The sequence below is a fragment of the Aeromonas media genome, assembly GCF_020423125.1.
GTDB lineage: Bacteria > Pseudomonadota > Gammaproteobacteria > Enterobacterales > Aeromonadaceae > Aeromonas > Aeromonas media.
This window is the reverse complement of sequence record NZ_CP075564.1, coordinates 1,914,265-2,144,950: the sequence shown is the minus strand read 5'-3', so window position 1 is coordinate 2,144,950 and position 230,686 is coordinate 1,914,265. Positions and strand designations below refer to the sequence as shown.

Annotated in this window: 185 protein-coding genes, 9 tRNA genes, 1 pseudogene and 1 other annotated feature (2 of these 196 running past the window's edge); of the genes and pseudogenes, 118 read left to right on the top strand and 77 right to left on the bottom strand. The window is 62.1% G+C overall.

All coding sequences use genetic code 11. From position 1 onward, the window contains the following. From hrpA to KI797_RS09825, 3 genes are all read right to left on the bottom strand, one after another. Window positions 1–1,552: the 5' end (the start) of an ATP-dependent RNA helicase HrpA gene (hrpA, locus tag KI797_RS09835; protein ID WP_226172836.1), read on the bottom strand. The gene continues 2,375 nt to the left of window position 1, outside the view; only the first 1,552 of its 3,927 coding nucleotides appear in the window; the start codon lies at window positions 1,550–1,552; the stop codon falls past the left edge of the window. 176 nt (window positions 1,553–1,728) lie between these two features. Beyond that, window positions 1,729–2,151 (bottom strand): CBS domain-containing protein, encoded by a 423-nt coding sequence (locus KI797_RS09830; RefSeq protein ID WP_005325086.1) that lies wholly within the window; start codon window positions 2,149–2,151, stop codon window positions 1,729–1,731. Window positions 2,152–2,233: 82 nt separating this feature from the next. Beyond that, the gene (locus KI797_RS09825) at window positions 2,234–3,304 is read right to left on the bottom strand and encodes a helix-turn-helix transcriptional regulator (RefSeq protein ID WP_171268967.1); all 1,071 of its coding nucleotides are present in this window, start codon (window positions 3,302–3,304) and stop codon (window positions 2,234–2,236) included. 447 nt (window positions 3,305–3,751) lie between these two features. Here KI797_RS09825 and KI797_RS09820 point away from each other — a divergent pair, with 447 nt between their 5' ends. Then, on the top strand, window positions 3,752–5,074 hold the full coding sequence (locus KI797_RS09820; RefSeq protein WP_226172832.1) for a YjiH family protein: 1,323 nt from the start codon (window positions 3,752–3,754) through the stop codon (window positions 5,072–5,074). Window positions 5,075–5,160: 86 nt separating this feature from the next. Here KI797_RS09820 and KI797_RS09815 read toward each other — a convergent pair whose 3' ends face one another. Beyond that, window positions 5,161–6,051: a LysR family transcriptional regulator gene (locus KI797_RS09815; protein ID WP_226172830.1), complete on the bottom strand. Its 891-nt coding sequence runs from the start codon at window positions 6,049–6,051 to the stop codon at window positions 5,161–5,163. Between the two features lie 97 nt (window positions 6,052–6,148). On the opposite strand from KI797_RS09815, the gene KI797_RS09810 reads away from it, so the two are divergent. Then, window positions 6,149–7,015, top strand: a complete 867-nt coding sequence (locus KI797_RS09810) for a pirin family protein (RefSeq protein ID WP_226172828.1) — start codon at window positions 6,149–6,151, stop codon at window positions 7,013–7,015. Between the two features lie 163 nt (window positions 7,016–7,178). Then, window positions 7,179–7,805, top strand: coding sequence for an isochorismate family cysteine hydrolase YcaC (gene ycaC, locus KI797_RS09805; RefSeq protein WP_043131365.1), 627 nt, complete (start codon window positions 7,179–7,181; stop codon window positions 7,803–7,805). A gap of 523 nt (window positions 7,806–8,328) precedes the next feature. Here ycaC and KI797_RS09800 read toward each other — a convergent pair. From KI797_RS09800 to KI797_RS09785, 4 genes are all read right to left on the bottom strand, one after another. Continuing rightward, entirely contained in the window at window positions 8,329–8,658 is a 330-nt protein-coding gene (locus KI797_RS09800; protein ID WP_011706069.1) for a YbaB/EbfC family nucleoid-associated protein, read from the bottom strand. A gap of 130 nt (window positions 8,659–8,788) precedes the next feature. Beyond that, a complete protein-coding gene (gene dnaX / locus KI797_RS09795; protein WP_226172827.1) occupies window positions 8,789–11,317 on the bottom strand; it encodes a DNA polymerase III subunit gamma/tau in 2,529 nt (842 codons plus the stop codon). 173 nt (window positions 11,318–11,490) lie between these two features. Next, window positions 11,491–12,036 (bottom strand): adenine phosphoribosyltransferase, encoded by a 546-nt coding sequence (apt, locus tag KI797_RS09790; protein ID WP_043131360.1) that lies wholly within the window; start codon window positions 12,034–12,036, stop codon window positions 11,491–11,493. Window positions 12,037–12,168: 132 nt separating this feature from the next. After that, window positions 12,169–12,546 carry a YbaN family protein gene (locus tag KI797_RS09785; RefSeq protein ID WP_043131359.1) on the bottom strand — a complete coding sequence of 126 codons (378 nt, stop codon included), beginning with the start codon at window positions 12,544–12,546 and terminating at the stop codon, window positions 12,169–12,171. A gap of 177 nt (window positions 12,547–12,723) precedes the next feature. On the opposite strand from KI797_RS09785, the gene dusC reads away from it, so the two are divergent. From dusC to KI797_RS09765, 4 genes are all read left to right on the top strand, one after another. Further along, a complete protein-coding gene (gene dusC, locus KI797_RS09780) occupies window positions 12,724–13,668 on the top strand; it encodes a tRNA dihydrouridine(16) synthase DusC (RefSeq protein WP_043131357.1) in 945 nt (314 codons plus the stop codon). 56 nt (window positions 13,669–13,724) lie between these two features. Next, entirely contained in the window at window positions 13,725–14,552 is an 828-nt protein-coding gene (locus KI797_RS09775; protein WP_226172825.1) for an AraC family transcriptional regulator, read from the top strand. A gap of 75 nt (window positions 14,553–14,627) precedes the next feature. Then, complete coding sequence (locus tag KI797_RS09770; protein ID WP_226172823.1) at window positions 14,628–15,593, top strand: DMT family transporter; 966 nt, start codon at window positions 14,628–14,630, stop codon at window positions 15,591–15,593. An 81-nt stretch (window positions 15,594–15,674) separates the two neighbouring features. After that, window positions 15,675–16,043: a TraR/DksA family transcriptional regulator gene (locus KI797_RS09765; RefSeq protein WP_043131350.1), complete on the top strand. Its 369-nt coding sequence runs from the start codon at window positions 15,675–15,677 to the stop codon at window positions 16,041–16,043. Between the two features lie 153 nt (window positions 16,044–16,196). Here KI797_RS09765 and KI797_RS09760 read toward each other — a convergent pair whose 3' ends face one another. Beyond that, entirely contained in the window at window positions 16,197–16,868 is a 672-nt protein-coding gene (locus KI797_RS09760; protein ID WP_226172820.1) for a response regulator transcription factor, read from the bottom strand. Between the two features lie 174 nt (window positions 16,869–17,042). Here KI797_RS09760 and KI797_RS09755 point away from each other — a divergent pair, with 174 nt between their 5' ends. Both KI797_RS09755 and KI797_RS09745 read left to right on the top strand, forming a co-directional pair. Next, the gene (locus KI797_RS09755) at window positions 17,043–17,369 is read left to right on the top strand and encodes a PilZ domain-containing protein (RefSeq protein WP_043131345.1); all 327 of its coding nucleotides are present in this window, start codon (window positions 17,043–17,045) and stop codon (window positions 17,367–17,369) included. A gap of 88 nt (window positions 17,370–17,457) precedes the next feature. Next, the gene (locus tag KI797_RS09745) at window positions 17,458–22,008 is read left to right on the top strand and encodes a beta strand repeat-containing protein (RefSeq protein WP_264160788.1); all 4,551 of its coding nucleotides are present in this window, start codon (window positions 17,458–17,460) and stop codon (window positions 22,006–22,008) included. 82 nt (window positions 22,009–22,090) lie between these two features. On the opposite strand, the gene rnd is transcribed toward KI797_RS09745, so the two are convergent. The 7 genes from rnd to KI797_RS09710 form a co-directional block, all read right to left on the bottom strand. Next, window positions 22,091–23,203, bottom strand: a complete 1,113-nt coding sequence (gene rnd / locus KI797_RS09740) for a ribonuclease D (protein ID WP_041205740.1) — start codon at window positions 23,201–23,203, stop codon at window positions 22,091–22,093. Window positions 23,204–23,303: 100 nt separating this feature from the next. Then, window positions 23,304–24,980 (bottom strand): long-chain-fatty-acid--CoA ligase FadD, encoded by a 1,677-nt coding sequence (gene fadD / locus KI797_RS09735; RefSeq protein WP_081934458.1) that lies wholly within the window; start codon window positions 24,978–24,980, stop codon window positions 23,304–23,306. Window positions 24,981–25,176: 196 nt separating this feature from the next. After that, the gene (locus KI797_RS09730) at window positions 25,177–26,019 is read right to left on the bottom strand and encodes an alpha/beta fold hydrolase (RefSeq protein WP_226172819.1); all 843 of its coding nucleotides are present in this window, start codon (window positions 26,017–26,019) and stop codon (window positions 25,177–25,179) included. Then, window positions 26,019–26,537: a Slp family lipoprotein gene (locus tag KI797_RS09725; protein ID WP_218409808.1), complete on the bottom strand. Its 519-nt coding sequence runs from the start codon at window positions 26,535–26,537 to the stop codon at window positions 26,019–26,021. The genes KI797_RS09730 and KI797_RS09725 overlap by 1 nt, the downstream gene beginning before the upstream one ends. Window positions 26,538–26,604: 67 nt before the next feature. After that, window positions 26,605–27,306 (bottom strand): tRNA (adenosine(37)-N6)-threonylcarbamoyltransferase complex dimerization subunit type 1 TsaB, encoded by a 702-nt coding sequence (gene tsaB / locus KI797_RS09720; RefSeq protein WP_226172817.1) that lies wholly within the window; start codon window positions 27,304–27,306, stop codon window positions 26,605–26,607. Between the two features lie 221 nt (window positions 27,307–27,527). Continuing rightward, a complete protein-coding gene (locus KI797_RS09715; RefSeq protein ID WP_226172815.1) occupies window positions 27,528–29,438 on the bottom strand; it encodes an ATP-dependent DNA helicase in 1,911 nt (636 codons plus the stop codon). A 66-nt stretch (window positions 29,439–29,504) separates the two neighbouring features. Beyond that, window positions 29,505–29,750 carry a hypothetical protein gene (locus tag KI797_RS09710; protein ID WP_226172812.1) on the bottom strand — a complete coding sequence of 82 codons (246 nt, stop codon included), beginning with the start codon at window positions 29,748–29,750 and terminating at the stop codon, window positions 29,505–29,507. 185 nt (window positions 29,751–29,935) lie between these two features. After that, window positions 29,936–30,064 (top strand) — a sequence feature (His leader region). Window positions 30,065–30,088: 24 nt separating this feature from the next. Between KI797_RS09710 and hisG the strand changes: the two genes are divergently transcribed. From hisG to hisIE, 11 genes are all read left to right on the top strand, one after another. Further along, window positions 30,089–30,985 (top strand): ATP phosphoribosyltransferase, encoded by an 897-nt coding sequence (hisG, locus tag KI797_RS09705; protein ID WP_226172809.1) that lies wholly within the window; start codon window positions 30,089–30,091, stop codon window positions 30,983–30,985. A 12-nt stretch (window positions 30,986–30,997) separates the two neighbouring features. Then, window positions 30,998–32,296, top strand: a complete 1,299-nt coding sequence (hisD, locus tag KI797_RS09700; RefSeq protein ID WP_226172806.1) for a histidinol dehydrogenase — start codon at window positions 30,998–31,000, stop codon at window positions 32,294–32,296. 109 nt (window positions 32,297–32,405) lie between these two features. Then, window positions 32,406–33,506, top strand: coding sequence for a histidinol-phosphate transaminase (hisC, locus tag KI797_RS09695; RefSeq protein WP_043129928.1), 1,101 nt, complete (start codon window positions 32,406–32,408; stop codon window positions 33,504–33,506). A 12-nt stretch (window positions 33,507–33,518) separates the two neighbouring features. Beyond that, entirely contained in the window at window positions 33,519–34,652 is a 1,134-nt protein-coding gene (gene hisB, locus KI797_RS09690) for a bifunctional histidinol-phosphatase/imidazoleglycerol-phosphate dehydratase HisB (RefSeq protein WP_226172804.1), read from the top strand. Next, on the top strand, window positions 34,652–35,275 hold the full coding sequence (hisH, locus tag KI797_RS09685) for an imidazole glycerol phosphate synthase subunit HisH (protein WP_226172802.1): 624 nt from the start codon (window positions 34,652–34,654) through the stop codon (window positions 35,273–35,275). The genes hisB and hisH overlap by 1 nt, the downstream gene beginning before the upstream one ends. A 5-nt stretch (window positions 35,276–35,280) precedes the next feature. Beyond that, entirely contained in the window at window positions 35,281–36,015 is a 735-nt protein-coding gene (hisA, locus tag KI797_RS09680; protein WP_043129925.1) for a 1-(5-phosphoribosyl)-5-[(5-phosphoribosylamino)methylideneamino]imidazole-4-carboxamide isomerase, read from the top strand. 143 nt (window positions 36,016–36,158) lie between these two features. Beyond that, window positions 36,159–37,268: a response regulator gene (locus tag KI797_RS09675; RefSeq protein WP_226172800.1), complete on the top strand. Its 1,110-nt coding sequence runs from the start codon at window positions 36,159–36,161 to the stop codon at window positions 37,266–37,268. Next, entirely contained in the window at window positions 37,261–39,411 is a 2,151-nt protein-coding gene (locus tag KI797_RS09670) for a PAS domain S-box protein (protein ID WP_226172798.1), read from the top strand. Before KI797_RS09675 ends, KI797_RS09670 begins: the two co-directional genes overlap by 8 nt. Continuing rightward, on the top strand, window positions 39,408–43,376 hold the full coding sequence (locus KI797_RS09665) for a PAS domain S-box protein (protein WP_226172796.1): 3,969 nt from the start codon (window positions 39,408–39,410) through the stop codon (window positions 43,374–43,376). Before KI797_RS09670 ends, KI797_RS09665 begins: the two co-directional genes overlap by 4 nt. Window positions 43,377–43,552: 176 nt before the next feature. Beyond that, window positions 43,553–44,326 (top strand): imidazole glycerol phosphate synthase subunit HisF, encoded by a 774-nt coding sequence (hisF, locus tag KI797_RS09660; RefSeq protein ID WP_226172794.1) that lies wholly within the window; start codon window positions 43,553–43,555, stop codon window positions 44,324–44,326. After that, the gene (gene hisIE / locus KI797_RS09655; protein ID WP_041205732.1) at window positions 44,319–44,954 is read left to right on the top strand and encodes a bifunctional phosphoribosyl-AMP cyclohydrolase/phosphoribosyl-ATP diphosphatase HisIE; all 636 of its coding nucleotides are present in this window, start codon (window positions 44,319–44,321) and stop codon (window positions 44,952–44,954) included. The genes hisF and hisIE overlap by 8 nt, the downstream gene beginning before the upstream one ends. Before the next feature lie 75 nt (window positions 44,955–45,029). Here hisIE and KI797_RS09650 read toward each other — a convergent pair whose 3' ends face one another. The 3 genes from KI797_RS09650 to KI797_RS09640 form a co-directional block, all read right to left on the bottom strand. Continuing rightward, window positions 45,030–45,980, bottom strand: a complete 951-nt coding sequence (locus KI797_RS09650; RefSeq protein WP_005342491.1) for an IS1595-like element ISKpn3 family transposase — start codon at window positions 45,978–45,980, stop codon at window positions 45,030–45,032. 60 nt (window positions 45,981–46,040) lie between these two features. Beyond that, the gene (locus tag KI797_RS09645) at window positions 46,041–46,616 is read right to left on the bottom strand and encodes a P-loop NTPase fold protein (RefSeq protein WP_226172791.1); all 576 of its coding nucleotides are present in this window, start codon (window positions 46,614–46,616) and stop codon (window positions 46,041–46,043) included. 142 nt (window positions 46,617–46,758) lie between these two features. Beyond that, window positions 46,759–48,381, bottom strand: coding sequence for an acyl-CoA synthetase (locus tag KI797_RS09640; RefSeq protein ID WP_226172788.1), 1,623 nt, complete (start codon window positions 48,379–48,381; stop codon window positions 46,759–46,761). 339 nt (window positions 48,382–48,720) lie between these two features. On the opposite strand from KI797_RS09640, the gene KI797_RS09635 reads away from it, so the two are divergent. Continuing rightward, window positions 48,721–49,260, top strand: a complete 540-nt coding sequence (locus tag KI797_RS09635) for a glycine zipper 2TM domain-containing protein (protein WP_111910563.1) — start codon at window positions 48,721–48,723, stop codon at window positions 49,258–49,260. Window positions 49,261–49,428: 168 nt separating this feature from the next. Here the strand turns inward: KI797_RS09635 and KI797_RS09630 are convergent, their stop codons facing one another. Next, complete coding sequence (locus KI797_RS09630; protein ID WP_226172785.1) at window positions 49,429–52,647, bottom strand: ExeM/NucH family extracellular endonuclease; 3,219 nt, start codon at window positions 52,645–52,647, stop codon at window positions 49,429–49,431. 546 nt (window positions 52,648–53,193) lie between these two features. Here KI797_RS09630 and KI797_RS09625 point away from each other — a divergent pair. The 4 genes from KI797_RS09625 to KI797_RS09610 all read left to right on the top strand — a co-directional run bounded on the left by KI797_RS09625 (window position 53,194) and on the right by KI797_RS09610 (window position 57,504). Continuing rightward, window positions 53,194–54,315 (top strand): ABC transporter substrate-binding protein, encoded by a 1,122-nt coding sequence (locus KI797_RS09625; protein ID WP_226172782.1) that lies wholly within the window; start codon window positions 53,194–53,196, stop codon window positions 54,313–54,315. A 97-nt stretch (window positions 54,316–54,412) separates the two neighbouring features. Beyond that, window positions 54,413–55,465, top strand: a complete 1,053-nt coding sequence (locus tag KI797_RS09620; RefSeq protein WP_005326119.1) for a FecCD family ABC transporter permease — start codon at window positions 54,413–54,415, stop codon at window positions 55,463–55,465. After that, on the top strand, window positions 55,458–56,228 hold the full coding sequence (locus KI797_RS09615) for an ABC transporter ATP-binding protein (protein ID WP_043129911.1): 771 nt from the start codon (window positions 55,458–55,460) through the stop codon (window positions 56,226–56,228). Before KI797_RS09620 ends, KI797_RS09615 begins: the two co-directional genes overlap by 8 nt. A gap of 13 nt (window positions 56,229–56,241) precedes the next feature. Further along, window positions 56,242–57,504: an MFS transporter gene (locus tag KI797_RS09610; protein WP_226172779.1), complete on the top strand. Its 1,263-nt coding sequence runs from the start codon at window positions 56,242–56,244 to the stop codon at window positions 57,502–57,504. A gap of 351 nt (window positions 57,505–57,855) precedes the next feature. On the opposite strand, the gene KI797_RS09605 is transcribed toward KI797_RS09610, so the two are convergent. Together KI797_RS09605 and KI797_RS09600 are read right to left on the bottom strand one after the other, a co-directional pair. Further along, window positions 57,856–58,836: an IS5-like element IS5 family transposase gene (locus tag KI797_RS09605; protein WP_026141915.1), complete on the bottom strand. Its 981-nt coding sequence runs from the start codon at window positions 58,834–58,836 to the stop codon at window positions 57,856–57,858. A 91-nt stretch (window positions 58,837–58,927) separates the two neighbouring features. Next, window positions 58,928–59,647: a hypothetical protein gene (locus KI797_RS09600; protein WP_226172776.1), complete on the bottom strand. Its 720-nt coding sequence runs from the start codon at window positions 59,645–59,647 to the stop codon at window positions 58,928–58,930. A gap of 53 nt (window positions 59,648–59,700) precedes the next feature. On the opposite strand from KI797_RS09600, the gene KI797_RS09595 reads away from it, so the two are divergent. Further along, complete coding sequence (locus KI797_RS09595; RefSeq protein ID WP_026141181.1) at window positions 59,701–60,681, top strand: IS5-like element IS5 family transposase; 981 nt, start codon at window positions 59,701–59,703, stop codon at window positions 60,679–60,681. A gap of 107 nt (window positions 60,682–60,788) precedes the next feature. Here the strand turns inward: KI797_RS09595 and KI797_RS09590 are convergent, their stop codons facing one another. Further along, window positions 60,789–61,283, bottom strand: a complete 495-nt coding sequence (locus KI797_RS09590; protein WP_226172774.1) for a hypothetical protein — start codon at window positions 61,281–61,283, stop codon at window positions 60,789–60,791. A gap of 442 nt (window positions 61,284–61,725) precedes the next feature. On the opposite strand from KI797_RS09590, the gene KI797_RS09585 reads away from it, so the two are divergent. Then, entirely contained in the window at window positions 61,726–62,706 is a 981-nt protein-coding gene (locus tag KI797_RS09585; RefSeq protein ID WP_026141181.1) for an IS5-like element IS5 family transposase, read from the top strand. 107 nt (window positions 62,707–62,813) lie between these two features. Here KI797_RS09585 and KI797_RS09580 read toward each other — a convergent pair whose 3' ends face one another. Next, window positions 62,814–63,308: a hypothetical protein gene (locus KI797_RS09580; protein ID WP_226172774.1), complete on the bottom strand. Its 495-nt coding sequence runs from the start codon at window positions 63,306–63,308 to the stop codon at window positions 62,814–62,816. Between the two features lie 442 nt (window positions 63,309–63,750). On the opposite strand from KI797_RS09580, the gene KI797_RS09575 reads away from it, so the two are divergent. Then, window positions 63,751–64,731: an IS5-like element IS5 family transposase gene (locus KI797_RS09575; RefSeq protein ID WP_026141915.1), complete on the top strand. Its 981-nt coding sequence runs from the start codon at window positions 63,751–63,753 to the stop codon at window positions 64,729–64,731. 150 nt (window positions 64,732–64,881) lie between these two features. Here KI797_RS09575 and KI797_RS09570 read toward each other — a convergent pair whose 3' ends face one another. From KI797_RS09570 to fadI, 5 genes are all read right to left on the bottom strand, one after another. Beyond that, window positions 64,882–65,766, bottom strand: a complete 885-nt coding sequence (locus KI797_RS09570; protein ID WP_043129909.1) for an AEC family transporter — start codon at window positions 65,764–65,766, stop codon at window positions 64,882–64,884. A gap of 12 nt (window positions 65,767–65,778) precedes the next feature. Next, on the bottom strand, window positions 65,779–66,336 hold the full coding sequence (locus KI797_RS09565) for a YaeQ family protein (protein WP_043129908.1): 558 nt from the start codon (window positions 66,334–66,336) through the stop codon (window positions 65,779–65,781). Window positions 66,337–66,523: 187 nt separating this feature from the next. Further along, entirely contained in the window at window positions 66,524–66,664 is a 141-nt protein-coding gene (locus KI797_RS09560; RefSeq protein ID WP_081934454.1) for a TIGR02808 family protein, read from the bottom strand. A gap of 274 nt (window positions 66,665–66,938) precedes the next feature. Continuing rightward, entirely contained in the window at window positions 66,939–69,086 is a 2,148-nt protein-coding gene (gene fadJ, locus KI797_RS09555) for a fatty acid oxidation complex subunit alpha FadJ (protein WP_226173064.1), read from the bottom strand. Beyond that, window positions 69,086–70,396: an acetyl-CoA C-acyltransferase FadI gene (gene fadI / locus KI797_RS09550; protein ID WP_226172771.1), complete on the bottom strand. Its 1,311-nt coding sequence runs from the start codon at window positions 70,394–70,396 to the stop codon at window positions 69,086–69,088. The genes fadJ and fadI overlap by 1 nt, the downstream gene beginning before the upstream one ends. Window positions 70,397–70,590: 194 nt before the next feature. Here fadI and KI797_RS09545 point away from each other — a divergent pair, with 194 nt between their 5' ends. The 11 genes from KI797_RS09545 (at window position 70,591) to KI797_RS09495 (ending at window position 82,935) form a co-directional block, all read left to right on the top strand. Beyond that, window positions 70,591–71,541 carry an AAA family ATPase gene (locus KI797_RS09545; protein WP_226172769.1) on the top strand — a complete coding sequence of 317 codons (951 nt, stop codon included), beginning with the start codon at window positions 70,591–70,593 and terminating at the stop codon, window positions 71,539–71,541. Between the two features lie 12 nt (window positions 71,542–71,553). Next, window positions 71,554–72,444 carry a DUF58 domain-containing protein gene (locus KI797_RS09540; RefSeq protein WP_226172767.1) on the top strand — a complete coding sequence of 297 codons (891 nt, stop codon included), beginning with the start codon at window positions 71,554–71,556 and terminating at the stop codon, window positions 72,442–72,444. Next, window positions 72,429–72,992: a DUF4381 family protein gene (locus tag KI797_RS09535; protein WP_226172765.1), complete on the top strand. Its 564-nt coding sequence runs from the start codon at window positions 72,429–72,431 to the stop codon at window positions 72,990–72,992. Before KI797_RS09540 ends, KI797_RS09535 begins: the two co-directional genes overlap by 16 nt. After that, window positions 72,989–73,966 carry a VWA domain-containing protein gene (locus KI797_RS09530; protein WP_226172763.1) on the top strand — a complete coding sequence of 326 codons (978 nt, stop codon included), beginning with the start codon at window positions 72,989–72,991 and terminating at the stop codon, window positions 73,964–73,966. The genes KI797_RS09535 and KI797_RS09530 overlap by 4 nt, the downstream gene beginning before the upstream one ends. Before the next feature lie 21 nt (window positions 73,967–73,987). Further along, window positions 73,988–75,463, top strand: coding sequence for a vWA domain-containing protein (locus KI797_RS09525; protein WP_226172761.1), 1,476 nt, complete (start codon window positions 73,988–73,990; stop codon window positions 75,461–75,463). Between the two features lie 29 nt (window positions 75,464–75,492). Beyond that, on the top strand, window positions 75,493–77,028 hold the full coding sequence (locus tag KI797_RS09520; protein ID WP_226172759.1) for a BatD family protein: 1,536 nt from the start codon (window positions 75,493–75,495) through the stop codon (window positions 77,026–77,028). A gap of 39 nt (window positions 77,029–77,067) precedes the next feature. Beyond that, a complete protein-coding gene (locus tag KI797_RS09515; protein WP_082030011.1) occupies window positions 77,068–77,658 on the top strand; it encodes a sigma-70 family RNA polymerase sigma factor in 591 nt (196 codons plus the stop codon). Continuing rightward, on the top strand, window positions 77,651–78,394 hold the full coding sequence (locus KI797_RS09510; RefSeq protein WP_226172756.1) for a DUF3379 domain-containing protein: 744 nt from the start codon (window positions 77,651–77,653) through the stop codon (window positions 78,392–78,394). Before KI797_RS09515 ends, KI797_RS09510 begins: the two co-directional genes overlap by 8 nt. 408 nt (window positions 78,395–78,802) lie before the next feature. After that, window positions 78,803–80,089: an outer membrane protein transport protein gene (locus tag KI797_RS09505; protein ID WP_226172753.1), complete on the top strand. Its 1,287-nt coding sequence runs from the start codon at window positions 78,803–78,805 to the stop codon at window positions 80,087–80,089. A gap of 251 nt (window positions 80,090–80,340) precedes the next feature. Further along, window positions 80,341–81,597 carry an OmpP1/FadL family transporter gene (locus tag KI797_RS09500; RefSeq protein ID WP_226172750.1) on the top strand — a complete coding sequence of 419 codons (1,257 nt, stop codon included), beginning with the start codon at window positions 80,341–80,343 and terminating at the stop codon, window positions 81,595–81,597. Between the two features lie 114 nt (window positions 81,598–81,711). Further along, complete coding sequence (locus tag KI797_RS09495) at window positions 81,712–82,935, top strand: EAL and HDOD domain-containing protein (protein WP_226172747.1); 1,224 nt, start codon at window positions 81,712–81,714, stop codon at window positions 82,933–82,935. A 71-nt stretch (window positions 82,936–83,006) separates the two neighbouring features. Here the strand turns inward: KI797_RS09495 and KI797_RS09490 are convergent, their stop codons facing one another. Together KI797_RS09490 and KI797_RS09485 are read right to left on the bottom strand one after the other, a co-directional pair. Next, window positions 83,007–84,311 carry an outer membrane protein transport protein gene (locus tag KI797_RS09490; protein ID WP_041205719.1) on the bottom strand — a complete coding sequence of 435 codons (1,305 nt, stop codon included), beginning with the start codon at window positions 84,309–84,311 and terminating at the stop codon, window positions 83,007–83,009. Window positions 84,312–84,760: 449 nt separating this feature from the next. Continuing rightward, a complete protein-coding gene (locus tag KI797_RS09485; RefSeq protein ID WP_226172744.1) occupies window positions 84,761–85,924 on the bottom strand; it encodes a thiolase family protein in 1,164 nt (387 codons plus the stop codon). 132 nt (window positions 85,925–86,056) lie between these two features. Here KI797_RS09485 and KI797_RS09480 point away from each other — a divergent pair, with 132 nt between their 5' ends. Beyond that, window positions 86,057–86,455 (top strand): MerR family transcriptional regulator, encoded by a 399-nt coding sequence (locus tag KI797_RS09480; protein ID WP_005325128.1) that lies wholly within the window; start codon window positions 86,057–86,059, stop codon window positions 86,453–86,455. A 91-nt stretch (window positions 86,456–86,546) separates the two neighbouring features. Here the strand turns inward: KI797_RS09480 and KI797_RS09475 are convergent, their stop codons facing one another. Further along, on the bottom strand, window positions 86,547–87,791 hold the full coding sequence (locus KI797_RS09475) for a dicarboxylate/amino acid:cation symporter (protein WP_226172742.1): 1,245 nt from the start codon (window positions 87,789–87,791) through the stop codon (window positions 86,547–86,549). A 269-nt stretch (window positions 87,792–88,060) separates the two neighbouring features. Between KI797_RS09475 and ppnP the strand changes: the two genes are divergently transcribed. The 3 genes from ppnP to KI797_RS09460 all read left to right on the top strand — a co-directional run bounded on the left by ppnP (window position 88,061) and on the right by KI797_RS09460 (window position 91,551). Next, entirely contained in the window at window positions 88,061–88,345 is a 285-nt protein-coding gene (ppnP, locus tag KI797_RS09470) for a pyrimidine/purine nucleoside phosphorylase (protein WP_226172739.1), read from the top strand. Window positions 88,346–88,511: 166 nt separating this feature from the next. After that, complete coding sequence (locus tag KI797_RS09465; RefSeq protein WP_226172738.1) at window positions 88,512–89,894, top strand: L-serine ammonia-lyase; 1,383 nt, start codon at window positions 88,512–88,514, stop codon at window positions 89,892–89,894. A 286-nt stretch (window positions 89,895–90,180) separates the two neighbouring features. Beyond that, window positions 90,181–91,551: an L-serine ammonia-lyase gene (locus KI797_RS09460; RefSeq protein ID WP_005325119.1), complete on the top strand. Its 1,371-nt coding sequence runs from the start codon at window positions 90,181–90,183 to the stop codon at window positions 91,549–91,551. Between the two features lie 204 nt (window positions 91,552–91,755). On the opposite strand, the gene KI797_RS09455 is transcribed toward KI797_RS09460, so the two are convergent. Together KI797_RS09455 and KI797_RS09450 are read right to left on the bottom strand one after the other, a co-directional pair. Beyond that, on the bottom strand, window positions 91,756–92,715 hold the full coding sequence (locus tag KI797_RS09455; RefSeq protein WP_226172737.1) for a lytic murein transglycosylase: 960 nt from the start codon (window positions 92,713–92,715) through the stop codon (window positions 91,756–91,758). Further along, the gene (locus KI797_RS09450) at window positions 92,715–92,993 is read right to left on the bottom strand and encodes a YcgL domain-containing protein (protein WP_025326888.1); all 279 of its coding nucleotides are present in this window, start codon (window positions 92,991–92,993) and stop codon (window positions 92,715–92,717) included. The genes KI797_RS09455 and KI797_RS09450 overlap by 1 nt, the downstream gene beginning before the upstream one ends. Window positions 92,994–93,099: 106 nt before the next feature. Between KI797_RS09450 and minC the strand changes: the two genes are divergently transcribed. The 6 genes from minC (at window position 93,100) to KI797_RS09420 (ending at window position 96,799) form a co-directional block, all read left to right on the top strand. Further along, on the top strand, window positions 93,100–93,819 hold the full coding sequence (gene minC, locus KI797_RS09445) for a septum site-determining protein MinC (protein ID WP_043129890.1): 720 nt from the start codon (window positions 93,100–93,102) through the stop codon (window positions 93,817–93,819). Window positions 93,820–93,837: 18 nt separating this feature from the next. Then, a complete protein-coding gene (gene minD / locus KI797_RS09440; RefSeq protein ID WP_005331693.1) occupies window positions 93,838–94,650 on the top strand; it encodes a septum site-determining protein MinD in 813 nt (270 codons plus the stop codon). Window positions 94,651–94,652: 2 nt separating this feature from the next. Then, on the top strand, window positions 94,653–94,922 hold the full coding sequence (gene minE, locus KI797_RS09435; RefSeq protein WP_010674646.1) for a cell division topological specificity factor MinE: 270 nt from the start codon (window positions 94,653–94,655) through the stop codon (window positions 94,920–94,922). Window positions 94,923–95,100: 178 nt separating this feature from the next. Beyond that, complete coding sequence (locus KI797_RS09430; protein ID WP_041205707.1) at window positions 95,101–95,427, top strand: HI1450 family dsDNA-mimic protein; 327 nt, start codon at window positions 95,101–95,103, stop codon at window positions 95,425–95,427. Further along, a complete protein-coding gene (gene mtgA, locus KI797_RS09425) occupies window positions 95,412–96,188 on the top strand; it encodes a monofunctional biosynthetic peptidoglycan transglycosylase (protein WP_226172734.1) in 777 nt (258 codons plus the stop codon). Before KI797_RS09430 ends, mtgA begins: the two co-directional genes overlap by 16 nt. Window positions 96,189–96,475: 287 nt before the next feature. Further along, entirely contained in the window at window positions 96,476–96,799 is a 324-nt protein-coding gene (locus KI797_RS09420) for an HI1450 family dsDNA-mimic protein (protein WP_005331685.1), read from the top strand. Between the two features lie 45 nt (window positions 96,800–96,844). Here KI797_RS09420 and KI797_RS09415 read toward each other — a convergent pair whose 3' ends face one another. Together KI797_RS09415 and KI797_RS09410 are read right to left on the bottom strand one after the other, a co-directional pair. After that, window positions 96,845–97,156, bottom strand: a complete 312-nt coding sequence (locus tag KI797_RS09415; protein WP_226172732.1) for a DUF1289 domain-containing protein — start codon at window positions 97,154–97,156, stop codon at window positions 96,845–96,847. 1 nt (window position 97,157) lies between these two features. Next, entirely contained in the window at window positions 97,158–98,036 is an 879-nt protein-coding gene (locus tag KI797_RS09410) for a CvfB family protein (protein ID WP_226172729.1), read from the bottom strand. 271 nt (window positions 98,037–98,307) lie between these two features. On the opposite strand from KI797_RS09410, the gene KI797_RS09405 reads away from it, so the two are divergent. The 4 genes from KI797_RS09405 (at window position 98,308) to KI797_RS09390 (ending at window position 100,683) form a co-directional block, all read left to right on the top strand. Then, window positions 98,308–99,540 carry a UPF0149 family protein gene (locus tag KI797_RS09405; RefSeq protein ID WP_226172726.1) on the top strand — a complete coding sequence of 411 codons (1,233 nt, stop codon included), beginning with the start codon at window positions 98,308–98,310 and terminating at the stop codon, window positions 99,538–99,540. A gap of 150 nt (window positions 99,541–99,690) precedes the next feature. Continuing rightward, window positions 99,691–100,161, top strand: coding sequence for a MarR family winged helix-turn-helix transcriptional regulator (locus KI797_RS09400; RefSeq protein ID WP_005331665.1), 471 nt, complete (start codon window positions 99,691–99,693; stop codon window positions 100,159–100,161). Next, a complete protein-coding gene (locus KI797_RS09395) occupies window positions 100,158–100,346 on the top strand; it encodes a DUF4250 domain-containing protein (RefSeq protein WP_226172724.1) in 189 nt (62 codons plus the stop codon). The genes KI797_RS09400 and KI797_RS09395 overlap by 4 nt, the downstream gene beginning before the upstream one ends. 160 nt (window positions 100,347–100,506) lie before the next feature. Further along, complete coding sequence (locus KI797_RS09390; protein ID WP_005331648.1) at window positions 100,507–100,683, top strand: hypothetical protein; 177 nt, start codon at window positions 100,507–100,509, stop codon at window positions 100,681–100,683. Window positions 100,684–100,773: 90 nt separating this feature from the next. Here the strand turns inward: KI797_RS09390 and KI797_RS09385 are convergent, their stop codons facing one another. Next, window positions 100,774–101,361 (bottom strand): FMN-dependent NADH-azoreductase, encoded by a 588-nt coding sequence (locus KI797_RS09385; protein ID WP_226172722.1) that lies wholly within the window; start codon window positions 101,359–101,361, stop codon window positions 100,774–100,776. Window positions 101,362–101,587: 226 nt separating this feature from the next. Between KI797_RS09385 and KI797_RS09380 the strand changes: the two genes are divergently transcribed. From KI797_RS09380 to KI797_RS09365, 4 genes are all read left to right on the top strand, one after another. Beyond that, window positions 101,588–102,478 carry a DMT family transporter gene (locus KI797_RS09380; protein WP_226172720.1) on the top strand — a complete coding sequence of 297 codons (891 nt, stop codon included), beginning with the start codon at window positions 101,588–101,590 and terminating at the stop codon, window positions 102,476–102,478. A gap of 74 nt (window positions 102,479–102,552) precedes the next feature. Next, a complete protein-coding gene (gene purT, locus KI797_RS09375) occupies window positions 102,553–103,731 on the top strand; it encodes a formate-dependent phosphoribosylglycinamide formyltransferase (protein WP_226172718.1) in 1,179 nt (392 codons plus the stop codon). A gap of 128 nt (window positions 103,732–103,859) precedes the next feature. Then, window positions 103,860–104,519 (top strand): hexitol phosphatase HxpB, encoded by a 660-nt coding sequence (hxpB, locus tag KI797_RS09370; RefSeq protein WP_226172716.1) that lies wholly within the window; start codon window positions 103,860–103,862, stop codon window positions 104,517–104,519. Window positions 104,520–104,672: 153 nt separating this feature from the next. Next, entirely contained in the window at window positions 104,673–104,876 is a 204-nt protein-coding gene (locus KI797_RS09365) for a CPXCG motif-containing cysteine-rich protein (RefSeq protein WP_005324812.1), read from the top strand. Between the two features lie 555 nt (window positions 104,877–105,431). Here the strand turns inward: KI797_RS09365 and KI797_RS09360 are convergent. After that, on the bottom strand, window positions 105,432–106,049 hold the full coding sequence (locus tag KI797_RS09360) for a riboflavin synthase subunit alpha (protein ID WP_226172713.1): 618 nt from the start codon (window positions 106,047–106,049) through the stop codon (window positions 105,432–105,434). A gap of 136 nt (window positions 106,050–106,185) precedes the next feature. Between KI797_RS09360 and KI797_RS09355 the strand changes: the two genes are divergently transcribed. The 7 genes from KI797_RS09355 to KI797_RS09325 all read left to right on the top strand — a co-directional run bounded on the left by KI797_RS09355 (window position 106,186) and on the right by KI797_RS09325 (window position 108,566). Further along, the gene (locus KI797_RS09355; protein ID WP_005324956.1) at window positions 106,186–106,392 is read left to right on the top strand and encodes a YaeP family protein; all 207 of its coding nucleotides are present in this window, start codon (window positions 106,186–106,188) and stop codon (window positions 106,390–106,392) included. 151 nt (window positions 106,393–106,543) lie between these two features. Then, window positions 106,544–107,923, top strand: a complete 1,380-nt coding sequence (locus KI797_RS09350) for an MATE family efflux transporter (protein WP_226172710.1) — start codon at window positions 106,544–106,546, stop codon at window positions 107,921–107,923. A gap of 170 nt (window positions 107,924–108,093) precedes the next feature. Further along, window positions 108,094–108,170: transfer RNA gene (locus tag KI797_RS09345), tRNA-Val, on the top strand. Window positions 108,171–108,181: 11 nt separating this feature from the next. After that, window positions 108,182–108,258 (top strand) — tRNA-Val (locus KI797_RS09340). Between the two features lie 15 nt (window positions 108,259–108,273). Beyond that, window positions 108,274–108,350: transfer RNA gene (locus KI797_RS09335), tRNA-Val, on the top strand. A 26-nt stretch (window positions 108,351–108,376) separates the two neighbouring features. Further along, window positions 108,377–108,453 (top strand) — tRNA-Val (locus KI797_RS09330). Between the two features lie 36 nt (window positions 108,454–108,489). Further along, a tRNA-Val gene (locus KI797_RS09325) sits at window positions 108,490–108,566 on the top strand. A gap of 104 nt (window positions 108,567–108,670) precedes the next feature. Here the strand turns inward: KI797_RS09325 and KI797_RS09320 are convergent. Further along, window positions 108,671–111,100 carry a DNA polymerase II gene (locus KI797_RS09320; RefSeq protein WP_226172708.1) on the bottom strand — a complete coding sequence of 810 codons (2,430 nt, stop codon included), beginning with the start codon at window positions 111,098–111,100 and terminating at the stop codon, window positions 108,671–108,673. A gap of 184 nt (window positions 111,101–111,284) precedes the next feature. On the opposite strand from KI797_RS09320, the gene KI797_RS09315 reads away from it, so the two are divergent. Together KI797_RS09315 and KI797_RS09310 are read left to right on the top strand one after the other, a co-directional pair. After that, complete coding sequence (locus KI797_RS09315) at window positions 111,285–111,917, top strand: type II toxin-antitoxin system RelE family toxin (protein ID WP_226172705.1); 633 nt, start codon at window positions 111,285–111,287, stop codon at window positions 111,915–111,917. A gap of 42 nt (window positions 111,918–111,959) precedes the next feature. Further along, window positions 111,960–112,838 (top strand): pirin family protein, encoded by an 879-nt coding sequence (locus tag KI797_RS09310; RefSeq protein WP_042649103.1) that lies wholly within the window; start codon window positions 111,960–111,962, stop codon window positions 112,836–112,838. Window positions 112,839–113,440: 602 nt separating this feature from the next. Here the strand turns inward: KI797_RS09310 and KI797_RS09305 are convergent. The 4 genes from KI797_RS09305 to KI797_RS09290 form a co-directional block, all read right to left on the bottom strand. Further along, on the bottom strand, window positions 113,441–114,301 hold the full coding sequence (locus KI797_RS09305) for a PA4780 family RIO1-like protein kinase (protein ID WP_005324946.1): 861 nt from the start codon (window positions 114,299–114,301) through the stop codon (window positions 113,441–113,443). A gap of 184 nt (window positions 114,302–114,485) precedes the next feature. Continuing rightward, window positions 114,486–115,481: an LpxL/LpxP family acyltransferase gene (locus tag KI797_RS09300; protein WP_226173062.1), complete on the bottom strand. Its 996-nt coding sequence runs from the start codon at window positions 115,479–115,481 to the stop codon at window positions 114,486–114,488. 152 nt (window positions 115,482–115,633) lie between these two features. Then, entirely contained in the window at window positions 115,634–116,623 is a 990-nt protein-coding gene (lpxM, locus tag KI797_RS09295) for a lauroyl-Kdo(2)-lipid IV(A) myristoyltransferase (protein WP_041205691.1), read from the bottom strand. 225 nt (window positions 116,624–116,848) lie between these two features. Further along, complete coding sequence (locus KI797_RS09290; protein WP_041205690.1) at window positions 116,849–117,829, bottom strand: TDT family transporter; 981 nt, start codon at window positions 117,827–117,829, stop codon at window positions 116,849–116,851. A gap of 103 nt (window positions 117,830–117,932) precedes the next feature. On the opposite strand from KI797_RS09290, the gene KI797_RS09285 reads away from it, so the two are divergent. Further along, window positions 117,933–118,823, top strand: coding sequence for a LysR substrate-binding domain-containing protein (locus tag KI797_RS09285; RefSeq protein ID WP_042649102.1), 891 nt, complete (start codon window positions 117,933–117,935; stop codon window positions 118,821–118,823). Window positions 118,824–118,891: 68 nt separating this feature from the next. On the opposite strand, the gene KI797_RS09280 is transcribed toward KI797_RS09285, so the two are convergent. Continuing rightward, complete coding sequence (locus KI797_RS09280) at window positions 118,892–119,881, bottom strand: Gfo/Idh/MocA family protein (protein WP_041205689.1); 990 nt, start codon at window positions 119,879–119,881, stop codon at window positions 118,892–118,894. A 74-nt stretch (window positions 119,882–119,955) separates the two neighbouring features. Next, window positions 119,956–120,801 (bottom strand): deoxyribonuclease IV, encoded by an 846-nt coding sequence (gene nfo, locus KI797_RS09275; protein WP_005324932.1) that lies wholly within the window; start codon window positions 120,799–120,801, stop codon window positions 119,956–119,958. A 686-nt stretch (window positions 120,802–121,487) separates the two neighbouring features. Here nfo and KI797_RS09270 point away from each other — a divergent pair. Next, the gene (locus tag KI797_RS09270) at window positions 121,488–121,781 is read left to right on the top strand and encodes an antibiotic biosynthesis monooxygenase family protein (RefSeq protein ID WP_041205686.1); all 294 of its coding nucleotides are present in this window, start codon (window positions 121,488–121,490) and stop codon (window positions 121,779–121,781) included. Window positions 121,782–121,819: 38 nt separating this feature from the next. On the opposite strand, the gene pdxY is transcribed toward KI797_RS09270, so the two are convergent. The 3 genes from pdxY to KI797_RS09255 all read right to left on the bottom strand — a co-directional run bounded on the left by pdxY (window position 121,820) and on the right by KI797_RS09255 (window position 124,429). Beyond that, a complete protein-coding gene (gene pdxY / locus KI797_RS09265) occupies window positions 121,820–122,695 on the bottom strand; it encodes a pyridoxal kinase PdxY (RefSeq protein WP_041205684.1) in 876 nt (291 codons plus the stop codon). 336 nt (window positions 122,696–123,031) lie between these two features. Further along, window positions 123,032–123,787: a DUF429 domain-containing protein gene (locus KI797_RS09260; protein WP_226172702.1), complete on the bottom strand. Its 756-nt coding sequence runs from the start codon at window positions 123,785–123,787 to the stop codon at window positions 123,032–123,034. A 78-nt stretch (window positions 123,788–123,865) separates the two neighbouring features. Then, complete coding sequence (locus tag KI797_RS09255) at window positions 123,866–124,429, bottom strand: VC2662 family protein (protein WP_005324927.1); 564 nt, start codon at window positions 124,427–124,429, stop codon at window positions 123,866–123,868. Window positions 124,430–124,729: 300 nt separating this feature from the next. Here KI797_RS09255 and KI797_RS09250 point away from each other — a divergent pair, with 300 nt between their 5' ends. The 4 genes from KI797_RS09250 (at window position 124,730) to ybcJ (ending at window position 127,762) form a co-directional block, all read left to right on the top strand. Continuing rightward, complete coding sequence (locus tag KI797_RS09250; protein ID WP_041205680.1) at window positions 124,730–125,080, top strand: phasin family protein; 351 nt, start codon at window positions 124,730–124,732, stop codon at window positions 125,078–125,080. A gap of 92 nt (window positions 125,081–125,172) precedes the next feature. Continuing rightward, window positions 125,173–126,957: a class I poly(R)-hydroxyalkanoic acid synthase gene (locus tag KI797_RS09245; RefSeq protein ID WP_226172696.1), complete on the top strand. Its 1,785-nt coding sequence runs from the start codon at window positions 125,173–125,175 to the stop codon at window positions 126,955–126,957. Next, window positions 126,954–127,358, top strand: coding sequence for a MaoC family dehydratase (locus KI797_RS09240; RefSeq protein WP_042649100.1), 405 nt, complete (start codon window positions 126,954–126,956; stop codon window positions 127,356–127,358). Before KI797_RS09245 ends, KI797_RS09240 begins: the two co-directional genes overlap by 4 nt. A 170-nt stretch (window positions 127,359–127,528) precedes the next feature. Continuing rightward, complete coding sequence (gene ybcJ, locus KI797_RS09235; RefSeq protein ID WP_005324920.1) at window positions 127,529–127,762, top strand: ribosome-associated protein YbcJ; 234 nt, start codon at window positions 127,529–127,531, stop codon at window positions 127,760–127,762. 72 nt (window positions 127,763–127,834) lie between these two features. On the opposite strand, the gene KI797_RS09230 is transcribed toward ybcJ, so the two are convergent. Continuing rightward, window positions 127,835–128,308 carry a DUF4442 domain-containing protein gene (locus KI797_RS09230; RefSeq protein ID WP_042649099.1) on the bottom strand — a complete coding sequence of 158 codons (474 nt, stop codon included), beginning with the start codon at window positions 128,306–128,308 and terminating at the stop codon, window positions 127,835–127,837. Between the two features lie 427 nt (window positions 128,309–128,735). Here KI797_RS09230 and KI797_RS09225 point away from each other — a divergent pair, with 427 nt between their 5' ends. After that, on the top strand, window positions 128,736–129,917 hold the full coding sequence (locus KI797_RS09225; protein WP_226172694.1) for a hypothetical protein: 1,182 nt from the start codon (window positions 128,736–128,738) through the stop codon (window positions 129,915–129,917). 60 nt (window positions 129,918–129,977) lie between these two features. On the opposite strand, the gene KI797_RS09220 is transcribed toward KI797_RS09225, so the two are convergent. The 3 genes from KI797_RS09220 to KI797_RS09210 form a co-directional block, all read right to left on the bottom strand. Beyond that, the gene (locus KI797_RS09220; RefSeq protein ID WP_226172691.1) at window positions 129,978–131,729 is read right to left on the bottom strand and encodes an ABC transporter transmembrane domain-containing protein; all 1,752 of its coding nucleotides are present in this window, start codon (window positions 131,727–131,729) and stop codon (window positions 129,978–129,980) included. Between the two features lie 109 nt (window positions 131,730–131,838). Beyond that, on the bottom strand, window positions 131,839–133,575 hold the full coding sequence (locus tag KI797_RS09215) for an ABC transporter transmembrane domain-containing protein (protein ID WP_226172688.1): 1,737 nt from the start codon (window positions 133,573–133,575) through the stop codon (window positions 131,839–131,841). Window positions 133,576–133,718: 143 nt separating this feature from the next. Continuing rightward, complete coding sequence (locus tag KI797_RS09210; RefSeq protein WP_226172685.1) at window positions 133,719–136,517, bottom strand: response regulator; 2,799 nt, start codon at window positions 136,515–136,517, stop codon at window positions 133,719–133,721. Window positions 136,518–136,671: 154 nt separating this feature from the next. On the opposite strand from KI797_RS09210, the gene trxC reads away from it, so the two are divergent. From trxC to KI797_RS09190, 4 genes are all read left to right on the top strand, one after another. Beyond that, complete coding sequence (gene trxC / locus KI797_RS09205; protein ID WP_042649883.1) at window positions 136,672–137,112, top strand: thioredoxin TrxC; 441 nt, start codon at window positions 136,672–136,674, stop codon at window positions 137,110–137,112. A 154-nt stretch (window positions 137,113–137,266) separates the two neighbouring features. Further along, a complete protein-coding gene (locus KI797_RS09200) occupies window positions 137,267–138,652 on the top strand; it encodes an SLC13 family permease (RefSeq protein ID WP_226172682.1) in 1,386 nt (461 codons plus the stop codon). Between the two features lie 275 nt (window positions 138,653–138,927). After that, window positions 138,928–139,893, top strand: coding sequence for an IS1595 family transposase (locus KI797_RS09195; RefSeq protein WP_226172680.1), 966 nt, complete (start codon window positions 138,928–138,930; stop codon window positions 139,891–139,893). A 103-nt stretch (window positions 139,894–139,996) separates the two neighbouring features. Next, on the top strand, window positions 139,997–140,551 hold the full coding sequence (locus KI797_RS09190) for a cytochrome b/b6 domain-containing protein (RefSeq protein ID WP_005323528.1): 555 nt from the start codon (window positions 139,997–139,999) through the stop codon (window positions 140,549–140,551). Between the two features lie 64 nt (window positions 140,552–140,615). Here KI797_RS09190 and KI797_RS09185 read toward each other — a convergent pair whose 3' ends face one another. Further along, a complete protein-coding gene (locus tag KI797_RS09185) occupies window positions 140,616–143,090 on the bottom strand; it encodes a glycogen/starch/alpha-glucan phosphorylase (RefSeq protein ID WP_171268952.1) in 2,475 nt (824 codons plus the stop codon). A 396-nt stretch (window positions 143,091–143,486) separates the two neighbouring features. Continuing rightward, window positions 143,487–143,684, bottom strand: coding sequence for a DUF4250 domain-containing protein (locus tag KI797_RS09180; RefSeq protein WP_005323525.1), 198 nt, complete (start codon window positions 143,682–143,684; stop codon window positions 143,487–143,489). Window positions 143,685–143,917: 233 nt separating this feature from the next. On the opposite strand from KI797_RS09180, the gene KI797_RS09175 reads away from it, so the two are divergent. Next, the gene (locus KI797_RS09175) at window positions 143,918–144,397 is read left to right on the top strand and encodes a cell division inhibitor (RefSeq protein ID WP_042649886.1); all 480 of its coding nucleotides are present in this window, start codon (window positions 143,918–143,920) and stop codon (window positions 144,395–144,397) included. Between the two features lie 160 nt (window positions 144,398–144,557). On the opposite strand, the gene KI797_RS09170 is transcribed toward KI797_RS09175, so the two are convergent. Further along, window positions 144,558–146,081 carry a fumarate hydratase gene (locus KI797_RS09170; RefSeq protein ID WP_042649887.1) on the bottom strand — a complete coding sequence of 508 codons (1,524 nt, stop codon included), beginning with the start codon at window positions 146,079–146,081 and terminating at the stop codon, window positions 144,558–144,560. A gap of 209 nt (window positions 146,082–146,290) precedes the next feature. On the opposite strand from KI797_RS09170, the gene pabB reads away from it, so the two are divergent. From pabB to KI797_RS09155, 3 genes are all read left to right on the top strand, one after another. After that, window positions 146,291–147,667, top strand: coding sequence for an aminodeoxychorismate synthase component I (gene pabB, locus KI797_RS09165; RefSeq protein WP_226172678.1), 1,377 nt, complete (start codon window positions 146,291–146,293; stop codon window positions 147,665–147,667). 55 nt (window positions 147,668–147,722) lie between these two features. Further along, entirely contained in the window at window positions 147,723–148,313 is a 591-nt protein-coding gene (locus KI797_RS09160; protein ID WP_182788896.1) for a CoA pyrophosphatase, read from the top strand. Window positions 148,314–148,504: 191 nt separating this feature from the next. Beyond that, on the top strand, window positions 148,505–149,803 hold the full coding sequence (locus KI797_RS09155) for an HAAAP family serine/threonine permease (protein WP_042649889.1): 1,299 nt from the start codon (window positions 148,505–148,507) through the stop codon (window positions 149,801–149,803). Window positions 149,804–150,566: 763 nt separating this feature from the next. Here KI797_RS09155 and sstT read toward each other — a convergent pair. Beyond that, window positions 150,567–151,817 carry a serine/threonine transporter SstT gene (sstT, locus tag KI797_RS09150; protein WP_041205671.1) on the bottom strand — a complete coding sequence of 417 codons (1,251 nt, stop codon included), beginning with the start codon at window positions 151,815–151,817 and terminating at the stop codon, window positions 150,567–150,569. Between the two features lie 336 nt (window positions 151,818–152,153). Here sstT and KI797_RS09145 point away from each other — a divergent pair, with 336 nt between their 5' ends. The 4 genes from KI797_RS09145 to KI797_RS09130 all read left to right on the top strand — a co-directional run bounded on the left by KI797_RS09145 (window position 152,154) and on the right by KI797_RS09130 (window position 159,388). Next, window positions 152,154–154,076: a RecQ family ATP-dependent DNA helicase gene (locus KI797_RS09145; RefSeq protein WP_042649890.1), complete on the top strand. Its 1,923-nt coding sequence runs from the start codon at window positions 152,154–152,156 to the stop codon at window positions 154,074–154,076. A 562-nt stretch (window positions 154,077–154,638) separates the two neighbouring features. Continuing rightward, window positions 154,639–156,561, top strand: coding sequence for a PrkA family serine protein kinase (locus tag KI797_RS09140; protein WP_042649892.1), 1,923 nt, complete (start codon window positions 154,639–154,641; stop codon window positions 156,559–156,561). 24 nt (window positions 156,562–156,585) lie between these two features. Then, complete coding sequence (locus KI797_RS09135; protein WP_043129845.1) at window positions 156,586–157,857, top strand: YeaH/YhbH family protein; 1,272 nt, start codon at window positions 156,586–156,588, stop codon at window positions 157,855–157,857. Between the two features lie 10 nt (window positions 157,858–157,867). Continuing rightward, a complete protein-coding gene (locus KI797_RS09130; protein ID WP_042649894.1) occupies window positions 157,868–159,388 on the top strand; it encodes a SpoVR family protein in 1,521 nt (506 codons plus the stop codon). 60 nt (window positions 159,389–159,448) lie between these two features. Here KI797_RS09130 and fadR read toward each other — a convergent pair whose 3' ends face one another. After that, window positions 159,449–160,162, bottom strand: a complete 714-nt coding sequence (fadR, locus tag KI797_RS09125) for a fatty acid metabolism transcriptional regulator FadR (RefSeq protein ID WP_041205666.1) — start codon at window positions 160,160–160,162, stop codon at window positions 159,449–159,451. Window positions 160,163–160,495: 333 nt separating this feature from the next. Here fadR and nhaB point away from each other — a divergent pair, with 333 nt between their 5' ends. Continuing rightward, entirely contained in the window at window positions 160,496–162,073 is a 1,578-nt protein-coding gene (nhaB, locus tag KI797_RS09120) for a Na(+)/H(+) antiporter NhaB (protein ID WP_041205664.1), read from the top strand. A gap of 86 nt (window positions 162,074–162,159) precedes the next feature. Beyond that, window positions 162,160–162,681, top strand: coding sequence for a disulfide bond formation protein DsbB (gene dsbB / locus KI797_RS09115; protein WP_226172675.1), 522 nt, complete (start codon window positions 162,160–162,162; stop codon window positions 162,679–162,681). Between the two features lie 6 nt (window positions 162,682–162,687). Here the strand turns inward: dsbB and KI797_RS21035 are convergent, their stop codons facing one another. The 4 genes from KI797_RS21035 to uvrB all read right to left on the bottom strand — a co-directional run bounded on the left by KI797_RS21035 (window position 162,688) and on the right by uvrB (window position 166,187). Then, on the bottom strand, window positions 162,688–162,879 hold the full coding sequence (locus KI797_RS21035) for a hypothetical protein (RefSeq protein ID WP_264160779.1): 192 nt from the start codon (window positions 162,877–162,879) through the stop codon (window positions 162,688–162,690). 310 nt (window positions 162,880–163,189) lie between these two features. Then, window positions 163,190–163,840: a DedA family protein gene (locus KI797_RS09105; RefSeq protein WP_005327863.1), complete on the bottom strand. Its 651-nt coding sequence runs from the start codon at window positions 163,838–163,840 to the stop codon at window positions 163,190–163,192. 80 nt (window positions 163,841–163,920) lie between these two features. Beyond that, the gene (locus KI797_RS09100; protein ID WP_041205657.1) at window positions 163,921–164,178 is read right to left on the bottom strand and encodes a YkvA family protein; all 258 of its coding nucleotides are present in this window, start codon (window positions 164,176–164,178) and stop codon (window positions 163,921–163,923) included. Next, entirely contained in the window at window positions 164,175–166,187 is a 2,013-nt protein-coding gene (uvrB, locus tag KI797_RS09095) for an excinuclease ABC subunit UvrB (protein ID WP_171273767.1), read from the bottom strand. Before uvrB ends, KI797_RS09100 begins: the two co-directional genes overlap by 4 nt. Window positions 166,188–166,319: 132 nt before the next feature. Here uvrB and KI797_RS09090 point away from each other — a divergent pair. From KI797_RS09090 to KI797_RS09065, 6 genes are all read left to right on the top strand, one after another. Next, window positions 166,320–166,395 (top strand) — tRNA-Asn (locus KI797_RS09090). Window positions 166,396–167,167: 772 nt separating this feature from the next. Next, window positions 167,168–168,853 carry an aspartate:alanine antiporter gene (locus KI797_RS09085; RefSeq protein ID WP_005327876.1) on the top strand — a complete coding sequence of 562 codons (1,686 nt, stop codon included), beginning with the start codon at window positions 167,168–167,170 and terminating at the stop codon, window positions 168,851–168,853. Between the two features lie 204 nt (window positions 168,854–169,057). Next, entirely contained in the window at window positions 169,058–170,575 is a 1,518-nt protein-coding gene (locus KI797_RS09080) for an MltF family protein (protein ID WP_226172672.1), read from the top strand. Window positions 170,576–170,797: 222 nt separating this feature from the next. After that, window positions 170,798–171,613 carry a tripartite tricarboxylate transporter substrate-binding protein gene (locus tag KI797_RS09075; RefSeq protein WP_226172670.1) on the top strand — a complete coding sequence of 272 codons (816 nt, stop codon included), beginning with the start codon at window positions 170,798–170,800 and terminating at the stop codon, window positions 171,611–171,613. A 42-nt stretch (window positions 171,614–171,655) separates the two neighbouring features. After that, a complete protein-coding gene (locus tag KI797_RS09070) occupies window positions 171,656–172,117 on the top strand; it encodes a tripartite tricarboxylate transporter TctB family protein (protein WP_226172668.1) in 462 nt (153 codons plus the stop codon). 9 nt (window positions 172,118–172,126) lie between these two features. Continuing rightward, complete coding sequence (locus tag KI797_RS09065; protein ID WP_043129833.1) at window positions 172,127–173,659, top strand: tripartite tricarboxylate transporter permease; 1,533 nt, start codon at window positions 172,127–172,129, stop codon at window positions 173,657–173,659. A 60-nt stretch (window positions 173,660–173,719) separates the two neighbouring features. Here KI797_RS09065 and KI797_RS09060 read toward each other — a convergent pair whose 3' ends face one another. The 4 genes from KI797_RS09060 to KI797_RS09045 all read right to left on the bottom strand — a co-directional run bounded on the left by KI797_RS09060 (window position 173,720) and on the right by KI797_RS09045 (window position 178,949). Continuing rightward, window positions 173,720–174,385, bottom strand: coding sequence for a response regulator (locus KI797_RS09060; protein ID WP_226172666.1), 666 nt, complete (start codon window positions 174,383–174,385; stop codon window positions 173,720–173,722). Then, window positions 174,386–175,969 (bottom strand): ATP-binding protein, encoded by a 1,584-nt coding sequence (locus tag KI797_RS09055; RefSeq protein WP_226172664.1) that lies wholly within the window; start codon window positions 175,967–175,969, stop codon window positions 174,386–174,388. Beyond that, entirely contained in the window at window positions 175,966–177,177 is a 1,212-nt protein-coding gene (locus tag KI797_RS09050) for an ROK family protein (RefSeq protein WP_182788727.1), read from the bottom strand. The genes KI797_RS09055 and KI797_RS09050 overlap by 4 nt, the downstream gene beginning before the upstream one ends. Window positions 177,178–177,281: 104 nt before the next feature. Then, window positions 177,282–178,949, bottom strand: a complete 1,668-nt coding sequence (locus KI797_RS09045) for a methyl-accepting chemotaxis protein (RefSeq protein ID WP_226172662.1) — start codon at window positions 178,947–178,949, stop codon at window positions 177,282–177,284. 129 nt (window positions 178,950–179,078) lie between these two features. Between KI797_RS09045 and KI797_RS09040 the strand changes: the two genes are divergently transcribed. From KI797_RS09040 to glpC, 4 genes are all read left to right on the top strand, one after another. Continuing rightward, a complete protein-coding gene (locus KI797_RS09040) occupies window positions 179,079–179,534 on the top strand; it encodes a YchJ family protein (protein ID WP_082030109.1) in 456 nt (151 codons plus the stop codon). A 193-nt stretch (window positions 179,535–179,727) separates the two neighbouring features. Further along, the gene (gene glpA / locus KI797_RS09035) at window positions 179,728–181,410 is read left to right on the top strand and encodes an anaerobic glycerol-3-phosphate dehydrogenase subunit A (protein WP_226172660.1); all 1,683 of its coding nucleotides are present in this window, start codon (window positions 179,728–179,730) and stop codon (window positions 181,408–181,410) included. After that, window positions 181,400–182,677, top strand: a complete 1,278-nt coding sequence (gene glpB / locus KI797_RS09030; protein ID WP_226172658.1) for a glycerol-3-phosphate dehydrogenase subunit GlpB — start codon at window positions 181,400–181,402, stop codon at window positions 182,675–182,677. Before glpA ends, glpB begins: the two co-directional genes overlap by 11 nt. A gap of 103 nt (window positions 182,678–182,780) precedes the next feature. Further along, a complete protein-coding gene (gene glpC, locus KI797_RS09025; RefSeq protein ID WP_226172657.1) occupies window positions 182,781–183,983 on the top strand; it encodes an anaerobic glycerol-3-phosphate dehydrogenase subunit GlpC in 1,203 nt (400 codons plus the stop codon). A gap of 117 nt (window positions 183,984–184,100) precedes the next feature. Here glpC and KI797_RS09020 read toward each other — a convergent pair whose 3' ends face one another. Both KI797_RS09020 and KI797_RS21155 read right to left on the bottom strand, forming a co-directional pair. Then, window positions 184,101–192,491, bottom strand: a complete 8,391-nt coding sequence (locus tag KI797_RS09020; protein ID WP_404801078.1) for a T1SS-143 repeat domain-containing protein — start codon at window positions 192,489–192,491, stop codon at window positions 184,101–184,103. Between the two features lie 134 nt (window positions 192,492–192,625). Continuing rightward, window positions 192,626–194,629, bottom strand: coding sequence for a retention module-containing protein (locus KI797_RS21155; RefSeq protein ID WP_404801077.1), 2,004 nt, complete (start codon window positions 194,627–194,629; stop codon window positions 192,626–192,628). A gap of 739 nt (window positions 194,630–195,368) precedes the next feature. Between KI797_RS21155 and nrfA the strand changes: the two genes are divergently transcribed. From nrfA to KI797_RS08965, 11 genes are all read left to right on the top strand, one after another. Then, window positions 195,369–196,811, top strand: a complete 1,443-nt coding sequence (nrfA, locus tag KI797_RS09015) for an ammonia-forming nitrite reductase cytochrome c552 subunit (RefSeq protein WP_226172654.1) — start codon at window positions 195,369–195,371, stop codon at window positions 196,809–196,811. Between the two features lie 51 nt (window positions 196,812–196,862). Then, window positions 196,863–197,516 carry a cytochrome c nitrite reductase pentaheme subunit gene (gene nrfB / locus KI797_RS09010; RefSeq protein WP_226172652.1) on the top strand — a complete coding sequence of 218 codons (654 nt, stop codon included), beginning with the start codon at window positions 196,863–196,865 and terminating at the stop codon, window positions 197,514–197,516. Further along, entirely contained in the window at window positions 197,513–198,193 is a 681-nt protein-coding gene (gene nrfC / locus KI797_RS09005) for a cytochrome c nitrite reductase Fe-S protein (RefSeq protein ID WP_226172649.1), read from the top strand. Before nrfB ends, nrfC begins: the two co-directional genes overlap by 4 nt. A 90-nt stretch (window positions 198,194–198,283) precedes the next feature. Next, on the top strand, window positions 198,284–199,237 hold the full coding sequence (gene nrfD, locus KI797_RS09000; RefSeq protein ID WP_226173060.1) for a cytochrome c nitrite reductase subunit NrfD: 954 nt from the start codon (window positions 198,284–198,286) through the stop codon (window positions 199,235–199,237). A gap of 174 nt (window positions 199,238–199,411) precedes the next feature. Continuing rightward, a complete protein-coding gene (gene nrfE / locus KI797_RS08995) occupies window positions 199,412–201,373 on the top strand; it encodes a heme lyase NrfEFG subunit NrfE (protein ID WP_226172646.1) in 1,962 nt (653 codons plus the stop codon). Next, window positions 201,370–201,945, top strand: coding sequence for a DsbE family thiol:disulfide interchange protein (locus KI797_RS08990; protein ID WP_226172644.1), 576 nt, complete (start codon window positions 201,370–201,372; stop codon window positions 201,943–201,945). The genes nrfE and KI797_RS08990 overlap by 4 nt, the downstream gene beginning before the upstream one ends. Beyond that, window positions 201,942–203,132: a heme lyase NrfEFG subunit NrfF gene (nrfF, locus tag KI797_RS08985; RefSeq protein ID WP_226172641.1), complete on the top strand. Its 1,191-nt coding sequence runs from the start codon at window positions 201,942–201,944 to the stop codon at window positions 203,130–203,132. The genes KI797_RS08990 and nrfF overlap by 4 nt, the downstream gene beginning before the upstream one ends. 350 nt (window positions 203,133–203,482) lie before the next feature. Further along, window positions 203,483–204,403 carry a serine hydrolase gene (locus tag KI797_RS08980; protein ID WP_042649767.1) on the top strand — a complete coding sequence of 307 codons (921 nt, stop codon included), beginning with the start codon at window positions 203,483–203,485 and terminating at the stop codon, window positions 204,401–204,403. Between the two features lie 171 nt (window positions 204,404–204,574). Then, window positions 204,575–204,718 (top strand): DUF2256 domain-containing protein, encoded by a 144-nt coding sequence (locus KI797_RS08975; protein WP_082030100.1) that lies wholly within the window; start codon window positions 204,575–204,577, stop codon window positions 204,716–204,718. Continuing rightward, window positions 204,718–206,238, top strand: coding sequence for a cryptochrome/photolyase family protein (locus KI797_RS08970; RefSeq protein ID WP_171268945.1), 1,521 nt, complete (start codon window positions 204,718–204,720; stop codon window positions 206,236–206,238). Before KI797_RS08975 ends, KI797_RS08970 begins: the two co-directional genes overlap by 1 nt. A 153-nt stretch (window positions 206,239–206,391) precedes the next feature. Next, window positions 206,392–207,645 carry a D-amino acid dehydrogenase gene (locus KI797_RS08965; RefSeq protein ID WP_171268944.1) on the top strand — a complete coding sequence of 418 codons (1,254 nt, stop codon included), beginning with the start codon at window positions 206,392–206,394 and terminating at the stop codon, window positions 207,643–207,645. A gap of 71 nt (window positions 207,646–207,716) precedes the next feature. Here the strand turns inward: KI797_RS08965 and KI797_RS08960 are convergent, their stop codons facing one another. Beyond that, complete coding sequence (locus KI797_RS08960; protein ID WP_042649765.1) at window positions 207,717–208,391, bottom strand: TetR/AcrR family transcriptional regulator; 675 nt, start codon at window positions 208,389–208,391, stop codon at window positions 207,717–207,719. A gap of 167 nt (window positions 208,392–208,558) precedes the next feature. Here KI797_RS08960 and KI797_RS08955 point away from each other — a divergent pair. Continuing rightward, window positions 208,559–210,489 (top strand): annotated as a pseudogene (locus tag KI797_RS08955) (amidohydrolase). A 30-nt stretch (window positions 210,490–210,519) separates the two neighbouring features. Here the strand turns inward: KI797_RS08955 and KI797_RS08950 are convergent. Together KI797_RS08950 and metE are read right to left on the bottom strand one after the other, a co-directional pair. Continuing rightward, entirely contained in the window at window positions 210,520–211,656 is a 1,137-nt protein-coding gene (locus tag KI797_RS08950) for an HPP family protein (protein WP_226172638.1), read from the bottom strand. Between the two features lie 365 nt (window positions 211,657–212,021). Continuing rightward, complete coding sequence (metE, locus tag KI797_RS08945; protein WP_226172635.1) at window positions 212,022–214,286, bottom strand: 5-methyltetrahydropteroyltriglutamate--homocysteine S-methyltransferase; 2,265 nt, start codon at window positions 214,284–214,286, stop codon at window positions 212,022–212,024. A 161-nt stretch (window positions 214,287–214,447) separates the two neighbouring features. Between metE and KI797_RS08940 the strand changes: the two genes are divergently transcribed. Next, window positions 214,448–215,383, top strand: a complete 936-nt coding sequence (locus KI797_RS08940) for a LysR substrate-binding domain-containing protein (RefSeq protein ID WP_226172632.1) — start codon at window positions 214,448–214,450, stop codon at window positions 215,381–215,383. Window positions 215,384–215,435: 52 nt separating this feature from the next. Here the strand turns inward: KI797_RS08940 and KI797_RS08935 are convergent, their stop codons facing one another. The 3 genes from KI797_RS08935 to KI797_RS08925 form a co-directional block, all read right to left on the bottom strand. Continuing rightward, window positions 215,436–216,227 (bottom strand): siderophore ferric iron reductase, encoded by a 792-nt coding sequence (locus tag KI797_RS08935; RefSeq protein ID WP_226173058.1) that lies wholly within the window; start codon window positions 216,225–216,227, stop codon window positions 215,436–215,438. Between the two features lie 92 nt (window positions 216,228–216,319). Continuing rightward, a complete protein-coding gene (locus KI797_RS08930) occupies window positions 216,320–218,464 on the bottom strand; it encodes a TonB-dependent siderophore receptor (protein ID WP_226172630.1) in 2,145 nt (714 codons plus the stop codon). A gap of 268 nt (window positions 218,465–218,732) precedes the next feature. Further along, the gene (locus KI797_RS08925; RefSeq protein WP_226172627.1) at window positions 218,733–219,644 is read right to left on the bottom strand and encodes an AraC family transcriptional regulator; all 912 of its coding nucleotides are present in this window, start codon (window positions 219,642–219,644) and stop codon (window positions 218,733–218,735) included. Window positions 219,645–219,885: 241 nt separating this feature from the next. On the opposite strand from KI797_RS08925, the gene KI797_RS08920 reads away from it, so the two are divergent. Further along, on the top strand, window positions 219,886–220,626 hold the full coding sequence (locus KI797_RS08920; RefSeq protein WP_226172625.1) for an SDR family oxidoreductase: 741 nt from the start codon (window positions 219,886–219,888) through the stop codon (window positions 220,624–220,626). A 59-nt stretch (window positions 220,627–220,685) separates the two neighbouring features. On the opposite strand, the gene KI797_RS08915 is transcribed toward KI797_RS08920, so the two are convergent. Beyond that, window positions 220,686–221,588, bottom strand: coding sequence for a LysR family transcriptional regulator (locus KI797_RS08915; protein WP_226172623.1), 903 nt, complete (start codon window positions 221,586–221,588; stop codon window positions 220,686–220,688). Between the two features lie 101 nt (window positions 221,589–221,689). On the opposite strand from KI797_RS08915, the gene KI797_RS08910 reads away from it, so the two are divergent. The 3 genes from KI797_RS08910 to KI797_RS08900 all read left to right on the top strand — a co-directional run bounded on the left by KI797_RS08910 (window position 221,690) and on the right by KI797_RS08900 (window position 225,043). Further along, window positions 221,690–222,328: an NAD(P)-dependent oxidoreductase gene (locus KI797_RS08910; protein ID WP_226172621.1), complete on the top strand. Its 639-nt coding sequence runs from the start codon at window positions 221,690–221,692 to the stop codon at window positions 222,326–222,328. A 397-nt stretch (window positions 222,329–222,725) separates the two neighbouring features. Next, window positions 222,726–223,754 carry an isopenicillin N synthase family dioxygenase gene (locus KI797_RS08905; protein ID WP_226172619.1) on the top strand — a complete coding sequence of 343 codons (1,029 nt, stop codon included), beginning with the start codon at window positions 222,726–222,728 and terminating at the stop codon, window positions 223,752–223,754. Window positions 223,755–223,879: 125 nt separating this feature from the next. Continuing rightward, a complete protein-coding gene (locus KI797_RS08900) occupies window positions 223,880–225,043 on the top strand; it encodes a trans-sulfuration enzyme family protein (protein WP_226172617.1) in 1,164 nt (387 codons plus the stop codon). A gap of 100 nt (window positions 225,044–225,143) precedes the next feature. Here the strand turns inward: KI797_RS08900 and folD are convergent, their stop codons facing one another. Continuing rightward, window positions 225,144–226,001: a bifunctional methylenetetrahydrofolate dehydrogenase/methenyltetrahydrofolate cyclohydrolase FolD gene (folD, locus tag KI797_RS08895; RefSeq protein ID WP_005326697.1), complete on the bottom strand. Its 858-nt coding sequence runs from the start codon at window positions 225,999–226,001 to the stop codon at window positions 225,144–225,146. Window positions 226,002–226,204: 203 nt separating this feature from the next. Here folD and KI797_RS08890 point away from each other — a divergent pair. The 4 genes from KI797_RS08890 to KI797_RS08875 all read left to right on the top strand — a co-directional run bounded on the left by KI797_RS08890 (window position 226,205) and on the right by KI797_RS08875 (window position 227,976). Continuing rightward, window positions 226,205–226,281 (top strand) — tRNA-Pro (locus KI797_RS08890). A 36-nt stretch (window positions 226,282–226,317) separates the two neighbouring features. Beyond that, window positions 226,318–226,394 (top strand) — tRNA-Arg (locus KI797_RS08885). Window positions 226,395–226,518: 124 nt separating this feature from the next. Further along, window positions 226,519–226,594 (top strand) — tRNA-His (locus tag KI797_RS08880). A gap of 164 nt (window positions 226,595–226,758) precedes the next feature. Then, window positions 226,759–227,976, top strand: a complete 1,218-nt coding sequence (locus tag KI797_RS08875; protein ID WP_104453005.1) for a J domain-containing protein — start codon at window positions 226,759–226,761, stop codon at window positions 227,974–227,976. Between the two features lie 108 nt (window positions 227,977–228,084). Here KI797_RS08875 and KI797_RS08870 read toward each other — a convergent pair whose 3' ends face one another. Further along, complete coding sequence (locus tag KI797_RS08870) at window positions 228,085–230,655, bottom strand: DEAD/DEAH box helicase family protein (RefSeq protein WP_226172615.1); 2,571 nt, start codon at window positions 230,653–230,655, stop codon at window positions 228,085–228,087. Further along, window positions 230,652–230,686, bottom strand: partial view of a class I SAM-dependent methyltransferase gene (locus tag KI797_RS08865; protein ID WP_005330546.1) — the end only. It continues 550 nt past the right edge of the window; 35 of the gene's 585 nt are visible here — the last part of the coding sequence; its start codon lies beyond the right edge, outside the window; it ends in the stop codon at window positions 230,652–230,654. The genes KI797_RS08870 and KI797_RS08865 overlap by 4 nt, the downstream gene beginning before the upstream one ends.

The following is a 230,686-nucleotide window of genomic DNA, read 5'->3' as shown; positions in this document are numbered from 1 at the left end:
TGATCACCATCTTCGCCAGACGTGGATCAAGGGGAATACGCGAGAGCTGACGACCGGTTTCGGTCAGCTGCAGCTTGGGTTCTTGCTCGCGGGTACCGGGCAGCTCTCTGACCGCCTCCAGCTCTTTCAAGAGAGTCAAACCATCCTTGATATGACGCGACTCCGGTGGCTCGACAAAGGGGAAGGCCTCCATGTTGCCAAGGCCGAGTGCCAGCATCTGCAAGATGACGGAGGCCAGGTTGGTGCGCAGGATCTCGGGGTCGGTAAAGGCCGGACGGTTGTTGAAATCCTCCTCCGAGTAGAGGCGGATACAGATACCGTCCGCCACCCGACCGCAACGCCCTTTACGCTGGTTGGCGCTGGCCTGGGAAACCGGCTCGATGGGCAGGCGCTGCACCTTGGTGCGCCAGGAGTAGCGGCTGATGCGAGCGGTACCCGGATCGATGACGTAACGAATGCCCGGCACCGTCAGCGAGGTCTCCGCCACGTTGGTGGCCAGTACGATGCGCCGACCGGCGTGTTGCTGGAACACCTTGTTCTGCTCGGCGTTGGAGAGGCGGGCGTAGAGCGGCAGCACCTCGGTGTCGCGCAGGTTGAGTTTGCGCAGGGCATCGGCGGTGTCGCGGATCTCCCGCTCGCCGTTCATGAAGATAAGGATGTCCCCCAGCCCCTCTTGGGCCAGCTCCTCCACCGCATCGAAGATGCCCTGCAGCTCGTCGCGCTCCTCCAGCGCCTCACTCTTGTCTGCGCTCTTGTCACCGCTCTTTTTATCAGCAAACAGCGGGCGATAGCGCACCTCCACCGGGTAGGTGCGCCCTGAGACTTCTATGATGGGCGCCTGGTTAAAATGGCGGGAGAAGCGCTGCGGGTCGATGGTGGCCGAGGTGATGATCACCTTGAGATCGGGGCGCTTTGGCAGCAATTGCTTCAAGTAGCCCAGGATGAAGTCGATGTTGAGGCTGCGCTCGTGGGCCTCATCGATGATGATGGTGTCGTACTGGGTGAGCATGCGGTCGTGCTGGATCTCGGCCAGCAGGATACCGTCTGTCATCAGCTTGATGTGGGTCTGCTCGCTCACCTGATCGGTAAAGCGTACCTTGTAGCCCACGTAGTGGCCGAGCTCGGACTCCATCTCTTCCGCGATACGGGCCGCCACGGTGCGGGCCGCCAGACGCCGCGGCTGGGTGTGGCCGATATAGCCCTTGACCCCGCGCCCCAGCGCCAGACAGATTTTGGGGATCTGGGTGGTCTTGCCCGAGCCGGTTTCACCGGCGATGATCACCACCTGGTGCTCGCTGATGGCGCGGGCGATCTCCGCCTGCTTCTGGCTGACCGGTAAATTGCCTGGATAGGTCACCTTAGGCACGCCCGCCAGACGTGACTGGTAGCGCGCCTCGGCGACATCCAGATCGGCGGCGATGGTCTCCAGCATGGCGGCCTGTTTGGCCTCGGGCAGCTTCTTGACCCCGTGCAGACGGCTGGAGAGGCGGCGGGCGTCGAGGTTCATGCAGGCAGAGAGACGGCGGCGCAGCGCCTCGATAGAGAGAGACAAGGTAGGAATTCCTTAAATAAGTGCCCAGAGGGGCCATATCGATTAGCTGGGAGCGATCCTAAAGAGCGAGCGGGGGCGGTGCAAGCCTTAAAGCGGCACCTGCCAGGTTCAATGACGCGGCGGACAATAAAAAGAGCAGGCACCCGGCCTGCTCTCGATGATCCGGCGAAACCGGATCAGACCCTGGCCTGGTGCACGAAGCAGGTACCAAGCTGGGCATGGATGGCCTGCATCACATTGTGCCGGCTGATCACCCCGAGCAGGCGACCCTCCTCCACCACCGGATAGATCTTCGGCTTTTGGCCCATCATCATCTCCGCCAGATCCAGGATGCTGGTGTCCGGCCCCACGGCCAGCACCTCCTTGCGCATTACATCCTTGACCTGGGCCACCTGTTCACAGTGATAGGCCTCTTTCAACATGACGGCAATGCAGTCCTGCTCGGACACCCAGCCAATCAGGTGGCCCTGGCTGTCCACGACGGGGCCGCCAAGCTGATGACTGTTGAGAAACTTGGTGACCGCATTTTGCACCATCATGTCCGCGCTGAACGTGATGGGTTTGGTCTGCATATAATCCTTTGCCTTGAGTGATTCCATGACGCTTCCCCCAACAGGCCTCCCGACAGGAGGCGCGAGCCGGGCACTATGTCCGGCTCACACCAAGCATAGCTCGTGCCTATCAGGAGATGGACTGCAGCAACAGCAGCAGCTCGTTCTGGCTGTGGCAGTCGGTCTTCTTGAACACCCCCTTGAGGGTGGAACGCACGGTTTCCACCTTGACCCCGCGCAGCTCGGCGATGTCGTTGCTGCTGTAGCCCTTGCTCATCAGCACCAGCAGTTCCTTCTCGCCGATGGTGAGGGGATAAAGGCTGGCCAGCGCCTCTATGTCGGGGTTGAAGGAGTGCTCGGGATCGCGCAATACCACTTCCACGTAACGCTCGAAGCGACTGAGGCCGCTCATCAGGGTGCACTGGATCAGCAGCGGCCTGAGATTGGCCTGACGGGGAATGGACATATAGGCGCTGGCACCTGGCAACAAATAGGCAAAGCCATTCAAGGTCTCCTTGAGCTGGCGTTGCTGCTCCTTATTTTGCAAAGAGAAAATACCATTGACGGCCCGCAATTCGACGTTTTCATCGGCGATGCGGTTGAACGCCACATTGGAATAATGAATATGCCCCTTGTCATCTATGATGGCGCTGGGTTTATTATGGTTTTTCACCAGTTGCTGCAGCTGATAGTTCTGGGTTTCCAGGGCTAGCAGGTTCCAATAATGCTGGCTCCAGGCGGCCAGACCAGAATAGATCTCTGTCAGCGAGGTGAGATCCCGGCTGCTGAAGTCATCCTGGGCGGCGCCGCGGTAACTGCACAGTGTGCTAAGACCCCGCCCCTTCACGCGGCAGACGCCGCCCGCCGCAAACTGGGCACCAAAACTGGCCAGCAGCCCCACCGAGCTGGAAATGGTATTGGCGCTGACGATCCCCTGGCAGCCCTTGTCCAGATAATGATTGAACCACACATCCTGGCGATGGTGTTGCACATAGAATTGCTGCTGGGCCTCGGTCAACCCGCTTGAAAAGAGCTTTATTCCATCGCTCTTGTCATCATCCCGCAATAAAAACAGGGATGAACTGCCGGACAAGTCGGTGCGAAATTGGTCTACCACCAACTTAATGTCAGAATCATTAATACCGCACTCGTATAACTGGCTGATATAGGGCGATATCCTTTCTTTCTCTAATGCCTTCACACCCGAACTCCTAATTCTTATTTTTATTGAAGTGGCATCTTACTCCGCAATGAGATACTCGAAAAGTAGTCAAATGAACAAAGGCTTTATGACCAACTCATAAATAGTTATAAAAAATTCACCTTGAGGAAGATTGTAGAGATGTTTAAATCCAGGCTCAGGTTCCCTGTTTTTTTGGTCGATATGGAACATCTTTAACCGCATCCCTCCTGCGTATCTGCCGGCCTTGCCCTGGCTCGCGCCTTGACAGGCAAGGTTGGCACGACCTGACCGCTACCCGACCCGCTCCCCGCGGTATGTTCCTACCGAAGGTTTCATACGAATTCACCCCTAACAAATGTTGCATTTTAGTGTCTTTATTGTTTCCATTTTCGATTTCGGCAGATATTGTATATACAAATGCCTGTCATCAACGGAGTTGAATCATGTGGATCACAAGGAGAGGAAATGGAACCTGAACACGCACTCACCGCCCCTGCCCGTTCGGGGGCTGGCATCAAACTGCTGCTGACCAGCCTGCTCGGCATCGCCATCTTTTTCGTGCCCTTCGAGCTCGCGGGCCGCAGCACCATACTGGTGGATCACCTGGCGGGCTTCCTGATGGCGCAGCGCCCGCTCGCCCTGGGGCTCATCCTGCTGCTGATCGCCTATGGCGCCATCAGCCCGTTACTGGATGGCCGCTGGCGCGCCCGCCCCATCGACAGGGTGCTGAGCCTGTTCAAGCTGCTCGGGCTGGGGCTGGCCATCATGTATGTGGCAGGCTGGGGCCCCGCCTGGCTGATGACGCCGGATCGCCTGCCTTTCCTCTTTGACAAGCTGGCCATGTCGGTGGGGCTCATCGTGCCCATCGGCGCCATGGCCCTTACCTTCCTGCTCGGCTTCGGCCTGCTGGAGCTCATCGGCGTACTGATGCAGCCGGTGATGCGTCCCCTCTGGCGCACGCCCGGCCACTCCGCCATAGATGCGGTCGCCTCCTTCGTCGGCAGCTACTCGGTGGGCCTGCTCATCACCAACCGGGTCTTCCTCGCGGGCAAGTACACGGTACGGGAAGCCGCCATCATCGCCACCGGCTTCTCCACCGTCTCCGCCGCCTTCATGATCATAGTGGCCAAGACCCTCAACCTGATGGGGCACTGGAACTTCTACTTCTGGTCCACCCTGGTGATCACCTTTGTCATCACCGCCATCCTGGCCCGGGTGCCCCCCATCAGCACCATGGCGCACCAGGGCGAAACCGACGAGCCGCTACCGGCAGGCATGAGCCGCTGGCAAGCGGCGCTGGCCTCCGGGCTCACCCAGTCCAGCCAGGCGGATCCCGTGCTGCGGCAGTTGCAGGACAACCTCAAAGATGGCCTCTACATGGCCGCCGCCGTGGTCCCCACCATCTTGTCCGTCGGCCTGCTGGGGCTGCTGCTGGCGCAGCACACGCCACTGTTTGATCTGCTGGGCTGGCTGCTGTGGCCCCTCACCTGGCTGCTGGATCTTGGGGAGCCGCTTGAGACAGCAAGAGCGCTCTCGGCGGGGCTAGCGGAGATGTTCCTGCCCGCCATCCTGCTCAAGGATGCGGATCTGCTGGTGCGCTATGTGACCGCCGTGGTCTCGGTGAGCTCGGTGCTCTTCTTCTCCGCCTCCATTCCCTGCGTCCTGGCCACCAAGATCCCGGTGAGCCTGGGGCAGCTGGTGGTGATCTGGCTGCTGCGCACCCTGCTTGGCATCCTGCTGGCAGCCCTGTGCGGCCGGCTGGCCATGGCGATGGGCTGGCTCAGCTAGATTGACGTGATATCAAAGAAACAAAGCGCCATCAGGCGCTTTGTTTCTTTATGCGGGCCGGCAGCCGTTATCACATCGACGACCCTTCATTCGAGCCATTGCCGCAGCGTCAGCGTGGCAAGATCCACGAAGGCGCGCAACCTGGGGGGCATGAAGCGCTGCCTGGGGTAGACGATATGGATGGGATCCGCCTTGCCATGCCATTCGGGCAGGACAGGCACCAGTCTCCCCTCTTCACAGGCCTGGCGACACAGGTAGGAGGGCAAGAGTGCCACCCCACAGCCAGCCTGCACCATGGTCATGATCAAGCCGACATCGTTGATCAGCGTCTGTCGGGCCAGAGAGACGATAAGGCTGTTGGCGGCCTCGTCGTGGAGTACCCAGACCTCCTTGCCCAGGGGGGTGAACTGCAGGCAGGCATGCTGTCGTAGCGCTGGCGGTGCATCGAGCGCCGGGGCACTGGCGAGGTAATCCGGGCTGGCAAACAGTGCCCAGCGCGCAACGCCCACCTGCCTGGCTATCAGTGTCGAGTCCTTGAGAGGACCGGTACGAATGGCGACATCGACCCCCTCGGCGACCAGATCCACGTAGCGGTTCATCAGCACCAGTTCCACATCGACCTTTGGCCACTGGTTGCGCATCTGCCCCAGGATGGAGGACAGGATCTGGTCGCCGATATCCACGGGCGCCGTGATCCGCAACAACCCGCAGGGCTCCTCCCGCGACTCGGTCACGGCGGCCTCGGCATCGAACACATGCGCCAGCCCGGCCGAGGCGTGCTCGAAATAGAGCTGTCCGGCCTCGGTCAGGTGCAGGCGACGGGTCGTCCGCTGCAAGAGGGTAACGCCCAGGCGCTTCTCCAGCATGGCCACCCGATGGCTGACCGTTGAGGTCGGCAATCCCAGCAGACGAGCCGCGGCACTGAAACTGCCGGCTTGCACAACCTTGACGAATACAACGACCTGATTGAAGTCCATTTTCCAACTCAATAGAAAGTGTTTTCTGATTTAACCACCTAGTTGGAGAGATGACCACTTCCTACACTGTGTCCATCGCTTCAACGGAGACACCGAAATGAAAGAACTGGCATTTATCAAGCGCAGCAACGGACGGCACTGGGTGGGTGACGGCTTCCCCGTCAGGAGCATCTTCTCCTACAACGACATCGCCGAGGAGATGTCCCCCTTCCTGTTGATGGACTACGCGGGCCCGGCCACTTTCCCGGCCACCTCCCATCAACTCGGCGTCGGCCAGCACCCTCACCGCGGATTCGAGACGGTGACCATCGTCTATGAAGGCGGCGTCTCCCACAGAGACTCCTCGGGGGGCGGCGGCACCATAGGCCCGGGTGAGGTGCAGTGGATGACGGCCGCATCTGGCCTGATCCACGAGGAGTACCACAGCCCGGACTTTGCCAGGACGGGCGGCGCCTTCGAGATGGTCCAGCTGTGGGTGAACCTGCCAGCCCGGGACAAGATGACGGCTCCTGGCTACCAGGGCATCACCGCCAAAGAGATCCCGCGAGTGGCACTGCCAGAGGGCGCAGGGGAGGCTCGCATCATCGCCGGGCGCTTCGGCGAGACCGTTGGCCCCGCCCGTACCTTTACCCCGATGAACGTCTGGGACATGCGACTGAAGGCTCATCACCAGGTGACGCTCGAGTTACCAGAGGGACACACCACCGCCCTGTTTGTGCTCAAAGGCACCATTCGCCTCGGCAACCGCCACGCGGTCCGCGCCGCCGAGCTGGCAGTCATGGATCGCCGCGGCAGCAAACTGGTGATGGATGTCGAGGAGGAGACGACGTTGCTGCTGCTCAATGGCGCCCCCCTCGATGAACCCATCGTCGGTCACGGCCCCTTCGTGATGAACACCCAGGAAGAGATCGTGCAGGCCATCAATGATTACAACAGTGGCCGCTTTGGCCAGATCGGACGCTGAACAACCAACATCGGGAAAGCATCCTCAGCAAGCAGGCACCACGCTTATACGCTGACAATCATCGACCAACAGCCATTGATCGACCGCGGCGCATGGCGCTGCAAAACAACGAAATGCTGGCCCCCAGCGTTAATCTCTTTGCCAACAAACCTGGAGAAAAGTCATGAACAAGCCCTACGTCAAACTCGACAAACACAATGCTGCCGTGCTGCTGGTGGATCATCAGGCCGGCCTCTCTTCCCTGGTGCGTGACATCGAGCCGGACAAGTTTCGCAACAACGTCCTGGCGCTGGCCGCACTGGCCAAGTACTTCGAGCTGCCGACCATACTGACCACCAGTTTCGAAAACGGGCCCAACGGCCCACTGATGACAGAGCTCAAGGAGACCTTCCCGGATGCCCCCTACATTGCCCGCCCAGGGCAGATCAATGCCTGGGATAACGAGGAGTTCGTCAAGGCGGTCAAGGCCACCGGCAAAAAGCAGCTGATCATCGCCGGCATCGTCACCGAGGTGTGTGTGGCCTTCCCGACCCTGTCCGCACTCGAGGAAGGCTACCAGGTGTTTGTCATCACCGATGCCTCGGGAACCTTCAATGAAATCACCCGTCACTCGGCCTGGGATCGGATGTCCGCCGCCGGGGCACAGCTGATGACCTGGTTTGGTGCCGCCTGTGAACTGCACCGCGACTGGCGCAACGATGTGGAAGGCCTGGGCACCTTGTTCGCCAACCACATCCCCGACTATCGCAATCTGATCAACAGCTACACCACCATCCAGAGCAGCAAGTAGCACATGCCTGCCCCGGGAAACCGGGGCCTTTTGTCTCCCGCCATTTCCCCCAGCCCCCTCAATCCCCATGCCTCCCCGGCCAATGCCATGCGTGAGACAGATCTGGCCCGCAGAAGTGGGACGCCGCTCCCGGTGCTCGTGCCTGTGTCGGATCAAGGCGCCCGTGAGCTTACCGGCGGCTTATGTTGGCAACCTCCTCTGATACACCCGAGGCGAGTTTCCAGGTTACTCCCCTCGACAGGCGAGTCAGGGGATCCTCCACGCCAGCAAGTGTGATCATGCAGGATGCCGGATAGCGGGGCGGCATCGCACGGGTCAGGGCAAGACAAGAAAAGATGCGAAGAAGGGCACTTGGGAAGGCTGCATGCCTTGGCCAGAGGCTGAGTCGGTGACTGCGTCACCATGCCAAGCAAATGCCGGGCAGGCAGGCCAGAAAAAACAAAGCGCAGCTGACACGGAGAAAACCGTATCGGCTGCGCCATCGCCATGGGTCATGGCTTCTTGATTTGAAAAGCTTTAACCCTTAGAACGGCATCTTGAAGCCAGGGGGCAGTTGCATGCCACCGGTCAGCTCGCCCATCTTGCTCTTGTTCTGCTCTTCCACCCGGCGCACGGCGTCGTTGACGGCGGCGGCGACCAGATCTTCCAGCATCTCCTTGTCATCTTCCATCAGACTCGGGTCTATCTCGATACGGCGCACACTGTGGCTGCCGGCCATGGTGACCTTGACCATGCCGGCGCCGGCTTCGCCGACGACTTCCATCTGAGCCAGCTGCTCTTGCATCTTCTGCATGCGCTCTTGCATCTGTTGGGCCTGTTTCATCAGGTTACCCATTCCACCTTTACCAAACATAGGTCGTCTCTCGTCTTGAAATCCGGCATCCAGCGCCGGGCTGTGGGGTTGTTCTGCCCCGGATATGGGGGCAGCCAAAAGATTTTTCAACCGGGACTCGGGTCCCGGCATGGGATTTAACTCATAGCGCTCAGCGACTCAGAGGTTCGATGCTCTCGGGATGGAGCACGGCGCCGAATCGCTGTTGCAAGAACTGCACATTGGGATCGTCCGCCAGATCCCGGCTCACCTGCTCACGCACCCCCAGGTAGAGGCGATGCTCGATCTCGAGCGGCGTCTCCCGCACCGGATCCGTGCCCAGGGTCACCTCGACACGCACCGACTCTCCGAGCTCGGGGCCGATGATCCCCGCCAGATCGGCCAGGGCTCTGTCGCTGACCAGATGGCGCTGCTCCGGCTTGAGCACCAGGGACACCAACTCCCCTTGTCGGGTCATCACCGAGTTGATGGCAAGCTGGCGCAGCCGGCCACCGACCCCGGTGCGGGCGATGAGCTCGGCCCAAGCGTCACCGCAATTGACCAGCAGGGAAGAGGGGATCAGGCGACTGACCTCCTCCCCCTCCATCGGCTGGGCGTCGCTCTCCAGCTCATCCCAGTCGATGGTCTCCATCACCTGGGCCGTCGTTGGCTGCGCGTTGTCGGGCACTGCAAGGGGCGTCGCAACTGGCGCTGCCGGCGCCACGGCAACGGGAACAGCGGCAGACCTCGCGGGTGTACCGTCCAGATCCCAGGGGGGCAAGTCATCCGAGACGGGACTGGCCTTTTGCGCAACTCTCGGCCTTGGCGCCGCCGCTTGCGCCGCAGGGGCACTGACCGGCCCGTCGCCGAAGCCCTGACTCAGGTACTCCTCGTAATCGCTGCCACTGTCGTCATAGGCATCGAGCGGCGGCAGATCCTCATAACCCGCTACTGCTGAACTCTGGGTCGGCGCCACAGCGGCAGGTTGCCAAGCAGGGGATGCGGGTGCAACAACCGGCTGCGTGATCGGGCTGGCCTCAGGGGCCGCCACCGGCCGGGTGGGCGCAACGCGAGGAGGTGCGGATGCAACGGCGGTGGCTCCTGGCTCACCACGCAGCCGGCTGCGCAGCAGATTGCGCTTGCCCAGCAGGCTCTGCATGCTGGAGGCCGCCGAGGGGGCAGCCTCGGGTTCAGGGGCTATGGCAGGGGCCGCCGTCGGCAGGGCCTCCTCATGGGAGGAGACAGGCGGCTCGGGTTCTACGGGCTGCGTTTCCTGTACCTGGGGGGCGCCACCGGTCTGGTGCTCTGGCTGCATCGGCTGCGCCTCGAACCCCATCTGCTGCGCGGCTTGCAGCAGCTCTTGCTGCTCGGCAAAGAGGGCTGCGCTGGCCTCATCGTCGCCGGCAGCCGGCTCATCTTCCTGCACAGCCAAGAGCGGCGCTGTCGGCGTCTGGGCTACGGGCGCGGCCGTGCCGGCCGTCGTCGCGGCCTGATGCGGGGCTGGCTCAGCCCCTGACGGCTTTCCCGGCAGGGCCGAGACTGCCTCCCTCCCCGCCCCGGGCAGTCCGCCCATGGATACGGGCAAGGCGCTCAGATTGGCGGGATGCACCGCCTCGCGGCGCGGCGAGAACGCCAGCATCCTCAGGCAGGTCATCTCCAGCGCGGTGCGGCCATCGGGCGCCCAGGGCAAGTCCTTGCGCCCCCCCAGCACTATCTGGTAGCAGAGCTGCACCTCTTCCGGGCTCATGGCCCCTGCCAGCTGCAGCAAGGCATCGGCATCCGCCCCCTGCTCCTGCACGCTGGCAGGAAGCAACTGGGCCATGGCGACGCGATGGAGCAAGGCTTCCAGTTCGGCGTGGAGCTGATCGAAGTCCGGCCCCAGGGTGGCGATTTCGGTGATCTTGGCCATGGTGGCCGGAGCGTCCTGGCGCAGGACAGCCTCCAGCAACTGGTGCAGGTGGTGATGATCCAGCGTCCCCAGCATAGTCAGCACGCTTTCCAGACGCACGCTGCCATTGCCATGGGCCAGCGCCTGATCCGTCAGGCTCAGGGCGTCGCGCATGCTGCCATCGGCGGCCTTGGCCAGGGCCAGCAGGGCGCGGGGCTCGAACGGCTGACCTTCCTGATCCAACACCCATTCGAGCTGCCTGGCGATCTGGGTCTGATCCAGGCTCTTCAAGTGGAACTGCAGGCAGCGGGACAAGATGGTGATGGGGAGCTTCTGCGGATCCGTGGTGGCCAGCAGGAACTTCACATAGGGGGGCGGCTCTTCGAGGGTCTTGAGCAGCGCATTGAAGCTGTGACGCGACAGCATGTGCACCTCATCGATGAGGTAGACCTTGAAGCGGCCACGGGCCGGGCGGTACTGCACGTTGTCGAGCAGTTCCCGGGTGTCTTCCACCTTGGTGCGGGACGCCGCATCGATCTCCAGCAGATCGACGAAGTTGCCCTGATCGATCTCGCGGCAGGTGTCGCATACGCCGCACGGATGGCTGCTGATCCCCTGCTCGCAGTTGAGGCTCTTGGCCAGGATGCGGGCGATCGTGGTCTTGCCGACCCCGCGGGTGCCACTCAGCAGGTAGGCATGATGCAGCCGTCCCTGATCAAGGGCATTGGTCAAGGCGGTCAGCACATGCTGCTGGCCAACCACTTGTTCAAATGTATGGGGGCGCCATTTACGCGCCAGAACCTGATAGCTCATAGATCTCGATGCTGGAAAACGAGGCATTGAGGCAGGATGCTAACACAAATGGAGGGCGGGCTGTATGGGCTATCGGCCGCCGTGGGAGGGATCGCTTGATTTTCAAACCGGTGCCCATTCAGGCACCGGTTCGGGGCATTGGCGGGTTGACGAGGCCCGCCTGCCAGGGGGGATTACTCGCCTGCGAGCTCGACCAGAGAGACCACCTTGACGCCTGAGGCGGTCAGGCGGGCATCACCGCCCAGCGACGGCAGGGAGATGATGAAGGCCGCATCGGCGACTTCACCGCCGGCGCGGCGAATGAGCTTCACGGTCGCATCGACGGTACCGCCGGTGGCCAGCAGATCGTCCACCACCAGCACCTTGTCACCGGGCACGATGGCGTCGGTGTGCAGTTGCAGGGTATCGGTGCCGTACTCGAGGGCATAGGACTCTTCGATGATGGCGCGGGGCAGTTTGCCCGGCTTGCGCACCGGCACGAAGCCCAGCCCCATGGCGTAGGCCACCGGGGCGCCGAAGATGAAACCGCGGGCCTCGGTGCCGACGATCTTGGTGATCCCTTGATCACGATAATGCTCGGCCAGCAGATCTATAGTGGCCTTGAAGGCCTCGGCATTCTCGATCAGGCTGGTGATGTCGCGAAACAGTATGCCCGGCTTCGGATAGTCGGGAATGGTCTTGATGCTCGCTTCGATAAACTTCAGGGTATCCGGATTCATTATTTGACCGCTTATTTTTGAGCCCAGGCGTGGCGTCTCTTGCGCTGCCCGCCAGCGGGCAATAAAAAGGCCCGTCATGCAAAAAATGACAGGCCGACTCCATAGCATTATTGCCGCGATAGCTTAGGGATTTCACTTCTCCATTGCAACTGGCTCCAGCACCGGCAGACGCATTAACCAGGTGAGCAGGATCACCATTATGACAACCAGCAGCAGCCTCACCCAGGGCAACGGCACCACCATCAGCGACACCGAGAAGGAGAGCAGGATGAAGACGATGGCACGGCGTCTGGCATGGCGCCGAATGCCGCGATATAGCTGCCAGTCATGGATGGGGGGCCCGAACCAGGGGTGTGTCAGCAGCCAGCGGTGAAAACGGGGGGACGAGCGAGCAAACAGGGCCGCCGCCAGCAACATGAAGGGGGTAGTCGGCAACAGGGGCAACACTATCCCGACTATCCCGGTGGCGAAGGCGAGCCAGCCCAGGGCCATCAGACACCAGCGTTTCATGGGTACTCCTCTGAATGCATCTCTGCCTTTAGCCTAACAGAGTTGGCCCGGAAGCTGACAGCCCGGCCCATGCAGCAGCAGTCGATTAGGCTCATCGAGTGGGCAGACGGCTGACAACGCCGCCCATTGCCACTACAATCTGCGCTCTTTTTTCTCCCCTTGTCTTCGGAAGCAGCTATGCGCGTTATTTTGGCCCCCATGCAGGGGGTGCTGGATCACCTGATGCGGGAGGTACTCACCTCCGTCAACGATTACGACCTCTGTGTCAGCGAATTCATTCGGGTCGTCGATCAGCTGCTGCCCGCCAAGGTGTTCTATCGCCTCTGCCCCGAACTCAAGCAGGATGGCAAGACCCGTGCCGGCACCCCGGTGCGGGTGCAACTGCTGGGCCAGCACCCCGAATGGCTCGCCGAAAACGCAGTGCGAGCCATCGAGCTCGGCTCTCCCGGGGTCGATCTCAACTTCGGCTGCCCCGCCCCCACGGTCAACAAGAGCAAGGGGGGCGCAGTGCTGCTCAAGGAGCCAGAGACCGTCTACCGCATCGTCAAGGCGGTGCGCGAAGCCGTCCCTGCCCACTTGCCGGTGAGCGCCAAGATCCGCCTGGGTTACGATGACAAGGAGCTCTATATGGACAACGCCCAGGCGGTCTATCAAGGGGGCGCCAACGAGCTGGCCGTCCATGCCCGCACCAAGCGCGAAGGCTACAAGGCGCCGGCGCACTGGGAATACGTGGATCTCATCCGCCGCGCCCTGCCCATTCCGGTGACCGCCAATGGCGAGATCTGGGATCATAAAGATGCCCTCGCCTGCGCCGGCGTCTCCGGCTGCGACGCTCTCATGGTGGGCCGCGGTGCCATCTCTCTGCCCAACCTGGCCAACGTGATGAAAACCGGCTGTGCCCACATGAGCTGGGCCGAGGTGCTGCAGCTGATGGTGACCTATACCGAGCAGGATCTGGCGAGCGACAAGGCCGACTACTACCCCAGCCGCATCAAGCAGTGGTTCTCCTACATAGTGCGGGAATACCCCCAGGCCGATGAGCTGTTTCGCCGCATCCGCACCATCAAGACCGCGGACGAGATCCGTATCGCTCTCGAGCGCGAGTGCGCCGCACGGGCCTAGTCTTGGCCGCTGCCCCGCGGCACCTTATGATGAAGGCTCAATGACAGGAGGTCAGGATGCAGGGAGTACCGGTCACATTTACCCATCAGCACGACAGGGCCGATTTTCGCGCCCTGCCTGGCCAGCCTGCGACCGAGCTCTACCGCGCCCACATCCAGCACCACACCTTCGATCCCCATAGCCACGAGGGGTTTGGCCTCGGTGTCATCGAGTATGGCGCCGAGCGTTTTCGCTATCGTGGCAGCCAGCTCCTGGCGGGCCCCGGCAGCCTGGTGCTGATGAACCCCGATGAGCTGCACACGGGCGAGGCTGCCTGCGAGCAGGGGTGGCGCTATCGGATGCTCTACCTGCCCGCCGATCGGCTCGAGGCCATCAGCGGCGAGCGCGGCTGGTATTTCGCCGAGGCAGTGCGAAGCGACCCGCACGCCGCCCCCGTCCTGCAAGCGACCCTGGACGCCCTCTGGCACTGTGACAGCGAGCTCGCCGCCGACGGCCTGCTGCTGAGCGTGTGCGAAACTCTGCGCCCCCACGCCCGGGCCCTGGCGGCCCCGCGCGAAGCAGCCCATCCTCTGGGCCGCGCCATCGACTATATGCAGGCGTACTTCGCCCGCCCCATCACCCTGACCGAGCTGGCCGGGGCGGTGAACCTCAGCCCCTACCACTTCCAGCGCAGCTTCAAGACCCGCTTTCATGTCACCCCCCAGCAGATGCTGATGGCCATACGCCTGCAGCGCGCCAAGGGGTGGCTGGCCGCCGGCCTGCCCGCCGCCGAGGTGGCCGCCGCCTGTGGTCTGGCCGATCAGTCACATCTCAACCGCGCCTTCCTGCGCCGCTATGGCACCACCCCGGTGCGCTACCAGAAACAGGTGCAGGCCGGCCGCTAAAGCGCAATCTGGTTCAATACACCGCCCTTCCCCGCCTGCTAGGCTGGCCTCCTTCTTCTCCACCGGAAATAGAAAATGTTGCTCGGAGTCTTGTTTGCCCTGCTGGCCGGCCTGATGTGGGGGCTCATCTTCGTCGCCCCCCTGCTGGTTGACGGCTATCCCCCCGCCCTGCTCGCCAGCGGCCGCTACCTCGCCTTCGGCCTCATCGTGCTGCCGTTCGCCTGGCAGGCCCGCAAACGCCTGGCGGCCCTCTCGGCCAGCGATTGGCGAGAGGCTCTCGCTCTCACCCTGGTGGGGAACCTCATCTACTACTTTTGCCTGTCGGGGGCCATCTTGCGCATCGGCTCGCCGCTGGCGGCCATGATCATCGGCACCCTGCCAGTGGTGACGGCCCTGGCCGCCAACTGCCTCTATGGCGCACGGGACGGCCGCCTCTCCCGCGCCCGCCTCTACCCGGCCCTGCTGCTGATGGGGGCCGGCCTCTATCTGGTCAACCACGCCGAGTTGACCTGGCAGGCAGAGGCGCGCACCGAGCAGCTGTTCGGGCTCGCCCTGGCGGTGGCCGCCGTGCTGTGCTGGACCTGGTATCCCCTGCGCAACGCCCGCTGGCTACGCGAGCACCCGAGCCGCAGCCCGGTCGTCTGGGCCACGGCTCAGGGACTGGTGACCCTGCCGGTGGCGCTCATTGCCTACCTCGGCAGTCTCGGTCATCTCGCCCTGAGCGCACCGGACTTTCCCCTGCCCTTCGGGCCGACGCCCCTGCGCTTCGTGCTGCTGATGGGGGCGGTAGGGCTCTTTTGCTCCTGGCTCGGCACCCTGTGCTGGAACGAGGCGAGCCAGCGTCTGCCGACCGTGCTGGTGGGACCGCTCATCGTGTTCGAAACCCTGGCGGGGCTGCTCTACGCCTTCATGCTGCGCGGGATCATGCCTACCATGAGCCCCCTGCTCGGTATCGTCTGCCTGGTGGTGGGGGTGCTCTACGTGATCACCGGCAAGCCACGACACCTGCCGGAAAAACGCGTCAAAGCGCGGTTAACTTGACTCATGTCATCTTGATAAACCGCGGCTTTCCCTATACTGGCCGAGTTTTATCACTCGTCTTTGGGGGCTGTTGTGTGTGAAGTGACGCAAGCCCGGTTGGCCGAATGGCGTGAGCGCCTGCTGACCGATTGGGCACAAACAAGAGAAGCGCTGATTACTCAGCTCAAGGCCTGTCGACGTGACGACTGGGCACAGAAGGTGGCATCCTGCGAGCGGGATCAGCTGGTGGACCTGACCAGTCGCCTCGACTTGCCCAAGGTGGAGTCGAGCGTGGCACGGCTGAAACGCCTCGACGCGGCGCTCTGCCAGATGGAACTGGGTCTCTATGGCCTCTGCTCCGATTGCGAGGAGCCGCTCGCCATCGAGCAGTTGGATCAGGATCCCAGCCTGCAACGCTGCCCGCGCTGCGAAACCCGTTATCGCAAGGGATTCCACGCCCACGAACTCTGATGGCCCTTCCCCTGCCCACAGCCATCCATGTCCTCCTCCTCTTGCCAAGGCCATAGCTGACTCTCAACTCGACAAGGGCACCCGGCCCCTTCATCACGCGGGCCCCGGTGGCCTGCGGCAGAGCATCGCTGCCTTGGGAGGCCGACAAGCGTTTCAGGTCTGGGAGCCTTGCTCTGTCAGCGCATGCTTCTGTGCATAGGCATAGAGGCCCATTCGATTGCGAATGCCCAACTTGGCATAAATGGATGTCAGGTGATTGCGCAGGGTGTGCTCACTGATGTTGAGGCGCCGCGCGATCTCGAGGGTATTTGCATCAACGCCCAGGGTAATGGCCGCGATGGTCAGTCTCTCCTTCCGGGTCAGCCGCGCTATCTTCGCCTGCTCGGCATGGTGAGCCCCCTTCTCCCTCGCGATGGCCATCAGGATCCGCTCGGTGGCGGCGCGATCGACCCAGTACTCGCCCCCGTGCACCTTGCGGATGGCCTTATACAGCACCTCCACCGGTTCCCGCTTGCTGATGGCGCCGCAGGCCCCGGCCAATACCGCTCTCTCCTGCAGTTCAGTGCCCTCCGCTGTGGCGATCACCAGCACGCGAACGTGGGTATCGCACAGCAGGGAAGGTATTTGGTCGATGCCATTTCGACCATCCAGATCAAACAGGACGACACACGTCTTGCCTGGCACCATCCACTGCACGGCATCGACGGGATCGGCCACGCAGGCGATGACGTTCATCTCGTTGGGCTGTGCATTAATGGCCCCGCGCAAACCCCATGCGACTATCGGCAAGTCGCAGATCACGATGACATTGATTCTGGTATCCATACCCCGCTCCCCAACGCCTACGACAACGTGACAGGCATCCTGCCTGACAATGGTCCCCTCTCAAATTAGTCGAAATATCCTGGTTTTGTCCTGGGTCGACCGTCACTTTGTCCCACATAAATCGGCCTGATTCTTCCATTTTTCATCTTCCCCTTCTGGCCTAGGCTAATCGGCATGACAACACCCACACATATCCATGCTCGCCAGCATGATCGCATCAGGACGGTGATACCTGTCCGGCTCTCGGGCCAGACAGGGTTCACCCGGGACATCAGCATCGGGGGCTGCTACCTGCAATTCGAGGAGGCTGCCACGCCTGAGAACCAAGTGAGTAATGTCTGCTTCGATCTCGATCCCGGGGTGACGCACGGTGCCATGAAGATCCGGTGTTGCGGGCAGATAGTGCGGCGAGACCAGGACGGCCCTCTCACCGGTATGGCCATCAAAATCAAAGACCTGCAACTGCTGGTGAAAGAGATCCCCGACTGTTGCACCAGATGAAGTGTTACGCGGTACAAGAGCAGATGGCCAGGACGGCGATCTTGTCTCCATACCGAATCATCTTCCCGCTTTCTGAAGGAGCAGACCCATGGCTGACATCAGCGGCACCAATAAAAACGACTCGCTCATTGGCGGCACAGGAGCCGACCTCATAGATGGAGGCAATGGCAGTGACATGCTCGACGGCGGCAGCGGGAGCGACACCCTGCTGGGCGGCAACGGCGAGGATACCCTCTACGGCGGGCTCGGGGACGATATCCTCTCCGGCGGCAACGGCCAGGACCTCGTCTATGGTGGATCCGGCAACGACGTCATCGGGACATCGCTCGTCAACAGCGAGAACGGTAACGACGTCATCTACGGCGACGGCTGGGATGACTACCGGCAGCAGAGCCGAGCCATCGCCGGCAGCGACACCATCTACGGCGGCAATGGCTCGGAGACCATCTATGGCGACAACGGCGATGGTCATGCAAGTGGCGGCAACGACTCTATCTATGCCGGCAACGGCAACGACACCGTCTACGGTGAAGGTGGTGACGATACCATCCAGGGCGGCAATGGCGCCGATTTGCTGAGCGGCGGTAGCGGCAATGACCTCTTCGTCTACCAGAGCGCGATGGAATCCAATAGTGGCGGGATGGATACTATCCGTGACTTTTCCGGTGTGCGTGACGCCAACCCGGACAACGACAAGGTCGACCTGCGTCCGTTGCTGGGTTCCACCGACCTCAAGTGGGGAGGCACCATTTCCCTGATCAACGGTGTCTGGTACGAGCAGAACGCCGGGCAGAATGCCACCTACATCAAGGCCGATACCAACGGCGACGGCCAGGCCGATCTGGTGATCAAACTCGACGGTCTCAAGGACCTGAGCAACACCGACTTCCTCGGTGTGCAGAACAACGGCCCCACCATCACCTCCGACGGGGGGGGCAGCTCGGCGGCTCTGGCCATCGACGAAAACACCACTGTGGTCACCACAGTGACGGCCAGTGACCTGGACGTCGGTGCGCTGCTGACCTACACCATAGTCGGTGGCGCCGATGCAGGACTCTTCACCATCAATCCCAACACCGGCGCCCTGTCGTTTGTCAACGCGCCCAACCGGGAAAGCCCGAGCGACAGCAACGGCGACAACACCTATGAAGTGGTGGTGCGCGTCTCCGATGGCAGTGCCTTCGACGAGCAGACCTTCACCATCGCCATCAACGATGTTGACGAGTTCGATGTCACTACCCCGACCGACACCAACGCCGCCACCAATGCCGTCGACGAGAACATCGCCATCGGCTCCCTGGTCGGCATCACCGCCTTTGCCAGCGACGCCGACGCCACCACCAATGCCGTCACCTACAGCCTGTCCGGCAATCCCGGCGGCCTGTTTGCCATCGATCCCGCCACCGGTGTGGTCACCGTCGCCACCGCCATCGACCGTGAAGCCCTCGGTGCCAGCGTGAATATCGAGGTCACCGCCACCAGTGCCGATGGCTCCAGCCAGGCGCAGACCTTCACCATCGCCATCAACGATGTTGACGAGTTCGATGTCACTACCCCGACCGACACCAACACCGCCGCCAATGCCGTCGACGAGAACATCGCCATCGGCTCCCTGGTCGGCATCACCGCCTTTGCCAGCGACGCAGACGCCACCACCAATGCCGTCACCTACAGCCTGTCCGGCAATCCCGGCGGCCTGTTTGCCATCGATCCCGCCACCGGTGTGGTCACCGTTGCCGCCGCCATCGACCGTGAAGCCCTCGGTGCCAGCGTGAATATCGAGGTCACCGCCATCAGTGCCGATGGCTCCAGCCAGGCGCAGACTTTCACCATCGCCATCAACGATGTTGACGAGTTCGATGTCACTACCCCGACCGACACCAACGCTGCCACCAATGCCGTCGACGAGAACATCGCCATCGGCACCCTGGTCGGCGTCACCGCCTTTGCCAGCGACGCCGACGCCACCACCAATGCCGTCACCTACAGCCTGTCCGGCAATCCCGGCGGCCTGTTTGCCATCGATCCCGCCACCGGTGTGGTCACCGTTGCCGCCGCCATCGACCGTGAAGCCCTCGGTGCCAGCGTGAATATCGAGGTCACTGCCACCAGTGCCGATGGCTCCAGCCAGGCGCAGACCTTCACCATCGCGGTCAACAACCTCGACGAGATCGCACCGACCATCACCTCCGGTGGCACTGCCGCTGCTATCAATGAAAACAGCGGCGCCGGTCAGGTCGTCTACACCGCCACCGCCGACGACAGTGCCGACATCAGCGCAGGCGTGACTTTCAGCCTCGCCGGTACCGATGCCAACAAGTTCACCATCAACGCCATCACCGGTGCGGTCACCTTGCTCGGCAACCCCGATCACGAGACCCAGTCCAGTTACAGCTTCAGCGTCCTGGCCAGCGATGGCGTCAACCCGGCCACCGAGCAGGCCGTCACCCTCGCGGTCAACAACCTCGACGAGGTCGCTCCGACCGTACTCTCCATCACGGGCATCAGTTCACGTAGCGGCAACTCCGGCACCGCGACCTTCACCGTCACCTTCTCCGAACAGGTCAACGGGGTCAGCGCCGAAGACTTCACCCTGTTCGGCAGTGCTACCAGCGTTTCGCCCTTCCCCAGTATCACGGGCGTCTCAGGCTCCGGCTCGACCTGGACGGTGACTGTTGCCTACGATGGTCGACAGCCAGCCAATGGCGACCGAGGTAACACTCTAGGGCTAAACCTGAATGCGGGTAACAATGTGATCGATAGCAATGGCAATGTCGCCACATCAACTTCCTTCGGCACACCACAGATTGCATCTCTTGCACCCGCTGGTATTGCCGGTGAACCGATCCACCTGGCCCTGGAAGCCCCCGAGGGGCTTATTGGCCTGATCTCGATGAAGATATCCGGCGTTCCCTCGGGTTGGACCATAAACGGCGGCAACGACAATGGCGACGGCACCTGGAGCCTAATGACCGAGGATCCGAGCGGCCTCACTGTCACCACCCCGGCTGACTTTGTCGGGGCCGCAGTCCTGGCTGTCAACATGAGCTGGACCAACGTCGACGGCAGCATGGGCAGCGCCTATATCGCCGACAACGTCGAGGCCTATGCCCCAGGCTCCCCCATCTTCGCCCTGTCGCAAGACGACAACCTGACCGGCTCATCCGGTGCGGATCAGTTCGTGTTCGCCCAACCCATCGGCAACAACGTCGTCTACAACTTCGACGTGACCACCGACAGGCTGGATCTGATCGGCTTTGCCGGCGTCACCAGCATGGCAAACGTGCAAATAGGCAATGACGCCGATGGCAATGCGGTGATCAGCATTGGCGAGGGCCAGAGCATCACGATCAAGGGGGTCGATGGGGCGTTGCTCGGCGAGGCGAACTTCGAGTTCAACGTCGATCCGGTGACCCGCAACGGCGGTACCCTCACCATAGATGACGGGGCCATCATGCCGTTTGGTGGCAGTCTCATCAACGAAGGGATGATTGCCCTTGGTGGCCACGACAGCGGCGCCAGCCTGGAGATCCTGTTCCGCGGAGCCAGCCTGAGTGGCGGCGGGCAGTTGGTGCTCTCCGACAGCGACCACAATGCTCTGTTCGGTGGCAGCGCCGATACAGTGCTGTTCAACATCGACAACAGCATCCGCGGTGCAGGCCAACTCGGCGCCGGGCAGCTGATATTGAACAACGCAGGCAGCATCATCGCCGATGGCAGTCATGCCCTGGTGATCGACACAGGCGATGAGGTCATCATCAACTCCGGCATGCTGGCAGCGATCGGGGCCGGTGGTCTGATCATCGACAGTGGGCTCGACAACAGCGGCCTGCTGTGTGCCAATGGCGGCAATGTGACCTTGAACGCGGCTGTCAGCGGTACCGGCAGCGCCTTGATCAGCGGCATGGCTACGCTGGCTTACGCTGCTGCGTCGAACATGGACACCGCTTTTGCCCTCGAGGGGGATGGGATCCTAAGGCTGGCACATGCCGCCGACTTCACCGGCACTGTCTCTGGCTTCAACGCAGGAGATAAGTTCGAGCTGGCCGACGTTGGCAACGCAACCATCAGCTATGTCAGCAACGCCACCGCGAGCGGCGGTGTGCTGACCATCGACGATGGTACCCACCGTAGCGAAATCCAGTTGCAGGGCACCTATACGACAGCCGGTTTCCAGATGACACAAGGAGAGGATGCGAGCACCACGATCAGCTACCACGCGATACTGGCTGATCAAATACTGACGGGGACAGAGAGCGATGACGGCCTGGTGGGCAGCGATGGCAACGACACCCTGAACGGGCTGGTTGGCCATGATGTTTTAGTCGGCGGGGAAGGAAGCGATACCTTCGTCTTCGGCCGCGAAGGGGGGGTGGATACCATAACCGACTTCAATGGTGCCAACCTGATACAGGGGGGAGACGTATTGGATCTGCGAGATCTGTTCCAGGATACGACGGGCGGCGACCTGTCGGACTATCTGGCGGTGCGGGAAGAAAATGGCAGCACCATCCTTAGCGTGGACAGGGATGGCGCAACGGGGGATGCCGGCTTCCAGGATCTGGTTCTGCTGCAGGGCACCACAGGCCTGCATCTCGACGAGCTGCAGCAGCAAGGCAACCTGCTGACTCACGGATAACTCCGGCTCACGCCATCCAAAAAAGCAAAAGCCCTGGCCGCACACGCAGCCAGGGCTTTCGTCATAGGGGCACCAGAGGCCGCTACTGTGCCAGCAGGTGGCCCACCAGCTCATGACGCCAGCCTTGCAGCAGCATGGGCTTGTCGGCGCGCGCCCGCTCCTCGGCGCTCATCCGCCAGCTCCAGGTGAAGTACTGGTGGATGATCTTCTTGCTGGCAACCAGCTCCGGCGGAATGTTGCTGGCCTTGGCCTTCTCTTCCACCATGGCCTTGATGCGCTTGAGCTCGGCCTTGTACTGGGGGAAGTCCACCAGCCGGCGAATGGGCTCTGGCCAGCTGTCCGGATCGCTCTGCTGGGCCGAGGTGACGATGTCCAGCATCCGCTTGCCGTGGATCTTGATCTCGATGGGGGCCAGCCCCAGCTCGTTGAGATCCCGCAATGAAGTGGGTCGGCGCTCCGCCACCTTGAACAGGTGCAGCTCCTTGACCACGAAGTTCAGGGCCAGATCCCGGCGCACCGCCTCTTGCTGACGCCAGGCGGCGAGCTCGCGCAGGATGGCCAGCTCGCGCCGACCCAGTTGCCAGGCGTTAATGATCTCGAGGTAGGCCTGACGGGGATCGCTGCCCTGGGTCTTGCGGGCGGAGTGGTTCTGGCACTCCTGCTCGAACCAGGCAAACTTGCCGCTTTCATGCAACCTGGCCATCACCTTCTCGTAGAGGGGCATCAGGTAGAAGACATCCGCCGCCGCGTATTCGAGCTGGCGCGCGGTCAGGGGGCGGGCCAGCCAGTCGGTGCGGGCCTGATCCTTTTCCAGTTCCACCCCGAGGAACTCTTTCACCAGGGCGCCGAAGCCCACCGAGACGCCGTACCCCAGGAAGGCCGTCGCGAGCTGGGTGTCGTGCATCTGGTTGGGCAGGTGGCCCGCCTGATGCTGGATGAGCTCCAGATCTTCACCGGAGGCGTGCAGTATGGCGATCTGCCCTGCCCGGCCGAGCCGCTGCCACAGGCCGGAGAGATCCAGAGTCAGCGGATCCAGCAGAGCGAGGCGTTCGCCGTCATAGATCTGGAACAGACCGAGCTGGGGATAGTAGGTACGGGTGCGAACGAATTCGGTATCTATGGCCAGGGGAACGTCGGCCAGGGAAGCGAGATACTGCTCCAGTTCGGCTTGCTGTGAAATGAGTTGATATTGCATCTTTGCCTGCACGTTGGTCGGGACCCAGAAAGAAAAAACCGTGGCATGACCCACGGTTTTGCATAACGACAGCGCTTGACTGCAGAGCAGTGCATGCCGGTTACTGCTTGGCAATCTCCTCGTCGCGCAGCACGCGCCGCAGGATCTTGCCCACATTGGTCTTGGGAAGTTCGTCGCGAAATTCTACCAGTTTCGGCACCTTATAGGCAGTCAGATGTTTGCGGCAGTGGGCAATTATCTCGTCCTCTGTCAGCTTTGCATCTTTCTTGACCACGAAGATTTTCACCAGCTCGCCGGAAACCGGGTTAGGCACGCCGACGGCAGCCACTTCCAACACCTTGGGATGGAGCGCCACCACGTCTTCAATCTCGTTCGGATAGACGTTGAAGCCGGAGACCAGGATCATGTCCTTCTTGCGATCGACGATCTTGAAGAAGCCCTGCTGGTCGCACACCGCGATGTCACCGGTACAGAGCCAGCCATCCTGCATCACCTCGGCGGTCGCCTCGGGACGCTGCCAGTAGCCCGTCATCACCTGGGGACCACGCACCTGCATCTCGCCGGGGGCGCCCAGCTCGGTGATAACCAACCCCTTGTCATCCACCAGCCGGATCTCGGTGGAGCAGACCGGCAGACCGATGGAGCCGTTGTAATCCACCAGATCGTAGGGGCAGACGCTCACCAGGGGTGAACATTCGGTCAGGCCATAGCCTTCCAGCAGCGGGGTCCGGGTCAGCGTCTTCCACTGCTCGGCCACCGCTCGCTGCACCGCCATGCCGCCGCCTATGGTGAGCTTGAGCTTGGAAAAGTCCATGCCCTGGAACTCGCCATTGTTGACCAGGGCATTGAACAGGGTGTTGACCCCTGTGATGCAGGTGAAGGGGTACTTCTTGATCTCTTTGACAAAGCCCGGGATGTCGCGGGGGTTGCTGATGAGCAGGTTGTAGCCACCCAGGCGCATGAACAGAAGGCAGTTCACCGTCAGGGCGAAGACGTGATAGAGCGGCAGCGCCGTGACCACGAACTCCTTGCCGCGCTCCAGCACGGGACCATAGACACCGAGGCACTGCTCCACGTTCGCAATCATGTTGCGGTGAGTCAGCATGGCCCCCTTGGAGAGACCCGTGGTGCCGCCTGTATATTGCAGGAAGGCGATGTCCTGGTTGCTGATCTCCGGCTTGATGTACTGCAGGTAGCGCCCCTTGGCCAGGGCCTGGCGCATGGTGCTGGCGTGCGGGAGATTGTATTTGGGCACCAGCTTCTTGACGTACTTGACCACGAAGTTGACGAGGGTGCCCTTGGCCAGGCCGAGGTTGTCCCCCATGCGAGTCAGGATCACGTGCTTGACCGGGGTGTCGTAGACCACCTTCTCCAGGGTATGGGCGAAGTTGGAGACGATGACGATGGCCTTGGCGCCGGAGTCCTTGAGCTGGTGCTCCAGCTCGCGCGGGGTATAGAGGGGGTTGACGTTGACCACCGTCATGCCGGCCCGCAGTATGCCGAACACCGCGATGGGGTACTGCAGCAGGTTTGGCATCATCACCGCCACCCTGTCGCCCTTGCCGAGCTTGAGCTCGTTTTGCAGGTAGGCGGCAAAGGCACGGGACTGCTCTTCCAGCCGGCGATAGGTAATGGTCTGCCCCATGTTGACGAAGGCGGGCTGGTCGGCGAACTGGGTCACCGACTCTTCAAACATCTCGACCAGGGAGCCGTATTGGTCTGGATTGATCTCGGCGGGCACCCCTTCTGGATAACGCTTCAGCCAGACTCTTTCCACGAACTTCTCCTGCATAACTAGCACCTGTGCGCTCACTGTGTTGCCTCCGTCCCTGTCACATCCATTTCAATCAGTTGTTTTAAGCTACAGCTCTAATGCCGCACATAGTTACATAAGGCAACATCGATTAACAGCAAATTAACAACGAGAAGTGTGAGGGAGAAAGCAAACCTGACATGATTGAAAGCCGGCGATCCTACCGGATCTGACAGAAGTTTTCGATATAAACGGCGGTTTTGGCCGAATTTTCCATATGGAAGTGATGATTTCCCGCCACCTGTACCATTTCAATCTGGCCAAAGAGTGGTCCCCGCTGCTGCCACTGCGCCAGCAGACCCTGGAACCCCTGCTCGCCACGGATGAAGAGCACAGGGCAGGCGATGGCCCGGATCAGCGCCTGGGCCTGGCCTTCGCTCATGCGCATGGGCGAGAGATCCCGCAGACGTGGATCGCTGCGCCAGTGCCAGCGCCCTTCCCGCACCTCCAGCTGGCGCTCGCAGATGAGGCGCGCCGCCGCCGGGGAGATGTCAGCCACCTTGCAGCGGGCCGCCACCGCCTCGTCGAGGGAGGCAAACCCACCGGACGCTCGCTCGCGAGTGCGGCTGCGATTGAGAATGGCCCGCCGCAACTGGGCAGGCACCTCCTCATCGGGTTGGCTCAGCGGCCCTAGCCCCTCCAGCAGGATAAGCCGCACTATCTGTTCGGGGAAGACCCCGGCATAGGCGCTGGCGATCAGGGCCCCCAGCGAATGGCCGAGCAGGATGAAACGCTGCCAGCCCGCAGCCCGGACAATCTGGTGCAGATCGTCGAGCCAGTCGACGAAGACATAGGGAGTCACCTTGTGATCCGAGTGGCCGTGTCCCGGCAGATCGACGCAGACGAGGTGGCATTCACCGAGATGGGGGGCAAGGGGCAGGAAGCTGGCGCCGTTGTCGAGCCAGCCGTGCAGGGCAACGATCAGTGGCTTGTCCTGCCGGCCGTTATCCAGCAGGGCGATGCGCCGACCATCGGCCAGGGTGAGGAAGCGCTCTTCCATCATCACCAGCGGGAGTAGTGGCGCCTTGGCCAGAAGGGATCATAGAAGGGGTCGTAGAAGTAGGGGTCCATGTAGCGGATCTCCACCTCCTTCACCGGCGGCCACAGTTTGCTGGCGGTGACCTTGAGCACGGAGAAGCGATACTTGTGATCGCCTATCTGGCTGTCCACCGGCTTGTCCAGGGTGCCGAGCACCGTCAGGCTGCGCCCCTTGGCATAGAGCGTCGGATCCACAAAGCCCTTCATGACGGCCAGAAAACGCCCCGGGCTCTGCTCCGTCTGGGTCGGTACGCCGTTGGCTTTGAGCGGCAGGTAGACCACTTCGATGACGCTCTGATCCTGCTCGTTGTGCACCGCCGAGATGACGCCGCTCCAGCGCGCAGGCTTGCCCTCCATCCCCTGCAGGGCAGGTTGATAGGCCACCAGCTGGCTTTCCGGCTCATAGGCCAGCTCCTTGGGCACAGTGCTGCAACCGCCGAGCAGCAGCCCCGTCAGGCCCAGCATGATCACGCGTTTCATCATTTGCCTCTCCTTCTCCGCACCGTCTGCCTTCACTCACTGGCGTCGAGTCACGGCTCGCCGTTGGATGTCACTCGCGACCCGGCAGTTTTTTCCAGGTCACCTTGTCACGCAAATAGACGGGGGTTGCCTGCTCAACAGCCACCGCCTCCCCCGCCAGCCAAGCACTGCGTGCCAGGGGCAGCATGTCGAGCGCCGCCGGGAAACGCACCTGGCTCACCGCCAGCTCGTCGGCCAGCGCATTGAGCGTCTCGCCATAGGTTTCAAAGCCGGTCCCGACGCAGCTCAAGCTGCCCGCCAGCTTGCCGCGCGCGTCAATCAGCGCGGCGGGATCGCTCACCACTTCCTCCCCCACCAGCTGCATACGGCCGTCAAGCAGCTCGTAGTGGCCAAAATAGACCTCGTTCATCCGCGCATCGATGGCGGTCAGTACCCGCGTTGCCCCCTCCAGACGATAAGCCCCCTGGGCCATGGCAGCCAGGGTCGACACGCCGATGAGCGGCACGCCAGCGCCAAAGGCGAGCCCCTGGGCCACGCTGATCCCGATGCGCACGCCGGTAAAGGAGCCGGGTCCACGCCCGAAGGCGATGGCGTCGAGCTCGTCCAACGATAGACCGGCCTCGTCTAACACAGCCTGAACCATGGGCAGGATTTTTCGGGTGTGATCCCGCGGCGCCTCTTCCCAACGGGAGAACAGCTTGTCACCCACCAGCAGGGCGGCGGAGCAGGCTTCGGTGGCGGTATCAACGGCCAGGATCTTCAACTCGGTCATGGGTTACAATCTCTATAAAATCAGTCAATTACATAACGTGTAAGCGAGGAGTGCTCACCCGTTTTCTTAACATGGCAAATCCGTCAATCGCTAGCCACCCGCCAGCATCTCAGGGCGAATGCAGAGGGCGCCTGGTATGCGGCCTGTCAGGCACAAGCGCCCCGCGCGAAAAAATGCCCCAGGGTAGCCAGCTCCCACGTTCTGGTAAATAACCTGCCGAGTTACTCGCCGCGGTCAAAGAAACTCCCCAGCGACCCTAACTCCCGGGTACGAGGGATGGCGGGCAGACTCTTGATGAAGGTGGCGCCATAGGGCTTGTTGACCATCCGTGGATCACAGATGACCAGCACGCCGTGATCACTGCGATCACGAATAAGTCGCCCCACCCCCTGTTTGAGGGCAATCACCGCCTTGGGCAGCTGCAGCTCGGCGAAGGGATCTCCCCCCTTGAGTTTGCAATCATCCACCCGCGCCTTGAGCAGCGGATCGTCCGGGCTCGCAAAAGGCAGTTTGTCGATGATAACACAGGACAATGCCGCCCCTCGCACGTCGATCCCCTCCCAGAAACTGCTGGTCGCCACCAGCACGGCGCGCCCGTTCTCAACAAACTCCTTGAGCAGCCGCTGCTTGTTGTCCTCCCCCTGCAAGAGCACGGTGCGGCCGATTTCCCGGCGCAGCACCTCGGCCACCTGACGCATCACCTGATGGCTGGTGCAGAGGAAGAAGCAGCCCCCCGGCGTCTTGTTGATAAGGGGGATCATCAGATTGGCCAGCTGTTCCCCCCGCCCGAAGGCGTTGGGCTCTGGCAGGAAGCGCGGCACACAGAGCCGCGCCTGCTCAGCGTAATCAAAGGGGCTGTCGAGAATAAGCTCGGCGCTACCAGCGAGCCCCAGCTCCGCCTTGAAGTGATCGAAACGATTGTCCACCGTCAGGGTGGCGGAGGTAAAGATCCAGGCCACCTCGGGCTTTTGCACCTCGGCGCCAAATCGCTCGGCCACCGACAAGGGGGTGAGATTGAGGGAGAAGTGCAGCCGGGAGCAGTCATACCAGTAGGAGAAACCGGTCTGATTGACCGCCAGCACCTCCCCGAGGCGGGTGCGCAGCTCGCAGACTCGCTCGAAGGCGTGATCCAGTTGCTCGCCACGCCCGAGCGCCAGTTTCAGCACCTCGTAGCAGAGCCCGATGGCGTCGTTGAGACGAGCCAGCGCCTGGCCCCAGAGCGGCTGGCGCAAGAGATCTCGGGTATTGCCACGTCCCCCGTCTATCCCGAAGGCGAGGCGCAAGTCCTGGCTCGCGATGGAGAGCCTGTCCGCCGCCTTGCCAAGCTGCCCCATGTCATGGGCCTCGGCCCTGTAGGCGAGCTGGATGTCCTGCGCCAGATCCAGGATGGTGCGGCTGCCCACCGACTTGCCAAAATAGTTGGTGGCGATCTCCGGCAACTGGTGCGCCTCGTCGAACACATAAACCTGCGATTCGGGCACCAGCTCGCCAAATCCCGTGTCTTTCACCGCCATATCAGCGAAGAAGAGGTGATGATTGATCACCACCACCTGGGCATCCATGGCACGACGGCGGGCCACCACCAGATGGCAGTCGTCATAATAGGGGCAGTCGCGACCGAGGCAGTTGTCATTGGTGCTGGTGACATGGGCGAGGATCTCGGCGTTCTCCTGCAGCCCCGGAATGTCACCCACATCGCCGTTGTCGGTGGCCGTGGACCAGGACTTCACCTTGACCAGATCGCTGAGGATCTCGGGCTTTTGCAGGTGGGATTCGCTGAGCAGCCGGTTCATGCGCTCGATGCAGAGATAGTTGCTGCGCCCCTTGAGCAGGGCCACTGGCGGGGTGTAGGAGAGTGCCCCCGTGATGGTGGGGAGATCCCGGTAGAAGAGCTGCTCCTGCAGGTTCTTGGACCCGGTGCTTATCACCACCCGCTTGCCGGATTCCAGCGCCGGCACCAGGTAGGCGTAAGTCTTGCCGGTGCCGGTGCCCGCCTCCACCAGCAGGCGGCCGCCACTCTTGATGGCGCGCGCCACCGCTTCGGCCATCTCCAGTTGCGGCGCACGGGCCTTGAAGCCGTCGATGTGGCTGGCCAGAGGGCCATCTGGCTTGAACAGGGTCTGGATGGTCAAAGGAGCGTCCCGCGCAAAAGCGGCCATTATGCCAAAAGCGCGACGAAAGCGGGACTGATAATGCGTTCAGACGAAGAGATCGATCTGATGGTCCGGATCCGGCTTGTGATCATCATCCTGCACCTTTGGCTGATCACGCTTGGCTGGGGGATGATCCTGCTGGTGGTGCTGGGTGCCGCCGCCGTTGTCGGTGCCAATCTTGCGCAACTGATGTTTCTGGCTGATTTGGGTCACCTCCCGCTTGATGTCGTCCGGGCTCGGGGTCGACGGTGCGCGCGGCAAGATGGGAAATAACAGATCCTGGCTGGGCATGGTGATCACTCCTCAGGTTATCTTGATTAGTTATCGACCAGAAAACCGTTTTCCCCACTTTAATCGGGCAAAACACAATTTCAGGTTGCATTTTCCGTCAAGGCAGGTAGTTTAAATCAGGCGTCAACTACGACATCTTATTTGTAAAGGATTGATTACATGAAGTTCACCCTGCTGAAGACTCATCATCACCATCATCATCCCGACTAGTCTTTCAGGAGGTTGACTGCTGGAAGACACTTAACTGGTGACTTCCAAAAGGACCGCAAGATTCATAAACCCTCGGAAGCACACACTTCCGAGGGTTTTTTCGTTTTTGACTAGAAGGAAATCGAGCAATGGAAACACAACGTCTGCGCATCGCCATGCAAAAATCCGGTCGCCTGAGCCAGGACTCCCAGGCCCTGTTCAAGAGCTGCGGCCTCAAGATCAACCTGCGGGAACAGCGCCTCATCGCCCACGTGGAAAACATGCCCATCGACATCCTGCGGGTGCGCGATGACGATATCCCGGGGCTGGTGATGGAAGGGGTGGTCGACCTTGGCATCATCGGCGAGAACGTGCTGGAAGAGGTGCAGCTTATTCGCGCCTCACAGGGACTCCCCTTCGAGGTGAAAACCCTCAAGCAGCTCGACTTCGGTGGCTGCCGCCTCTCCCTGGCGGTGCCGGAAGACGTCACCTACACAGGGCCGGATAGTCTGGCAGGCAAGCGCATCGCCACCTCCTACCCCGGGCTGCTCAAGCGCTTCTTCGACGAGAAGGGGCTCGGCTTCAAGAGCGTGATGCTGGGTGGCTCGGTGGAAGTGGCCCCCCGCGCGGGACTGGCCGACGCCATCTGCGATCTGGTCTCTACCGGCGCGACCCTGGAGGCCAACGGCCTCAAAGAGGTGGAGGTGATCTACCGCTCCAAGGCGGTGCTGGTACAGGCCCCCAACCCCTCGAATGAGGCCAAGCAGAAGCTCATCGACAAGCTGCTGCCCCGCATTCAAGGGATGCAGCAGGCCCGCGAGAGCAAGTACATCATGCTGCACGCCCCCAAGGACAAACTCGATGCCATCACCGATCTGCTGCCGGGTGCCGAACGCCCCACCATCATGCAACTGGCCGGTGACACCAACCAGGTGGCCCTGCACGTCGTCTCCAGCGAGACCCTGTTCTGGGAGACCATGGAGCAGCTCAAGGCCCTCGGCGCCAGCTCCATTCTGGTGCTGCCCATCGAAAAAATGATGGAATAAGGAAGGGACACCATGCAGACCCTGATCTGGAAGACCCTCTCTCCCGCCCAGCAGGCCGATGTGCTGACCCGACCCGCCCTCAATGACGAGGCGGATATCGGCGCCGTGGTCAAAGAGATCATCGCAGCTGTGCGCAGCCGGGGTGACGAGGCGCTGCGCGAGCTGAGCCTGCGCTTCGAGCGCGCCCCCCGTGAGCAGTTGCGCGTCAGCGAGGCCGAGATCGAGGCCGCCTGCGCGCGGCTGGATGACGACATAAAAAGCGCCATAGAGGCGGCGATTAGCAATATTCGCACCTTCCACGCCGCCCAGGTGCAGCCAGTGGTGCGTGTCGAAACCCAGCCCGGTGTGGTGTGCGAGCTGCGCACCCAGGCCATCAGCCGGGTCGGCCTCTATGTGCCGGGGGGCAGCGCGCCGCTCCCCTCCACCGTGATGATGCTGGCTATTCCGGCAGGCCTAGCCGGTTGCCGTGAGGTGGTGCTCTGCACCCCGTCCCCCGCCAGCGACGAGATCCTGTTTGCCGCCCGCGCCTGCGGCGTTGAGAAGGTGTTCGCCATCGGCGGTGCCCAGGCCATCGCCGCCATGGCCTACGGCACCCAGAGCATTCCCAAGGTGGACAAGATCTTCGGCCCGGGCAACGCCTACGTGACCGAAGCCAAGGGCCAGGTCTCTCGCGACTGGCGCGGCGCCGCCATCGACATGCCGGCCGGCCCCTCCGAGGTGCTGGTGATTGCCGACGATGGCGCGAACCCCGCCTTCGTGGCCGCAGATCTGCTCTCCCAGGCCGAGCACGGCCCCGACAGCCAGGTGGTGCTGGTCACCACCTCGCCGCTCCTGGCAGACGCCATTGCCGGCGAGATCAAGGGCCAGCTGGCCCAGCTCAGCCGCCGCGACATCGCTGCACAGGCGCTCGGCAGCAGTCTGGTGATCCTCTGCGACAATCTGGACGAGGCCTGCGCCATCTCCAATGCCTACGCCCCGGAGCACCTGATCGTGCAGACCCAAGCGCCCCGCGAGCTGCTGGACCAGCTCGAGAACGCCGGTTCCATCTTTCTGGGCCAATGGACGCCGGAGTCGGTGGGGGATTATGCCAGCGGCACCAACCACACCCTGCCCACCTACGGCTATGCCCGTACCTGCTCGAGCCTGGGGCTGGCTGATTACCAGCGCCGTTACACTGTGCAGGAACTCAGCGTCGAGGGCATCCAGGGGCTCGGCCCCATCGTCCAGCGCATCGCACAGGCCGAGGGGCTCGATGGACACAAGAATGCCGTGACGCTGAGATTGAATGCACTGCAAAAGGAGCGGACATGAATAATACCGCACCAAGGGGGCTCGATGCCCCCATCAATAACGCCGTCACCCTCAGGTTGAACACCTTAGCCATTGAGTCACAGCAAAACGCACAGCAGAAGGATTTGTCATGAGCATCGCCAATCTGGCTCGCCGCGTGGTGCGGGCCCTCACCCCCTATCAATCCGCCCGCCGCATCGGCGGTCAGGGTCACGTCTGGCTCAACGCCAACGAGGCCCCACTGGCCTACCCCTTCACCATCGAGGGCAATCGCCTCAACCGCTACCCCGAGTGCCAACCTGCCGAGGTAGTCAACAGTTATGCCGCCTACGCCGGGGTTAATCCGGATCAGGTGCTGGTGAGTCGTGGCGCCGACGAGGCCATCGAGCTGCTGATCCGCACCTTCTGCGACGCCGGTGAAGATCAGATCCTCATCTGCCCCCCCACCTACGGCATGTACGCCATCAGCGCCGAGACCTGTGGCGTCGGCATCGTCGAGCTGCCGCTCACCGCCAGCCGTCAGCCGGACTGGCCCGCCATCGCGGATCGGCTCTCCGACGTGAAACTGGTGTTCCTCTGCTCCCCCAACAACCCCACCGGGGATCTGGTGGGCCGCAAGGGGCTTATCGCCCTGCTGGAGAAGGCCCGGGAACGCGCCATCGTGGTGGTGGACGAGGCCTACATCGAATTCTGCCCAGAAAGCTCAGTGGTGGATCTGCTGGCCCAATACCCCAATCTGGTGGTGACCCGCACCCTCTCCAAGGCCTTTGCCCTGGCGGGGATCCGCTGTGGCTTCACCCTGGGGGATCCGGAGGTCATTGCCATGCTGGCCAAGGTAATCGCCCCCTACCCCATCCCCGAGCCCATCGCCCAGATTGCGGCCCAGGCGCTCTCCCCCATGGGGCTATCGCTGATGCAGGAGCGGGTGCAGGAACTCAACAAGCAGAAGGCCCTCATCAAGGCCGAGCTGCTCCGGCTTGCCTGCGTGAAAGAGGTGTTCGAGGACAAGGGCAACTTCGTGCTGGTGCGTTTCAATGACGGTGCCAGCGTCTTTGCCGCCATGAAGGCCGCCGGCATCATACTGCGGGACTTCTCCACCAAGCCGGGCCTGGACAACAGCATCCGCATCACCATCGGCTATCAGGGGGAGATGGATGCCGTGATCAAAGTGCTGCGAGATCTGTCACTCAACGCCCCCTCAGCCAGCAACCAGACTGCCGCCAGCATATAAGGAAGTAGCCAGATGAAGACCCCGTTTTTGTTTATCGACCGTGACGGCACTCTGATAGAAGAGCCGGTGACCGACAAGCAGGTGGACAGCCTCGCCAAGCTGCGCTTCGAGCCCATGGTGATCCCGGTGCTGCGCGAGTTGCAGGCCGCCGGTTACGTGCTGGTGATGGTGACCAATCAGGATGGGCTGGGTACCGCCAGCCTGCCGCTGGAGAACTTCCAGCCCCCTCAGGATCTGATGATGCACCTCTTTGAGTCCCAAGGGGTGAACTGGGAGCAGGTGCTGATCTGCCCCCACTTCCCCACCGACGGTTGCAGCTGCCGCAAGCCCCACCTCGGACTGGTGAAGGAGTACCTCACGTCCGGCCGTATCGACTTTGCCAACTCCTTCGTCATTGGCGACAGACAGACCGATCTGCAGCTTGCCGAGAACATGGGCATCCGCGGCATCCGCTACCACCCGCAGGATCACGATTGGCTCGCCATCCGTGATCAGCTGCTCGCCAAGGGGCGCACCGCCGAGGTGGAGCGCTACACCAAGGAGACCCGCATCCAGGTGGCGGTGGACTTGGACAAGAGCGGCGGCAACCAGATCGCCACCGGCATCGGCTTCTTTGATCACATGCTGGATCAGATAGCCACTCACGCGGGCTTTCGCCTCAAGCTGAAAGTCAGCGGCGATCTGCACATCGACGATCACCACACGGTGGAAGACGTGGGGCTGGCCCTGGGTCAGGCCTTGCGCCAGGCCCTTGGCAACAAGCGCGGGATCGGCCGCTTCGGCTTCGTGCTGGCGATGGACGAGGTGCAGGCAGTGATCGATGGTCGTCCCCGCGAGGGCGAACAGGCTCCCTCCCTGACCGAGCTGGACGTGGCCACCGCGCTGGACTTGAGCGGTCGCCCCTACTTCGTGTTCGACTGCCCGAGCGGCTTTGGTCGCGACAGCGTGGGTGAGATGGCCACCGAGATGGTGCCCCACTTCTTCCGCTCCCTGTCGGACGCCATGGCCATCACCCTGCAGATGAAGGTGGGCAGCGGCAACACCCACCACCAAGTGGAGGCGCTGTTCAAGGGCTTTGGCCGCGCCCTGCGCCAGGCCATCCGGGTGGAAGGGAGCGAACTCCCCTCCAGCAAGGGGGTGCTGTGATGGCGAACCAGAAGCTGGTCATCATCGATACGGGATGTGCGAACCTGGCCTCGGTGCGCATGGCGTTCGAGCGCCTCGGCGTGCAGCCCCTTGTGAGCTGCCAGGCCGCCGACATCGAGCAGGCGGACAAGCTGATCCTGCCCGGGGTGGGCACTGCGGTGGCCGCCATGAAGAACTTGAACGAACGCGGGCTGGTGCCCCTTATTCGCGCCGCCAAGCAGCCCCTGCTGGGCTTTTGCCTCGGCATGCAGATGCTGGCACAGGCCTCCGAGGAGAACATGAGCGCCGATGGCGACTCAGGCCAGCTCATCGATTGCCTCGGTATAGTCCCTGGCAGGATCCGGCTGATGGAGGTGGGCAATCTGCGCCTGCCCCACATGGGCTGGAACCAGATTGAGCACGATGAGACCCATCCCTTGCTCAAGGGGATCCAAAGCGGCAGCTACTTCTACTTCGTTCACTCCTACGCCCTGGAGGTGACCGACGCGACCCTGGCCAGCTGCGACTATGGCCAGCCCTTCACCGCTATCGTCGGCCGTGACAACTTCTTTGGCGCCCAATTCCACCCGGAGCGATCCGGCTCGGCCGGTGCCCGTTTACTGCAAAACTTTCTGGAGCTGTAACAAGGATGATCATTCCCGCAATCGACCTCATCAATGGTCAGGTAGTCCGACTCTATCAGGGGGACTACGGCCAGAAGACCGCATACAGCAGCAGCCCCCAGGCCCGCTTCGACGACTATGTCGCCCAGGGGGCGGAGCAACTGCACCTGGTGGATCTGGACGGCGCCAAGGATGCAAAAGCCCGCCAGCTTGCCCTCATCACGGCGCTGCTGGCGACCACCAGGGCGCCGGTGCAGGTGGGTGGCGGCGTGCGCAGCGAACAGGACGTGGCGGACCTTCTTGCCGCTGGTGCCAATCGGGTGGTGGTCGGCTCCACCGCGGTCAAGTCCCCGGAACTGGTGGCGAGCTGGATGGAAAAATATGGCCCCGAACGCATCGTGCTGGCCCTGGACGTCAATATCGATGCCCAGGGCAAGCGCCAGATCGCGGTGGCCGGCTGGCAGGAGAACAGCGGGGTGACTATCGAGGCGCTGATCGAGCGCTTCCTCCCCGCCGGGCTCAGGCACGTGCTCTGCACCGACATCAGCCGGGACGGGACGCTCTCGGGCAGCAACGTCGAGCTCTACCGGGATCTCTGCGCCTGCTACCCGAGCGTGGCGTTTCAGGCCTCCGGCGGCATCGGCGGTCTGGCCGACATCGAGGCGCTCAAGGACACCGGCGTCAAGGGGGTCATCCTTGGCCGCGCGCTCCTCGAGGGCAAATTTTCGGTGAGTGAGGCCATCACCTGCTGGAATGAGTGATCATCGGGTGATCCAGGGGAGCCTGTCCGGCCATCAGCGCCGGAACAGGCACCTCTTCTGCCGGGAGCCAGCGGCAAGTCCTTATAATCTGGAAGCAATTGACTCTATACTCGGTCTCATCGAGATAACGTCACGGAAGGCTTATGTTCACATCTCACTGTGCCACCATCCTCATCGTCGATGACTCTCCCGAGAACCTGATGGTGCTGACCGAGTTGCTCTCTCCCAGTTATCGGGTGCTCGCCGCCCAGAGCGGGGAGAAGTGCCTGCGTATTGCGAGCGGCAAGACGAGGCCGGATCTCATCCTGCTGGATGTGATGATGCCCGGCATGGACGGCTATGAGGTGCTCAAGCATCTGCGCATCAACCCCGACACCCGCCGCATCCCTGTGGTGCTGCTCACCGCCCTCGCCGATCTCCAGAGCGAAGAGTACGGCCTGTCGCTCGGCGCCGCCGACTACATCACCAAACCCATCAAACCCGCCATCGTCCAGGCGCGGGTGCGCACCCAGCTGGAGGCCAAGCAGGCCCGGGATGGTCTGCAAGATCAGAATGCGGCCCTGGAGGCCGAGGTGGCGCGCCGGATGACGGAGAACGATCTGATCCAGCAAGTCTCCATCCGGGCGCTGGCCCATCTGGCGGAGATCCGCGATCCCGAAACCGGCAATCACATCCTGCGTACCCAGGCCTACGTAAGGTTGCTGGCGAGCGCCCTGGCCAGCCACCCCCGCTTTAGCGACACCCTGACGCCTCGTTACATAGATCTGCTGAGTCGCTCGGCCCCCCTGCACGACATCGGCAAGGTCGGCATTCCCGACCATATCTTGCTCAAACCGGGCAAGCTGACCCCCGAGGAGTGGCAGACCATGCGTACCCACGCCAAACTCGGCAGCGATGCCATCGAGGAGGCCGAGCAGGATATAGAGCAACCATTGGCCTTCCTCACCCTGGCCAAGGAGATAGCCCACTGGCACCACGAGAAATGGGACGGCAGCGGCTACCCGGACGGCCTGCAGGGCGATGCCATCCCTCTCTCGGCCAGGCTGATGGCGCTGGCAGATGTGTTTGACGCCCTTATCAACGTCCGGGTCTACAAACCGGCCATGTCCTATGAGGAGGCCCGCGCCCTGATCCTCTCCGGCAGCGGTCAGCATTTTGACCCTGACGTGGTGGCGGCCTTTGACAGCCACTTCGAGCAGTTCGTCATCATCGCCGAGCGTTATCAGGATGGCGCCGAGGCACCCCATGGCTGAGCAGTCTCCCCTGACCCGAGCCCACGTGCTCAACGTGGTACTCACCTATGCCGCCGTGGCAAGTCTGTGGATCCTGCTGTCGGACAAGGCGGTGGAGTGGCTCTTCAGCACCCCGGCCCAATTCGCCCTGGCCAGCACCATCAAGGGCTGGCTCTTTATCCTCATCACCGCGCTCATGCTCTATGTCATGCTGCGCCGCCGCATCAATCAGTCCACGGCCAGTCCCCGGCTCTCCGGGCGCCAGTGGCTGCCCATCCTATTGCTCAACGGCCTCATTCTGGCCCTGGCTATCATGGCCATCGCCCAGAACATCGGGTTGACCCGGGACAAGGAGGTCGCCCGACTTGAAACCATCGCCGATCTCAAGAGCAGGCGCATCACCGAGTGGCTGGGCAACCGGGAACAGGATCTTCGTCAGATCCTCGACAACCCGAGTTATGGTGCCCTCTCTCTCTCCGGGCAGAGGGACAGGCCATCCGATGAACAGACCCAGCGGCTGATCGAGTTCATCTCGGTGCGGGGATTCGATGGCGCGGCCCTCTTCGACCGGACCGGCCAGGCCCTGTGGCAGACTCCGGGGGCGAGCATCATGAATGCCACGTTGCGCGATGCCCTGACACGGGCGACAGCAGGCAAGGTGCTCAGGGTCGGGCCTTATCTGGATGAACAGGGCCAAACCAGGTTCGACTTCCTGACGCCCCTGGCCACGGCGGCGGAGCCGGCGCCCATCATAGTGCTGCAGATAAGCGGCAGCCACTGGGTAAACCAGATCCTCAACCCCTGGCCCATCCCCGACAGCAGTGGCGAAGCCACGCTGTTTCGCCAGCACGCAGACCAGGTGCAGTATCTGAGTGACCTGCGCTATCGCCCCGACTCGGCCCTGCGCCTGCAGCTTCCGCTCCATCACAGCACCCTGTTGGCGGCCCAGTATCTGCGCCTTGAGACCGGACAACGAAAACCCGGGGTGCTTTCCGGTATGGATTATCGAGGCATAGCGGCCTTTGGCGTCGTCTATCCGGTCGCGGGTACGGATTGGTTCCTGCTGACCAAGATAGACAAGGCCGAGCTCAACCAGGCCAGTTTCAAAGAGAGCATCTGGATCGGTCTCATCACCTTGCTGGTGCTCTTCGTCACCAACGCCGGCATCATCTTGCTGCGCCAGCACACCCGACTGCTGATGGCTGAACAGATCCGTCATTCCCAGACGCAACGGCTGCAGGCATTGCAGCTGCTCTCCGCCATCGCCGACAGCTCGGAAGATGCCATCTTTGCCAAGGACAGAGAGGGCAGATACATACTGTTCAATCGCGCCGCCAGCCAGTTCGTGGGCAAACCGGCCGCCGAGATGCTGGGCCAGGATGACATGGCCATCTTCCCGCCCGAGCAGGCCAAGATGCTGATGGAGGCAGGCCATCGGGTGATCGAGAACAACCGGGTGCAAACCGAGGAGGAGTACCTGACCCTGCCCGGTGGCGATCGGGTGTTCCTCGCCACCAAGGGGCCGCTGCAAGACAACGACGGTCAGGTGATCGGCATCTTCGGCATCTCCCGCGACATCACGGGCTTCAAGCGTGCCGAGGCAGACCTGCGGGAGCGGGAGGGGCTGTTTCGCGCCCTGGTCGAGCAATCGCTCGCCGGCATCTACATCATCCAGCAGGGCAAACTCTGCTACATCAACCCCTGTTTTGCCCACCTGTTTGGCTATGACTCGCCCGGCGCACTGCTCGGCGTCGGCACCCTGCAAGCCCTGGCAAGCCCAGAGGACAGCGACCGGGTGGCCGAGCTGGTGCTGCACTGCGAGCAGGAGGGCGGCGACATCCATACCCGCTTCAGCGCCTTGCACCACGGCAGTCAGACCCTGGAGGTGGAGCTGTACGGGCGGCGTGTCGACTATCGCGGTCAACCCGCCCTGCTCGGGCTCTTGCTCGATGTCACCGAGCGGGAACAGGTCGAGCAGGCCTTGACACATCAAGCCATGGAGCTGCGCCAGCAAAACGAGGAGCTCGAGCGTTTCAACAAGGTGATGGTGGACAGAGAACTCGCCATGCTGACCCTAAAGCACCAGATCAACACACTCTCGCGCCAGCTCGGGCTGGCACCGCCCTACCCCCAGGCTCCCATGCCGCCGGAGGAGCATCCATGATGAACCGACCGCAACTATGGCTCGTCCGCCCCTCCACCCAGCGCTGGGGCGTCTGCCTGCTGGCCCTGCTACTGCCCATCCTGATGTTGCAGATCCGGGTCCAGCTACCCATCGCCTTTGGCGAGCGGCCGCTGCTGGTGCTCTTCATGCTACCCATCATCATCTGCGCCCTGCTGGGGGGCTTGCTGCCAGGCCTGCTCTGTACCCTGATCAGTGCCCTGGCCACCGCCTATTTCCTGCTGCCCCCGGTCTATGAGCTGACCGTGGCAACCGGTCAGGATCTCGTACAGTGGGGGATCCTGATCGCCAACGGCATCCTCGTCAGCCTGCTCAGCGCCGCCATCCACAACTCCCGCGCCCGGGAGATCCAGCGCTGGCAGGAGCTGATTAGCACCCAATCTCGCCTGCAACAAAGCGAAAATCGCTTCCAGGCTACCTTCGAGCAGGCTGCGGTCGGTATCGCCCTGGTCTCTCCCGATGGGTGCTGGCTGCGGGTCAATCAGCGCTTGTGCGACATACTGGGCTACCACGCCGATGAGCTCATGGGCATGAGCTTCCAGCAGATCACCCACCCGGACGATCTCTTGATTGACCAACACTATGTGGCCCGGATGCTGGCAGGCGAGTTGCCCCATTACACCCTGGAAAAGCGCTATCTGCACAAGAGGGGTGACGTCATCTGGACAACCCTGACGGTAGCCCTGGTCAGGGATCTCGAGGGCGAGCCCGATTACTTCATTTCCATCATCGAGGACAATCAACAGAACAAGGAGACCGAGGAGGCCCTGCGTCGCAACGAGGGGATCCTGCGGGAATCCCAGCGACTGGCCAAGATTGGCAACTGGCGTTGGCGCATCAACGACGAGAACCATTTCTGGTCGCCGGAGATCTACCGCATCTATGGGCGTGACCCCGCCCTGCCCCCTGCCGTCTATCCCGAGGTGAAAAAATACTTCACCCAGGAGGGCTGGCACACCATCTCCCAGTCCGTCGAGCGCTGCCTGCGCGATGGGTTGCCCTATGAATGTGATGCCGGCGTCATCAACGAGCAGGGGAACGCCGTCTGGGTCATCGCCCGTGGCGCGGCCTTGCGGGACAGTGACGGCCATGTCGTCGAGCTGTATGGCACTGTGCAGGACATCACGGAGCGCAAGCTGACCGAGCAGCAGTTGCTGCACAATCAGCAGACGGCCCTCGATACCCAGCGCCGCGCCCGCCTGGCGGCACTGAACCTGATGGACGATGCCATCAGTGCCAGGGTCCGAGCCGAGTCCATCAGCAGCGCCCTGCGCGAGAGCGAGCAACGGTTGCTGATGGCTCAGGAGGGGGCTCACGTCGGGATCTGGGAGTGGGACATGGTCAGTGATCGCCTCTTTTTCTCCCCGGAATGCGCCCGCCTCTATGGCCGCACCGCCGAGCAACTCGGGACGTTTCACGCCTGGCAGGCTTGCCTGCACCCGGACGACAGGCCCCGTGTCGACCCCTTGCTGGCCGAGCTGTCGGCCAGCGACAAGCCCTTCGAGATAGAATTCCGGATCCTGCTGCCAGACGGTGACATGCGCTGGCTGGTGAGCAAGGGCAGCGTCTATCGGGATGACCGCCAGCGTCCGCTGCGCCTGCTCGGCATCCATCTTGACATCACCGAGCGCAAGCAGGCCGAGCAGCAGTTGCGCCAGCTCTCCCTGGCCTTGGAGCAGAGCCCGGATGGTGTCTTCATCACGGATACCCAGGCACGCATCGAGTATGTCAACGCGGCCTTTCTGGCCATCAGTGGCTACCGGCAGGACGAGGTCATCGGCCAGACCCCCGCCCTGCTGCGCTCCGGCCTCACCCCCAGGGCGACCTATATCGCCCTGCGGGATGCGATTAATCAGGGTCAACGCTGGCATGGAGAGTTCATCAACCGGCGCAAAGACGGCTCCCACTATCAGGTGCTGGCCACTGTCTCCCCCATCCGCCAGGAGAGCGGGATCGTGACCCACTATGTGGCGGTACAAGCCGACATCACCGAGAAGAAGCAGCTTGGCGAGGAGCTTGATCAGTATCGCTACCACCTGGAGGAGATGGTCGATGAGCGCACCCTGCAACTGGCCCAGGCCCATCAGAGAGCCGAGAGCGCCAACCGCGCCAAGAGCGCCTTCCTGGCCAACATGAGTCACGAGATCCGCACCCCCATGAACGCCATCCTGGGGCTGACCTACCTGCTCAAACGCGACACCCCGGACAGCACCCAGCATGAGCGGCTGGAGAAGATCGATCACGCCGCCCAGCACCTGCTCACCATCATCAATGACATCCTGGATCTCTCCAAGATCGATGCGGGCAAGATGGCGCTCGAGCAGGGCGACTTCTCCCTCACCGCCATGCTGGACAACGTCAGCGCTCTGGTGAGCGAGCAGGCCCGCGCCAAGGGGCTCACCATCATGGTCGATATGGGAGACTCGCCCACTTGGGTCCATGGCGACATTACCCGCCTGCGCCAGGCACTGCTCAACTATGCAGCCAATGCCATCAAGTTCACCGAACAGGGGGCGGTCACCCTGCGGGTGCGGGTGGCGCGCCCACTCGCCAGCGGTTACCTGCTGCGCTTCGAGGTGGAGGACACCGGTATCGGTATCAGTCCGGAGCAGCGCAAGAAGCTGTTCCAGGCGTTCGAGCAGGCCGATGTCTCCACCACCCGCAAATACGGCGGCACCGGCCTCGGGCTCGCCATCACCAGCCGGCTCGCCGCCCTGATGGGGGGAGAAGCTGGCGTCAGCAGCACCCTTGGCCAGGGGAGCTGTTTCTGGTTTACCGCCGCGCTCTCGGCAGGTCAGGGGGAAGTGCCGCAGCCGAGCCCGCTCGTGCAGAGCGTGACGCAGACCTACTTCCCTCACCACGCCCGGGTACTGCTGGTGGAAGACAACGCCATCAACCGCGAAGTGGTGCTGGAGCTGCTTTGCAACAGCGGCCTCGTCATCGAGACCGCCGTCAATGGCCAGGAGGCGCTGGAGCGCGTTCGCCAGCACACCTTCGATCTCATCCTGATGGACATACAGATGCCGGTGATGGATGGCTACGACGCCACCCGCGCCATCCGCACCCTGCCCGGCCGGGAGCTGCTTCCTATCCTCGCCCTGACGGCGAGTGCCTTTGAGGAAGACCGAAAGGCATGTGAATCTGCCGGCATGAACGATTTCATCACCAAACCCGTCACCCCTGCCAAGTTGTTTGAGGCGCTGCAGCGCTGGCTGCCGAGCAACGGGATGGTGGAGCCCGAGCATCAGCCGCTGTCCCACGACATGCAGGCAGGCCCCCTCGCCCACCTGCAGGGCTTCCACGGGCTGGACCTGCAGCAAGGGCTGACGGCACTGCAGGGCAATCAGGACAAATACATCGCGCTGCTGCGCTACTTCGCCAGCGAGCATGGCCAGGACATGACCCTGCTCAGCCACCACCTGCAAACGGGGGATAAAACGAGCGCTACCCGGCTGGTTCACACCCTGCGCGGGGTCGCGAGCACCCTTGGGATGGTGGATCTCGCGCAGCAATGCCTGCAGCTGGAGCAAACACTCGCGGGGGATGACCCTGAGCCGACCGCCTTGATGGCGGCCATTGACGGGGCCTTGACTGCCCTGCACGACCGGTTGGGGGAGGAGGTGCCCGCCCACGCGGCGGAGCTCATCCCCCTTGGCAGCCAGTGGCAACGGGCGCTGCGCCACCAGATGGAGGCATTGCTGGTGCAAAGCGATACCGCCGTGATCCCGCTGTTCGAGCAGTATGCCGCCCCCTTGCGGCTCATGCTCGGGCCACGCAGCGAGACCCTGGTCAGGCAGTTGAAGACATTTGACTTCGACGGTGCCCTGCTCACCCTTCGCCAATGTGAGGGAGCAGATGAGCCCCAAACTGAGGCCGTGCCCTCCCTCCCCGATGGCCCTTCGCTGCCCCCGGGCCCGGTGAAGGGAGACAAAGGGTTGAATCACTGAATAAAGTCATGCATATAGTGTTGGTTCCCCCGGGGCCGCGCCGCCCGATGAGCGCGCCATTTCCCGCTCAGGATCCTGCAGTGAAAGCATGCCAACCGCTTTTCCGTTCGCCGCCTGATCCTGCATCACCGGCAGAACGATGTTTTTTTAACTGTGCTTTACATGGAGCAATGAGCATGTTGTCAAAGCGTATTATCCCCTGCCTCGACGTCAAAGATGGCGTGGTGGTCAAGGGCGTGCAGTTTCGCAACCACGAGGTGATGGGCGGCATCGTCGAGCTCGCCCGCCGCTACGCCGAGGAGGGTGCCGACGAGCTGGTGTTCTATGACATCACTGCCTCGAGTGACGCCCGTGTGGTGGACAAGAGCTGGGTGAGCCGGGTGGCCGAGGTCATCGACATCCCCTTCTGCGTCGCCGGCGGCATCAAGAGCGTGGAGGATGCCCGTCAGATCCTGGAATTCGGTGCCGACAAGGTCTCCATCAACTCCCCGGCCCTGGCCGATCCCACCCTGATCACCCGGTTGGCGGAGCGCTTCGGCGTGCAGTGCGTGGTGGTAGGCATCGACTCCTACTTCGACGCGCAGAGCGGCGAGTATCAGGTCAAGCAGTTCACCGGTGACGAGAGCCGCACCCGCACCACCAGCTGGACCACCCTGGAGTGGGTCAAGGAGGTGCAACAACGCGGCGCCGGCGAAATCGTGCTCAACGTGATGAACCAGGACGGCATGCGCCAGGGCTATGATCTCGAGCAGCTCAAACTGGTGCGGGCCATCTGCAAGGTGCCGCTGATTGCCTCCGGCGGCGCCGGGGCCATGGAACATTTTCGCGATGCCTTTACCCTTGCCGACGTGGACGGCGCCCTGGCGGCGTCCGTGTTCCACAAGGGCCTTATCCCCATTCCCGAATTGAAACGCTGGCTGAAAAACGAAGGAGTCGCCATCCGTGAATAATCAAGCTGTAGACAATGCATTGCCCCTCGCCGAGCGCCTGGACTGGGACAAGTGTGACGGCATGATCCCCGCCATCGTCCAGCATGCCGCGAGCGGCGAAGTGCTGATGCAGGGCTTCATGACCCGCGAGGCCCTGGAAAAGACCCAAACCACCGGCCAGGTCACCTTCTTCAGCCGCAGCAAGCAGCGCCTGTGGACCAAGGGTGAGAGCTCGGGCCATGTGCTGAAACTGGTCGCCATCACCACCGACTGCGATCAGGACTCCCTGCTGATCGCGGCCGACCCGGTCGGCCCCACCTGCCATCTGGGCAATCCCTCCTGCTTCGACGGTCACCCGCTGCCGCCGCTGGGTTTTCTCGCCGAGCTCGAGCAGATCCTGGCATCACGCAAGGGGGCCGACCCCGCCACCAGCTACACCGCCAGCCTCTATGGCAAAGGCACCAAGCGCATCGCCCAGAAGGTGGGGGAAGAGGGGGTGGAAGTGGCCCTGGCCGCCATGGCGAAAGACAGGGAAGAGCTCATCAACGAATCCGCTGACCTGCTCTATCACCTGACCGTGCTGCTGCAAAACGAGGGGCTGGGTTTGAAAGATGTGGTGCAGCGCCTTTATGAGCGCCACACCAAGTAATCTGATCATAAAGCCGGGATCTCCCGGCTTTATTTAGTCAAGATGCACGGCCAACTCAACCAAATTTTTACCTGATTACCCATGACCCTCAGCCAGCTTCAAGAGCCGATATGGCATCGGAGGGCTTGCCACGACTGCATGCCCCAATTCAACCAACATGCTCTTGAGGTCAAAACGATGATTAAACCGGAAGCAGTATTCCGCAAGATGCCTTGGTAAATGCTTCGCTCCGAGCGTATGGCAACTGCCCCGCAGCGAGTTTTTCACATTTCCTATCATCGTGTTTACCCAGTTGAATGCCGGATGATCCAGCCAGTCCAGGTTGCCCCCGGTGACAACACCCAGGTGCTCACAATTGGCCTCCTTGACCGCTTTGAAACAGGCCAATCCATCGGATATCACCGCGCTACCACTGGCAATATGCCGTTTTGCCCAATCAGCAACGGACTTGGTTTTGAAACCATCGACCACCGTCATCCGCATCTTGATTGGATGTCCTTCCTTGTTCAGGGCCACTGCTGCCACAAACGGCGTCTTGCCTGCCGCGCCCCGACCCCGTTTGCCACCACGGCGCTCGCCACCCCAGTAGACATCATCGAGCTGAATGATGCCGCTGATGGGCTGCTTGTCATCGGACTCTTTCATGGCTTGCAGCAGCTTGTGCTTGAGCATCCAGGCGGTGTCATATTTGACGCCCAACTGGCGCTTTAGCTCCATCGCTGACAAGCCTGTTTTGGTTTGTGACAACAGGTGCATTGCCAGAAACCACTTGGTCAGTGGGAGCTTGGTGTTTGCGAAAATCGTGTTTCCAGTCAATGACATCTGGTGACGGCAGTGATTGCATTGCCACACACGTGGCCGCCTTCTCAGGCGACAACAGGTCTTGTTGGCACATTCAGGGCAGACAAAGCCGTTAGGAAAACGCCAAGTGAACAGCGCGTTTTCGCACTGAGCCTCAGTGCCATAGTCCTTGAGAAACTCAAACAGGCTGTAGCCTTTCTGGAATTGGATTTTGCTTTTGGCCATGATCTCGCACCTCGATAACTGTACGTAAGATCAGTATAGTTCGTGGTAACTGACTGCTAATCATGGGTAATCAGGTTGTCGTATCTCTTTTTTAAGATACTGAATAGATTCATAACGTTCCCTGTGATTACTACAGAGCGTATCAACCAACTTATCTGCATCTTCGCCTTCCAAAGAGAAATCACCATCTTCCAGCCCAGCTTTTTTAATGGCTGACTTGAGCACCAATCTTCCGCCAACCTTGAGCAAGCCCAATAGTTTTGTTTTGATGCCATCAGGTACGTCAATCTTATTTCCTGTAGCATCTCTCAGTTGATCGATTATCGACGAGATAACCGTCAACAAGGGGTCGTCGGAAAAGTCCTGCTGCCAGGCATCGATATAGACGGTGGGATAGCGCTCTTTAAGTTCCATATACCAGCGCTTGATAAACCAGGTTTTACCCGCGCCCCATTCGGCATTGAGGTTCAACACATAGTTGCGCTCTTTGCCCTCTGCCGCCAGATAGTTGGTCAGAAACTCGGCATAGCGAGCGCGCTCCAGTCGATCTCCTGCGACCTTTTCCTCTCCCCCTTCAATAGCTCCAGGACCATCCCATGAAACAGATTCCACCCAATCAAATGTTGCAAGCGCCATAGTATTTCCCTGTCTCGATACTGAGCAGGATATTACCAGAGTGAGTTCCGAAAGAGTTTGATGAACATAGGATTTGGCGCCATATCATCCCGAGGCAATATGGCGCCGACTCAAGCACTCAGAAGAGAGTAACGTCCCACCCTCACTCCAGCTGTTTTCGCAGCATAAATTTTTGCACCTTGCCGGTGGAGGTCTTCGGCAGGGGGGTGAAGATGATGCGCTTGGGGGCCTTGAAGTGGGCCATCTGCTCTCGGCAGAAGGCGATCAGCTCCGCCTGGCTGAGCACACGCCCCTCCTTGAGCTTGACGAAGGCGCAGGGCACCTCCCCCCACTTCTCGTCCGCCATGGCGATCACCGCGGCCTCGTCCACGTCCGGGTGGCGATAGAGCACGTCCTCCACCTCCAGGCTGGAGATGTTCTCCCCGCCCGAGATGATGATGTCCTTGGATCTATCCTTGATCTCCACGTAGCCGTCCTGGTGCCAGACCGCCAGATCCCCGCTTCGAAACCAGCCTTCCGCCATCGCCTCTTCGCTCGCCGCCGGGTTCTTGAGGTAGCCCTTCATGACGATGTTGCCGCGCAGGAAGATCTCCCCCAGGGTCTTGCCATCCCGGGGCACAGGCTCGCCGCTGACGGGGTTGGCCACCCGCATCTCTCCCTGCAATGGAGAGGCCACCCCCTGGCGCGCCTTGAGCCGGGAGAGCGAAGTGGCATCCTGCCCTTGCCAGCTTCGCTGGGGCTCGCACACCACGCAGGGGCCATAGGTTTCGGTGAGGCCATAGACATGGGTCACGGCTATCCCCATGGCCTCCATGCCGGCGATCACGGTGGCGGGTGGCGCCGCCCCCGCCGTCATCGCCTTGATGGGGTGGTCGAGCCCCAGTTTCAGGGCCGGATCGGCGTTGTTCAGCATGTTGAGCACTATGGGGGCGGCGCAAAAATGCGTCACCCTGTGTTCGTGCAGCGCCTCATAGATGGCGGCCGCCTGCACATGGCGCAGGCAGACGCTCACCCCGGCGGTGGCCGCCAGGGTCCAGGGGAAGCACCAGCCGTTGCAGTGGAACATCGGCAGGGTCCACAGATAGACGGGGTGCTTGGGCAGCTCCCAGGAGAGCACGTTGTTGACCGCATTGAGGTGGGCGCCGCGATGGTGATAGACCACCCCCTTGGGGTTGCCCGTGGTGCCCGAGGTGTAGTTCAGGGAAATCGCCTGCCACTCGTCCGCCGGCAGCCAGCCGGGCTCGTCGCCGTTGCCCCCGGCAATGAAGGCCTCATAGCTCAGCTCGCCGACCAGCTCACCTTCCCGATAGAGAGGATCATCGATGGCGATCACCAGGGGGCTTTGCTCGATCAGCGCCAGCGCCTTGCGCACCAGGGCGCCAAACTCCCTGTCCACCAGCACCACCCTGCTCTGGGCATGCTGGAAGATGAAGGCCATGGACTCTGCATCGAGCCGGGTGTTGATGGTGTTGAGCACGGCGCCGCTCATGGGTACCCCGAAGTGGGCCTCAAACATGGCCGGGACATTGGGAGCAACGATGGAGACAGTGTCCCCCTCGCCGATGCCGTGCAGGCGCAGGGCAGAGGCGAGTTGGCGACAGCGCACCTCGGTCTGGGCCCAGCTCTGGCGCAGGGGGCCGTGGATCAGGGCCGGGTAGTCGGGATAGACCCGGGCCGCCCGGGCCAGAAAGCTCAAGGGGGTCAGGGCCTCGAAATTGGCGGGCGTCTTGCCAAGGCCAGTCTCGTAGATGTGCGGCTTTGTCATCGGGTTCCTTCCTCATATGGGCACAAAGCGGGGGGAGTCTCGCGGATCACGGCGCACAAGGCACTTGGCAGGCGGCGGATCCTGATACCCGACGAGGGTACCAAGGGGGCGCACGCCCAGGTATTAGCGAAACGTCTTAAGGGGCTGCGCCCCCTGCCCCAGACTCTCGCGACGCCATCGCCCCACCTTTTGTCGCCAATTACAGACGCTCCCTTGCCGGGGCCGTTTTTGGCGCAGCCAGCCTCTGTCGCACCCGAAGGGCCATTGCCTTGAGCCCGGGGACAAAAATGCCAAGAATGAGCCCAGGCCCCAAGGGCAATCACTGTAAGGAGAGAAGAGATGAACACATCCATGTTGGCAGGTATCGGGATCGGTGTGGCCTCTGCACTGGCATTGTCGGCCGCCGCCAGCGGATCCCTGTTTTCATCAGAGCCCCAGTTTGCCGAGGTGCTGGCCAGCAAACCGGTGACCGAGACCATCAAGACACCGCGCCAGGAGTGCCGCAACGTCACCGTCACCCACCGCAAGCCGGTGCAGGATGAACACAAGATCCTGGGCACAGTGGTCGGTGCGGCCCTCGGGGGCGTGGTGGGCCACCAGTTCGGTGGCGGCAGCGGCAAGAAGGTCGCCACCGTCGCCGGGGCCGCCGCCGGTGGCTATGCCGGCAACCAGGTGCAGGGCAACATGCAGGCGGGGGACACCTACACCACCACGGAGCAGCGCTGCAAGACGGTGCAGGACAGCAGCACCCGCACCCTGGGTTATGACGTCACCTACCGCCTCGCCGGTCAGGAAGGGGTAGTGCGAATGGAACAAAAACCCGGCACCACCATTCCGGTCAAGGATGGCAAGCTGGTACTGAGCAACGCGCAGGGTTGATACTCCGTTAGGAGCGCCCTGCCATGGAGAAGGCCCACCCGACGAGGTGGGCTTTTTTCATGGGCGAAGAGATGCCCGCATCTCTGCGTTGCCAGGCAGGCCGCAGTACCGGCCGACAAAAAGGGGCCCGCGGGCCCCTTGTGTTATGCATCTTGGTATTGACGCTCATCAGTGGCGACCGAAGGGCCACCAGGACTTGTCGTTGTCCTTGATGTCGACCCGGGTCTCCTGCACGGCACCCGGCTGGGCCCCCTGCACCTTCACAAGACCCACCTTGAACTGCTCGGTAGGCTCGACGAACCAGTCATCCAGGATCAGCACCTTGACCGACTTGCTGCCACCTTCACCGGCGGCCCAGCTCACCGACTGGCCGAACCAGGGCAGGAAATCCAGCCCCCAGCGCGCCGTGATCCCCTCAAGGCCCAGCTGGGCGCGGGCCGGCTTGCTGAGATCGCCGCTGCGTACCACAGGGATCTCGGCAAACCACTGCCCCTCGTTCACCGTCAGGCTGGTCTGGGCCAAGGAGATGGTGGACGGTGCCAGCTTGTCCTTGATGGTCACCAGGGTCTGGTGCTGCTCCCCCAGTGCCGCGCCACTCGGGTCAAACAGCTCCAGAGTAAAAGTCTCATCCCCCTCGTGCAGGGTGTCGCTCTTCACCGGGATCTGGATGGTCTGGCTGTCGCTCTGGCCCGCCGCCCAGTTCAGAGTACCGGTGAGGGGCGCCACGTCATTGGCATCGGCGCTGCCAAAGGCGATGCGATAGCTGACGCTGGCCTCCCCATGGCTGCCGTCACGGCGCGCAACGGACAGGGCGAGAATGCTGCCCTCCTCCACGCTGGCGGCGGCGCTCTCGAGACTCAATACTCCGGCGGGCGGCAGCGGATACTGGATCGCCACCAGCACGGGATCGTGATCCGAGGCGCTGAAGGGCCCGTCCGATTTGGCCAGCTGGCCTGTGTACTTGCTGCCGTATTCGAAGAAGTTGCTCTCGGCGGAGTTGATGTGCCAATCCTCGATGCCGATCACCTTGGCCACGAGGCCGGGGCTTGCCAGGGCGTGATCCAGGTTGCCGAGCTCACCCTCATAGCTGTAGGAGTAGGTGTCGGTGCCGTGGAGGCGGGTGTTGAGGTTCACCAGACCATAGCCCTTGCCAAGGGCGCTGCCGCTCTCCTCGAAAGGCTGGCCCGCCAGTGTGGTGAAAGAGGCGCTCATGATCTGGCGCGATTGGGCGGCCGGATCATAGTCGGTCAGCACCCGGATGGGATCCTCCATGCCGTAGGCGTTCAGATCGCCGATGAGCAGCAGATCCCCGCTCACCTCCTTGAGGCGCTCACCCAGCACCTTGGCAGCGGAGACCCGCAGCGCGTTGCAGTGGCCCTGCCCATCCAGGGGATCGGTGGTGGCGTAGTCGGGGTAATCTTCGAAGCAGGCGGAACCCTTGGACTTGAGGTGGTTGACCACCAGGGTCAGGGGTGCATCCCCCTTGGGCGAGCTGAAGCGCTGCAACAGCGATTCGCGCATGCCCTGCTTGATGGCAACTGGCTTGCCGCTGGCGTCCTGCGCCTCGGCCTGCTGCACCGGCAGCTCGATGAGGCTGGCAGCCCCCTCTGGCGTCACGCTGGCGGGCCGGTAGATGAGCCCCACCGTGATGGCGTCTGTGCCGATGGGCTGGCCATCGGGGGAAGCCACCCAGGCGTAGTGATCCGCCTCGTCCGGCTGGGCGGCGTTGAGGGCCGCCACCAGGTTGGCGATGGCGGAGTTGTCGCCGTAGCCGTTGTTCTCTATCTCCATCAGCCCCACCACGTCGGCATTGAGACGGGTGATGGCGCTGACGATCTTGGTGCGCTGCAGCTCGAACTCCGCCACCGTCAGGGCGCCCCGGTTGCTGCCGGTGGGGTTGGCATCCCCCCCCACCACAGTGGTGAAGAAGTTGAGCACGTTGAAGCTGGCGACCCGCAGATCCCCCGCCTCGGCCAGCTCAGGGGCCTCGACCCTGTCCCAGCCGCTGTGATCGATGTCGCTGGCATCGATGCGATTGTTCGCCACCAGTCTGAACAGGTTGTAGGAGTAGCCAAGCGCCCCCTCCAGCCCGTTGAGCTTGTCACCGATGCGCAGGTAACCATCCTCGGCGTTGAAGCCGGGGAACCAGGGCAGCACACCGTCCGGCGCCTTGGCGTCGGTCTCCACCACCAGCTGGTTTTGCTGGTTGCGCAGGGCCCAGTCGCTCGCCTCCTGGCTCATGGCGGCAAATTTCTGGGTCGACTTGATAAGCGGCGCGCCATAGGCCAGCACCAGGTTGTTACGCTTGCCGTCGTAATCGAAGCTGAAGTTGCGGGTCACTACCAGACTGGATTCGGGCACCAGCCGCACCTGCATCCCCTCGTGACGCTCCAGCAGCTGGCTGAGGCTCTCGCCCGCCACCGGCACCAGATCCACCGCCGCCGGCACAGCCCCCACCGGCTGGGTCACTACCAGCGCATCGGCACTGAGCTGGGTTTGGTTGAAATACTCCTTCACCTTGCCCGAGACGCATACCTCGGCGCCCGGCACGATGGCGCCGTTGGCCTGGGTGCTGTGGATGAAGAGGCCGTCAGAGGTGGCCGGATCCCCGTCCCCTTGCGGGTCCTGGATGAAGAAGCCCTTGTAGAGACCGTTCACCACCTGAGTGACGATGCCACGGGTGGCATGGGCCTGCTCGGATTCAAACTTGCCGGCCGGTACCAGCGGGCTGCTGCTGCTGGCGCCCTGAATGGCAGGCACCGGCACAAGAGTGTCTACCGGACAGACGAAGGCGGGCGGCTGGGTACCATCACAGGAGGCATCGCCGCTGCAGCCGAGACCGCTGGCGTCATCCTTGGCGGCGGCCACGTATTCCAGTGCCGGATCGAAGGGGCCGGTCGCATCAGTCCGGCCCGTGCTGACGGTGGCCTTGCGGCGCAGGGTCATGTCCAGGGTCGAGACGCTGCCAGACACCCAGGCAGTGCCCGGATCCACCCCCACCTGGCCGACGCTGTCCACTATCTCGCTGCCGCGATAGAGCACCAGGGCGTCGTCACCGTTGAACACCAGGTTGCCGCTGGTCTGGGTCGCCTTGGCCAGGATCTCGCTGCTGGCGGAGGGGTTGGCCAGCACCAGGCTGGCACCGGGGGCGAGCGTGCCTTGCAGTGTCAGGCTGTTGGTGGGGGCATCGGTGAGAGGTTTGCCGTTGGCATAGAGCGCCAAGCGGTATTGAGAGAGATCGACGGGAGTCGCGCCCAGATTGCTCAACTCCACCGCCTTGTTGTTGCTGGATCCTTCCAGGTATTCGCTGATCAGCAGTTGTGCCTGTGTCTGTCCAGAGAGCGCCAGCCCGACGGCCAACGCTACCAGAGAGTGTCTTCCTGACATGGTCAGTTTCCTTTTTTTATTTGCAGATTATGTTATTGGCGCCCCGCGCAAGGCGGGCCGCAGCACCTTGTTACCTGTCGAACTCGGCCGATGACCAAGATCGCGCCTACTCTGCCCTTTTGACGACGGAGCCGCTGGGAGCTGGCTAACAATGACCGCAAATTGTTGCGCGCAGGTGACGATCAATACCCGAATGGTCAGTGCCTGTTATCGGTGCGCAGGAAATCGTCGCCACCTCTGAGGGGCCATGCCAAGGGGCTCGACATCGAGCAGAGTCCGGGGCTGAGAGCCGCTCCAGAGGTGCGAGCGAGGCGGCCAGAGCGTGGTTCCAAGTGCAGCCAGATAGACGCCACAGGCCCCCATGCCCCGTGGAGGCAGCGAGATGGGCTTCATTGGAACGATACTCTGTGCTCGTGTGAAACCGGTTCAGTAATGACAGAAATAACAAGAGATGAGATGGCACAAACGCTTGTTGCTTTTGCGCTCGCGAATGGCAATATTTCTCACTTTCTTTTTTGACCGTATCTATTCCCGAGGTGCTACAAGATGTTTCGTCACCCCCTGGCAAAGTTGCTGCTGCTTGGTCAGCTCGCCCTGATGAGCTGGATGGCGCAGGCCACCGCCCCCGTTGAAGTGGAAGATGTGATGGGCCGCAAGGTCTCCCTGAGTCTGCCCGCGAGTCGCATCGTGCTCGGTTTCTATCCCGAGGATTATTTGGCCGTGGCCGGTGAAGGCGGCGCCGATCGCCTGGTGGGCATGTCCCGTGGCTGGTTCGTCAAGTCCCGCCCCGCCATCTGGTCCCTCTATGTCGCCAGCCTGCCGCAACTGGCCAGGGTGCCCGACCTTGGCAACGTGCAGGATCAGAGCTTCTCCATCGAAAAGACCCTGGCAGTCAAACCCGATCTGGTGATCCTGGCCCAGTGGCAATATGAGGCCCTGGCCCCGGATCTGCCGCGCCTCGAGCAGGCAGGCATCCCGGTGGTGGTGGTGGACTACAACGCCCAGACCCTGGACCGCCACATAGCGAGCACCTTGCTGCTTGGCAAGGTGACCGGCCAGGAGGCCCGAGCCCAGAAAATGGCCGACGAATACAAGGCCAAGATTGACACCATCACCTCCCGCATCGCCGCCGCGAAGCACCAGCCACCCCGGGTCTATATCGAGCTGGGTGACAAGGGACCGGCCGAATACAGCTACACCTATGGCAAGGACATGTGGGGCGCCATGGCCCTGCTGGCGGGCGGTGACAACGTCGCAGCGCCCTTCGTCGAGCGCTGGGGCCCCATCCACCCTGAGCAGCTGCTGGCAAGCAAACCCGAGGTGATCCTGATGGCGGGCTACGAGAGCGTGAGCAGCGCAGAAGCGATGCAGGTCGGTCAGGACGTCTCGGCCGAGACGGTGCGCCAGCGTCTGCAGGGCTTTGCCGCCCGTCCGGGCTGGAGCGAGCTGCCCGCGGTGCAGCAGGGTCGCCTCTATGCGGTCTATCACGGCGCCACCCGCAGCATCATGGACGCCGCCCTCATCGAGTTCATGGCCAAGGCGCTCTATCCGGATCTGTTCCAGGATCTCGATCCCCTGGCCACCTATCAGGGCTTCTACCACAGCTATCTGCCCATTCACCCCCAGGGCACCTTCATGCTGGGGATCAAGCCGGGTGAAGCAAACTAAATCCGGTCGTTCGGGCTCTGCCCACCTCGGCAGAGCCCTCTTCGCCATCCCTCTTTAACCGGGCGCCCCACATGGCGCCCGCTTCAGGATTGTCATCATGAATGATTTGGCTGCCCTCCAGCAGACCCTCACCCGCCAGCGGCAACGGGAGCGCCGTCGCTGGCACTGGCTGGCGCTGCTCACCCTGGTGCTGTGCATTACGCTAGTGCTCGACATCGCCACCGGCCCCTCCCTACTGCCCCTTGGGGAGGTGGTCGATGCCCTGATCGCCCCCGCCCAGGCGGACTCAATGACCCGCACCATAGTCCATGACATGCGCCTGCCCATCGCCCTGATGGCCCTGGTAGTCGGCGCGTCACTGGGCCTTGGCGGCGTCCAGATGCAGACCCTGCTGGACAACCCCCTGGCCAGCCCCTTCACCCTGGGGCTCGCGGCGGCGGCCGGGCTTGGCGCCGCACTGGCGCTCTATAGCGGTGGTCTCGGGCTCCCTCCCCTGATCGCCATTCCAGCCGGTGCCTTCATCCTGTGCATGTTTGCCGCCAGCCTCTTGTTCGGCCTCGCCATGATGCGCAACATCAGCAGCCAGACCCTGATCCTGGCGGGCATAGCCCTGTTGTTCCTGTTCCAGTCCCTGCTCTCCCTGCTACAGTTCCTCTCCTCCCCCGAGCTCAACCAACAGATCATGTTCTGGCTGTTTGGCAGCCTGATGCGCACCACCTGGGACTCCCTGATCATCACGGCCGCCGTCACCCTGATCTGCACCCTGCTCATCTACCGGGATGCCTGGGCCCTCACCAGCCTGCGTCTGGGGGAAGCCCGGGCCAGGAGCCTCGGGGTCAACGTGGACAGGCTGCGCATGAAGACCCTGATCCTGGTCGCCCTGCTCACCGCCACCGCCACCAGCTTCGTCGGCATCATCGGCTTCGTCGGCCTGGTGGCCCCCCACATCGCCCGCATGCTGGTGGGGGAAGATCAACGCTTCCTGATCCCGCTCTCGGCCCTGTGCGGCGCCTGCATGTTGTCGGCGGCCTCGGTGCTCTCCAAGTCCATCATTCCGGGGGCTCTCTTTCCCATCGGCATCGTCACCGCCCTGATTGGTGTGCCCTTCTTCATCTGGCTGATCCTCGGCAGGGGGCGTAAACGTGCTTGAAATATCCCGACTCTCCCTCTCCCTCGGCCAGCAGATCCTGCTGCGAGAGCTCGACCTCACCCTGCATCCGGGTCAGGTCCATGTGATCATCGGCCCGAACGGGACCGGCAAAACCTCGTTGCTGCGCGCTCTGTTCGGTGAACTGACCCCGGCCGCTGGCGACATCCGCCTGGGGGGCCAGAGTGCCCGTCAGATGACACAAGCCAAATGGCGCCAGCAGTTTGGCTACATGCCCCAGAACATCCAGCTGGAGCTGGACTTGAGCGTCATCGAAGTGGTGGTGCTGGGGCGCCTCGACAGCCTCTCCATGCGTCTGGCGGACGAGGACATACTGGCGGCCGGCCGCGCCCTGCAGGCGCTTGGCATCGCCCATCTGGCGGATCGCCCCCTCTACTCCTTGAGCGGCGGCCAGCGGCAGATGGTGCTCTTTGCCCAGGTGCTGCTGCGCGATCCCCGCATCATGATGCTGGACGAGCCGGTCAGCGCCCTGGACCTGCATCACCAAATGCAGCTGATGGAGCACCTCTGCCAGCAGACCCGGGAGCAGCAGTGGATCACCCTGGTGGTGCTGCACGATCTCAACCTGGCGGCCCAGTTTGCCGATCAGCTGATCGTGCTGGCGGGGGGTGACTTGCAGGCCTTCGGCCCCCCCGCCCGGGTGCTCGACGCGGCCCTCATCGAGCGCCTCTATCAGGTGCCGGTGCAGATAAGCCACGATCAGAGCGGTACCCCCTTCCTGCGTACCCTGCGAAGACAATCATGACGGCCCCTTCGGCATGGCCCGCAACCGGCCCCAGGGTACACACAAGATGAACGGCGCCTCCTACTGGCGGGACTGGCAGGGCATGAGCCCGGCCGCCCGCCTGCTCATCATCAATGGGCTGGCGTTCAACCTCGGCTTCTACATGATGATGCCCTTCCTCGCCCAGCACATGGGCAGCGGGCTTGGCCTCGCCGGCTGGGCCTGTGGCCTGGTCATGGGGATGCGGGTCTTCAGCCAGCAGGGGCTGTTTCTGCTGGGGGGCACCCTTGGGGATCGCATCGGCTATCACCCCGCCATCGTCTGGGGCTGCCTGGTGCGCTCGGTCGGCTTCGTGCTGCTGGGCTGGGCCGAGTCCCTGCCCATACTGCTGCTGGCGGCGACCCTCACCGGTTTTGCCGGGGCCCTCTTCACCCCCTGCGCCCAGGCCTATCTCGCCAGCGAATGCAGCGCGCCCGATCAGCGTCAGCGCGCCTTCGCCCTGCACAATCTCGCCAGCCAGGCGGGCATGCTGCTCGGTCCTCTGCTCGGCCTGGCACTGACCCAGCTGAGCTATGCCCTGACGGGTATTCTGGCGGCTAGCCTGTTCGCCCTGCTCGGGGTGCTGCAGTACCGGGTACTGCCCAAACGCCCGGTGAGCAGCCAGAGCCCGCGCGGCGCCATTTTGCGCCAATGGCGGGAGATCCTGCGCCAGCGCCCCTTCATGGTGTTCACCCTGCTGGCGGGCAGCTACCAGATCCTGTTCCACCAGCTCTATCTCGCCCTGCCCGCCCATATCCAGAGCCTGCCGGACGCCACCCAGCTGCTCGGCGGCGTCTTCACCCTCTCGGCGGTGATCGGCGTCCTGCTCCAGCTGCCGGCGTCCCGTCTGGTGGAGCGCCGCCTTGGGGTGCCGCTCGCCATGGGGCTGGGTATCGGGGTGATGGGCCTGAGCTATCTCGCCCTGCCGCTGCTCTCCCCCTGGCCGACGGCGGGCGTCCTGGCGCAGGTGGCCCTGCTTTCCTTGGGCTCCATCCTCTGCTTCCCGCTCTTTGCCGCCCAGCTGCCCCGCTACGCGCCCTCTGGGCAGCTCGCCAGCTACTACGGCTTCTATGCCAGCGCCGGGGGCTGCATGGCGCTCTTTGGTAACCTGCTTGTCGGTTTTATGCTGGGGGATGCAGGCAGCCGCCCCGCCACCGCCATCTGGCTGCTGCTGGCCCTCACCGGCCTGCTGGCCGGGTTTGGCCTCTATACCCAATTGCGCAAGGATGCCCAGCCACAACCCGCCACCCATCAATAAACAGGGCGGTCATGCATTACTTGGTGTGGCCGCCCTGTGGTTTGAGTGATTGACTTCGCCCCCTTCCACATAAGGCTAAGCACGTAGGCAAAAGTTATGAGGCAGATATCAGGCAACATAAAAGGCCCCTAGATTCACTGTGCTATCACAGAGTACCGAGAGACCTTTAGGAGGCGAGTTTATGGTGGGTGTCAGGTGATTACTAGGGAAGGTGCGAATAAGCGGGGAAATTCTTCTCGGCTGACTCAGTCATTTCATTTTTTCAGTTTGAGCCGATCTTTTCTCCCGTAAATGCCTTGAATCAGCCTATTTAGACCGTTTCTTCGCCATTTAAGGCGTTATTCCCAGTTTTTAGTGAGATCTCTCCCACTGACGTATCATTTGGTCCGCCCGAAACAGGTTGGCCAGCGTGAATAACATCGCCAGTTGGTTATCGTTTTTCAGCAACCCCTTGTATCTGGCTTTCACGAAGCCGAACTGTCGCTTGATGATGCGAAATGGGTGCTCCACCTTGGCCCGGATGCTGGCTTTCATGTATTCGATGTTGATGGCCGTTTTGTTCTTGCGTGGATGCTGTTTCAAGGTTCTTACCTTGCCGGGGCGCTCGGCGATCAGCCAGTCCACATCCACCTCAGCCAGCTCCTCGCGCTGTGGCGCCCCTTGGTAGCCGGCATCGGCTGAGACAAATTGCTCCTCTCCATGCAGCAGATTACCCAGCTGATTGAGGTCATGCTCGTTGGCCGCGGTGGTGACTAGGCTGTGGGTCAGGCCACTCTTGGCATCGACACCAATGTGGGCCTTCATGCCAAAGTGCCACTGATTGCCTTTCTTGGTCTGATGCATCTGCGGATCGCGTTGCTGCTCTTTGTTCTTGGTCGAGCTGGGTGCCTCAATGATGGTGGCATCGACCAAGGTGCCTTGAGTCATCATGACGCCTGCTTCGGCCAGCCAGCGATTGATGGTCTTGAACAATTGGCGGGCCAGTTGATGCTGCTCCAGCAGGTGGCGGAAATTCATGATGGTGGTGCGGTCCGGCAAGGCGCTATCCAGGGATAACCGCGCAAACAGACGCATGGAGGCGATTTCGTACAGAGCATCTTCCATCGCGCCATCGCTCAGGTTGTACCAATGCTGCATGCAGTGAATGCGCAGCATGGTTTCCAGCGGATAGGGCCGACGACCATTACCGGCTTTGGGATAAAACGGCTCGATGACTTCCACCATGTTTTGCCATGGCAGAATCTGCTCCATGCGGGACAAGAAAATCTCTTTTCTGGTCTGACGGCGCTTACTGCTGAATTCACTGTCGGCGAAGGTAAGTTGATGACTCATGATGAACCCTGTTCCATGGCTCCAGATGACAAACATGATCTCATATCAGGGACTTGTTCGCACCTTCCCTAGATCTGTACAGCTTGTATTTTTATAAGCCTACGTCTTTTTGTTTTTCAACATCTCTGTCACATGATTCTTTATTAGTAAAACTATATTCAAGAGTCAGATAACCGTTATCTCCAGTGGTTGCCCCAGCGAACAACCCAATCTCCAATAATTCGTTTGGCAATGGATTTTTTTCCTTACCCCAGACACTATATAAATATCTATCCTCTTTTTGTAACCCACGCATCCAATACTGAGGGTCATTCCACAATGACCCTGATACTAGGAAATCCGTTCTTTTGTGAGAGCCATAACGTTCGTCTAGTTTTCTCTCAAAATCATCAAATTCGGATTTTAACTGGATACCATGTCCATTCGTCGGGATATCCTTCCCAACCCCTTTGATCCAACAAAGCCCAGTTTTATCTGATATTTTAACGACATACTGCTCAAATTGAGGATGAGCCTTAGGTGGGGTATCTAACATATAAACCCCCGTGCTAACGGGCGTCAAATGCCCCTTAAACATCTCCTTGGTCATCCCCATAGCCAAACCAAATGGACCGTCTGCAGCTAATATGTCCCCCTTATCAGCTACCGAAGCAGGTGCCATCGCTGGTTCATTGACAGTATTCGAAATGCTTGATGTAGGAGAATTATCTGGTTTGCTATTTGGTTCAGCGCTAGCTTTCACTGTGAAAGGCAACCCGTATTTTGCGACTAAAAGCTGCTGTTGAAGAAGTGCTAGGGAAGGTGCGAACAAGTCCCTGATATGAGATCATGTTTGTCATCTGGAGCCATGGAACAGGGTTCATCATGAGTCATCAACTTACCTTCGCCGACAGTGAATTCAGCAGTAAGCGCCGTCAGACCAGAAAAGAGATTTTCTTGTCCCGCATGGAGCAGATTCTGCCATGGCAAAACATGGTGGAAGTCATCGAGCCGTTTTATCCCAAAGCCGGTAATGGTCGTCGGCCCTATCCGCTGGAAACCATGCTGCGCATTCACTGCATGCAGCATTGGTACAACCTGAGCGATGGCGCGATGGAAGATGCTCTGTACGAAATCGCCTCCATCCGTCTGTTTGCCCGGTTATCCCTGGATAGCGCCTTGCCGGACCGCACCACCATCATGAATTTCCGCCACCTGCTGGAGCAGCATCAACTGGCCCGCCAATTGTTCAAGACCATCAATCGCTGGCTGGCCGAAGCAGGCGTCATGATGACTCAAGGCACCTTGGTCGATGCCACCATCATTGAGGCACCCAGCTCGACCAAGAACAAAGAGCAGCAACGCGATCCGCAGATGCATCAGACCAAGAAAGGCAATCAGTGGCACTTTGGCATGAAGGCCCACATTGGTGTCGATGCCAAGAGTGGCCTGACCCACAGCCTAGTCACCACCGCGGCCAACGAGCATGACCTCAATCAGCTGGGTAATCTGCTGCATGGAGAGGAGCAATTTGTCTCAGCCGATGCCGGCTACCAAGGGGCGCCACAGCGCGAGGAGCTGGCTGAGGTGGATGTGGACTGGCTGATCGCCGAGCGCCCCGGCAAGGTAAGAACCTTGAAACAGCATCCACGCAAGAACAAAACGGCCATCAACATCGAATACATGAAAGCCAGCATCCGGGCCAAGGTGGAGCACCCATTTCGCATCATCAAGCGACAGTTCGGCTTCGTGAAAGCCAGATACAAGGGGTTGCTGAAAAACGATAACCAACTGGCGATGTTATTCACGCTGGCCAACCTGTTTCGGGCGGACCAAATGATACGTCAGTGGGAGAGATCTCACTAAAAACTGGGAATAACGCCTTAAATGGCGAAGAAACGGTCTAAATAGGCTGATTCAAGGCATTTACGGGAGAAAAGATCGGCTCAAACTGAAAAAATGAAATGACTGAGTCAGCCGAGAAGAATTTCCCCGCTTATTCGCACCTTCCCTAGAGTCTGCTCTTGGGTTGCAACAGTCGACATACTGATTGCTGCTATCAGACCACCGCTATACTGTGCCGCTTTTGCTTTAGCTTCCACCAGTTGTTGCTTTACTTGTTCAATTTCGCTTTGTAGTGACTGAGCTCGCTCGGGGTTAGGTTGACTGGTTGGTGCAATGACAGTCACCTTCGCACCAGTTTCAATTGCTTGAATGCGTTGATTAACTATGTCTCTACTCAACTTCAGTGTTTCTTCTCGCACCTGCATGATAGTCTTAATCAGCCCGCCGTTGTACTGCGCTATTTCGCCGGAAACAATGTCTATTTCTTGTCCCAGCCTATCTCGCTCTTGTTTGAGCTGGCTGACCAGCTGTTTCTCTTGTGGCGTTAACGTCCTTGGTTCATTACAAGCAGCAAGAATAAAAGCTGAACAAACCAGTAATGCTATCTGAGTTTTTTTAAACATTGTGCCCTCTTCTCCGCAGTCCAAACTTCAATACTGAATCAGTAACCTGTCAACAAAGCCTGTATGACCATCCGCAGCCTAAACCCATTTTCAGTTACTACACTGACCAGTCAGCCATAAAAATAAAGCCCATCAAATGGGGTTATTCTGTATCTGTGAAGAAACACGCACTTTAAAGTTAGTTTCCTCATTTAATAAAAGGATCTTGTTGCATACGTTGCTACACCAACTGCCTTTGCTCCACCACAATCGCATATTGGAGACATCGACAGTCCATACTTAAGAGCCCATAGATTCGTTCAGCGAAGCGTAATCGGACATTCGCGATAGCAATAAAAAGGACGCCATCAGGCGTCCTTGAATACAACGACTAGGGAAGGTGCGAACAAGTCCCTGATATGAGATCATGTTTGTCATCTGGAGCCATGGAACAGGGTTCATCATGAGTCATCAACTTACCTTCGCCGACAGTGAATTCAGCAGTAAGCGCCGTCAGACCAGAAAAGAGATTTTCTTGTCCCGCATGGAGCAGATTCTGCCATGGCAAAACATGGTGGAAGTCATCGAGCCGTTTTATCCCAAAGCCGGTAATGGTCGTCGGCCCTATCCGCTGGAAACCATGCTGCGCATTCACTGCATGCAGCATTGGTACAACCTGAGCGATGGCGCGATGGAAGATGCTCTGTACGAAATCGCCTCCATCCGTCTGTTTGCCCGGTTATCCCTGGATAGCGCCTTGCCGGACCGCACCACCATCATGAATTTCCGCCACCTGCTGGAGCAGCATCAACTGGCCCGCCAATTGTTCAAGACCATCAATCGCTGGCTGGCCGAAGCAGGCGTCATGATGACTCAAGGCACCTTGGTCGATGCCACCATCATTGAGGCACCCAGCTCGACCAAGAACAAAGAGCAGCAACGCGATCCGCAGATGCATCAGACCAAGAAAGGCAATCAGTGGCACTTTGGCATGAAGGCCCACATTGGTGTCGATGCCAAGAGTGGCCTGACCCACAGCCTAGTCACCACCGCGGCCAACGAGCATGACCTCAATCAGCTGGGTAATCTGCTGCATGGAGAGGAGCAATTTGTCTCAGCCGATGCCGGCTACCAAGGGGCGCCACAGCGCGAGGAGCTGGCTGAGGTGGATGTGGACTGGCTGATCGCCGAGCGCCCCGGCAAGGTAAGAACCTTGAAACAGCATCCACGCAAGAACAAAACGGCCATCAACATCGAATACATGAAAGCCAGCATCCGGGCCAAGGTGGAGCACCCATTTCGCATCATCAAGCGACAGTTCGGCTTCGTGAAAGCCAGATACAAGGGGTTGCTGAAAAACGATAACCAACTGGCGATGTTATTCACGCTGGCCAACCTGTTTCGGGCGGACCAAATGATACGTCAGTGGGAGAGATCTCACTAAAAACTGGGAATAACGCCTTAAATGGCGAAGAAACGGTCTAAATAGGCTGATTCAAGGCATTTACGGGAGAAAAGATCGGCTCAAACTGAAAAAATGAAATGACTGAGTCAGCCGAGAAGAATTTCCCCGCTTATTCGCACCTTCCCTAGAGTCTGCTCTTGGGTTGCAACAGTCGACATACTGATTGCTGCTATCAGACCACCGCTATACTGTGCCGCTTTTGCTTTAGCTTCCACCAGTTGTTGCTTTACTTGTTCAATTTCGCTTTGTAGTGACTGAGCTCGCTCGGGGTTAGGTTGACTGGTTGGTGCAATGACAGTCACCTTCGCACCAGTTTCAATTGCTTGAATGCGTTGATTAACTATGTCTCTACTCAACTTCAGTGTTTCTTCTCGCACCTGCATGATAGTCTTAATCAGCCCGCCGTTGTACTGCGCTATTTCGCCGGAAACAATGTCTATTTCTTGTCCCAGCCTATCTCGCTCTTGTTTGAGCTGGCTGACCAGCTGTTTCTCTTGTGGCGTTAACGTCCTTGGTTCATTACAAGCAGCAAGAATAAAAGCTGAACAAACCAGTAATGCTATCTGAGTTTTTTTAAACATTGTGCCCTCTTCTCCGCAGTCCAAACTTCAATACTGAATCAGTAACCTGTCAACAAAGCCTGTATGACCATCCGCAGCCTAAACCCATTTTCAGTTACTACACTGACCAGTCAGCCATAAAAATAAAGCCCATCAAATGGGGTTATTCTGTATCTGTGAAGAAACACGCACTTTAAAGTTAGTTTCCTCATTTAATAAAAGGATCTTGTTGCATACGTTGCTACACCAACTGCCTTTGCTCCACCACAATCGCATATTGGAGACATCGACAGTCCATACTTAAGAGCCCATAGATTCGTTCAGCGAAGCGTAATCGGACATTCGCGATAGCAATAAAAAGGACGCCATCAGGCGTCCTTGAATACAACGACTAGGGAAGGTGCGAACAAGTCCCTGATATGAGATCATGTTTGTCATCTGGAGCCATGGAACAGGGTTCATCATGAGTCATCAACTTACCTTCGCCGACAGTGAATTCAGCAGTAAGCGCCGTCAGACCAGAAAAGAGATTTTCTTGTCCCGCATGGAGCAGATTCTGCCATGGCAAAACATGGTGGAAGTCATCGAGCCGTTTTATCCCAAAGCCGGTAATGGTCGTCGGCCCTATCCGCTGGAAACCATGCTGCGCATTCACTGCATGCAGCATTGGTACAACCTGAGCGATGGCGCGATGGAAGATGCTCTGTACGAAATCGCCTCCATGCGTCTGTTTGCGCGGTTATCCCTGGATAGCGCCTTGCCGGACCGCACCACCATCATGAATTTCCGCCACCTGCTGGAGCAGCATCAACTGGCCCGCCAATTGTTCAAGACCATCAATCGCTGGCTGGCCGAAGCAGGCGTCATGATGACTCAAGGCACCTTGGTCGATGCCACCATCATTGAGGCACCCAGCTCGACCAAGAACAAAGAGCAGCAACGCGATCCGCAGATGCATCAGACCAAGAAAGGCAATCAGTGGCACTTTGGCATGAAGGCCCACATTGGTGTCGATGCCAAGAGTGGCCTGACCCACAGCCTAGTCACCACCGCTGCCAACGAGCATGACCTCAATCAGCTGGGTAATCTGCTGCATGGAGAGGAGCAATTTGTCTCAGCCGATGCCGGCTACCAAGGGGCGCCACAGCGCGAGGAGCTGGCTGAGGTGGATGTGGACTGGCTGATCGCCGAGCGCCCCGGCAAGGTAAGAACCTTGAAACAGCATCCACGCAAGAACAAAACGGCCATCAACATCGAATACATGAAAGCCAGCATCCGGGCCAAGGTGGAGCACCCATTTCGCATCATCAAGCGACAGTTCGGCTTCGTGAAAGCCAGATACAAGGGGTTGCTGAAAAACGATAACCAACTGGCGATGTTATTCACGCTGGCCAACCTGTTTCGGGCGGACCAAATGATACGTCAGTGGGAGAGATCTCACTAAAAACTGGGAATAACGCCTTAAATGGCGAAGAAACGGTCTAAATAGGCTGATTCAAGGCATTTACGGGAGAAAAGATCGGCTCAAACTGAAAAAATGAAATGACTGAGTCAGCCGAGAAGAATTTCCCCGCTTATTCGCACCTTCCCTAGGTCAACTCCCCAGATGCAGCGCCAACCAGACCGCCAGGGGGATCACCACCACAGAGAGCGCATTGCCACCGAGTACTATGCTGGCCACCTTGTCGGGCTGGCACTGGTACTGCTCGCACAGCATGTAGTTAAGCACCGCCGGGGGCAGCGCCACCGAGAGTGTCAGGAGCGGTATCCAGTCAGGATCCAGGGGCAGCAGCCAGACGGCGATCCCAAGAGAGATCCCCCCCGCCAGTAGATAGAGCAGGTTGCATTTGAGCGCCAGCCCCAGGTGGCCCAGCTCCCCCTCCATCAGCCGGATGCCTAAGGCAAACAGCATCAGGGGCACCGCTATCTGGCCGAGCAGGGAGGCGCTGGTCACCAGATAGTCCGGCAGCGGGATCTGCAAGTTGGCCACCAGCAGTCCTGCCAGAGCCGCCCACAGCATGGGGCTGCGCAGCCAGAGCCAGCGCGAGGCATTGGCCGAGAGGATAAACATGCCCACCGAGAAGTGGAGCAGGTTGGAGAGCACGAAGAGGATGACGATGGCGCCGAGCTGCTGCTCACCAAAGGCCAGCACCATCAGCGGGATGCCGAGGTTGCCGGTGTTGCGAAACATGGCGGGCAAGATGAGCGCCGCTCGCTCTATGCCCTTGAGTCTGAGCAGGGAGAGCAGCAAGCCCGGCAGCAGGATCACCAGGGCCCCGGCCGCGATAAGCGGCAGGTGGGCCGCCAGATCCAGCGGGTATTTCACCAGCGCCGAGAAGACCAGCGCCGGGGAGAAGAGCTCTATGTTGGCCCGGTTGATGTAACCGAGTTCGGCTCCCCCGCGCAGCCGCCCGTAGAGGGCGCCGAGGCCCGCCACCGCAAACACCGGGATGACGATATCGAGCAGGGCACTGAGCATGGGGAGTCCGTCTTAGAGTTCGCGGGCGGGGCGCCCCATCAGCACCACGGGATCCAGGGTGACCTCCAGGGTGCCGTTGCTGACCCAGAGCTGGCCGTCCGAGATGGTGCAGGTGAGCTGCATGGTACGCTCCACCATGGCGGTCAGGGGCAGGGTCTGGCTGTCGGAGAGCTCGATCACGGTGAGGTTGTCGTGCAGGCCGAGCTTGCCCTGGTTCTGCTTCCACCAAACGCTGGTGCCGCGGCCACCGTAGAGATAGAGCACCACTTGACGGGAGCGGTTGCACGCTTTCTTGAGGCGCTTCTCGTCGGGCTGGCCGAGTTCAATCCAGAGCTCGATCTCGTCGGAGTAGTTCTTGCGCCAAAGCTCTGGCTCGTCGTCCGCCGAGAGTCCCTTGGTGAACTCCAGCCGCTCGGCGGCGTGCCAGGCAAAGGCCGCCAGCCGGATCATCATCCGCTCGTCGGTCTCGGAGGGGTGACGGGCCAGGGTGAGGGAGAAGTCCTGATAGAGATTGCGGTCCATGTCAGACAAGCTGATCTGGGCCTTGAAGATGGTTGCCTTGAGCGCCATAGAAATCGTGAACACCTGATAAAAGAAAAAGGGCGGACATGCCGGGCGCCAGTGTAATCAAAATGGCCGCCGGGTTCGACCATATTGACCACAGTTGCCCCACTTGGGCCTGGATAAGTGCCTTAAAAGACACATAAAACAAATGCCAGTCGTGAGACTGGCATTTGGCGGCATGAACGAGAGTGACTCACTTCTCGGCGGACTTGACCCCGAAGGCATTGAGCAGCAGGCAGCAGATCACTGCCACGGCCACGAAGCCGCTCAGGAAGATAAAGGGCATGGCCCCGTATCCCAATATGTTCCAGATGGTTTGTTCAAGCAGACTCATAACGTGTCCTTCATCCAGTGAAATGGGTGTCCCTTTCGTGACGGAGTAGTCCCCGTTCCTGATAAGGCTATTTGACCTCAACCGGCGCCTGAGTCCTATGCCACCAAAGTAATAAATGGGGCACCAGTTTGCGCCAGATCAATGATTTGGCCCCTGATGTGCCGATTTTTTGCCCATGGGGCGAGCGTTCCCCCCTTCCCTGCTCACGGTCAGACAAAAAATGCGAGGCGACCCCGGGGTCGCCTCGCATACATCCTTTGCATGTCGCCTGGGATCAGTAGAAGCGCTGCTGCTCCGCCGCCATTGCCTTGAGGCGTGCACAGGGGGCGAAGCGATCGCCATGGCGCTTCTGGTAGTACTCGAGGCGCCCCACCAGGTGATCGATGCCGAGGCTGTCCATGTAGCGGAAGGGACCGCCCAGGAAGGGCGGGAAGCCGATGCCGAAGATGGCACCTATGTCGCCATCACGGGCCGAGGCCACCACGCCGCTGTCGAGCGCCATGGCCGCTTCGTTGAGCATCAGCAGCACGCAGCGCTCGGCGATCTCCTGGCGGGCCAGCTTGGGCGACACCTTGACCCCGAGCACTGCGTAGACGCTCTCGTCCACCGTCTTCTTGCCCTCCTTGCCAGTGAGCTTGTTGCGCGGCGCCGCCTTGCCGTAGAGGTAGAAGCCCTTGCCGTTCTTGCGCCCCTTGCGATCGTCTTGCAGCAGCTTGTCAAAGGCCTTGGGGGCCTGGAACTGCTCGCCGCCGAGCTCTTTCTCGAGGATGGGGGAGATCTTGGCCCCCACGTCGATACCGACCTCATCGAGCAAGGTGATAGGGCCGACCGGGAAGCCGAAGTCCAGCAGGGCACTGTCCAGCACCTCCACCGGTTCCCCTTCCAGCACCAGGCGCGCCGCCTCGTTCATGTAGGGGGCCAGGATGCGGTTGACGTAGAAGCCCGCCTCGTCTTTCACCACGATAGGCGTCTTGCCCTGGGCCCGGGCGAAGGCCAGGGTGGTGGCCACCGTCTCGGCGCTGGTGCCGGCGTGAGGGATGACTTCCGCGAGCGGCATCTTGTCTACCGGGCTGAAGTAGTGCAGCCCCACCACCCGCTCCGGATGGGCGGCATTGGCCGCTATCTGGTGGATGGGCAGGGAGGAGGTGTTGGAAGCAAAGACGGTGTGATCACCGCACTCGCGCTCCACGTCCGCCACCATCTGGTGCTTGAGGGCGAGATCTTCAAACACCGCCTCCACCACCATGTCCACCCGGTGGAAACCGGAATAGTCGAGGGTGCCGGTAAGCAGGCTCATCTGCTTCTCCAGCTCGCTGCGCAGCAGTTGGCGGCGCTTGAGCTTCCTGGCCAGCAGGTCATAGCTGTAGCGCATGGCGTTGCCGATGCCGGCGCTCCCTACGTCCTTGATCCGCACCGGCACCCCGGCCTTGGTGGCGGTGACGAAGGCGATACCCCCCCCCATCAGGCCACCGCCCAGCACGGCGGCATGGGCCACCTTGCGCGGCTCGGCGCCCTGGTAGCTGACCTCTTTCTTCATCTCTGTGGTGGCGAAGAAAATCGAGCGCAGAGCGGCAGATTCCGCCGTCATCACCAGCTCGCCAAAGTGGCGGGACTCGGCGGCGAGGCCGGCCTGCATCCCCTCCTCCACGCCGATGCGCACCACCTCGAGGATCCGCTCAGGGGCCGGGTAGTTGCCACGGGTCTTGGCTTTTACTCCCTTGCGGGCCTGATCGAACAGCACCTTGCGACCCAGGGCATTGGTCTCCAGCACCTTGCCCTGCAGATCCCGCTTCAGCTGATGGCGGGGCTTGCCCTTCTTGGCAAGCTTGATGGCGGCCTCCAGCAGGATAGTGGGGGGCACCACGTCATCCACCAGCCCCAGTTTCTTGGCCTGCTTGGCCCGCACCTGCTTGCCGGTCAGCATCAGATCCAGCGCCTTGGCCACCCCGATGAGGCGCGGCAGCCGCTGGGTACCGCCGGAGCCCGGCAGCAGACCGAGCTGTACTTCCGGCAGGCCCAGCACGGTTTTAGCGTGATCTGTCACCACCCGGCCATGGCAGGCCAGCGCCAGCTCCAGCCCGCCACCGAGGCAGGGGCCGTGAATGGCGGCGATCACCGGAATGGTCAGCGCCTCGATCTCGGCAAACACAATCTGCCCTTCCCGCGACAGTGTCTCGGCGTCCTGGGCACTGGTGCAGGCGGCCAGCATGCTGATGTCGGCCCCGGCGATGAAGGAGTCCTTCTTGCCGGAGGCGATCACCAGGCCGATCAGATCGCGGTTCCCCTTTATCTCGGCCAGCACGGTGCGGATCTCGTCTGCGAAGGCGGCCTTCAGGGTGTTCATGCTCTCACCGGGCACATCCATGGTGAGGATGCCGATGCCGTCTTTGCGAATATCCAGTGAAAAAGTCTTAGCGCTCATCATTCAACCTCCAGCACCATGGCCACACCCAGCCCACCCGCCGCACAGGCGGTGTTGAGCCCCAGTCCCCCACCCCGACGCCGCAGCTCGTGCAGGGTCTGGGTGATCATGCGCGCACCTGTGGCGGCAAAGGGGTGGCCATAGGCCAAAGAGCCGCCGAGGACGTTGAATTTGTCCATATCCACCTCGCCGATGGCCTGATCCCGGCCCAATTTGTCGCGGGCAAATTCGGCACTGGCAAACATCTTGAGGTTGGCCAGGGTCTGGGCGGCAAAGGCTTCGTGCATGTCGATGAGAGTCAGATCGGCCAGCGTGATACCGGCCCTGTCCAGCGCCAGCGGCGTGGCATAGGAGGGGCCCATCAGCATGTCCTGCCAGACGTCGATGGCGGAGAACGCGAAGCTGCGAATATAACCGAGGGGCTCGAGACCGAGCTCTTTGGCCCGCCCTTCGCGCATCAGCAGCACGGCAGCGGCGCCGTCGGTGAGCGGGGTGGCGTTGGCGGCGGTGACGGAGCCATGCCGCCGGTCAAACACCGGCTTTAGCTTGGCGTAACTCGCCAGATCCGAGCTTTCGCGGATGTTGTTGTCTCGCTCCAGCGGCGATTTGTAGGGGGGCACATGGGCGGTGAACACCTCGCCACTGAGCTTGCCCTCGGCCCAGGCTTGCGCCGCCAGCGTATGGGAGCGGTGGGCCAGGACATCTTGCGCCTCGCGGCTGATCTGGTGGCTCTTGGCCATCTGCTCGGCGGTCTGTCCCATGGAGAGGCCGGTGGAGTACTCGGCCACTGCGGGCGGCACCGGCATCAGATCCTTGATACGCAGACGACGCAGGATATTGAAACGCTGCTGCAGATTGCGCGCCTTGTTGAGATCCACCAGGGCGCGGGCCAGGGTCTTGCTCACCCCGATGGGGAGCACGGAAGAGGAGTCGGCCCCGCCGGCGATGGCGATGTCGACCGTGCCGGCCATGATGGATTCGGTGACGTTGGCTACCGCCTGGAAACTGGTGGCACAGGCGCGCGACACACTATAGGCATCCGTGCTGACGCTCATGCCGGTGCCGAGCACGATCTCGCGGGCGATGTTGGGCGCTTCCGGCATCTGTACCACCTGGCCGAACACCAGCTGGTCGATGAGCTTGGGATCGAGATCGGTGCGGGCGAGCAGCTCGCTCACCACCAGTTTGCCGAGATCCACCGCAGGCACGCCGTGGAAGGCCGTGGCCTGCTTGGCAAAGGGGGTTCGCAGACCCGCCACGACGGCAATCCGTTCGCCCTGGCGAGTCGTCAGTTTCAATGGCTGTTTCATCCTGGCTCCTTGGTTAAACGAGAAGATTAAAAGGGAGAGGTCTGACCTCATAGCGCCACATCTTAACAATCCAATCACAACTTTCATACGGCTGATTGAAACTAAATTGTCCCCATCTTGGCCCCCTCCCTCGCCCTTGGGGACTAACTGGAGTATAAAAAGATCAACTTCCATAAAAACAACGGGTTCATTGCATGGCGGCGGCAGAATTCAGAGCACTTGGGGACTATCTTGGCAGTCAGGTTCTGGGACAGGCCCCCCTCATCGAGGGGCTGCTGATCGCCCTGCTATGTGAAGGACATGTGTTGATCGAGGGGGCACCGGGGCTGGCCAAGACCCGGGCAGTCAAGGCGCTGGCCGGCGCCGTCGAGGGGCGCTTCGCCCGCATCCAGTTCACCCCGGATCTGCTCCCCGCCGATCTCACCGGCAGCGAGGTGTTTCACCCGCAAGATGCCAGCTTCGTGTTCCAGCCCGGCCCCTTGTTCAACCACCTGGTGCTGGCGGACGAGATCAACCGGGCTCCGGCCAAGGTGCAGTCCGCCCTGCTGGAGGCCATGGCCGAGCACCAGATCACTGTGGGCAAGAAGAGCTGGCGCCTGCCGCCGCTCTTTATGGTGGCGGCGACCCAGAACCCCATAGAGCAGGAGGGCACCTATCCCCTGCCAGAGGCCCAGCTCGACCGCTTTTTGCTCAAGCTGCTGGTGGATTACCCCAGCCCCGCCATGGAGCTGGCCATCTTGCAGCTCAACGCCGGGGGCGACGCCCTGCCGCCGCCCCCCGTGACCCTGAGCCAGGCCGCCTTGCTCTCGGCCCGCAGCGCGGTGCAGGCCGTGCAGATACAGACCAGGCTAGAGCACTATCTGGTGCAGCTGATCTGTGCCACCCGCCCCGGCAGCGGCCTCTGCCCCGAGCTCGAATCCCTCATTGCGGTAGGCGCCAGCCCCAGGGCCAGCATAGGCCTGGCCCGCGCCGCCCGCGCCCGAGCCTGGCTCGCCGGGCGCGACTTCGTGCTGCCGGAAGACATCCAGCAACTGGCCCCGGCCATCTTGCGTCACCGCCTCATTCCCAGTTATCAGGCCCTGGCGGACAATCTCGACAACGACACCCTGATTGCCCGTCTGCTGGATCTTATCCCATGCCCCTGATGAGCAACCCCCATGACCAGATCCGCTGATCCCCGCGCCCATCCCGACATCGCCCTGCCCCTGGCCCAGTTGCTGGCCATCCGGCTGTGGGCGAGACAAGGTCAGCGGGCGCGCATTCACCTGGCGCGTCAAGGGCGGCTCGGGCGACAGCCGGGTCTGAATTTTCGTGAGCTGCGCCTCTATCAGGCCGGGGACGAGGTGCGCCACATCGACTGGCGGGTCACCGCCCGCCTCGGCCGCCCCCACACCCGGCTGTATGCCGAGGAGCAGGAGCAGGCCCACTGGCTGCTGCTGGATCTCTCCCCCGCCATGTATTTCGGCTCTGGCTCCCAGCTCAAGGCCCGCCTCGGCTGTGAGCTTGCCGCCGCCTTGCTCTGGCAGGGGGAGAAGCAGGCAAACACCCTGGTCTGCCACGGGGTGGAGACCCGCAGCGAGTCTCAGCGTGACTCCCTGATCCCCCTGCTGGAGGCGCTCTGTCATCACTATGAGGCGGGGCTGGATCGCGCCCCTCTGCCTCACTCCCTGGCCCAGACCCTGGCGCGCCTCAGCCTGCCCCATGGCGCCAGACTGACATTGATCAGCCACCATCAGCCCCTTGATCAGGGGCTCTTCCAGCAGTTGCAACGCCTCGGCCAGCGCCACGACATCCACTATTGGCAGATCCGGGATCCCCTGGAGGCAGCCCTGCCCGAGCAGGGGCAACTGGCGGTGCAATCGGGCAAGCGCAGCGGCTGGCTCGACGCCGGGCAGGCCCTCTTTCGCTGGCGCTACCAGGCCGCGGCAAGGCAGCAGGCCGACGCCAGCCAGCAGCAGCTGTTGCCCCTGGTACAACGCCTATACCGCCTCGACAACGGCTTGCCGCTGCAACGCCAGTGGCAGGAGGCTGGATGCCGTCTGTTTTGAGCGCCCCTCAAACTGCCCCCCTCCAGCACGAGCCTGGGGAGATCTTCTCGCTGACGCGGCTTCAGGAGATCCAGGGACAGCTTCGCGACATCCATCCGGGCCCGCCCCTGGAGAGCACGAGCGATCCCCGTTTGCTGGCCTGGGGCTGGCTGCTGATCGCCGTGCTCGCCGCTTTACTGATCTGGGCCACGATAAACACCCTGTGGCGTCAGCACCGCTGGGCACGCCAGATAGACTGGCAGGCCGCCGATCTGGTGCCTGGCCTGCAGGCCGCGCTGAGAGAGGCGGCCATCGCCCGCTGGCCGGAGGCGCGCGCCCTGCAAGGGGATGAATGGCTCGCCTGGCTCGACCGCCGGGGGGGCTGTCATTTTGGCGAGTTCGCCCACCAGTGGCCGGGTTGGCTCTATGGCTCAGACACCCCGGATGAGGCGCAGCGGGCGCGGCTGCGCCTTGCCTACCTCAGCTGGGGGCGCCGCTGCGTCAGCGCACCGCACTGGATGGCGCGCCCTGTGTTGTGGCGCCGCACGCGCAGCGGAGGGGCCAGATGATCCTCGCCTGGCCCTGGTTTGCCTTCGCCCTAGCGCTGCCGCTGCTGGTGCGCTTCGGCCTGCCCCCAGTCTCTCGCACCGGCCGCGCCAGGCTGGCCCATGCCGGCTTCCCCCTGCTGCTGCCCCAGGCCGGGCAGCCCCAGTGGCGCATGGCACTGTGCTGGTGTGCCCTGGTGCTGGCCCTGTGCCGCCCTCAGTGGCAGGAGGCCCCCCTCATTCACTACCAGGCCAGCCGGGATCTCATCCTGGCGGTGGATCTCTCCGACAGCATGCGCACCCAGGACATGCTGGACGAGGGGGAGCAGCGCGATCGCCTCTCTGCGGTGCGCCAGCAGATAACGCAGCTCATCGGCGAGCGCCCCGGCGATCGCATCGCCCTCATCGTCTTTGCGGATCACGCCTACCTGCTCTCCCCCCTGACCCAGGAGACCCGGGCCCTGCTGGCACTGACCCGCGAGCTCGATTTCGATCTGGTGGGTCGCACCACGGCGCTCGGTGAGGCCATACTGCTGGCCCGCCAGCACGCCGACCCCGCCCGCCCCACCGCCCTGCTGCTGGTGACGGACGGGCGCAACACCGCGGGCAACGCAGAGCCCCTGACCGAGGCCAGGCGGGCCGCCGCCGCAGGCATCCGCCTCTATACCCTGGGGGTGGGGGCCGATCCCGATACCTTCGCCTCCCCCCTGGGAGGGGCCGATCCCAGCGCGGAGCTGGATGAACCCTTGTTGCAGCAATTGGCCGAACTTGGCCATGGCCGCTATTTTCGCGCCCGCAGCCAGGCCGATCTCTCGGCCATCAATCAGGCCATAGACACCCTGGAGCCGGCCGCCCGCCCGCAGACCCTCTATCGTCCCCACCATGAGCTCTATCCCTGGCCCCTGGCGCTGGCCTGGCTGCTGCTGGTGTGGCCGGCCCGACTGCGCTGGCCGGGGCGGCGAACGGACAGGGACGTTCCGGAGCCGCCCCATGAATAAGTGGCTTGAAGGAGCGTCATCATGGAGCTGATGCTGCTGCGCCCGTTCTGGCTGCTGGCCCTGCTGCCCTGGCTGTGGCAGGGGTGGCGCCGTCGTCGGCAGCGCCCCCTGCTGGCCCCCGCCATGCAGGCCTATCTGTTGCCGGCCCGGGGCCGGGCCATCCCCTGGCTCTGGCTGGCCACCCTGCCGATGATCCTGGCTCTCGCGGGCCCCGCCCTGCGCCAGCAGAGCCAGACCGTCAGCAGCCCAGCCCTCGACATTTGGTTGCTGGATCTCTCAAGCTCCATGCAGGCCAAGGATCTGCACCCGGATCGGGCGACCCGGGTGCGGCTGTTGCTTCAGGACATGCTGGCCGAGGCGGCGGCCCGGCAGGCGCCCCATCCCCTCGGACTCATCCTGTTTGCCGGGGATGCCTACCTCGCCATGCCCCCTACCCGGGATCATCAGGCCATCTCGCTGCTGCTGCCGGACTTGCGCCCGGCCATCATGCCGCTTCAGGGCAGCGCGCCGGAGCGGGCCGTGGCACTGGCCCTGGCGCAGATCCCCCCGGGCCAGCAGGCGCGCCTGCTGCTCATCACCGACGGCCTCTCGGAAAGCCAGATGATGCGCATCGCCGCTCTCTGGCCCTGTCTGGATACCCTCTTCTGTCCGCAGTCGCCGTCCCCCCGGCTCGACATCCTGCTGGCCAATGCCGGCGAGAGCGCTGCGCTGCCCACGCCCCCCGCCGAGGGGGGGCGACTCGGCAGCGCCCTGGGACAGACTCTTCCGGAACCGGACGGTGCCGCCATGGCGGATCTCGCGGCCAGCACAGGGGGAAGATTGCAATGGCTGCAGGCCGGGCTCCCCTTCTTTGCCCCCCTGCCCATGAGCCAGACCCAGACCGGGGCCAGGTCCCTCGATCTCGGCCCCTGGTTGCTGCTTCCTCTGCTGCCCCTGGCGCTGCTGGCCCGCATAGGGGCCCAGTGGTTGCTGCTGCTCATGGTGGTGTTCATCCCCCCGCCCCCCCTGCAGGCGGCGCCCGCCCCCTGGTGGCCCGCCCAGGAGGCGCCGGGCTGGCACGCCTTCTCCCAGGGGCGTTATCAGGAGGCAGCCCGCGCCTTCCAGGACCCCGTCTGGCAGGGCAATGCCTGGTACAGGGCCGGTGACCATGCCAGGGCCGTCGCCGCCTATGGCCGAGCCGACACGGCCACCGCCCACTACAACAGGGGCAATGCGCTGGTCTGGATGGGGGATCTCAAGGGGGCCGAGCTGGCCTACCTGGCCGCCCTCAAGCGGGAGCCCGGGCACCAGGATGCCCTCCATAACCTGGCGCTGCTGCGAGCCAGCCCCCCACAGGCGGCCCCTTCTGCACAGGCCCCCGAGAGCGGCGAGCCTCCCGAGCCCTCTGCCGCCCCGGACAACCCCCGCCCCCCGGCGCCCCCCGTGCTCTTGCTGGAGCAGCGGCTGCGCAAGGAGGCCGAACGCCGCCCCCTTATCAAGGTGGAGGAGCCCTGGTGATCCCCTGGCTGCATTCATTCATCCGGTTTATGAAAGTGCCAAGCGGCTGGTGGCTGCTCGCCATGCTGCTGGCCGCCCAGGTACAGACCGCTCAAGTGCAGGCGGCCCCCCCTCGCGCCGAGCTGCTGGCGGGGGAGAACGATCGCGACTGGTTGCTCGTCATCGAAGCCGACGGGGAGCTCAAGGGCGACGAGCTCAGCCTGCTCCCCCTGCTGCGTCAGTTTGCGGTAGGCCGGGTCAGCATCAGCCGCGTCAATACCGAGGTGAGCAGCCTGATCCGCTGGCAGATCCCGCTTCACCTGCTGGAGACCAGTCCCCGCCAGGTGCCTCCCTTGACCCTCGGCGCCGAACAGACGCCCGCGCTACCCATTCCGACGCGTCCCCGGACGGGCGCCCTGATGCCGCAACCCGAGGCACGAGTCTCCCCCGTGGAGCTGCAGGCCAGGGTGCTGCATCAGGGCCCTCTCTACCCGGGGCAACCCTTCATCTATGAGCTGAGCCTCTGGCTGCCCGCCAACATGGAGGCCCCCAACCTCGGCGAGCCCCTCGGTCAAGGCTTCACCATACGCCGCCTCGGCGATGATCGCTGGGAGTCCCCCGCCAGCCCCGGCATGCCAGGGCGCCTGATCCGCAAGTGGCTGCTCCAAGCCAGGGAGCCCGGGCTGCATCCCCTGGAGTCCCCCCGTTTCCAGGGTCGATTGCCCCAGGGCCCGGACACCGCCGCGCAAAACGACGCGGGGGATCTGCTTTCCGCCAGAGCGGCCACCCTCTTGGTCAAGGTAGACAAGGCACCGGTGGAGCCGGTGGCGAGCAGCCTGATCCTGCGCCAGCAGTTCAGTCCGGCCAGGGGAGCCAGCGTCGGGGAGCCGGTGATCCGCACCCTCACCCTGGTGATGGAAGGAGGGGATGGCAACCGCCTGCCACAGATCCCGGCCCCGGCATTGCCGCAGGGTCTTTCGATGAAACCGGACGGCGAGCAGCAGCAGGAGCGTTTCGTGGCCAAGGGGGCGCTGCGCTTCGAACGCCAGTGGCGCCAGGCCCTGACCGCACAAGCCCCAGGCAGCTATACCCTGCCCGCCTTAACCCTCTCCTGGTTCAACACCCGGACCGGGCGCATCGAGCAGGCCCGCCTGCCGACGCAGACCCTGCACATCGAGGGCGACGCCGCCCCCTCCGATCCCGCCAGGGCGCCGGGCGCAGAGAGCCTCCACTGGGTGCTGTGGGCGCTGCTGCTGCGCGCCCTGTGCCAAGGCGGGCCGCGCTGGCTCGCCTTCTATCGGCTGCAACGGGCCCTGGCGACCCGGGAACCTGACCCGGCCAGATGGGCCTTGCTGGCCTGGGCAGCGCTGCGCTTGGGACGGCCTTGCCAGCACCTGGCCAACCTGCCCTGTCATAGCGATCCCGCCATGGGCACGCTGCTCGATGACCTGGACAGGGCCTGTTTTGCCGCCCCTGGCGCTGCCAGCCAAGGGGTCGACTGGCAGAGGCTCGCCCAGTCGCTGTGCGCCAGGGAGACTTTTGCGATAGCCTATGTCCTCAGAAAACTGGCGTGGGCACATCCTTGACGCCTGCGGCAAACCACTCATGAAAAAGGAATCGCATTCATGACGTTAGGTTTTTTTAGAAAAAAAAAGGCAGGAACGGGAAAGGATCCCTCGGCCACCCCGGTCTATGGGGATATGGCAGACAAACAAACGAAATACGAGGCCCTGGTGCACGCCCTGCACGGGGACATCTACCGCTACGCCTACTGGCTGTGCCGGGATCCCCAAGTCGCCGAGGATCTGGTGCAGGAGACCTTCCTGCGAGCCTGGAAGGCGCTCGACTCCCTGGTCGATGACAAGGCCGCCAAGGCCTGGCTCATCACCATCTTGCGGCGGGAAAATGCCCGGCGCTTCGAGCGCAAGCAGTTCGATCTCATCGATCTCGACGAGCATCCCCAAAGCGATCCGGATGCGCTGCACAGCGAGCAGGAGATGGAACACGAATGGCTTCGGCGCCACATCGCCCGCCTGCCTGCCGAATATCAGGAACCCCTGCTGTTGCAGGTGCTGGGGGGATTCAGCGGCGAGGAGATCGCCGCCCAGCTCGGCCTGAACAAGAACACCGTCATGACGCGGCTGTTCCGGGCTCGCAACCAGATCAAAGAGGCCATGGAGGCTGCGGTACAACAGAGAGGTCACACCAATGGATGAGTTTGAATTTCGCCGCCGGGCCATCACCCATCCCTCGGACAGGGATCCGGCCTTCCTCGCCGCGGCAGAGGCATCTTCCGCCAATCGCAAGCATCTGGACGAGATGAAGCAGCTGGACAGCAAACTGCGCCGCACCCTGGAGGTGGAGGTGCCCGCCGGTCTCGCCGAGCGGATCCTGCTCCGCCAGGCGATGGACGCGAGCGAGGATGTGGTGATGCCACTGCCCCCCCCGACCAAAGGCAGAGGTTGGCGCCCGCTCGCCATGGCGGCCTCGGTCGCCTTCCTGCTCGGCATGAGTACCCGCTGGATCAGCTGGCCACCGGCATCGGAGCCGTTGTCGCTGGCCCAGGTGGCCATGGCCCACGTCTATGGGGAGGAGCCCTTCATCCAGGGGGTGGATGAGAAGGTGAGCCTGCAGACCATCAACGCCAAGATGGAAAAATATGGTGCCACCCTGATGGGCATGCCCGGCATGAAGGTAACCTATGTCAATCACTGTGCCTTTTATCAGGGGCCGGCCCTGCACATGGTGATCCAGGGCAAGATGGGCCCGGTAACCCTGTTTCTGGTGCCCAAGCATGTACCACTCACGATCCAGCCCGATTTTGCAGACGGTACCCTCAAGGGGGAGATACTGCCGCTCAAAGGGGCAAACATGGTGTTGATTGGAGACATGCAGGAGTCACTTGCCCCGGTTGCCCAGCAGCTTGAGTCACGCCTGCACTGGTCCATTTAACAGAACTTGACTGGGGCTGACTGGGCCCCCGTCCCCTCCATATCACAGGCAGACACCGTCGTTGTCTGCCTGTTCATCTCAGAATCCCGACGACTTCCCGCTTGATACCCACCTGAAGTCACATTTTTACTATTTTTTTTGAACGATACAAACGACACCTATTGTATGTTATTCATTCAATAATGGATAAAACAGACCATTTAAACGGCAAGTTAAAACAAATGATTAACACAATGGAAACTTTTATGTATTCTGCTGTCACTGGTCTGATTTCTTACCTCCTACCAGATCCATAGAATCACGCCAGAAATGAATGGGAAGAAGCTGACATAACAACAGATCTTGTCGTCTATAGCGGCCAAAGAGCCCTGATGTCGACAGAAAATCTGCTTACAAAGAGAGAACACTATGACAACTGCCTTTTTCAAGAAAAGCCTGATCGCCGCGGCCGTCACCCTGGCCAGCACTCAGACCTTCGCCGCCGCGTTCCAGCTGAACGAACACTCGGCTTCCGGTCTGGGCCGCGCCTATGCCGGGGAAGCAGCCATCGCCGACAATGCGTCCGTGCTGTCCCGTAACCCGGCCGCCATGACCACCTTCGACAAGATGGCACTGTCTGTTTCCGGTACCTATATCAAGCCCGACGTGGATGTCGCGGGCGACATCTATGCCGGTCCGGCCAAGCTGGCCTCTTCCAGCGAGAGCGACATCGCGCCAGATGCCTTCGTGCCGGCCACCTATTTCATCCAGCCCCTGAACGATCAGTGGGCCTGGGGGATTGGCCTGTTCTCCAACTACGGCCTCTCCACCGAGTACTCCAAGACCTTCCCGGCCGGTGCCGGTGCCGGCGATACCGAGCTGTTGACCTTCAATATCAACCCCAACATCGCCTATCGCATCAACTCCAACTTCAGCGTGGGTGCCGGCATCAATGCCGTCTATGCCCAGGCCGAGCTGAACCGCTATGCCGGAGCCCTGGCACCGGGTCTGACTGCCAAGACAGGTATCGTTCACAACAGCGACACCGCCATTGCTCACCTCAAGGGTGATACCTGGGGCTTTGGCTGGAACGTCGGTACCCTGTACGAGATCAATGATAACAACCGCCTGGCCCTGACCTACCGCTCCCAGGTGGACTTGAGCTTTGACGGCGACTTCAAGGGGCTGACCTCCGGCTACCGGACCGTCGATGGCAACCTGAAGCTGGATCTGCCTGCCCAGGCCGAATTCGCCGGTTACCACCGTCTGAACCAGCAGTTCGCGGTGCACTACTCCGTCAACTGGACCGACTGGAGCGCCTTCCAGGAGCTCAAGGCCACCAGCAACGCCTGCGCCGGTGGGGTCTGCCTGCAAAAAGACGAGAAGTTCAAGGATTCTACCCGTTACTCCCTCGGCGGTACCTGGTACGTCAACCCGTCCTGGGAAGCCCGCATCGGCTTCGCCTACGACAACAGCCCGATCGAGCCGGAATACCGCAGCCTGAGCATTCCTGACTCCGACCGTGTCTGGTACAGCGCCGGCGCCACCTACCACATCGATCAGGACATGAGCGTCGATTTCGGCATGGCTTACCTGGATGGCAAGGAAGTGGACGTGAACGAAGGTCTGACCAGCCATACCGATCCGGTTCGCTGGAAGGGCACTTCCCACGGTAACGCCTTCCTGGCTTCCGCCCAGTTCAACATGAAGTTCTGATTTCATCGCGATAAAACAGAGCGCCTCCGGGCGCTCTTTTTTTATGCGACATCCCCATCTCGGCGCACAGCTGTAGCAAACAGCTGTACTCTTTTTGTTTTTTATCAAGCTATTAGAGGCAATACCTCCAGCATTAAATCCCGTTTTGTCCTCTCTGCCCCCGCTCCCGTTGCCTTACTGGTCATACCATATAAAATCCCGCCCCCAACCAAATCACAGAATGAACTCCAAGTTCATCCCGAGGAAAAGCAATGCTCCCGAACATGAAGCCCTCCCTCATCGCCCTGTTGGTGCTATCGAGTCAGGCCCAGGCGGCCGGTTTCCAGCTGGCGGAACAATCGGCCACCGGCATGGGCCGCGCCTTCGCCGGTGAAGCTGCCATCGCCGACAATGCCAGCGTGCTCGCCCGTAACGCCGCGGCCATGACCCGCTTCGAGCGCACCGCCTTCTCCGGGGGCGTCATCCATATCCAGCCTGACGTCAACATCGAGGGGCTGACCCGGGTCCCCACCGCCCAGGGACCGGTGACTCTGGATGCAAGCGCCAACGACATCGCGGACGGTGCCTGGGTGCCCAATGCCTATCTCATCATGCCCCTGAATGATCAATGGTGGCTGGGGCTGGCGGCGACCTCCTACTATGGCCTCGGCGTCCAGATGCCGGACAACTACAACGCCGGTCACTTTGGCAACATCTCCGATATCAAGACCGTGGATCTCGGTGCCTCCCTGGCCTATCGCATCAACCGGAACTGGTCGGTCGGCGCCGGGCTTTCCGCCATCCAGGGGGAAGGGGAAGTGGGCGGCACCTTTCCTTCCAACAACAAGATTGCCAAGCACCTCAAGGGGGATGGCTGGGCCCTTGGCTGGCATCTCGGCACCCTGCTGGAGCTGTCGCCGGCCACCCGCATCGGCCTCTCCTATCGCCATGACGTGACCCTGACCCTCTCAGGGGATGCTGTCGGCACCGATCTGCTGGGCCGTACCTTCACCGACACCGGCACCCTGGACCTGCCGCTGCCCGCCACTGCGGAGCTGGCCCTGTTCCATCAGCTGACCCCGGCCCTGGCGTTGCATTCGAGCATCAACTGGACCAACTGGAGCAAGTTCGTCCAGCTCGAATCCGAGCTCGATCACCATGGCACCATGCACATCAAGGACGAGCACTGGGAAGACAGCTGGCGCTACGCCCTCGGCCTGACCTATCGCCTGGATCCGAAGTGGCAGCTGCGCTCCGGCCTGGCCTACGATCGCAGCCCGGTGCCCGCCGATCGCCGCACCATCTCCATCCCGGACTCGGATCGGGTGTGGTACAGCGCCGGGGTGGGTTACCAGATAGATCGCAACCTGTCGCTGGATCTGGGGCTGACCCTGATCGACGGCAAGAAAGTCGAGGTGAACGAGACCATGCAGCTCAGACCCGGGATGGCACAAACCACCTCCACCTTCCAGGGCACCTCGGAAGGGGACGCCTGGCTGGCTGGCCTGCAGCTCAACTACCTGTTCTGATCCTGCCAACCTTGGCTGCACTCTGCCAGTTGCTGACCGTTTCGACCCGGTCGGCACTGGCATAGTGATCCGCTTAACCATAGAATCAAGCCTTCACCCATGCTGGAGAGATGCATGTATTCCTATGTAGCAAGGCAGCCCATCCTGGATCGGGAGTTGAAGACCCATGCCTATGAGCTGCTGTTTCGCGACAGCCTGGATAATGTGTTTCCCCCCATCTCCGCACAGCTGGCTACCTCCCGACTGGTGACAGAGCAATTTCTGCAACAGAACATCGATCAGCTGCTTGGCGGACACCCCTGCTTCATCAACTTCCCTCACTCCCTGCTGCTGGACGGTCTGGCCGAATGCCTGCCCCAGGACAAGGTGGTGATCGAGATACTGGAAGATGCCGAGCCCGACGATGCGCTGCTGGACAAGGTGATCCAGCTCCGCGGGCTGGGCTATCGGCTGGCGCTGGATGATTTCACCCTGGTCCCGGCCTGGGACAGGTTCCTTCCCTATATCCATATCATCAAGTTCGATCTGCGGGCCACGCCGCTTGCCAGCATCGAGCGGTTCATGCAGACCCATCGCCACCTGCCGCTCACCTATCTCGCCGAAAAGGTGGAGGACAAGGCCGAGTTTGAACGGATGAAGGGGCTCGGGGTCGAGTTGTTCCAAGGCTTCTTCTTTAGCAGGCCCCAGATGGTGCAGCAGACCACCATGCCCCCGACCCAGCTGGTGGTGATGCAACTGCTGAAGGTGGTCAATCAGGCCGAGCCGGATCTGGACAAGATTGAGCAACTGTTCAATCAGGATCTCTCCCTTTCCCTCAAGCTGCTGCGCTACGTCAACCATCTCAAGCACTTTCCCCAGCCCATCGCCTCGTTTCGCCAGGCCGCCAGCTCCCTGGGTCATTCCCAGCTGAAACGCTTCGTGGCCCTGATCGCCGCCACCAGTGCGGGTCACGACAAGAGTGCCGAGCTCTACCAGATGTCCCTCATCCGTGCCCGCTTCTGCGAGCTGCTGGCACAGACCCATGCCCCCACCCAGCAGGCTCAGCAAGCCTTCATCACCGGGCTCTTCTCCCTGCTGGATGTGCTGATGGGGCAGCCGCTGGATCAGTTGCTCGGCACCATACCGCTGACCGCCGAGATCCGTGCCGCCCTGCTGGAGCGCAAGGGCAACCTGGGGTTCTACCTCGCGTTCTGTGAAGAGTACGAGAAGGCCAACTGGCAACGGATCGCCGCCAGCACCGCCCGCCTCGGCCTCAACGAGGAGAAGGTCAGCCACCTCTATCTCGCCGCCACCGCCTGGGTCAATCAGCAGCTCCAGGCCATGGAAGGGATGGACTGAACCCGCGAACCCGCCATGGTTCTCCCTTATGTCATCTCATAACAAAAACGTCCCGCGAGGGGACGTTTCGTTCAGAACACCATATTGAACTGGACCGAGGCCAGGAAGGCATTGCCTTCATTGTTGCCTTCGAAATAGAACGGCTGACCCGGGTCGTTGTTGTGGATCCCTTCCTTGACCCCGCTCGCTTCCCCATTGATATAGGCCATGCCAAGATCGATGCTCTTGCTCTCATCGATGTGATAGGTCGCCCCTGCGCTGTACCACCACTTGTCTGCATCAGGCAGACTGATGGTGGCGTGCTCGCTCTGCACGGCGGATTCGTCATAGGCCACCCCGACGCGTGCCTCCCACTGCGGGTTCACATACCAGGTCGCCCCGACCGCGTAGCGCATCGCATCTTGCAACTGCTCGTTCTTGCTCAGGCAGACGCCACCCGGCAGGTTGCACTGGCTGCTGACGGCTTCCAGTTTTTCAAAGGCGCTCCAGTCGGTCCACATCACGGAGTAGTGCAGTGCAAATTGCGGAGTCAGGCGGTGGTAGCCGGAAAACTCGGCGATGGCGGGCATGGGCACATCGACCGTGGCCTCGGCCTTATAGCCGGGCGCCCCCACTGCCCCGGTGTAATCCCCCTCCAGCTCCACATCGATCTGGGAGCGATAGGTCAGCGCCAGGCGGTTATCCTGGTTGATCTCGAACAGGGTACCGAGGTTCCAGCCCCAACCGTTGCCGGCGCCATCGAAGTTGGCCAGGGTATTGTGAGCACCATTGGCGTTTCCATTGGCATCGACTCTATCGACGTAACCGGTGGCGAGGGTGTAGTTGATACCGGCCCCGAGGCTCCACTGCTCGTTGACGCGATAGGCGACATTGGGGTTCAGATTGACGCTCATCAGGGACGTCTCACCCGCCAACAGGCCGGCGGCGGGATGGCTGCCCGCCCCGAAGCTGTCGTCGAAGCGGGTGCCCAGGCCGTAGTTGGTCATCATGGCGAAACCGACGGCCCACTGGTCGTTGACGGGGTGGATCATGTAGGCGGCGGGGATGACCGCGTTGGGGCCGGCGTTACCATGACTTGCCGGCGTGCTGGAGTCAAACCGGCTACCCGGCAGATCGGTGACAAAGGCCCCGTCCACGCTGTAATCCGGATCGACCATGGTGGCCGCTACCGAGACGGCGGTCTTGTCGAACATCATCATGGCAGCGGGGTTGCGACCCAGCACGGCGGCGCTGTCGGCGATGGCCCCCTCACCTGCGAAGGCTCGGCCAAGGCCGGCGGCGGAGTGTTCGTTGATCTGGAAGCCGGAGGCTGAGGCATGGGTGGCAAGCAGTGCCAGCACGCTGGCAAGGGTGCTGCGCTTGAATGGCGTAGTCATCTGAGTTTCTCTTGTGGGTACCCACCGCAAGCGGGCATTGATCGTCGCAGTGGCCATGACGGCAACGACGGAACACTGCCGTGAGTCAGTGGTGCACGGGAACGGTGCGAGGACAGTAAAACAGAGGCGAATAGTAGGGAGCCCATCTCCCGCCACAAAGCAGACCAGTGTCGAAAACGGTCATCAGGCTTAATCCCGGCTGAATGAAAGCAAATCAGTCCATGTTCCCCACCAAAACCGGACTTTTCGCCACCGTCTATCCATCAGGCTAGGTGACATGACGAGCGAAAAGCACAGTTGGAAAACCAGGGGTTGATAGAGCGACATGGAGGGAGACAAGCGGGTCGCCTGAGCGACCCGCTGCCGGACATAAGTAATGAGTGGAGGGAGAAACAGAGGGAAACGGCCTCAACACCGGACCGGCCTGGGGCCGGCGTTGGGACCAAGGCTCACACCAGCTCGATGGCCATGGCCGTCGCCTCTCCGCCCCCGATGCACAGACTCGCCACCCCTCGCCTGAGCCCGCGCGTGCGCAGAGCATGGATCAGGGTCACCAGGATGCGGGCACCGCTGGCCCCCAGGGGATGCCCTAGGGCGCAGGCGCCTCCGTTTACGTTCAGCTTGTGATGGGGGATCTGGCCCCCCGCCATCGCCAGCATGCTCACCATGGCGAAGGCCTCGTTCACCTCGAACAAATCCACCTCCTCCACCGACCAGCCCACCCGGGCCAGCAACTTGTCGATGGCCCCCACCGGGGCGCTGGTAAACTCCGCCGGCAGGGCGGCATGGCTCTGGTATCCCACCACCCTGGCCAGCACCGGCAAGCCCAGTTGATGGGCCGTCTCGGCCCGCATCAGCACCAGCGCCGCCGCCCCGTCCGAGATGGAGCTGGCATTGGCCGCCGTGATGGTGCCCGTCTTGCTGAAGGCCGGTTTCAGGGTCGGTATCTTGTCGGGCCTGGCCTTCTCCGGTTGCTCGTCGTCGGCCAGCAACAGGGTGTCCCCGGCCATCACGGGCGCCAGCTCTGCCCCGAAGGCGCCGCTTCGCTGCGCCGCCAGGGCCCGCTCGAGAGAGGCGATGGCGAAGGCATCCATGTCAGCCCGGGTCAGCCCGGCTCTGTCCGCGCTCAGCTGGGCATAGTGGCCCATCAGGTGCCCCTCGTAGGCATCCTGCAAACCGTCGAGGAACATGTGATCCAGCACGCTTTGGTGACCCATGCGAAAACCGCTGCGCGCCTTGTCCAGCAAATAGGGGGCCCGGCTCATGCTCTCCATGCCGCCCGCCACCACCACGTCCACCTCCCCCAGCCGCAGCGCGTCTGCCGCCAGCATCACCGCCTTCATGCCGGAGCCGCACACCTTGTTGAGGGTGGTGCAGGGCACGCTGTCCGGCAGCCCGGCCTTGAGTGCCGCCTGCCGGGCCGGTGCCTGCCCGACCCCGGCGCTCAGCACATTGCCCAGATAGACCTCATCGACCCGATCCCCCCCCATCCCGGCCGCCGCCAGGGCGGCGCGGATGGCGCAGGCGCCGAGCTCCGGAGCACTCAGTGTGCTCAAGGCCCCCTGGAAGGCCCCCATGGGGGTACGTTTGGCTGCCACAATCACGATATCCATCAATAGCGCTCTCCTTGTTACATTGGGATAACATATGCCGCCGCCGTCCCCGGAACAAGACTTGCGGGGAAGTTGACGTTTGGGTAAGGTGCCAGCCTGCATTGACAACCAGATGACAGCCAAGACAGCCCTATGACCAAATCCAAGGATGACGCCCGGACCTTCAGCATCAGCGAGCTGGCCCGTGAATTCGATGTGACCACACGCAGTATCCGTTTCTACGAGGATCAGGGCCTGCTGAATCCGACACGCCAGGGACAGACCCGGATCTACAGCCGCCAGGACAGGGTGCGTCTCAAGCTGACCCTGCGTGGCAAACGGCTGGGGTTCAGCCTCGCAGACATCCGTGAGCTGTTCGATCTCTATGACGCGGACAAGAGCAGCCGCTCCCAGTTGCAGACCATGCTGGGGTTGGTGGCCGACAAGCGGGAGACCCTGCAGCAACAGCTGGAAGACATCCAGATGGTATTGCTGGAGCTGGAGGCGGCGGAGCAGCGTTGCCGGCAGGCGCTGGGGCAGCTGACGCCCTGAGTCGGCAGAGGATGGGGGCAGATAGCCCGGGGACAACGAAAAGAGGGAGGCTTGCGCCTCCCTCTTGTCATTCATGGTTGTGAGCCTGGTATCAGGCCTCCTTGCTCCAGCGGTTCGGATCGTAATCCGGGCTGTAGCGATCGACGATGATGGCGCAAGCCGCATCGCCGGTGATGTTGAGCGCGGTCCGGATCATGTCGAACAGGCGATCCAGCGCGAACAACAGCGGCAGCCCCTCGATGGGGATACCGGCCGCCAGCAGCACGGCCACCACCAGGAAGCTCGGGCCTGGCACGCCGGCCTGGCCGATGGCACCCAGGGTCGAGGTGAGGATGATGGCCGCCCAGGCGCCCATGCTGAGATCGATGTTGTAAACCTGGGCGAAGAAGATGGCCACCAGACCGTAATAGATGGCGTTGCCGCTCATGTTGATGGTGGCGCCCAGCGGCAGCACGAAGGAAGCGGTGGCATTGGTCACCTTCAGATCGTGTTCGCAAGTCTCCATGTTGACCGGCAGGGTCGCCATGGAAGAGGCGGTGGAGAAGGCCACGATCTGCGGCTTCTTCATCGCCGAGAAGTACTTGCGTACCGGCGTGTTGGAGAAGACAGCGATCAGCAGCGGGTAGACCACGAAGCCGAAGATGAGGATGGCGGCGACATAGACCACGAACAGCTTGAGCACCAGGGTCAGCACGTCGAAACCATAGGTACCGATGGCGTCGGCCATCAGGCCGAAGACCCCGATGGGGGCAATCAGCATCACCTTGTTGATCATCCAGACGAAGGCGTCCACCAGAGTGTTGAGGCCATCCACCAGCGGCTTGGCACGCTCGCGGGGCTGCTTGGCCAGCGCGATGCCGAGGAACATGCAGAACACCAGGATCTGCAGGATGTTCGCCTCGTTCAGGGCACTGAACACATTGGTCGGGATCATCCCAAGCAGGGTAGCCACGGCGTCCGGCAGGGCGCCCTTGTCGGCGTAATCACCAGAGAACATGGCGGCCGTGGAGCCAAAATCGACCCCGACGCCGGGCTTGAAGATCTGACCCATCACCAGCGCCAGCAGCACCGCCAGGGCGGAGGTACCGAGGAAGAAGGCGAGCGTGGTCACCCCTATCTTGCCTGCGGCCGGGCTGGCCCCCAGATTGGCGGCCCCGGACAGGATGGCGACCGCCACCAGCGGGATCACCAGCATCTTGATCAGCTGGATGAAGAGCGTACCCAGGGGGGCGAAGACGGCCGCCTGCTCACCCATGAGGGCACCCACCAGCGCCCCCAGGATCATGGCAACCACGACCTGGAAGCCGATATTTTTAATTAATCCTTTTGTCAACACAGAATGTTCCTTTATTTAGCAATGACTCACACTTTTGCAGCGCAAATGACCACCCAGAGCGTCAAATCCTCTCCATTGCTCTGGCGGCGCGCTTTATCTCATATTTATTACCCGTTTAACATCGTGATCCCTGAACGAAACGAATTTTCATGGTTTTTCACAAAGTTGAGACCCACAAGAAACTCTCCGTTTTTTCCCTATTTCACCATGACAATCGCCAAAATAATGTGCTACTTTTGCTCTGCAAACGTGCATACAGGGAAGAAAAGATGCTGAAAGTTAACGAATATTTTGACGGAAATGTTAAATCCATCGGTTTCGAGCAAAAAGGCGAGAAAGCCACGGTCGGTGTGATGGAAGCGGGTGATTACCAGTTCAACACCGCCGCCCCGGAGCGGATGACGGTGATCAAGGGTGCCCTTCGCATCCAGCTGGCCGATAAAGACGAGTGGCACAGCTACCATCAGGGCGAGTCCTTCGACGTGGCAGGTCACTCCTCCTTCAAGCTGGAAGTGAAGACTGCCACCGCCTACCTGTGCGAGTTCCTCGACTGATAGCCCCACAGGGGTGCCATGAGATGCAGATCCGCTCCTCCTGGCCCCCCTGATCCCCCTGTTTTGCCCCATTTCCACACCGCCATCACAGGCTGTCACTTCCCCCCTTTTCATCGACTACAAAAAATTTACAATGTTTAGACGAAATCCATAATCGGAGTACGTCATGATCAGTGTCTTCGACCTGTTTTCCATCGGGATTGGTCCCTCCTCCTCCCACACAGTGGGGCCGATGCGGGCAGCCTGCGCCTTCGTGCACACCCTCAAGCAGAGCGCACTCCTCTCCCGCACCGAACGCGTCGTGGTCGAGTGCTACGGCTCTCTCGGCCAGACCGGCAAGGGTCATGGCACCGGCAAGGCCATCATCCTCGGGCTGGCCGGCTTTGAACCCGAATCTGTGGACATCGAGGCCATCCCCGCCTTCCTCGATCAGGTGGAGCACAGCCAGACCCTGCGGCTGGGAGGGGAACAACCGAGCCAGTTCCCCCGCGTCGGTGCCATCATCTTCAATCGGCGCAAGACCCTGCCCGCCCACTCCAACGGCATGACACTGCGCGCCTTCGCGGGCGACAGCCTGCTGTTCGAGCAGACCTACTACTCCATCGGTGGCGGCTTCATCATCGAGGAGAGCCACTTCGCCAACGCCAGGGAAGAGGCCGCCCGCTTCGATGCCGCCCACCCCGTGCCCTACCCGTTCGAGAGCGGGGCCCAGCTGCTGGCCCACTGCCAGGAGAGCGGTCTCTCCATCTCGGGGTTGATGCTGGCCAATGAAAAGGTGTTTCGCAGCGAAGCCGAGATCAAGGCGGGCCTGCGCAAGATCTGGCAGGCGATGCAGGGTTGTGTCGAGCGCGGTTGCAGGAGCGAGGGGGTATTGCCGGGGGGCCTCAAGGTGAAACGGCGCGCCCCTGCCCTCTATCGCCAGCTCTGTGGCGAGACCAACTTCAACAAGGATCCCCTGATGGTGATGGAATGGGTGGACCTGTTTGCCCTGGCCGTCAACGAGGAGAATGCCGCCGGTGGCCGGGTGGTGACCGCCCCCACCAACGGCGCCGCCGGCATCATCCCCGCCGTGCTGCATTATTACGATCGCTTCGTGCGCAAGGTGGATGACGAGCTGCTGATGCAGTACTTCCTCACCGCCGCCGCCATCGGCATCCTCTACAAGAAGAATGCTTCCCTGTCGGGGGCCGAGGTGGGTTGTCAGGGAGAAGTGGGGGTCGCCTGCTCCATGGCCGCCGGCGCCCTGGCCGAACTGCTCGGCGGCAGCCCGGCCGTGGTCGAGAACGCCGCCGAGATCGGCATGGAGCACAACCTGGGTTTGACGTGCGATCCCATCGGCGGCCTGGTGCAGGTGCCCTGCATAGAGCGCAACGCCATGGGAGCGATCAAGGCGATCAATGCCGCCCGCCTCGCCCTGCGTGGCACCGGCGAGCACAAGGTGTCGCTGGACAAGGTGATCAGAACCATGTGGGAAACCGGCAACGACATGAAGACCAAGTACAAGGAGACCGCCCGCGGCGGCCTCGCCGTCAACATCACCGAATGTTAAGCCTGAGTAAAAACGACCTCAGATGACCCTCAGATACCCGGCCTGGCCGGGTATTTTTTTGCAAAACGTTTGCCTTGCGCTTAACAAAATGGATAACCATCAAAATAAATTTTATACTCGCGCCGTGAATTCAACAAAAATAGATCTATTTCAACTTTTTTTAGGCAGGAAGCCGTTACACTGCGGTTATCTGGTTTCCCGGCCTTTGTGACGACAGACCCGTCCCATGGATCACCCTTTCTGCGAGCGGGCATGGCGCCCCCTTCTACCCTGAGGTATTTGTTACATGATCAGCGTTTTTGATATCTTCAAAATCGGTGTTGGCCCCTCCTCTTCCCACACTGTCGGCCCGATGAAAGCTGCCAAACAGTTCGTGGATGATCTGCGTGCTAGCGGCAAGATCCGTGACATCACCCGGATCCAGGTTGACGTCTATGGCTCCCTCTCCTGGACCGGCAAAGGCCACCACACCGACACCGCCATCATCATGGGGCTGGCCGGCAACCTGCCGGAAAATGTCGACATCGACGGCATTCCTGAATTCATCTCTCGGGTCGAGCAGACCGGTCGCCTGCCCATCGGCCTGCACTGCCACACCGTCAGCTTCCCGAAAGGCGCCATGGTGTTCCATGACGAGGCCCTGCCCCTGCACGAGAACGGCATGAAGCTGACCGCCTTCATCGAAGACGAAGCCGTCTACAGCAAGACCTATTACTCCATCGGCGGTGGCTTCATCGTCGACGAAGAGAGCTTCGGCAAGGCCGACAGCGGCGACATGACCGTCAACTACCCCTTCAAGAGCGCCGCCGAGCTGCTGGCCCACTGCGGCCAGACCGGTCTCTCCATCTCCGCCCTGATGCTGGAGAACGAGAAGTGCTTCAATACCCCGGAAGAGATCTACAAGAAGCTCGGCAAGATCTGGACCACCATGCGTGAAGGGATAGAGCGCGGCTGCCGCACCGAGGGTGTCCTGGCCGGCCCGCTGCGGGTGCCGCGCCGTGCCGCCCCCCTCTACCGTCAGCTGACCACCAACGAGCATCTCTCCAACGACCCCATGAGCATCGTGGACTGGGTCAACATGTTCGCCCTGGCGGTGAGTGAAGAGAACGCCGCCGGTGGCCGCGTCGTCACGGCTCCGACCAACGGCGCCGCGGGCATCATCCCGGCCGTGCTGGCCTACTACGACAAGTTCATCCAGCCGGTCGGCCGCGACGAATACACCCGTTTCTACCTGGCCGCCGCCGCCGTCGGCATGCTCTACAAGATGAACGCTTCCATCTCGGGTGCCGAAGTGGGTTGCCAGGGTGAGGTGGGTGTCTCCTGCTCCATGGCCGCCGCCGGCCTGACCGAACTGATGGGCGGCAGCCCGGAGCAGGTGTGTGAAGCAGCCGAGATCGGCATGGAGCACAATCTGGGTCTGACCTGCGATCCGGTGGCCGGCCAGGTACAGGTCCCCTGCATCGAGCGCAACGCCATCGCCGCCATGAAGGCGGTCAACTCCTCCCGCATGGCCCTGCGTCGCACCTCCAAGCCCCGTGTCTCACTGGACAAGGTCATCGAGACCATGTACATCACCGGCAAGGACATGGACTCCAAGTACCGTGAGACCTCCCGCGGTGGCCTGGCCATCAAGGTGATGCAGGTTGCCTGCGAATAAGCGGTAGACAGCAGATACAAACAAGGCGGGAGAGATTCCCGCCTTTTTTGTCTGTGATTTTCTCAACGGCAGTCGCATTGGCATAAAGAATAAAAAAGAAGGGGGCAATTCGTTCAGATGGGCCTGGCTTATCCGTCAGGTGTCAGAATGAGAAGAGACTATTCCCGCATCCTATTTCGCTCCTTGCCCGCTTTTATTCCACTTTTATTCCACTATCCGATCCGCCAGGGTGCCGACCGCCACCACGAAATAGGGGGAGCGGTTCCAGTGGCGCAGCACCCGATAATTGTCATAGACAAGATAACTGCGGCCATGGACATCATCGGGCCGAATGAGGGAGGCCTGCATATCGGCCTTCGGCAGCGGCGAACCGTCCAGTTGCCGCACCCCCAGTGCCTGCCAGGCCGACAGCGGCTTGCGGGTCTCAAGCCCGAACAGGGCAGGATTGAGGGAGTCAGGCACCCTCACCCGCCGTCCCCAGGTCTGATCCTCGCGCCAGCCGTTCTGGTGCAGATAATTGGCTGCCGATCCAAACACATCCGCGAGATTGCCCCACAGATCCTTCCTGCCATCCCCGTCCTGATCGACCGCGTATTTGAGAAATGACGAGGGCATGAACTGCACCTGCCCCATGGCCCCCGCCCAGGAGCCCTTGAAGGCGGCGGGGCTCACGTGCCCCTGCTCTATGATGCGCAGGGCATCGAACAGCTGATCCTTGAAGAAGGCTTCCCGTCGCCCGTCCCAGGCCAGGGTCGCCAGAGATGAGATCAGCGGGAAATTACCGGTGAGTTTGCCGAAATTGGTTTCTATGCCCCACAAGGCGACAATAAAACGGGGCTGCACCCCATATTCATGACCTATTTTCGTGAGCAGCGGCAGATGCTGGCGATATAAGGCACGGGCTTGCTTGACTTTCCATTGGGGCACGGCGCGGGGAATATAGGAATCCAGGGTCAGTTTGAATTCCGGCTGATTTTTGTCGTGCTTGATGGCCGCCTCTATGAGGCGAATATCGACAAAGGCGGCCGTTACCGTTGCAGGCTGGATGCCGGCCGCCAGGGCTTGCTGTTTGAGACTCGTCACATAATAGTCAAAATCGGCGCCGGCCTGCGCGGATGCACTTAATAGTGCGCCCAACAATAACAGCACCGGCCGCCCCTGCATCAGCGGGCGCCCTTTAATTGTGCCTTGTGCTGCTCCAGCAGATTTTCCGGTGGCGGAGGCACCTGCAGGTAGAAGCCCTGGCTCTGCAAGGCTGCCATCACCCGCTCGGTGGAGGCGATCCCCAGGGGCTTGGCCGGGTCCAGCTTGGTCATCAAGACCAGCTCGGGACGTCCGAAGGTACTCATCAGTGCCTCTGGCACACGGGAAAAGTCCTCTCTTCTTTCAATAAAGAGATAGGTCTCGGCTTTTTTGCGACTTTTATAGACTGCACACAACATGGAAATTGATATAATCCGACGGGTTCATTGCCTCTGGTGGTGGCAAACTATAACATCAGGAATTGAATAACAATAACGTATTACCGTCTCGGTTCGGGGAAGATTCATGGTTGAACGCGATAACGAATTGAAAGGGACCACCTTCACTATTTCTGTGTTGCATCTCAGCGATGGCAATCCGGACCGGATCCGACAACTGCTGGAGGCCAAGGTTGCGCAGGCCCCCCAGTTTTTTAATTGTGCCCCCCTCGTCCTCAATGTGGAACGCCTCAGCGAGATCCCGGATTTCGAGCAGCTCAGGGAGCTGGTCGAGTCGGAAGATTTCGTGCTGGTCGGCATCACGGGGGCGCGGGATGAGGCGATGAAGACGGCGGCCAAGGCGGCCGGGCTGGCGGTCATGGTGTCGGGCAAGAGCCGCAAGGCCGATCCCGAGCCTGCGGCACCAACACCTGACCCCGTGGAGGCGGCTCCGGTCGCCCCGGTTCAGGCGCCTATGGAGCCGAGCAAGGTCCACGTCGGGCCGGTGCGCTCCGGCCAGCAGATCTATGCTGCCGGCACCTCCCTGGTGGTGCTGGGCTCGGTCAGTCCGGGAGCCGAAGTCATCGCCGACGACAGCATTCATATTTATGGCGCCCTGCGTGGCCGAGCCATCGCGGGGGCCAAGGGCAATCCTCTTGCCCGCATTTATTGCCAGCAATTGCAGGCCGAGCTGCTCTCCATCGCGGGCACCTTCCAGCTCAGCGATGCCTTGCCGGCAGGCCTGATACAAGAGCCAGTCCATATCCGGCTGGACAACGAACAACTCCGAATAGACCGCATCAAATAGAGTTACAAGGAAGCGAGAATGGCGCGAATCATAGTCGTTACATCGGGCAAAGGTGGCGTTGGCAAGACCACAACCAGCGCGGCCCTGAGCACCGGTTTAGCCCAGCGTGGCCACAAGACAGTGGTCATCGATTTTGACATTGGCCTGCGAAACCTGGATCTCATCATGGGCTGCGAGCGGCGCGTGGTGTATGACTTCGTCAATGTGATCAACGGTGAGGCCAACCTCAACCAGGCACTCATCAAGGACAAGCGCTCGGAAAACCTCTTCATCCTGCCCGCCTCCCAGACCCGGGACAAGGACGCCCTGACCCGTGAAGGGGTCGAGAAGATCCTGGATCAGCTGGCTGAGATGAAGTTTGACTACATCGTCTGCGACTCTCCCGCCGGCATCGAGTCTGGCGCCCTGATGGCGCTCTACTTTGCCGACGAGGCCATCGTCACCACCAACCCGGAAGTCTCTTCCGTGCGCGACTCGGATCGCATCCTCGGCATCCTGGCCTCCAAGTCCCGTCGCGCCGAGCGCGGTGAAGACCCCATCAAGGAACACCTGTTGCTGACCCGCTACTGCCCGACTCGCGTCAGCCGTGGCGACATGCTGAGCGTGCAGGATGTGCAGGAGATCCTGGCCATCAAACTGCTCGGTGTGATCCCGGAGTCCCAGGCGGTGCTGCGTGCCTCCAACTCGGGGGAGCCGGTCATTCTGGACAAGGAGTCCGATGCCGGTCAGGCCTATGAAGACGCCGTCGCGCGCCTGCTGGGCGATACCAAGGATTTTCGTTTTCTGGAAGAAGAGAAGAAGGGCTTCTTTAGCCGACTGTTCGGGAGTTAAACATGTCATTATTGGATTATTTTCGTTCCAACAAGAAACAGAACACCGCACAACTGGCCAAAGAGCGGTTGCAGATCATCGTTGCCCACGAGCGTTCATCCAGAGGGGGGCCGGATTACCTGCCCCAGCTCAAGCAGGATATCCTCGACGTGATCCGTAAATATGTGCAGATCGATCCGGACAAGATCACCGTCCAGCTCGATCAGAAGAGTGACGAGCTGTCGGTGCTGGAGCTCAACATCACCTTCGCCGACGACCAGAAGAAGGGATGAGCTGACGCCCCATGCGTGACCCTTTTCCCCAGTGAAGACCGGATCCTTTGTCAGGATCCGGTTTTTTATTGCCTGGCGCAGAGGCATCTCGCCAAGGCGTGCGGGGCCAGCTAGAATACTGCCCGCCCCTCGGCCCTGCCGACGGGACTTATCCCCTCTCATCTGGAATACAGCTCTTATGTCTTTGAATGACGAAATGCACAGCGTCGAGGAACTGCTCGATACCGCCCTCGAACTCTTCATGGAGCTGGCCTCGGACAACCTGCCCGAGCAGGAGATAGCCCTGTTCAACCAGGCGTTCAACGACCGCGGCCTGCTGGCGGAGACGGATCCCGCCGATGACTGGGAAGCGGACGTGGGGTTTGCCGTGAGTGATGCCGAGTACGCCGAGATCTGGGTTGGCCTTGGTAATGCCGAGCAAGAGTATGAGCACCTGTTCGCCCGCATGCTGCTCTCCCGCCGTGTCGACGAGAAGTTCTGCCACATCGAATGGTTGCCCCAATAATTCCGGATCCCGACGATCCCGGTCACTATGAGTGGGACTCAGAGCCCGAGCCCGTGAAACAGACGCGCTGGCGCCGCCTGCTGGGCTGGCTCGGCAAGCTGCTGCTGGCGGCGCTGGTCAGCTCCATCGTCTCGGTGGCGCTGCTGCGCTTCATCGATCCCCCCATGTGGACCTGGCGCCTCGAGCGGGCGCTGTTTCCGCCCGCCAAGGTGGCCGAGGTCAAGCACGACTGGGTGCCGCTCGAACGCATTTCGCGGGAGTTGCAGCTGGCGGTGATCGCCGCCGAGGATCAGCGCTTCGCCGATCACAATGGCTTCGACATGGACGCCATCAGCTCGGCACTCAAGCACAACCAGCAAAGCAGGCGGGTGCGCGGCGCCAGTACCCTGAGCCAGCAGACGGCCAAAAATCTCTTCATGTGGAGCGATCGCAGCTTCCTGCGCAAGGGGATAGAGGCCTGGTTCACCCTGCTGATGGAGCTGGGCTGGGACAAGTCCCGCATCCTCGAGGTGTACCTGAACATCGTGGAGTTCGGGCCCGGCATCTATGGCGCAGAGGCCGCCGCCAGGCACTACTTCGGCAAACCGTCTGCTCGCCTGACCCGTTACGAGGCCTCCTTGCTGGCCGCCGCCCTGCCCAATCCCTGGCGCTACCGGGTCAAGCCCCCCTCGCCCTATGTGCAGCAGCGCTCGGCCTGGATCCGCCGCCAGATGAGTCAGCTCGGTCAGATCACCCTGAACCGGGTACACGAGGCCGGCTAGCTTCATCGAGGGGCTCGGAGGGTGGCCCCAGATGGCCGCCGACGACCTCCCGGTGCAGCGGTAAGTAGTGCCACCACCAGGTCTCCCGTCGCCGCTTGATCTGCCGCCTGTGCTGTCGTCGCTTCATGCTGCCCACATGCCTCGTGATGCCGCCCGATGGCGGCGGCTCTGTTAACCTTATCCCCTGTTTCGGCCATTTGACAGCACGGGGTTGCCGGCCTCATGCGCTGGTCGCCATCCCCAATAATTGCTAAAGTGGCGAACCTGGACGTATCTGGAGTGATTTCATGGAACAACGTAGCCCGGATCAGCTGGTCGAGTGGGCCTATGATCAGTTTCTGGAGCAGGCCGCCGACATGCTGGCCCCGGAACAAATCGTCGACATCACCCTCGAATTCGAGCAGCGTGGCGCCGTCGAGGCGACCCTGCCCAACGCCGACTGGTCGACCGAGCTCGGCGTGCCGGTCGACATGGAGCGTTGGGCCGAGGTGTGGGTCGGCTTGCTGGATCATCAGGAGGAGTTCGAGGTGATCTATGCCACCTTCCTGCTGCCGCGGGATCAGAGCGAACACGAGGTCCATGTTCGCTGGCACCGCCAGCAACAGGCATAAGAAAAGGCGCCCCTGGCGCCTTTTTCGTCTCTGCGGTTTTCCCCTTCAGGGGCGAGCCGCTATGGCCTTGGCCAGACAACGGCGGCACCAGCAGGCGCTCGCCTCGCTCATGGGCAAGGGGGGCAGCTGGCTGCACCAGCAACGCTCTATGGGTTCACCGGCGGAAACGGCGCAAAACGCCGGCTCGCCGCATCCCGGACACTCATGGGTGCTGCGCGTGCCGTCCAGCTCGGCCATGCGCGCCAGCTGGGCCTCGCTGTCCATGGCGGACCACTGACCTATCTCGGTCAGGGTCCTGCCGCAGCCGAGGCAGAGCCCGTCCTTGGCCCGGCAGTCGCCGATGCAGGGACTCGGCACCTTATTCGCCGCCGTCCTGCGCCGAGCCGGTCTCTGCGGCGACCAGCGTGATGCAGTTGTCTTCGATGACGATCTTGCCCTGCTTGTAGAGCCCGCCGATGGCCTTCTTGAAGGTGCCCTTGCTCATGTTGAACATCTTGTAGATGAGCTCGGGTTCGCTCTTGTCCCCCACCGCCAGGCTGCCGCCCTGCTTCTGCAGGCGGGTGAGAATACGGCCGCCGGCATCATCCATCCGATCCTGACCCGGTTTTTGCAGGGTCAGATCCAGCTTGCCATCCTCACGCACCTGCTTGATCCAGGCGGTCAGCGGTCGGCCCGTCATCAAACGGCCGAACACCTCGTTCTTGAACAGCATGCCGGAGTACTGACCATTGACCACGGCCTTGATACCGAGGGGGGTATGTTCCCCCGGCAGCGCAGTCACCTCGTCACCGGCCTTGAAGGGGGGATCGACGCGCAGGAAGCGCTCGAGGCGGCTGGTGCCCACCATGCGCCCCTCGTTGTCCAGCATCAGGTGCACCAGATAGACGTGGCCCACCTGCATCGGCTTGTTCTGCTCGCGGCTTGGCACGAACAGATCCTTTTTCATGCCCCAGTCGAGGAAGGCGCCGATCTTGTTGGCGTTGACCACCTTGAGGCCGACGATGTCACCCACCATGGCAAAGGGCTTGTCGGTGGTGATCACCGGCTCGCAATCCGCGTCCAGATAGAGAAAGACGGACACCTCGCCATCCTCGGCGACGCCTTCCGGCAGCTGACGCTTGGGCAACAGCAGCTCGCCATATTCCCCCGCAGCCAGCCAAGCACCGCGATCTTCGAGCTCAACGACGGTGAGGGTGTTCATCTTGCCAATCTGTAACATGGTGATCTCTTCTTTCAATATCCGGATGGGCCTGCAATTCATGGCCCGTAATAGATGCGCATCGCTCCTGTCGTCGGCCGAGGGAGGACAAAAGCTCGCGTTTTTCATGCAGGCCCGCATGTTACCTCAGAGCCGTGGCAGGACCTAGTCCCTTGCCCGCCCCCGCGCAGGATTTTCACCTCGGTGTGACCCTGGCCTGGCGATATTAGCAGCACTCGGTCGCCCCTTGGCTGCAAATAACCCCACTTTTAGGTAGACTTCGCGGCCGTCAAATCCAGAGGAAGCGTCGATGAACCCAGCCACCCGTACTCGTTATCTCAATCAATGGCTCCAGAGTCACAGCCAACAGGACATGAGTTACCCGGCCCTGCACGGTTTCCTCTGCGCCCGCCTGACGGGGCCGACCCCCCCTGACTGGCAAGATCCGCTGGCCGGGCTGCTGCCCCATGACGCAACGCTGGACGAGAAGAGTGCCGAGGCGTTGCACCATCTGATCGCCGAGCTGGAGGCCCAGGCCGACGACACCCAGCTGGCCCTGCCGAGCCAGTGTCGCCTCTCCACCGACAATCCTGATCAGGTATTCGAGCAGAGCCATCCCCTCGGCCAATGGAGCTACGGCTTCAGCCAGGGGGTGGCCCGCTGGCCCACGCCGACGAATTTGAACGATCCCGCCACCCGCTACCGCTTCAGCCTGGTGGCCGAGCTCTGCCTGTTCCGTGACAGGCCCATGGCCCAGATGCTGCACCAGGCCGCGGCCAGCGAGCTGCCCTTCCTCGATTTTTGCAAGCGGCAGCGCCAGCAGATGAAGACGGCCCTCAATCTCCTGCTGACCCTGGATCAGGACGAGGCACAGCATGAAGAAGAACCGCTTCTCGACAACGAACAGACCCGCCAGTGGCAGCAGTGGTTCGAGCAGGCGGCGCAGTGCCGCGATCCCCTCGCCCGCCTCTCCTGGTTTGAGCGCATCATTGCCGATGCCAGCCCCCTGTTCGACGAGGCCTTCTGGCAACAACACGCAGGCCGCGGCTGGAGCGCCCCGGAGGCCCGCCCCCTGATCGCGGCCCAGGCGGGCCGGGCCGATTGCCTGCTGCGACTGGGGCAGCAGGAGCAGGCGCGCCACGCATACCTGGCACTGCTCGACCTCTGTCAGGCCGACGAGCCCGGCTGTCGTCATCCCCTCTCCAGTCTCTATGCCTGGCAAGGGGATTGGACCTCCCTGCAGGGGCTGCTGGTGCGCTTCAATGAGGCCTCCTGCTGGCTGCGCTACAACAAGGCGCTGATGGTGTTTGCCACCGAAGGCGAGCAGGCGGCGCTACCCCATCTGGTCGCCGCCCTTGACGCCAACCCCCATGTACCCGCCACCCTGCTGGGCCAGCGCAGGTTGCCCAAGCAGGAGCCCCGCCACTGGCAGGGGGGAAGCCGCGACGAGGCCGCGCTCTATGCGCTCCAGAGCCGCGAGGCCTGGCTTGCTCATAATGCCTTGATCTGGCTGCGTAAAAGTGTAACCAACAAGGCCAGTTGAGACCCTGGTTGCCGGATCCGTAGCGCAACACGTGCGCAAACGCACATTTTTCTGATGCCCGTTCAGACAAATGCCCTTGTGTTACGTATCATCAAGGTCAAAGTATCAAAAGAAACTGCACCCGATGCAGCCGCCACAGCAGGATGTCATATGTCGAAGATCATAGAGCTGCTCGCGCACTATCCTCCCTATCAGCTGGTTCATGCCGCTGAAATGGTGCGCGATACCTTTGAACAGTTTTACCAGCAACGGTACCAGCTGACGGTGCCCCAATGGCGCCTGATGATGGTGCTTGGCCCCCACTATCCCATCAGCCAGAAAGAGCTGGTGGAGGCGAGCGGGATGGACAAGGTGCGGATCTCCCGCGAGATCCACCGTCTGGTAGAGAAGGGTATTCTGTTCACCGAGAGCAGCGCCCAGGACAAGCGCATCAGTCTGGTCTCCTTCACCCCGGCGGGGCTCACCCTGTTCCAGCAGCTCAAGACCGAAGCTGGCAGCTGGCAGCACACCCTCACCGACTATCTGCCCGCCGAGGCGCGTCAGAGCATACGGCTGCACCTGCAAAGCGTGAGCGACGCCATCGAACAACTCCACCTGCTGGACAGCGAGCAACAATCATGAACCTGACCCGCTTTGCCACCATGGATATCAACATGCTGCTGAGCGTGGTCAACATGCAGCTTCGTGATCATTACGCCGATCTGGACGATCTCTGCCGGGCGCAGGATCTCGACAAGGAGGCCCTGATCTCACGGCTGGCCGGCGGCGATTTCCACTACCAGCCTGATCAAAAGCAGTTCAGATAGGGATCTGGATCACAAGCTGTCGCATGGCGCTGGTCGTGGCGGCAAAAACTGCTAAGGTGAGTGCACCCCCACTGGACCATGGGCCTGAGGTATGGATACATCAGGCTGTCACAGAGGGCGGTTAGCCTTATTTCGCTCACCATCAGCCAAGGACGACCCCATGATCCTGACCCGACAGACCAGCCTGATCATCATCAGCGCCCTCTTCACGATCAGCCTCTTCTCCCCCCATCTGCCCCAGAGTACGGAGCAGTGGCTCAGCAGCCTGCTGCTGGGATCCCTGGTGGTGGTCTGTCTGCTGGTCGGCAGCGGCTGCCGTCGCTTTATCTGGGATTGAAGAGTGGCGTCCGCCATCTGAAAACAACAACGCAGCCTGATGGCTGCGTTGTTGTTTCACGACCTGGATGAGCAGGCAACCGTCACGGCATCAGTATGCCAGGGTTTCCAGCTGCTCCTTGGCCTGCTCGATGCCCTTGGCCTGCGCCTCCGGGCCCATGCCCATGCCCTCGGCGTAGATGAAGTCCACCTCGTTGATGCCGATGAAGCCCAGCACGGTGCGCATGTAGGGGGTCACCAGATCGGTGGCATTGCCCACATGCATGCCACCACGGGGGCTCACCACCAGGGCGCGGGTGTTCTCCACCAGGCCGACCGGGCCGGTCTCGGTGTAGCGGAAGGTAACGCCGGCACGGGCCACCAGATCGATCCAGTTCTTCAGCTGGGTCGGGATGTTGAAGTTGTACATGGGGGCAGCGATGATCACCAGATCGCTCGCCTTGAGCTCGGCCACCAGCTCGTCGGACTGGGCCAGCACGGCCAGCTGACGCTCGTTGAGGTTTTCGCCACCGCGCAGGCCCATGGCCAGCTCGCCGTCGAGCACCGGCAGGTTCAGGGTTGCCAGATCACGCACAGTGACGGTGTCACCCTGGCGCTCGGCCAGATAGCCGTCGATCAGGGCGTTGGATTGGGAATACTGGCCCAGGATGCTGGACTTGAGAACGAGGATATTGGCCATGGTGAAACTCCATTTGGTTGTCGGTTGAACAGCTTGGCTGTCGATGGAGGTCACTATAAAGATTGAGTTTCAAGGCGGATAGCGAAAATAGATGCTCAAGTTATTCAAATATTTTGATGATTGCGCACTTCCTCGCCAGCAGGGTACTCACCAAGCACCCTGGCCTTGGCAGAATAAGCGATTGCCGTTATGATCCGCCGCACTTTTTTTAAGTGACCCGGATCCCATGGCACCCTCCCGCAGGCACTCCCCCTTTGCCGGTGCAGTCTGGATGATGGTGGCAGGCCTTTGCTTTGCCGCCGTCAACAGCCTGAGCCAGTTTGTCAGCTTCAAGCTCGGCCTCCCCTCGACCCAGGTCGCCTTTCACCAGTACTTGGTCGCCCTGATCTGCCTGCTGCCCTGGCTCATCCGTCACGGCCTGCGCCAATCCCTGATGACCAACCAGCTGCGGCTACACCTGCTGCGCGTCGCCCTGGCAGTCATCGGCATCCAGTTCTGGCTCTGGGCGCTGGCGGTGCCTGTGCCCATCTGGCAGGGCATAGCACTCTTGATGACCTCCCCCCTGTTCGCCACCCTCGGCTCCGCCTTGCTGCTCAAGGAGCAGGTGAGCCGGGCACGCATCCTGGCCACCCTGGCGGGCTTTGTCGGGGCCATGCTGATCCTGGCCCCCTGGACCGATGACTTCAGCTGGGCCTCCCTGCTGCCGGTGGCGGCCGCCCTGTTCTGGGCCGGTTACTCCCTGCTGGTGCGCTATCAGGCGGCGAGCGAATCGTCCCACACCATAGTGGTCTACCTGCTCATCTTCAGCACCCCCTTCAACGCCATGCTGGCCCTGCCGGAATGGCAGTGGCCAAGCGAGATCCAGTGGCTGCTGGTGGCGGCCTCCGGGGTACTGTCGGCCCTGGCCCAGATGTCCATCGCCCGCGCCTACAGCGTGGCCGAGGCCTCCTTCGTACAACCCTTTGACTTTGCCAAGCTGCCCATGAACGTACTGGCAGGCTGGCTGGTGTTTGGCTGGGCGCCTCCCGGCCGATTGTGGCTCGGCGCCGCCATCATCATAGGCGCCATCACGCTGCTGACCCATCTGGAGCAGCGCGCCCACAAATCCGTTTCCTGAGGTACGCCATGCGTGCCTCTTTTTTTTACTCACTCGGGTCAGCAACCCTGACCATGGACATCAGGAGAGATCAGATGTTTGGAACCGCCACCCGCCCCGCTGCCACCCGTGCCCTGCTGCTCGGTTCAGGCGAACTCGGCAAGGAAGTCGCCATCGAGCTGCAACGCCTTGGCATAGAAGTGATCGCCGCCGACCGCTACGCCAATGCTCCCGCCATGCAGGTTGCCCACAAAGCCCACGTGCTGGACATGCTCGATGGGGCCGCCCTGCGCGCCCTGGTGGCCGAGGTCAAGCCCGACCTTATCATCCCCGAGATTGAAGCCATCGCCACCGATACCCTGGCGCAGCTTGAGCAGGAAGGGGTCAGGGTCGTGCCCAACGCCCGCGCCACCCAGCTCACCATGAACCGGGAGGGGATCCGCCGCCTCGCCGCCGAAGAGCTGGGCCTTCCCACCTCTTCCTACCGCTTCGCCCAGAGCAAGGAGGAGTTTGTCGCCGCCGTCGAGGCCATCGGCCTGCCCTGCGTGGTGAAACCCGTGATGAGCTCCTCCGGCAAGGGCCAGAGCCTGCTGCGCGATCTTGCCAAGCTGGACGAGAGCTGGACCTATGCCCAGGAAGGTGGCCGCGCCGGTCGTGGCAAGGTGATAGTCGAAGGCTTCGTGCCCTTCGAGTACGAGATAACGCTGCTCACGGTGCGCGCCGTGGACGGCATCCACTTCTGCGATCCCATAGGCCATCGTCAGGAAGACGGTGACTACCGCGAATCCTGGCAGCCGCAAGCCATGAGCGAGCTGGCGTTGGCCCGCGCCAAAGAGGTCGCGGCCAAGGTGGTCGAGGCCCTCGGCGGTCATGGCCTGTTCGGGGTGGAGCTCTTCATCAGGGGCGACGAGGTGTGGTTCAGCGAAGTGTCACCCCGCCCCCACGACACCGGCATGGTAACCCTGATCTCCCAGGATCTCTCCGAGTTCGCCCTGCACGTACGGGCCATTCTGGGGCTGCCGGTCGGCACCATCACCCAGTTCGGGCCGAGCGCCTCCGCCGTGGTGTTGCGGGAAGGCCACAGCCAGAACATCCGCTATGGCGCCATTGGCGAGGCCCTGGCTCTGGTACCGGGTGCCCAGTTGCGTCTGTTCGGCAAACCCGAGATCGCCGGTCGTCGCCGTCTCGGCGTGGCGCTGGCCCGGGGCGAAGATTGCAATGAAGCGGTCGAACAGGCCAAGGCGGTCGCCGCCCGGGTCGAGGTGCTCTTCTAGACCGCTCTCTTTGTCACCTAAAAACAAACGTTTATCTGCGTGATCCGGCGCAAGGGGCAGGCTTCTGCCCCTTTTCCATTGAAGCGCCGGGCTTATAATCCCCCCTTCACCTATGTCAGGAGTACAAGATGTTAACTGCCGTGATCTTCGATATGGATGGTGTTCTGATCGACTCGGAACCCTTTTGGCAACGGGCCCAGATGGCCGTCTTCTCCGAGCTGGGCCACTTCCACACCGAGGAGGACTGCAACTCCACCATAGGGGTGCGCATCGATCAGCTGGTGGCCCACTGGTATCGCCTGCGCCCCTGGAACGGCCCGACCCAGGAAGAGGTGGTCCAGCGCATCCTGGATCAGGTGATAGCGCTCATCCTGCAGGAGGGTCAGGCCAAGGCCGGCGTGCTGGAAGCCCTCGACCTCATCGAGGCCCGTGGCCTCAAGATTGGCCTGGCCACCTCCTCACCCTTCACCATGGTGGAGGCGGTGCTCGGCAAACTCGGCATCCGGGATCGCTTCATGGCGGTCCACTCCGCCGAGGTGGAGCGCTTTGGCAAGCCCCACCCGGATGTCTATATCCACGCCGCCGAGAAGCTAGGCGTCGAACCCGTGCACTGTCTGGCCATCGAGGACAGCTTCACCGGCCTGCTGGCGGCCAAGGCGGCCTCCATGAAGGCGCTGATCGTGCCGGACCCGGCCCTGGTCGGCGATCCACGCCTCGCCATCGCCGATCACCAGCTGCATTCGCTCGCCGAGCTGGATGCCGACATGCTGGCCCGCTGGGTGGCTTGAATCCATCCGGGGCCAAGGGCGTGTCGGATCAGAACATCGGGGCACCGTGCATCCCTTGAACCCTGTCATAAACGTACGCCCGCTCGCGGTTGGGCCGCCTCTTGCCGACTAGAATCAGGGAGAGAGGCGGCCCAAGGGCCCGAGGAGGTCACCATGATCGAATACATCAGCAAGCGCATCGTCTGCCCGCACTGCGGCCACCACACCCGGGTCGAGCTGGATGCCAGCCAGGGGGATCAGGAGTTCTACGAGGACTGCATGGCCTGTTGCAATCCGATCCACCTGCGATTGCACCGGGATGACGCTCGCGACTGCCTGCAGCTGTTTGTGGATGCGGACGACGAGCAGATGTTCTGATTGCCGTTTCGATGGCTTGGCCTGCATGAAGCAGCCTGTGTCATCGGGTGCATACGTGATGGCGTCACCCTGCGCTGGGGATGAGGACTGAAGCGACGCCATGCTGTCGATTCCAGGCTCGCTTCTCTTCAGGTACCTGAGCCCCTCAAAATGATCCCATAGAAAAAAGCCCCTCGGAGAACCTCAAATCATCCTGAAGTTCGCCAAGGGGCCTTGTCGCTTATGTGATGGTTGTCGGCTCATGGATGTGCCAGACACTCGAAGTGTAGGTCCGGTTTCATCCTTCGGCCAGCGTCAGACAGCCAGGCTCCGTGAGACACAGCAGGCCAAGGGGTTGCCGGCCACGCCGGGCATGGTGTTTATCCTCGCCACAGGGTTCTCCTGTTCATCGCTTTGGGCCCGTCATCTCGATGGGCTTCTTCTGGCTCAGCCGCTGCAAGATGCGGACACAGGCCCATGACGGCCTGGGTTCTGCGTTGACTGAAGCCTTTACAGCCACGGATAGGACAGGTCCCCATGATGCATGGCCCAGCTTGAGGGGTGAACGCAGGCGGATCAGGCTGACTGGCGCGCCGCCAGCACCCGCTCCACCGTGTCGACGATGGCCTGGGTCTGGGGATCGATCTCGATATTGGTCTGCCAGCCCGCCTTGATCCAGCCCAGGTTGGTGCGGGCCAGGGTCTCGGGAATGAGGTTGACGCAAAACTCGCTGCCGCGCACCTCGCCTATGGTCAGGCTGATACCGTCGATGCCGATGTAGCCCTTGGTCAGCACGTATTTCATCAGTTCGGGGGCGAGGCGGTACCACACCTGGCGATTGTTGGGGGTGTCGATGACCGAGGTCACCTCGGCCGTGCCCATGATGTGGCCGGACATGGCATGGCCGCCAATCTCGTCGCCAAAGCGGGCGGCCCGCTCCACATTGACCTTGTCCCCTACCCCGAGCGTACCGAGGTTGGTGAGGCGCAGGGTCTCCTGCATCAGATCGAAGCTGACCAGGTCCCCCTCCACCCGGGTGACCGTCAGGCAGCAGCCGTTGTGGGCCACGGAGGCGCCAAGCGCCAGCCCCTCACCCCAGGCCGGGCTCGGCATGCGGATCACATGGGTGCGAAAGTTGGGCAGCTCTTCGATGGCCACCAGTTCGGCGGTTCCCTGTACTATGCCGGTGAACATGTCTCGTCTCCACGCTGTAATAAAATTGTCGGCAGGTTACCCCCGGCCACAGTGCAAGACAAGGGTGCCGGCTGACAAGGCGGGCCCCGATCGTTATAGTGACCCCATTCAATCCAGGCTTAACGAGGAAACAAAAATGCAGGTATATCAGTGCTGTGAAGCCATTCGTATCGCCTACAACCAGATAGGCTCCGGCGAGCAGGGCTATGTGCCCCAGGCCATCGCCGCCAGCATACGGGCGCTCAACGCCGTGGCGAGCGACGACAGGGTGCCGGCAGACCTTCGCGAGCAAGCCGCCTACGCCGCCGCCAACCTGCTGATCAGCGATCACGAAGACGCCTGATCCCGGGTAGAAATGCGCCGCCAACCTTCCCCGTTGGCGGATTTTCAGGCTAGAATGACACCCCCGCGTTTTGTCTCCTCCCGGCAGGAGATAAAAGCCCCTCTCATTTACCCGTTCTTTTCTCTTTTATCTGATCCACTCGGAGGTGTCAGTGCAACGTTATTGGACCGAGGCGAAGCAGCTCGTTCGTCTAGCCAGCCCCATACTGGTGGCCCAGGTGGCCCAGATCGCCATGAACTTCGTCGATACAGTGATGGCGGGTCAGGTCAGCGCCGTGGATCTCGCCGCCGTGTCGGTGGCCTCCAGCTTCTGGCTGCCGATCATCTTGCTGGTGCAGGGCATCATCATGGCGCTCACCCCCATCGTTTCCCAGCTCAACGGGGCCCGCAAGCGGGACGAGATCCGTCCGGCCGTGCATCAGGGCTTCTGGCTCGCACTGATGGTGACCCCCATCGCCATGCTGGCGCTCTACTTCAGCCCGCTGGCGCTGCAGTTCATGGATGTGGATCCCGTGATGGCGGAGAAGACCGCCGGTTACCTGCATGCCATCCTGTGGGGCCTGCCCGCCTTCGTGCTGTTCCAGGTGCTGCGCAACTTCAGCGAGGGGCTCTCCCATACCATGCCCACCATGGTGATAGGGTTTGTCGGGCTGGCGGTCAACATCCCCGCCAACTACATCTTCATCCACGGCCACTTTGGCATGCCGAAACTCGGCGGCGTCGGCTGCGGCGTGGCCACCGCCATCGTGCTCTGGGCCATGCTGCTGGCGATGATCGCCTACGTGAAGCTCTCCCCCCACTTCAAGAAGATCAACCTGTTCGCCCAGTTGGCACGCCCCAACGGCAGCCGGATCTGGCGCCTGTTTCGCTTAGGGTTCCCCATCGCCATGGCCATCTTCTGCGAGGTAACCCTGTTCACCGTGGTGGCACTGATGCTAGCCCCCTTCGGCGCCGAAACAGTGGCAAGCCACCAGATAGCGCTCAACTTCTCCAGCCTAGTGTTCATGCTGCCGCTCTCCATTGGCGTCGGTGTGACCATCAGAGTCGGCCACAGCATAGGGGAAGGCCAGCCGGAGCAGGCCCGGGTCGCCGCCCGCACCGGTCTGATGCTCGGCATGGCGGTGGCCGCCGGTACCGCCGCCCTGACGGTGTTGCTGCGCGAGCCCATCGCAGGAATCTATACCGATGATCTCCAGGTGATCACGCTGGCCGCCACCCTGCTGTTCTTCGCCGCCATCTACCAGATCTCCGATTCGGTGCAGGTGGTGGCCGCCGCCGCCCTGCGCGGCTACAAGGACACCCAGGCGATTTTCTACATCACCATCATCGCCTACTGGGGCATGGGGCTGCCCACCGGCATGATCCTGGGGCTGACCGACTGGGTGGTGCCGCGCATGGGGCCGCAGGGTTTCTGGGTCGGCTTCATCGTCGGCCTCACCGGCGCCGCCCTGATGCTGGGGGCGCGGCTGAGGTTCATCTATGGCCGCTTCGCGAGCCCGGAGGCCTGCACCGCGCTTTCCCGGGCCCAATAAAGGGCGCCACGACGCCGCTCAATCGAGCTGCTCGCCTGCAAAATCAACAGGCTGCGCAAGAACTGGGCAAACAGTCTCCTTTGTGCATGTCCCTTGTTGACAGCCTTTGGGGGCATGGGTAGTATGCCGACCACGCAAGCGACGTCGTGTTCGCTTGCGTGATGAAAAGCGGGTTTATAGCTCAGTTGGTTAGAGCACTACCTTGACATGGTAGGGGTCGTTGGTTCGAATCCAATTAAACCCACCACTTTTCGCGATGCGTCCTTAGCTCAGCTGGTTAGAGCACCACCTTGACATGGTGGGGGTCGGTGGTTCGAATCCACTAGGACGCACCATCACGACACTGTTATGCGTCCTTAGCTCAGCTGGTTAGAGCATCACCTTGACATGGTGGGGGTCGGTGGTTCGAATCCACTAGGACGCACCATAACAGTTTGAATAAATTGCAGATGTGGGTTTATAGCTCAGTTGGTTAGAGCACTACCTTGACATGGTAGGGGTCGTTGGTTCGAATCCAATTAAACCCACCACTCCCCTGCAAATGAAAAAGCCGCATCGCGCACCCTGCGTCCTTAGCTCAGCTGGTTAGAGCATCACCTTGACATGGTGGGGGTCGGTGGTTCGAATCCACTAGGACGCACCAAATTTGAAAAGCCCGCTCTTTGAGCGGGCTTTTTGCATTCTGACGTTGCACTGTCCTCCCGGTCATCCTGACCCGGATCAGCCCCGGCTGTGGGGACTACCTCGCTAGAAGAGATCCAGCTGCTGGCCGCAGATACGGTCGAACGACTCGCCGATGAAGGGGAGGATGGCGTCGGCGATGGGCCTCAGCTGCTTGTCGATGTAGTGCTCGTAGTCGATGGCGCTGCGCCTGTACTCCAGCGGCTCTGGGCCGTTGAGGGTCATCAGATAGGCGATGGTGCCCCTGTGCTGATAGCGCTGGGGCAAGCCGCGGCGCAGGTTCTCTTCGTCCGCCAGGCGCGCCGCCCGCACGTGGGGCGGCACATTCTTCTGATACTCCTCGAGTTTTTGGCGCAGCCGCTTGCGGTAGATGAGCAGATCGTCGTGCAGGCCAGCACGGGTCTCATCCACCATGGTGCGCACATAGCCGCTGGGATCTTCATCGTGAAACACCAGCTCATAGAGGCGGGTCTGAAACTGCTTGGCCAGCATGGTCCAGTCGGTGCGCACAGATTCGAGCCCCTTGAACACCAGCTGCTCACTCCCCTCCTGCCCCTCGCCGCCGACCAGGCCGGCATAGCGCTTCTTGCTCCCCTTCTCCAGCCCGCGGATGGTCGGCATCAGGAAGCGGCGGTAGTGGGTCTCGTATTCGATCTCGAGATAACAGGGCAGATCGAACTCGCGCCTGATCAGCGCCGTCCAGTTGTCGTTGATCATGGTGGCCAGCTCGCGGCCTATCTGTTCGGCCTGCTGCGGGCTGGTCTCCCTGTTCAGGTGAACGAAGGTGGAGTCGGTGTCGCCATAGATCACCTCGAACCCCTTGGCCTCTATCCACTCCCGGGTCTGCTGCATGATGCTGTGACCACGCAAAGTGATCGATGATGCCAGCCTGGGATCATAGAAGCGGCAGCCCCCCGATCCCAGCACGCCGTAGAAGGAGTTCATGATGATCTTGATGGCCTGGGAGAGCGCCTTGTTGCTGGCCGCCTTGGCCCTATCCCGCGCCGCCCACAGGGTGGCGATAAGGTCAGGCAGAAAGTGCCGCTCGCGGGAGAAGAGGGCGCCGCGAAAGCCGGGAATAGCCTGTTCGGGGTGCTGCAACCCCTCCACCAGCCCCATGGGGTCGATGCAGAAGGTGCGGATGATGCTGGGGTACAGGCTCTTGAAATCGAGCACCAGCACGTGGCGATAGAGACCGGGCTTGGAGTCCATCACATAGCCGCCGGGACTGGCGAGCCCACCATCGGCGGGCAGATTGGGGGCCACGTAGCCGCCGCGATGCAGCCGCGGCAGATAGAGATTGGTAAACGCCGCCACCGAGCCCCCCACCCGGTCGAGCTCAAGGCCGGTGAGGGAGGCACGCTCTACGGCAAAGGGGATGAGGTGGCAGTAGTCGAAGATCTCCCACACCAGCTTGCAGTCTTCCAGGTTGTAGCGGGCCAGCGCCTCCTTGTCGGAGTGGAACAGCTCGGTGATCTTCTCCCCCCGGTTCGCCACGTCCTCGATATCCTTGCCGCGACCGAGCAATTCGCTCGCCACCGCATCCAGGCTGTAGCTGGCAAACTGCCAGGTGGCGCTTTTCAGGGTGTCGATACCATCGAGCACCATGCGCCCCGGGATGATGACGTTGCCGGTCTGGGGATCGCCCCGCGACGAGCGCCAGAAGCAGAGCTCGCGCCCTCGCCCCAGCCGCAGCCGCCGCTTGCCCAATTCGGCGCGGCGCAGCAGCAGGCGAAAGTCGAAGTTCACCACGTTCCAGCCGATCACCAGATCCGGATCGTGCAGAGTGAACCAGCTCTCCAGCGCGCCGAGCAGGGCGCTTTCATCCGCCACCCACTCGACCTGGGTGCCCCAGCTGTCGGCATCCGCCTCCGGGTTGCCTATCATGATGACCCGCGCATCCTGCTCGCTGTAAAGACCGACCGAGAAAAGCGCCCCGTCCATGGCACACTCCACGTCCAGCGACACCCAGGAGAGGGTCGGCATCACCGCCTGGGGCGCGCAGCGTGCCTCGTTCACCTCCCAGTAGCCCTGCCTGCCCCCCTTTTTTACCGCCCGGCCATCGAAACGCACGCCGGCGGTGATGAAGCGCTCCATCAGGAAGCGCTCAGGCAGCCGGATATCCGCCTCGAAGTGCTCCAGCCCGCGAATGAGCAGCAGCTCGATGGCGCGGTGAAAGGCGCTCAGGGTGGCAAAATAGCAACCCACCACAGGGCGGCCATCGAAGGTGTGCATGGGCAGGCGGCGAAACCGCCCGCTCACTCCGGCGCCCTTGAACAACTCGGCGGCTTCGGCCATGTGGCTCTGTGGCAGGAAGAAGACCGGCTCCTGCCCCGTCACCACCAGTCGCACCGGCCCCTGGGCACTCCAGAGCCACATCACGATTTCGGTCGTGGCAGCCTGCCCGTTGCGGCCACGCACGTCCCGACCGTGGCGGGTCAGGATAAAACCGTCGAGCGGCGGGGTGACAGGAACGGGGGGCTGGGTCGCAGTCATGAAGAATAGGGGGTCGGCCTTGGGATGGGACTATTGTACATTCATACAGTGCCCGGCCGCAATTCCCCCGCGTCATGGGGCGGCCTGGCGCCTTATGGGGGTTGGGTCTGCCATCTGCGGCCGGATTGGTGCATAGTCAGGCTATCATCCGTCCATTGCGTCCTTTCATGGCACTTGGAGCATCATGCGCATCGCCCTCCTTATTCCCCTGCTGGCCCTGGGCCTTGGCGCCTGCAGCAGCTCGGACACCGGCCAGGGCGCCCGGGGGCCTGTCCCCTCCCCCTGGTGGTATCAGGATTACTACTACTATTGGGACGACTACTACCCTTGGTGCTGCGACAACCAGGGGGAGTTCGACGAGCTGATCAAGAAGTGGTGGAGCGGGCTCGATCCGGAGCACCAGCAAGAGATCAGGGAGAAGTATCAGGATTGGCAGGAGAACCCTGGCCAGCCAGACGTAGCCGCCCTGCGAGGGGATCTGGCGAGCCGCTGGCATGCCATGACGCCGGCGCAGCAACAGGCGCTGCGTGACAACCGGCAGAACAGACCCAGCATCAGCAACCCGGGCAACTCCCCCCGCTCACCGCTGGACGACAGAGGCGGCACTCTCCCCAGGACCGAGAATGGCCTGCTAGCCCCCGGGGCGCTACCCAAGGCCGACAACGCTTTGCTGACCCCCTCCACTCAGCCCAAGGTGGATGCCAGACCCCACCTCCCTCGCACCATGACCACGCCGGTGCGCACCCCCACCGTCAGACCGGCGATAAGACCCGGCTTCGCCCCCATGAGAAGCTTCCCGGCGATCCGCCGCCGTTAGGGCGAAAACCTTACGCCATCAACTCATTGCAAGGAGCACGACATGACGCAACAGTGGCAACGTATTTCCTCCCGCCTCACCGATGTGGGCGGCATCCCGGTGGCCCGCGCCCTCCCGGTCAAGGAGCGACGCACCATAGGGCCCTGGTGCTTTCTCGACCACATAGGGCCGACCCGCTTCGCCCCCGACGCCCCCGGGCTGGACGTGGGGCCCCATCCCCATATCGCCCTGCAGACCTTCACCTGGATGCTGGCGGGGGAGATCCTCCACCGGGACAGCCTGGGCAGCGAGCAGGTGATCCGCCCGGGCCAGGTGAATCTGATGACCGCCGGACGGGGCATAGCCCACACCGAGGAGTCCCTGGCCGGCCACCCCGACTTGCACGCCGCCCAGCTCTGGATAGCCCTGCCCGAGGCGGATCAGCACACCCCGCCCCGCTTCGATCACTACCCGAGACTCCCCCGCTGGCAGCAAGAGGGGATCGATCTCACCCTGCTCATCGGCGAGCACAGCGGCCAGCGCGCCCCCACCCTGCACTTCTCCCCCATCCTGGGGCTGGATCTGCACACCCCACAGGGGGGAGAAATCACCCTCTCCCTGGATCCCGCCTTCGAGCACGGGCTCTTCCCCTTGCAGGGAGAGGCGACCATAGCAGGGGAAGCGCTCGCCCCAGAGCAGCTCCTCTATCTGCCACCGGGCACCCGGGCGCTGAAGGTGGCACTCGGCCCAGACACCCGCCTGCTGCTCATCGGCGGCGAGCCCCTGGCCAAGCCGCTGCAGATCTGGTGGAACTTCGTGAGCTTCAGCCCCGAGGCCATTCGCACCGCCGCCCTGGATTGGGAGAGCGGACACCCCCGCTTCGGCGAGGTGGTGGGTTACGTTGGGCCGCGCCTAGTCGCTCCGCCCCTTGCCGGGCTCTGAGCCCGACAAGACAGACTTACCGTAACGGCACATATCGAATCGAGAGCTGCCTGCAGACCTGCCAGACGTGGAATCGATCGTTTCAACACGGCCGGTAGCGGGCGTTCTTGGTGAGCAGCAAGGATTGTTTATGGATTTATCACCCTTCTATCACGCCAGCGCAGCTGTCTCCGTCCAGATACTCTTCGGATACCGCTTTGGGCACTGGGGATATGGCGGCCTCATGGGGTGCATATGGTTTGTCGCACGAGAGCAGACACAGGCAGAATATAGATGGATAGCGCTGTTCGGGCAGGGGCGAAGGATCAACATGCCTTGGTGGGGAGGATTCGATCCCAGCGTCTGGGAACTGGGGAGTGTGGTGGATTTTCTGGTGCCGATCGCCGTGTGTACACTGGTGTTTGTGGTTGCACGCCGAACCAGCAGGCAGACTTGCGGAGCCAGCTTGTGAAGTGGCAACCATGTTCCCGGCTGATCCACCACTTAAACAAAGAGGGGCACATAGCCCCTCTCGTCATTGCAACCCCTTTGCACAACCAGCCTGATAGAGGTCGGTGCCCTGACACAAGGAAAGTAGACAGGAGGCGCGCCTCAAGTGCGCATCAGAACTCCTCTTCCTGCTCGGCCTTCAGCCTGGCACGACGGGCCATGGCCTCTTCCTGTGCACTCTCGATCTCGTGCAGCACCCCGTCCACATCGATGGCCTCGGCACTCTCCTCGAACAGGCCGGTCAGCTCGGTTTCCGGGCCGAGCTTGCCATCTTCGAACAGGGCCCACATCTCCCTGGCATAACGGGTCTTGAGCAGCTCGGGAGCATAGATGCCGTAGTAGTTGCGCATGTTGTTGACGTCCCGCTCCAGCATGGCCCTGGCCTGGTTGTTGGCGGCGGCATTCACCACCTGGGGCAGGTCGATGATGACGGGGCCCTGCTCGTCCACCAGCACGTTGAACTCGGAGAGATCCCCGTGGATGAGGCCGGCGCAGAGCATGCGCACCACGTAGCGGATCACCTTGCCGTGATCGATGAGCGCCTGCTCGGGCGAGAGCGCCACGTCGTTGAGGCGGGGCGCGACGTTGCCGTCGGCGTCAGTGATGAGCTCCATCAAGAGCACGCCGTCCAGGCAGACATAGGGGGTGGGCACCCGCACGCCGGCAGCAGCCAGCTTGAACAGGGCATCCACCTCGGTGTTCTGCCACACCTCTTCGTGCTGCTTGCGACCGTACTTGGAGCCCTTCTCCATGGCGCGAGCATCGCGGCTGCCCCGCACCTTGCGCCCTTCCTGATAGACCACGGCCTGCTTGAAGCTGCGTTTGGAGGCCTCTTTATAAACTTTGGCGCAGCGGATCTCGTCGCCGCAGCGCACCACATAGACGTCGGCTTCTTTGCCGCTCATCAGCCGGCTGATGACATCGTCGACCAGGCCGTCATCAACCAGAGGTTGGATTCGATTTGGAATTTTCATGACCGCCCTTTTACCTTATTTGCACCTTGTTTGCACCTTGTTTGCGCCTGTTTGCACATGACGGGAGGCCAGACAGGGCCCCGCTTTGGTCCCCCACCGGCCACTTGCCGGGAGTGGCCTGGTATGCCCCGCGCCAACCACCTCTCCCTGGTTGTCAAAACGACCCGCAAGGGAACCCTGTGGTTCAATGCTCGGGGGGCAGCCCCTGGCGGATGCGCCGGATCCCCTCTTCGTAGAGGCCATCCTCCCCTTCGTTATCCGCTTGGGTCTCGAAAATCTTGAGAAACCACATGTACTGCTCGGGGAAGCGGCCGAGCTGCTGCTCCACGGTGCGGTTCATGGCGTTGACATCCGCCTCCAGATCAGCGGTGGGATAAGGGTCGAACGGCGGCTCCACCTCGAGCCGGTAGCAGCCCTCATCCTCGTCATAGCAGGCCAGGATAGGCATGGCCCGGGCGCCGGTCAGCTTCACCAGCTTGGGGAGGGCCGGCAGGGTCGCCTTGGGGTGGCCGAAGAAGGGCACGAAGATGCTCGCCTCCCGGCCATGATCCTGATCCGGCAGATAGAAGAAGCTGTCGCCGCTGCGCAGGGCCTTGATGGCCGGCTTGATGCCGACGCTGCGCTCATAGACACGCCCGCCTTTGCTGCGCTCGCGGTTGATATACCAGTCGAACACCGCATCCTTGGGGCTCTTCATCATGGTGCACAGGGGCACCCCCTCATCGGTCAGGTAGCGGCCGATCATGTCCACCGCCCAGGTGTGGGGCACCACGAAGATCATGGGGCGCCCGGCGGCCAGCTCGGCTTCGATATGCTCCCAGCCACGCACCTTGATCCGCCGTTTGAGGAAGGCGGGGCTGCGCCAGGTGAGCTCGCCAAAGCCCATGAAGGTCTTGAGGCCGACCCGGATGGACTTGAGCAGCAACCGCTCGCGCCCGACCGCATCCAGCGCGGGGAAACAGATCTTGAGGTTGGTCTCGGCGATGTAGGCCTGCTTCCTGGAGAAGCGCAGCAACAGGGGCGCCAGGGCATCGGCCAGCTTGTCTCTGTAGCTGGCCGGGATCCAGGCCAGCAGGGAGAGCAGGGCAAGCGCCAGCCAGCTACCCCACAGACGGGGGTGCAGCAGACGCAGATGAAAGGAGGTGTCAAACACCGGATCTTGTGCGGACATGGTCGCCATCGAATCATCAAAACAGACCGTCATTTTAGTGATCCTGACATTTTTTTCTACCCGAGATCCCCCAAGGCGGGTCGCCAAGTCACTGATCAGACTAGTTAGAAATAAAAAGTGGCCCACATGGGGCCACTTGGAAATGCACATCAAGCTGCGGTTCAGGAATGAGGGCTGAGTCCCTTGCGGATGCGACGTATGCCCTCTTCATAGAGGCCGTCTTCCCCCTCCTGATCCTCGCGAGTATCGAAGATCTTGAGGAACCACATGTACTGTCCCGGGTGGCGAGTCAGCTGCCGCTCCACGCAATCGTTCATGCGGCAGGTATCGGCCATCAGGTCATCGCTCGGGTAGTCGGCGAAGGGGGCCTCGATCTCCAGCCGGTAGCAGTGCGCCGCCTCGTCATAGCAGGCCAGCACCGGCACGGCGCGGGCACCGGTCAGCTTGACCAGCCGTGGCAGGGCCGGCAGGGTCGCCTTGGGATGCTTGAAGAAGGGCACGAACAGGCTCGCCTCGCGGCCATGATCCTGATCCGGCAGATAGAAGAAGCTCAGACCGGACTTGACCGCCTTGATCACCGGCTTGATGCCGGCGCTGCGTTCATAGACGCGGCAGCCATTCTTGGCCCGCTCGCGGTTGATGTGCCAGTCGAACACCGGGTTGCGGGCGCTCTTCATCATGGTGCACATGGGCAGGCCCCGCTGGGAGAAGTAGTAGCCCGCCGCATCGATGGGCCAGCTGTGGGGCACCACCAGGATCACCGGACGGCCTGCGGCTTGCTCGGCATCAATGTGTTCCCATCCGCTCACCTGGATGCGCTTCATCAGGTACTCGGGGCTGCGCACCGTGAACTCGCCGAACCCCAGCAGGCTCTTGAGGCCGACCCGGATCGAGGTCATCAGAATGGCGTCCCGCTCTGCCTCGCTCTGCTCCTTGAAGCAGATGGCGAGGTTGGTTCTGGCGATGTAGACCTGCTTCTTCGAGATCTTGAGCACCAGGGGCGCCAAGGCATCAGCCAGCTTGTCACGCAAACGGGGCGGCACATAGGCGAGCACGCCGAGCACACCGAGGGCGAGCCAGCTCAGCCAGTAACGCGGGTGCAGCAAACGGGTCTGGAAGGCAGAATCAAACACGGGATCTTGGGAGGGCATGGGTACTATCAAACGGTGAAAGTGGGCAATTGCGGCCATCCTGACAGGTAATACCAGTGAAAACCACCTTAATATCACCTGAATGAGCGACTATTTGAGCCTTTTCACGAATTGACTGCAGGCTCCTGTCACCCTGTCGGTGACTGCCGCTCACTCCTTGAGCCAGGCCCTTATGCAGCAGACCCCGCCAGGCGGGGTCTGCTCGTTGATGAGACCGGCTGCACCTTAGCGACGCACGGGCTGATCCAGCATGCCGACCTGGCCCAGCGGCAGGAAAAACATCAGGTAACGCAGCACCACATAGCCGACGATCAGGGTCGCCGCACCAAGTTCCAGATAGGCCAGCTGATTGATCTGCGCAACATAGTCGACCGCCTCTGGCCACTGCGACAGCAACTGACCCACCTTGAACAGGGCGGTGGCGCCGATCACCAGGGGGAAGGTGAAGGCGGCATAACCCGGCGAGAACGGCAGGCGCAGCAGCTTGATGAAGGCCAGGTAGATGATGCCTGTCATCAGCACGGCTATCCCCAGCAGCACGGCCACCAGCAGCAGGGAGGGATCCTGGCTCACGGTCAGGTAGCCGGCGAGCGACAGGCTGGCAGGAGCCGCCAGGATGGCGATGGTGGGCTTGGCAGCATCCGGCACCTCGTGGCTGAAGATGAGGCGATAGAGCATCAGCGGCAGCATCAGGCCGTAGCAGGCCATGCCGAACCAGAGCAGGCCATTGGCAAGGGCAGCGAAGGGGCCACCCGGGTAGGCGACGTCGGCCACGATGATCCCCACCGGCGGCACGAACCAGCTCGGCACCATGTGGTGAATTTCAAACGCCTTGGCCCTGTGCCAGACGAAGGTGGCGAGGAACACCAGGTGAAGGATCACCGCAAACAACCAGAGCCCCTGACCCAGGGTCGGGGCCAGCAGCCCGACCGCCTTGGAGACCACCATGGTTCCCATGGCATAGGTGGGCACCACGCTGCCCACCACAGGGTGAGCGAGATCCTGCCACAGCAGACGCGGGTGCAGCAGGAACTTGATGGTGAGAACGAGGAGCAGCACGGCAGCGATGGCGGCTCCCAGCAGTTGCAGGCGGCCATCGAACTGACCGGCATTTTCCCAACACCAGCCGAGGCTGGCGATCCCGAGAGCCAGCCCGGCCATGGGGGTCGGGGCGGCGGCAAGGGAGCGACGGGTGCGTGCGATCATGACTGGTACCCTCTTGTGGATGACGATGTGCATAGGATAAAGAGGGTCTATCGTTTACGATATCTAAATGAATTGAACAAAGCGTTTAGGAAAATCAAACAACATGAAACTGACCCTGCAACAACTCAAGGTGTTCGCCACCATAGCCCGCCACGGCAACCTGGGTGGCGCAGCGGGCGAGCTCTGCCTCAGCAAGGGGGCCGTCTCCCAGTCGTTGCAGGAGCTGGAGCGCCAACTCGCCACCCCGCTGTTCGATCGGGTACATCCCAGGCTCCAGCTCAACAACGAAGGGCGCCTGCTGCAACCGGCCGCCGAGGAGCTGCTGACCCGGATGCAGGAGATAGAGCAGTTGTTCAGTCCGGATGCCGAGCCGAGCGGCCAGCTGCGCCTGGGGGCCAGCCAGACCATAGGCAACTACCTGCTGCCCAGTCTGCTGGCGGGCGGCGCCCAGGAGCTGGGCGCCGCCCCCAGAGTGACCATCGCCAACACCCACCTGCTGTGCCACTCCCTCGCCCACTTCGAGCTGGATCTGGCTCTCATCGAGGGGGAGAACCATCACCCGGAGCTGGTGAGCGAGTTCTGGCTTGAAGACGAGATGCTGATCATAGCCCCGCCCCAGCACCCCCTGGCGGGGCAGCGGGATCTGCCCCTTTCCCTGCTCGCAGGCGAAACCTGGGTGCTGCGCGAGCCCCAATCAGGGAGCCGCGAGCAGTTCGAGCAGCAGATCCAGCCCAGGCTGCCGCGCTGGCAGGCGGGGCTCGAGCTCAACACCCTGGAGGCGGTGATGCTGGCGGTGGAGAAGGGGCTCGGCATCTCCTTTATCTCCCGCCTCGCGGTCTCCGATCGGCTGCACAGCGGCCGCCTGGTGGCGCTCACCCCTAGCCAGACCTTCCCTCGCCAGCTATCCCTCGTCTGGCACAAGCAGAAGTTCCACTCCGCGGCCCTGCGCCGCTTCCTCACCTTCTGCCGTACCCAGAGCCTGCCCACTCCCTGAGCCTACAGCCACGGTCAAACAACAGAGGGCGCCGTGGCGCCCTCTGGAGTGCGGGAAAAAGAGTGGCGCTATCGGCCCGCACCATGCAGCCCCGTCTCGACCCAGCCCAGCACCCGCCGCGTCAGGGCATGGGACAGCCAGGGAGAGTCCAGCAGCCGGTGGCGGATACAGTCGGTGAAATGATCCGCCTCGTGTTGCATGCCGCCCCCCTGCACCGGCAGGTAGATGTCCTCCGGCCAGGCGGCCGGCGGCGTACCGCCCTGCCAGCGAATGTGCTGGGGGTTCCACCACTTGCCCTCGATGACCAGGGTCCACTCCTCCCCCGAGAGCCAGGCTTCTCTGTCGAGATCTTCGGCGATGGAGGCGCATAGCTCGGCCGAGAAGGGGCCGCCGAAGTTGAAGCGGGCCGCGAGGTCCACCTCCCCCGGTGCCCGTTCCAGCGCCACTTCGGGGGCCTTGGTCGCGAGCCCCAGTCGCTCGCAGAGGGCGGCATAGAGCCACAGCGGGTAGACCCCCACATCCCAGGCGGCGCCGCCGTCCAGGGCAGGATCGAACAGTTTGCCGACCCGGGGCGGGGCCGAGCCAAACGCCGCGCGCAGGTTGCGGGGCGCGGGCAGCAGAGGCAGCCGCTGCAGCAGGGCACGCATGGCGGGGAAACACATCACCTTCATGGCTTCGAGCAGCAACAGGCCGCGCTCATGGGCGAGTGCCACCAGGGCGTCCCAATCCCTCAACCGGGTCACCGCCGGTTTCTCCACCAGCACGTGCTTGCCCGCCAGCAGCATCTGCCTGATCAGGGCGGCGTGCTGTGGGTGGATCACAGCCACATAGACGGCCTCCACCTCGGGGCTCTCGGCCAGGGCCTGATAGCTGCCATAGGCAAACTCCAGCCCCTGCTCACGGGCGAACTCGTCGGCCCGCCCCTGATCCCGGGCGGCGATCGCCACCACACGCCCGCCCCTGGCGTACTGATTGACGTCGCGGCAAAAACGCCTGGCGATGGCACCCGCCCCGGCGATCCCCCAGCGCAGCAGTGGCGCGGTTCCCTGTGATTGCATCTTGTCTCCTCGTGTGGGTAATGGCCCCGGCCATAGGACGGGACAGCACCATCTATTCGGGCTGTCCCTGCGGCTCAGGCCCTGGCCAGGCTGCGCAGCCAGCTTATCTCGTCACTCCAGATCGTCTCGTCTATGGTCTCGAGGATAAGCGGAATGCCATCGAAACGGTGGTCGTTCATGATGTGGTGGAATACCGCCTCCCCGAGATTCCCCTCCCGCAGGCTGTGGTGGCGATCGACCCGACTACCGAAGGTACACTTGGCCCCGTTGATATGCATCCCCTTGAGGTACTCAAAGCCCACGATGCGGTCAAAGTCGGCGAACACGGCGACGCAGGACTCCGGGGTGCGCAGATCGTAACCGGCGGCGAAGGCGTGGCAGGTGTCAAAGCAGACGCCGACCCGGCTCTTGTCCTCCACCCCCTCAATCAGGGTGGCCAGGTGTTCGAACGACCAGCCGAGGTTGGTGCCCTGGCCGGCGGTGTTCTCGATCACCGCGGTAACCCCTTCGCTGCGTTCCAGCGCCCAGTTGATGGACTCGCTCACCAGTTTCAGACTCGCCGCCTCGGGGATCTGCTTGAGGTGACTGCCGGGGTGAAAGTTCAGATAGCAGAGCCCGAGCTGCTCGCAGCGTTTGATCTCGTCCAAAAATGCATCCCGTGACTTGGCCAGGGCATCGGGATCGGGGTGGCCCAGGTTGATGAGGTAGCTGTCGTGGGGCAGGATCTGCTCGGGGCGAAAGCCCCCCTTGTCGCAAGCCTGCTTGAAGGCGCGGATGCTGGCCTGCGACAGAGGCGCCGCCTGCCACTGGCGCTGATTCTTGGTGAACAGGGCGAAGGCGTTGGCCCCGATAGCCTGGGCACGGGCTATGGTGTTCTCCACCCCGCCGGCCGCACTGACGTGGGCGCCGATAAATTTCATCTTGTCTCCTCTGCGCGTTGCCATGTCCCCTCCCCGAACGTTGTAGGCGCGGGACAAGGTACATGGTGATGGGGCGTCATTATGCCCAAGCCCGCCCCTTGCGCCAAACCGGGATTGTCGAGATGACCCTGGTCATCTCGGCCACCTCTCTTGATCTCCCCTCCCACTTATCGCTCTCCTTCTCCTGGTAAGGCCTTGTGGCATGCAGGTACCGCTGGCTTTGCTGACGAATATCACTGGCCCATGTTTTCTGTGCCATCAACCCGACCACCGGCTGTTCTGTGGCCGCCAACAGCAATAACTCGCTGGTGTGTGCACGCTCCGATGACCAAAGGAGAGCATGAGCCTCTCTTCCAGCACCAGTAACAGCGCATGTTGTTGTGCATGCGCAGCCGTGAACCAGTAGACACCTTCCATCTCGGCGGGAACAGGGCAAGGCAGCGGGTCATGGCGTTCAACCTGAGCAGATTGTGCCTGTGCTCATTGGATGGGGTTGGTGAGTGGCATGTGAAATTGCCCTGGGCCGATAACAAAAGATGGTGCCCACTGGCGGGAACAAGAGCTCAATAAAATCTGAGTGATGTTCGGGAGCTTGCGTACAAGAGAAAGGCCCTGAGGCTGACCTTGTTTATTGGTGCATTCGCTGCTGAAATGGCCCCTTCATCGAGAAACGGCAAGGATCCATCATGATATTGGAAGTCGCCCCGCTGCAGATCATCCCGGGCCAGGCTGCCGCCTTCGAGCAGGCATTCGAGCAGGCCCAGTGCATCATCAGCACCCAGCCCGGTTACGCCGGCCACCAGTTGCAACGCTCACTGACCGATCCCCACCGCTACCTGCTGCTGGTCAACTGGCAACGGCTCGAGGATCATACCCAGGGATTTCGCGGCTCCCCTCAGTATCAGGAGTGGAAGGCGCTGCTCCACCACTTCTACGATCCCTTCCCCACAGTGGAGCATTTTCAGGCCGTACAACCGTGATCAGCCAAGGATGAGCTTGGCCGATCACGGTTGAGGCATCACACCACCCCGTCGGCCAGCCGCTCGGCCCTGTGTGCGATCTGCGGCTCGGCGAAGGCGGCCTGGGCCGCGATCAGCTGCAACTCGTAGGCCTGCGCCTGCCAGGTGTGCCGCAGCACAGTATCCACAGCCGCATTGGTGCGCTCAAACGCCGTCACCGCATCAAACCCCGCCTGCAGGTTGGCCAGCATCAGGGCGCTGATGAGATCCCCCACCCCCACCGGTTGGCGGGCAAATTCATAGAGCGGACGGGCGATCAGGTAATCCCCATCCGGGGTAGCCAAGAGCATCTCGAAGCGACCCGGCTCGCGGGCGGCACGCCCCAGATGCTTGACCAGCACCATCTTGACGCCGCTTTCCAGCAGTTGGTGGGCGGCGGCGCGGGTCTGGGCCAGGGTCGTCAGGTGGGCGCCGCACAGGGTCTCCAGCTCCAGCAGGTTGGGGGCCATGATGTCCGCCACCGGCAGCGCCTGCTCGGTGAGGAAGCGGGTCACACCGGGGGCGACTATGCACCCCTTCTCCGGGTGGCCCATGACGGGATCGCAAAAATAGATAGCCGCCGGATTGGCCGCCTTGACCGCAGCCACCACGGTCAGGATCTCGCTCCCCTGCTCCGCCGAGCCCAGATAGCCGCTCAGCACGGCATCGCACCGCCCCAGTACTTCTATATCCCCCAGCCCCTTGCACAGGGCGCTGATATGGCCGGCGGGCATTGCCATCCCCTGCCAGCCTGCCGCGTACTGGGTGTGATTGGAAAACTGCACCGTGTTGACGGGCCAGACCTCCATGCCGAGACGGCGCATGGGGAAGACGGCGGCGCTGTTGCCGGCACAGCCAAATACCACGTGGGACTGGATAGAGAGAATGCGTTTCATCGACACCACCACTGAAGAAGCATGAGGAAAGCGGGCAATATATCGGATGCAGAGCGGGCTCTGCCAGTGATTCCCGGTAACCCTCACCATTTATGCGGCGAAATGACCATTCCATGGAGTGTTACGCCAACGTCCTCCGCCCTTGTTCAACTTGGTGAACCAAAACCGTCTCGGTCTCGTCGGTGTGACATGGGTTCTTCATACTCTTGTTTGATGGCATATGAGGGCATTTTTAATACAGGCAGGCGGATGGCGGGAGACAGCATCGAGTAAGAGCGACTAGGCGTGGATGGCACTGAGCCCGAGGCCGATGACCCCGGGCTTTGTAGTTAAGGCTTAGGGCCTGGCGAAGTGATAGACCCAGCCTTCGTCCAGGGGGAAGTCGGGGGGCACAGAGACAAGATCCGGCAGGGAGGTGACGGCTCCCCCGGCGGCATATTGCAGCGCCATCAGGGCGCAGAGGGCGGCGTCGTAGCGATCCGTCCCGGCCACCACATCAGCTGGCAAGGAGGCCGCTACCTCCTCCCTGGCCGGTGAGGCCTTGCCTGCCACCTTGGCGAGGGCCGGATAGACCTCCAGCACGGCGCGCTCGGCATGGGGCGCCAACCTGGGCACAAGCTGCAGACCCCCAAGGCGCGGCAACATGGAGAGCGCCAGAGTGGCGTTGTTGCCGAGTCTGTCGAAGGTGGCCGATAGCGGCTTCTTGCCGTATTGCTGATGCAACCAGCGCTCGCAGTCCCGATAGGCATAGGGGTTGTCTATCTCCCGCTGGGGCACGGCGCACTCGACGCCCCTCCCCGCCAGCAACTCGCCGAGGGCACGGGGAAATGCCAGCGGGGCGTCGATGCCGAGTGCCAGTCGCGGGCAGGCCAGCGCCTGCATCAGCGCCATCTCGTCTTGCAGCGCCGGACGCAGCAAGGCATCCAGATCCGGCGCCACCCGGGAGCTCAATCGAAACAGAGGGGAGACCCCGAGCCAGTGCAACTGCTGCGTGCGGCTCTGCCAGCCCACCACGGCCAGCGCCTGGGCATTGCCCTGCCAGCCCCTTACATCCCAACCGATGCCGATCGCATCCATGTGTTCCGTTGTCATGCCCCTGTCACCTTTGCTCACTATTGATGGAGCACAGGGTAATGGCTGCGCCTCCTAAAGCAAGGTCAGGCTCCCCTCCTAGAAGGATTTCTTGAAATTGATGAGGGGCAAGATGGGGAAGATGCCGTTCTCGGCGTAGTTGGCGAGGCCTATCTGCAGACCATCAAGGTGTTTTGTGGCATTGATGAAACCAAGCTGGAAGGTGGTGCGCTCGGCATAATTGACAAAGCCGACGTTGGCCAAGGCATTGCCTTGGGCGATGTTGACCGCCCCCCAGTTCAGCCCCTGCACATTGTTGGTCAGGTTGACGAAGCCCAGGTTGACCCCGGTGTCCTGCCCCTCATGCCAGTTGACGGCATTGATGGCGACCCCGCCGAACTGATGGCGCACCCGACCAGCGCCGAAGAAGATGCCGAGCTGCAGACCGGTGAACTGATCCACGTCGGAGAGTGCGAACACCGGCAGGTCAATGCCCTTCACCTGGCCGGTGCGGCCATACAGGAAGGAGGCGCGTGCGCCTTCCACCTGGTGGGACGAAGGCAGGTTGATGCCGGGCAGGGAGATCTGGACCGGAGTGCTGGCCTGGGCGGTGCCGGCGAGGGCCAGCGCGGAGCAACCGAGCAGCAGGGCGAGAGGGTTCATCGGGATTCCTTGGCAGTCTGAATGACGTGCCAGCCTACCAGCGCGGCGCTGGCGGGACGAGCGTGCACCAGGCCCCGTGCGTCACCTCTCGTCTGACCCCACTCCCGGCGAGGAACGCTGACAAAAAAATTCAAACAGATATTAACATTTATGTCATTTACACCAAACCGCATTTGATTGCAGAATGCTCAAACGTGTGTTTGAACAGAGCAAACAACACGTGAACATGGATGACGAGTTGTACCCACTCTGGGCCAGTTGGCTCATAACAATACAGTTCAGCCGAAATGGAGACGCATGATGAATATGGACATACTCAAGAGCTTTACCGAGCAGATGCAAGGCTTTGCCTCCCCCCTCACCCGCTACAACCAGTTGCTGGCCAGCAATATTGAACAGCTGACCCGGTTGCAGCTCGCCTCCGCCAACGCCTACGCCGAACTGGGCCTCAACCAGTTGCAGGCCGTGAGCAAGGTGCAGGATACCCAGAGCCTGGCAGCGCTCGGCACAGTGCAACTGGAGACCGCCAGCCAGCTCTCCCGCCAGATGCTGGACGATATCCAGAAGCTGAGCGCCCTCGGCCAGCAGTTCAAGGAAGAACTGGATACCCTGACCGCGGACGGCATCAAGAAGAGCACGGGCAAGGCCTGATAACCCCTGGCTGCCCGCTCGGGCAGCCACATCTCCCCACGACTCGACAGGACGGGCTCGTTCCCGCCTCGGGTGTGGGTGAAGTAGAGCACATGAGCCAACCATCTTATGGCCCGCTGTTCGAGGCCCTGGCCCACTACAATGAAAAGCTGCTGGCCATGGCCAAGGCCCAGACAGAGCGTACAGCCCAGGCCCTTCTGCAGACCAATCTGGACGATCTGGGCCAGGTGCTGGAGCAAGGCAGCCAGCAGCCCTGGCAACTGATCCAGTCTCAGATGAACTGGTGGCAAGATCAGCTCAAGCTGATGCAGCACACCCTGCTCAAGAGCGCAGGCCAGCAGAGCGAGCCGGTGATCACCCCGGAGCGCAGCGATCGCCGCTTCAAGGCCGAGGCCTGGAGCGAGCACCCCCTCTATGACTACCTCAAGCAGTCTTACTTGCTCACCGCCAGGCACCTGCTGGCCTCGGTGGATGCCCTGGAGGGCGTCCCCCAGAAGAGCCGGGAACGGCTGCGTTTCTTCACCCGTCAGTACGTCAACGCCATGGCCCCCAGCAACTTCCTGGCCACCAATCCGGAGCTGCTCAAACTCACCCTGGAGTCCGACGGCCAGAATCTGGTACGCGGGCTGGCTCTGCTGGCCGAGGATCTGGAGCGCAGCGCCGATCAGCTCAACATCCGCCTGACCGACGAATCCGCCTTCGAGCTCGGCCGGGATCTGGCGACCACCCCGGGCCGGGTGGTGCAGCGCACCGAGCTCTATGAGCTCATTCAGTACAGCCCGACCACCGAGACGGTGGGCAAGACCCCGGTACTGATCGTGCCCCCCTTCATCAACAAGTACTACATCATGGACATGCGGCCCCAGAACTCCCTGGTGGCCTGGCTGGTCGCCCAGGGCCAGACGGTGTTCATGATCTCCTGGCGCAACCCGGGGGTGGCACAGGCGCAAGTCGATCTCGACGACTACGTGGTGGACGGGGTCATCGCCGCCCTGGACGCCGTGGAGGCGGCCACCGGCGAGCGGGAGGTGCACGGCATCGGTTACTGCATCGGCGGCACTGCCCTCTCCTTGGCCATGGGCTGGCTGGCGGCGCGGCGCCAGAAGCAGCGGGTGCGCACCGCCACCCTGTTCACCACCCTGCTGGACTTCTCCCAGCCCGGGGAGCTTGGCATCTTCATCCACGAGCCCATCATAGCGGCGCTCGAGGCGCAAAATGAGGCCAAGGGCATCATGGACGGGCGCCAGCTGGCGGTCTCCTTCAGCCTGCTGCGGGAGAACAGCCTCTACTGGAACTACTACATCGACAGCTACCTCAAGGGGCAGAGCCCGGTGGCCTTCGATCTGCTGCACTGGAACAGCGACAGCACCAATGTGGCGGGCAAGACCCACAACAGCCTGCTGCGTCGTCTCTATCTGGAGAACCAGCTGGTGAAGGGGGAGCTCAAGATCCGCAACACCCGCATCGATCTCGCCAAGGTGAAGACCCCTGTGCTGCTGGTCTCGGCGGTGGACGATCACATCGCCCTCTGGCAGGGCACCTGGCAGGGCATGAAGTTGTTCGGCGGGGAGCAGCGCTTCATCCTGGCGGAATCGGGCCACATCGCCGGCATCATCAACCCGCCGGATGCCAACAAGTACGGCTTCTGGCAGAGCGAGGCCGAGGCCGAGAGCCCGGAGAGCTGGCTTGCTGGGGCGAGGCACCAGGGCGGATCCTGGTGGCCCGAGATGATGGGCTTTATCCAGAGCCGTGACGAGGGGTCGGAACCCGTTCCCGCGCGGATCCCGGCGGAGGGGCTGGCCCCCGCCCCCGGCCATTATGTCAAGGTGCGGCTCAACCCCGTGTTTGCCAGCGCTACCGAGGAGGACGCCGCATGAGCCCACAATCCCTTGAAATAGGCCAGAAGGCTCACCTGACCAAGCGGTTCGGGGCGACGGAGGTGGCCGCCTTCGCCGCGCTCTCGGAGGATTTCAACCCCTTGCACCTGGATCCGGCCTTCGCCGCCACCACGGCGTTCGAGCGCCCCATCGTCCACGGTATGTTGCTCGCCAGCCTCTTCTCCGGGCTGCTGGGCCAGCAGTTGCCGGGCAAGGGGAGCATCTATCTGGGCCAGAACCTCAGCTTCAAGCTGCCGGTCTTTGTCGGGGACGAGGTGACGGCTGAGGTGGAGGTGATTGCCATGCGGGACGACAAGCCCATCGCCACCCTGGCCACCCGCATCTTCACCCAAGGCGGCGCCCTCGCCGTGACGGGGGAAGCGGTGGTCAAGCTGCCTTGAGCACCGACGGCACACAGACACAATCAGCCCGGCCCTCGCCGGGCTGATTGTTTGCCGCGCTCCGTTCCCCTTTTTCGGGACAATTGAGCCCTGGCCCTTTCCCTGCCCCGCCTAACTGCCTAAAATGGCCGCCCTGCCGTGTAGGCATTCATCCAGCTAGAGGATTTCCCATGGAGACGTTTCTGCTCGAAGGTCACCCCTTCGTTGCCTTGTGTGACCTGATCAAACATCAGGGTTGGGCCGATTGTGGCGGTGCCGCCAAGGCGCTGGTCGCAGAGGGTCTGGTGGAAGTGGACGGTCAGGTCGAGACCCGCAAGCGCTGCAAGATAGTGGCCGAGCAGGTGGTCAACTTCAACGGCATGAAAGTTGTGGTAAAGGAAGGTATCAGCCCCGAGATCCTTTAAGTCTCGCGGCCTGATCCTCAATGGCACCAGAGCCCGGCCATCGGCCGAACCCTGACGCCCAGCAGGGGCTGCCTAGCTGGCCTTGATCGACAGGGTCAGCACGAAGCGCGCCATCGCCTCATCCCCGTTGAGCGACGGGCAGGTGGCCACCACCTGGATGGGGCGGTTGATGCGCTGCCCCGTCGCCAGTGACTCGTCTATCATGGCGTCGATGGTCTCGCCGGCCGCGCAATCAAACTGCACATCCCCTTCGGGGCGCTTCAGAAACTCCCCCTGCACGTCTTTGAAGGCAAAGTGCACCTTCTTGCGCCGTGCCCGCCCCTTCTCCATCACCAGCAAGCCACCCACCAGATCGGCGCCAGTTGCCAGCGCACCGAAGTACATGCTGCCCAGGTGGTTGCGGGTGCGCCAGCCCAGCGGAATGCGGATGCGCAGCGCCTTGGCGTTCATCTCTTCGATGACGGGGGCGCAAAAACCGATGACCGGAATATAGCGCCAGGCAAACAGGCGCAGGGCGAGATTGGCTTTGAAGCGTTGCAGGTCCATTGCAAACTGATCCGATGAGTTAGTGTGAACGAAATGTTGCCAGCCCACTCCCCAATAGACAAGCCTCCGTTGCTATCGCTGTGAGGACGATCGGCTCCCGGACCTCTTTGTCATTCAAATGATGGGCGCCGCTGCATTCGATGGGGAGAGACTGACCCTGACATCCTCGCCTAAGGGGTGCCATTCTCTCTTCGTGCCAGACATTTTTTTCATTAAGAATCCATATGGCACTTTCATTACACCCCTAGCCGGATGAAAGCTAACGATAAATGGGATTGCCCAGGCGCTAGTTCACCCTCTCGCCAGCGCCACTGAGAATAATCGCAGTAACGAAATGCCTCCCCCCTCGCTAGGCTGTTGCTGGCCCGGAAGTAGCCACTCGGCACCGGGTCAACCCGTTTACCAATCTCACCATAAGGATAGAGAGATGAGTAACGTTCAACAGCTGTTCAACGGGGGCGAGAGCGCCGGTACCTTCCTGCTCAACTTCAACAACAACCGTGCCTTTGAGCTGTTTGGCCGGGAGTACCTCAAGTGCTACGCCAACCTGGCGGTCAAGGGCAAGATGAGCAAGCCCCTGCCCACAGGGCCGCTCAGCTACGCCGTCGACTTCGCCATGGATTGCGGCTGCAGCTCTGTGCTGTTCGACTTCAACCTCGCCTACAAGAAGACCTTTGGCAACCAGGCCCAGGCGCCCCTGTGGCGCGAGTCGGACTACGAGGCTGAGATAGTGCTCTGCCAGCTGGTGCGTGAGGCCCCCGCCAGCCGCCTGAACAACCGGGATCAGTTCGCCGAGGCCGAGGCCTTCTTCAACGACGTCAACCTGCCCACCACCGCCAGAAACCTGGGGAGCGACCCCTATGCCGACAAGGATGGCCTGGTGGAGTTCATCGTGGCCAACGAGCTGCTGGACGATCCCGCCGTCATGGCCAAGCTGGCGGAGCAGAAGGCCTACCTCATCGCCATCACCTCAGTGGTCACCGCCTACATCAACCGCTACGCCGAGGCCTATGGCGAGCAGTACAAGACGGACGCGGATCTCTGGGCCCGGGCCCTCTCCAAGATCCCCCTGATGGGGCCGAGCAAGATAGATCAGCAGAGCTACAGCCGCCACATCAAGGGGCTCAGCATCGCCACCGACTTCATCAACTTCATCATGGACGTGGTGGTGAGCCAGGGCACCACGGCGCTGGCAAGCTTCAACAAGTTCCTGCAAAAGCAGGGGGATGCCATCCGCTTCGGGGTGGAGAACAACAAGGACTTCTACAAGACCATCACGGTCGGCATCACGGTCGAGGTGTTCAAGGTGGGCAGCGAACTGGTCTATGTGCCCAAGATCAAGCAGTACCGCATCAACTTCGACCGCCAGAACAGCAAGTTCACCTCCGCCTGTGCCAGCGCCGAATTCGTCGACATCTACTTCAACTACCTCTATGCCGCCAACGTGTTCGACTACGAGGCCTTGAAGGATCCCGAGATCAAGCGCGACTTCGACAACTTCATCCAGAAGCAGCGCAAGGCCCAGATCGAGGAAGCCGATACCTTCTTCAACGACGACTTCCCGCCTCTGCAACCCAAGCAGATCGCACGGAGCAAGGCGACGGCCTGATCTTCCCCCATCTTGGAAACAACACAGCCGGCATCTGCCGGCTGTTTTTTATAAAGGGCTTCATGCCCGTTTCTCTTCGAGCCAGGCGCCCTGGCTCTGCATCTCGAACAGCTGGGCGTAGTGGCCCCCCAGCGCCATCAGCTCCCCATGGGTGCCACGCTCGCTCACCTGACCGCGGGAGAGCAGCAGTATCTCGTCCGCATCCACTATGGTGGAGAGCCGGTGGGCGATGGCGATGGTGGTACGGCCACGGCGCGCCGCCGAGAGCGCCTGGGAGAGCGCCAGCTCGGTCTGGGAGTCCACGCTGGCGGTCGCCTCGTCCAGGATGAGGATGCGCGGATCCCCCACCAGGGCGCGGGCAAACGAAAGCAGCTGGCGCTGGCCGGCAGAGAGGTTCTTGCCCCCCTCCTCCATCAGGGTCTCCAGGCCCTGTGGCAGATGGCGCACGAACGCGGCCAGCTGCACCTCCTCCAGGGCCTGCCAGAGCCGCGCCTCACCGATGCCGTCACGGCCAAGGCGCAGGTTTTCTGCCAAGGTCCCGACGAAGATGAAGGGATCCTGCTGCACCAGGCCTATGCTGCGGCGCACCGCCGAGAGCGACAGCGTGCTCATGGGGTGATCATCGAAACGGATGCAGCCCTGATCCAGCGGATAGAAGCCCATCAGCAGGCTGATGATGGTGGACTTGCCGCTGCCGGTGTGGCCTACCAGCGCCAGCATCTGGCCGGGACGGGTGGCAAAGCTCACCTCCTGCAGCACCGGCTGCTGGCCATCGTAGGAGAAGCTCACCCGCTCGAAACGCACCCGTCCCGCCAGGGGCAGCGTCTCGCCTTGCGTGCTCTCCCGGGATTCGTCCAGCAGGGCAAAGACCCTCTCCCCCGCCACCATGGCCTGCTGCAACTGGTTGAGCTGGTTGGTCATCTCGATGAGGGGCTCGATCATGCGCCCCAGATAACTGATGAAGGCGTAGAGCACCCCCACCTGGATGGCGCCACCCGCGCTCAACCCCTCCTTGGCAAACAGGGCCAGCAGGCCGATGAGCACCATCATGTAGAAGAGATCGATGAGGGGGCGCAGCAGTATGCCGTTGATCTTGAGGCTCTTGATCCTGGCCTGCCAGTGCTGCTGGTTCACCTCGGCAAAGGCATTGGCGAAGTGGCGCTCCTGCACCATGGCCTGGATCACCGGCATCCCCTGCAGGGACTCGTTGAGCCGGCTGTTGATGTCGGAGAGCAGGCTGCGGGTCGCCCGCACCACGGGCACGCTCAGGCGCTGGTAGAGCCACATCACGGCCCCCACCGCGGGCAGCAGGGTGGCGCACACCAGCATCAGGCGCAGATCCAGCAGCGCCATGGAGATGAGGATGCCGCATAGCAGCACCACTTTTTGCACCAGCAGCCCTATCACCTGCACATAGAGGTTCATGATCGCCTCTGTGTCGTTGGTGATGCGGGAGATAAGGGAGCCCGAGCGGTGCTTGTCGAAATAGCGGGCAGGCAGCCGGATGGCGGTGGCAAACACCTGCTCACGCAGGGTCTGCACCACCGCCTGGGCGATGCGGTTGAAGCGCAGGGATTGCAGGTAGAAACCCGCCGCCGAGAGCACCTGCAACCCCAGATAACCGACGGCCAGGGCGGCGATGTGGGGCCACACCAGCTGGCGCGGCGCCAGATAGTCATCGATAAAGAGCTTGATAAGCAGGGGCCCGGCCACTTCGGCGCCAGTGGCCAGCAGCAGGCAGATGCCCGCCTGCACCAGCCAGCGAGGATAGCGGGCACAGTAGGCGAGCAGGCGTTTGATGGTTGGATTCACAGACTTGCCTCCAGCACAGCGTTCCCAAGGAATTGACTCTCTTTGCCCCCTTCTCCCCTCGAGGGAGAAGGGGTGGGGGTGGGGGGAACCACGCGTCTCATCATCAAACTCACAGGCTCTCCTCCACATCTTGTTCGAGACGCTGATAGCGAACCATGTCCGCGTACCAGCCGTTGTGGGCCATCAGGGCGCTGTGAGCACCGCGCTCGCTGATGGCTCCCTGATCCAGCACCAGGATCTCGTCCGCCTGCTCCACCGCCGTCATGCGGTGGCTGACCAGAATGAGGGTCCGTCTGTGGGCCTTGAGCGCCAGCAGTATCTGCTGCTCTGTGTGGGCATCCACCGCCGACAGGGCGTCGTCCAGCACCAGGATGGGGGCAGCCAGCAGCAGGGCGCGGGCGATGGCGAGGCGCTGCTTCTGGCCGCCGGAGAGGGTCACCCCCTTCTCTCCCACCTCGGTCTCATACCCTTTGGGGAAACGCACTATGTCGTCGTGGACGCAGGCGATGCGGGCCACCCGCTCTATCTCCTCCTGGCTTGCCTCCGGCTTGCCGAGGGCGATGTTGGCGGCGATGGTGGTGGAGAAGAGGAAGGGCTCCTGGGGCACATAGGCAAACTGGTTGCGCAGGGTGCCCAGGGGTAGCTGATCGATGGGCACGCCCCCCATGGTAATGGCACCGGCCGTGGGATTGGCCAGCCGCATCAAGAGCTTGAGCAGGGAGCTCTTGCCCGCCCCAGTGCGCCCCACCACCCCCAGCATGCCTCCTTGTTGCAGGGCAAAGTCGATGCCCGCAAGCAGGCTGCGTTGCTCCAGCTGATAGCCCAGGCCCCTGGCCTCAAGGGGCAGAGCCGAGACAAAGGCCGCAGGCCGGGTGGGCGCTTCGATGTCGCTGCGCTCCCCCAACATGCTCTCGATGCGTGAGTAGGCGGCACTGCCCCGCTCTATGATGTTGAACAGCCAGGCGATGGCGAACATGGGCCAGATGAGCTGACCCAGATACATGGTGAAGCTGGTGAGCTCCCCCAGGGTCAGCTTGTCTTGCAGTACCAGGGCGCTGCCGCCGGCCACCGCGAGGAAGTAGGAGCAGCCGATGCACAGGTAGATGACGGGATCGAACTTGGCATCGATGCGAGCCACCGCCATGTTGCGCTCTCCCGCCTGACGGGTCAGCTCGGCGAAGCCTTGATCCTCGAGGGACTCCACCGCATAGGACTTGAGCACCCGCACCCCGGAGAGGGCCTCCTGGGTCTTGTTGTTGAGCCGGGAGAAGGCCCCCTGCGCCGCCTTGAACTCCTTGTAGATCTGGGTACCAAAGCGGTTCATGAAGAAGGCCATCACCGGCAGCGGCAACAGGGAGAGCAGGGTCAGCTGCCAGGAGTACTGGCTGCACATGATGGAGAGCACCAGGATCCCGACGATGAAGGAGTCCACCAGGGTCAGTACCCCCTCTCCGGCCGTCATCTCCACCGCCTGGATGTCGTTGGTGGCATGGGCCATCAGATCGCCGGTGCGGTGGCGCTGATAGAAATCCGGGCTCATGCGGGTGAAGTGGGTAAAGAGACGGTTGCGCAGCACATAGGCGAGCCGGTAGGAGGCCCCGAACAGCATGACCCGCCACACATAACGCAGCAGATAGATGAGCAGGCCGAGGCCAAGGAGCCCCGCCAGATAGCCCATCAGGGTACCGTCATCGAGCTCCCCCCTGGCGATACCATCCACTACCCAGCCCACCACCTTGGGGGGGATCACGGTCAACAGGGCCACCATCATCAGCAGGGAGATGGCCATCAGATAACGCCGCCACTGATCCTTGAAAAACCAGCCAAGCCGCAAAAATACGCTCACAGTAAAGTCCTTGCTCGCGGCACAGCCGGCGCCGCGTGGTCATAGAGAGAAGCTCAATACAATCGCCCCCGAGGTGGGGGCGATGGGAGTGGGTCATCATAGCCTGAAGCGGACGACTTGAGAACGATTGCTATCTCACCGGTTCACAGCCGCTTGTCGGCGGGCGAGAACGGGAAGGCGACCGACTCCTGCTGCTCGCCGGTCAGCAGGAAGTGGGAGACCTCCTCCCGGGTCTGGATGAAGACCTGCTGCAACTGGGTCAGTTCGCCCTCGCTCAGCTCCTCTTGCAGCCGCAGCCGCCACTCCAGCTCGCCAGCCAGCAGTTGCAGGCGGGAGGCGGAGATGTTGGCCGACACCCCCTTCAAGGTGTGCAACAGGCGGCAGGCCACTTCGGGCTGCTGGCGGCGCAGGGCGGAGCGAATGTCCCACAGATCGTCCTTGTGCTCCGAGAGGAACAGCTTGAACAGGATCTGCAGCGCCTCCCTGTCCTGCTCCAGCCGGTGCAGGGCATCCTCCAGATCCAGCACCCCCATCAGATCCGGCGGCTTGACCTCGGGCGGCGCCCGCCGCTCGCCGCTGGCGCTCTTCACCCACTGCAGCAGGTTGTTGTAGAGATCCAGCTTGCTCACCGGCTTGGTGACATAGCCGTTCATGCCGACCCCGAGGCAGCGCTCCCGGTCCCCCGGCATGGCGCTGGCGGTGAGTGCTATGATGGGCACATCGTGTTTGTCCACCATCTTGCGGATCTGGCGGGTCGCATCCAGGCCGTCGAGCACCGGCATCTGCAAATCCATCAGGATCACGTCAAAGGGCTGCTCCGTCACCTGCTCCACCGCCTCGCGCCCGTTGTCCACCACGGTGACCACCGCCTCGACCCGGCGCAGGTACTCCATGATGAGTTGCTGGTTGACACGGTTGTCTTCGGCCAGCAGCACCCGGGTCCCGTGCAGCAGCTCCCGAAAGTGCTGCTGATCGCCCTGTGCCTCGGCCTGACGAACCTTGCTGTCGTGGGAGCTGCCGTTGAGCAGCTCGTCCACCTTGGCCAGCAGGGCATTCTCTGTCATGGGCTTGGGCAGGAAGTGGGTCAGCCCCATGCTCTCCATGCGTCCGTGCAGCCCCTCCCTGGACCAGGCGCTGGTCATCAGGATGGGCAGGCGCCGCCACTGGCTGTGTTGATACATCTCGAGGGCAAGATCCAGGCCATCCTCCTGCCCCATGCGCCAGTCGAGGATGGCAAGCCGGATGTGGTGGCCCTCCTCTCGCAGCACCTGGCGGGCACGGGAGAGGCTGTTGACCGCGATCACCGAGGCACCAGCCCGGCCCAGTATGTCCTTGGCGAGCTCCAGCACCAGTTCGTTGTCATCCATCATCAGGATGAGGGGCTGGTGATCGAAGAAGACCCGGCGCCCGGAGACCCCATAGACAGCCTGGGACAGGGGGATCTCGAACAGGAAGGTGGAACCCACCCCGGGCTTGCTCTGCACCTTGATCTCCCCCCCCATCAGCCCCACCAGCCGCTGGGAGATGTTGAGCCCAAGCCCCGAGCCGCCATATTTGCGGGTGTTGCCCGCCTCCAGCTGGGTGAAGGGCTGGAACAGCTGCGCCTGTTTCTCCGGCGCTATGCCGATGCCGGTGTCCCGCACGCTGAAACAGACCCGCATCGGGTATTGATTGACTAGAGTGATGGCCACCTCCACCTCCCCCCGTTCGGTGAACTTGATGGCGTTGTTGACCAGATTGACCAGCACCTGACCGAGTCGCAGCGGATCGCCGCGCAGAAAATCGGGCACCGCAGGCGACTTGTTGATGATGACCTCGATCTGCTTGCGCTCCGCCAGGTCCGCAAACATGGCGGCCAGGGAGTCGAGCTGCTCGCTGAGATCGAAGTCGATCTCCTCGAGCGTCAGCTTGCCGGACTCCACCTTGGTCAAATCCAGGATGTCGTTGATGAGCAACAACAAGGTGTCAGACGAGGACTTTATCTTGTTGAGATAGTCCCGCTGCTGCTGATCGAGCTTGGTCTGCAGCGCCAGGGCACTGAAGCCGATGATGGCATTCATGGGGGTGCGGATCTCGTGGCTCATGTTGGCCAGAAAATCGCTCTTGGCCTGGGCCAGCAAGGCGGCGTGGCGGGACAGCTCGCTCAGCTTCTGGTTGCGGCGCCACAGAGTCGCGGCCACCAGCGAGAAGCAGAGCAGCGCCCCCCCCAGCACCATCAGATAGAAACGGCTCTTGAGGGACGAGGCCTGATCCAGCTTGCTCTGTTTCCACGCCGGCAGCGAGGACAGCCCCTTCATCTCGACGATCTGGTTACGCAGGCGATGGTACTCCATCACCTGCTGATTGAGCTCCTGGCTGAGTCGGGTAAGGGCCATGACCTTGGGCTGCCCGGGGGAGGTCTCCATCAGCCGCTGCTGCAGTTGCTGCAGTTGACGCTGTTCGCTCGTGTCCCAGCTGCGCCTGAGGTAGTGGCTCAACCGAGCAAGCTCGGTAAGATCGCGGGATTGCTCGGCCCCGGCCGGCAGCGTTGCCAGCAGTGCCTTGAGCTGGCTCTGGAAACGAGGCGCCAGGTATTCGATGGTCATCTCCATGGTGTAGAACCTGGCGAGATCCAGCAGATAGCCATCGATGTCCCGTTGCAGCGCCTGGGAAGCGGGATCATCCACCGAGCCCGGGTCTTCGCGCACCTGGCTCACGAAGCGATCCAGGCTGTTTGACAGCAGGCTGAGGCGCTGCTGTACGCTGCCATCGCTGGCCTTCTCTCGCCCCAGCAGATACACGGTGTCGGTATTGACCCGGTTGAGGACCAGCTCTGCGGCCACGCTCAGATCGGAGGCGCGTTGTTGCTGGCTCAGCAACTGCCAGCAATAGGCAGAAAACGCCAGCAGCGATACGATGATAAGGCCAAAGACAACACGATTGACCCGTGCAACACTCTTCATCCCGTCACGATTCTCATGTCATGGTCAGCCATCCGGTGACTCAGGGTCACGACCAGACAGCCGAGTGTGAAAAACAACTGAGCGCTATGTTACCGTTAGTCTGCTCTGTGAATGCAATAAAGATGTTGCCGGGCCATGAATAAAGGAACCAATTATGTCACTTGTCACTACCTATTGTAGCCATTGCTTCACCCGCAATCGCCTGCCCGCCGAAAAAACAGACTCAAACGCGAAGTGTGGTCGCTGCCACCAACTCCTGTTTTCCCACTCCCCGGTGGCGGGCCGACAGACCAACTTTGATGCCTTGATCCAGTCTGACATTCCGGTGGTGGTCGACTTCTGGGCCAGCTGGTGCGGTCCCTGTCTGCAGTTCGCCCCTGTCTTTCAGGAGATAGCGCTTGAGCTCGAACCCCGCATCCGCTTCGTGAAACTCGACACCGAACAGGAAGCCGCCATCGCCAGCCGCTACGCCATTCGCAGCATACCGACCCTGATGATCTTCAGAGGGGGACAGATCCTGGCTCAGCGCAGCGGCTCCCTGCCCAAGAGCCTGTTCAAGGAGTGGCTGCTCTCCACCGCGGCAGCGCCTAAATGAAAACAGAATGTTTAATTTCTGTTTAATGTCAGATCCATTTTCACTTGACTCTGTGAGTCGCCACATGCTTTGACCACATCCCCCTGTTTCAAACAGGGGGATAAATGTAATCTCGGCAACACAACAACAACCATAAATTAACCGAGAGAACAACATGAATACCTCTGCAGTCCCTTCCGCCCCTACACGCTGGCTGGACATCAAGGCCGGGATCGTCTTCCTGGATCTCCTGCTGCTCTGTGCCATGCTCGCCTGGCTTCCGTTTGATCCCATGGTCAACAAAGGCCTCGGCATCCTGATCTTCATCGCCATTCTCTGGCTGACCGAAGCGGTGAACATCACCATCACGGCCTTGTCCATCCCGGTGCTCGCCACCCTGCTCGGGGTGTTTGACATGAGCAAGTCGCTGACCGACTTCGCCAACCCTGTCCTGTTCCTCTTCTTCGGCGGCTTTGCCCTGGCGGCGGCCCTCTCCAAGCAGGGACTCGATACCCAGATCGCCGCCAAGGTGATGCAGCTTGCCAAGGGTCACCTTGGCTGGGCAGCCATAGTGCTGTTCACCATCACGGCTGCGCTCTCCATGTGGATCAGCAACACCGCCACCGCCGCCATGATGATGCCGCTGGCCCTCGGCATGCTCAAGGGCCTCGACGTTCACAAGGAGCGTCGCACTTTGGTCTTCGTCCTGCTTGGCGTCGCCTACAGCGCCAGCATCGGCGGGATCGGCACTCTGGTGGGCAGCCCCCCCAATGCCATCGCCGCCGCCCAGATGGGACTGGGCTTCACCGACTGGCTGAAGTTCGGCATCCCGGTGGTGCTCATCTTCATGCCAGTAGGCATAGGCCTGCTCTACTGGGTAACGCGCCCCAACCTGTCGCACCAGGTCAGCACCGAGCAGGTCACCATAGAGTGGACCGGCCAGCGCAAGACCACCTTGCTCATCTTCCTGACCACAGTGCTGCTGTGGATTGGCTCCCAGCCCATAGCTGCGGCCCTGGGGGGCATTCCCCAGTTCGATACCCTGATCGCCATGGGCGCCATCCTGGCCATCGCCGTCAGCCGGGTCGCCAGCTGGGATGACATCAACCAGAACACCGACTGGGGCGTGCTGCTGCTGTTCGGGGGTGGTCTTACCTTAAGCGCCGTCCTCAAGCAAACCGGGGCCAACGCCTTCCTGGCGGAGCACCTCTCCAGTGCGCTCTCCACCATGCCCATCTTCATCATTCTGCTCTGCCTGGCCGCCTTCGTGGTGTTCCTGACCGAGCTGGTCTCCAACACCGCCACCGCCGCCCTGCTGGTGCCGCTGTTCGCCGGTGTGGCCGAGGCGCTGGGGGTCTCCCCCATAGTGGTCTCCGTGCTTATCGCCGTCGGGGCCTCCTGCGCCTTCATGCTGCCGGTGGCCACGCCGCCAAACGCCATCGTCTTCGCCAGCGGTCACATCCAGCAGCGGGAGATGATGCGGGCAGGTCTGGTGCTGAACCTGGTGTTTACCCTCATCTTGACCCTGCTGGCCTATTTCTTCGGCGATATCCTGCACTGATCCCCGGCCAGGCAGATGGGCCTGAGGATGCTGACGGAGCAAGCCCCTGAGCCGTCGAACACCCCAAGTCTGTTGACACACCAGAGCCCCGCACCGTCGTGGCTCTGTTTATTCCTCCCTCTGGTGATTCCCCCAGCCTCTCGCTCTCTCCTTGCAACTGGCCCTGCCCCTGTGGCGCACCTCAGGTCATTAACACGGCCTTAAGAAAGGCGCTGTCCCAATTACGTGTTGGAAGACTAACCTTGGAGTAGGTCATCACCTTGAGGGCCTCCATCATGGATACCCAAGCCTTCCAACATCTCCTTACCCTGTTCCCGCAACTCTCTGTCCGACAACGACATATCGCTCAACGTGAGTTGCAGCAACCCAGCTTGCCTTCTCGCATTAACGCCTTGCTACCGGATTGCCCTGCTTGTCCCCATTGTCATGCACAGCCAGACCAGCTTGCTCCCTGGGGCTGGACTCGGGGGTTACGGCGTTACCGTTGTAAACAATGCTTGCGGACCTGCTCTACCTTGACCAAGACGCCATTGGCACGCCTGAGAAAATCCCAATGCTGGCAAGCCTATGCCCAGGCGCTCATCGACGGTCTAACCGTCAGAGCAGCGGCTCGGCGCTGTGGGGTCAGCAAGAACACCGCCTTCCTGTGGCGCCATCGCTTTTTGCGTGCCATGGCGGAGCATCGGGCCGACCATGAAGGCGGGATTGTGGAAGTGGATGAGACCTTCTTTCTTGAGTCCTTCAAAGGCCAGCATGTCTGGTCACGACCAGCCCGACAGCGAGGTGGCAAAGGGCGAACCCGAGGAACGGGACCGGATTACATCCCGGTGGTCGTGGTGCAAGACAGGGAAGGCCATCTGGCCGATTTCCAACTGGAGCAACTGGATGCCAGGCATGTGAAGGCGGTCCTGGCGCCGCTAGTCGACAAGGATGCGGTGCTGTGCAGTGATGGGGCAGGCGTGTATGCGAGCTTTGCCCATAGCCAGGGATTGAGCCATCAGGTGCTGCATAACCGGGCGGGACAGCGAGTGATAAGCGGTGCTTACCATATCCAGCATGTGAACGGGTATCACCGCAGGCTAAAGGAATGGATGGAGCGATTTCACGGTGTCGCGACGTCTTACTTGAAGCATTATCTGGGTTGGCGGCGGATGCTGGAGCGTTATCAACGAGGGATAGACGTCAGGTGTTGCTTGCATGAGGCGCTAGGGCGCCCCATGCAACACGTAATTGGGACATAGCCTTAAGAAAGTACCTCCATGATGCGGACAATGGCACTCCGGCAATCGGCGCATGGAAAGCCGGGATGGATCACTACGAGAGGAAAACATCATGGAGAAAGCGATGGGAAGCAGCAAGGCCATCAGGGTCTGGGATCCCCTGATCAGGGTGTTTCACTGGGCCACCGTCCTGCTGTGCGTGCTCAACCTGTTCATCCTGGAGGAAGGCAGACGCAATCACCGCTATGTCGGGTACGCCTTGGCCGGATTGCTGGTGCTGCGCATCCTGTGGGGATTGGTCGGCTCCGACTACGCCAGGTTTGCCCAGTGGTTTCCGACTCCGGCCCGCCTGGGCCGCTACCTGCAGGCCAGCTGGCAGGGCAAACACCCCTATCATGCCGGCCACAATCCGCTGGGCGCCTTGATGATACTGATGATGTTGACCTGCCTGGTGGGGACAGCGGTCACCGGGATCATGACGGGGTACGAGCAGCTGTTTGATGAAGACCTCATGGAAGAGCTCCACGAGTTCTTTGCCAAAGCGCTGCAGATAGCCATCTTCATCCATGTGTTGGCGGTCATCGTCCTCGATCGCCTGACCCGGGGCGATCTCATCAGGGCCATGATCACCGGCAGGAAGCGCGTGCCAGCCGGCACCGAGATCGTCGACAAGCGTTGAGGCCTCCTCGACCAGATGACATAAAAAAACCCCGCGATGCGGGGTTTTTTCATATTGGGTGTGCTCAGCCGACGTTGCAGCTCTTCAATTTCCAGATCCGGTCCACGTAGTCCTGGATGGAGCGGTCGGAGTTGAACTTGCCCATGGTGGCCGAGTTGATGATGACCTTCTTCGCCCACAGCGCCGGATCCCGATACCAGGTATCGATCAACTTGTGCGCTTCCGAGTAGGAGGCGAAATCGGCCAGGGTCAGGTAGGGATCCCCTCCTTCTAGCAAGGAGCGCTTGATGGAGGCGAGTTCGCCCGGACGACCCGGCGTGAAGTAGTCGGTGTCGAACCAGTCCAGCACCGCCTTGAGCTCGGAGTTGGCGTAGTAGAAGTCGTACGGGTTGTAACCGCGCGCCTTCAGGGACTTCACCTCGTCCACGTTCAGGCCGAAGATGGCGCAGTTCTCGGCCCCCGCCTCTTCGGCGATCTCGATGTTGGCGCCGTCCAGGGTGCCTATGGTGATGGCGCCGTTCAGTGCCATCTTCATGTTGCCGGTACCTGAGGCTTCGTAGCCTGCGGTGGAGATCTGCTCGGAGACATCCGCCGCCGGGATCAACTTCTCGGCCAGACTCACCCGGTAGTTCGGCATGAACACCACTTTCAGCTTGCCCTGGATGCGGGCGTCGTTGTTGACCCGCTCCGCCAGCTTGTTGATGGCGTAGATGATGTCCTTGGCCAGCTTGTAACCGGGCGCCGCCTTGGAGCCGAAGATGAACACCCGCGGGTGCATGTCATAGTCGGGGTTCGCCAGCAGACGACGGTAGAGCGCCATGATGTGGATGAGGTTCAGCTGCTGGCGCTTGTACTCGTGCAGACGCTTGATCTGGACGTCGAAGATCGCCTCGGCCGAGACATCGATGCCGGTTTCCGCCTTGATGACCTTGACCAGCTTCTCCTTGTTGTGACGCTTGATGGTCATGAACTGCTGCTGGAACGCCTTGTCGTCAGCAAACTTGGTCACGCTACGCAGCTTGTCCAGCTGCAGCGGCCACTCCTTGCCCACCACCTCGCTGTAGAGAGCGGCGAGCTCGGGGTTGCAGGCCAGCAGCCAGCGACGGGGGGTCACGCCGTTGGTGACGTTGCACATCTTCTCGGGCCACAGCTCGGCATACTCGGGGAAGAGATCCTCTTTCACCAGCTTGGAGTGGATCTCGGCCACGCCGTTCACCTTGCAGGAGCCGATGACGCACAGGTTGCCCATGCGCACCTTGCGCACGTCCCCTTCTTCGATGATGGAGAGCTTGGCCTTGATGGCGTCGTTGCCCGGCCATTTGGGCTCCACCAGCTCGTTCAGGAAGCGGGCGTTGATCTCGTAGATGATCTCGAGATGACGGGGCAGCACCTTCTCGAACAGGCTGACGGACCACTTCTCCAGTGCTTCCGGCAGCAGGGTGTGGTTGGTGTAGGAGAAGACCTGGTAGCAGATGGCCCAGGCGGCATCCCAGTTCAAGTCTTCCTCGTCCACCAGCACCCGCATCAACTCGGGGATGGCCACTGTCGGGTGGGTATCGTTGAGCTGGATGGCAATTTGCGCGGCAAAGTTGCGGAAGTCCGAACCATGGACCCGCTTGTAGCGGCGCATGATGTCCTTGATGGAGCAGGCACAGAAGAAGTACTGCTGGATCAGGCGCAGCTCTTTGCCTGCATCTGTCTCATCATTCGGGTAGAGCACCTTGGAGATGGTCTCGGCCTGAGCCTTCTCGGCCTGGGAGTCAATGTAACCACCGGCGTTGAACACGTCCCAGTCGAAGAACTCGGAGGCGCGGGATTCCCACAGGCGCAGGATATTGACGGTGTGACCACCAAAGCCCACCACAGGGATGTCCCAAGGCACCCCTTTGATCTTGCGACCGGCGTGCCACACCTTCTTCAGGCCGCCCTTGTCACCGAACACGGTCTCCACATAGCCGTAGAGCGGGATCTCCTGCACCGATTCGGGGCGGCAGATCTCCCAGGGGTTGCCATATTCACGCCAGGAGTCCGGGCGCTCGATCTGGCGACCATCCTGGATCTCCTGACGGAACAGGCCGTGCTCGTAGTGGATGCCGTAGCCCACCGCCGGGTAATTCAGGGTGGCCAGGGAGTCGATGAAGCAGGCGGCCAGACGACCCAGGCCGCCGTTGCCAAGGGCCATGTCCGGCTCTTGTTCGCACAGATCGGTCAATTCCAGACCGAGTTCACCCAGGGCCTCTTCGCAGATCTTGTACAGAGAGAGGTTGTGCAGGTTGTTGGAGGTCAAACGCCCCATCAGGAATTCAGCAGAGAGATAGTGAATCGCACGAGTATCTTTCTTGAAGTGAGTCTGCTGAGTGCGGGTCAGGCGCTCGTACACCTGTTCGTTGACGGCGGCAGCGGTCGCTTTCCACCATGCTTCGGGAGAGGCTTTCTGTTCGCTTGTACCCAAGGTAGAACGCAGGTGACGCACGATACTCGCCTTGAGCTGATCTTTATCCAGTTGGAGATCTTGGTCTGTCTTCTTCTTGGTAGCCATAAACCATTTTCCTTCGTTACAAATAAAAAATGTTATCCCCTTGAGGGACCGGCGCTGTTGTTATCTCAGAATATGTTCCGGCGTGGGCATACTAGCTAAAGCCGGGGGTTTAAAAGTTAACGTGAGTCACACTTTAACGCATAAAAATGACAGTTTCACCATGAAAACCCTTTCCTATATCTCGCCTGAACAAAATAAAAATAACCTTAAAAATCAAAACATTGAGTGAAATTAAAAAAGATGGTTTCATGAATAGGTTTTCAATGATTGCCAGCGGCTGAAAATACGTGAAAATAAGCGCCAACTAGGCCGGCGATGAAATCGCTTTCAATGTTTGGTGTCTCAGCGCGGCAATAAAAGGAAGCTGCCCCAATTGGGGCAGCTTCCCGAGCTGAATTAACCATGGGCCTTGAACTGGTTACTCATGGGGTCGTAGTGATAACCAATCTGCTGCAGACGGGTGGCCAGCTGATCCTCTGTCATGTCGTAGTAAGCCAGCAACTCTTCCAGACCATCGCACTCCAGCCGCAGCTTCTCGTTGATGATCCCGAGCAGAATATTGGCGTCCAGCCGTTGCAAGGTGCTCACATCCATCTTGGTCCCTCCTCTTGCCATACATACTGTATAACCATGAGCGCCGGCCCGCGCTTTGTCTACAGGTTAAAAAACACCCGCCCCGTCATCGATATAAATAGCATTTAAATTCAATAAGTTAATAAAAATCCCTGTTAGTCGGCTCACATTTTTAATCACAAACGCCTTGTCACTGGCATGAGATAGAACTACTGTATGCGCATACAGCATGGTTATTCATACAGGACCCACATATGAGCCAGCCCCTGAGTCACCGTCCACTCTCCTCCTCTGCCGGTGTGATCACCACCTGGCCCACCCGCCATCAGAGCAAGGCGGAGCATGAGCATCGACTGGCCATGGATCTCCATGAAGCCCCGTTGCTGGATGCGTTGGGAAGATTGAGCCAAAGCGACAGCGGCTGGATTTTGCTCATAGCTCCGCCAGGGCTGCCCGTGGCCAAGCAACTGCAAGCACAGGGGATCAATCCCGCTCGGGTACTGGTGGTTCACGGCCCCAAGATCAAGAACTGGCAACGTCTGCTGGAGCAGAGCCTGGCCAACGGTCATTGTGCAGCCGTCTTGACCTGGTTGCCCGAACGGGTTGCCCTGGATCGCAGCCACCTCAGCACCCTGGGGCAGCGTGCCGGTGTCCTGACTCGCTTCTTCGAGCCCACCCCTGCCCAGGGGGGGCCTCTCTGTTACGGTGGGCAGGACGTCTACCTGAACCATTGAGTCATATCGTGCCGACCCGGGCTGGCAGAGCTCCCCGCCCCGCGCGTCAGTCTGGCAGGGCGGCAACCAAGACGAGAAAGGCGACCCTGAGGTCGCCTTCTGTCATATGGGCTGTGATGAGCTGCCATCTGCCCGGCGCCCCGCGAGGGCTTGCACCGGATCAGGCGAGCTTGGTATCCAGCTCGGCGATTTTGGCAGACCAGTAGGCCGGGCCGGTTTCATGGATGTTGTTGCCCTGGGAGTCGACCGCCACTGTTACCGGCATGTCTTCCACCTCGAACTCATAGATGGCTTCCATCCCCAGATCGGCGAAGGCTACCACGCGCGCCTTCTTGATGGCCTTGGCCACCAGATAGGCGGCGCCGCCAACGGCCATCAGATAAACGGCCTGGTGCTGTTTGATGCTCTCGACGGTTTTCGGACCGCGCTCGGACTTGCCTATCATGCCGATGAGGCCGGTTTCGCCCAGCATCATGTCGGTGAATTTGTCCATCCGGGTGGAGGTAGTTGGGCCGGCCGGGCCGACCACTTCGTCACGTACCGCATCGACCGGGCCGACGTAGTAGATGAAACGGTTGGTGAAGTCGACCCCTTCCGGCAAGCCTTCGCCATTTTTCAGCATGTCGGCAATGCGCTTGTGGGCGGCGTCACGGCCGGTGAGGATCTTGCCGGAGAGCAGCACTGTATCGCCGCTCTTCCAGCTGGCGAGTTCGGCCTTGGTGATGCCGTCGACATTGACCCGGCGCACGTTGCCGCCCGCTTCACGGGTGATTTCCGGCCAGTCACTCAGCCTCGGCGGAGTCAACTCGGCGGGGCCAGAGCCATCGAGCTCGAAGTGAACGTGACGGGTGGCAGCGCAGTTGGGGATCATCACCACCGGCTTGGAGGCGGCATGAGTCGGGGCGGACTTGACCTTCACGTCCAGCACTGTGGTGAGGCCCCCCAGCCCCTGGGCACCAATCCCCAGCCGGTTGACCTTGTCATAGAGCTCTACCCTCAGCTTCTCTTCTGTGGTCTCTGGACCCCGGGCGATCAGCTCCTGAATGTCGATGTGCTCCATCAGGGCTTCCTTGGCGAGCACGGCCGCCTTCTCGGCGGTACCGCCGATGCCGATCCCCAGCATGCCAGGAGGGCACCAGCCAGCGCCCATGGTCGGCACGGTTTTGAGCACCCATTCGACCACGTCGTCGGAGGGGTTTAGCATCACCATCTTGGACTTGTTCTCGGAGCCGCCGCCTTTGGCCGCTATGCTCACTTCCACCTTGTCCCCCGGAATCATGTCGATGTGCACCACGGCAGGGGCGTTGTCCTTGGTGTTCTTGCGACTGCCGGCCGGATCGGCGAGCACGGAGGCGCGCAGCGGGTTGTCCGGATTGGTGTAGGCGCGGCGGGTACCCTCGTCCACCATCTCCTGCACCGTCATGTCACTGTCCCACTGCACCTGCATGCCGATCTTGACGAAGCAGGTGACGATGCCGGTGTCCTGGCACAGGGGGCGATGCCCTTCGGCGGACATGCGGGAGTTGATCAGGATCTGGGCCAGGGCATCCTTGGCGGCCGGGTTGATCTCGCGGTCATAGGCAGCCTTGGCGGCTTGGACAAAATCGAGGGGGTGGTAGAAAGAGATGTACTGCAGGGCGTCAGCAATGGAATCGATAAAGTCCTGTTTTCTAATGATGCTCATATCATCCTCACTGGTCCTTGTCGTCGCTTGCGCGAGCAAGGGCTTCCATATGAGCCGGGCCTTCGGCAGGCGGCGAATGCGCACAGAGCCGGCGACTACGGCGTGTTTTTATAACGGTGTTTTTCTTAAAAATGCCGGCGGCCATGATACGCTTGAGCACCCGAACCGGCTAGGGAGCTGGGTGCAAACTGTTGCCTGTGTAACAAAAAATGAAACCAAGACTGCATATCCACCATTTCGACCCGCAAGCATCGCTTCACGCCCTGTTTGCCCGCTTGCAACACCAGGCCTGGGCCATCTTGCTGGAATCGGCAGGCCCAACGGGCGCCGACAATCGCTTTGACATCATCAGCACCGATCCGCTCGCCACCCTGGAGACCCGGGGTACCAGCACCTGCCTCACCCGGGCTGGCCACCTGAGCCACCACGACGGAGATCCCCTCGCCCTGCTCGCCGAGACCCAACGAGCCCTGCTCGGAGAGCTGGTGCAGGATGAGCATGACCTGCCCTTCATCGCCGGCGCCCTGGGGCTCTTTGGCTACGATCTGGGCCGGCGATTCGAGCGTCTGCCCGCCCAGGCCAGTGCGGACATCCAGGTACCCGACATGGCGGTGGGGATCTACGACTGGGCACTGCTGCGGAATGTCGCAACCGGTCGCTGGCAGCTGGTGCACTGGGGAGATGAGGCCGGGCTCGCCAGACGCCTGCAGTGGCTGGCGGCACAAGCCCCTCAGCCCTGCGCCCCCTTCGCCTTGCAGGGCGAGTGGCAGAGCAACATGAGCCGGGCCGAATACGGCGAAAAGTTCGCCCGCATCCAGGCCTATCTGGCGGCAGGGGATTGCTATCAAATCAACCTGACCCAGCGCTTCAGCGCCCCCTATGGAGGGGACGAGTGGTCCGCCTATCTCGCCCTCAGTGCCGCCAACAAGGCCCCCTTCTCCGCCTTTGTCCGGCTGCCCCGTAGCGCCATTTTGAGCCTCTCCCCCGAGCGCTTCCTGCTGCTCGATGGCCGCCACATCGAGACCAAGCCCATCAAGGGCACCCGACCCCGCCATCCGGATCCCGCTATCGACAAACAGGTGGCCGAGTCGCTCGCCAGTGCCGACAAGGACAGATCGGAGAACCTGATGATCGTGGATCTGCTGCGCAACGACATAGGCCGGGTCAGCCGCCCGGGCTCCGTCAGCGTGCCGAGCCTGTTTGCGGTGGAGTCCTTCCCCGCCGTGCATCACCTGGTCTCCACCATTCACGGCGAGCTGGATGCGCGCTGGCAGGGGGTGGATCTGCTACGGGCCTGTTTCCCTGGCGGCTCCATCACGGGGGCCCCCAAGATCCGGGCGATGGAGATCATCGAGGAGCTGGAGCCGGTGCGCCGAAACGCCTATTGCGGCAGCATCGGCTATCTGAGCCAGCACGGCCGGATGGACACCAGCATCTGCATTCGCACCCTGATAGCCGAAACCGGCCGGCTCCATTGCTGGGCGGGAGGGGGCATCATCGCCGACTCAGACCCGGACGCCGAATATCAGGAGACTTACGACAAGGTGGCTCGCATCCTGCCGCTGCTGGATGCCTTGCGCCAATGAGCCTGTGACTGCCCTCGCCCGCCCCAAGGAGACCAGGACCGAGATGGATATCGAGATGAACCGCGCCGAGCTGCTGACCCGCTTCCTGTTGCAGCGCCCCGCCCCCGCCCACCGTCTGATGCTGGCGGGGCTCAAGCCGGCGGCTGTGCTGATCCCCCTGGTGGAGCGCCCCCAGGGGCTGCACCTGTTGCTGACCCGCCGCAGCACCACCCTGCGCCACCACCCGGGGCAGATAAGCTTCCCCGGCGGACGCCAGGATCCGGAAGATGAGAGCCTGATCCACACGGCCCTGCGAGAGACCCATGAAGAGCTCGGGATCCCCGCCTCCCAGATCCGGGTCATCGGCAGCCTCACCCCGCTCAACACCATCTCCCTGTATGACGTCCTGCCTGTGCTGGCCATGATAGACCCCGACTACCGGCTTGCCCTCAGCCCCGACGAAGTGGAGCAGGCCTTCGAGGTGCCCCTCAGCCATGTGCTGGATCCGACCCACCACATCGCCCTGACCCTGCCAAGGGCGGGCAAGCGCCACACCATCTACTGGATCCCCTGGCAACACTCCTTCATCTGGGGGGCCACCGCCAGCATGATCCGCCAACTGGCCCAGCACCTGTCAGAACAACATATTGATAACCTTTCGAGGTGAGAAATTATCCAGTTAACATTCAACTAACACTGTATATGATAAATAAATTTTGATTTTTTATTCTTTTGATCACATTTCCATAAGAAAGTGCGGGTTTCGGCCTCATAAAGGTGAATCTGATCAACATTTTTGATTAAAAAAAAAGTATTCTTGCGCCGACTAATTAAAACCACACATTCGGGGTGAGACACATGTCCAATACTGTCACTGGCGCACAGGACGTTGCAGCCGCACAGGAGCAAGGAATAAGCTCGGTCCAATCACGCGGTTGGAGCAAACAAGACACCACCTGGGTTATCAGCCTGTTCGGCACCGCCGTCGGCGCCGGCATCCTGTTCCTGCCCATCAACGCTGGCATGGGTGGCTTCTGGCCACTGGTAGTGATGGCGCTGCTGGTCGGCCCCATGACCTACCTGGCACACCGCGGCCTGGCGCGCTTCGTGCTTTCCTCCAAGAAGCCAAATGCGGATATCACCGAAGTGGTGGAAGAGCATTTCGGCGTGGGCGCTGGCAAATTAATCACCCTGCTCTACTTCTTTGCCATCTACCCCATAGTGCTGATCTACGGCGTGGGCATCACCAATACCGTCGAGAGCTTCCTGGTCAACCAGCTGCAGATGACGGCGCCACCGCGCTGGATCCTCTCCATCGTACTGATCATGGCCATGATGTCGGTCATGCTGGCCGGTGAGAAGCTGATGCTGAAGGTCACCGAGTTCCTGGTGTACCCGCTCATCGCCATCCTGGCGGGCATCTCCCTCTACCTCATCCCGGACTGGACCGGCGCCGCCCTGGCCCAGGTACCTTCTGCCAAAGATTTCGCCACCACCCTGTGGCTGACCATCCCGGTGCTGGTGTTCTCCTTCAACCACAGCCCGGCCATCTCCAGCTTCGCCCTGGCCCAGCGCCGTGATCACGGTGACAACGCCGTCGCCAAGTCCGATGCCATCTTGAAGCGCACCGCGCTCATCCTGCTCGGCTTCGTGATGTTCTTCGTCTTCTCCTGCGTGATGAGCCTGACACCGGCCCAACTGGCAGAAGCCAAGTCCCAGAACATTGCCGTGCTCTCCTACTTGGCCAACCAGCATGCGAGCCCCATCATCTCCTACTTCGGTCCGCTGGTTGCCTTCGTGGCCATCGTCTCCTCCTTCTTCGGCCACTATCTGGGTGCCCGTGAAGGTCTGAAGGGCATGGTAATGCAGCAGATGCGCTCCTCCGGCAAGGAACCGAATCACAAGAAGATCGAACTGTTCATCATCGCCTTCTTCATCCTGACCCTGTGGGGCGTGGCCGTGATCAACCCCTCCATCCTCGGCATGATCGAATCCCTGGGTGGTCCCATCATCGCCACCATACTGTTCCTGATGCCGATGTACGCCATCAAGCGCGTCCCGGCCATGGCGAAATACCAGGGCCAGATCAGCAACGTGTTCGTGGCAACCATGGGCCTCATCGCCATCTCTGCCATCCTCTATCAACTGGTCGGCTAACCCCGTCCCCGATAGCTAGGATCAACCGGATCGCCGGTTGACCCTGCCAGAGACCCACAGCCCGGCAGGCTCAGCGTGCCGGGCTGTTTTCATTGCGGGGCGCCGGGTTCGGCAAGGGCCTGGATAAGGCCATCTTCCCTATCAGCCACCTTTCCCAACCGGCCACCTGCTGCGTTGCCGCCCGTGCAATCTGCCCCTTTCCTCACATCCCACCCTTGGGCAAAAGGGATGGCAGCCTGGCTGCCCCATGCTGCCGAGTGACCCCCCGCCCATGTTCCCTTCTGACCTTCCCCAGCCCTTTGCCGGGTTCCCGCGCAGGAGGATGGGCGATATACCGCGCCTACATCGGGCACCTCGGGCCTCCCCGCAGGGGTCTGGGTTTGCATCCAATACACGGGATACCGTCGCTCGCCAGCCCCGTTCTCAGATGCAACGGTGTCGAGCAGAATCTCTGATGCTCCAGATCGGCGCCCATATGCCCGCTGACGAGCCTTGAGGCCTTGCCGCGATAGCGGCACGGCGGCTGGCTGCCCATCAGCGCCTGAACCTAGGGACCCCGCCGCGCCTGGTGCCCTTCCTTTCCAGAGGGGTAGCCGCGCTCGCTCTCACAGGCAGGCGCAGGATCCTTCCATGGAGGAGAGGCCCACTGCAGCAGCAGGCAGATGGGATTCAGGGAAGGAGCCAGTGTTGCTGGCATGAAATCGCAGGCAATAAAAAGCGCCCTCCGAAGAGGGCGCCAGCATTTAGGGAAAAACTAAGAGGATCAGGCTTCGCGGCTGGGCAGTGGGGCCGCTTCCAGCAGGCTCTCATCCTCGGCCATGCAAGCGGCCGCGGTGAACAGCACGTCGGTGGAGCTGTTGAGGGCCGTCTCGGCGGAGTCCTGCAGCACCCCAATGATGAAGCCCACGGCAACGACCTGCATGGCAATGTCGTTGCTGATGCCAAACAGGCTGCACGCCAGCGGGATCAGCAGCAGGGAGCCGCCAGCCACGCCGGAGGCGCCACAGGCACTGACGGTGGCGACCACTGAGAGCAGAATGGCGGTGGCCATATCCACTTCCATCCCCAGGGTGTGCACCGCCGCCATAGAGAGCACAGTGATGGTGATGGCGGCGCCGGCCATGTTGATGGTGGCGCCCAGCGGAATGGAGACCGCATAGGTGTCTTCCGGCAGACGCAGTTTCTCGGCCAGCGCCATGTTGACCGGGATGTTGGCGGCGGAGCTGCGGGTGAAGAAGGCGGTCACGCCACTCTCTTTCAGGCAGGTCAGCACCAGCGGATAGGGATTGCGCTTGATCTTCCAGAACACGATGAGCGGGTTGACCACGAAGGCGATGAACAGCATGCAGCCGATCAGCACCACCAGCAGTTGGGCATAGCCAAACAGCGCATCGAAACCTGTCTCGGCCAGGGTGGAGGCAACCAGACCCAGGATGCCGAGCGGGGCGCAGCGGATCACGGCCTTGACGATGGCAGAGACCCCGTGGGACACATCGGAAATCAGCGCCTTGGTGCTCTCATTGGCGTGACGCATAGCGATGCCGAGGCCGATGGCCCAGGCCAGGATACCGATGTAGTTGGCATCCAGCAGCGCCTTCACCGGGTTGGTCACCACGTTGAACAGCAGGGTCTGCAGTACCTCGGTAATGCCGCCCGGCGGGGTGATCTCGGCAGTGCTGGCAACCAGGTGCAGGTTGGAGGGGAACAGGAAGCTCGCCATCACGGCCACCACAGCGGCCAGGAAGGTCCCCAGCACATAGAGCAGCAAGATCGGCTTCATGTTGGTCTTCTGACCCTGCTTGTGACCGATGATCGCCGACATCACCAGCACGAAGACCAGCAGCGGAGCGACCGCCTTCAGGGCACCGACGAACAGGCTGCCAAGCAGACCCGCCGCCTTGGCCCATTCAGGCATGAACATGGCAAGGAGGATACCGAATACCAGACCGACCAGGATCTGGCTAACCAGACTGGTGCTGTTGACCAGTTTTATGAGGGGGTGTTGTTGTGTCATCAAATAGTCCCTGTGCACTCATGGTGCGTGAATCATTAGTCCTGTTGGCAACCTGCCGCACGCATTGGCACCGGCCTGTGGACGGTGGTGCCGTTGGCAAACCTTCTTCTGGGTTTGTCCAGTACGCGTGGGGTTGCGGACAAGGAATATCCCATCTGCCATCTTTTTTTTCCACATAATCACTGAAAAATATCAGGGTTACCTCACAAAAAATCTACAACAATGTGATAACACAATATCAACCACGGTCAAATTGTCACCAAACCAGTCCTATCATCGGCCGATGTGGGGCGAGAGTGGTATCATGCCGCTCACTTTGCACTGGAGCCTGTTGCCATGATCACCTCTTTATTGACCCGACACTTCGGCTTCGATCAGCTGCGACCCGGCCAGGAAGCGGTGATCAGCCGCCTGCTGGCCGGCAAGAGTGCGGCAGCCATCTTCCCGACCGGCGCAGGCAAGTCCCTCTGCTACCAGTTGCCCGCGCTGGCACTGCCCCATCTGACCCTGGTCATCTCCCCCCTGCTGGCGCTGATGCACGATCAGCTCGCCTTCTTGCAACGCAAGGGGATCGCCGCCGCCACCCTGGACTCCAGTCAGACCCCCGAGGAGAGTCGGCGGGTGATGCAGCAGGCCAGTGACGGCCAGCTCAAGATCCTGATGATCTCGGTGGAGCGCCTCAAGAACGAGCGCTTTCGCCGCTTCATCGCCCAGGTGCCGCTCTCCCTGCTGGTGGTGGACGAGGCGCACTGCATCTCGGAATGGGGCCACAACTTTCGGCCCGACTACCTGAAGCTGCCGGACCATCGCCGCGATCTCGCCATTCCCCAAGTACTGCTGCTCACCGCCACCGCCACCCCGGCGGTCATGGCAGATATGCAGGCCAAATTCGCCATCGAGGCCGAGGATCTGGTGGTGACGGGTTTCTATCGCCCCAATCTGGATCTCGCCGTCATTCCGCTGGCCGGCAGTGCCCGCGATGGTTGGCTGCGTGACGAATTGCGCCGCGATCCCGCAGCCCCCACCATCGTCTACGTCACCCTGCAACAGAGTGCGCAGCAGTGCGCCGATCAGTTGCAGGCCATCGGCATCCGCGCCTGTGCCTATCATGCGGGGCTGGAGCCCGCCCTGCGCAGCCAGATCCAGCACGACTTCATGGCTGGCCGACTCGACTGCATCGTCGCCACCATCGCCTTTGGCATGGGCATCGACAAGGCCGATATCCGCCGGGTCATTCACTACGATCTGCCCAAATCCATCGAGAACTACAGCCAGGAGATAGGCCGCGCCGGACGTGACGGACTCCCCTCCCGCTGCATGGTGCTGGCGAGCCGCGCCCAGTTGCCTGTGCTGGAAAACTTCGTCTATGGGGACACCCCTGACAGGGAGGCCATCCTGAGCTTGCTCCAGATCCTGCAACAGAGCGGTGCCGAGTGGGAATTTGGCCTGCTGCGCCTCTCCAACGAGACCAACATTCGCCAACTGCCCCTCAAGACCCTGTTGGTCTATCTGGAGATGGCGGGGATCATTGCCCCGGCCTACAGCTACTTTGCCGAGTACCGTTTCAAGTTCGTGCTGGAAAAAAGGGAGATCCTGGCCCGCTTCAACCCCGATCGCCGTCAGTTCCTGGAGCAGCTGTTTGCCTGTGCGCCCCAGGCGCGCAGCTGGTGCACCATGGACTTCGATGCACTGTGGCAGGGTTATCAGGGGGAACGCCAGCGCGCCGCGGCGGCACTGGACTATCTGCAGCAGCAGGGCTGGATCGAGCTGGAGAGCAAACAGATGACGGAGGTGTATCGAGTCGTGCGCCAGCATATCGACCCGGCGGCACTGGCCGAAGAGCTGCATGGACTGTTTGAAAAGAAAGAGCAGAGCGAGCTGGCACGCTTGCAGGCCCTGCTGGGGTTCTTTACCTCGACCCGTTGCCTGAGCCATGAGCTGGCCCGCTATTTTGCCGATGAAGAGGCGCCCGAGCGCTGTGGTCACTGCTCCGTCTGCCGGGGGGAGATAGCCGTGCTGCCGCCGCTGCCATCTCCGGGCTTGCTCAACGAGCACGGCTTGCGCGCCTGGTGCGATCCTCTGATTGCCCTGTGTCACCAGCGCCATCCCAGGATCCTGACCCGCTTCCTGTGTGGCATCGCCACCCCCCTGACCACCCGGATCAAGGCGAGAAACCTGGCCGGTTTTGGCCAGCTGGCGGCGCATCCCTTCGCCGAGGTGCTGGCGGCGGTGTCGGCGATCTATCCTGCCGACGCTTGATCGCCCGCTTGCCGGACACTGAAAAAATAAGACCCTCGCGGATGCGAGGGTCAAGCCAACGGAAACGTGCTTAAACAGAGCTTAGTATCTGCACAATCACCCACTCTCTTGCTAAAGCGATGACTGCTCGACACAGGGCCAATCTAGAGCAGCCAGAATGTAGCGTCAATGTAAAAATTAGAGCTTAAACACCAAACAACAATCATTACGTTAACGTAAGCGTAATGAAAATTCAGCCCTTCTCCTCTACCACCCTTGCCCTGCCTGCACTTCGATTCCACAAACCGGGAAACCATCATTTCCTGCTCCTGCCACACAAACATTTATTTTTTATGTCTTTGACATTTGCATCACTGTCGTGGCAAAAATAATTTAACAGTCAGTAACATAGAGATGTCATTGGCTGCCTCTTCCCGCATGAGGATCGGGAAGCTCCCGTACAAACTTAAACCAACGATGCGATGGATTACTGGGGGCTGTTGACTAGGCTTAAGAGGTAAACAGAACAAAAGTAGTGATCCACTCTTTTTTCAGGGTAAGCGACTATAACGAGGGCTAAGTTATGGGCATCTTCGAGCACTATCAACAGCGGTATGAGAAGGCCAGAGAGGAGGAGTACAGCATCCAGGAGTTTCTGGATATGTGCAAACAGGACAAATCCTGCTACGCCTCCGCAGCTGAACGACTGCTGGTTGCCATCGGCGAACCGGAAATGATCGATACCTCCGTCAATCCGCGCCTCAGCCGCCTCTTTTCCAACCGCGTCGTCGCACGCTATCCCGCTTTCAAAGACTTCTATGGCATGGAAGAGGCCATCGAGCAGATCGTCTCCTACCTCAAGCACTCCGCCCAGGGACTGGAAGAGAAGAAGCAGATCCTCTATCTACTCGGCCCCGTTGGCGGCGGCAAATCTTCGCTGGCCGAGAAACTCAAGTCCCTGATGCAAAAAGTGCCCATCTATCGCATCAAAGGATCGCCGGTCAACGACCACCCCTTCTGCCTGTTCGACATCGAGGAGGACGGCGAGATCCTGGAAAAAGAGTACGGTATCCCACGCCGCTACCTGAGGCCCATCATGTCCCCTTGGGCGGCCAAGCGGCTGCATGAGTTTGGCGGCGACATCACCAAATTCAAAGTGGAGAAGGTCAACCCCTCCATCCTGGATCAGATTGCCATCGCCAAGACAGAACCTGGCGATGACAACAACCAGGACATCTCCTCCCTGGTGGGCAAGGTCGACATCCGCATGCTGGAGCACTATGCCCAGGATGATGCCGATGCCTACTCTTACTCAGGGGCGCTGTGCAAGGCGAACCAGGGGATGATGGAATTCGTAGAGATGTTCAAGGCCCCCATCAAGGTACTGCACCCCTTGCTGACCGCGACCCAGGAAGGAAACTACAACGGCACCGAGGGGCTCTCCGCCCTCCCCTTCGACGGCATCCTGCTTGCCCACTCCAACGAATCCGAGTGGCAGCAGTTCCGCAACAACAAGAACAACGAAGCCTTCCTCGACCGGGTATACATCGTCAAGGTGCCTTATTGCCTGCGCGTCTCGGAAGAGGTGAAGATCTACGAGAAACTGCTGTTCAACAGCGAGCTGACCGAGGCCAAGTGCGCCCCGGGCACCCTGGAGCTGCTGGGCCAGTTCTCGGTGCTGTCGCGGCTCAAGGAACCGGAAAACTCCAGCCTCTACTCCAAGATGCGGGTCTATGACGGCGAGAGCCTCAAAGATACAGATCCCAAGGCGAAGAGCTATCAGGAGTACCGCGACTACGCCGGTGTCGACGAGGGCATGAACGGCCTCTCCACCCGCTTTGCGTTCAAGATCCTCTCCCGTGTCTTCAACTTCGACCATGCGGAAGTGGCGGCCAACCCTGTCCACCTCTTCTATGTGCTGGAGCAGCAGATCGAGCGCGAGCAGTTCCCGCAGGAGCTGCACGATCGCTACCTTGAGTTCATCAAGGGCTATCTGACCCCGCGCTACGTGGAGTTCATCGGCAAGGAGATCCAGACCGCCTATCTCGAGTCATATTCAGAGTACGGGCAGAACATCTTCGATCGCTACGTCACCTACGCCGACTTCTGGATCCAGGATCAGGAGTACCGTGATCCCGAGACCGGCCAGCTCTTTGATCGGTCGTCGCTCAACAGTGAGCTGGAGAAAATTGAGAAACCCGCCGGGATCAGCAACCCGAAGGATTTTCGCAACGAGATCGTCAACTTCGTGCTGCGTGCACGGGCCAACAATGCAGGCCGTAACCCCAACTGGACCAGTTACGAGAAGCTGCGCACCGTGATCGAGAAGAAGATGTTCTCCAACACGGAAGAGCTGCTGCCGGTTATCTCCTTCAACAGCAAAACCTCGGCCGAGGAGCAGAAGAAGCACGATAACTTTGTCGAACGGATGATGGAGAAAGGCTACACCCGTAAACAGGTGCGTCTGCTCTCCGAATGGTATCTCAGGGTACGCAAGTCATCCTGACCCTGCCGTGTTCAAGGGGGAGTTATGGCGCATTTTATCGACCGCAGGCTCAACGGCAAAAACAAAAGCGCTGTCAATCGGCAGCGCTTCATCCGCCGCTACAAGAAGCAGATCAAACAAGCGGTCTCGGATGCTGTCTCCAAGCGCAGCATTCAGGACGTGGACAAGGGCGAGAGCATCAGCATCCCGACCAAGGACATCGGTGAACCCCATTTCCATCAAGGCCAAGGCGGCAAACGGGAGATGGTGCACCCGGGCAACGATCAGTTCGTTTCCGGTGACAAGATTGACCGCCCCAAGGGAGGGGGCAGCGGTCAGGGTGGAGGCGAAGGCCAGGCCTCGGATCAGGGAGAGGGTGCTGACGACTTCGTGTTTCAGATCTCCAAGGATGAGTATCTTGACCTGCTGTTTGAGGATCTGGAGCTGCCACGGTTGCAGAAGACCCAGCTCAATCAGCTGATGGAGATGAAGACCTACCGAGCTGGCTACACCTCCAACGGGGTGCCCGCCAACATCAATGTGGTGCGCTCGCTGCAAAACTCGCTGGCGCGGCGCATGGCGCTGCAGGCGGGCAAGAAGCGCCAGATGCACGAGCTGGAGGAGCGGCTGGCCCTGCTGGCTGTCGATCCCAACGAACATTTTGCCGAGATGGCACAGCTCGAAAAAGAGATCAGGGAGCTGAAACGGCGGATCGAGGCAGTGCCCTTCATCGACACCTTCGATCTCAAGTTCAACAACTTCGTCAAACGGCCCGTGCCCTCCAGTCAGGCGGTGATGTTCTGCCTGATGGATGTCTCCGGCTCCATGGATCAGGCCACCAAGGAGATGGCCAAGCGTTTCTATATCCTGCTCTATCTGTTCCTGAGCCGGACCTACAAGAACGTCGAGGTAGTCTACATTCGCCACCACACCCAGGCCAAGGAGGTGGATGAACACGAGTTCTTCTACTCCCAGGAGACCGGTGGCACCATCGTCTCCAGCGCGCTCAAGATGATGAACGACATCATCAACGAGCGTTATCCGGCCAACCAGTGGAATATCTATGCGGCGCAGGCATCAGATGGTGACAACTGGGCGGATGACTCACCGCAATGCCGGGAGATCCTGATGCGCGACATCATGCCGCGGGTGCGCTACTACTCCTACATCGAGATCACCACCCGCGCTCACCAGACTCTGTGGCACGAGTATGAGTCGGTGGCCGACCAATACCCCCACTTCGCGATGGAACATATTCGCAAGGTTGAGGACATCTATCCGGTGTTCCGGGAGTTGTTCAAGAAGCAAGCGGCTTGAGGGATCACATATGGTAGAAACCGCGAGAAAAATAGCGCCGCTGGACGATGGGCCTGACTGGAACTTCGATCTGCTGGAGATCTATCACCAGGAGATTGCCCGGGTTGCCAAGTTTTATCGGCTGGATACCTATCCCAACCAGATCGAGGTGATCACCGCCGAGCAGATGATGGATGCCTACTCCAGCGTCGGTATGCCCATCGGCTACCAGCACTGGTCATTCGGCAAACGCTTCATCCATACCGAGCGCAACTACAAGCGCGGCCAGATGGGGTTGGCTTATGAAATTGTCATCAACTCAGATCCCTGCATCGCCTACCTGATGGAAGAGAACACCATGCCGATGCAGGCCCTGGTGATGGCTCACGCCTGCTACGGCCACAACTCTTTTTTCAAGAACAACTACCTGTTCAAGGCCTGGACCGATGCCTCCTCCATCATCGACTACCTGCTGTTTGCCAAGAACTACATCACCGAATGCGAGGAAAAACACGGTATCGATGCCGTCGAGCGCCTGCTTGACTCCTGCCATGCCCTGATGAACTTCGGGGTAGATCGCTACAAGCGGCCCCAGAAGATCTCCCTGGCAGAGGAGAAACGTCGCCAGAAGGCACGGGAAGATTACCTGCAAACCCAGGTCAACGAACTGTGGCGCACCCTGCCCAAGCAGCACAAGGCAACCGGTATCGAGGACAGACGCTATCCAGCCGAACCTCAGGAAAACATCCTCTACTTCATCGAGAAGAACGCCCCCCTGCTGGAACCCTGGCAGCGAGAAGTGGTGCGCATCGTGCGCAAGATCAGCCAGTACTTCTACCCGCAGAAGCAGACCCAGGTGATGAACGAGGGGTGGGCCACCTTCTGGCACTACACCATCCTTAACCACCTCTATGATGAGGGGAAGATCAGCGATCGCTTCATGATAGAGGTGCTGCACAGCCACACCAACGTGGTGTACCAACCCCCCTACAACAGCCGCTACTACTCGGGGATCAACCCCTATGCCCTCGGCTTTGCCATGTTCACCGACCTGCGCCGCATCTGCGAACACCCGACCGAGGAGGACAGATACTGGTTCCCCGATTACGCCGGCACCAACTGGGTCGATACCTTGCACTTCGCCATGCAGAACTTCAAGGACGAGAGCTTCATCAGCCAGTTCCTCAGTCCCAAGGTGATGCGCGACATGAAGCTGTTTGCCATCGATGACGACGATCTGAAGAACTACCTCAAGGTCTCCGCCATCCACAACGAGGAGGGTTACCGTCTGGTACGCAACACCCTGTCTGCCCAATACAACCTGAGCAATCTGGAGCCCAACATTCAGGTCTACAACGTGGCGGTGAAGGGGGATCGCTCCCTCACCCTGCGCTACGTGCCCCACAACCGCATCCCCCTTGGCGAGTCGCGGCACGAGGTGCTCAAGCATCTGCACCAGCTGTGGGGATTCGATGTGGTGCTGGAGCAGGATAACGGCGAGCTCACCGCAGACATCATAGGGCGCTGCCCGGATCGCAAGAGTCTGACCTGATAGGCAGACAAGAAGCATAAAAAAACGCGCCATTCGGCGCGTTTTTTCTGGTGACCTTCATCAGTTATCGCACAGATTGCTCGGCATGTCCTGGCGCAGACGGGTCCACAACTTGCCCGATTCGATACCGTACTGACGCACCGTCATGAACACGGCCTCGTGATTCTTGGTCTCGGCCAAGCCCAGCAGCGTCTTGTAATAGGCATCCGCCGTCTCGCGCGCCTGCTTGTCGGAGAAGTAATAACGTCCGACCCTGCTGTACAACCCCTTGAACCCGTTGAGGATCAAGGCATAGATAGGATTACCTGAAGCAAACGAGAGCTGGTGATGCAGGCGGTAATCGAACTCGGCATAGGCTTCAGCCGAATTGTCGACCTCATCGGCCCCGCGCAGGATCTCGGCGGCTTGCTCCGGGTTGTTGCGAATGGCGCCACGGATGAAGATGGTGCAGATGTTGGTGCGAGCCGACAGCAGTTGGGCCACCAGATCCGGCACCTTGTCCTGATCGAGCCGTGCCAGGGTCTCCAGGATGTTGAGGCCCGAGGTTTCCCAGAAGTTGTTGACCTTGGTCGGTTTGCCATGCTGGATGGTGAGCCAGCCATCGCGGGCAAGGCGCTGCAGCACTTCGCGCAAGGTAGTGCGAGTCACGCCAATCAGCTCGGACAGTTCGCGCTCCGCCGGCAGAATGGACCCTGGAGGAAAGCGATTGTTCCAGATGGACTCGATGATGTATTCCTCGGCAAACCCGGCAGGGCTTTGCGCTTTTATGACCATGTAGTGACTCTGTTGTAGTACGTAAAAAGGCTCACGAATAATAGCAAAGCCGGTCATGCTGGCAAGCAGAAGGTCAGTCCTCTGCTCACATTAACCGGATCTTTTTGTTAATAATATGTATGCGATAACATGACTGGAGCCAACCAAGACCAAATGATGGTGATATCGGCGCCTCGCCACTGGGCAAGCATCGTGGCGTTATTTATAGTTAGCGCTCCCTTGATTAAAATCATGTGCAATCAATTTGATAAAGGTGAATATCCGGATGTTCGGGTCGAGTCGGGCTCGACTGCATAGACGCAGATACCAACAACAAAACAGAGAACCATCATTATGCCAATCAGCCTAGGGCGCGCTTTTGCAAAGAATTTTTTGGGCAATGCTCCACGGTGGTACAAGATTGCCATCGTCATATTCCTGCTGATCAATCCGATCGTCTTCCATGTGGATCCCTTCCTGGCTGGCTGGTTGCTGGTCGTCGAGTTCATCTTCACCCTGGCCATGGCGCTCAAGTGTTACCCGCTGCAACCCGGTGGCCTGCTGGCCATAGAGGCCGTGCTCATCGGCATGACCTCGGCGAACCAGATCAAGCATGAGCTGGTTGCCAACATCGAAGTGCTGTTGTTGCTGGTGTTCATGGTGGCTGGCATCTATTTCATGAAACAGCTGCTGCTCTACGTTTTCACCAAGATGCTGGTCCGCATCCATTCCAAGACGTTGCTCTCCCTCGCCTTCTGCCTGGTCTCGGCCTTCCTGTCGGCCTTCCTCGACGCCCTGACCGTGATCGCCGTGGTGATCAGCGTCGCCACCGGTTTCTACGCCATCTACCACAAGGTGGCCTCGAGCGATGAGTCCGGAAATCTGCATCAGGATGACGAAGGGATCGATGAGCTGTCTCGCCAGCACCTGAACGAGTTCCGCGCCTTTTTGCGCAGCCTGATGATGCACGCCGCCATCGGCACGGCCCTGGGGGGCGTCTGCACCCTGGTCGGCGAACCCCAGAACCTCATCATCGGTGAGCAGGCGGGCTGGCATTTCGGTGAATTTGCCATTCGCATGGCCCCAGTCACCATCCCTGTCTTCTTCTGCGGTCTGCTCACCTGCATCCTGGTGGAGAAATTCCGCTGGTTCGGTTATGGCACCAAGTTGCCAGAGCCCGTGCGCCATATCATGGAAGCCTATGAGCGCGATGAAGATGCCGAGCGCAGCCCGCAAGAGAAGGCCAAGCTGCTGGTCCAGGCGGCTATCGCCATCTGGCTGATCACTGGTCTGGCTCTGCATCTGGCGGCGGTGGGCCTGATCGGCCTGACCGTCATAGTCCTCGCGACGTCCTTCACCGGCGTCACCGAAGAGCATGCGCTCGGCAAGGCTTTCCATGAGGCGCTGCCCTTCACCGCCCTGCTCACCGTGTTCTTCAGCGTGGTAGCGGTGATCATCGATCAACAGCTGTTCAAGCCGGTGATCCAGTGGGTGCTGGCTGCCAAACCCGAGGATCAGCTCGCGCTCTTTTATCTGGCCAACGGCTTGCTCTCCATGGTGAGCGACAACGTCTTCGTCGGTACCGTCTACATCAACGAGGTGAAAACCGCCCTGCTCAATGGCGCCATCAGCCGTGAACATTTCGATCTGTTGGCGGTAGCCATCAACACGGGGACCAACCTGCCGTCAGTGGCCACTCCCAATGGTCAGGCCGCCTTCCTGTTCATGCTGACCTCGGCACTGGCCCCACTGCTGCGCCTCTCCTATGGCCGCATGGTGTGGATGGCTCTGCCCTACACCCTGGTACTGGGTCTGGTGGGTTTCTTTGCGGTGGAGCAACTGCTCGCCCCTGCCACCGAATGGTTCTACCAGGCCGGCTGGCTGACACAGGGCAGCGCCGCCATGCAGACCCTGGCGCCTGCGGCGCACTGATGAAGCGAGGGGTCCTCTGGCCCCTTTCTTTTCAGGCGGGGCTCTGCTCTAATTCAGCCATTATTTTTCTCTGTGAGATCAATCAGATGATCGAGTTTCTTCGCCGAATTGCCAGTCATCGTCTGGCCTGGGGGCTGCTGGCCGTTTCCGCCCTCGCCTTCGAGCTGTGCGCCCTCTTCTTCCAGCATGTGCTGGGTCTGCACCCTTGTGTGATGTGCATCTATGAGCGGATCGCCATCCTCGGGGTGTTCGCTGCCGGCCTGCTCGGCATGGTGGCGCCAGAGAAGTGGTATCTCCGTTGGAGCGCCATGCTGCTGTGGGGCTACAGTGCCTTCTGGGGCCTGAAACTGGCGCTCAAGCATGTGGATTACCAGGTGAACCCCTCCCCCTTCAATGTGTGCGAAGGCTTTGTCGACTTCCCAAGCTGGGCGCCCCTCGATCAGTGGGTGCCCTGGCTCTTTTTCCCGGACGGCGATTGCAGCGAGATCAGCTGGCAGTTCCTGAGTTTCTCCATGCCACATTGGTTGATCGCCATCTTCGCCGCCTACCTGCTGGTGTTCGTCGTGGTCGCCATCAGCAACCTGATCAAGGGCCGCTGCTGCAACTGAAGCTGGTCATTCGATATAGATCGCATACAAAAGGGAGCCATCGGCTCCCTTTTCCATCAGCGGTGTCAGCCACCCAAGCCGCTCCCGTTTCTCCATGCCCCTGACATCTGGCTGGTTGCCATCTTCGCCGCCTACCTGCTGGTGTTCGTCGTGGTCGCCATCGGCAACCTGGTCAAGGGCCGCTGCTGCAACTGACACTGACGATGCCATATAAGACGCATCAAAAAGGGAGCCATCGGCTCCTTTTTCATCTGATGCCCGATCAGCTGCGCCCAGTCCTTGCCCAACCCCTGCTCCCGCGCCTCCATGCTCTCTTCATCGGGTTGGTGACCAGCGTCGCCGCCTGCTGATGTTTGTAGTAGTCGCGGTTTAAGTACCGTTGTCGCAGCCAAACCAGCGATGCCGGGTTCAGACAGAGACAAACTCGGATAACGAAAAGGGGAGCCATCATGGCTCCCCTTTCTTGTGAAAGCAGACTCTGCAGCACGCGACCTTCTTTAACACACCTTCATCCTGCCTTGGCAGTGCTCATCCTGGCCTTCACCATGCCAACGACCATGGGCAGCAGAGAGATGGCAATGATGCCGAAGATGAGCAGAGTGAAGTTGTGACGCACCACCGGCAGGTTGCCGAAGAAGTGGCCCGCATAGACGAACGACAACACCCAGAGCAAGCCGCCAATCAGGTTGAACGCCAGGAAGCGCGGGTAGGTCATGGCCCCCATGCCGGCCACGAAAGGGGCAAAGGTGCGCACTATGGGCAGGAAACGGGTGATGATGATGGTCTTGCCGCCATGCTTGGCATAGAAGGCGTGGGTCTTGACCAGATAGTCGCGACGGAAAATCTTCGAATCGGGATTGCGGAACAGTTGATCCCCGAAGAAGTGGCCTATGGTGTAGTTCACCACGTTGCCGAGCACGGCGGCAATGATCAGCACCCCCGCCAGGGTATGTACGTCCAGCACGCTGCCCACGGTGAGAGCGCCAGCGGCAAACAGCAGGGAGTCGCCGGGCAGGAAGGGGGTCACCACCAGGCCGGTCTCACAGAAGATGATGAGGAACAGGATGGCGTAAACCCAGACACCATAGTGCTCGAACAGCTCTTTCAGGTGCACGTCAACGTGCAGAATAAAGTCGATTGCAAACAGGATCAGATCCATTTTCTCATACCCATGAAGTGAACGGCGTGGAGTCTACGCCAATGCCTTGCAACCGACAATCTGCGGTATCGCTTCGCCCTTCATTCCAGGGTATCCAGCCCCTGCCTGACCGTTGCAGGCAGGCAGGACTCCCACCCCCAGAGCAGCAACAGCAGCAGGCTGACGTCGTCGAGCCAGCCCACGAAGGGCACCAGATCCGGAATGAGATCCACCGGGCTGATGCCATAGAGGAGGATGAGGATCACCAGCCCCTTGGCCCACCAGGGGGTGTCCGGATGGCGAAAACCGGCATAGAGGCGGCGCAGGCGCCGCCAGATCAACCAACGCTTGCCACTCATGACTCGATCAACTCGCCGCGCAACCGCTGGATCTGATCCCGCATGGCCGCGGCCTGTTCGAACTCCAGATCCCGGGCATGCTGGAACATCTGCTCTTCCATCCGCTTGATCTCTTTGGCGATCTCGCTGGCGGAGCGGGCATGGTACTCCCCTTGCGGCTCGGCCGCCTTGCGACTGCCTCTGCCGGGTTTGCCAGCGGTGCGGCTGCCCCCCATGTCCATCATGTCCCCCACCGACTTGTTGAGGCCCATAGGCGTGATGCCGTGTTCAAGGTTGTGGGCATGCTGCAGGGCACGGCGCCGCTCGGTCTCCTCGATGGCCACCTTCATGGAGTTGGTGATGGTATCGCCGTAGAGGATCACCTTGCCGTTGAGGTTGCGGGCGGCGCGGCCAATGGTCTGGATGAGGGAACGGGTGGAGCGCAGGAAGCCCTCCTTGTCCGCATCCAGAATGGCCACCAGGGAGACCTCCGGCATGTCGAGCCCTTCTCGCAGCAGGTTGATGCCCACCAGCACGTCGAATTTGCCGAGGCGCAGATCACGGATGATCTCCACCCGCTCCACTGTGTCGATGTCCGAATGCAGGTAACGCACCCGCACGTCGTGGTCCGCCAGGTATTCGGTCAAGTCTTCCGCCATCCGCTTGGTGAGGGTGGTGACCAGCACCCGCTCCTCCACCGCCACCCGCAGCCGGATCTCGGAGAGCAGATCGTCCACCTGGGTGGTAACGGGCCGCACCTCGATTTCGGGATCCAGCAGGCCGGTGGGACGCACCACCTGCTGCACCACGTCGCCGCCGGACTTCTCCAGCTCGTAAGGGCCGGGGGTCGCCGAGACGAACACCGTCTGGGGCATCAGGGCCTCGAACTCGTCAAACTTCAATGGTCTGTTGTCCAGCGCCGAGGGGAGCCGGAAGCCGTACTCCACCAGGGTCTCCTTGCGGGATCTGTCCCCTTTGAACATGGCGCCTATCTGCGGCACCGTCACGTGGGACTCGTCGATGATGAGCAGGCCATCCCCCGGCAGGTAGTCAAACAGGGTGGGCGGCGGCTCACCGGGGGCACGCCCCGACAGATAGCGGCTGTAGTTCTCGATACCGGAGCAGTACCCCAGCTCCTGCATCATCTCGATGTCGAACTGGGTGCGCTGGCTGATGCGCTGTTCCTCCACCAGCTTGTTGAGGGAGAGCAACTGCTCGCGGCGTCCCTTGAGCTCTTCCTTGATGTGATCGATGGCACCCAGAATGGTCTCGCGCGGCGTGGCGTAGTGGGTCTTGGGGTAGATGGTGTAGCGCACCACGGTCTGCTCGATGGCACCGGTCAGGGGATCGAACTGGGAGAGCCGCTCCACCTCCTCGTCAAACAGCTCCACCCGCAGTGCCAGCTTGTCCGACTCCGCCGGATAGATGTCGATCACCTCCCCCCGCACCCGGAAGGTGCCGCGCTGGAAGGCCATGTCGTTGCGGGTGTATTGCAGCTCGGCGAGGCGGCGCAGTATGTCCCGCTGGTTGATCACATCCCCGACCTTGAGATGCAGCATCATGCTGAGGTAGGCCTGGGGGTCCCCCAGACCATAGATGGCAGATACCGAGGCGACGATCACCACGTCGCGCCGCTCCAGCAGCGCCTTGGTGGCTGACAACCGCATCTGCTCGATGTGATCGTTGATGGAGGCATCCTTCTCGATGAAGGTGTCGGTGGTCGGCACATAGGCTTCCGGCTGGTAGTAGTCGTAATAGGAGACGAAGTACTCCACCGAGTTCTCGGGGAAGAACTCCTTCATCTCCCCATAGAGCTGGGCGGCCAGGGTCTTGTTGGGAGCCAGTATCATGGTCGGGCGATTCAGGGTGGCGATGACGTTGGCCATGGTGAAGGTCTTGCCCGACCCGGTCACCCCGAGCAGCGTCTGGTGAGCGAGGCCGGACTCGATGCCATCGAGCAGGCGGGCGATGGCCGCAGGCTGATCCCCCGCGGGTTGAAACTGGCTGGCCAGCTTGAAAGGCTTATTCATGACGACTCCCGACAAAAAACGGCAAGAGAGCAGTGTACCCCGAGTTGGCAGGCCTGGGTATCCGCTCTCCTGCCCTGACGGCTATTGACCCCGAAATGCGACCTCTGTATGATGCTCCTCCTTGCCAGATGTTCCCCCGTAGTTCAGTCGGTAGAACGGCGGACTGTTAATCCGTATGTCACTGGTTCGAGTCCAGTCGGGGGAGCCAATTCCTCACCATCTCGGTGCAAGTTATCCACTTTAGTGCTTTCCTCTGCCAATTTTAATGCACAAGCCGTCCCTCGCGGCGCACTCCCCCTTTGATCCCCGGTTCCTGACCAGCAGCGTTTTGTTCTGCTGCGTATAACTATTTGATTTTTATAGAAACATTTTTTTGCCGGTATTTTTTGAACAGCGCTTGCACCCCAGTATTGGTGCGGCTTGCAGGCTGATCACCAAGTTTCATGAACAGGGTTATCCACAGTTTCTGTGGGTAAGTGTGCCAAACCCAATGCAGGCCTAGGTTGGCAGCGATTGTCTCCGCTTTGGCAAGGTAAAACTCCTCACCCCCCATTTTCTCCTGTTTTTGCCCTCCCCCCTAAATGGGTCGGGCGGGGGCGAGACATCCTCTTTCTCCCGCTTTTTTTTCGCCATGCCACGTGCCATGGGTCAGCCTCAACCGAACAGAAAAAAGGGTTCTTTTGCATCCCTCTAACCACCCCAGTCAAAAATGCTGAAAATCATGCTCAATTGCCTCCTGCACAGCAGGTAATAAATTGTCCACAGGGCTGTCACGCCCTCCCCCGCCGACAGCAGAAATCACTCATTGACAGCGGGATCAGCAGCGCAAAATAGAGGTATTTTCCCCAAGTCGCCCGCGCATCGCTCCCCGCCCCGGAGAGACCAGCACTTAACTGGCTGTTAATCCGCTTTCGCGCTTCTTTCTTGGTGAGGGATCCGGCACAATATCGGCCCCACTTTTTTCCTCGGTTTTTCCGGGCATGACCATAGATTTCGTGACACTGCTACATCAAAGCGACTCCCTGCTGCTGTTCGTGGTGCTGGCCTTCGGCCTGCTGCTGGGCAAGGTGCGCATCGGCAACTTCCAGATTGGCAACACCATAGGGGTGCTGTTCACCGCCCTGCTGTTTGGCCAGATGGGGTTCCAGTTCTCCACCTCCACCGAGAACGTCGGCTTCATGCTGTTCATTTTCTGTGTGGGGATCGAGGCGGGCCCTCACTTCTTCAGCGTCTTCCTGCGCGACGGCATCCACTACATCACCCTGACCCTGGTGATCCTGCTGACCGCCTTGCTGCTGACAGTGGGACTGGCCAAGTTCTTCAACCTGGGACCCGGCATGGCGGCGGGGATACTGGCGGGATCGCTGACCTCGACCCCGGCACTGGTGGGGGCCCAGGATGCCCTGCGCAGCGGCCTGCTCAACCTGCCCCACGGCACCGACATGCAACCCGTGCTCGACAACATGGGGATAGGCTACGCCCTGACCTACCTGGTGGGCCTGGTGGGGTTGATGCTGGTGGTGCGCTATCTCCCCTCAATGGCGCGGCTCGATCTCAATACAGAGGCGCAAAAGATAGCCCGCGAGCGGGGGCTCTCCGACAGCGAGAGCCGCAAGACCTATCTGCCCATCATTCGCGCCTATCGCGTCGGCCCGGAACTCGCCGCCTGGATCGGCGGTCGCACCCTGCGCGAAACCGGCATCTACCCCCACACCGGTTGTTACGTGGAGCGGATCCGCCGCAACGGCATTCTGGCGAGCCCGGACGGCGACGCCGTCATCCAGGAGGGGGACGAGATCGCCCTGGTCGGCTATCCGGAGAGCCACGAGAAGCTCGACGTCAACTACCGCAACGGCAAGGAGGTGTTTGACCGCAACCTGCTGGATCTGCAGATCGTCACCGAAGAGATAGTGGTGAAGAACGACGCAGTGGTGGGCCGCCATCTGGTGGAGCTCAACCTGACCGAGAAGGGCTGCTTCCTCAACCGAGTGGTGCGCTCCCAGATCGAGATGCCGTTCGATCGCAACATCATGCTGCAAAAAGGCGACGTGCTGCAGATCAGCGGCGAGAAGCAGAGAGTCAAGCTGCTGGCCAACAAGATCGGCTTCATCAGCATCCACAGTCAGACCACAGATTTGGTGGCCTTCACCACCTTCTTCGTGCTGGGTCTGCTCATCGGCTCCGTCTCCCTGGTGTTCGGCCAGATAGAGTTCGGCCTCGGCAACGCCGTCGGCCTCTTGCTGGCAGGGATACTGATGGGTTACCTGAGGGCCAACCACCCCACCGTCGGCTATGTGCCGCCGGGCGCGCTGCGCCTGGCCAAGGATCTCGGCCTCGCCGTCTTCATGGTGAGCACGGGCCTCAAAGCCGGTGGCGGCATCCTCGACCACCTGAGCGAGGTGGGGATGGTGGTGCTCTTCTCCGGCATGCTGGTGACCACCTTGCCGGTGCTGGTGGGCTATCTGTTCGGGGTCTGGGTACTGAAGATGAACCCGGCCCTGCTGCTCGGGGCCATCACGGGTGCCCGTACCTGCGCCCCGGCGATGGATGTGGTCAACGAGGCCGCCAACAGCTCGATTCCGGCGCTCGGCTACGCCGGCACCTATGCGGTGGCCAACGTGATGCTGACTCTGGCAGGCTCCTTCATCATCGGCTTCTGGTTCTAGCCACTCATAATACCGATGCAATCCGCACAGAGGGAGCCCGAGGGCTCCCTCTTCCATTACAGGGCTGACCGTCCTTTCACCCTCAAATGACACGTGCCTCTGGATAGTAACAATCGTGCTATCGGCTGGCCCCGTTGAAACTCAAAGAGCTAAAGCGTCCCTTGCGCCCCACTTACACTCAGTAAAACGAGTGAGGTGAACATCATGAAACGCTTATGGATTGTCATGGTCTGGGTGCTTTGTTCTCTGGCACCGGTCTGGAGCGCCGAGCCAGAGAAAAAGGCCGCCGTCGAGGAAGAAGAGGAGCGCAGCGCCCTGGCTTTTGACAGCGCGGAGCTCGCCAAACCCATGCTGGGGGATTTCGACGCCATGCTGGAGAGGCGCACCATTCGGGTGCTGACCACCTACAACAAGACCGGTTACTTCATCCACAAGGGGGTGCAGCGGGGCGTCACCTATGATGCCTTCATCCAGGTGGAGAAACGCCTCAACGAGTCGTTGCGCAAGGACAAGGCCATCAAGCGCCACCTCAAGGTTCATATCGTCTTCATTCCCGTGGCCCGTGAAGCCCTGCTGGCCTCCCTCATCGAAGGCAAGGGCGATATCGCCGCTGCCAACCTCACCATCACGGACAAGCGCAAGCAACAGGGGGTGGAGTTCACCGATCCTTTGCTTGAAAACGTACGCGAACTGCTGATCTCCGGCCCCCACTCTCCCAAGGTGGAGAGCGCCGCCGATCTGGGGGGCAAAACCATCTTCGTACGACCCTCTTCCAGCTATTTCGAGAGCCTGATGGCCTATAACCAGGCTCGCAAGGAGGCGGGAGAGCCCCTCATCGACATCCAGCCTGCCTCCGAGGTGCTGGAAGATGAAGATCTGGTAGAGATGGTCAATGCCGGTCTGCTGCCCTTCATCGTCATGGATGAACACAAGGCCCGCTTCTGGCAGAAGATCTTCCCCAAGATAACCATCCATGAGACCCCGGTGTTCCGGGAAGGGGGCGTCATCGCCTGGGCAGTGCGCAAGGAGAGTCCCAAGCTGCTCGCCATGCTCAATCAGCAGATCAAGGCGATACGGGGCAAGGCAACGGGGGAAGAGATCCTGGCCCGCTATCTCAAGCAGAACAAGTTCGTCAAGAGCGCTGCCGCCGCCGCCGAACGCAAGAAGTTCCTGCAGGTAGTGGAGCTGTTTCGCGAGTATGGCGACCGCTATGACGTGGACTGGCTGTTGATGGCGGCTCAGGGTTATCAGGAGTCGGCCCTGAACCAGAAGGCGCGCAGTCATGTCGGCGCCATCGGCATCATGCAGATCATGCCCGCCACCGGCAAGGGGCTGAAGGTGGGCGACATTCGCCAACTCGAGCCCAACATCCACGGGGGCGCCAAATACATGCGCTGGATGATCGATCACTATTATGCCGACGAACCCATGACCGCCCTCGACAAGGCCCTCTTCTCCTTCGCGTCCTACAACGCCGGCCCCGCCCGGGTCGCCAGGCTGAGAGCCGAGACCAAGAAACGGGGCATGGATCCCAACGTCTGGTTCCACAATGTCGAATACGTGGCGGCGGAGAAAATTGGCCCCGAGACAGTCACCTATGTGGGCAATATCTACAAGTACTACATCGCCTACAAGCTGGTGATGGAACAGATGCAACTGAGACAGAAGGCCAGCGAGGCCCTCCAGCAGCAAGAGAAGGTCTCGGCGGCAAAGAAATCATAAGCGACTCAAGCCAGAACCAACCACGGGCGGGGCCCCTCTCTTCACCAGAGGCGAGCCCCGTTTCTAGTTCAGCACCCCTCCCTCTTGGCGGCGGGTTCCCTCTTTCCCCATGACCGCAATGAACAGAATGGGCACAACAGCCTTAATAGCCATTACGGCCAGATTGTTTTCCAACCACACACCATTCATTAACCTCTTTGCAACAATCACAAGGAGAACATCATGTTGCAAGGAACCTTCAAGCACACTCTGCTCTGCTGCCTGCTGGGCGCCAGCCTCGGCGTCCAGGCCAAGATAGACGAAGTCCACTTCCTGATCCCGGGTGGCGCCGGCGGCGGCTGGGACAACACGGCCCGTGGCACCGGTGAGGCACTGACCAAGTCCGGCCTCATCACCACCGCCTCCTACCAGAACATCTCGGCCGGTGGCGGTGCCAAGGCCATCGCCCATCTGATCGAAACCTCGGCCCAGTCCGACGAGACCCTGATGGTCAACTCCACCCCCATCATCGTCAAATCCCTCTCCAAGGAACTGCCGCAATCCTTCCGGGATCTCACCCCGGTGGCCGCCATGACCTTCAAGAATGCGGGGGCCGATGCTGGCAAGCTACGCTACGTGGCCTATGACGCCGGCGGCAGCGCCATGGCGGCGGTACTGGCGGGGGAAACCCAGGTGCTCTCCACCGGCTTTGGCGAGGCGATGGAGGCGGTCAAGTCCGGTCAGATGCGGATCCTCGGCGTCACCGCCCCCGAGCGCATGCCGGATGCCAGCCAGGTACCCACCTTCTCCGAGCAGGGCAACCCCACCGTGTTTGCCAACTGGCGCGGCTACTTCGCCTCCCCCGGCATCAGCCCGGAGAAATCCGCCGAGTTCGCCGCCCTGCTCAAGCAGATGTACGACAAACCGGAGTGGGAAGCGGTGCGGGCGCGCAATAGCTGGATCAACCAGTATCAATCCGGCCCCGAGTTCACGGCTTTTCTCAACAGCCAGGAGCAACAAATTGGCGGCCTGATGCGCGAGCTCGGCTTCATCAAGTAACCCTCAGCCTGTGGCGGGTTCGGCCCGCTCATCGGAGTCATCATGCGACTGACCAAGGAACGGTTCGGGGGGCTGCTGTTTTTGCTGCTCTCCCTCGCCTACGGCTATCACGCCACCCAGATCCCTGGCTACCCGGGGGACGAATATGAACCCTTTACCGCCAGCACCCTGCCCTATGCCCTGGCCGGAGCCGGGGTCCTGCTCTCCCTGTTGCTGATCTGCTCACCGGGGGGAGAACCACTGGGCAAGGAGTCCGGCAACTGGCGGCTGGTATTCGCCCTGTTGGGGCTGATGCTGGTCTACGGCCTCGCCCTCGGCTGGCTCGGCTTCCTCGTCGCCACCATCTTGTTCCTCATCGGCGGCATCCTGCTGATGGGCGAACAGAGCCTCGCCTTTGCCTGCAAGGTGAGCATCCCTTTAACCCTCATTTTCTGGGCCCTGCTCACCAAGGGGCTCAATGTCTACCTCGAGCCGGGTCGGCTGTTCACCCAGTTGCTGGGATAAGGAGAACCCATGTTAGACGGAATCCTGCAAGGGCTCGGCACCGCCATGATGCCCATCAACCTCTTCATGGTGGTGGTCGGCTGCTTCGTCGGCACCTTCATCGGCATGCTGCCAGGGCTGGGGCCGGTCACCGCCATCGCCCTGATGATCCCCATCACCTACGGGCTGGATCCGGCCTCCGGCATCATCCTGATGGCCGGGGTCTATTACGGCTCCATGTTCGGCGGCTCCACCGCCTCCATCCTGATCAACACCCCGGGCTGCTCCGCCAGCATGATCACCGCCATCGACGGCTATCCGCTGGCCTGCAAGGGGTATGCAGGCAAGGCACTGGCCATCGCCGCCTACGCCTCCTTCGTCGGTGGCACCCTGTCGGCCATCTTCCTGATGGTGGCGGCGCCGCTGCTCGCCAAAGTCTCCCTCGCCTTCCAGTCGGCGGACTACTTCGCCCTCATGGTGCTCGGGCTCTCCGCAGTGGCGGCCTTCGCCGGCAAGGGGCAGGTGCTCAAGGCACTGATCATGGCGCTGTTTGGCATCATGATCTCCACCGTCGGTATCGACCGCAGCGTCGGGGTAGACAGATTCACCTTCGGCCTGCCGGACTTGCGCGATGGCTTCTCCTTCCTGCTGCTGGCCATGGCCACCTTCGCCCTCGCGGAGATCCTGATGACGGTGCTGCGCCCGGGCAAGGACACCAGCAAGGAGGAGGCGAGCAAGATGCAGCAGCTCGGCTCCCTCAAGCTGAGCCGGGACGAGGTCAAAGAGATAGCGCCCCCCATCGCCCGCTCCTCGGTGCTGGGGTTCCTCATCGGCGTGCTGCCAGGGGCTGGCGCCACCATCGCCTCCTTCATGGCCTATGGGGCCGAGCGCAACTTCGCCCGCAAGGGCAAGCGGGACGAGTTTGGCAAGGGCAGCCTGACCGGCATAGCCGCGCCGGAAGCGGCCAACAACGCCGCCTCCAGCGGGGCCTTCGTGCCGTTGCTGACCCTGGGGATCCCGGGCTCAGGCACCACGGCCCTGATGCTGGGGGCCCTCATCGCCTACGGCATCCAGCCTGGTCCGCGCCTCTTCATGGAGCACCCGGATGTGTTCTGGTCGGTGATCATCTCCATGTATCTGGGCAACGTGGTGCTCTTGATCCTCAACCTGCCGCTCATTCCCTACCTGGCCAAGGTACTGCAGGTGCCACGCCCCGTGCTAATCCCCATGGTGCTGCTGTTTTCGCTCATCGGGGTCTATCTGGTCTCCTTCAACACCATGGACATCTATGTGATGGTGCTGGTGGCCCTGGTGGCCATAGGGCTGCGCCTGCTGGACTTCCCCATGGCCCCCATGCTGCTCGGCTTCATCCTGGGGGGCATGCTGGAGGACAACCTGCGCCGGGCCCTGGTGATCAACGACGGCTCCCTGAGCTTCCTGTGGGAGCGCCCCATCACCCTAGGCTTCACCCTGGTCACCCTGGTGATGCTGTTGCTGCCGCTCTGGCAGTGGTGGCAGGCCCGTCGCACGCCGGTGGCGACCCTGCAATCCGACCCGACCTGATCCGAGACATTACAAAAAGAGCGCCAAAAGGCGCTCTTTTTTTGGGTTGGAACCGGCCACTCATCGCTGGCGGTAGCGCCGCTCCGGCCGCCCGACGGTGCCGTATTCGAGCTCGGGGCTCGCAAGCTGCTGGCCCACCAGAAACTCCAGGTAGCGGCGCGCCGTGGTGCGACTCACCCCGACTCGGCTGCCTATCTCCTCGGCGCTGGCCCCCTGCAGGTTCAGGGCCGCCAGCACCCTTTGCAGGGTGAGGGCGTCTATTCCCTTGGGCAGGCCGCCCGCCGCCACCTGTTGCAGCGGGGTGCCAAAGAGCGCATCCACCGCCTGCTGATCGATGTCCGCCAGCGCCGCCAGGGCGGCGCGGCTCTGGCAGTATTTGTCGAGGGTGTCGCGCAGTCGCTCGAACACCACGGGTTTGAGGATGAAATCCACCACCCCGAGGCGCATCGCCTCCTGCAGGGCTGCGGCCTCACGGGCGGCGGTGAGCAGGATGACGTCGAGATGGGCCCCGCACTGGCGCAGCTCCCGCAGCAGGGAGAAACCCTCCCCGTCCGGCAGCCACACGTCCAGCAGCACCAGATCCGGCTTGAGGATGGCTATCTGCTCTCTCGCATCGAACAGGGTGAGCGCCACCCCCAGCACCTCGAACCCCGCCAGCCGCTGCACGAAGCGCCGGTGGATCTCGGCAATGGCCGGATCATCCTCGACGATCAGGATCTTGATCACTCACACCTCCTTGGGAATGTAACAGACGACGCAACTCCCCTGCGCCGTGGCTTCGATGGTGATGGTCCCCTGCAGGGCATCCAGGGTCTTGCGCACCAGGGCGAGGCCTATGCCGTGGCCGGGTTCGGCCTTGCTGCTCACCCCGCGCTCGAACAAGGTGTCCGCCAAAGCGGGATCCACCCCACCGGCCCCGTCCTCCACCTCCAGGATGAGATCCTGGCCGAGATCGCTCAAAGAGACCCGGATCGGCTGATAGGGGGCGCCATGGCGGCGGGTCGCCTCGAAGGCGTTGTCGATGAGGTTGCCAAGCAGGGTCACCAGCTGGGAGCCGCTGACCCGGGCGGGGATGTCGTGCAGGCGGGAATTCGGGTCCACCTCCAGCACCAGTCCTAGCTCGTTGGCCCTGTGGTACTTGCCAAGCAGCAGGCCCGCCACCTTGGGCTTGGCGATGGCTCCCATCAAAAAGCTCAGCAGGGTCTGCTCGGTGGCCGCCTCCCGGCCGATGAAGGCGAGCGCCTCCCGGGTGGCCCCCAGCTCGATGAGACCGGCGATGGTGCCAAGCTGGTTGTTGTGTTCGTGGGTCTGCACCCGCAGCAGATCGCTGTAGGCCTGCACCTGGGAGAGCTGGGCACTGAGCTCGGCCAGCTCGTCCTTGCGCCGAAAGCTCGACACGGCGCCGATCAGCTTGCCCTCGCGCACCAGCGGCAACCGGTTGACGATGAGAGACTGGCCGTTGAGCACTATCTCCTCGTCAAACTGGGGGCTCTGCTCTTGCAAGATGGAGAGCATGCGGCTGCCCGGCAGCAGTTGACCGACGGGCTGGCCGATGGCGGCCTGCGCGGCCCGCTCATCGAGGCGCAGCAGCCGGATGCCGTTGGGATTGAGGGAGGTGAGCCTGCCCTGCTCGTCTATGGTGAGTATCCCCTCGCGCACGGTGCGCAGGGTGCAGTCGAGCTCCGCATAGAGGCGCCCTATCTGTTCGGGCTCAAACCCCAGCAGGGCCCGCTTGTAGCGCTTGGCCAACCAGGCTGCGGCGGCGCTGTTGAGCAGCACGATGAGCAGGGTCATGGCGAGACCGAAGCGCAGGAAGCCCTGCAGGTCAGCCTCTATGTCCCGCACCAGATAACCGACCGAGACCACACCGATGACCCTGCCCATCTCATCCCGGATGGGCCCCTTGCCGCGCACCGAGACCCCGAGGGAGCCCTGGGCGCGAGAGATGTAGAACTCCCCTTGCAGAGCGCGCCCGGGATCATCCCCCATCATGGGTTTGCCTATCCTGTCCGCATTGGGGTGCACCAGGCGGCGCGCCTCGCCATCGCCGATGACGATATAGCTGGCACCGACCTCGCCCCGCATCCGCTCCACCAGCACGTTGAGCCGCGCGGTATCGGCCCGCTTCACCCCGGCGATGACGCCGGGCTCTCGGGCCACCAGCCGGGCCACGTCGAGGGCCTGATCCCCCACCTCCCGGTAGCGCTGCTCGGAGACGTAGTAGTAGCTGGCCCCGCTCAGCAGCACCAGTTGCAGCAGGCTGACCAGGCAGAGCATGAGCAGGATGCGTCCTTGCAACCCCAGCTTCATGCCTCCCTGTCACCTCGCAACAGGTCGAGCAGCAGGCTGCCGTCCCGCAGGGCCTTGTGCACCTGCACCGAGGTGGGCTTGGTGGGATCTTCGTAAAAATGGGTGGACTCGATCTGCAGGCGTACCAGATATTCCGCCGGCAACTGGCTCGCCAGGGACTGGTGCAGCATGGGGAACAGCAGCCGATCGGCCCGGGTGATCTCCCCCCCCAGCAGCAGCTTGCCCGGGTTGAGCAGGCAGATGAGGTTGGCAAGCACCCGGGAGAGCCGGCCCGCCGCCTGATGCAGTATGTCCTGGCACAGGCTGTTGCCCGCCAGCGCCAGCTCGCACAGCTCGCGGATGTTGACGCTCGCTGGCAGATCGTGCTCCTGCATCCGCTCGCGCAGGTCCCGGTACTGGGCCTCCAGCGCCTGGTTGGTCACCAGGGTGCAGGCGCAACCGAAGCCACCGCAGTAACAGCGCTGGCCATAGGGTTCCAGCTGCAGGTGGCTGAGATCCCCGAGCAGGGCCGACTCGCTCTCGATGAGCTGGCCGTTGACCACCATGCCCACACCAATGTCGTTGTGGACAAACACCAGCACCGCATCGGCGCAGTTCCTGGCGGCGCCCCACTCCCGCTCGGCCTGGATCCAGGTGCGCACATCACCGCTCACCAGCACGGGCACCGCGAAGGCCTGCTGCAGCGTGGGCCCGAGCGGCCAGTTGCGCAGATCATAGAAGGGGAAGTGCTTGACCATGCCGGAGTGGCGCTCCACCTGCCCGGGCAGACAGAGGGCGATACAGGCCAGCCGCAGAGCCTTCTTTGGCAAAAACACCTCGATGGCCCGCACCAGGCTGGCCAGCAGGTCGCCGCGCTCGGTCTCGCTGAACAGATGGCGATGACGCGCCAGGGAGTGACCCGCGAGATCGAACAGGGCCATGTCTACATAGCCGCGGCCAAGACGCATGGAGAGAAACTGGAAGCGGCGCTCGTTGATGCGCAGCAAGGTCTGACGACGGCCACGGCCCACCGAGCTCTCACCACAGGTAACCACCAGACCGCCATCGAGCAGTTCGCGGGTGATCTTGGTGATGCTGGCTGGTGAGAGGCCGGTCAAACGGGACAGATCGGTACGGGACAGTTCCTTGTGCTCTTCCAGGCTGGCGTAGACCAGGCCGTAGTTGAGCTGACGGATCAAATCGATACTGCCTTTCACGATCTCATTCATAGGGTTGGGGCTAACGAAAGGAACGAATGGCGCGATTTTCCCACATTCTGCGCCGATCCCCAAATTTGCCGTCTGGAAATGACGTCCAGACGGCAAAAATGTGACTAGTAACGGAAGCGGGAGACGAGTTGGCGCAATTTGTCACCCGTGCCGGCCAGGGCCCGGGTGGTGGTGTTGGACTCCCCGGCGGCCTCGGTCAGCTCGCTGACGATCTGCTGTATGGCCACCAGGTTCTTGTTGATCTCCTCGGAGACCGCGTGCTGCTCCTCGGCGGCGGTCGCTATCTGGATGTTCATGTCGTTGATGGTGCTGACCGCCGTCACCATGCTGTCGAGGGAGCTGGCGATGTGACTCGCCTCCTGCACCGTCTCCTGGCTGCGCGATTCGCTCGCCTGCATCACCTCCACCGCCTGACGCACGCCACCCTGCAGCCGTTGCAGCATCTCATTGATCTCCTTGGTGCTCTGCTGGGTGCGACCGGCCAGCGAGCGGACCTCGTCCGCCACCACCGCAAAGCCGCGTCCCTGCTCGCCAGCCCGGGCCGCCTCGATGGCGGCATTGAGCGCCAGCAGGTTAGTCTGATCGGCGATACCGCGGATCACCTCCACCACGGACCCTATCTTGCCGGTCTCCTGGGCCAGCTGCTCGATGACACCGGAGGCGGTGTGCACCTCCTCCACCAGGCGGTTGATGCTGCCGATGGCGCTGCCCACCACCTCGCGGGCGGCATCGGATTCCCGCGCCGCGTCGCTGGTGGCCGTAGCCGCGTTGGAGGCGCTGGCCGCCACCTCCTGGGCGGTGGAGCTCATCTCGGTCACGGCGGTGACCACCTGATCCGTCTCCCGGCCATGGCCCTGCATCTGCCGGTCGGCGTGCTCGCTTAAGCTGTGCAGCCTGTCCACGGCCCCCAGCAGCTGATGGCTGGTCTCCCCGACCTGGCTCACCACCGACTGGATCCGCTCCACGAAGCGGTTGAAGGCGCTGGCCAGCTGGCCCACCTCGTCCTCGCTCTGCACCTTGAGGCGCCGGGTCAGGTCCCCCTCCCCGTCGGCGATGTCATTGAGGGCTGCGACCGCATCCGCCAGCGGCCGGGTGACCCGGTTGCCGAGCACCACTGTCACCGCCAGGGTCACCCCCAGGATCACCAGAATGAGCAGTACGCTGCTCTGCAAGGAGCCGTGCATGTTCTCCTCGCGCTCGCTGCGCAGGACCGCCAGCTCGGTGTCGATGTCATCGATGTAGAAGCCGGTCCCCACCACCCACTGGTACTTGTCGAGCACCAGGTTGAAGGAGAGCTTGGGCGCATCCCGCCCGATGGAGGGCTTGTTGGTCCAGTACTCCGAGTAGCCATCCCCCTCGCGGGCCGCCTTGACGATCTCCTGAATGAGTAAGGTGCCCTTGGTATCCTTGTCCTGCCAGCGGTTCTTGCCCTCCACCTCGGGGCGAGTGGGCAGCAGCAGGGTATTGCCCTGGAAGTCGTAGACGAAGAAGTAACCGTCACTGCCATAACGCAAGGGGCGCAGCAGCTCCTTCACCCGGGCACGCGCCTCCGGGCTGTCCGGCGCAGCATACTCTTTCTCGATGGCGGTCTTGGCGAGCATCAGGTAGCTGCTGAGCAGGGCCTTGCGCTCCTTGACCGCCTTGTCCCTCGCCACCACCAGCTCGGACTCCAGATCGCTCCTGGCCACCAGGTAGTTGCTGAGGTTGACCACCAGGGCCATCAGCAGCACGGGGATAGCCCCCAGTAACAGGATCTTCTGCTTTAGTGTCATTGTGTAATCCTTTCTGCTGTTTATTCTTGATGTTCCGTTCCTGCTGCATCGGCATGGGATGCTGGCCGAGGGGGGGCCGCTTTCGCTACAATCTCGCCACCTTCTATTATCGACCCGATGAACTGACCCATGAGCCAATGTCCTTGCGGTTCCTCTCTTTCCCTCGCCCAATGCTGCGGCGCGCTTCACGCCGGCCAGGCCGCCACTACCACTGAGCAGCTGATGCGCTCCCGCTACAGCGCCTTCGTGCTGGGCTTGGGAGAGTACCTGGTCCACAGCTGGCACCCGGACTATCTGGGCCCTCTGACCGCAGAGGCGCTCTCCCAGACCGATACCAACTGGGACGGTCTCGAGATCATCGCCGCCCAGGGTGGCCCTACGGATGAAGCTGGCATGGTGGAATTCAAGGCCTGGTTTGTGGAGGGGGATGAGCGCCACTGCCTGCATGAGCGCTCCCGCTTCGTGCGCCACCAGGGGCGCTGGGTCTACACCGACGGCGAGCAGGATCCGGCGCCGCTGCGGGTCGGTCGCAACGACCCCTGTCCCTGTGGCAGCGGCAAGAAGTTCAAGAAGTGCTGCGGCTGAGCGCCGTAACTCGTGTCGACAGAGGGGGCCCGGTGGCCCCCTCTACTGTTGCTGGAGTGTGACAACAATCACGATTTGCTCATTAACGCCCTCTTTGATGAGCGTTTGCGAACATTAACTTGGCCCATATCAAACATTTTCCGCCAGACAGGCGCCACACTGGCCTCATCTGGAAGAGATGAGACGGGCAAGAATGAAAAGAATCACCACAGAAGTCGTCATCATAGGGGGTGGCGCCACCGGGGCCGGCATCATGCGCGACTGCGCGCTGCGCGGCATCGACTGCATCCTGCTGGAGCGGGACGACATCGCCGCAGGCACCACGGGGCGCAACCACGGCCTGCTGCACTCGGGGGCCCGCTACGCGGTGACGGATCCGGAGTCCGCCCGCGAATGCATTCAGGAGAACCGCATCCTCAAGCGGATCGCCAGCCACTGCGTGGAGGCGACCGGCGGCCTCTTCGTCACCCTGCCGGAAGATGACATCAACTTCCAAGGCACCTTCATGGAGGCCTGCGCCCTGGCGGGGATCGAGACCCGGCAGCTGGATCCCCGCGAGGCGCTGCGCCTCGAACCCAACGTCAACCCGGCGCTGATAGGTGCCATCCAGGTGCCGGACGGCACGGTCGATCCCTTCCGCCTCGCCGCCGCAAACGTCTTGGACGCCAAGGAACACGGCGCCCGCATCTTCACCCACAGCAAGGTGCTGGGGCTGCTCCGCACTCAGGATAGGGTGCACGGGGTCAAGGCCATCAATACCCGCACCGGCGAAGCGTTCGAGGTGGAGTGTCAGGAGGTGATCAACGCCGCCGGCATCTGGGGCCAGCAAATTTGCGAATATGCCGATCTCGGCATCCGCATGTTCCCCGCCAAGGGCTCATTGCTCATCATGGATTACCGCATCAACCAGCTGGTGCTCAACCGCGCCCGCAAGCCGGCGGACGCTGACATCCTGGTGCCGGGCGATACCATCTCCCTCATCGGCACCACCTCCAGTCGCATCGACTACCACAAGATTGACCAGCTCACCGTCGACCCCGAAGAGGTCGAGGTGTTGCTGCGCGAGGGGATAAAACTGGCCCCCATCATGGCCCGCACCCGCTTGCTGAGGGCCTACGCCGGCGTGCGCCCCCTGGTGGCGGTGGACGGCGACGAGAGTGGCCGCAACATCAGTCGCGGCATAGTGCTGCTGGATCATGCCGAGCGTGATAGCCTCAAGGGCTTCAACACCATCACCGGCGGCAAGCTGATGACCTACCGGCTGATGGCTGAGTGGGCCACGGATCTCGTCGCCAACAAACTCGGCAACAACAGGCCCTGCCGCACCGCCGAACTGAGCCTGCCCGGCTCGCGGGATCCGGAAAAGGTCTCCGCCCCCGGCCTCTCTGTGCCGGTCGAAGGCTCGGCCCAGTACCGCCACGGCGAGCGGGTCATCGCCTTTTTCCGCGACAATCCCAAGGCCAACGCTCTCATCTGCGAGTGCGAGATGGTCACCGCCGGCGAGATTGAATACGCCCTGCGGGAGCTCGATGTGGACAACCTGGTGGATCTGCGCCGCCGCACCCGTCTGGGGATGGGGCCCTGTCAAGGGGAGCTGTGCGCCTATCGCGCCGCCGGTCTGATGCAGGAGTACGGCAAGGCCGACGGTCGTCAGGCCTGCGTCATGCTGCGCCAGTTCCTGGAGGAGCGCTACAAGGGCACCCGTCCGGTGCTCTGGGGCGATGCCCTGCGCGAAGCGGAATTTACCTACTGGATCTACGAAGGGCTGTTCGGCCTTGGCGAGTGGACGGCCCCCCACCTGGTGGCCGAGCCGCCCTTCCCGCTCGATGCCAGCACCGCAGCCAACCCCACCAAGGAGTGCAGCCATGAAATTTGACACTATCGTGATAGGCGGCGGCATGGCAGGCCTGTCGGCTGCCCTGCGTCTGGCCGAGGCGGGCCAGAAGACCCTGCTGATGGCCTCCGGCCAGAGTGCCCTGCACTTCTCTTCCGGCTCGGTGGATCTGCTGGAGAGCGAAGGCGACCCTCGCGCCGCCCTGCCCGCCTTTATGGCCGCCCATCCGGATCACCCCTACAGCAAGGTGGGGTTGACCAACATAGAGGCGAGCCTCGCGGATCTGCAGCGCCACTGCCACGAGCAGGGGTTGCCCCTGTTTCGCCAGGAGCGCAACCATCAGCGGCTGACCCCCATAGGCACCCTGAAATCCACCTGGCTCTCCCCCGAGACCTGCGCCTGCGTCACGGAGGCCCCCGCCCCGGACGCCCTGCTGCTGGCGACGCTCGAGGGCTTTCGCGACTTCCACCCGGCGCTGGCGGCCGCCAATCTGACCACCCACGCGCGCTTCGCCCACTGCCGCATCCTGACCGGTGAAATTCGCCTGCCCCAGCTCGCCGCGTTCAGCCGCAATCCCCACGAGTTTCGCTCCGCCGACATCGCCCGCCTGTTTGACAAACAGCAGCACGACAAGCAGGACCTGCTAACGGATCTGGCCCGCGAGATAGGCCGCATGGTGCAGGAGTGCGGCGAGCCTGGCTGCCGCCATATAGTGCTGCCCGCCTGCCTGTCGCTGGGGCTGGTCGGCCCCCGCCTGGCCGAGCTGGAGCAACGCACCGGCTGCACCATCAAGGAGGTGGCCACCATGCCGCCGTCCCTTATCGGGATGCGGATGCAGGAGGCCCTCAAACGCCGCTTCCTGGCCCTCGGCGGCACCTTCCTCACCAGCGAGCGGGTACTGGGCGCCCGCTACGACGGCGATCGGGTGATAGGCGTACACAGCCAGAACGGCGACGATCAGCTGTTCGAGGCGGACCACTTCGTGCTCGCTTCCGGCAGCTTCTTCAGCCGCGGGCTGGAGTCCCGCCTTGGGGGCATTCGCGAGCCCATCTTCGACGCCGACGTCTTGAGCCTCCCCGAGCGCGACGCCTGGGCCGGTCGCCGCCTGTTCGACCACCACCCCTTCATGGGCTTCGGGGTCAAGACCGACGACCAGCTGCGGGTGCTGCGCGGCGGCACCCCCCTCGCCAACCTCTATGGCGCGGGCAGCGTGCTGGCCCACTACGACCCCGTCAAAGAGGGCTCGGGCTCAGGGGTCGCCGTCGCCACCGGCTGGCAGGCCGCCGGCCATATTCTGGCGGAGGGCTGAGATGCCTTCCCTTCACTTCCTGACTGCGGGCAGCCAACTGCCCGTTCGACAATCCCATTGCCGCGTCCCTTGCGCTTTTCATCCGGCCCGGGAGGAGTAAATCATGCTACTGGATCATGCCAACCAAACCTTCGATCAGTGCATCAAATGCACCGTCTGTACCGCCTACTGCCCGGTGGCCAAAGCCAACCCCGCCTACCCGGGCCCCAAGCAGGCGGGCCCGGACGGCGAACGGCTGCGGATCAAGAGCCCGGAGCTGTTCGACAGCGCCCTCAAGCACTGCACCAACTGCAAGCGCTGTGAAGTGGCCTGCCCAAGCGGGGTGCGCATCGGCGACATCATAGCCCGGGCCAAGCACCAGTACAGCGGCTTCAAACCGGGGATCCGCGAGTTCGTGCTCTCCCACACCGACCTGATGGGCAGCATGTCCACCCTGATGGCCCCCGTGGTCAACTTCACCACCGGCCTCAAGCCCATGAAGCTGGTGCTGGACAAGGCGCTGGGGGTCTCCTCCCACCGCGATCTGCCCAAGTATTCGCAAGGCACCTTCCGCGGCTGGTACAAGAAACAGAAAGCCAGTCAGGCCCGCTTCGAACGTCAGATAGCCTATTTCCACGGCTGTTACGTCAACTACAACCACCCGCAGCTCGGCAAGGAGCTGGTGCAGGTGCTCAACGCCATGAATATCGGCGTTCAACTGCTCGATCGGGAGAAGTGCTGCGGCGTGCCGCTGATTGCCAACGGCTTCATGGACAAGGCCAAACAGCAGGCGGCCTTCAACATCAAGCAGCTGGAGAACACCCTGCTCGGCAACGAGATGCCGCTCTTGGCCACCTCCTCCACCTGCGGCTTTACCCTGCGCGACGAATATCCCCACCTGCTGGAGCAGGACAACCACAAGGTGCGCGATCGCATCTCGCTAGTGACCCGCTTTATCTGGAACGAGTTTTACAAGGGCAACAAGCCGGCGATGAAACCGCTCAATCTGCACATCGCCTACCACACCCCCTGCCACATGGAGAAGATGGGGGGCGTCATCTATACCCTCGAGCTGCTGCGCGCCATTCCCGGCGTCAAGGTGACGGTGCTGGACTCCCAGTGCTGCGGCATCGCCGGCACCTATGGCTTCAAGTCGGAGAACTACCAGACAAGCCAGGCCATCGGCGAGGGGCTCTTTGATCAGATAAACCGCCTCAAACCCGATCTGGTCATCACCGACTGCGAGACCTGCAAGTGGCAGATCGAGATGAGTACGCCGTTCCCTTGTGAACACCCGATCCATCTGCTGGCCCAGGCCCTGGCCTGATCCCCTTGCAATGCCAGGCCGGATGGCCCGCTCGGCAAAGGGGTCGATAGGTAAAAACCAGATAAAGGAAGAGCCGGCAATTGCCGGCTCTTTTCTATGGTGCTGTCTCCCTCAAATTCAGGGATGCTGGATGATCAGGCTGTGCTGATCCAGCATGGATTGCAGGATGTCGTGAGAAGAAGAGCCGCTCAGGTTCCAGCCGCTCAGATCCACGTCCTTCAGGGTGATCTGCTGGGTCACCTGACCATCCCCCGCCGGGGAGACCGACAGGTTGATATCGCTCAGACCCCCACTGCCGTTGGTGACAGAGGCCGACAGGTGATTGAGCAAGCCATCCACGCTGTTGTCGGTCACCCCCTTGAGCAAGTCCGCCAGATCTATCCTGTCCCCCTCCTCCGGGTGGAAGTCGATAACGGTGTCGATGGCAGGCTGCGTCGCGGTTCCCTCGTCACCCTGGCCCCACACGAAGAGATCGCTGCCCGCGCCGCCGCTCAGGATGTCATTGCCCTGGCCGCCCCGGATCACGTCATCTCCCTGACCACCCAGGATCCGATCACTGCCGGTGGAGCCGAACAGCCAGTCTCCCCGATCCGAGCCCAGCAGATTGTGGCCGCTCTGGCTGTGGATGGTGAGGGTCTCCTCGGCCGAGCTCAGGGTGCTGCCACCCGCACTCGACTCGGCGGTCAGGATCAGGCTGTGATCCCCGGCCGCCAGATCTTTCACATAGAGTGGGACCGAGTGTTCCATGGGCAGCAGCCAGTCGCCGTTGTTGTCGGCATGACCCACGCTCTGGCCGTGTTCGTCCACCACCTGAGCACCGCCCAGATTCTGGATCCGCACCAACAGCTCGCCCGGTGCCGGGTTGACCACGCTGGCGCTCAGGTTGAGCGGCACCCAGGCCCCTTGCAGGACGTGGATGTCGTGGGTGCCCAGACCGAACTGGGGAGCGTCCGCCTCGGCGGTGACAGTGATGCCGACCTGGGTGGTATCGGTGAGCGCACCGCCCGCCCCGGTATTGCCCCGATCCGAGGTGGTGATGGTGAGGTTGTCCTCTCCCCAGAAGTCCTTGGCCGGCTCGTAGTGCAGATTGCCGTTGAGCAGGCTGTTGAAATCATCGAGCGACCCCACCAGGGTCATCTCGTTGCTGCCCGCCCCCTGCACCGAGACGGCGCCCGCTGCCCCGAGCAGGGTCAGTACGCCATGTTCGACCCGCAACACCATGGACATGGGCGCACTGCCCGCATCCACGTCCTTGACACTGATCCCGGAGAGGGACAATGAACCGTCTTCCTTCACCGCCATGGCGTCCGGCACCTGGTTGATCGGGGCGTCGTTGACCGGTTGCACCTCGATGGACAGCACATCGGTGTCACTCAGGGCGCCGCCACTGCCGGTGTTGCCCCTGTCGTTGGTCACCATGGTCAGGGCATCCTGACCGTTGAAGTCCTGCTCGCCCTGATAGGTCACCCCGCCAGAGAGCAGCGCATTGATGGCATCCTGGGAGCCGCTCAACACCAGGGAGCCGGTGCCATTGCCGGTCACTGTCACCCCGCTGCCGACCGGCAGGTTCAGGGTGCCGTGCAGTACGGACAGGGTCACCTCCATGGTGGTGCTGCCTGCATCCACATCGCTCACCTGCAGACCGTGAATGGCGAAGGGTTGATCCTCCTGGGCCACCTGGGGCTCCCCTGGCAGCACGTTGACGGGGGCATCGTTCACCGGGCTCACATCCACCTGGATGCTGCCACCCACCTCGGGGCCAAGGGCACCATGATCCAGACTCTGAGCCGTCACCTTGATCTCCAGGGCGCCATTGGCGTCGTTGGTCACCAGCTCCACCGCATCGAGCCTGCCACCGTCCGTGGTCACTTGCCAGCGGCCGCCGCCCAAGTCCACCACAGTGCCGCTGACCCCGTTCGGCAGGCGGATTTCTGCCCCGTCCGGTACCCCTTCCAGGGTGACGCGCACCTGCTCGGGGCCATTTTCATGCACGTTGCCGGCACTGCCGCCAGTGGCCTGGGTATCCCGCGTCTCCAGCCCCAGGTTCAGGGTGATCACATCTCCCTCGGCGCCGCTCGCCTTGCTTTCTATGTCGGCGATGATGACATCCCCCACCGGATTAACGGTGACGGTGAAGCCCGCACTGGTTTCAAGGGGCAGGGTCAGCCCCTTGTCCAGGGTAAACGCGCTCAGGGTCAGAGCCACGGTGCCGCTGAAATCGGCAGGCGGGATCAGGGCCAGTCTGGTGAAATCGGTGCCCACCGGCACCTGCCACACCCCACCGCCGTTATTGACAGCAGGGGCGGACAGGGTGAAGCCGTCCGGTACCCCCCTGATCTGCAGCCCCACTATCTGCTCGGAGCCGTCGGTGTCGATGAGGCTGGCCCCCAGCCCGCCAAGGCTGATGCTACCATCCTCGTCGCCGCTCACGTTCTGCACCGTGAGCTGGGCCGTATCATTGACCGGCAGCACCTCGAAGCTCGCATTGCCGCTCCAGCTACCGCGATCCGTCCCCGTGGTGGCGGTGTCCAGAATGTCCACCTTGATACCCAGGGGGACCTGACCACTGAAGTGCTCCTTGGGCACGAACACCAGATCCTTGAGCGCCGCCGGGTCGTCCACCCTGAGGGTGGAGACCGGCTGGCCGTTCTTGTCGAGGAAGTGACCATATTGGGGATCCACGGTCACGACCACTCGCGCCACGGTCTCGAGACCGCCATTGGCCACAGTGGGGCTGATGTCCGCGAGCTTGACCGAGAGATCGAGATGGATATCGGTGTCTTCCAGATTGTCCGGCTGGCCGTCGCCGTTCACATCCTTCACGTTCAGTTGCAGTTCGGGCTGACCGTCCGGCCCGCCGTTGATGTCCACTTCGGGGGTGATGGAGAGGCTGATATCCTTCTCCACCTGCTTGGTGTCACCACTCACGGTGTCGGTATTGACCAGGCGCACCTTGAAGCCCAGGCCGTCGCCGGCATAGTCGTCAGGCAGGGTCAGGGTCAACTTGTCGAGGTCATCGAGCCCCCCCGGCAGCTTGATCAGGTACTCGCCGTTGACGAAGTCATAGGTGAGCCCCTGCACGTTGACGCCCGGTGGCAGGCCGGTGATGACGATGCTGAGCTCGTCGTCCCCGATATCCGCCGTGCCCAGGGTCACCATGTCCTTGAACTGGCTGCCGAAGTTGACGCCCTGATCCTCCACCCCGGTGATGGGGGCACTGTTGTCAAAATCGACATCGGCGGCCACCTGGCCCGAGTGGGTTGCCCCCTGGAAATCGGCACTGGCGGTCATCTCTCGATAGGCCGGCGCACTCACATCCCCCTCGTTGTTGTCACCAAGGTCGATCACCCTGGCGCTGACCTTGAAGGTGACGGTGCCGGTGAAGCCGTCCGGGGAGCGCAGGGCATAGCTGCCGAGGGCATCGTGGGGAACGGTCCAGTTGCCCTGGCCATCGTGGATCCCGCCCACCACCACGAAGCCGGGGGGCAGATCGCTGATGACCAGGTAGTCGATGGTCTCGACGCTGCTGGGGTCCAGATCCTGGAACACAAAGACGCCGTCCAGCGGGATGTCGTGCCCATCCGGGCTGATCAGACCTCCCCCCTGCTGCACCAGGTTGCCATCGGGCTCCACCACGGCCTGGATATCCAGGTGCAGGGTGCCGTCGATCACCTTCTCGGCAACGGCGCCCGAATCCACATCATGCTGGGTTACGGTCACATGGCTCTGAAGAGTGGTATCCCGATCGCTGTCTTCCAGGCCCTTCACCAGCAGCTGGCCGCCGCTGAGCAGGCTCTGCAGCTCGGCGTCGCTCAAGTCCACGGCGCCGCCGGTGACCGCCAGCTGGGTATCCACTCCCCCGACCCGGATCCAGATCTCGTCACCCGGCGCTATGCCGGAGAGGCCGAGGTGCGTCACCTGCTCGGCGCCGTCGGTCAGGTCAGGCTGCCAGTCCAGCACGGTGAACTGATCCTCCAGGCCATGGCTGGTCTTGGCATAGTCGGTGGCGTCGATCGCGGGCTCCACCTTGATGGTGAGGGGCACGTCGAAACTCTTGTGGTCGCCGTCATTCTCGGTCACCACCACGTGGCCGACCAGGTGCAGATCGGCGGTGCTGTTGGGGGGTGGCTGGATCTGCAGGTTGCCAAGGCTCGACACGTCGACCTGATAGAGGGGGTTGCCCTTGCCATCGAGACCGGCGAAGGTCAGGGTCAGCTCCTTGACGTTGCCATCGAACACCCTGGCCCCTTCGGGCAGGCCTTCCAGCACCAGGTTCAGGGTTTCCGAGTGATCGAGCGGGGTATCCGTCCACTCCCCCGAGGTGAGCTTGAAGTCGAGCGGTGCCCGGCCATCCTCGGCGATGGTGATGTTGTAGCCATTGCCATCCTGGATCCAGTCGCTGGTATTGAGGTCGAAGCGGGGCTCATCCACCACCCCGACTAGGTCCACGTGCAGGCTCTGGGAGCCGGTCTCCTTCTCATTCACCACTGTGTGGGTCTGACCATTGGCGTCGGTCAGGGTGGTGCTGTCCTTCACGACGCCCTTGATGGTGAGCTCGAAGTCGACGTTGCTGTTCTTAGGCGGCTCGAGCTTGAGCTCACCGATGCGGTCATAGGGCACCTCGTAGTAGCCGTTGGCATCCAGGGTCACCGCCACGCCACCCAGCAGCAGGGTGGCCCCGGCGGGCAGGCCGCTGATGCGCACAAACATCTGCTCCGAGCCGTCCGTGGTGTCGCCCAGATGGCTAAGGACTATCTTGCTGCCCAGATCGAGCAGGGTATCTTCCTTGCCCTGGATCTCGCGCACGGTGAGCTTGGCGTCATCCGCCTGCGGGTTGACGTTGATCACCAGCTCTATGCTGTCGCCGAGCGCCTTGTTCTGGCCACTGACCACAGGGCTCTTCTCCGTGCTCACCGGCGTCACGGTGAGCCTGATGTCGCCGCTGTAGTCCCTGCCGGGGAGCACGGTGATCTTGTTGATATCCCCTGCCGTCACCGTGTAGAGGCCGTTGCTGCCCGGCTGGAGCACCTTGCCATTCAGCGTCAGGCTGCCCAGGCCGGACTCCCACTTGATCTGGTAGCTCAGGGTCTCGGAGCCGTCGGTATCGGTGAGGCTGGCCTTCACATTGAGGGCGATGCCGTTGCTGTCCTCGTCCGTGCTGTAGTGCTGATGGGTGCTGCCCGCATCCCACAACGGCTTGTCGGCAATGCCCTGCACCGTGATGGCGAGATCGCCAGTCACGGCGGGCGGTGGCGTCCCCTCGGTCACCCCGACCTGCAGTTGCACCTGGAAGTGCAGTGGCTGCTTGTTGTTGCTCCAGCTGGACCAGTCATCTGCCGGCACGAAGGTGAGACCCTGGGTCTGGTAGTTGACGTTGTCCGTGGTCACCATGGCCGCCGGCGGCACGATGAACCACTTGCCATCGGCCGTGGTGGTGAGGGCCACCCCGTGGTAGTAGAAGGTACCGTGGGCGTTGGCCGGCGCCTGGATCAGCAGCTGATCCACGTGTTCGCCCCGGTCGAAATCGCCGATATCGAGGCGCATGTCGATGGCAATGCCATGGCCCGGATCCTGGGCTCCCTGATCTTCCTGCCCGGTGACCGCCTTCACGGTGAAACTCACCGCCTCATCCTGCAGATTGAGGGTCAGGGTGCTCTCGGCGATATCGCCGTCACCGTCGACCAACTGGGCGCTGATGACCTGGCTAAGGGAGGCGGCATCGTGATCGAAGCCGGGCCTCGGCGTGAAGCTGTAGTTGCCTTCCTGCCCTATGGTCAGGGATCCCATCACCTGCTTGCCGTCCGGGCTCATCACATCCAGGGTCAGGCTGCCGTTGATGGCATGCAGCTGGCCGTTCACGGTGACCGAGGCAACTCTGGCGCCATCGGCCCCCTCGTTGGCGGGGGGCAGCAGATCGCCGCTCACGGCACTGCCGGTCTCGTTCAGGTGATGAGTCAGATGCGTGCCGATGGGCATGTCATCCTGCACCTTCACTTCCACCGTCACATTGGGGCTGCGATCCCCGTCAGAGTCGGTCACGAACAGCGGTATTTCGATACCCAGTTCATCCTTGCCCTGGGCGCCGTGATCGAGCTGGCCCACCAGGTGGACGCTGTAGCTGCCATTGACGTCGAGATGGACCCAGAACACCGGCTTGCCATCCTCCGCACTCGCCAGATACCAGCCAGGGCTATGGGCCGCCAGGGTCACCTCTTTGCCACCCGAGGTGAGGTGATTCGCCTGATTGAAGGCCGCCACATCCAGCTCGAGGGAGGCCACCCTGTCCGAGCCGGCGCCTATGGTCACCTGGCCACCTGCCGTCTCCCCGTCCTCGGTGGGGGTAGTTCCCGGATGCTGGCTGCCGCTCGCATCCAGCTCCGCCTCCTCGACCCGCACGGATTCTATGGCCGAGATCACGGGGTCAGCCGCATCGATGATCACCGCCGTGGTGCTGCCGGTGATCACCGAGCCATCGCTGTCGGTCACCTTGACCGGCAGGGTCAGGGTGAGGCTGTCGCTCGCCCCGTGATCCAGGTTGGTGTGTACCTTCACCTGGTAGTCGAGCGTCGCCTGGGTGTGGGCTTCGATACGACCCGGCACGCTCGGCAGGGTGATGCTCAGCACCAGGGTGCCGCTCACCGTGACCGCCTGGAAGCCGTGGCCATTGCTGCCCGGCACCTCCTGCCAGGTCAGCGCCTCGCCGTTGTGGGTGATGGGGTTGCCGCTCCCATCCACCACCTGGCCAAAGAGGGTCAGCCGCACATCCACCACGGGGTCCGAGTCCGCCGTGATGGTCAGGGTGCCGCTGGCCTGCTGATCGTCCGCGGTCTGGTTGGTGGCGGCGCCGTCGAAGCGGCCTTCACTGAGCGTCACCCCGGTCAGGGTGATGGTCGGGTTATCGCCCTCGACGAGGCTGACGTTGAGGGTGCCCGTGGTGCTGTCGTTGTTGCCGCTGCCCTTGTCGCTGTCGGCGACATTGAGCTTGAACGGCAGCTCGGTGGCACTGTCACCGCGCTGGTGAACCCCCTCAAACAGGGTCACCTTGTAGTCAAAACCGTTGCTGGCGGCATTGTCGAGCTTGCCCACCAGTTCTACCTGGAGCACCTCGACGCGCACGCCGTTCACTTCCACGTAGCCTTTGAGGATCTGGTTGCCCTGGATGGCGGGATCCCCGCCCACCAGTTCGTATTTGACACTCTGGCCCAGGGCGCTCAAGGCCGGTTGCTCGGCGGGATCGGCGAACGACACCTCACTCACCCGATCCGAGCCCGCATCGATCTGGAAGTGGCCGGTGCCGGTCAGGGGGTTGCTGCCATCGAGGTTGCCCTCATCCAGGCTCACCCCGCTGCCCGCCACGAAGACGGGCGCATTGCCGTCTTTGATAGTCAGCGGCAGCTGGGTGGAGACCCTGTCCCCGTCCTTGTCGGTCAGCGTCACATCGAGCGGCAGATTGAGGGACTCGCTCCCCTGGTGATCCAGCTCGCCGATCAAGGTGACCTTGGTTGTCACACTCCAGTTGCCGTTGCTCTCCACTAGGCTCAGCTCGGCCCGCAGCACCTCGCGGCCATCGGCCGTGGTGCCTACCAGCTCGCCGTCAGCATCCAGGGTGAAGGTGACCTTGCTGCCGTGGCTGCTGTATTTGCCATCCAGGCTCTGCTGGATGGCTGCGATATCGAACTTGAGGCTGTCGGGGGCCAGGGCATCGGAGCCGTGGCTCACGGTGAAGCTCATATTGCTCACCACGGCGCCATCCCCCTGGTTCGCCTCAGTCATCTCGGTGCCGGTCACGGCGCTGATCAACGGGTTGGCGCCATCGCCGATGGCGACGGTCAGGGTGGAAGAGACTTTGTCGCCATCAGAATCGGTCAGGGTAAAGCCCGCCAAAAGCCGACTGTCGGCGCTGCCCTGATCCAGCGGCTGGTTCAGGGTGAAGATGTAGTGGCCGGCTTGATCCAGCGCCAGCGTAAAGACGTTCTGGCCGTTGACGCTGCCGCTGATGCTGTTGCCGCTGACGCTGATGATCACGGGTGCGCTACCGCTGGTGAGGCCCTGCAGGCCCGGCTGGCTGGCATCGAATGCGATGTTGACCAGGGGGTCGGCACCTGCGGTGATGGCAAGATCCCCGGTGAGGGTCTGGGCCGTACTCCAGCCGCTGTCTTCCACCAGAGTGAGGGAAACCGGGTCCACCTGGGGCAAGGCGCCGTCGGTGATATGAATATTGAGGGTGCCGAGGTTGCTCTTGTCCCCGTCAAAGTCGGTGCCCTGTACTTGCAGCCCCAGGTTGACGCTGTTGGTGCTGACCGGTTGATCCAGTACGCCATCGAGCGCCACCTGATATTTGCCATCCAGCCCCAGGGTCACGGTCAGAATGGTCTTGCCGCCCGCATCCAGCAGGGTGACCTGGTTGCCATTAACCTGATAGCGGGTCGGCTGGCCGCCGCTGGTGAAGCCGTTCAGGCCGGGCTGATTGGCCTCGAAGTTGAGGGACACCAGGCGATCGCTGCCCACGTTGATCGGCAGCTGACCGTCCAGGGTCTGGCCAGCCCCGCCCTCCTGCAGGCTGACGCCGGCGTCGATGCCGAGGCCGGGATCGGTGCCGTCATTGATGGCGATCTGAAGGTCGGCGCGGGTCTCGTCGCCATCTATCTCCCTAGCGGAGATGGAGAGGCCGAGGGAGAGACGGTCACGGCGCCCTTGATGTCGCTGCCATGTTGACTGGCCGTCAGCTCGGCCTTCAATACCCCGACCCTGTTGCCGTTGCCATCAAGGTAATAACCGGTCAGCAGGCGATCACCGGTGAATTCGAAGCTCAGCACATGGCCGTCGCTGCTGAGCACGCTGCCGTTCAGACGAGTGAGGGTCGCTGCCTGATCGGCAAAGGCAAGGGAGTCCGGCGGTGTGCTGTCCACCAGCTCGACGCTGAGGTTGGCGTGTACCAGATCCCCGTCGCTGTCACGGTACTCCAGGGCAAAGGGCAGGCTCAGACTATCCTGGCCGTGATCCAGGCTCTGGTGCCAGACGATGCGATAGCTGCCGTCATTGGCCAGGGTCAAAGTGAAGACGGTGACGCCCCCCGCGCTGGCACTGAGGGTCTGACCGCTGATCTGATAGTTCAGAGGCAAACCCTGGCTGCTGAGGTTCATCTGCTCAAGGGCGCTCTGATCGGCGCCGAAGCTCACCTGCAGGTTGCCGTCCATGCCGGCGCCGGTATGGAGGGAGCCGCTGGCAGTGACCAGGCCCTTGGCCAGATCCGCCTCGGACAGGGTCAACACGTCGCTCTGCCCGATGAGGGGAGCCCCGTCGATCACCCGGTTGCCCGCGAGATCCGTCACCTCGGCGCGCACCTCGTAGGGGCCTTCGATGCCGGAGAGATCCAGGCCGCTGAGTTGCCAGCGACCGTCGCTGCCCACCAGGGCGCTGCCGCTATGGAGGATCTGGCCACTCTGGTCGATGAGGGTGATGGTGACGCGCTGGCCCGCCTCCACCTCGCTGGTGCTGCCGCTCAGGGTCACGTTGTCACGACACAGGATGCTGCCGGTGTCGAGATCATCGATGTCGATGGCGGCCCGGGTGTCGACGGTGACGGTCAGGATGTCGCTGGCCCGGTTGCCGGCGATGTCGACCGAGTCGACCCGAAAATCATGGGCGCCGTCGGTCAGGGTATCGGGGATGGGGTATTGCCAGTTGCCGTTGCCATCCACGGTGAGCACGGCCAGCACCTTGCCCTCCAGGCTCAGGGTGACGGTGGCGCCGGGCTCCCCCTTGCCCTGCAGCAGCGGCCTGGTGTCGCGGGTGAGATCGTCCACCTGACTGGCGCCGGTGTCGCTCTCGTCGCTGAGATCGAGGGTAATGGTGGTGATGGTGTCGAGCAGGGTCTGGCCGGTGTCGCTGGCCCGGTTGCCGGCCGCATCCTGGGTATCGGCCTGGATACTGAGCGGGCCATCCACCAGCTTGCCGGTGACGTCGCCGAAGTTGGCCTCCCAGACGAAGCCCGGCAGCACCACTGTGGTGGTGGTGAGGCGGTTGCCCTCCTGATCAATCAGGGTGACGGTCACCGTCTGGCCTACCTCGACGTCCTCGACGACGCCGCGAATGATGACGCCGGTCGCCTCGTCGCCGTTGATGATGTTGTCGGCGGTCTGGGGCTCGGTGATGGTGATGGCCGCCAGCAGATCCTGATCTTCCGAATAGAGCAGCTCTTCCCCTGGCAGGGCTCCCTGATGATCGGTATCAAAGCCAGCCTCCGCCAGGGTCGCATCATTGATGCGATCCACCACCACGAAGCCGCCGGCGCTGGAGCCGACCACACCACCCGCAGTACCGGCGGCCGCGTCACCGGCCGCGGTCTCCTCAAACAACTCGGTCGGGTCGGCACCCTGACGGATGGCCTCCTGCAGAGTAGCCAGCTCGGGATTCATGGCCCCGGCAGGACCCACTCCCCCCTGTTCGGGTTGGCTGGCATCGGGGGCCTCACCGGCAGGTTCAGCCAGCTCGAATCGCCCGTCGGATTCGGTGAGCAGGCTCATCCCCGGCTCCAGTTGCATGCCAGGGGTGGCACGGCGCAAGATGCCGTCGGCATCCATCACAAACACGGCGCCCTCCACCTGGGTAACAAGAGTCGGTTTCTCGATTCGCAGCTCGGCCATATATCCTCCAACGGGTAAACACAGGCTTTCCCAGAGATGAAGCGTAAGGAAAACCACCGTGACAGGCGGACATTTTACCGCCACCCCACCCATGTAACCCTTCGCCATTTTCGAAAAAAATCGAAAGTAAATGCCGCAAAACATCCTATTTAATTCAATTAAACGCTACAAACCACGGAGGTAATCGAGATATAACGCTTTTTCACGCCTCAGATGACAAACATGGCTCTTCTTCTGCCCGTTCATACGACAGCTTCTGACAGGTATCCATCCGTTCAGGGTTTACCACTATTTCACCAGGCGAACGTCAGACCCCCATTCCCATCACGAAAAAAGAATATATATTCACTTTTACTTGAAGCCTCTCCGCACCATAGGGGCTGACTCCCTACTCGCCCTCACCCAGACACGCCTCTTCCACCCCGAGATACTGGCTCGTCGCAGTGCGTCATCAAAGGATAAGGATGGGGATAACCGCTAGATTGGGCTCAATAATTCAACCTGGATCTCACTTTTTGCATTAGCCGTCCATGCCAATTGATCTAGCGCAACTCCCGGGGGGATAAATGATTATCCATTTTACCCATTTGGTATTATCTCCACGAGCAAGTGCATAAAAGTCATTTTATATGCAGTCATAACAATTAATCAGCCTGCCATGCCCATCGACCATGGGCACAGATGTCCACGCACCAAGATGGAACGGTCAGGCTCGGCATGGACAATTTATCTGGGAGTGATGACCGTGGGTTCACACAACAAGCCATTTCGGCCGGGTCTGGCCGCCCTGCTGCTGACTGCCCTGCTGGGCGCCAGCATGCTGGCGCAGGCAGACGAGACAGCCCCCAAAGGCAAGATCGAGGCGCGCAGCGAGCTGTTCGCCAAGGACCACGCCGATCAGTTCAGCAGTTGGAAAGGCACCAGCGAGAGTAAGGAGCGCACCGACGCCCTGGCGGACGATCCGCAGATGGTGGTGCTCTGGGCCGGCTACCCCTTCTCCAAGGATTACAACAAGCCGCGCGGCCACTTCTATGCGCTGACCGACGTGCGCGAGACCCTGCGTACCGGCGCCCCCAAGACCGCCGAAGATGGCCCCCTGCCCATGGCCTGCTGGAGCTGCAAAGGCCCGGACGTGGCCCGCGTCATCGACGAGAAGGGTGAGGATGGCTACTTCAAGGGAATGTGGGCAAAAGGCGGTCCCGAGATCGTCAACACCATCGGCTGCGCCGACTGCCACGACACCGCCTCGAAAGAGTTCAAGGAAGGCAAGCCTGCCCTGCACCTCTCCCGTCCCTATGCCGACCGCGCCATGACCGCCATCGGCAAGCCATTCAAGGAGCAGGGGCGCTTCGATCAGCAGTCCCAGGTGTGCGGCCAGTGCCACGTGGAGTACTACTTCAGCGGCCCCACCAAGGCGGTGAAATTCCCCTGGGACAAGGGCACCACCGTGGAGCAGATGGAGCAGTATTACGATGAAATAGGCTTTGCCGACTGGACTCATGCCCTCTCCAAGACCCCCATGCTCAAAGCCCAACACCCCGAGTACGAGACCTGGCGCGCCGGCATTCACGGCCAGAACAACGTCGCCTGCGTCGACTGCCATATGCCCAAGGTGCAGAACGAGCAGGGCAAGGTCTACACCGATCACAAGGTGGGCAACCCCTTCGATCGCTTCGATCAGACCTGCCGCAACTGCCACACCCAGAGCAAGGAGATGCTGCAAGGCATAGTCCAGCAGCGCAAGGATGCAGTGACCGAGATCAAGCTCAAAGTCGAGAAGCAGCTGGTGCACGCCCACTTCGAGGCCAAGGCGGCCTGGGATGCCGGTGCCACCGAAGCCGAGATGAAGGACATTCAGCAGGACATCCGTCACGCTCAATGGCGCTGGGACTTCTCCATCGCCTCCCACGGGGTACAGATGCACGCCCCGGAAGTGGCGCTGCGCATGCTGGGGACCGCCCTGGACAAGGCCGCCGATGCCCGCACCAAGCTGGCACGCCTCTTGGCCGCCAAGGGGATCAGCCACGAGATCGCCATTCCTGACATCTCCAGCAAGGAGAAGGCCCAGGCCGCCCTTGGCATGGACATGAAACAGATGAATGCCGACAAGGCCCAGTTCCTCAAGACCACAGTCCCCGCCTGGGATGCCGAGGCCAAAGCGGCCGGACGGCTCGCACAATGACGAGATTTGCGGGCCCGCCGAGTCGGGCCCGCAATCGGATGGAGGCTTCCTATGGGTGATTTAACGATGGATTTCTTACGACTGATGCTGATGGCGGCCATGCTGCTGACCAGCCTGCAGGGCCAGGCCGCCGATGCGGCGAATGCCCCTGCGGCCCTCCCCGCCACACCTGTCTCTGCCACACACGAGGTGGAATTTTTGCGCAGCCCCGACAAGGCCTGCACCGACTGTCACAAGGAGCAGACCGAGGGGATGCACGGCAAGCACGGCCAGGCGACCAACCCCAACAACCTGGCGCCGGTCACCTGCACCAACTGCCACGGTCAGCCCTCCTCCCTGCACCGGGAAGGGGTCAAGGACGTGATGCGCTTTAGCGACAGCTTCAATGACAAGCAAAGCGCCCTGGCAGACAAGCAAAGCGGCTTGGCAGAGAAGCAGAGCACCGAGAGCTACCCCATCACCGAGCAGAACGGGGTCTGCATGAGCTGCCACGAGCCCAAAGTGCTGCGCGAGGCGCTCTGGGCCCACGACGTGCACGCCACCAAGCTCACCTGTACCAGCTGCCACCAGTTGCACCCGGTCAAGGAGCCCATGGCGGAAATCCCGGAAAAGTCCCGCATCAAGCTCTGCGTCGACTGCCACAGCAAGCAGCATCAAGCCAAGGTGGCCGGCCTGCCGAACAATGCGGGCAAGGAGGCACCATGAGCTGTTCTCGTCGTGACTTCATGGCGGGGATGAGCGCGGGAGCCCTCATCATGATGACGGGCCCGGTGCGCGCCGGCACGGCCATCCTCGCCCACAGCCAGACCATCAACGGGGTTCGCTATGGCATGCTCCATGACGAGACGGCCTGCATCGGCTGCACCGCCTGCATGGATGCCTGCCGGGAGGTGAACAAGGTGCCGGAAGGAGTCTCGCGCCTCGAGATCATCCGTACGGGCCCCATCGGAGAATTTCCCGACGCCGACTATCACTTCTTTCGCAAGTCCTGCCAGCACTGCGACAACGCTCCCTGCGTGCACGTCTGCCCGACCGGTGCCTCCCATATCCGCAAGGAGGATGGCATCGTCGACGTGGACCCGGATCTCTGCGTCGGCTGCATGTACTGTCTCGCCGCCTGCCCCTATCAGGTGCGCTTTATCAACCCTGTGACCAAGGTTGCCGATAAGTGCGACTTTTGCCGCAAGACCAACCTGGCGGCGGGCAAGGAGCCGGCATGCGTGGAATCCTGCCCCACCAAGGCGCTGGTGTTCGGCAATCTGGATGACCCGGACAGCCCCATCGCCAAACGGCTGGTGAAGGAGACCACCTATCGCTACAAGCAGGCACTCGGCACCTCGCCCAAGATGTACCGCGTGCCCAAAGGGGAGATAAAGTCATGACCATGCAAGAGGCATTTCACTTCCCCTCGCTGGTGTGGGGATTTGTCCGATCGCCATCTACCACGGCAATAGCCAATGGAGGGAATGACCATGTGGTATGACGCATTTCACTTCCCTTCCCTCGTGTGGGACTGGCCAATCGCCATCTATCTCTTTCTGCTCGGCATCTCCGCCGGGGCCACCAGCCTCTCGGTGCTGCTGCGCCGCAAGGGGGCCGGCAGCGAGAGCGGCATCATCAAGGCGACCGCCATTCTGGCGCCGGTGAGCGTGGTGCTGGGGTTACTGATCCTTATCTTCCACCTGGCCCGCCCCTGGACCTTCTGGAAGCTGATGTTCCACTACCAGTTCGACTCCGTGATGTCCATGGGGGTCATGCTGTTCCAGGTCTACATGGCGGTGCTGTTCGCCTGGCTGGCGGTGGTGTTTCGCTCCGAGATCGAGACCCTGCGCAGTCACCTGCTGCAAGAGAAGTTCGCCTTTGTGGATGATCTCATCGCTTGGCTTGCCCGCATCGAGCGGCTGCTGGCGCCGCTCTTGCTGCTGCTTGCCGTGCTCTTGGGGGCCTACACCGGCTTTCTGCTGTCGGCGCTCAAGACCTATCCGCTCTTGAACAACCCGGTACTGCCGGTGCTGTTCCTCATCTCCGGCATCAGCTCCGGCATCGCCTCCACCATCTTGCTGGCGGTTACCCTGTTCAAGGAGAACCATCACAGCCAGGGGGTGAGCTTTGTGCACGGCTTCGAGCGACCCGTACTGGCGGTAGAGGTGCTGCTGCTGGTCTGCTTCTTTACCGGCCTCTACTTTGGTGGCGGCCAGAAGGAGGCAGCCATGTGGGCCGCCATCGGCAGCGGCTTCTGGGCTCAGGTGTTCTGGCTCGGGGTGGTGGGCATCGGCATGCTGCTGCCCCAGTTGCTGGCCCTGCTGGCCCCCGCGCCGCTGCGGGCCAAAAACGGCTATCTGGTGCTGGTCTGCAGCCTGACCCTGGTGGGGATCCTGCTGCTGCGCTACTTCGTGCTTTATGCCGGCCAGATGACGGTCGTATAACGGTATGATCACCAGCGCCAGCCACCCTCGGGTGACTGGCGCTGGTTTGTTGCTGGCCCAATGAATTTCTGGTGATGCCACACCCGTTGCTTGGCAATGCTCTCCACCAAAGGGAGGAGATGCGGCGTGTGTGTCATGACATGAATGACATCCAAAGATTGAACCGGAGGTTGTGTGCTGGCGGAGCTCGGCTATCTCTCACTGTTGCTGGCGACCGGGCTCGCCCTGCTGCAAGGGCTACTGCCCTGGCTGGGGCTGCGGCTCGCCTCACGTCCGCTGCTCGGCTGCGCAACACCGCTGGCCCTCCTGGTCGCGCTCCTGCTGTTGGCCGCCCTGCTGCTGCTCGCCAGCTGTTTTGGCCAGGATGACTTTACCCTGGTCTATGTGGCCCAGCACGCCAACAGCGCCCTGCCCCTTGGCTTCAAGCTGGCGGCCGTGTGGGGCGGCCACGAGGGCTCCATGCTGTTCTTCGTCTTTGCGCTGGGGCTGTGGGGCGCCCTGGTCGCGCTCTGCTCCAAGCGGGTCGATCCGCTGATCCGCACCCGGGTATTGGCCATCATGGGGCTGATCGTCGGGCTGTTCGGCCTCTATACCTTGATCTTCTCCAGCCCGTTTGACCGCCAGTTCCCGGGGCCGCTGGAGGGGCGCGATCTCAATCCCATGCTGCAGGATATCGGCCTCATCATCCACCCGCCCCTGCTCTATCTCGGTTACGTCGGCTTTGCGGTCAACTTCGCCTTCGCCATGGCGGCGCTGCACTCGGGTCGGCTTGATGGCGCCGTGGCCCACTGGAGCCGCCCCTGGACGCTCGGCTCCTGGGTGTTTCTCACCGCCGGTATCGTGCTGGGCTCCTGGTGGGCCTATTACGAGCTCGGCTGGGGTGGCTGGTGGTTCTGGGATCCGGTGGAGAATGCCTCCCTCTTACCCTGGCTGCTCGGCACCGCACTGCTGCACGCCCTGGTGGTGTGCGAGAAGCGCGGCGCTTACGGCCACGCCGTGTTGCTGCTCTCCATCTTCACCTTTTCGCTGAGCCTGCTCGGCACCTTCGTGGTGCGCTCGGGGGTGCTCACCTCGGTGCACGCCTTTGCGGTCGACCCCAGCCGCGGCCTCACCCTCTTGTTGCTGCTCGGCTTGCTATTGACCTGCGCCCTCACCCTGTTTGCCCTGCGGGCGGACATTCGCGCCCCCTATGCCCGCTTTGGCTTGCTGTCAAAAGAGGGGCTGCTCGGCGCAGCCATCCTGCTGCTCAGCGTGGCCTGCGCCAGCGTGCTGCTCGGCACCTTCTACCCCATGGTGTTCCAGTCGCTCCATCTGGGTTCACTCTCGGTGGGCGCCCCCTATTTCAATACCATCTTCGTGCCGCTGGCCCTCTGCCTGATGGCGCTGATGACCCAGCTGCCGCGCCTGCGCTGGCAGCATCTGGCAGGCCAGCGCCGCATCAAGGTGCTGCTCCCATGCCTGTTCGGCCTGCTGGGGGGCACCTTGCTGAGCCTCGCCTATCCCGAGCCGCTGCGGGGCGGCTGGCTGGGGCTCGCGGCCAACGTGCTGAGCCTCTGGCTGATGGCCAGCCTGCTGCTCCCGCTCTTGCAACCGACGTCGCTGCGTGAGCTCACCCTCAATCGACTCGGCAGCCTGCTGGCCCACCTCGGGGTAGCGGTGTGTGCCCTCGGCATAGCTCAGGTGAGTCACCACAGCCAGGAGGGGGGCGCCGTACTCGCCGCAGGCCAGCCCTATCGCCTCGGCACCTTCGAGTTTCGCTATGAGGGGAGCGAGCCTTTCATCGGCCCCAACTACACCGCCGAGCGCATCACTCTCAGCGTGCATAAGGACGGTAAAGAGGTGGCGCGGCTGACGCCGGAGCGTCGTCACTACAGCGTGCGCACCATGAACATGAACGAGCCCGGCATCGCGTGGGGAATGCTTGGCGATCTCTACGTGGTGCTCGGCGATAAGATGGGGCCCGGCGCCTATGCCATGCGGCTGCACTACAAGCCGCTGGTGCGCTGGATCTGGCTCGGTGGCCTGTTGATGATGGCGGGTGGCACCCTGCGCCTGCTCGCCCGCCGGCCGCTGCTGGCTAATCATCCCGCGCCAGCTACCGCCCCCTACCCTCGGCTTGAACAGGAGTCCTTATGAACGCCCGTCTACGCCTGTTCGTGCCGCTCGTGCTCACCCTGGGGCTCGGTACCCTGCTCTGGCTCGGCCTTGGCAACAATCCCTACAGCCAGGATGAGGCCGTCGCAGGGCGCACCCTGCCCGCCTGGCAGAGTGACGATCTGCTTGGCGGCGCCCCTATCCACACCGCGGCGCTCAAGGGGGAGCCCTTCGTGCTCAACGTCTGGGCCAGCTGGTGCCCCAACTGCCGCGCCGAGCATCCGCTGCTGGGTGATCTGGCCAGCGCCGTGCCCCTCTATGGCCTCAACTACCGGGACAAGGGAGATGCCGCCCGCGCCTGGCTCACGCAGGCGGGTAACCCCTATCGCGCCGTGCTGGCCGACCCCGACGGCCAACTCGCACTGGAGCTCGGTGTCTACGGCACGCCGGAGACCTATCTCTTCGCCGGCGACGGCACCCTGCTGACCCGTCATACCGGCCTGCTCACCCGGGAGATCTGGCAGCGCCAGTTTGCCCCCCTGCTTGCCGAGGCCCGCAGTAACACCGCCAGTCAGCCCGAAGTGGATATGCAAGTGCAGGAGAACAAGCCATGAGCCGTCTCGGCCACGCCCTGATCGCGCCGCTCTTGCTGGCATTGAGCCTCGGGGCCCTTGCCAGCGGGGTCGATACCTATCAGTTTCGCCACCCCGAGCGGCAGACCCGCGCTCAGGAATTGGCCCGCGCCCTGCGCTGCCCCCAGTGCCAGAATCAGAACCTGGTGGAGTCCAACTCCCCCATCGCCCGGGATCTGCGCCTCGAGGTCTACCGCTGGGTGGACGAGGGGCAAAGCGACGAGCAGGTGATCGCCCGCATGACGGAGCGCTTCGGCGATTTCGTGCGCTACGATCCCCCCTTCAAGAGCAGCACGGCACTGCTGTGGGGCGGCCCCGCCCTCTTGCTGTTGCTTGCCCTCAATCGCCTGCGCAGGAGCCTGCATCGCCGGCAACCGGCGCGGGTGCCGCTTGTCGGCGACAGAGCCGAGGGGGCGCTCGCCCACAACCCCAGGGCCGAGCTGAACCGGCTGATCATGACCGAGCAGCAGGCGGGGCTTGCCCCCCACAGCCGCCTCTACCGTGAGCTGGAGCTGGCCCGCCTCGCCAATGCCACCCCAACCGCCGAGCAAACTCTGCGCGACCGGCTGGCCAGGGATCGCACCGCCCTTCCGCTGCCCTGGCTGCGCTCTTGGATACTGCTTGGGGCCCTGCTACTGGTGCTGGTTGCCGGCATCTATGCCGGCACCGGCCGCTATCAGGCGTGGCAGGCTTATCAGTCGCGCCCCGATCCCCTGGCGGGATTGAGCCCGCAGGATCTGCAGGACAAGGCGCTGGGCGCCCTGCACCAGCGCCTGCAAGCCAACCCCGCCGATCTCGAGGCCTGGGCCGAGCTCGGCCAGTTGTATCTGTATCGGGACGAGTACGCCAACGCCCTGCTCGCCTACCAGCGCCTCGCCCTGCAAGAAGGAGGCGCCAGCGCGGCGACCCAGGCCGCCCAGGCCACCGTGCTCTACTACCAGGCAGGCCAGCAGCTGACCCCGGAGGCGCAGCGCCTGCTGGGTAGCGCACTCAAGCAGGACAAGGGTGAGGTGAGCGCCCTGATGCTGCTCGCCTCCGATCACTTCCTGCACGGCCGCTACTCCCGGGCCATCGCCCTCTGGCAGCAGTTGCTGGACGAGGAGCGACCCCGCATCAACCGGACGGCGCTGATTCAGGCCATTCAGACGGCGCGGATGATGGGGGGCTGAATCAGCGCCCGGCGGCTGTAAGAAACGACGTCCCTCCTCCCTGCGCTGGCGCTGGTTTCCACGCCATCAGGGTCATTAATGGCGTTTTCGACGGGGCAATGCTTCCTGAGGTGCGAAAAAAGTCGTCAGCACGGCCATCACCGGCTTATAGTGCACACCGTGTCGGGAGCACAACGGACCTAGGCCGGTCCGTCATGACTCCCCTGGGTGCGCCCATAGCCCCAATGCGGGTTATTTCAAGGTGCGCCAACCCATAAAATTGAAATATCGGGCCCACGGACGTTGTGAAGCGTCAATTACCGTCATATAACTTAGCCAAATGTCCCTCTCTGTCGTAGTAGAGCCAAACCATGAACCTTCGTCCTTTTCTTCCCCTGCTGCTCGGCGCCTTCCTCCTTCCCGCCAGCATGGAAAGCGCCCATGCCAACCCGTTTTCTGCGACCTCTTCCTCCACCAACAGCCTGCTCGAACCTCGCACCAATCTCGCCCTGAGATCCGATGCCTTCGTGGTCGCCAATCCACGAACCGGCGAGATCCTGGCTGAACGCAACGCCAACCGGGTGATGTCCATCGCCTCCATCACCAAGCTGATGACGGCGCTGGTGGTGCTGGACGGCAACCAGCGCCTCAACGAGACCCTCACCGTCACCATGGACGATGTGGACAGGCTCAAGGGCACCGGCTCCCGCCTGGCCGTCGGCTCGCGCCTGAGTCGGGCCGACATGCTGCACATCGCCCTGATGTCGTCGGAAAACCGCGCCGCCTCGGCATTGGGACGGCACTACCCGGGGGGCCGCAAGGCCTTTATCGAGGCGATGAATGCCAAGGCCCGCATGCTCGGCATGTGGAGTACCCATTTCGCCGATAGCACCGGGCTCAACCCGCGCAACGTCTCCACCGCCCACGACCTCGCCAAACTGGCCGCCGCAGCGTCCACCTACCCGCTGATCCGCCAATACACCTCCTCCGAACAGCGCCTGGTACGCAACGGCAAGCGCCAGCTGCACTATCTCAACTCCAACCGCCTGGTCCGGGAAGGCGAATGGCCTATCCTGGTCTCCAAGACCGGCTACATCCGCGAGGCAGGTCGCTGCCTGGTCATGGGAACCCGGGTCAACAATGAGCCCGTGGTCATGGTGCTGCTCCACGCCAACACCACCAATGAGCGGGTGGCCGATGCCAGAAAGATCAAGAGCTGGCTGGAAACCTCGGGCCGCATGACCCTGACCGCCCAGTCCACGCCCCCCGCCAAGTTGTTCAGCAACCAGTGATCATACGGGCAAGCAACGAGGCCCCCGCACCGACAGGTGCGGGGGCCTTCTCATTGCGCCTCTCCCTTGACGCAACCCGGAACGCCCCCTTTCCCATCGCACTGTGATCCCATCCTGACTGCGCTTCGTTATGCAGGCAGAGATCGGCCAACCCAGTGAACGAGGCGGAACATGCACCGCAAACCACATCTACCCGAGAAAGTCTGCCCCGTCTGCCTGCGCCCGTTCGCCTGGCGGCGCAAGTGGGCGCGCTGCTGGCAGGAGGTGCGCTATTGCAGCGAGCGTTGCCGCCGTCATAAGGGAGAGTCGGTCTGATGGAGCTGCGGCTCATCCTCGGCGATCAGCTGAACGCCGGCCACAGCTGGTTTCGCACCCCGGATCCGGCTGTCTGCTACCTGATGGCGGAGCTGCGCCAGGAGACGGACTACTGCCGCCACCATCGCCAGAAGGTGCTCGCCTTCTTTGCCGCCATGCGTGCCTTCGCCACCGCCCTCACCCAGGCGGGCCACCGGGTCTGTTACCTGACCCTCGATGAGAGCGCCCGCTGGCCCGACCTGCCCACCCTGCTGGCGGCCCAGCTCGAAGCGTATCAGGCCGAGCGCTTTGCCTGGCAGAGCCCGGACGAGTGGCGCCTCGCCAGCCAGTTGAAAAGCTGGGCGGCTGGCCTTGCCATCCCGGCCCAAGAGGTGGAGAGCGAGCATTTTCTCACCCCCCGTGATGGCTGGCAGCACTACCCCCACGGCCGGATGGAGTTCTTCTACCGCGCCCTGAGAAAACAATACGGGGTGCTGCTGGATGAAGGCGGCCAACCCCTTGGCGGGCGCTGGAACTTCGATGCCGAGAATCGCGCCAGACTGCCGGACAACCAGCCCATCCCGGCGCCCCTCACCTTTGCCAACGAGGTGAGCGAGATCGACGCCATGCTGACTCGTCACGGAGTCAACACCATTGGCCATGCCGATGCCAACGCCTTGCCCTGGCCGGTCACCCGGCGCCAGAGCCGCGCACTGCTCGAGCACTTTCTGGTGCACGGCCTGCCCCACTTCGGCCGCTATCAAGATGCCCTGAGTGAGCGGGGTTGGAGCCTGTTTCACAGCCGCTTGTCATTTTCGCTCAACAGTAAGATGCTCCACCCCCTCGAGGTGATCCGCGCCGCCGAGTCCCGTTGGCGGGCCAACCAGGCCACTATTTCGCTCTCTCAGGTGGAGGGCTTCATTCGCCAGATCCTCGGCTGGCGCGAGTTTGTCCGCGTCCTCTACTGGGAGCAGATGCCCGCCTATGGCCGCGTCAATTTCCTGGGTGCCGACCGCCCCCTGCCCGGCTTCTTCTGGAGCAGTGAAACCAGAATGGCGTGCATGCGCCACGCCATCCGCCAGTCCCTCGAGTACGGCTACGCCCACCACATCCAGCGGCTGATGGTGACCGGTAACTTTGCCCTGCTGGCGGGGATAGATCCGGACGAGGTGGACGCCTGGTATCTCGGCATCTACGTGGATGCCATCGAGTGGGTGGAGCTGCCCAACACCCGCGGCATGAGCCAGTTCGCCGACGGCGGCCTGATGGGCAGCAAGCCCTACGCCAGCAGCGGTGCCTATCTGGCGCGCATGGGCCACTACTGCAAGGGGTGTCATTATGAGGTGAAGGCACGCAGCGGTCCGGACAGCTGCCCGTTCAACAGCCTCTACTGGCACTTTTTATGGCGCCATCGGGACAAGCTGGGAGCCAATCCCCGCCTCGCCCTCCCCTATGCCAACTGGGACGGCCAACCCGAGGCGCAGCGGCAGGCCATGCTGGCGACGGCGGAGCACCATCTGCTCCACCTGGAGTGCCTCTGAGGCGGCAGGATTTCATGCCAAAACTAGAGAAAATCACAACATTGAGAGCTAGTTAAAAAAATGTAAACAGCGATAACCACCAATGACATCGACACCAGTTGAATATCCTGTGGCGGCTGATTAAGGTGAAGGCCCCAGTCAAGGAGAGACAAGATGGACATAGTGGTACTCGGTGGTGGCGTGGTCGGTGTGACCAGCGCCTGGTATCTGGCCAAGGCCGGTCACAAGGTGACCCTGCTGGAGCGACGTGACGGGGTGGCGCTTGAAACCAGCCATGCCAATGCGGGTCAGATCTCCCCGGGTTATGCTTCCCCCTGGGCTGCCCCAGGCATTCCCCTCAAGGCCGCCAAGTGGCTGCTGCAAAAGCACGCCCCCTTCACGGTCCGCCCCACCGCGGATCCCTTCCAGCTGAGCTGGATGCTGAAGATGTTCGCCAACTGCACCCCGGCGGCCTATGCGGTCAACAAGGGGCGCATGGTGCGGCTGGCCGAATACAGCCGCGACTGCATGAAGGTGCTCAGGGACGAGCTGGCCCTGGACTACGAGGGGCGCCAGCTCGGCACCCTGCAGCTGTTCCGAAGCCAGGCTCAGCGTGACGCCAGCCAGCGCGATATCGAGGTGCTGGAAGAGTACGGCGTCCCCTACCAGTCCCTGGATGCAGGCGGCTGTGAAGAGGTGGAGCCCGCCCTGGCCCGGGTACGCGGCAAGGTGGTGGGGGGCCTGCGCCTGCCGGGGGACGAGACGGGGGACTGCTTCCGCTTCACCCAGGCCCTGGCCGCCGAGGCACAGAAACTCGGGGTGACCTTCGTCTTCAACTGCCCCATCGACGAAATCGAGCTCGCCAAAGGGCGCGCCGTGGCGGTGCGCGCGGGCGAGCAGCGCTTCCAGGCCGACGCCATCGTCTGTGCGCTGGGGAGCTATGGCACCGGCTTCCTGAAGCCCTTGGGAATAGCGCTCCCCGTCTACCCGGTCAAGGGCTACTCCCTCACCTTGCCGATGACGGACGCCAATGGTGCTCCTCGCAGCACTGTGCTGGATGAAACCTACAAGGTCGCCATCACCCGTTTCGATGAGCGGATCCGGGTCGGCGGCATGGCCGAGCTGTCTGGCTTCAATCTGGCGCTCAACCCCAAACGTCACGACACCCTGGCCATGGTGGTGAGGGATCTCTTCCCCGAGGGAGGCGATCTTTCCCGCGCCGAGTTCTGGACCGGGCTGCGCCCCATGACGCCGGATGGCACCCCCCTGGTGGGCCCCAGCCCCATCCCGGGTCTGTGGCTCAACACCGGCCACGGCACCCTGGGCTGGACCATGGCCGCGGGGTCGGGCCAGCTGCTCAGCGATCTCATCTCGGGCAGCGCCCCCGCCATCAGCGACGAGGGGCTGACCCTGGCGCGTTACGGCTAGCCCGAATGGCGCAGCACCCAATGCGAGAGAGGGAGTGCCAGGCACTCCCTCTCTCGTTTCTCCAAGCCTTGTCAGGCCGCGGGCACCAACCCGGGCAGGGCATGCCAGACCCGGGCGGGATCCGCCTCCTCGATGGCCGCCATCATCAGTTGCTCGCTCCAGCGCCGGTGCAGTTGCCACAGCGCACTCCCCGCCTCCCCCTGCCCCTTGGTGCACTGCTTGGCCACGTCTGCGGTGCGGTAGAAGTAGCGCACCAGGGTGGTGAGCTCGGGTTCGGGCCAGCGGCAGCCAAAGTGGCGCAGCCGCTCGGACCAGAAGGCTATCTGGCGTCCCTCGTGTTCCTGCTCGACCCCGTGCAGGGCGGGGATCAGATCCATCGCCTGCCACAGCGCCCCATAGCCGACGAAGCGATCGTCCAGCGCCTCCAGTGCCTCATCCAGCAGCAGGAGCGTCTGCGGCCAGCTGTCGGCCTGCTCGCGGATGGCCTCCTGCGCCTCGCACACCGCCGCCAGCCACGCCATGGCCAGCTGGCAGATGATCGCCTCCTTGTTGGGGTAGAGGTGATAGAGGGACTTGATGCCCACCCCGGCGCGGGCGGCGATGGCATTGGTGTTGAGGGCCGCAAACCCCTGTTCCCGCAACAGAGCCAGGGTCGCCTGCTCGATGCGGTTCACCACCTCCTGACTGCGCTGCTGCCTGGGTTGACGCCGCATGCAGAGCCCATCCGGCAAACAATGTTCCGCCATCCCGTTTCTCCCGCCATGGTGACTGTTTTTCATAACTACATGATGAGACAAGATAAACACAAGTCAAAAAAAGTGCAGCAATAACTGGCATTTTTCAGAATAGCTGCAATAACCATAGGTGCTCATATCTGCAGTAAAAACTGCAATTAACCCAAGGAGAGCGCGCTATGGATAGCAAACACCCCCGTCTCAGGCTGGGCGCCATCGCCCTGCTGGTGACTGGCCTGCTCGGCTGCCAGCAGGACAGCAGTGAAGCACCACAGGACAATACCCTCTATCTCAACGGCAAGATCCACACCCAGGATGGGCAACGCAGCCAGGCCGAGGCCATGGTGGTGCAAGGCGGCAAGTTCACCTACGTGGGCACCCGCGAGGGGGCCGAGGCCCTGAAGAACGGGGCGACCCGGGTGGTGGATCTGCAAGGCAGGATGGTGCTGCCTGGCCTGCACGACAACCACATCCACCTGCTCGGCACAGTGGCGCTGGACATGTGCGATCTGGACGGCCAGAGCGTCAACCTGGATCAACTCGCGGCCAAGATCGGTGAGTGCCTGCCCGCTACGCCCCGGCGTCCGGGGACTGGCTGGTGGTCAACCAATGGTCGCCCTATGACGGCAACACCCCGACCGCCACCCATGCCACCCTGCTGGCGGCCCTGGATGCGGCGGCGCCGAACAACCCCGTGATGCTGGCCGGGGTCGACGGCCATGCCGGCGGCTACAACTCCCAGGCACTGGCGCAGGCACAGGACAAAGACGGCAATGTGGTCGGCTTCAATGCCACCACCCTGGCCCCTGGCGGCGTGTTCGAGGCCTTCATCCCCTATGTGGATCTGGCGAGCGGCGTGATCCGGGACGCGGCACGCAGCGCCATTGCGGTCCCCGACACCGGTGTGCTGAGCGCGGAGGGCGAGCAGGCGGCGGCCCAGTATGACAAGATACTCCCCGCCATCTCGGCGCTGATGGCGTCCCGCGGCATCACGGGCGTGCAGGATGCCTGCGCCAACGACTTCATCCGACAGCGCCTGCTCAACATGCAGGACCAGGATCTGCTGCACATGCGCGTCACCGCCGCCACCTGCTTCCACCAGGATGACTACAGCGGCAAGCTGGACATCGCCGGCCACCTGGCCAAGGCGAGCCAGGTGCGCGACGCCTTCGCAGGCAACCCCCTCATCAAGGCCGATACGGTGAAGATCTTCCTCGACGGTGTGCTGGAGGGAGATCCCTTCACCAGCCCTCCCTTCCTGCCCAATGCCGGCATGCTGGAGAATTACCAGAACCCGCATCTGGCCCTGGATCCTGCCAGCGGCGAGGTGAGCATCACAGCGGACAGCGAGGATGCGGGCAGCAACGGCATCGTCAACTACAAGGAGGCGGATCTGGCGCGCTACTTCACGGCGCTGGATGGGGCCGGGTTTGGCATTCACATGCACAGCATCGGCGATCGCAGCACGCGAGTGGCCCTCGATGCCCTGGAGGCGGCCCGCGCCAGCAACGGGGAGAGCCACATCCCCCACACCCTGGCCCACCTGCAGGTGGTGCACCCGGACGATCAGAAACGCCTCGGCGAGCTTGGCCTCTACCTCACTTTTACCTATGCCTGGACCACGCCCCAGCTCGCCTATGACATGCTGGTCAGCCCCTTCATCCAGCCAACCAGAGCGGGACAGTCCCTGAGCGAGGCCATCTACGATCCCATGGGCTATCTCCATGATGCACTCTACCCGGTAGAGCATTCGCGCCAGGCCGGCGCCGTGCTGGTGGCGGGCAGCGACGCCCCGGTGGACAGCCGGGATCCGCGCCCGTTCGAGAACATGGCCGCCGGCATCATGAAGGCGGCCGGCAGCGGCGACGACTTCCGGGCCAGTCAGCGCACCTCGCTGACCGAGATGCTGGCCGCCTACACCATCAACGGCGCCAGAGCGGTGCGTCAGGAGGCGATCACCGGCTCCATCGAGGCGGGCAAGTCGGCGGACTTCATCGTGCTGGACCGGGATCTGTTCGCCCTGGTCAAGGCCGGCACGCCGGAGCAGATCGCACAGACCCGGGTCGAGCAGACGGTCTTCATGGGGGAGACCGTCTACCGCAAACCCTGAACGACACGGGCCCCGCGAGGGGCCCGTTTCTTATGGCTCATTCTTATGGCTCACAGGGGGCGACTCGTCCTCCGTCAGCCCGGGTTTCAGGGCCAGGGTGAAGAGTGCCGCCACCATGTCGGACTGGGTGATGATGCCCACCAGCTGATCCCCTTCCACCACCGGCATGTGGTGAAGGCCGCCGTCTGAGAAGGCTTCCACCAGATCGTAGAGGGGCTGGTAGCGCCGCGCCTTGTGTACCTCCCGGGTCATCAGATCCGCTACCGTCAGTTGCTCGAGCTCCGCTCGCGCCCTGGGCTGGCGGCCCACCCGGTCAATCATCAGATCATGCAGTGTGATGATGCCGACCAGCTTGTCTCCCTCGTCCACCACCGGCAGCGCCTTGATCTGGTGGTGGGAGAGCAGGTGCCAGGCCTCCATGGCGAGCGCTTGCGGCGCCGTGACGACGAGATCCCGCGACATCACCTCCTGGCAGCGCACCGTGCCCACTCGCCCCCGCAGGGCGTGCAACTGGGCCTCCTGCAGCAGCTCCTGCAGATCCTGGCGGCTGATGTCCAGCAGCTCCTCATGCTTTTCCAGGGCAAAGTCGATGTCCTGGGTGGCCAGCCGGGCACTCGGCTGGGGATCCGCCGTCTGGTGGCGATTGGGCGCCACCTTGCCGCCATGAGGATAACGGCGCCCCAGGGCGCGGTTGTAGAGCAACCCCAGAGTCAGCAACAGCAGGGAGTTGAGCAGCACCGGCAGCAACACATAACCCACCCCCAGCGCCCGGATCCCCTCACCGCCGATGACGGCGGTCAGGGCCACGGCGCCGCCGGGGGGATGCAGACTGCGGGTGAGGAACATGGCGGCGATGGCCAGCATCACCGCCAGGGCCGAGGCGAGCGCCATGTCCGGCACTAGGCTGGCACTGACCACCCCCATCAGGGCCGATACCCCGTTGCCCACCAGAATGGACCAGGGTTGAGCCAGAGGACTCGCCGGGGCGGCAAACAGCAGCACGGCGGAGGCCCCCATGGGGGCGATCAGCCAGTGCACCTCGAGTCCCAGTCCCCACTGGCACAGCAAGGCGGTGCCCAGCAATCCGACGAAGGCGCCAAGGGCGCCGTAACAACTTTCTTTGAGGCTGGTATTGGTAGATACCGGTAAAAAATCCCTGAACTGCATCCTGCTCCCGCCGACGATAACATTTATTTCAAATGCGTGATTCTAGCCAATTCTCACCCCCCAGCACCAGCACGGGCATCATTGCGGCCTCAGGATCCCGGCACCCCGGACGCGGTACACCTCAATCCGGTGATCGGGGGTCGCAATACCATTTCCCTCGACCGGCGCTGGCTGGCCGAGATGCTCGCGCGGTAGGCGCCATCGCAGGCGCGTCACCGGCCGCAAAGCCCGGCACCATACTCGCCAACCGGCACTCCCCTGCCGCTCCCCCCTGAGGGCCCCAAGGCCGTCATGCAAAAAAGGAGGGAAGGCTTGCGCCCTCCCTCTCTCGTTATGCCCGTACTCTCTTGTTGTTTGTTGGGGGCTCAGGCCAGCTCGGCCCGCAGCGCCCGGGTCGCATCGACCATCACCTTGAGAGCCGCCGTGGTCTCTTCCCAGCCGCGGGTCTTGAGGCCGCAGTCCGGGTTGACCCAGAGCCTGTCGGCCGGGATCTGCTTGGCCGCCTTGCGGATGAGGTCCTCAATCCAGCTCTGGCTCGGCACGTTCGGGGAGTGGATGTCGTAGACCCCCGGGCCGATCTCGTTGGGGTAGTTGAAGCGCTCGAACGCTTCGAGCAGCTGCATCTGGCTGCGGCTCGTCTCTATGGTGATCACGTCCGCGTCCAGCGCCGCCACGGCCTCTATGATGAGGTTGAAGTCGCTGTAGCACATGTGGGTGTGGATCTGGGTGCTGTCCACCACAGGGCTGGCGCTCAGGCGGAAGGCGCGCACCGCCCAGTCCAGATAGGCCTGGTGATCCTGCTTGCGCAGGGGCAGCCCTTCGCGGATCGCCGGCTCGTCGATCTGGATGATCTTGATGCCGGCGGCTTCCAAGTCAGCCACCTCGTCGCGAATGGCCAGACCAATCTGCAGGGCGGACTGCTCGCGGCTCACGTCTTCCCGGGGGAAGGACCAGCAGAGTATGGTCACGGGCCCGGTCAGCATGCCCTTGACCGGCTTGTCGGTCAGGCTCTGGGCGAATTTGGTCCATTCGAGCGTCATGGGAGTGGGTCTGTCGATATCACGGGTGATCACCGGCGGCTTGACGCAGCGGGAGCCATAGCTCTGTACCCAGCCGAAGCGGGTGATGGCAAAGCCGTCCAGCAGCTCACCGAAGTACTCCACCATGTCGTTGCGCTCGGCTTCGCCGTGCACCAGCACGTCCAGCCCGATGGCTTCCTGGCTCTCAATCGCATCCTTGATCTGGGCCTGGATGCCCGCCTCGTAGGCGCTATCGTCGATGCGACCAGCCCGCCACTCCTGGCGCAGCAACCGGATGTCCGAGGTCTGCGGGAAGGAGCCTATGGTGGTGGTGGGCAGCAGCGGCAGCTTGAGATCCGAGCGCTGCGCCTCGGCCCGCACCGGGTAGGCGCTCTGGCGATCGAAGTCGCTGTTGGTGAGGCTGGCGAGCCGCGACTGCACCGCTTTCTTGTGGACCCGGCTGTCGGACTCCCGATCGACGATGGGCTGGCTGTAGGCCTCGATCTTGTCGAGCTCGCCCCCATCCAGGTAGTCGGCCAGCAGCCCCAGCTCGTAGCACTTTTGCAGGGCGAAGGCGAACCAGCTGCGGGTCTGGGGATCCAGCTCGTGCTCCAGGGTCAAATCCACCGGGCTGTGCAGCAATGAACAGGAAGAGGCCACCCAGAGGCGCTCGCCAAGCTTCTCTTTCAGCGCTTTCAGCGTCGGCGCCAGCTTGCCCAGGTTGGCACGCCAGACGTTGCGGCCATTGATGACCCCAGCAGAGAGGACCCACTGAGCCGGCAGGTGCGGGACCAGCGTCTCCAGCTGCTCGGGGGCGGCCACCAGATCCAGGTGCAGGCCGTCCACCTTGAGGCTGGTGATGATGTCGCGCTGATGGGCGACCGAGCCGAAATAGGTGGTGAGCAGCAGCTTGCAGGGGCCGGCCAGGCGCTCATAGGCATTGAGATAGGCCAGACGCCACTCGTCCGGCAAGTCCAGCGCCAGGGCCGGCTCGTCGATCTGTACCCACTCCACCCCTTGTGCGGCCAGTTTCGCCAGGATCTCCTGATAGACGATGAGCAGGCGATCGAGCAATTCCAGACGAGAGAAGCCGCTCTCTTTCTCCTTGCCGAGCCAGAGGTAGGAGACAGGGCCCAGCAGCACCGCCTTGACCGGCAGCCCCAGCGCCTTGGCCTCTTCGACTTCGTCAAACAGCTGGCTCCAGCCCAGCTTGAAGCGCTGGTCGCGGCTGAACTCGGGCACCAGGTAGTGGTAGTTGGTGTTGAACCACTTGGTCATCTCGGCGGCGGCGGCAGCCGGGCCGGTCGGCGCACGGCCACGGGCCACCCGGAACAGGGTGTCGAGATCGGTGTCGCCGTGGCGGTGACGGGCCGGCACGGCATCCACCAGCAGGCTGGTGCCGAGCACCTGATCGTACCAGGCGAAGTCGCCCACCGGCAGCAGGTTGACCCCGGCGGTGCGCTGCGCCTGCCAGTGGCGCTCACGCAGGCTCTTGCCCACGGCGACCAGCTCGGCCTGGGTGGTCTCGCCACGCCAGTAGGATTCCAGGGCAAATTTCAACTCGCGCTTGGCGCCGATGCGGGGGAAGCCCAGGGTGTGTGCTCGTGTCATAGGTCCAATTCCTTATGCTCATTCATCTGATGGGACACTGGATGATTTAGCCATCCAGATGTTTACACATCTAGAGTGACGAGATAAGGTGGCCTTGGCTATTGAATCCTCTTCAACTGGCTCTCAAGAAATCCTCAACTGACGCACAAAGGAGCAGTGCCATGGGTGTGCCCAACCAGTCGACCAGCCATCAGAACACCAACACGGGCATCGATCTCAAGCACCTGAAGACCATCAGTGCCCTGGCCGAGCAGGGCTCCCTGGCGGGGGCGGCGCTCTGCCTCAACCTCACCCAGTCCGCCCTTTCCCACCAGTTGAAAGAGCTGGAGACCCGCCTCAACCTGGAGCTCTATCTGCGCAAGAGCCGCCCCCTGGTATTGACGGCGGCCGGCCAGCATCTGCTGGCCCTGGCCCGTCAGGTGCTGCCCGCCCTGGCCCAGACCGAGCGCCAGCTGCTGGCCCTGCACAGCGGGGATGCGGGCAGGCTGCACCTGGCGCTGGATTGCCACAGCTGCATCCAGTGGCTGCTGCCGCTGTTGCCGGGCTTTCGCCGCCAGTGGCCCGGGGTGGCCCTTGAGGTGGAGTCGGTGCCCGGCTTCGATGCCATCAGCGCCCTGCTCGGCGGCCAGCTCGACCTGCTGCTCACCTCGGACGTGCAGGCGCGCGGGGATCTCCACTTCGAGCCCCTGTTCGCCTTCGATCTCACCCTGGTGATGGCACCGGATCACCCCCTCTGTCACCAGGCCCGGATAGCCCCTGACGATCTCAAACAGGAGGTGCTGCTGGTCTACCCGGTGGAGCGGGCACGCATGGACGTATTCAGCCGCTTCCTGCAACCCGCCGGGGTGGAGCCCGCCCGCTGCAAGCCGGTGGACAACACCTCCGTCATGCTGCAGATGGCCGCCGCCGGACTCGGGGTCGCCGCCCTGCCGCGCTGGGCCAGCGAAGAGTTCGTGCGCCAGGGCTTGCTCGAGGCGCGCCCTCTGGGCACCGGGATCCGCCGCCATATGTATGGCGCCGTACGTGCCGCCGACAAGGATCAAGCCTGTCTGCAGAGCCTGTTCGAGCGCATTCGCACCCAGATGGCCGAGCAATGACAGGGCATGAAAAAGCCGCCCCTGGGGGCGGCCTTGCCAGCCATTCAACCGTTTATTGCTGTGCTTGCGTCGTCCCATCACCACAGCGGGCTTGAGGATCCTGCTGCCTTGGGCAGTTGTCGCACAGGCTGCCGTCGCTGCGCTTGTGGTGCAGGCAGCAGCGCTGGCGCACATAGCCGGGAGCGGCGCTCGTCTCACCCGCCGGCTCCACCGCCAGGCGCCAGCCCGCCAGATGCTCGGCAGGCAAGCCGCAGGCGGCCAACCAGAGCGGCGCATGGGCCGCCACCTGCTCGCGGCTCACCTCGTCGAAGAAATCCGGCACCCGCACCAGGGCCGCCAGCAGATCGTCAGCCAGGAGCGGGCGCACGAAGCCGGGCCTCAGCCGCTGCCCGCTGGCCATCGCCTCGAACAATCCCTGCCAATGGCGGCGCAAGCGCCGTCCTGCCGCCTCGATCAGTACCTCCCGCTCGCCCCTGATCATGGGCAGGGCCAGCAGGCTGAAACCGGACACCAGTCCGGCACCATAGCCCAGCCCCATGCGATCCAGGGCAGGCACGGCCCCGACGCGATAGACGGCCACCATGGCGAGATAGATGGACTGCCAGCAGAGCATGCTCCAGCTGCGGGTCAGCCAATAGGCGGGGCCCGCCTCCGGATGTGCCAGCCGCCAGTGCTCGTGCAGCGCCAGCGTCACAGCCCCGGGAGCCATGTCGGCATCCGCCATCGCCAGCAGCGGCATATCCCCAGCCGTCAGCCGCCCCTTGAGGGAGGGAATGAGCTGCTCGGCGGCGGCGAACAGGGCATCATGGTCCGCCTGGTGGCGGGCCTGCCGGTGGTTGAGCAGACTGCCAAACCCAGACGAGGTGCTGCCAGAGGGGCCGCCACGCGCCGGTATCCCGTGATGAGAGGGCCCCGGCGCAGGTCCGGGGTGCAAGGTCAGAATACGTATTTGAGTCGAGCCTCCACATTGCGCTCAGCCCCGAACCAGCAGTTGTTCTGGTCGTAGCAGGAGTAGTAGGTCTTGTTCAGCAGGTTGCTGGCGCTAAGCGATACCCCCACCCCCTTCATGCTCGCGCTGAGGGCGGCGAGATCATAGGAGGCGGACATGTCCATCAGCAGATAATCCGGCACTGTGTCGGTGTTGGCGGCATCGAGCTGGGCCTCCCCCACGTAGCGCAGACCGGCACCGACCCGCATTCCCTCAAGGCTGCCGCCCGGCAGGTAGTTGCTCCACAAGGAGGCCATCTGCCTAGGCACCCAGACCGGGGTCTTGCCCTGCAGATCCGTGGTGTCCTTGGTGATCTCCATGTCCTGAAGGGTATAGCTCAGCGCCAGATCCAGCCGGCTGGTGAGATTGGCGCGCCCTTCCAGCTCTATCCCCCTGGAGACGATTTCGCCGGTCTGCAGCTTGGGCCCGTAGACGTTGTCCGGATCCGTCACTAGGGCGTTCTCCTTGGTGATATGGAACGCCGAGATCGTAGCCGTCTTACTCATGTCCTCGGAGAGGAACTTGAGCCCCCCCTCCCACTGATGGCCGGTTGCGGGATCGAACGCCTTGCCGCTCTTGTCCGCCCCCGGCACCGGCTCGAAACTCTCGGCATAGCTCACATAGGGTGACAAGCCATAGTCCAGCTCATAGAGGGCGCCGAGGCGGAAGGAGAGGTTGTCCTGATCGATCTGGGCCAGGGACTGGCTGGCGGCTCCCTGGTAGAGGCCGCGGCTGTCGGTGTCCATCCGGTAGCTGTCGTAGCGGGCGCCGCCGATGGCCACCAGCCGGTCGAGGCGCACCTGATCCTGCAGATAGACGCCGGTCTGGGACTGGCGAATGGTCTTGCGATCCTCATAGGAGAAGGTCAGGGCATCCGGCCGGATCTGGTTGTGGTCCGGATTGAAGATGTCGATGGCGGGCGCAGAGTAGTCGAGCGTGTCCCGGTAGAGGATGCGCGCGTCCAGATATTGATAATCGACCCCAAGCAGCAGGTTGTGCTGGGCACCGCCGGTTTGCACCTTGCCCGCCAGCTGGTTGTCGATGACAAAACCTTTCGACGCTTCATCGGTGAGATAAGCGTTGCGAGCCAGAGTGCGGTTGTCCGCCGCCAGGGCCGCGTTGTAGGTGTTGCGCTGATAGGCGGAGGCATCCATATAGCGGGCATTTTGCAGCACCTGCCAGTTGGCGTTGAAGTCGTGGCTCAGCTTGTAGCCGAGCAGGGTCACGTCCCGGTTGTACTCGTTCCAGTTCTCGTCGCCGAGGAAGGTATCGCTGCCAAGCTGCCCCAAGGGGTTGCTCTTGACCGAGCCGCTGGCGGGGACAGTGGTGTAGATGCCGGCTTGCGGATCCTTCTGGTAGTAGAGGTTGAGGTTCAGCAGGGTGCGGTCGCTCAACTGCCAGTCCAGGGAGGGTGCAAAGACGTAGCGCTCCTCTTCGGAGGTCACCGCCTGGCCATCTTTCTGGCGGGCCAGCCCCACCACCCGGTAGGCGAGCTGCTCGTTGATGGCGCCTGTGCTGTCGAGGGTCATCTCCTTGAGGGTGCCCGTCCCCGTCGCCACGCTGACGCTGTGCTTGCTCTCCCGCTGGGGGCGCTTGGCGATCAGGTTGACCATGCCGCCGGGGGGCATGCTGCCGTAGAGCACCGAGGTTGGCCCCTTGAATACCTCCAGCTGCTCGATGGCCACCGGATCTATCTGGGGTTGCAGGTTCCACTCGCTGTATTGCAGCAACAGGCCGTCATAGAAGTTCTGGTAGTTGTCAAAGCCGCGGATGTTGAACAGATCCAGCCGATTGACCGCCCTGCCCCGCAGCTCGGTGTTAACCCCGGGCACGTAACGCAGTGCCTCGCTCACTGAACTGACGCCGCGCTGCTCCAGGGTCTCGCTGTCCACGACCGAGATCGCCTGGGGCGTCTCTATGGGGTCAAGCCGGGTCTTGGTCGCCGTGTTGCGATAGGTCTGACCGAGCACGGTCAGGGTCTCGTCGGCAAGCGCCGCGTCCTGGCTACCGGACGTGGCGGCCAGCACAGAGCCTGCCAACAGGGTGGAGATGGTCGCGGCGACCACGGTCAATGGGGGGTGAACAAGTTGCATCTGATCCTCGACTGCTTACTGCATGTGAATAGTAACAAATATCATTTGCATTTTATTGTGCTAATTTGCCCCTGAATTAACAATTTGGGGCATCTTGGCGGGCAGAGAGGCGAAAAACAGGCGAGATTAGCCTCAGTCGACGACGCCTTATGTCGATGGGAAAAGACCATGAATTCAAATGACTATCTTTGGCAGGCGCACAGAGGGTCGGCCATCAGCCGCAAGCGGCCTCGCCAGGGATAGAGGACTTGAGTGAAGACGTGCACGCTCAACCCGGGCAGGGAACGATGGGCAGCCAATACTCCATGGAGGCATCCGCTCTCCGACCGTCAAAACCCGGGGCATAGCGTTCCAGTTCGAAGCCATCCAGCCCGCGATAGCTGGAGGCTGGCAGCCAGTGCTGGATGAACCAGTTGAGACTCGGCCCCAGTTGCTCGATGGGGCCCTGGTGGCTCAGCACCGCATACTCCTGGGACGGAACCCGAAGGCACGCCAACCCGGGCAGAGGTTCAGTCCCCTCCTCTGCCGCCACCCCGGCCCAGTAAGGCAGCCGCTCCCCCGCCCCAGAGACGTCCACCACGCCAAGCAGTTCGCTGGTCAATGGCAGCCCCCCCGCCTCGCGCCAGGCACGCCAGATGGCAGGCACCGTCTGCTGAAAGTCCGGGTCTTCGGCAAAGAGGCCCCGGATCTCCCCCCTGACGCCGTGCAGGGTGAATCCCGGCCGGCTCTCCACCCGCACCTGCACCAGCCTGGGGGGACTGGTCAGCGACATGGGGACCCGTACCAGGGGGGTACGCAGCCCCAGCCGCAGGCCCCGTTTGCGATAGGCCAGGGGCGAGCAGCCAAAGTGCTGTTTGAAGGCCCGGCTGAAGCTCACCTCGGAGCCAAAACCATGGTTCAGCGCCAGATCCAGCACCCGCTGCCGGCCAGAAAGCAGCGCCTCCGCCGCCAGGCTCAGCTTCAGCTCGCGCACATAGTGGGCCACTGTCTGGCCGGTTTCGTGCAAGAAAACCCGCTGCAACTGCCAGCGCGACCAGCAGCTCTGCTCGGCCAGCTGCTCCAGCGACAGGGGCTGATCCAGGTGGGCGTGAATGTAGTCGAGCACCCGCTCGATGCGGGTGAAATGGGGACGCGTCCGTGGCGCCGGGTCGGAAGGTGCGAAAGATGTGGTGATTGTCATGCCGGGTGCTGGTCTCTGCCTGCAGAGGATCAGCCTCTGTTCAGGAGTACACATTAAACATGGCCGCCGTGCCGGGAGCAAGGGGGCTGGCGGCGCCACCTCCCCCTTCTGGTGGGGTCTGCCCTCCCTCTTGTCACAAAAGTGACGCCTTCCTCTGTCAGATTGTTTGAAAACAGATTTATCAGTTGTCTGGCATCGATCATCTGGCTCTCATTCGAGCCAAATTGCAGGGAGTGCAACCATGAAGAAGATTGCCTTGATCACCGGAGCCCGGGGCGGCATCGGATCCGCCATCACCACCGCCTTGCTGGCCCAGGAGTATCGCATCATCGCCACCCACTCCAGCATCAATGCCGCCGCTGCACGGGAGTGGTACCAGGAGCAGGGGTATCAGCCGGATCGGGTGCGGCTGCTGGCGCTGGATGTGGCCGACACCGCCATGTGCCGCGAGACCCTGGGCCGCCTGCTGCAGGAGGAGGGCCGGGTGGACGTGCTGGTCAACAACGCCGGCATCACCCGGGATGGGGCCTTCAAGCGGATGGTGCCGGATCAGTGGTTCGAGGTGATCCACACCAATCTGTGCAGCCTCTACAACGTGACCCAGCCGCTGTTCGACGCCATGTGCGAGCAGCGCGATGCCCGCATCATCAACATCTCCTCGGTCAACGGCCAGAAGGGGCAGTTCGGTCAGGTCAACTACTCGGCGGCCAAGGCAGGCATGCTGGGCTTCACCAAGGCGCTGGCGGCGGAAGGCGCCCGCTTCGGGGTCACGGTCAACGCCATCGCCCCCGGCTACACCGCCACCCCCATGGTGGAGGCGATCCGCAGCGACATCCTCGACAGCATCAAGGCCGACATTCCCATGCGCCGCCTCGCCAAACCGGAGGAGATTGCCGCCGCCGTGGCCTTCCTCGCCAGCGAAGCAGGGGCCTATATCACGGGGGAGACCCTGGCCATCAACGGCAGCCTCTACATGAAGTAACGCGAGATAAGCAGGATCCACAGGGGGCAGCCAACGGGCTGCCCCCTGCTTTTGGCCTGCTACAAGAGGCGCGCCGTCCCCCCTGATTCGGCGAAATGGCTGCGCAGGGCGGTGATCACCCGGCGCACCTTTTCCGGGATCTCCCGCTGGGGGGTGATGGCGTGGATCTCCATGGGCGGCACCCGAAAGCCTGGCAGCAAGGCGAGCAGGCGGCCCTGAGCGAGATCCTCAGCAATTTCCCCCTCGGGTTGCAGGGAAATCCCCTGCCCCGCCAGGGCAAACTGGCGCAGGGGCAGCACGTTGTTGCATTGCACCCTGGGTTTGCACTTCACCCTGTGCTCGCCCCCTCGCTCGTCAAGGAGCAGCAAGCCGCTCCCCAGCATGTCGCCGCAGAGCCAATCGTGCGCGGCCAGATCTGCCGGGGTGCGCGGCGTCCCCTTGCGCGCCAGGTAGGCGGGGGCGGCGCACAGCAGCATCCGGGTCTGGCCCAGCTTGCGGGCCACCAGGGTGGAGTCCGGCAGGGAGCCGACCCGCAGCGCCACGTCGATGCGCTCGGCAATGAGATCCCGCTTCTCGTCGTCGGCGATGATCTGGATGCACAGGCCAGGATGGGCCTGCAACAGGGGCGACAAGGCCAGCGCCAGCGGCTGGCCCGCCATCCCCACGGGCGCGGTGATCCGCACCTCCCCGAGCAGGCTGTCGCGCACTTCCGAGAGGCGCAGCTCGGTCTGGTTGAGGGTCTGTTGCAGGGACTGGCACCCCTGCCACACCACCTCCCCCGCCTCGGTCAGGCTGAGGCGACGGGTGGAGCGATGCAGCAGGGTGAGGCCGAGCAGGCTCTCCAGCTGGCCAATGTGCTGGCTGACGGCGGAGGGGGTCATGCCGAGGGCCTTGGCGGCCCCCGTCATGGTGCCCGCCTCCACCACGGCGGCGAAGATGGCGTAACGTCTGAGCTGATCCATTATTAAATCCAGCTTACAAGTGAATGCAATTTACAGTGGATTATTAAATCACATCCGGGGGCGTAGGATAGCCTCATTCCCACAGTGAAGGAGAGATATTCATGAAGATTGCCCTCATAGGTGCCAGCGGTTTTGTCGGTTCAGCCATCCTCAACGAGGCCGTCAGCCGTGGCCACAGCGTCACCGCCATCGTGCGTGACGTCAGCAAGGTCACCGCCCATCCGCAGGTCACCACAGTGGCGGTCGATGCCCAGGACCCGCAGGCGCTGGCCGACGTGCTCAAGGGGCACGATAGGGTGATCAGCGCCTACAACCCGGGCTGGAGTGCCCCGGATATCCATGATCAGTACCTCAAGGGCGCCAGCGCCATCGTCAAGGCAGCCAACGCCGCCCACAGCTGGCTGCTGGTGGTCGGCGGTGCCGGCAGCCTGGAGATAGCCCCCGGAGTGCAACTGGTGGATACCCCGGACTTCCCGGCCGAGTGGAAGCAAGGGGCACTGGCGGCCCGCGACGGTCTCACGGCCCTTCGCCGCGAAACGACCCTCGACTGGCGCTTCGTCTCCCCGCCGGTGTTCCTCGAACCCGGCGAGAAGCGCGGCAGCTACCGTCTCGGGGGTGATCAGGTGCTCTTTAGCGGCGACAAGCCTGCCGGGATCACAGTCGGGGATCTGGCGGATGGGGTGTTGAACGAGGCGGAAACACCGGCTCACCTGCGCCAGCGCTTCACTCTGGGTTACTGAAGAGGCTGATCTGGGCGCGCTGGGCGGGCGCTCGCCCTCTATCCTCTGCGCCACACTACCCAAGGGGAGGCTGATGCCTCCCCTTTGTTCATTCGCCTCCCGCGGGCACTGCGCCTTCCCTGCCCCTGGAGGATTCATGGGCAAGGCGATCGCCAGGGGCGCATTTTCTCCGTGCAATCGACAGGCTGCCCCAAAGAGATCGAATTCTATTTCGACTTTTGTATATAACTAAGAATATTTTGTTGCTTCCACCTTATAACCCCGAACAGTAGCATCCCCTTAAACCCAAATGGTGCCATCGTGAGCCACGGACCCGAGTCCTGCCACGAGCCACACCGCCGTCTTTGTACCGGATCCTCGGGACTGCACCCGACATCCGGCAAGTGAGGAGATGCACATGGAACATTCATCACTGCCCATCATCGACTATGCCGCGATCAATGGCGCCCCCGAGCAACGTCGCCAGATGCTGGCCAAGCTTGGCCGGGCGGCCCGCGACATCGGCTTCTTCTATCTGACAGGCCATGGTCTGAGCGAAGCGCAGCAACGGGATACCCTGGCGCTGGCGGCACGCTTCTTCGCCCTGCCCCTGCAGGAGAAGCTGGCGGTGCAGATGGTGCACTCCCCTCACTTTCGTGGCTACAACCTGGTGGGGGCCGAACTCACCCGGGAGCGGCCGGACAGGCGGGAGCAGTTCGACGTCATGAACGAGGAGCAGGCCCTCCCCCTGGTGCAGATAAGCCACTCCTGGCAGCGGCTCACAGGCCCCAACCAGTGGCCCGCGGCCCTGCCCGAGATGAAGACACAACTGCTGGCGTGGCAGGCGCGGCTGAGCGATATCACCCTCACCCTGCTGTCGGCCTTTGCCGAGGTGCTGGAGCAACCGGCCGGGGTGTTCGATGAGAGCATCCAGGGCGCCCCCTATCAGCACATGAAGCTCATTCACTACCCGGGACGGGAAGCGGGAGGTAGCGGCCAGGGGGTCGGCGCCCACAAGGATCCCGGCTACCTGACCCTGGTGATGCAGGACCATCACTCCGGCCTCGAGGTGGAGACGGCGAGCGGCTGGATTTCCGCGCCGCCCCTGCCCGGCGCCCTGGTGGTCAATATCGGCGAGCTGCTGGAGCTTGCCTCCAACGGCTACCTCAAGGCGACCCTGCACCGGGTGCAGAGCCCGCCCCCCGGGGTCTCGCGTCTCTCCTGCGCCTTCTTCATGGCGGCGAGGCTCGATGCCACAGTGCCGCTGCTCACCCTCTCCCCCGAGCTGGCTGCGCAGGCACAAGGCCCTGAGAGCGACCCCGCCAACCCCCTCTTCTATCAGGTGGGAGAGAACGTGCTCAAGGGCAGGCTGCGCTCTCACCCCGATGTGGCGGCGCGCCACTATGCTCAGCAACACAGGGTAGCGCAGGAGCCGATACCGGCCTGACACCATCAAGGGGGTGGCGACAAGCCGCCATCCCGACCACAGGACAGGGGCGCCAGTGTGGCCCCGTCCACCGATTTCCACACCAGAACAACAACGCCATAGCCTGGCGACCACGGAGCAAAACGATGAAATTCAAGACCATGAGCGTGCACAGCGGCCAGCGGATCGATCCCCAGACCGGCGCCCTCACCACACCGCTCTACCAGAGCAGCACCTTCAGCTACGTCAATGCCCAGGCGGGCAAGGAGCGCTTCGCAGGCCAGGCCCCGGGCTTTATCTACAGCCGCTTCGGCAACCCCACCACCGCCGAGCTGGAGCTGAAGCTGGCGGCCCTCGAGGGCGCCGACGAGGCGCTGGTGGTGGCGAGTGGCATGGCGGCGGTGAGCGCCATCCTCTATGCCCTGGCCAGCAGCGGAGATGAAGTGGCCTATGTCGGCCCCCTCTACGGCGGCACCGATGCGTTCCTGAAACAGACCTTCAGCCGGGCCGGCATCACCATCACGAGTTACGACAGCGATCAGGATCTGCTGGCCAACATCAACCCCGCCACCAGGGTGATCCTGTTCGAGACCCTGACCAACCCCACCCTCAAGGTGGTGGATCCCCGGGTGGTGGTGGAAGCGGCCCGCAAGGTGGGCGCCATCAGCGTCTGTGACAACACCTTCCTCACCCCCTATCTGCTGCGCCCGCTGGCGCTCGGCATCGATCTGGTGATGCACAGCGGCACCAAGTACCTCGGTGGTCACGGCGACATCATCGCCGGTGTGGTGGCGGGCTCCCACGCGCTGATGAAGTCGGTACGCACCGTGGCCCTCAAGCACATCGGCTCCCCCATCGGGCCACAGGAGGCCTACCTGCTGCAGCGCGGGGTCAAGACCCTGCCCCTGCGCATGGATGCCCACCTGCACAACGCCCAGAAGGTGGCCGACTTCCTCGCCGCCCACCCGGCGGTGAAGAAGGTGATCTACCCGGGGCTTGCCAGCCATCCGGGTCACGACGCCCTCGGCGCCTTCGCCAGCGGCTTTGGCGGCATGGTGAGCATAGAGCTGGAGGGCGGCTTTGCGCGCTGCGCCACCCTGCTCGACAACCTGCAGCTGTTCGTACAGGCGGTGAGTCTCGGGGATCTCGAGAGCCTGGCCTGCCATCCGGCCAGCACCACCCACGCCGCCATGGACGAGGCGAGCCGCCTCGCCGCCGGGGTCAACGACGATCTCCTCCGCTTCAGTATCGGGGTGGAAGACGCCGACGATCTCATCGCCGATCTGGCGGCGGCGCTGGCCCTGATCTGACCCTCAGCCGCATGCACGACCGGCGCCACGCGCAATAAAAAAGGGAAGGCCAGGCCTTCCCTTTCTCTCATCCATTCCCGGGTGCGGGAAGGGGCCCTGCTCAGGCGTCGTGATAATCCTGGCAGGCGCTCAGGGTGTTCTCCATCAGGCTGGCCACCGTCATGGGCCCCACGCCACCGGGCACAGGGGTGATGAAGGCGGCGTGATTGCGCGCCGTTTCAAACTCCACGTCCCCCACCAGGGAGCCGTCGGCCAGGCGGTTGATCCCCACGTCGATCACCAGGGCCCCCGGCTTGACCCACTCCCCCGGGATGAAGTTCGGCTTGCCCACCGCCACTACCAGCAGATCGGCACGGCGCACCTGGGCTTCCAGATCCTGGGTGAAGCGGTGACAGGTAGTAGTGGTGCAACCCGCCAGCAGCAGCTCCAGCGTCATCGGGCGACCGACGATATTGGAGGCACCGACCACCACAGCATGCAGACCGTGGGTCTTGACGCCAGTCGCCTCGATCAGGGTCATGATCCCCTTGGGGGTGCAGGGACGCAGCGCCGGGATGCGCTGTGCCAGACGGCCCACGTTGTAGGGGTGGAAACCATCCACGTCCTTGTCGGGACGAATGCGCTCCAGCACCTGGGTGGTGTCGCAATGAGCCGGCAGGGGCAACTGCACCAGGATGCCGTCCACCTCCGCATCCTCATTGAGCCGGTCGATCAGGGCCAGCAACTCTTCCTGGGTCGCATTGGCGCTGAGATCATAGGAGCGGGAGACAAATCCCACCTCTTCACAGGCACGACGCTTGCTGCCCACATAGACCTGGGACGCCGGATCCAGCCCCACCAGGATCACCGCCAGACCCGGTGCCCGCTTGCCCAGTGCCAACCGCTGTTGGACTTGTTCGGCGACCTGATTGCGAATCGTTTGCGCAACCTGTTTTCCATCAATGATTTTGGCAGACATCGTTCTTCACTCACCATGTGTTCAACTGCCGCGCATTGTCGCATTTTTTTGGCGCAGGTGTTAGCGGCTCTCGCCTGGCGGGCAATAAGTAGGCATTTGAATTTACTGGTGGAAAAAGTCGTTGACGCTGACTTTGACGCTTGGGTATGATGCCCGCCCGTTGCCCAGTCGTACCGCCCCCGGTATGCTGGACGATGAGATTTCGGTGATTAGCGCAGCCCGGTAGCGCATCTGGTTTGGGACCAGAGGGTCAAAGGTTCGAATCCTTTATCACCGACCAGGTTCATCGAGACGTCTTGTGGCGGCTCGATACAGAGCGCCCTTAGCTCAGTCGGATAGAGCAACGGCCTTCTAAGCCGTGGGTCGCAGGTTCGAATCCTGCAGGGCGCGCCATTTAAAATGTGTTTTAAATCATTGAGTTATTGACGAAGAGTGTGACTTATCGTCCATTCGGCAGATTATCTCAAGATGACCTTGGCCACGCCTTGGCAGACACAAAATGGCGATGATTTCAGTGGTGGCTGTAGCTCAGTTGGTAGAGTCCCGGATTGTGATTCCGGTTGTCGTGGGTTCGAGCCCCATCAGCCACCCCATTATTTCTCTGTTGTTGCTATCTGTTGCGAAAGAAATGAAAGGCTTGAATATGGCCGGCAACTCATCAGCAAGGCAGACTTCGCGCAATTTATGCGCGGCGATAAACCGGCCCCGCGCCGGTTTTTTGTTTTAGCGAATCAATTAACGCCCATGGAGGCGGCCTATGTCTCTTCGTCATCCGGGTCGCAAGCAGCCCGCTCGCCAGCCCTCCCCCGCGACGGGCAACCCCGCCCTCGATCTCTTCCACCGCAACTGGCAAGCGCTCGAAAAGCTACAGGCAAAGATCGACAAGCAAGCCCTCAACGGCCGCGATATCTATCAGCGTTTCACCAGCGAAATAGAACCCCTTGAGCGTCAACAGTGCGAGCTCATCTTTGCCCTCGCCAAGCGCCTGGTCGATTTTACGGCTCGCAAGAGCTTTACCCTGTGGCAGCGGGAGACCTTGCACCACTGGATCCACGATCTCATCAGCTATATCGAGTCCAATCCGTTTCGTGGCGAGATGGATTTGGCTCCCCTCTTTCACCAAATCCAAACCAATACCGCCCTGCACATGGATGACGAACAGCTCGACTATCAGTGTGACGTTCTTACCCAGATGCTGATGGAGACTTGTGGCCACTGCCCCGATGACATCGATACCTTGCGCGAGATGCTCAAAAACCCCGATCGGTTGAACGAGTACATGATGAATGCGGCGCGCCAGCATATGGCCGAAGAGTGCAACACCGTCGATAAAGAAGAGGATGCCCGCTTCGACGATGATGAGTTGTTTGCCGATGAGCCTCTCTTCGGCACTGAGCAGCAAGATGCTTTTGCCCACGCGCGCACCCGTCGTGAGCAAGAGGAAGAGGCGCGCATCGAACAGTTGTTCAGCAAATCCAGCCTCAAGCAGCTCTATCGCAAGCTCGCCCTGGCGCTGCACCCGGATCGGGAACCCGACCCCGTCATGCAGGCGGAAAAGACCCGCATCATGGGCCAACTCAGCCAGGCCTGGGAAAACAAAGAGATGTTCACCCTGTTGCAGCTGGCCCACACCCACCTGCCCGAGTTCGATAACCTGCTCAGTGACGAGAACCTCGCTTACCTCAACCCGATGCTGAAACGCCAGCTACGCGAGCTCGAAGTCAGCTACTACGGCGGGCAAGACGGGCTAATGGGCGCGGTGCTGCACAAATTCAAGCAATCATCCAAGAAAAAGACCGAGCAGGCCTTTGCCGAACATCGGGACTATTTGCTGCGTGATATCGACCACCTGACTGCCCAGCTGGCCGAGATCACCACCCTGCAGACCCTCAAACCCTATCTGGCGGCCCGCTGGGATCAGCAGCAAATGAGGTGGGATGAGGAAGAGGACGATATGGAATGGCTGTTTAGGTAACGGCCAGCGGTGACCGACCATCTCATCAATCAATCAAGGCGCCACTGGCGCCTTGATTGTTTTCACACTGCTGGTTATTACACTGATCGTGCTATCGGATAGCCAGCCTTAAATCAGGGTCACCTGACGCGCTTTGGCATCAGGCGCCAGCGCCTGTTCCTCATCGTGGATAGTTGTGAAGGGCTCAGGGGAAATGGCGGCTGCCGATGCGATTTTGCGCTGCTGATATTGGGCCAGACGCAAGTCCAGCAGCTCTTGCACCATGCGATGCAGAGGATCGATATCCTCCTCACTCACCGCGAAGCGTAGGCAGAAGCGATCCTCCCTTACCTCGAACCAGTACTCCCCCTTGGCGCCTGGATTGCCGCCACTGCTGAACTTGATCGGATTGCTCTTCCAGTAACTGAGCCAAGCCGGGCTGTCGGCGCTCAGGGCTTGCTGCTTGGCCGGCAGATCGAGACGGGCCAGCTCGGGATGCCGCTCGAACAGGTAACGGGAGTGGCTGGCCAGCGCTGCCAAGGTGGGTGGCTCACGCAGACCGTCGAGTTCGAGCAAGGCCAATAGCAGGATCAACTTGAAGCTCTTGTTGAGCGCGGTGTTCTCCACCCCCGCACGCAGAAAGTCGCCGTGCCGGTTCAGCACGCGCAGCTCCTCCTCCCCCAGATCGCCCGCTTGGGCGAGCAGCTCAAACCAGCCCCCCTGTTTTTGGGTATCGAAACGCAGTTGCTCACCCAGCCGGGCAACCCAGGTTTGCCGCGCAGTGGGACGATAACCGAGGTACTCCTTGAGGATCTGATAGGTCTCAAGCAGAGTCGGTTGCTGCTGCCTTTTTAACAGCGCTAGCAACGGAAGCAGCTTGGGATCCAGATTGATAAAACAACCTGCCGCCAGCGTCATCGCCCTGTTTGCGTGCGTTGGCGAGTAGGTCAATTGCGTTTGCAGCAGCTGAGGCTTGTAGAGACATGCCTTGTGATTGCCCACCAGATCGATCACCACCAGGCGTTCTTTGCCTTGATAGAGGCGCAAGCCCCGCCCCAACTGTTGCAGGAACACGATGCGCGACTCGGTGGGACGCAGCATCAGCACGGTATCGATGGCGGGCAAGTCGGTGCCTTCGTTGAACAAATCTACCGAGAAGATGATATCGAGCTCGGCGGCGGCCAATTGCTCCTGGGCGGCTTGTCGCCCCTGACGGGAGCCCGCATAGACGGCTACCGCCCGCACTCCGGCTTGCTGGAAGACGCTGGCCATAAAATCGGCATGACGGGTCGAGATGCAGAAGGCCAGCGTGCGCTGCTGGCGTAAACGTCGCCACTGGCTAAGGGCGTGCTGAGCCCGCTTCTGACTGGCGAAGGCACTCTCCAGCGCATGGGGGTCAAACTGACCGTTGCGCCAAGGCAGCGCGGCATAGTCGATAGTGTCATCCAAAATGCCGTGATAGGTGAGCGGCACCAGCATCTTTTGCTCAATGGCGAGCGCCAGCCCCCGTTCAAAGACGAGATTGTTGTCGCACAGCGCCAGAATATCGGCCTGATCGGTGCGGTCAGGGGTCGCGGTCAGCCCGAGCAGGAAGCGGGGCTTGAAGTGGTTTAGCAAGCGCCGGTAGGAGGGTGAGGCGGCATGATGAAACTCATCGACCACCACGTAATCGAAGTGATCCGGTGCAAAGCGCAGCAGATGCCGACTCTTGCCCAGCGTCTGGATGGAGGCAAACAACCAATCGGCCTCATCCTGCTGCTGACCGTGATAGAGGCCAGAATTTGCCTGCGGCGCCATGTGCAAGAAGGTCTGGCGCGCTTGGGTCAGGATCTCCTCCCGATGGGCAACAAACAGCAGGCGGGCCGCCTGCATCTGGCGCACATCAAAAGCCGCGAGCCAAGTCTTACCAAGGCCGGTCGCCATGACCACCACGCCCCGTTTATGCCCCTGTGCCCGCGCGGCTTGCAGCGCCATCAGCGCCTCTTGCTGCACGCTGTTGGGGATGGGGGCTTCACGCAGCTGCTCGGCGCTGCTGCGATGATCCCCGGTGAGCACCCGCAACTCCCGCAGCGCGCTCTGCCGATAGCGAGCGAGGTAGCCATCTATCCAGTCGTGGGTAAGGAGCACGACCCGCGCGTCTTGCGCCAGCCGCTCGATTTGAGCCGCGAGCTGACGCAGGCTGTGATGCGGCTCGCTGGGTCCGCTCGGCTCAGCCCTGAGCGACCAGTTCCACTCCAGCGACTCGGTAAGGGCGGCGGCAGAGATATTGCTGGAGCCGAGAAACGCCTGACCACCGAGCACCGCTGGCGACCCTTCCTGGCCAACTTGCTGGCCTAGGTACTGGGCTGCGTGCTGGACAAACAGATAGGACTTGAGGTGAAAACCGCGATTGCCCTGACTCTGGTAGATCAGCGCGCAAGAGCGAGCGGGATCAAATTTGAGCAACTCGCGCAGCGCCACCGGCTGGGTCACCTCCAGATAGTCCGAGGTGATCACCCGAAGCCGTGCTCCTCGCGCCAGCGCCTCGTGCAGGGCACCGCGCAACAACACCAGCCCGCTTTGGCGAATAAAGGAGACACACAACTCAATGCGGCTACCCTCGCCACAACGGGCGATGGCGTCCAGCAGATGTGGCAACAGGGGATCGTTGAACTCCGGATCCCCCGCCTCTCCCCCGCTGATGAGCACGGGTGCACTCATGACCCGACCTTGCGCACGATGGCGTTAAGCC

Bases quoted from the DNA above. Each gene is read 5' to 3' on its own strand.
- KI797_RS09830 (WP_005325086.1), bottom strand. From the start codon at position 2,151: ATGGAATCACTCAAGGCAAAGGATTATATGCAGACCAAACCCATCACG.
- KI797_RS09820 (WP_226172832.1), top strand. From the start codon at position 3,752: ATGGAACCTGAACACGCACTCACCGCCCCTGCCCGTTCGGGGGCTGGC.
- KI797_RS09815 (WP_226172830.1), bottom strand. From the start codon at position 6,051: ATGGACTTCAATCAGGTCGTTGTATTCGTCAAGGTTGTGCAAGCCGGC.
- KI797_RS09810 (WP_226172828.1), top strand. From the start codon at position 6,149: ATGAAAGAACTGGCATTTATCAAGCGCAGCAACGGACGGCACTGGGTG.
- ycaC (WP_043131365.1), top strand. From the start codon at position 7,179: ATGAACAAGCCCTACGTCAAACTCGACAAACACAATGCTGCCGTGCTG.
- KI797_RS09800 (WP_011706069.1), bottom strand. From the start codon at position 8,658: ATGTTTGGTAAAGGTGGAATGGGTAACCTGATGAAACAGGCCCAACAG.
- dnaX (WP_226172827.1), bottom strand. From the start codon at position 11,317: ATGAGCTATCAGGTTCTGGCGCGTAAATGGCGCCCCCATACATTTGAA.
- apt (WP_043131360.1), bottom strand. From the start codon at position 12,036: ATGAATCCGGATACCCTGAAGTTTATCGAAGCGAGCATCAAGACCATT.
- KI797_RS09785 (WP_043131359.1), bottom strand. From the start codon at position 12,546: ATGAAACGCTGGTGTCTGATGGCCCTGGGCTGGCTCGCCTTCGCCACC.
- dusC (WP_043131357.1), top strand. From the start codon at position 12,724: ATGCGCGTTATTTTGGCCCCCATGCAGGGGGTGCTGGATCACCTGATG.
- KI797_RS09775 (WP_226172825.1), top strand. From the start codon at position 13,725: ATGCAGGGAGTACCGGTCACATTTACCCATCAGCACGACAGGGCCGAT.
- KI797_RS09770 (WP_226172823.1), top strand. From the start codon at position 14,628: ATGTTGCTCGGAGTCTTGTTTGCCCTGCTGGCCGGCCTGATGTGGGGG.
- KI797_RS09760 (WP_226172820.1), bottom strand. From the start codon at position 16,868: ATGGATACCAGAATCAATGTCATCGTGATCTGCGACTTGCCGATAGTC.
- KI797_RS09755 (WP_043131345.1), top strand. From the start codon at position 17,043: ATGACAACACCCACACATATCCATGCTCGCCAGCATGATCGCATCAGG.
- KI797_RS09745 (WP_264160788.1), top strand. From the start codon at position 17,458: ATGGCTGACATCAGCGGCACCAATAAAAACGACTCGCTCATTGGCGGC.
- rnd (WP_041205740.1), bottom strand. From the start codon at position 23,203: ATGCAATATCAACTCATTTCACAGCAAGCCGAACTGGAGCAGTATCTC.
- KI797_RS09730 (WP_226172819.1), bottom strand. From the start codon at position 26,019: ATGATGGAAGAGCGCTTCCTCACCCTGGCCGATGGTCGGCGCATCGCC.
- KI797_RS09725 (WP_218409808.1), bottom strand. From the start codon at position 26,537: ATGATGAAACGCGTGATCATGCTGGGCCTGACGGGGCTGCTGCTCGGC.
- tsaB (WP_226172817.1), bottom strand. From the start codon at position 27,306: ATGACCGAGTTGAAGATCCTGGCCGTTGATACCGCCACCGAAGCCTGC.
- KI797_RS09710 (WP_226172812.1), bottom strand. From the start codon at position 29,750: ATGCCCAGCCAGGATCTGTTATTTCCCATCTTGCCGCGCGCACCGTCG.
- hisG (WP_226172809.1), top strand. From the start codon at position 30,089: ATGGAAACACAACGTCTGCGCATCGCCATGCAAAAATCCGGTCGCCTG.
- hisD (WP_226172806.1), top strand. From the start codon at position 30,998: ATGCAGACCCTGATCTGGAAGACCCTCTCTCCCGCCCAGCAGGCCGAT.
- hisC (WP_043129928.1), top strand. From the start codon at position 32,406: ATGAGCATCGCCAATCTGGCTCGCCGCGTGGTGCGGGCCCTCACCCCC.
- hisB (WP_226172804.1), top strand. From the start codon at position 33,519: ATGAAGACCCCGTTTTTGTTTATCGACCGTGACGGCACTCTGATAGAA.
- hisH (WP_226172802.1), top strand. From the start codon at position 34,652: ATGGCGAACCAGAAGCTGGTCATCATCGATACGGGATGTGCGAACCTG.
- hisA (WP_043129925.1), top strand. From the start codon at position 35,281: ATGATCATTCCCGCAATCGACCTCATCAATGGTCAGGTAGTCCGACTC.
- KI797_RS09675 (WP_226172800.1), top strand. From the start codon at position 36,159: ATGTTCACATCTCACTGTGCCACCATCCTCATCGTCGATGACTCTCCC.
- KI797_RS09670 (WP_226172798.1), top strand. From the start codon at position 37,261: ATGGCTGAGCAGTCTCCCCTGACCCGAGCCCACGTGCTCAACGTGGTA.
- KI797_RS09665 (WP_226172796.1), top strand. From the start codon at position 39,408: ATGATGAACCGACCGCAACTATGGCTCGTCCGCCCCTCCACCCAGCGC.
- hisF (WP_226172794.1), top strand. From the start codon at position 43,553: ATGTTGTCAAAGCGTATTATCCCCTGCCTCGACGTCAAAGATGGCGTG.
- KI797_RS09650 (WP_005342491.1), bottom strand. From the start codon at position 45,980: ATGGCCAAAAGCAAAATCCAATTCCAGAAAGGCTACAGCCTGTTTGAG.
- KI797_RS09645 (WP_226172791.1), bottom strand. From the start codon at position 46,616: ATGGCGCTTGCAACATTTGATTGGGTGGAATCTGTTTCATGGGATGGT.
- KI797_RS09640 (WP_226172788.1), bottom strand. From the start codon at position 48,381: ATGACAAAGCCGCACATCTACGAGACTGGCCTTGGCAAGACGCCCGCC.
- KI797_RS09635 (WP_111910563.1), top strand. From the start codon at position 48,721: ATGAACACATCCATGTTGGCAGGTATCGGGATCGGTGTGGCCTCTGCA.
- KI797_RS09630 (WP_226172785.1), bottom strand. From the start codon at position 52,647: ATGTCAGGAAGACACTCTCTGGTAGCGTTGGCCGTCGGGCTGGCGCTC.
- KI797_RS09625 (WP_226172782.1), top strand. From the start codon at position 53,194: ATGTTTCGTCACCCCCTGGCAAAGTTGCTGCTGCTTGGTCAGCTCGCC.
- KI797_RS09620 (WP_005326119.1), top strand. From the start codon at position 54,413: ATGAATGATTTGGCTGCCCTCCAGCAGACCCTCACCCGCCAGCGGCAA.
- KI797_RS09610 (WP_226172779.1), top strand. From the start codon at position 56,242: ATGGCCCGCAACCGGCCCCAGGGTACACACAAGATGAACGGCGCCTCC.
- KI797_RS09605 (WP_026141915.1), bottom strand. From the start codon at position 58,836: ATGAGTCATCAACTTACCTTCGCCGACAGTGAATTCAGCAGTAAGCGC.
- KI797_RS09595 (WP_026141181.1), top strand. From the start codon at position 59,701: ATGAGTCATCAACTTACCTTCGCCGACAGTGAATTCAGCAGTAAGCGC.
- KI797_RS09590 (WP_226172774.1), bottom strand. From the start codon at position 61,283: ATGTTTAAAAAAACTCAGATAGCATTACTGGTTTGTTCAGCTTTTATT.
- KI797_RS09585 (WP_026141181.1), top strand. From the start codon at position 61,726: ATGAGTCATCAACTTACCTTCGCCGACAGTGAATTCAGCAGTAAGCGC.
- KI797_RS09580 (WP_226172774.1), bottom strand. From the start codon at position 63,308: ATGTTTAAAAAAACTCAGATAGCATTACTGGTTTGTTCAGCTTTTATT.
- KI797_RS09575 (WP_026141915.1), top strand. From the start codon at position 63,751: ATGAGTCATCAACTTACCTTCGCCGACAGTGAATTCAGCAGTAAGCGC.
- KI797_RS09570 (WP_043129909.1), bottom strand. From the start codon at position 65,766: ATGCTCAGTGCCCTGCTCGATATCGTCATCCCGGTGTTTGCGGTGGCG.
- KI797_RS09565 (WP_043129908.1), bottom strand. From the start codon at position 66,336: ATGGCGCTCAAGGCAACCATCTTCAAGGCCCAGATCAGCTTGTCTGAC.
- KI797_RS09560 (WP_081934454.1), bottom strand. From the start codon at position 66,664: ATGAGTCTGCTTGAACAAACCATCTGGAACATATTGGGATACGGGGCC.
- fadJ (WP_226173064.1), bottom strand. From the start codon at position 69,086: ATGAGCGCTAAGACTTTTTCACTGGATATTCGCAAAGACGGCATCGGC.
- fadI (WP_226172771.1), bottom strand. From the start codon at position 70,396: ATGAAACAGCCATTGAAACTGACGACTCGCCAGGGCGAACGGATTGCC.
- KI797_RS09545 (WP_226172769.1), top strand. From the start codon at position 70,591: ATGGCGGCGGCAGAATTCAGAGCACTTGGGGACTATCTTGGCAGTCAG.
- KI797_RS09540 (WP_226172767.1), top strand. From the start codon at position 71,554: ATGACCAGATCCGCTGATCCCCGCGCCCATCCCGACATCGCCCTGCCC.
- KI797_RS09535 (WP_226172765.1), top strand. From the start codon at position 72,429: ATGCCGTCTGTTTTGAGCGCCCCTCAAACTGCCCCCCTCCAGCACGAG.
- KI797_RS09530 (WP_226172763.1), top strand. From the start codon at position 72,989: ATGATCCTCGCCTGGCCCTGGTTTGCCTTCGCCCTAGCGCTGCCGCTG.
- KI797_RS09525 (WP_226172761.1), top strand. From the start codon at position 73,988: ATGGAGCTGATGCTGCTGCGCCCGTTCTGGCTGCTGGCCCTGCTGCCC.
- KI797_RS09520 (WP_226172759.1), top strand. From the start codon at position 75,493: ATGAAAGTGCCAAGCGGCTGGTGGCTGCTCGCCATGCTGCTGGCCGCC.
- KI797_RS09515 (WP_082030011.1), top strand. From the start codon at position 77,068: ATGACGTTAGGTTTTTTTAGAAAAAAAAAGGCAGGAACGGGAAAGGAT.
- KI797_RS09510 (WP_226172756.1), top strand. From the start codon at position 77,651: ATGGATGAGTTTGAATTTCGCCGCCGGGCCATCACCCATCCCTCGGAC.
- KI797_RS09505 (WP_226172753.1), top strand. From the start codon at position 78,803: ATGACAACTGCCTTTTTCAAGAAAAGCCTGATCGCCGCGGCCGTCACC.
- KI797_RS09500 (WP_226172750.1), top strand. From the start codon at position 80,341: ATGCTCCCGAACATGAAGCCCTCCCTCATCGCCCTGTTGGTGCTATCG.
- KI797_RS09495 (WP_226172747.1), top strand. From the start codon at position 81,712: ATGTATTCCTATGTAGCAAGGCAGCCCATCCTGGATCGGGAGTTGAAG.
- KI797_RS09490 (WP_041205719.1), bottom strand. From the start codon at position 84,311: ATGACTACGCCATTCAAGCGCAGCACCCTTGCCAGCGTGCTGGCACTG.
- KI797_RS09485 (WP_226172744.1), bottom strand. From the start codon at position 85,924: ATGGATATCGTGATTGTGGCAGCCAAACGTACCCCCATGGGGGCCTTC.
- KI797_RS09480 (WP_005325128.1), top strand. From the start codon at position 86,057: ATGACCAAATCCAAGGATGACGCCCGGACCTTCAGCATCAGCGAGCTG.
- ppnP (WP_226172739.1), top strand. From the start codon at position 88,061: ATGCTGAAAGTTAACGAATATTTTGACGGAAATGTTAAATCCATCGGT.
- KI797_RS09465 (WP_226172738.1), top strand. From the start codon at position 88,512: ATGATCAGTGTCTTCGACCTGTTTTCCATCGGGATTGGTCCCTCCTCC.
- KI797_RS09460 (WP_005325119.1), top strand. From the start codon at position 90,181: ATGATCAGCGTTTTTGATATCTTCAAAATCGGTGTTGGCCCCTCCTCT.
- KI797_RS09455 (WP_226172737.1), bottom strand. From the start codon at position 92,715: ATGCAGGGGCGGCCGGTGCTGTTATTGTTGGGCGCACTATTAAGTGCA.
- KI797_RS09450 (WP_025326888.1), bottom strand. From the start codon at position 92,993: ATGTTGTGTGCAGTCTATAAAAGTCGCAAAAAAGCCGAGACCTATCTC.
- minC (WP_043129890.1), top strand. From the start codon at position 93,100: ATGGTTGAACGCGATAACGAATTGAAAGGGACCACCTTCACTATTTCT.
- minD (WP_005331693.1), top strand. From the start codon at position 93,838: ATGGCGCGAATCATAGTCGTTACATCGGGCAAAGGTGGCGTTGGCAAG.
- minE (WP_010674646.1), top strand. From the start codon at position 94,653: ATGTCATTATTGGATTATTTTCGTTCCAACAAGAAACAGAACACCGCA.
- KI797_RS09430 (WP_041205707.1), top strand. From the start codon at position 95,101: ATGTCTTTGAATGACGAAATGCACAGCGTCGAGGAACTGCTCGATACC.
- mtgA (WP_226172734.1), top strand. From the start codon at position 95,412: ATGGTTGCCCCAATAATTCCGGATCCCGACGATCCCGGTCACTATGAG.
- KI797_RS09420 (WP_005331685.1), top strand. From the start codon at position 96,476: ATGGAACAACGTAGCCCGGATCAGCTGGTCGAGTGGGCCTATGATCAG.
- KI797_RS09405 (WP_226172726.1), top strand. From the start codon at position 98,308: ATGAACCCAGCCACCCGTACTCGTTATCTCAATCAATGGCTCCAGAGT.
- KI797_RS09400 (WP_005331665.1), top strand. From the start codon at position 99,691: ATGTCGAAGATCATAGAGCTGCTCGCGCACTATCCTCCCTATCAGCTG.
- KI797_RS09395 (WP_226172724.1), top strand. From the start codon at position 100,158: ATGAACCTGACCCGCTTTGCCACCATGGATATCAACATGCTGCTGAGC.
- KI797_RS09390 (WP_005331648.1), top strand. From the start codon at position 100,507: ATGATCCTGACCCGACAGACCAGCCTGATCATCATCAGCGCCCTCTTC.
- KI797_RS09385 (WP_226172722.1), bottom strand. From the start codon at position 101,361: ATGGCCAATATCCTCGTTCTCAAGTCCAGCATCCTGGGCCAGTATTCC.
- KI797_RS09380 (WP_226172720.1), top strand. From the start codon at position 101,588: ATGGCACCCTCCCGCAGGCACTCCCCCTTTGCCGGTGCAGTCTGGATG.
- purT (WP_226172718.1), top strand. From the start codon at position 102,553: ATGTTTGGAACCGCCACCCGCCCCGCTGCCACCCGTGCCCTGCTGCTC.
- hxpB (WP_226172716.1), top strand. From the start codon at position 103,860: ATGTTAACTGCCGTGATCTTCGATATGGATGGTGTTCTGATCGACTCG.
- KI797_RS09365 (WP_005324812.1), top strand. From the start codon at position 104,673: ATGATCGAATACATCAGCAAGCGCATCGTCTGCCCGCACTGCGGCCAC.
- KI797_RS09360 (WP_226172713.1), bottom strand. From the start codon at position 106,049: ATGTTCACCGGCATAGTACAGGGAACCGCCGAACTGGTGGCCATCGAA.
- KI797_RS09355 (WP_005324956.1), top strand. From the start codon at position 106,186: ATGCAGGTATATCAGTGCTGTGAAGCCATTCGTATCGCCTACAACCAG.
- KI797_RS09320 (WP_226172708.1), bottom strand. From the start codon at position 111,100: ATGACTGCGACCCAGCCCCCCGTTCCTGTCACCCCGCCGCTCGACGGT.
- KI797_RS09315 (WP_226172705.1), top strand. From the start codon at position 111,285: ATGCGCATCGCCCTCCTTATTCCCCTGCTGGCCCTGGGCCTTGGCGCC.
- KI797_RS09310 (WP_042649103.1), top strand. From the start codon at position 111,960: ATGACGCAACAGTGGCAACGTATTTCCTCCCGCCTCACCGATGTGGGC.
- KI797_RS09305 (WP_005324946.1), bottom strand. From the start codon at position 114,301: ATGAAAATTCCAAATCGAATCCAACCTCTGGTTGATGACGGCCTGGTC.
- KI797_RS09300 (WP_226173062.1), bottom strand. From the start codon at position 115,481: ATGGCGACCATGTCCGCACAAGATCCGGTGTTTGACACCTCCTTTCAT.
- lpxM (WP_041205691.1), bottom strand. From the start codon at position 116,623: ATGCCCTCCCAAGATCCCGTGTTTGATTCTGCCTTCCAGACCCGTTTG.
- KI797_RS09290 (WP_041205690.1), bottom strand. From the start codon at position 117,829: ATGATCGCACGCACCCGTCGCTCCCTTGCCGCCGCCCCGACCCCCATG.
- KI797_RS09285 (WP_042649102.1), top strand. From the start codon at position 117,933: ATGAAACTGACCCTGCAACAACTCAAGGTGTTCGCCACCATAGCCCGC.
- KI797_RS09280 (WP_041205689.1), bottom strand. From the start codon at position 119,881: ATGCAATCACAGGGAACCGCGCCACTGCTGCGCTGGGGGATCGCCGGG.
- nfo (WP_005324932.1), bottom strand. From the start codon at position 120,801: ATGAAATTTATCGGCGCCCACGTCAGTGCGGCCGGCGGGGTGGAGAAC.
- KI797_RS09270 (WP_041205686.1), top strand. From the start codon at position 121,488: ATGATATTGGAAGTCGCCCCGCTGCAGATCATCCCGGGCCAGGCTGCC.
- pdxY (WP_041205684.1), bottom strand. From the start codon at position 122,695: ATGAAACGCATTCTCTCTATCCAGTCCCACGTGGTATTTGGCTGTGCC.
- KI797_RS09260 (WP_226172702.1), bottom strand. From the start codon at position 123,787: ATGACAACGGAACACATGGATGCGATCGGCATCGGTTGGGATGTAAGG.
- KI797_RS09255 (WP_005324927.1), bottom strand. From the start codon at position 124,429: ATGAACCCTCTCGCCCTGCTGCTCGGTTGCTCCGCGCTGGCCCTCGCC.
- KI797_RS09250 (WP_041205680.1), top strand. From the start codon at position 124,730: ATGAATATGGACATACTCAAGAGCTTTACCGAGCAGATGCAAGGCTTT.
- KI797_RS09245 (WP_226172696.1), top strand. From the start codon at position 125,173: ATGAGCCAACCATCTTATGGCCCGCTGTTCGAGGCCCTGGCCCACTAC.
- KI797_RS09240 (WP_042649100.1), top strand. From the start codon at position 126,954: ATGAGCCCACAATCCCTTGAAATAGGCCAGAAGGCTCACCTGACCAAG.
- ybcJ (WP_005324920.1), top strand. From the start codon at position 127,529: ATGGAGACGTTTCTGCTCGAAGGTCACCCCTTCGTTGCCTTGTGTGAC.
- KI797_RS09230 (WP_042649099.1), bottom strand. From the start codon at position 128,308: ATGGACCTGCAACGCTTCAAAGCCAATCTCGCCCTGCGCCTGTTTGCC.
- KI797_RS09225 (WP_226172694.1), top strand. From the start codon at position 128,736: ATGAGTAACGTTCAACAGCTGTTCAACGGGGGCGAGAGCGCCGGTACC.
- KI797_RS09210 (WP_226172685.1), bottom strand. From the start codon at position 136,517: ATGAAGAGTGTTGCACGGGTCAATCGTGTTGTCTTTGGCCTTATCATC.
- trxC (WP_042649883.1), top strand. From the start codon at position 136,672: ATGTCACTTGTCACTACCTATTGTAGCCATTGCTTCACCCGCAATCGC.
- KI797_RS09200 (WP_226172682.1), top strand. From the start codon at position 137,267: ATGAATACCTCTGCAGTCCCTTCCGCCCCTACACGCTGGCTGGACATC.
- KI797_RS09195 (WP_226172680.1), top strand. From the start codon at position 138,928: ATGGATACCCAAGCCTTCCAACATCTCCTTACCCTGTTCCCGCAACTC.
- KI797_RS09190 (WP_005323528.1), top strand. From the start codon at position 139,997: ATGGGAAGCAGCAAGGCCATCAGGGTCTGGGATCCCCTGATCAGGGTG.
- KI797_RS09185 (WP_171268952.1), bottom strand. From the start codon at position 143,090: ATGGCTACCAAGAAGAAGACAGACCAAGATCTCCAACTGGATAAAGAT.
- KI797_RS09180 (WP_005323525.1), bottom strand. From the start codon at position 143,684: ATGGATGTGAGCACCTTGCAACGGCTGGACGCCAATATTCTGCTCGGG.
- KI797_RS09175 (WP_042649886.1), top strand. From the start codon at position 143,918: ATGAGCCAGCCCCTGAGTCACCGTCCACTCTCCTCCTCTGCCGGTGTG.
- KI797_RS09170 (WP_042649887.1), bottom strand. From the start codon at position 146,081: ATGAGCATCATTAGAAAACAGGACTTTATCGATTCCATTGCTGACGCC.
- pabB (WP_226172678.1), top strand. From the start codon at position 146,291: ATGAAACCAAGACTGCATATCCACCATTTCGACCCGCAAGCATCGCTT.
- KI797_RS09160 (WP_182788896.1), top strand. From the start codon at position 147,723: ATGAACCGCGCCGAGCTGCTGACCCGCTTCCTGTTGCAGCGCCCCGCC.
- KI797_RS09155 (WP_042649889.1), top strand. From the start codon at position 148,505: ATGTCCAATACTGTCACTGGCGCACAGGACGTTGCAGCCGCACAGGAG.
- sstT (WP_041205671.1), bottom strand. From the start codon at position 151,817: ATGACACAACAACACCCCCTCATAAAACTGGTCAACAGCACCAGTCTG.
- KI797_RS09145 (WP_042649890.1), top strand. From the start codon at position 152,154: ATGATCACCTCTTTATTGACCCGACACTTCGGCTTCGATCAGCTGCGA.
- KI797_RS09140 (WP_042649892.1), top strand. From the start codon at position 154,639: ATGGGCATCTTCGAGCACTATCAACAGCGGTATGAGAAGGCCAGAGAG.
- KI797_RS09135 (WP_043129845.1), top strand. From the start codon at position 156,586: ATGGCGCATTTTATCGACCGCAGGCTCAACGGCAAAAACAAAAGCGCT.
- KI797_RS09130 (WP_042649894.1), top strand. From the start codon at position 157,868: ATGGTAGAAACCGCGAGAAAAATAGCGCCGCTGGACGATGGGCCTGAC.
- fadR (WP_041205666.1), bottom strand. From the start codon at position 160,162: ATGGTCATAAAAGCGCAAAGCCCTGCCGGGTTTGCCGAGGAATACATC.
- nhaB (WP_041205664.1), top strand. From the start codon at position 160,496: ATGCCAATCAGCCTAGGGCGCGCTTTTGCAAAGAATTTTTTGGGCAAT.
- dsbB (WP_226172675.1), top strand. From the start codon at position 162,160: ATGATCGAGTTTCTTCGCCGAATTGCCAGTCATCGTCTGGCCTGGGGG.
- KI797_RS09105 (WP_005327863.1), bottom strand. From the start codon at position 163,840: ATGGATCTGATCCTGTTTGCAATCGACTTTATTCTGCACGTTGACGTG.
- KI797_RS09100 (WP_041205657.1), bottom strand. From the start codon at position 164,178: ATGAGTGGCAAGCGTTGGTTGATCTGGCGGCGCCTGCGCCGCCTCTAT.
- uvrB (WP_171273767.1), bottom strand. From the start codon at position 166,187: ATGAATAAGCCTTTCAAGCTGGCCAGCCAGTTTCAACCCGCGGGGGAT.
- KI797_RS09085 (WP_005327876.1), top strand. From the start codon at position 167,168: ATGACCATAGATTTCGTGACACTGCTACATCAAAGCGACTCCCTGCTG.
- KI797_RS09080 (WP_226172672.1), top strand. From the start codon at position 169,058: ATGAAACGCTTATGGATTGTCATGGTCTGGGTGCTTTGTTCTCTGGCA.
- KI797_RS09075 (WP_226172670.1), top strand. From the start codon at position 170,798: ATGTTGCAAGGAACCTTCAAGCACACTCTGCTCTGCTGCCTGCTGGGC.
- KI797_RS09070 (WP_226172668.1), top strand. From the start codon at position 171,656: ATGCGACTGACCAAGGAACGGTTCGGGGGGCTGCTGTTTTTGCTGCTC.
- KI797_RS09065 (WP_043129833.1), top strand. From the start codon at position 172,127: ATGTTAGACGGAATCCTGCAAGGGCTCGGCACCGCCATGATGCCCATC.
- KI797_RS09055 (WP_226172664.1), bottom strand. From the start codon at position 175,969: ATGAAGCTGGGGTTGCAAGGACGCATCCTGCTCATGCTCTGCCTGGTC.
- KI797_RS09050 (WP_182788727.1), bottom strand. From the start codon at position 177,177: ATGAATGAGATCGTGAAAGGCAGTATCGATTTGATCCGTCAGCTCAAC.
- KI797_RS09045 (WP_226172662.1), bottom strand. From the start codon at position 178,949: ATGACACTAAAGCAGAAGATCCTGTTACTGGGGGCTATCCCCGTGCTG.
- KI797_RS09040 (WP_082030109.1), top strand. From the start codon at position 179,079: ATGAGCCAATGTCCTTGCGGTTCCTCTCTTTCCCTCGCCCAATGCTGC.
- glpA (WP_226172660.1), top strand. From the start codon at position 179,728: ATGAAAAGAATCACCACAGAAGTCGTCATCATAGGGGGTGGCGCCACC.
- glpB (WP_226172658.1), top strand. From the start codon at position 181,400: ATGAAATTTGACACTATCGTGATAGGCGGCGGCATGGCAGGCCTGTCG.
- glpC (WP_226172657.1), top strand. From the start codon at position 182,781: ATGCTACTGGATCATGCCAACCAAACCTTCGATCAGTGCATCAAATGC.
- KI797_RS21155 (WP_404801077.1), bottom strand. From the start codon at position 194,629: ATGGCCGAGCTGCGAATCGAGAAACCGACTCTTGTTACCCAGGTGGAG.
- nrfA (WP_226172654.1), top strand. From the start codon at position 195,369: ATGACCGTGGGTTCACACAACAAGCCATTTCGGCCGGGTCTGGCCGCC.
- nrfB (WP_226172652.1), top strand. From the start codon at position 196,863: ATGGGTGATTTAACGATGGATTTCTTACGACTGATGCTGATGGCGGCC.
- nrfC (WP_226172649.1), top strand. From the start codon at position 197,513: ATGAGCTGTTCTCGTCGTGACTTCATGGCGGGGATGAGCGCGGGAGCC.
- nrfD (WP_226173060.1), top strand. From the start codon at position 198,284: ATGTGGTATGACGCATTTCACTTCCCTTCCCTCGTGTGGGACTGGCCA.
- KI797_RS08990 (WP_226172644.1), top strand. From the start codon at position 201,370: ATGAACGCCCGTCTACGCCTGTTCGTGCCGCTCGTGCTCACCCTGGGG.
- nrfF (WP_226172641.1), top strand. From the start codon at position 201,942: ATGAGCCGTCTCGGCCACGCCCTGATCGCGCCGCTCTTGCTGGCATTG.
- KI797_RS08980 (WP_042649767.1), top strand. From the start codon at position 203,483: ATGAACCTTCGTCCTTTTCTTCCCCTGCTGCTCGGCGCCTTCCTCCTT.
- KI797_RS08975 (WP_082030100.1), top strand. From the start codon at position 204,575: ATGCACCGCAAACCACATCTACCCGAGAAAGTCTGCCCCGTCTGCCTG.
- KI797_RS08970 (WP_171268945.1), top strand. From the start codon at position 204,718: ATGGAGCTGCGGCTCATCCTCGGCGATCAGCTGAACGCCGGCCACAGC.
- KI797_RS08965 (WP_171268944.1), top strand. From the start codon at position 206,392: ATGGACATAGTGGTACTCGGTGGTGGCGTGGTCGGTGTGACCAGCGCC.
- KI797_RS08960 (WP_042649765.1), bottom strand. From the start codon at position 208,391: ATGGCGGAACATTGTTTGCCGGATGGGCTCTGCATGCGGCGTCAACCC.
- KI797_RS08950 (WP_226172638.1), bottom strand. From the start codon at position 211,656: ATGCAGTTCAGGGATTTTTTACCGGTATCTACCAATACCAGCCTCAAA.
- metE (WP_226172635.1), bottom strand. From the start codon at position 214,286: ATGACACGAGCACACACCCTGGGCTTCCCCCGCATCGGCGCCAAGCGC.
- KI797_RS08940 (WP_226172632.1), top strand. From the start codon at position 214,448: ATGGGTGTGCCCAACCAGTCGACCAGCCATCAGAACACCAACACGGGC.
- KI797_RS08930 (WP_226172630.1), bottom strand. From the start codon at position 218,464: ATGCAACTTGTTCACCCCCCATTGACCGTGGTCGCCGCGACCATCTCC.
- KI797_RS08925 (WP_226172627.1), bottom strand. From the start codon at position 219,644: ATGACAATCACCACATCTTTCGCACCTTCCGACCCGGCGCCACGGACG.
- KI797_RS08920 (WP_226172625.1), top strand. From the start codon at position 219,886: ATGAAGAAGATTGCCTTGATCACCGGAGCCCGGGGCGGCATCGGATCC.
- KI797_RS08915 (WP_226172623.1), bottom strand. From the start codon at position 221,588: ATGGATCAGCTCAGACGTTACGCCATCTTCGCCGCCGTGGTGGAGGCG.
- KI797_RS08910 (WP_226172621.1), top strand. From the start codon at position 221,690: ATGAAGATTGCCCTCATAGGTGCCAGCGGTTTTGTCGGTTCAGCCATC.
- KI797_RS08905 (WP_226172619.1), top strand. From the start codon at position 222,726: ATGGAACATTCATCACTGCCCATCATCGACTATGCCGCGATCAATGGC.
- KI797_RS08900 (WP_226172617.1), top strand. From the start codon at position 223,880: ATGAAATTCAAGACCATGAGCGTGCACAGCGGCCAGCGGATCGATCCC.
- folD (WP_005326697.1), bottom strand. From the start codon at position 226,001: ATGTCTGCCAAAATCATTGATGGAAAACAGGTTGCGCAAACGATTCGC.
- KI797_RS08875 (WP_104453005.1), top strand. From the start codon at position 226,759: ATGTCTCTTCGTCATCCGGGTCGCAAGCAGCCCGCTCGCCAGCCCTCC.
- KI797_RS08870 (WP_226172615.1), bottom strand. From the start codon at position 230,655: ATGAGTGCACCCGTGCTCATCAGCGGGGGAGAGGCGGGGGATCCGGAG.